Consider the following 230,686-nt stretch of genomic DNA (forward strand, 5'->3'; position numbering starts at 1 on the left):
TGACCTTGTTCAAATATACGGAATGACAGAAATGGGACCAGTTGTGGCATTTCTCGTAGAGGAGGATCAAATTACGAAAGCTGGTTCAGCAGGCACACCATGCTTTAGTCATGAAGTTCGTATTGTGAAACCGAACGAGGATGCACCGGCAGAACCAGATGATGTATTACCTCCTTATGAAGTAGGAGAAATTATTTTACGCGGCCCAACTATGATGGCTGGCTATCATAATCGCGAAGAGGCAAATAAAAAATCGATGTATAAAGGATGGTATCATTCTGGTGATTTAGGATACTTTGATAAGGATGGTTATTTATTCGTTGCAGATCGTGTTGATGATATGGTAATTAGCGGTGGCGTAAATATTTACCCTCGTGAAATTGAAGATTTCCTTCATAGTCATCCCGGTATATTAGATGTGGCGGTACTTGGTGAGCCAGATGAATTATGGGGAGAGCGTGTTGTGGCAGTTATTGTGAAGAAAGATGAAACAATAACAGAAGCTGATTTAGAAACGTATTGCAAAGAAAGTGACGAATTAGCAGATTATAAGCGTCCACGTCATTATTTATTTGTAGATGAACTTCCGCGTAATGCGAGCGGGAAGTTGCAGAAGTTTGTGCTGAGGGAGTCACTGAAAGGTGCGAAAAAATAGAAAATGAAGGATACCCCATATCTATGGGGTTTTCGTCTCTTTTTCTGTAAGAGATTAAACAGAAGAAACAATATCTTTGTTAATTCTTAAATGTCCTGTTCTTTTGTAGAGGTTGGGAATTAAGTGAATATCAGTCACTTTATATTTACTTAATTCTCATTTCTTCTTGGTGAAGGTTAATTAGCGCATTTGAAATAAGGTGGAAAAACAAAATGGATGTAATGTCCAAAAAGAAAAGACACCTTAAGGTGCCTCTCTCCGACTTGAACCATTTCATTTCATACGAATCGGAATCTATCCGTATTACCATTACCCCTTTGTTATGAGTGTAAACACACACTATAAAGCAGAATCGTCTATATACACTAGATTGTTAGTTCACAAAAGACAAGAGATTTGAGATCAATATCGAAGTGACGCCACATCCCCTATAATAATTGATATGTTACGCCTTTTAAAAGAATCTGCTTTATAGAACGTGCCCACAAGTTATATTTTACTACATGTAATATTCATTTAGTGTATTTTTTAATGAATATGTATAATTACATAAACTGTATGAAAAAAAGAGAGTATACTCTAACATTTTGTAATAAAGATAAAGCCCGCTTACGGAATAGTGGGCTTTTCTTACTTTTTATAGATATTTATTCCAATTATATTATCAGATGAATCTAAACGAATATAAACGTCAGCTGATAAAAGGTGTGCATTATATATTCGTTGTTTATATGTTGATATCTCGAAGCGTTTTCCATTTAATTCACATTCTAGAATAATCATATCGCCATGTTCTTTCCAATTTATTAATTTAGCAGTTGTATTCATATAAACCTCCTCTGAATCATTTTATGAAAATTAATAGAGTTAGTGTGAGAAAGGAGTTTATATAACAAAAAAAGACACCTTAAGTGTCTTTTTTGATTACTATAAAAGTCGTTCAATGAAATAGGTTTCTATTTTTATTTACGTGAAAACCCTTCTTCATCAAGGTATTCCGCAGCTTCTGGATAAGAGTTGAATGTACCGTCTAAGTTTACACCAGCGTACACGTTCCACATGTCATCCTCTGAAATAAGAGTAAGAATATGACCATCTTCGTTCTGCCATTCTTCTTCTTTCGCAGGTTCTACAGGTGCTACTACTTCTTCTTGTGATAGAAGGTCAATTGATTTCTCAATTACTGAACGTAACTCTTCTGCTGAAAACTCACGGATGTTAACCATACCTTTATCATCCGTTTTGTAACCTTTAATACCGCTTGCATACACAAATCCATTTCCATTTGGGTGTAAATGAAATACAACGTTCTTTTTATCTAAACGACTTTCTTCAAAGTGGAAGTTTACACGTTTTAATGATACGTTCTTTCTTTCTAGTTCTGGGAAAGATTCAATAATCGATAATTTTTCTTCAAAAGTTAGCATAGTGCCTCCAAGTATATAGTAAAAGATTTAATTTGTTCATTATAGCATAGTTGCAATTGTTTCCAAAGATAAGGGGGAAACTTTTCATTGAATACGTTTACGTCACGAGAATGTAAAAAGTGAGCTAACGAATGTATCTTTTTAGGTGTACAATGGAACATGGACTTTATACAAAGGTGGTTTTTTTATGTTTCAAAAAATAGCAAAGGAATGTTTAGCAGGATTTACTGTTGCGATTGTTGCGTTACCACTTGCGATTGCATTTGGTATTGCTGCGACAGGAACGTCTGAGGGAGCGCTTGTTGGATTGTATGGTGCGATTTTTGCAGGTTTATTCGCAGCGTTATTTGGCGGGACACCTGGGCAAGTAACGGGGCCAACTGGACCAATTACCGTTATCGCAACAGGAGTTATTGCGACGCACGGGTTAGAGGCAAGTTTTATTGCCTTTATGATGGCAGGGTTATTTCAAATTTTATTCGGTGTATGTAAGCTCGGTTCTTACGTTCGATATATTCCGTATCCTGTCGTTTCAGGATTTATGAATGGTATTGCATTAATCATTATTTTAGGCGAAATAAAGCACGTACAAAATAGTTTTCTACTTGTTGTGTTAACGATTATTGTAATGATTGTTTCTGGTAAATGGATTAAGGCGATTCCGTCTAGTTTAGTAGCACTAGTCGGTGTGACAGCTTTGCTACCTTTATTTTCTTCCCTACTCGAAGGACTTACAGTAAATTTACCGATTATCGGAAATCTTTCATTAAACAAAGTAATTGAAAAGATTGGAACCATTCCAGAAGCGATGCCTACGCTTCATATTCCATCTTTAAGTGGAACAGGAATAGCAGCACTTATTTTACCAGCGCTTAGTATTGCTTTATTAGGATCGATTGACTCGTTGTTAACATCGGTCGTAATGGATAATGTGACAGGTACACGTCATAAAAGTAATAAAGAGCTCGTTGGACAAGGTATCGGTAATATGATGAGCGGATTGTTTGGCGGATTAGCAGGTGCAGGTGCGACTGTAAGGTCTATCGTGAATATAAGAAGTGGCGGTAAAACGGCACTTTCGGCATGTATGCATAGTGTTATCTTATTCATTTTTATTATGGGTCTTGGTTCGGTCGTACAATATATTCCACTTGCTGTATTATCAGGTATTTTAATTTTAACTGGTATTGGAATGTTCGATTGGGGAAGCATGAAAAAGATGCATGTCGCTCCTAAAGGTGATGTCGTTGTTATGCTCGTAACGATGATTGTAACGGTGAAGTTCGATTTAATGATTGCTGTTGCATTCGGTATTATTCTTTCGTTCATCATATATATAGTGAAATGTAAAGAACGCAAAGCTTCTATCGTAAAAGAAAAAGAAGAAACGTACACAATTCAAGGACCGCTCTCTTTCCTATCAGTAGATCGTATTTTCTCTACTTTACAAGATGTGAAGTCACCGGTTGTTTTACGTATGAAAGATGTGCGTTATATGGATGTATCAGGAGCTATGGCATTATTAAATTTTGTTGAGCAATCAAATAAAGTAGGAGCAAGTGTAAAGCTTGAGCAAGTACATCCGAGTATTGAAAAAACAATCATAGTAATGGCAAGCGATGAACAGAAAGAACAATTGAAAATCTTAAGTGTTTAGATGGTAATTAGAATATCTCACAATTTTACATACATTATAATGTAGAGTTGTGGGATATTCTTATAATGTTTTTAGTAATATGTACTGCAGTGATAGAGAAGAGCTCTTTTTGAGTAAAGAAAACAGTTATAATGTGTACATATAATGGAAGGAATTAGAAGTTAGAGTGTGAAGAGATAGGCGTGAATTGGTTCTCTTTTCTATTTTGTAAAAAAAACCAAGTATTCAACCTATAATAAATTTGTTATGATAACCAATGGGATAAAGTGAATCCCTATCGTTTAAAACAATATGTTTGAGAGTATATGTATAAAAGAAAAGAGAAAAAATATGAATAAAACATTTGTAAAAGGAGCAGCGATTTTAACAATTACAACTTTTTTGTCAAAATTGCTTGGTAGTTTTTTTCAAATTCCATTACAAAATATTGCAGGAGATGAAGTGCTCGGTATTTTCCGTCTTGTTTTTCCTGTATATATGATTGCTCTTACATTATCGGTAGCCGGAGTTCCACTTGCAATTTCGAAACTAATTGCAGAGTTGAACGAAAAAAATAAGCAAAAGGAAATTGCGAAATTATTTACATCAGCGTCAATTATAGGAATAGCATTTGGCGTTTTCGGCTGTTTAGTCATTGTATTATTTTCTATTGAAATTGCAAATATGCTTGGTGGACAAGAAACTAGAATGCCGTTGCTTATTACTTCATTAGCATTACTCATTGCTCCATACATGGCAGTTTATAGAGGGTATTTTCAAGGTTTCGGTGATATGAAACCAACAGGGGTATCACAGGTCATTGAGCAATTTGTACGTGTGTTTTTTATGTTAATAATTGCTTACATACTAGTATCATGGGATAAGAGTAATACTGTTATTACTAGTGGTGCGATGGTTGGCTCTTTTCTTGGAGTCATTAGTTCGCTTATATATTTGCGTATAAAATATAATAGAAGTCCATACTACAATAAAAGCAATTCCTATTCACTCCGAGATTTAAGAGAAAACGGCAAAAAGATATTGAGGGTATCGATCCCAATCGCTATCGGAGCTTTATCAATGCCACTTTTAAATTTAGTAGACTCGCTTACAATACCGCATGTATTACAAGGATCATCAACAGAAATTCAAGAACAATTTGGAATATACAGTCGCGGTTTTGCATTCACGCAAATAATTGTTATTTTTGCAAGTGCAATTGTATTTCCGTTAATACCACTCTTAACTTCCGCATTGGCCAAAAGAGATATAAATTTGGCGAAAATAACAATTCAAAATACAAATCGACTAGCGCATGTTTTGACAGCGCCGTTAACAATATGGTTGATGGCATTAACAGTACCGTTAAATGTCGGATTGTTCACAGACGTAAAAGGCAGTAGTATGTTAACAGTTATGATTGGCAGTTCGTATTTTACTGCGGTTATGGTATTATCAATAGGTGTTTTACAGGGCATTAACCGTTCTGCACAAGCTGCATGGATAGTTATTGGTGCGAGTTGTGTGAAAGTCGTGTTAAACATAATGTTCGTGCAGAAGTTTGGCATAGATGGAGCGGCGTATAGTACATTCATTACTTACGTATTGATTTGTATTGTAAATCATTTGTATATTCGAAGCTATATTGCCTATTCTATTCATTTAAAAAGTTTTTTTGGTGTGCTAGCAATAGCATCTATTTTAGGACTAGGATTGTATGAACTATTTAATGTGATAGATGTTACATCTTCAAGAATTATGACGTTATTATTCAGTGGTATAGCATTAAGCATTACAACCATTTTGTATGGTGTATGTGCTTTGAAATTAAAATGGATATCAATAAAAAAAATACCATTTTTGAAAAGATAAATATAAAAATTTAATTTTTTATTAAAATTCATATGAGCTGATAAAGAGGAAACTATGTAGGGTATTAAGTGTTTAGGTAAGGAATGGGTACCAGTTTATGTTAGATGAAATAAACGGTTACCTAGTTTTGGAGGAGATTTAGGGTGCGTTTAGTCTTATCAGGATATTATGGTTTTTATAATGTTGGAGACGAGGCGATTCTACAATCAATTATTGAATCGTTAAGTAAAGAGAACCCGGATATAGAACTAGTAGTACTATCAAATGATTCTAAATATACAAAGGAAATGTATGGTGTAGAATCGGTAGATCGCTGGGATATAAAAGCTGTTTATCATGCGATCAAAAACAGTGATGGAGTTATTAGTGGTGGCGGGAGCCTTCTTCAAGATCAGACAAGTACGAAGAGTATTCTATATTATACGGGTATTATGGGACTCGCTCGATTATTAAAAAAGCCGTATTATATTTATTCACAAGGAATAGGTCCAATTACAAAAGGATATAATCGTCTATTAGTAAAATGGAACTTGTCAAAAGCTTCCTATGTATCAGTTCGAGATGAGGATTCGTTTTTATATTTAAAAGGACTTGGCATAAAAAACGATATTGAAATTGTTCCAGACCCTGTTTTAACATGGAAACGGACAAAACAATCGGATTGGTTGCAAAAACATTCGATACATGGAAAAGTAATCGCGGTTAGTGTGCGTTATTGGAATGCAAAAGAAGATTATATAAAAAAATTAGCTGCGGCATTAAAAAAATTAAAGCAAGAAGGATACCAAATTCTATTTGTTCCAATGCATGAGCCATTTGATCAAAAAGCTTCGCGTGAAGTAGTAGACTTAATGGGAGAAGAGACGTATATGCTTCCATATAAAATGGATATCGACGAGAAAATATTCATTTTATCACAATGTTCATTACTAATTGGCATGCGTCTTCATGCACTAGTTTTTTCTGCTGTAGCCAAAACTCCAATGGTCGGGATTTCATACGATCCGAAAATTGATTCGTTTTTAAGTCAAGTGAATCAGCCAGTTATAGGAAGTGTGGATGGCGAATGGAGTGCTGAATATTTATATGAAATTGCGAAAAAGCAATTAATGCAACAAGGAACTGTGCAGCAAGAGTTACAATTGACAATAGATGAGCTTCGGTTGCAAGGCAAACAGGCAACAAAGAAACTCATTGATCATATGGAAAAAGGCACTTTATTAAGAAAGTAAAGTGTCTTTTATTTTGTTTTGAATGTAATGAAAATTCTAATTAAAAAACGTTTTATTTTAAATCCTATTTATTATGCTAAAATGATTGTGAGTATTATATAATCAAATTTGTGATAATAAATTCGTAGATTACGAGGAGGATAACCTTGAAGACTTTTTCAAAAGGTATAACAGCAGTGGCATTAACGGGATCATTACTTTTAACTCCTATTTCAAGTTATGCGGCAAATGATGATATTACAGGACATATGTTTGAGACGCATATGCGCTCACTTATTACTAAAGGAGTTTTAATGGGGTATGGAGACAATGTATATGCGCCTGATAAATTAGTAACAAGAGCAGAGTTTGCTACATTCATAGCAAGGGCTTTAAATTTACCGAAAGCTGATTCGAATTTTGAGGATGTGCCGAAGACTTACGGTTTATATGATGGTGTAAGTAGAGCATATGGAGCGAAAATTATTAATGGTCGTACGAACGAGACATTCTCACCAAATGATGTGATTACACGTGAAGAAATGTCGATAATGGTAAAGCGAGCGTTAGACTATAAAAATATTAAAGTAGCTGTAAGTCCGCTTACCTTTACTGATAAAGATAGTATTAACTATAAAGAGCATGTGCAAGTTATGGTGGCTACTCAAATTATTAAAGGGTATCCAGAAGATAATACATTTAGACCACATTTATCAGCTACAAGAGGGATGGCTTCAGCTATGTTGGATCGTATGCTTCAGACGATTGAAAAAAACGGAAATAGCAATCCTGTAGAAACTAAGAAATATGTTGTGACAAATGTAAGAGAAAACGGAACAGAGCAAGAAGTAGAGCGCTATAATACGTATAAAGAAGCGGTTACGGCTGCTCAAAATAAAGGTATGAATGCGGTAAAATACGAGAACGAATTTTTATGGATTAAAGATGGTTTTGCAAGTGCGAAAAGAATAACTGGGCAAAACATCATTAATATTTATGATGAGAATTTGTCAACAGTATATACGTATATTCAGTATGGAACAGAATTGAAAGTGTTAGAAGTTGGCGAAGATCGTGTGAAAGTTCAACTTTCTGGTTTGACAGGTTATGTGAAGAAGAATGAAATCACTTTAATTCCTACAAATGAAATGAAACAGTCGTCTTATTATGTGAAATCAGATGGATATTTATACCATAAATATTATACATATAATACAAGTTCACCTGGATATACAGAATTTAGATATGGTGTGGCACCTTCTTTCATGAAGCAAGGACAGCAAATGTATAGTGTAGATGGAAAGACATTTGGAGACGAAACTTTCTATCAATATTTCAATTATTTATCATTACGTTCGAAAACAGATTATACAGCTGAACAACTAGATAGTTATGTGAAATCGATTAAGCCAGACTCTCCATTAATTGGTTTAGGAAAGAAATTTAAAGAAGTAGAAAGCAAGTATAATGTAAATGCATTATTCTTATATTCATTAGCAATTCATGAAAGTTATTATGGAACAAGCGCTCTTGCAAAAGACAAAAATAATTTATTTGGTTTAAAAGCAACAGACGATAGTCCATATGGTAACGGGGAAGCATTTAATTCAAAAGAAGATTGTATTGAACATGCAGCAAAATTATACATGAATGAAGGATATTTAAATCCAGGACATTGGCGTTATACAGCAACATATACAGGTGATAAAGCTGCTGGTTTAAATGCAAAATATGCATCTGATGCGAACTGGGGTAAAAAAGTAGCGGGGCACATGAACCGTTTTGATTCTTATTTGGGTAAAAAAGAATACAACAAGTATAAACTTGCACGTGTGATGAATAACGTGGAAGTGAAAAAGAATCCTAGTATATCAAATGAGCGACTGTATCGTTTAAATACAAATGCAGTTGTCACAGTTACTGGTGAAGAAATAATAAATGGAAAAGCGTGGGTTAAAGTTATTTCAGATAACCCTACTGTAACAGAAGCGTATATCGCAAAAGAAAGCTTAGAGTACGTAAAACATTAATTAAATAAAAAAGAAGGTGCTACTAATATTTCGTAGCACCTTCTTTTTTATTCAATTTCAAAATCAACAATGATATAAGCGAGAATAACAATGAAGAAAATACTAACGGCTGGCGCTGTTAATACGTGGCCAGACATAAAGCCAATGCCAAGTGATAGAATGAGTGTGCTCGCTAATAGCATATACTTTACGGTCATGATTTTCTTAAAGTTTGTGATCATGCGGATGAATAATTTAATACTAAAGTATAGAAGTGGTATTAAGTAAATAAGGAAACCGACAATTCCAAATGCGAAAAATAGGTCATGGAAGTCCATTTCAATTAATTTAATTTTATCTGTGTAGTTACCAGCGTAACCCATTCCGAATAGTTTTTGTGAAAGCGGTGCGTCTTTATAGTACTGTTTGTATGTTTTTAAGAATTTGTCGCGATCGCTGTAAATTAAACTTTTTACTTCAGAATCTGTAAGTTCACCTTTTGCATGTTTTTTTGCATCTTCTGGATCTTCTTTAATTACTTTTCCTTCTTTTCGATCTTTTTCTTCTTGTACTGATTTTTTGTATTCGTATATTTGCATGTGAATGCCCATATTTTTTGCGATAGGAGTATGCGGTGTAAGAGCAATTAAACCTCCTAGTATAACTGCGGCAACAACGGTATTTACAATATGTGTGAATCCTTTTCCTTCTTTTTTACGATTTATCATATATTCAATGAATGAGAAGAAAAGTGCTACGCCTAATGTAATAACAATTGCGCCATATCCGACTTTCGTTCCGACCATAATACTTGCATACATCGCAAGTATTGTTGGAATCCAGTAATATATTTTCGAGAAAGAAGTTGTTTTATGAATCGAATATAAGACAATGATTGGGAACATAATGGCGAAAAGAGAACTTAAATCATTTCCAGCGAAGAACCAACCTCTTGAACCGATTTTTGAATGAGGATAGCTTGGGAAATCCGTTCCAGTTTGCATTGCGACAATCATTGTGATGCTTAAAATTAAAGTTGCATATAAGAAATATGTAATGATTTTATGAAATACATACTCTTTATTTTTTAGCTCTTTAAAGGCGATAATATATCCAAACAGTAGCACAATTGGATATATGCTCTTTAAAATGAATTTAACTTCTTCTCCAAATGAAAATGGAGATTTAACCATCATATTATTTACAAGACCGATTGCGAGTGCGATTCCGAGTAAACATAAATAGAGGATGTACTTTTTCGCATCTTGTTGTTTGTGATGAAGAAGTAGGTATCCTAATGCAAGAAGCATAAAGGCGAAACGGACTACAACTCCAACTGTTGCGCTCATGTGTAGTATATAGATTGAAAAAGATGTTAATAAATCTAAAATTGGTTGAAACACAATGAATAGCAATAGGAAATGTGGGAAGTAGTTATCCGTTTGTTTCAACTTATTAACCATATGTTCCTCCAGTTCTTCATTCCTTTATTACAACACCCAAAAGATGGGTATAAAGCCTTTTTTACATAGTAAGGCGAATGAATTTCAATATTTGTTTTTTTATCAAACTTAAGAATACACCATTTCATTGTAATGGTAAATAGATGAAAAGCATGGATAAACCGACTTTAATTTCTATATTTTTCAACGGAATTGTATGTTTTATACGGTATATGTACAAATTGCGAGATTATTAGACAGAAAATTGAGAAAAAAGAAGGATTTTTCAATGGTTCTCTATAATTATATAAGTATAATCTTTATGGAGAAAAGAGGGGTATATATAATGGAAATAACAAGTAAAACAGAATCTGTCGTTGTGAAATATGAAGGCCACGTTGCAACGGTTATGGTCAATCGCCCAGAGGTGTTAAATGCGTTAGATGAGCCGACATTAAAAGAGTTATTACAAAAGTTGAAAGAAGTAGCGGAAAGTTCTGCGCATATCGTTGTGTTATGCGGGAACGGCCGTGGTTTTTCTGCGGGTGGGGATATTAAATCGATGCTTTCAAGTAATGATGAAAGTAAGTTTGATGGCATTATGAATACTATTTCTGAAGTTGTCGTGACGTTATATACGATGCCAAAGCTTGTTATTAGTGCAATTCATGGACCAACTGCAGGTCTTGGGTTAAGTATTGCGTTAACAGCTGATTATGTAATGGCGGATATATCATCTGTTATTGCGATGAACTTTATTGGAATCGCTTTAATTCCAGATGGAGGCGGTCATTTCTTCCTTCAAAAGCGCGTCGGTGAAAATATGACGAAGCAAATTATTTGGGAAGGCAAGAAATTATCGGCGAGCGAAGCGCTTGATATCGGCTTAATTGATGAAGTAATCGGCGAAGATTTCCAAACGGCTGTGAAGCAAAAAATTAATGAATGGTCACAAAAACCGATTAAAGCAATGATTCAAACGAAGCAAATTTTATGTGAAGTAAATCGCTCTAATTTAGAGCAAACATTGCAATTAGAAAAGCGTGGTCAATATGCAATGAGACAAACAGCGGATCATAAGGAAGGAATTGCTGCGTTTTTAGAGAAACGTTTACCAGCATTTAAAGGGGAATAAAGTTTGTCCATTCCTCACTGATTATTAGCTCGTTAATTCGGGATAAAGGGGAGAAAGTGCTAACACATTTTAGTATAATTGTGTTAGCACTTTTTTTAAGGAGTAATACATGAAGAAAATGATCGGTGTTATCACTATTATTTTGCTTACATATTCTGCTTTGCATAGTACACCATCTTTAGCAGTTCGGACTGCGTTGTTTTTTGAGGGACATCCAAGTGTTGCATTTTCTGACGGGGTGACGAAAGAAAAAGATGTGAAAAAAGAAGCGATTCCAGATGAGTATCAAACTCTATATGGTAAGGACGAAGACTTAGAGCACTATTTCTTTCCACATGTAAGAGCACATGGATCAGGAATTGATATGTTAAGTGCGTGCGTGAAGAAAAAATGGTTTTTCTATAAAGCAGAGCTCGGATGTTATTAAATATAGGAGGATGAATGATGTCAGCATATAACAAGTTAGTAAGAGATCGTGTTCCAGAGAAGATTTTAATGTCTGGAAAAACGTATACAGCACAAAAATTAACAGGTCAAGCATACATACAAGCTTTAGCGAAAATTGGAACAGAAGAAATTCGTGAATTTGCTTCTATGAAAGAACGCGAACATGCGCTAGATTCTCTTGCGGATGCGCTAGAAGTTATCATTTCATTAGCACGTGCAGAAGGTGCATCGATTGAAGATGTGGAACGCCTTCGTAAGAAAAAAGAAGTAGAGCGCGGTGGATTTGAAAGAGGTATTTATTTATTAGACGTTTCAGAAGAATAGTTTTATAGGAAAAGCATAGCGTTAATGAGTAACGCTATGCTTTTTTGTTGCAATGAAGCTAATAATGAAGAAGATAGCTGTTAATATCCAGCCGATTGTAATAGAAGTAGTAGTATGAATGGCATAAGAGATTTGTAAACAAAATAATGATGCTAAAAACCAAATGAGTGCAATGTGTATATATTTTTTTGATATATTCATATTTCAGGACTCCTTTTGTATACTAAAAAGAATTTTACTACAATTTAGAAAATTAAGCTATATAAGTAGAGGTTTTCTGGCGAATTTTGTATACTGAATAGTAGAGAAAATGAGGAGGAAACGACAATGGCACATCATACGAAAGAAACGATGGAACTGATTAAGGAGCTTGTCTCTATTCCGAGTCCATCTGGAAATACAGCAAAAATTATTAATTTCATTGAAAACTATGTCAGTGAGTGGAACGTAGAAACGAAGCGTAACAATAAAGGCGCTCTTATTTTAACGGTAAAAGGGAAGAATGATGCGCAGCACCGCTTATTAACGGCACACGTTGATACGTTAGGTGCGATGGTGAAAGAAATTAAGCCTGATGGTCGCCTGAGTCTTTCTATGATTGGTGGATTTCGCTGGAACTCTGTAGAAGGGGAATATTGCGAAATTGAAACATCAAGTGGCAAGACGTATACAGGAACGATTTTAATGCATCAAACATCTGTACATGTATATAAAGATGCAGGTGAAGCAAAACGCGATGAGAAAAATATTGAAGTTCGTATTGATGAGCGCGTATTTTCAGCTGATGAAGTACGCGAATTAGGAATTGAAGTAGGAGACTTCGTTTCATTTGATCCGCGCGTTCAAATTACAGAGAGTGGATACATAAAATCACGTCATTTAGATGACAAAGTAAGTGTTGCGATTTTATTAAAATTAATTAAAAGATTACAAGATGAAAACGTAACATTACCATATACGACGCATTTCTTAATTTCTAATAATGAAGAGATTGGATACGGTGGTAATTCTAACATTCCAGAAGAAACTGTTGAATACTTAGCAGTTGATATGGGAGCGTTAGGTGATGGACAAACATCTGATGAATATACAGTATCTATTTGTGCAAAAGACTCTAGCGGCCCGTATCATTACGCACTGCGTAAACATTTAGTAGAGCTTGCGAAAACGAATCATATTGAATATAAAGTAGATATCTATCCATACTACGGATCTGATGCATCAGCTGCGATTCGCGCGGGATTTGATGTGAAACATGCTTTAATTGGAGCGGGTATTGATTCTTCTCACGCATTTGAACGTACACATGAAAGTTCTATTGCGCATACAGAAGCATTAGTGTATGCATATGTAATGTCTAATTTAATTGAAGAATAATTTCATAGATAATAGAGAGCTGATAAAAAATAATATTTTTAATCAGCTTTTTATTTGGCGAAGCGATTAGGAGACATGTCCTAATCGTTTTTTTTATCCTGCTATTTGTGGGTTGATTAAAGTTTTATTTTATATACATTCATTATAAGTTATATATATGCGATTTTTGTTATAAGGCCGGAAACGTATTTACTATAGATATATAATGTTATACACTATGAAAGGAATTAATTAATAGTTAATATTTTTTAGTTAGCTTGAATAAAAAAATTGTATGAATATGAAGTTTTGAGAGGAGATTTATTTTTCATGAAGTACAAAGCAATAGCCGCAGGTTTATTAGCAGCAAATTTACTAGCACATCCAATTAGTAGTTTAGCAGAAACGAAGAAATTTCCTGATGTTTCAGATAGTGCGTGGTCGAAAGACGCAATTTATTATTTAGTAGAGAGAAATGTAATTAACGGTATGCCAGATGGTAACTTTATGCCATACGGAAATTTAACACGTGCCCAGGCAGCAAAGATTATCGCAACAGCAATTGGTGCTAAAGTAGATCCGAATGCAAAGCCGTCTTATAATGATGCAAAAAATAATTGGGCAGCTTCATTTATTGCAGCCATGGAAAAAGAGAATATTATTAAAGGGCGAGAACCAGGAGTATTTGATCCTGAAGGAAAAGTAACCCGTGCTGAAATGGCAGCTATGCTTGTAAGAGCATATAATCTGAAAAGCAAAGTAACAGGACCAGTTCCTACAAAATTCGCTGATTTAGAGAATCATTGGGGTAAAGAAGAAGTTAATATTTTAGTAGAATTAAAACTTTCTTTAGGTACAGAGAATGGCTGGAAACCGAATGATTCTATTACGCGTGAACAAGCAGCTCAGCTTACTGCGCAAACAGATAAATTTAGCAAGAATAGTGATCGTCCAGTAGAAACAAAGAAAATGTACATAGATAGAAAATTCATTACATATCACGCACCATCATTAAGTTCTGGGATTAGTGCGAATCAGCATAACCCACAAACGGTTGAAATTAAAGAAGAACGAGATGGATGGATCAAAATTGCAACAAGTAACGGTGATAAATGGACACCTTTAGTAGAGAAAACAGAAGTTATTAATGAAGGATTCACTACTTATGCAGAAGCTTCTTCTTCATCAAAAGTAATGGGAACACATAACGCACAGCAAGTAACTGTTATTGAAGAGAACGGCAGCTGGATTCGTATCCGCATGGGCGCTGGTTTCCAATGGGTTAATAAAAATCAATTAAATCCAGTGAAGCAAGGGAATTTCTTAGAAGGAAAAGCGATTATTATTGATCCAGGTCATGGTGGAGCAGATTCAGGTAATCCAGGTTATTATGAGAAAGAAAGTGAAACTGTATTAGATGTATCATTACGATTACAGAAAATATTTGAGAAAAAGACACCATTTACTGTGTTATTCACTCGTACAGATGATACACGTCCAGGAACAAGTGCTTCTGATTCTTTAAAGAAACGTGTAGAATTTGCTCAAAAAAATAATGGGGATATTTTTGTAAGTATTCATGGTAATGGCACGGAAGAGAAAAATGGACAAGGTACAGAAACATTCTACTATGAATCAGCGACAGCAAGAGGAACAAATCCTAACGTATCAGAAAGTCGTTTACTAGCAGAAAAAATTCAAGAGCGTCTTGTAGATGCACTGGGAACAAAAGATCGTGGTGTGAAAAAAGGCGATTTATACGTAATTAGAGAAAATACAATGCCAGCTGTATTAGCAGAATTAGCATTTGTAGATAATAAAAGTGATGCAGATAAAATAGCTACACCAGCGCAAAGACAAAATGCAGCGGAAGCTATTTATCAAGGTATTTTAGATTACTATGAAGAAATGGGTAACAACGTGTCTTCTTTCCGTTAATAAATAATAAGAGATTGCCATTGGCAGTCTCTTTTATTTATTAACGTTTCTCTTTATTTCCGGCATATGATATCATTTAATTTTATATACAAAAAAGTATTTGAGTAATTGTAATCATAACAATTTTAAACGATAGAGGATGATAATAGATTGAATAATCATAGTAAAACACCTGCCTGTATATATACGTATGCATTTCGTGAGGAGGAGCGTGCTTTATGTTACTTGGAAATGCGCTCGTTCTTTGGAATGGAGTCGCACGTTAATATTTTAAAAAGTGATGTAAAAATTGACCCGAGTAGAAGTGCGTTTATGAAAGAGCGCGTTGAGGTTATGTATGAAGGGGACGACTTAAAAAGCATTTTAAAACAAGTGGAACAAATTGATTTAGCGGGGGCGTCGTTTAAAGTTATCTTCGTTAAAATCAATGACCTCGTTGGAGAAAATAAAATTGAATATGGAGAAAGACGTCTTATTGAACGAGACCTTGGCATGCATATTGAAGGAGAAGCGGATGTTCGTAATCCAGAGCGTGTATTCGGGATTGTTCCTCTTGGAGGACGCTGGTACTTCGGGCACTATGTAGAAAGCGAACCAGTTTGGTATCATCACATAAAAAAACCGCATAGTTATTCGACATCACTTAGCACACGTGTTGCGAGATCGGTTGCAAATATCGCTGTACCAAATCCAGAGGGAGTACGAGCAATTGACCCGTGCTGCGGTATTGGAACAGTAGTAGTAGAAGCACTTTCTATGGGGATTAACATCGTTGGTAGAGATATAAATCCACTTGTAGTTCTTGGAACAAGAAAAAATATCGCACATTTCGGATTTGAAGGAACAGTCACAAAAGGAACAATCGAGGAAATTACTGAGAACTACGACGTTGCCATTATCGATATGCCGTACGACCTATTTACGCATGCCACACCAGAAGACCAGCTCTCCATTCTTTCAAGTGCACGCCGCATCGCTAAAAAGGTAGTCGTTGTAACGATGGAGACAATGGACGACATGATCCATGAAGCAGGATTTGAAATTACAGATCGCTGTATTACAAGAAAAGGATCATTTACTAGACAAATTCTTGTTTGTGAATAGAAAGAGAAAGGTCACCCGTTTGGGTGACCTTTTTAGTGTAGTTTGATGTGTGATTGATTGGCAGTTTGCAGGTGGCGATAAGTTGATATTGTGATAGGAGTCTATTACTGTTCTTTTAATTTTTCTTGTTGTGCGATGAGTAAATTGCGTAATATGTGTCCGCGGTAACTTTCTAGTTTTCGACCTTCATGATAGCGCACGCCTAATTTTTTAAGTTCAGCTACGTACCAGCCCTTTGTTCCGTAATACATGGGATCACTTCCTTTTTGCTTTTGAACAGTATATGTTGGGGGGCGAAGTAACTTTACATTGAAAATAATAAGACTGGTTGTATCAAGGGGGCCCCCATAACATAGCCTCTGGACAGTGTATAAAAAAATAGACAGTAGTGTATGTTTTTCTAAAAAATGCATACAAATTTATACCCTATGCGTTGGCATGATATTTGCAATGAAAAGAGTATCAACGTATAGGGGAGAGATCGAAATGAAGGTTAGTAAAATATATACAACGATTGATGCACACGTAGCTGGGGAGCCGCTTCGAATTATTACGGGCGGAGTGCCAGAAATAAAAGGAGGAACGCAGCTGGAAAGACGCGCCTACTGTATGGAACATTTGGATTACCTTCGTGAATTTCTTATGTATGAACCGAGAGGGCATCACGGAATGTACGGTTGTATCATTACACCGCCAGCAAGTGCCCACGCTGATTTTGGTGTTTTATTTATGCACAATGAAGGATGGAGTACGATGTGTGGTCACGGTATTATCGCTGTTATTACAGTTGGAATTGAAACAGGCATGTTTGAAGTGAAGGGGGAAAAACAAAAGTTCATTATTGATAGCCCGGCTGGGGAAGTCATTGCGTATGCAAAATATAACGGGAGTGAAGTAGAATCTGTATCATTTGAAAATGTCCCTTCCTTTGTATACAAAAAGGACGTTCCTATTAAAATAGATAACTATGAATTTCAAGTAGATATCGCGTTTGGAGGAGCATTTTACGCTGTTGTAGACTGTAAAGAATTTGGTTTGAAAGTTGATTTCAAAGATTTATCTGCTATTCAAATGTGGGGCGGTAAAATTAAACATTATATAGAGAGCAAAATGGAAGTGAAACATCCACTTGAAGAAGGATTGAAAGGAATATACGGCGTTATCTTTTCAGATGAACCGAAAGACAAAGGTGCTACGCTACGAAATGTAACGATTTTTGCTGATGGGCAAGTAGACCGTTCTCCTTGCGGTACAGGAACTTCCGCGAGAATCGCAACTCTTTTTGAAAAAGCTACCTTGCAAAAAGGAGAAGTATTCATCCATGAATGCATTACTGATGGGAAATTCCAGGGAGAAGTATTATCCGTAACCGCAGTAGATACATATGAAGCTGTCGTTCCAAAAGTAACGGGGAATGCCTTTATTACAGGATTTCATCAGTTCGTTGTAGATCCGAGAGATGATTTGAATCGAGGATTTTTGTTAGGATAAGGGGAGGGGGTGGAAAGATATGTTAGTCATAAGCGCGAACGAACAAAGAAACTTAGTAAATATGAATGAAGTTATTGAATACGCGGCGCTTGCTTTAAAAGAATTTTCCGCAGAAAGAACGATTACACCAATAAGGGGCTCATTACCATTTGCGAACGAGCAAAATACGGCATTAATTATGCCTTCAGTAGCGGAAGGGCTTGAGGCGCTTGGAGTAAAAATAGTAACGGTAGTCCCGCAAAATAAACAGATAGGAAAGAAAACAATCAATGGGATTGTGATGCTATCAGACTTTCAAACGGGAGAACCGCTCGCACTTCTAGAAGGATCGTACTTAACGATGATCCGAACGGGCGCCTTATCAGGAGTAGCGACAAAATATTTAGCTCGTCATAACGCAAAAACTTTATGCATTATCGGCACGGGCGAACAAGCGAAAGGAATTGCCGAAGCAATATTTGCGGTTAGAGATATCGAAAAAGTCATTTTATACAATCGAACAGAAGAAAAAGCGTATGCATTTGCGCAACATATACAAGAGAAATTTGGTAAACCTGCTTACGTTTACAGGGATCCAAATGAAGCAGTACGTGAAGCAGACATCATCGTCACAACTACGAACGCAACCACACCAGTCTTCTCAGAAACACTACAAAAAGGCGTCCACGTAAACGCCGTCGGCTCATTCAGACCGAGCATGCAAGAACTACCCTCACATGCCATAGCTAAAGCAAACAAAGTAGTAGTCGAATCAAAAGAAGCAGCACTAGACGAAACAGGAGACCTTCAAGTTCCGATAAAAGAAGGTCTATTCAAAGCAAACGCCATTCACGCTGAACTTGGTCAAATTATAAGCGGAGAAAAAGCTGGCCGCGAAAATGATGAAGAGATTACTATTTTCAAATCAGTTGGTTTAGCGGTAGTAGATATTATCGTTGCGAAGTATTTGTATGAGAAAGCGGTGGAGCAAGGAGTAGGGAATAAGATTCAGTTTTGAGACTGCCTTTTGGTGGTCTTTTTTGTTGGGATGGGTGTGCTAGTATTTATAATTGAAGCCTTTTAATATTATGTTGAAATATATGAATTCTGCGCGGACATCAAATCATTCATTCAATTGGTATATGAAAAAGTTGCACCTCTAATTATTAGAGATGCAACTTTTTACCATTCACGCCATTCTTCTGTTATATCTTCCTCGGATTCTAAGCCAGCTATTCGTGCTGCTGTATCGATAAATTCATAGAGATCTTCTCTTTCCATTGTTTCGATAAAATGGTCATGTTCGATATTTAATTCATTTAATTTAATAACTACCTCTTTAACAACTTGCATTACTTCGACTTCGGTTGGATTCTCTCCTAATCGCTGTAAATTGTTAATGTAAGTGTCAAGAACTGTATTTGTTGCACTTATATTTTCTTCAGTAAAAAATTCCCCATCTTCATCATACTCAACCCATGAGGTTGTTGGTTTATTTTTTTTTAATTCATCAAATGTCATGATAACCTCCTAAATGTGTTTTTTGTCTTTAATTTCATTCTACATTTTCGATCATATAAAACAATCATTTTAGAGGGATTTTCTGTAAGTTGATAGTTTTTTAACCCATTTTATGAGGCTACTTATTCGTGGTCTTTTTATTTTCTCCTCCGCATAAATATAGTTAATCGCAAGAATGCATTAATAGATTACAAACTTTCTACCTTTGCGAAAAAGTTTGACAATACATACCGGTAGTGGTAATTTAAAACCTATAAGAAAACTCGGTATTAATTCCGAGTTTTCTTATAGGTGTAAATAGTCGAGAGGGGTCGAAATATGAAGAAGAAGTTGTTTGTATTACCATTTGTCCTACTATTATTTATTGCATTAGCTGCTTGTTCAGGGGAAAAAGATTCGAAGCAAGCGAGCACTAGTAAATCAGGGACTCCGAAAGATGGAGGGGCGTTAACGATTGGTGTTAGCGATAATCCAGATACGATGAATCCGCTTTATGCGAATGATCGTGTGTCATTAACTGTGCAGCAAGCTTTATATGCGCCGCTATATCATATGGAAGACGGTAAGAAAAAGTTTGTTCTTGCTGAGAGCTTTACGCCTTCAGAAGATCAATTAACGTGGACATTGAAATTAAAAGATAATTTGAAATGGCATGATGGTAAGAAAATTACATCAGACGATATAGCATTTACATTCCAATCTATTTTAGATGAGAAGCAAAATAGCTCAAGTCGTGAAAACTTTATTTTTAAAGGAAAGCCGCTTGAGGTGAAAAAGGTAGATGAGTTAACCACTCAATTCGTTTTACCACAAGTAAGCGCATCTTTCGAAGGTGTGATGAATGATTTCTTCCCAATTCCGAAACATGTATTTGAAGGGGAAGCAGATTTAGCGAAGAGTAAGAAAAACTTACAGCCTGTAGGATCAGGGCCATTTAAGTTTAAAGAGTATAAATCAGATGAGTACGTTGCATTAGATCGATTTGATGATTATGTAGGTGGGAAAGCTAAATTAGACTCTATCGTATACCGCGTTGTAAAAGACCGTAATACAGCAAATGTTTCACTGCAAAATGGTCAAATCAACATGAAAATGATTGAGCCGCAAGACTTTAAGAAACTAGATAGCACTGGGAACTTCTCAATGGTGACATTCCCTGAAGGTAGATTATTCTACTTATCTTATAACATGAATACAGATTTGATGAAGAAAAAAGAAGTGCGCCAAGCAATTGCGCATGCGTTAGATAAAAAAGAAATGATTAACTCAGCATTCGTTTCGGGTGAATTTGCAGAACCAGCAAATTCAATCTTAACGCCAGACGCTATGTATTATGCGAAAGATATTAAAGACTATAAGTATGATAAAAAAGAAGCGAAAGATTTATTAGCAAAAGCTGGCGTGAAAGATAAGGAAAAAGTACGTGTGATGTATGTAACGAATAATAAAATTATGGAAAGCTTAGCGCTTTATACACAACAAAAATTAAAAGAAGTTGGCTTAGAAGTTGAACTAAATGCATTAGATGCTAGTGCGGCAAGTGAAAAAGGCTTAGATAAAGAGAATAAAGAATATGATATTACATTTGGTGGTTACATAATGGGACCTGAGCCAGATTCATATAAGAGCTTATTCTTAAGTAATGCTGAATACAATTATGCACGATATAAAAACGCTGATTTCGATAAGTTATGGGAAGAAGCTGCAGTTGAAACAGATAAAACAAAACGCGCAGAGCTATACCATAAAATTCAAGAGACAGCTAGAGAAGACGTACCTTATCTACCAATCGCGTATCCGAAAGCAGTTATTGCAGTAGATAAAAAGTTTGATGGATTAAAAGAAGCGAAAGCAATTCCTGTCACAATGTTTGAAGATCTATCTAAGATTTATGAAGTGAAATAAGAAACAATAAAGAAGCTGGTGGAAATCAGCTTCTTTAGCTTGAGGGGGGAAGTTTGTGTATAAAGTAATTGCGAAGAGGCTTTTAAATGCAATTCCGCTTTTATTTGTTATTTCTATTATTTCTTTTCTATTAATAAAACTAGCGCCGGGGGATCCGGTTCGAAACTTTGTTACGCCAAACATGAGTCCAATTGATGTTGAGCGTATTCGTAAAAGTTTAGGACTAGATCAACCAATTTACGTGCAGTATTTTTTATGGTTAAAAAATATTTTAACAGGAAACTTTGGTTACTCACTTCAAAATCATCGTCCTGTTTTGGAACTTATCACAGAAAGATTACCTGCAACAATTGGATTAATGGGATCATCTTTACTCGTCTCATTCGTAATCGCAATACCACTTGGACTATTTACAGGTGTGAAAAAGAATTCGTTCTTTGACCGCATTGTAAACTTTATTTCATACGTTGGTATTTCTATGCCGGTTTTCTGGTTTGCACTACTATTAGTCTACTTATTCTCTTTAAAATTGAACCTACTTCCGAGTATGGGTATGCGCACCGTAGGTAAAGATTCTGTCTGGGATATTGTGCAACACGGCATTTTACCTTGCATGGTGTTAGCGTTCCAAAACGTATCTGTTTATATGAGATATATTCGTTCAAGTACGATTCAGCAATTAGAAGAAGAATATGTACAAATTCAATATGCGTACGGCGCTTCAAAGAAAACGGTGTTATTTAATCACGTACTTCGAAATGTATTAATACCGATCATTACAATTTTCGGATTATCGATTCCAAGTTTAGTAGGCGGAGCGTTTATTACGGAAACAGTATTCTCATGGCCGGGTCTTGGTTCACTTGGGGTAAATGCTATTTTTAGATTTGATTATCCGATTATCATGGCAATTACATTACTATCATCATTCATGTTAATTCTCGGTAACTTAATTGCTGATATTTTATATGGCGTAGTAGATCCGCGCATTCGAATGAGGGGGTGATTTGGAATGAATAATAGGAGATTTCAAACGATAAAACATAGCTTTACGAAAAATAAGTTTGTTGCAATGGGAGTTATTATACTTGCGGTTTTAACGGTCGCATCAATTTTCGCATTCGTATCGCCGTACGATCCTAGTAAAATGTCAATTCCAGATCGCTTACAAGAACCAAGTATGAGTCATCCTTTCGGAACGGATGATTACGGAAGGGATTACTTAACGAGAGCGTTATATGGCGGACGAGTTTCACTTGCGGTCGGTTTCCTTGCGATGGTTGTTTCTATTACAATCGGGACCGCAGTCGGAACAATTAGCGGATATTTTGGAGGAAAGTTAGACAACTTTTTAATGCGAGTTGTTGAAGTACTTATGTCAATTCCATCATTCTTTTTAATGCTACTATTAAATGCGTATTTAAAACCAGGAATTACGACGTTAGTTCTTATTATCGGATTACTAACATGGATGGACACCGCGCGCATTGTAAGGGCAGAAACGTTATCTGTAAAAGAGCGTGAGTACGTTTTATACGCAAAAGTATCAGGACAAAAATCACTTATGATTATTGTAAGACATATCATTCCTAACATTTTATCAACCATTATTATCGCCGCGACATTAACGATTGCGACATCGATTTTAATGGAATCATCACTTAGTTTCTTAGGTTTAGGTATTAGAGAACCAGATTCTTCTTGGGGCAGCATGCTAAACAATGCGCAAGGATATATTGGTGAAGCTTGGTATTTAACGCTCTTCCCAGGATTCCTTATCCTTTTAACGGTACTTAGTTTTAACGTAATTGGTGAAGCGTTGAAGAAAGCTTTCGCACCAAAAGGAGCCGGACATGAAAACTAAAGTGTTAAGTGAAAGGAGTGAGAAGCGTGTCTGAAAAACTACTAGAAGTGAAAAATTTAAAAACTTCTTTTTTCATAGAAAGTGGCGAAGTTGAAGCGGTTCGCGGCGTTACATTTCGCTTAAATAAAGGAGAAGTAGTCGGTATCGTTGGGGAATCTGGAAGCGGAAAGAGTGTAATGGCGAAGTCTGTTATGTCTCTCGTTACGTCACCAGGAAAAGTGAAAGAAGGGGAAATCCTTTTTCATAATGAAAACATACTTTCTAAATCTGAAAAAGAATTACGTTCTATTAGAGGAAATCAAATTTCACTTATCTCTCAAGACCCAATGTCAGCGCTAAATCCAGTCGTGAAAATTGGGAAACAAATGACGGAAGTAATTATACGTCATCAAAAAGTGAAAAAGAAAGAAGCAGAGCAAATCGCGATTAACTTGTTAAAACAAGTCGGCCTTTCGTCGCCAGAAGAAAGGGTAAAACAATATCCGCATGAACTAAGCGGTGGTATGAAGCAGCGGGTTATGATCGCAATGGCGATGTCTTGCAACCCTGACCTTCTTATTGCGGACGAGCCGACGACTGCACTTGATGTAACGATACAAGCACAAATACTAGATTTAATGAAAAACTTAAAGAACGAAACGAATATGGCGTTACTTCTTATTACGCATGACTTAGGAATTGTCGCGCAAAACTGTACGCGCGTCATCGTTATGTATGGCGGGCTTATTATGGAAGAAGGACCTGTACTTGATATTTTCCAATCGCCGAATCATCCATATACGAAAGGGCTATTAAACTCTCTGCCAAAAATATCGAACGGTGTAAAAGAAAGACTCGCTCCTATTCAAGGTGTAACACCAAACTTATTAAACCCGCCACAAGGTTGCCCATTCGGAGAGCGTTGCCCGCATGCGATGGACATTTGTGAAAAAGAACGTCCGCCATATTTTGAAATCGGAAACGAAAGACGTTCCATGTGCTGGTTAAACGATAAGACAGTAGGTGATTCACATGCATGAAGAAAACTTAATTGAAGTTCGGAACTTAAAAAAGTATTTTCCTATTAAAAAAGGACTATTTGGCAGGAAAACAGAGCAATTAAAAGCAGTCGATGACCTTAGCTTCACCATTAAAAAAGGTGAAACATTCGGTTTAGTAGGAGAATCAGGTTGCGGAAAATCAACGACAGGAAGAAGCATCATTCGTTTACACGATGTCACTTCAGGTAACGTTTTATTCGACGGAAAAGATATCGCAAGTTTAAAAGAAAGTGAACTAAAAGAATATAGAAAACGAATGCAAATTATTTTCCAAGATCCATACGCATCATTAAACCCGGCAATGAACGTATTCCAAATTATTAGCGAACCGATGAACATTCACGGTTCCTACGAAAAAGAAGAACAAAAAGAAATCATTTTAGACCTTCTGAAAAAGGTAGGCTTAAAAGAAGAACATTTATATCGCTACCCGCACGAATTTAGTGGAGGCCAGCGCCAGCGCATTAGCATCGCGCGCGCACTATCTGTAAAACCTGACTTTATCCTATGTGACGAACCAATCTCAGCACTCGATGTCTCAGTCCAAGCACAAGTCGTAAACATGCTGCAAGACATTCAAGAAGAAACAGGAGTCACATACTTATTCATCGCACATGACCTATCGATGGTAAGGCACATCTCAGATAGAATCGGAGTCATGTATTTAGGAAACATAGTAGAAATTGCCGACAGCGAAGACCTATACACAAAACCGGCACATCCATACACACAAGCACTACTCTCATCTATGCCAGAACCAGATCCAACAAACACTGGGAAAGAAAGAATAATCCTAGAGGGAGAAGTACCAAGCCCACTAAACTCACCATCCGGCTGCAAATTCAGAACGCGCTGCAAATTCGCCACTGAAAAATGCGCACAGGAAGTACCGAAGATGGTTGAGATTGCGAAGGGGCATCAGGTGGCTTGTCATTTGTTTTAGAGGGAGAGCACTAGGGGGACCTGGTGCTTTTTGTTTTACATGGGCATTAAGCTAACAAAGGGAATTATTAGATACGAAATGCTTCTTGTTCAAAAATAAAAATTTTTGATTAGCAGTGCTCCAAAATTAGGTGGAGAAAACACTATGGAATTATGCGGTAATCAAAGGGGACAGGTTCTACAAAATTAAATGTTTTAGAATTTAAGTCATTTTTTATAGTAAATAAACTCAATATGTAGTACGTATTATTTTGTAAGATGAAACAAACATTAGTTATACATGCATAATTTATAATAACCTTCATATTGGTAAGGTTAAATTTAGACTTAAGTATGACAAATAAGCAAAGCGCGCAGAGCTAAGATTATATATATTTATCGAAGTCAGAAATGGATACATTAGGGTGTTTTTATACTAATATTTAGGCCCCATCATCATGAATTGATTCGCGAAGCTATCCATTGCTCTTCTATATCTATCTAAATCATCTCCTATCTTTCTAAATTCATCAATTCTATAGACAAGTTCTTTCTCTACTTCACTTAACCTTCTTTCAATTTCTTTAGCGGTATTTCCTTTCCAGCTATGTCCCAATAGTGTTTTTATGGCATTGACATTTTTTCTGTGATTTTCTAATTCTAAAATACACGATTCTAAATCATTTTTGGCACCTACTACATCGGCAGCATGTGCTATAACATCATAATTTTTCATGAAGATCACCCGTTTTTCAGTTTTGTTTATCAACAGTTTCAAATTCAACCGCTCTTTGTTCTATGAAATCAGCCTCAGAACGAATACGTTCCATATACCCTCTTTGAAATCCATAAATGCCGTATGTAAGTGTATTAATTAAATTACCATCAACACTAGCTGGTGATTGTTGTAATACATTAATAATTTTATTGCTTGCTTGTACGATCTTTTGGTTAATATCATCAATTTCTCTTCTTAAATCTGAAGTAATTTGTTTAACTTCTTCGACTGTTAAATGAATTGTAACCCCATCAGCGCGCGGGGACCCCTGAATTTTCTCTCCTGTCTCCCCATCGTACATATTCGGCATATTTAAATAACCGTATTTATCGTGACTAAGGTTATCCATGGAATGAAAGCTTGGTCCCATAAAACCCATGAAAAAACGAACAGTATTATAACCATTTGTTAAAAAAGGTAAAAATGGAATATAACTACTTGCATCATGAATCCTATTATCATTTTTTATATCTGGTTTATCTGTATAAAATAAATGACCTATACGACCTCTATTTTTATTATCATTTCCTCTAAAACCAGTAAATACAGTATCATTGGGGTTTCCGATAGTTGTAATTTGATCTTTATAATCCCCCCTTAAGGCTTTTTCCTTTTTATCTTTAGGTAATGAATCAATAACATTTGGAGCTTCGTAACTAACAACTGCTACATCATTCATAACCCCAGCGTATTCACCTAAACCACCACCTAGAGAATGGCCGGTTAATGTAAGCTGGTATCCGTCTAACCCATTTTTAGGGTCTTTCATATATTTCTTTACTTCTTTTGTTAAATCATCAGCATTAGTAAATTGACTTTCTGCAACTATTTTTTGCTTTCTTTCTTTCGCCATAGCGAAATTAAATTGTTCAGTTAAAGGAAGTGATGAAGTGTCAAAGCTATTCATTTTTTCCAAACTATCTTGATTTTTTCTAAAACGATTACCCATAACATCAAATACATCTGCATCATAAAAATCAGGTGCTTCCCAAGAGCCGCGAAAAGCAATCACAACTTGTTTTGTTTCTTCATTCTTGTAAACAGTGGCATCAAAGCTATTATTTGAGTTATGAAGAACAGCACCATTTATTTCTACAGGTTTCCAAATCTCTTTTTGTTTACCAAATTCTACAACTTCTGTAAGAGCATCACCATAACTACTAGTAGCCAAATGGGAAAGGCTTTTATCTGAAACTGAACTTCCCATATTTCCATCTCCTCAAAAAAGATTTATAGTTATATTATAAATCTTCTTAAGGAGGAAATATATTGAATAAGAGAAAAAAGGTGAATATTGCCATTTTTACAATTTTATTATTAATAATAGGCTACATATCTTATACAATGTACAACAAAAATATTACTCAAGATAAAGCTTCAAAAGTAGCAATAAACTATATGAAGGATAAAGAAAATATAGATCTTGTAGTTACTAAAGTTGAGATTTTACATGGAGTACGTGATGGTTTTATTGATGTAGAAGGTTATTCTAAAAATGATAAGAAAAAGGCAATTCGCGTTACGATAAACAAAACGCAAAACTATTTAGTCTCCGGTTGGGGATTTAAGGATCAAAGGTAAACGATTAGATTACTCAAATAGTAAATTCAAATGAGAAAAAGGCACCTTAAGTTGCCTTTTTTAACTAGATTTATTATTAACTAATGTATCCCCACCACCAAGCTCCGCCTCGATCTTCGAAGTCTTCGATGACTCATCCATACGCCAATACGTAATAAAGCTTATCGCGATACAGCCAGCTACGTAGAAGTAGAATAGTGATTCCATTCCGATACTCTTTAGCAATAATGCGATGAACTCAGCTGTTCCGCTTTTACAATTGCGTTAATGGATGTGTAGCCAATAAAAATGATGAGGACGAATATCATGAGTGAAAATGCTACCATGGGTTCTATATCCATCATTTTTGAAACTTGGTGGATATGGAGGGATCTGGTACTTTTTTGGTTTTGTAGGTGAACTTGATGTGGGATTGGTTGTTAGTTTAGGAGATAACGCGCTCGAAATTTGTCGGTAAATCGATATGTTGTGTCGAAACGTTGATATATTCGGAGTTACGATCGATATAATCGAATAATCGTTGATATATTTTTTTAAAGAGTGGGATTGGTTGTAGATTAATGTAGAAATTTAATGTTTTCGAAAAAAAGAATTGACTTCTATATTAGTTGTAACTAAAATAGTTACATAAAGATGTAATCAATTTAGTTACAACTAATATCTGCTAAAAATATGATTTATATATTTAATTAAGGATGGTGGTCCATACGTTGCCACCCGGTGTAGAAAGTTACTAACACATTCAAATCAATGCATATTCTAAGCTTTAGTATTTTCTGTTACGGGGCAATAAGGTGCAACGTTATCTTTTGTTAAAAACCTTGGTGGATCTTTCTTTGGAAATATTAGTTTTGGGGAAATATAGTAAGGTATCTAAAAAAAGAAAAAGGTATAAAAAGATGTACTTATATAAACCAAAAATTTAGTTGAGCTGGATAATAAAAAAAAGGTAGGAGATTTAAATGGAGACGAAACAAGATAACCTTATTTACGTATGGGATGCATATTGTGGATGGTGCTATGGTTTTTCAGAAAGTATTAAAGGATTTTACAAAAACCACACTGAAGTGCCATTAACGGTTTTATGTGGAGGGTTATTTTTAGATAATTTACCAATGAAAAACTTCTCATATATAGAAGAAGGAAATAAAAGAATTAATCAACTTACAGGTGCTGAATTTGGTCCTTCATATCAAAAATTGGTGGAGGAAGGGACTTTTAAAATGAATTCGAAAGATGCTGCAATTGGTTTTTCAGCTTTACGCTCATTAGCGCCAGACCGTTTATTAGAATTCACTTCGGCTATGCAAAAAGCGTTTTATTATGAGGGCCAAAGTCTGAGTGATCCTGAAACATATCGCAAGATTGCAATCGAGCATGGTTTGGACCCTGAACAAGTATTAGAACGTTTAAACGCTCAAGAAACGATAATAGATGTCCAAAATGATTTCAATAAAGTTCGACAGCTGGGTGTTAATAGTTATCCTTCATTACTTTTACAAAAGGATAATCAAATTATTCCTATTGGTGGTGGCGTAATGACGCCGGATAAAATTGAAGCACGTTTTAAAAATTTATATTAAGAAAATTTAGGATATAGTAGCAAACATGTTATCTTAGGCCACCTGACATTCATCTCCGTAATATTCGCCAGTACTATTACAATTTCAGATAAATGGGATTGGGAGATTTTATCGGAACAAGATAAAAATATGATAATTAGTTAATAACTTTAACAAAAGGAGAATAACATACTATGTTTAAAACAATCGATACAAATCAAAAAGATGTGAAATTAACGGTGTTTAGTTCGGACGAAAAAAGCTTTATGGTCACAGCAACATTAGTTGAGAAAGCAGGACATGCATTTTTAATAAACTCAAAATTTACTCAATCTGATTCGAAAGAAATTGTAGAGTATTTGAAAAAAACCAACTTATCTCTAGATAAAATCTTTATTATTCATGGGGATCCAGACTACTACTTTGGATTAGAGAGCATTAAAGCCGTTTACCCAGAAGCTATAGCGTATGCTACAGAGTCTACTGTTGAACATATCGTTCATTCTGTCTTAGGGAAATTAAAAGTTTGGAAAGACGCCCTTGGAGAAAATGCGCCAAGTAACGTGGTATTACCTCAAGTGTTTAAAGAAAAAGCGATTGATTTTCAGGGGTTAACATTTGAACTAGTAGGCTTAGATCATTACAGAACTAGCTTATTTAATAAAGAGCTGAAAGTATTAATTGGTGGTATTGATGTATTTAACGAAATACATGTATTCTTAGCGGATACTAGCTCAAAAGCCGCGATGGAGGCGTGGATTGAGAACTTGAAAGTGTTACAAGCATTACATGCTGACATAATTGTACCAAGCCATGGATCAATCGAAAAATCCCTAAATAATCAAGCACTTACTGCGACAATGGATTATCTAAGAACTGCGGTTCAAGCTTCTGAGGAAAGTGGAACTTCAAAAGATTTTGTGGCAAAACTTGAAGCAGCATATCCAGACTATGCAAATAAAGGTGTATTAGAATTAAGTGCAAAAGTTGTAACAAAAGAAATGCCTTGGGGTTAATGATATGAATAAATATCAAAAACTATTACATGAAACGTATGTGTTAACTGGCGAAGGGAAATTGGATGCGTTCAAAACGTATTTAAGTGAAAATGTATCTTGGACAGAAGCTGCTGGGTTTCCATATGCAGGTACTTATATAGGTCCAGATGAAGTAGTGAAAAACGTACATGAACGTCTTGGCACGGAATGGGATGACTATAGCGCTAAAGATGAAATTTATACTTTTAATAACAATACTGTTATTGTGTATGGAAAATATAGTGGAACATATAAAGCTACAGGGAAGTCATTTGTAGCAGATTTTTGTCATCTTTATAAGTTTGATGAGAACGATAAGGTTAAGAAGTTTATTCAAATTGTGGACAGTGCAACTGTTAATGAGGTATTAAGTTAGAGCTAATCGTTTCTAATATGTCTTGTATAGGGGGGGCTAGGATAAATGAAATTCCTAACATTACCCCTGACATTACATTTTGGGGAAGGTTTCTCCTTCTTCAAACTTTTTATAGAAGAAAACTTATTTAAGTAGAAGAGGTAGGTATATATGAAATTAGAGAAAAGTTTAATCATAACAATTATTTCTGTATTTATTTTAGGAGTAGTTTCGACTTTGGTATATCAAGCTTCCACCGGTAATAACAAAGGAAACTCAATAAAGAGCGAGAATGTTGCTTCTGTATCAAAAGAAGTGACAGAAAATGAAAAGAATAAAAAGATGGTAGTTGATTTCTATAATGAAGTTTTTAACAAACATAATATCGATATTATCCCTAAATATGTTAGCGAAGATTATAAGCAACATAATCCTTTTGTTGCTGATGGACGAAAAGCCTTCATGGATTTCTTTAAGGAGGATTTTGTTAAAAATCCTAATTCCTCTGCAGAGATTAAACGTGTAGTAGCTGAAGGGGATACAGTTGCTCTTCATGTACACTCTCGTACTAATTCTCAAGATAAGGGAGTTGCTATAGTGGATATATTTCGTATCAAGGATGGAAAGATTGTCGAACACTGGGATGTAATTCAAGAGATTCCAAGTGAAGCAGCTAATGATAATACGATGTTTTAGATAGAAGATATATTTAATAATTGTCTAATTGATAGTGCGGTATAGAATTTAGAAATTTAGATAATTAGTTATCAAATTTGGAAATCATTTAAAAATAGCATATTAAATGATGGCACAAATTAATACGAAATAGCTCTTTAATAAAAAATCCGACTCATTAAAAAATGAGTCGGATTTTTTATTAAAGAATAGTGCTAATTTTGTGGTTCGGCACCATCTAAATTTGGAAACCATGAAAGTATAGGTACTCTATATCCACGTAAAGTAAAATCGTAATTTTTTCCTTCTTTTATGTTTGCTTGCAGATTCACTGAATTAAACTTCATCATAAGAAGGCTATCCTCATTAGAAATAACTTTTTCAGCTCCATTTTTTTGCTCAACCTAGTACAATCTCACCAGTATAAAAAAGACCACCATTACTGGCAGGCCTTTTTTGGTAGTTTTAGAAATTTAATTATAACATATTAATATACAAATTATAAATATACTTTTCCCAAAGATACTATAAGTTTTTTATAATTCTTGATTTCTCAATTTTCATTGCATGATGAATTTTTCTATAAGTATTAACAACTAACATTAAAATTATCAATCCGCTAAATTATTAGAAAAAACTGGTTATCTATATAATTATTTGGTAAAATATAGATATAATTAAGAGGGTAAAGTTAATATAGATCAACTAAGTAATGCTAAGAAAATGTTTTATTGCATAAAAAAAGGCTCCATTGCTGGAGCACTCAAAATAAACAAACGAATTAAAACAAGAAACAGACAATTTAACTATATATATAAAACATAAATAAATCTATATATATGTAAAAATGAATATAAAAACTCTATTTATTGATGCTATAATAGGTTTACTCGATGATTGTTATATTTTTTTATGGTTTTTAAGCAATAAATACCTTCTTAACACCAAGTGTACAAGTAAAAGAAGACATCTTAGGCGATGTCTTCTTTTCTTATATAATAACAACACAATAAAATTAAGATGGTTTAAGTCGGAGGAAGGCACCTTTGGGTGTCTTTTCTTTGTCGAATTTGCCTAATAGGGGCAGCACCACATTGCTATCAAGTTCAAACATAATTTTCATCCAAAACAAAAAACGAGCTGAATTCACATAAATAACTGTAGAGAGCTAACAATTTTATTTTGGGAGTACTTTAAAATATTAGCTTGATGGTGATGGGATAGTACCCCTAAAATGTGAATTTACTATATTAATTTGTTTCTAGTCTTAAAAATGAATAAATTTAACATCAATAGGGATTTTGAGATAAGTCATACGAGATACTTGTAAGCCTTAGCTGAAGTGTAAAATTAATTAAATATCTATCAATAGAATAAATCATATTGATAGATATTTAATATTGTAAATCTGCAAGTTCTTGATGTTATTTCAGTTATTTATTAATTTCAATATATTTTAGGTTCATGAGTACTTACTGGGGATATTATTAGAAATATGTATTGAATTAAATACAAAGTGTATCTAGTATATTGTCTTTTTCTACCTTGTTGATACCAATATATTTCAGTGTAATTTGTAGGGTGCTCTAATTGAGTATTTCTTGCAACATCGCCATATCTTTTGTTTATAGAACCAATATCCAAAGGTTTTTAAATTATATATGAATAAATTATGCCTTCTTAGATAAAGTAAATCGAGTTCAGATAAACGAAGAACATAGAATACATAAACTTTAACTAGACTTATTATTAACTAAACTATCCCCACCACCAAGCTCTGCCTCAATCTGCGAAGTTTTCGATGACTCATCCATACGCCAATACGTAATAAAGCTGATCGCGATACATCCAGCTACGTAGAAGTAGAATAGTGATTCCATTCCGATACTCTTTAGCCATAATGCGATGAATTCTGCTGTTCCGCCAAATATCGCAACTGTTAGTGCATATGGTAAACCTACGCCAAGTGCGCGAATTTCAGTTGGGAAGAGTTCTGCTTTTACAATTGCGTTAATTGATGTGTAACCAGTAACGATAATGAGACCGACCATCATGAGTAAAAATGCTACGATTGGTTCTGTCGTTTTTTCCATGAAGAAGAAGATCGGCGCTGTTAGTAATGTTCCGAGAATACCGAATGCCATTAATAGTGGGCGGCGTCCAATTTTATCGGATAGTAGCCCTGCAATCGGTTGAAGTACGACGAAAATAAGTAGTGCGACAAAGTTAATCCAGCTTACAACTTCTTTCGGAAGGCCGACTGTGTTTACCATGAATTTTTGTAAATATGTTGTGTACGTATAAAATGCAACAGTGCCTCCTAGTGTTAGGCCGACTACTGTTAATACTGCTTTCGGGTGTTTCATAAGAGCGCTAATGGTTCCTGCGCTTTCGCGTTTTTGTGATTTTATGTTTGAAAACTGTTCCGATTCATCCATTGTGCGGCGAAGCCATAATACAGCTACTGCACCCATCGCTCCAATAATGAATGGAATACGCCATCCCCAAGCTTTCATATCTGGTTCGCTTAGTAATTGCTGAAGAACAATTTGAACTCCTAACGCAACCATCTGTCCGGCAACGAGCGTTACATATTGGAAGCTTGAATAAAAACCACGGCGTCCACTACTAGCCATTTCAGATAAATATGTTGCGGAAGTTCCATATTCTCCGCCGAGTGACAACCCTTGAAGTAACCGAGCAAGAACTAAAATAATTGGCGCCATAATACCGATACTTTCGTAACTCGGTGTACAGGCGATAATTAAAGAACCACCGGCCATAACCGTAATGGAAAGCGTTAAGGCTGCCCGGCGTCCGTGCCGATCCGCATAGCGTCCCATTAATAAACTTCCGATAGGGCGCATTAAAAATCCAACTGCGAAAATAGCTGCTGTGTTCAGTAACTGACTCGTTGGATCGCCTTTAGGAAAGAACTCTGCTGAAAAATAAACAGCGAAAGCAGAGTAAACGTACCAGTCGTACCATTCAATTAAATTACCGACGGAACCTTTGAAAATATTGCCGGCGACTCGGTTTGATTTTACTTGAGCCATACTAATTCCTCCTCTTGCTTAGTAATAAAATGATAGTTATGAAAGCGTGTTCATTATAGTTGAATTGTACTGTCTATAGAATTAATTCTCAATATTATGACAATTTTATTCTTTTTGTACTTTATGTACATGGAGAGTTTTAATAGTTGCTTCATTATCGGTTTTGTCATAATAATAGAAAAAGGAGATTGATAGTTTTGAATATTTTATCAAAGGATATGAAGCATGAAGAAATCACGCAAAGTGTCACTACAAACGAAAATAGTAAGTTTAATTATTACGTTAATTTTATTTGTCGTTCTCCTATTAGCGGGAATATTTGTTTACATTCAGTCCGTTGATACGAAGCGCCAAGTAGAACAGTTAGCACTGCAAACGGCTAAATCTCTTTCTTTTATGCCAGCGATAAAAGAGGCTTTTCAATATAACGAGCATAAAAGTACCATTCAATCCATTGCGGAACAAGTTCGTGAGCAAGCTGGTGCGGATTATGTCATTATAGAAGATCGCTATGGGGTTATGTATTCCCATTCAAATTCTGAGTTAATTGGTAAAAAGAGTAACAATCCATATAACTATGAAGCACTCACTTTTGGCGGATACTATACGCTTGAAGGAAATGGTACAAGTGGCCCGGCTTTAATGGCGAAGGCACCTATTATTGTTCATAACGGAGATTACGATCAAGTAGTAGGCGTTGTGACAGTAGAGTTTTTAATAAAAGGTATTCAATCTAACATATTGAGCAGAACGAAAGAAATTATACTCTTTTCTTTAGCTGTATTATTAATCGGTATTGTTGGTGGAATTCTTTTAGCACGTAGCATTCGTAAAGATACACTCGGTTTAGAGCCGAATGAAATCGCAGCGCTATACCGGGAACGAAGTGCGATACTACTATCTATAAAAGAAGGGATTATCGCCATTGATCAAAACGGTTTTATTACGATGATGAACACCTCAGCAGAAGAAATGCTTCATGTAAATGATGATTATATGCAGCAGCACATTTCAAAAGTTTTACCGAATTTTAATGTGGAAAGAGTGCTAGAAACCGATCAAGAAATCGCATTTCAAGATAAAGTATTTATTTTAAACATGACACCGATACTCGAAAATAATAATACAGTAGGCGTTGTATGTAGTTTTAGAGATAAAACAGAACTGCAAAACCTTGTGAACACAATATCTGAGGTAAGAAAGTATTCAGAGGACTTACGTGCTCAAACACATGAATTTACAAATAAGCTTTTCGTCTTATCAGGACTACTTCAGTTAGGGCACTACAGAGAAGCAATTGAATTTATCCAGCAAGAATCTAACATTCATCAAAGTCAAAACCATATTTTATTTCATCAAATTCACGATGTGAAAGTACAAGCTATTTTATTAGGAAAAATCGGAACAGCGTCTGAGAAGAAAATTGATTTTCATATTGAAGGAGATAGTGCGCTTCATCCGTTACCAGACCATATAAAAGTGTCGCATCTTATTACGATCCTTGGAAACATAATCGATAATGCATTTGATGCAGTGAATGAACGAGAGGAAAAGAATGTTTCCTTCTTTGTTACGGATATTGGGCACGATATTGTGTTTGAAGTGATAGACAGCGGGATAGGGATAACGGCAGAAAAAATAACGACCATTTTTCAAAAGGGATTTTCAACGAAAGGAACTGATCGTGGTTACGGACTAGCAAACGTGAAAGAAATGGTAGATCTACTAGAGGGAACAATTGAAATTCAAAACGAGAAAAATGGGGGAGCTATTTTTACAATTTACCTTCCGAAAACATTGAAAGAAAGTACATGACAAACAGGGGGATGGACATATGTTGAAGGTTGCAATTGCAGAAGACGATTTCCGCGTCGCGCAAATTCAAGAGGAGTTTTTATTGAAAATAAAGGATGTAAAAGTGATCGGAAAAGCATTGAACGCAAAAGAAACGATAGAACTACTACAAAAGGAAGAAATCGATTTGCTTCTATTAGATAATTACTTACCAGATGGAATCGGACCAGACTTATTACCACAAATTCATGCTGACTTTCCAAGCGTTGACGTCATTATGGTAACGGCGGCGAATGAAAACTATATGCTAGAAAAAGCAATTCGAAACGGCGTAAGCAACTACCTTATAAAACCAGTCACGTTAGAAAAATTTGTTCGCACAATTGAAGACTATAAAAGAAAGAAGCAATTATTACATAGTAACAATGAAGTAAATCAAACACTCATCGATAATTTCTTCGGCATTTCGCAAACACAAGACATAAAAAACTTACCGACAGGTGTGGATCCGTTAACACTGCAAAAAGTGAAAGGGATTATAAAAGGATTTGAAGAGGGCATTACAATAGAAGAAATGGGAGAACAAATGGGTGCCTCCAGAACAACCGCAAGAAGATATTTAGAATACTTAGTAGCGACCGGCGAATGCACAGTAGAGTACACATACGGCATTATCGGACGACCAGAACGAAAGTACCGAATAGGACGAGGACTATGAAAAAACGATTATTACTATGTATATGGGTTATGACAGGAGTAATAGCTGGTTGTTCCTCGGAAAAATCTCAAACGAATACAGTAAACATAGACACAGTAGAAATCGTTGCACCAAACGTTCCAGGAGCAGGATGGGACTTAACAGCGCGAGCAATGCAAAAAACACTAACAGAAGAAAAAATCTTCACAAAACCAATCACAGTCACAAACAAAGTAGGTGGCAGCGGTGATGTCGGATGGAAATATACGAAACAAAAAGGCGGTCACGTACTGGCGATTAACTCAAGCTTACTCATAACGAACAACCTACTAGGCCACAGTAAACTAACATATAAAGACTTCACCCCGCTCGCAACACTCGCATCGGACTGGGAAGTCGTTGTCGTATCAAAAGACAGCACCATAGATAACGCAAACGAACTAATGGAACAACTAAAACAAAACAAGGAAAACTTCAAAATCGGAGTTGCCCCCGGCCTAGGAAACGACGATCACCTATCCTTCGTACAAGTAAGCAAAGCATTCGGCATAAACCCTGCCGAACTACAATTCTTCGTCTACGAAAACAAAGAAAAAATCATAAACGCCCTAACGAACAAACAAATAAACGCCGCAACCATGACCCTATCCGAAGCCGAAAAACAATACAAAGCCGGCAAAATAAAAATACTAGCCGTATCAGCACCAAAACGACTAGACCGCCTACCAGAAATCCCAACGTGGAAAGAACAAGGAATCGACGTCATCTTCCAGCACTGGAAAGGAATTATGGGCCCAAAAGATATGACGGAGGAAGAGGTTGCTTATTGGGATGGTGTGATTAAGAGGATGGTTGAGAGTGATAGTTGGAAGGGGATTTTGAGGGAGCGGGGTTGGGAGAGTTTTTATAAGGATAGTGGGGAGACGAGGGGGTTTTTGGAGGAGAGTGGTGGTTGGTATGGGGGGATTGTTGGTGGAGATAGAGGAGATAAGCAATTTTAGTGTTTTGTATTTATAGAATATCGATATCACTCTTAGTGTATATATTTATATAAAAATTTCCTTTTATAAAAATAATACGTTATTATAATTTTATAAGTTAAGATAGAAAGGGAAATAAAATGGATGTTAATAATATAGAGTTACCAGAATCACTAAAAGAAGTACTTTGGGACGGGTGGATACTCCTTGGTGTCATATTTATTATATGTACTCTGCTTGTAATTATTAGATCTTATATACCAGATGATATTCTACCTATAATTAAAGGTGCTATAGCATTAGTTATTTTAGGTGGGATATTTTATCTAGGTTATTAAAATAATTATTATAGTTTATGAGTGAAAAGGAGTTAAGATGGCTAAGCGAAAGAAAAAGCAAGATGAATCAATACTGGGATCTTTACTAGTTATTACGTTTTTCGGGGTGTTGTGGAAACCGGAATTTTTAGTACCAATAGTAATGGTATCGGCAGCAATTATATTATTATATATGTATGTGAATGTAAAAAAGCTAAGAGAACTTCGGCAATCAGGAATTTATGATATTGATAAAATGAGCGGACACCAGTTTGAAAAATATTTAGGAAGTCTATTTCCAGCTTTGGGTTATAAAACAGAGATTACTAAAGCATCTAACGATTTTGGTGCAGATTTAATTTTGAGAAAAAATGATAAAAGAATTATTGTACAGGCAAAACGCTATAAGAATAACGTTGGAATTAAATCTGTTCAGGAGATTGTTAGTGCAAAAGAATTTTATAAAGCTGATGAAACATGGGTTGTTACAAATAGTGAATTTACAGCTGCAGCATACAAACTCGCTAAAGTGAATCGAGTTGTATTAATTAATCGAGAGAAACTTATTAAGTTAATTAGTCAGGGCAAACGAGAAAAGAGAAATTAGTGATACAAAAGGTCAGGTATAGACTTATGGAAAAGGCACTATGAAAAGTGTCTTTTTGTTTTGGATATAGAAAAATAATCCAGAAAACTTATATTTTAGTATATAATTTAAAATGAGAATGGCGTGTAATAATATTTTTAATAGTAAAAGAGAACTTTTGAACATTTTTTATTATTGCAATTTATTTGTTTATATATATATTTAATTTATATGAATGACAAACACGCATAATATGAAAAAAGAGGGGATTCTTGTGGGTTTACATATTATACCGAATGATTTGCCGAGCTTAACTCCAGGTGAGAGAAAAGTACTTGAAAAGGTTCGGTCTTTATATAAAGATGTGCAAAGAGAAGCGTATTTATATATTCAGCCAAGAATTAGACATTTAGAACCTGATTTTATTTTAATTGATTCACAAAGAGGGGTAACAATCTTTGAAGTGAAGGATTGGGAACTTTCTTACATTAGTAGAGCGGATAGAAGAAAAATAGATTTAGCAGATGGGAAACAGGTAGATAATCCGTTTTGTAAAGCTAACTTATACCATACTGCAGCACAGAGATTATTTAGTTTGCAAGATGTTTTAAAAAATGAACGGAACGAATTAAAGTTTAAATTACATACTAACGTTATATTTCCGTATCTTCATTCTAATAAAATTGAAGAGAGTGGATTAGATCAAGTATTTAATCAGCCACCAGCACAGTGTATTTCATCTGATATGTTAAGTACAGTAAATATAAATCAATTATTTAAAAATGAATTTAGTTTCGTAGAAGAAGATGAAATTATTGCAATACGAACGCTATTATTCCCAGAAATTAAGGTTAGTTGTAGCGATAATCAAATTAGTACAAAAGAATTAATTACAGCACTAGATGCAGAGCAAGAGCGTTTCGCGAAGCGTGTACCGTACGGTCACTATATGGTAACTGGAGTTCCGGGTAGTGGGAAAACGGTTTTATTGCTAGCTCGTGCAATTCATCTAGTACGTGAACACCCAGAGTGGAAAATAAAAATATTAACGTATAATAGATCGTTAAAAACAAAAATTGAGAACAAATTGAATTCTTTAGCAGCTGATCTTGCTTTTATGAATGTGCGCTTGGAGAATATAGATATTAGCACTTTTCATAAATTTGCGCTAGATACAGCAAGTATATGTGTACCCCAAAAAAATACAGTGAAGTGGTGGAATGAAGAATTGCCGGAAGTAGCTATACAGCGAGCTCAATCATCATATGATGCTGTTTTAGTGGACGAATACCAAGACTTTCTAGATGATTGGATTCGATTATGTGTGAAGTCTTGTAAAGAACATACGTATGTTAATAACCAAAAGGAAACTGTTACTGGGATAAATTTATTTTTAGCAGGAGATAGACTCCAGAGCATCTATAACAACTCAGATCATAGTTGGAAGAGCTTAGGTATTGATATGCGCGGGAGAAGTTCTTTATTAAAGAAATCTTATCGTGCCGGTAGTCAACATATAGATTTAGCCCTTAATTTCTTGAAACAAGAAAAGAGATTGGAAGAGGAAGTAAATAAATTTTATTGTCCAATGAGCGAACTATCTTTTGAGAATGAAATGAAAGATGGAGTTAGTTTTATTGAAGGATCATATGAAGATATTAGTAATAAAGTTTACGAGCTTATTAAGCGCAAGGGCTATAAGCCAGAAGATATATTAATTTTGTGTAGAGAAGGAAAAGATTGTGAGAATATACAAAAGAAATTAAATCGTGAGATACGTCAAAAAGTAAAAGTTACAAAAAATATTACTGAAGGACATTTAATTATAACAACATATCATTCATCAAAAGGTCTTGAGGCACCAATTGTCTTTTTAGTTGATGTGGACAAGTTTGAAAGAATGGAGCTTGAACAAAATGATATTAAACTACGTAAGCTATTATATGTAGGCATGACAAGATCATCTGAGCATTTATACATTCATGCTGGAAGTTATGATAAACCTTCCTTTGGACAAGTATTAAGGAACGAAATATCTTGAGGATATCCTTGAAAATCTAAAGAGGAGTATAATTGAACTGAATGTTAAAACATTAAAGGTGTAGGACGGGGGAATTATGATGATACATACTTTAGTAAGGGGACAAAAGATAGATGTTACAAAGAATCATCCAGAGATGAAAGGGTTACTGGTAGATTTAACTTGGAATGCCCCGATGACTATGGATGTAGATGCATCAGCTTTTTTAGTAGGTTTTAATGGGAAAATTACTAAAGAAGAGGATTTCGTTTTTTATGGACAACCTTATTCTAGTTGTCGATCTGTTCAATTAAATCAAAGTATCGCAAATGGAAGTAAACAAAGATTTTCGATAGATTTTACTCATATAAAAGATGAGGTACAAAAGGTTGTATTTTCGATTACAATTCATAATGCTGAAGAGAAGAAACAGGCGCTACGAGATGTTTCCCATATTCAATTGAAAATAAACAACGCACAATCAGGATTAGAAATTATTCATTTTCCTATCACGTATCCATTTACAGATGAAAGTGCCATTATTGTTGGAGAGCTGTATCGACATGGGGGAGGATGGAAATTCAATCCTATTGGAGCTGGCTATTTTGGTGGGTTAGCTGCATTATGTAAAAATTTTGGGATAGAAATCGCAGATGATGAAAAACAAACTGTTCCCCCTGTAGAGAAGAAAATAGTTCCTACTCCGCCTCCAGTACAAACAACTATTAATGTAGTGAAGGTTGAATTGAAGAAAAAACAATCTATAAATATACAAAAATCTAAAATGGTAACAGCTACTTTAGAATGGGAAACAAATAAAGATTTAGACTTATACTGTTTTTACGTAACAACGAATGGAGAAATAGGAAAGGTTTATTATAAAAATCTAGGTTCGTCTAAAGTCTCGCCATATATTGTGTTAGATGGTGATTCGCAAGAGCCAGGAAAAGAAACAATTCGTATTTATCGACCAGAAGCTTTGAAATATGTTTTATTTGCTGCGTATAGTGCTGTAGGCAATGGGGTAGGTAGTTTTTATTCTATGAGGGCAAAGGCTGTTGTCGATAATCATATGGGAAGCGTTGTAACAGCACCGTTATTAGAAATAAATGACCATGCTTATTGGGTGTGTATTGCTCATATTGATTTCACGAATTCAAATGAGATGAAAATTTCACATGTAGAAAGCTACTCAAAAGACCATTCAGAGGCTTCACCACTCTTGTACGAGAATGGAAAATTCCGAATGGATGTTGGGCCGATCGAATTTAAAAATGAAGAGGATTATCAGAAGTATTTTAAATAATAGAGTAGAAAATCATACATTATATTGTATGATTTTTCTTTTATACATAGTTTGGTAAAATAGTAGTAATTGTAATTTATTGTAACGGTGGGGATGAAAATGTTAGAGCAACTCATAATTGAATTGGCTAAATCAATGAAGCAGGCTGAAGATATAAATGGTGATAAAACTTATTGGATTATAAACAAGGATGATAAAGGATTAGATGTTCAAACTAAAACTTCAAGTGGACAATATGCAAAGGAAGAAGAAGCACCATCTTATTTTAACGTGAGTTTTGAGCTTCTTAAGAATGCTTGGGGAAAGCTTATCGCTATGCGTACGGTAAAGAGTGAGGATTTCGGACAAGTGAGTGAATGTAATGCTTTCTTAGTAGCTTTCTTTTCACAGCTTCCATTTGTGAATGTAACGGAATCAGGGGCTATTACATTTAAAGAGTTCCAAACTGATAATTTACCATGTGAGCAGTATCATAAAGTTGTTGAATTTTTGGAAGAGGTAATAAACGATACGTACGATCCGAAAAATTTAAGTGATCAAATTAGTGGTAATTTGTATAGAGTTAAATCTAAAGGAAGACAAGATTTAAGGTTACTGGGATTTTTAAATGATAATCATGATATTGATACGTCTTTATTAAATGAATACATTGGAGAAAAGAGTAAGAATGATGCTATTCGGAAGCTAGTTTTAAAGCAGGAGTATTTTCAAATTGCTCTGTTTGTACTTAATCTTTTAAGAGTGTATCCGAGGGCTGCCAAGAAAGCTACTTTAGTTGATTTAGCGATGACAATCGTCCGGAACTCTAGAGGGGATAATTTAATGCTAGAATCATTAGCGAAAGAGCGTACACATAATCTCTTAATGTGGTCTGAGAAATTGGAAATAATTAATGCTGAATGGATTCCAGCCGAACAATACATAAAAAAGAGTGAAGAAAAGGGCGGTAATATGAGTAGTAGTTTACGTGAAGGCTTTTTAAAGATACTGAAAGAATATTTGGATGCAAAAACAGAAAAATTTGCAGGACATAAATTAGGATTAACAGTCCGAAATGATATAGCAACAGAAATCATTCGTTTACCATTTATAAATGAGAAGCAGTACAGTGTGATAGGGTCAGTTGGGAAAGGGAATTGGGCAACAGTTCCGTGGATTGCGCTAATGCATAGAGATATTACAACATCGACACAGAGAGGATATTATATAGTCTATTTATTTAGCGAAGATATGCAACGATTGTATTTGACCATTGGACAAGGTGTAACAGAAACAACTAAAGAAGAGATGCGAAAAATTAAAGAAGAGATTCGTGAACAAATACATATGTCCCAAAAGGTGAAAAAAGATGATGAGATTTTCTTAGGAACAAGCTCAAAAGCAAAAGGATATGCAAATTCAACAGCGGCTTATATTGCGTATGATGCTAATAAAATGCCAAACGAAAAAGAGTTAGTAGAGGATCTAGAAGAAATGCTTCGCTATTATGAGGGATACATAGCTTATAAAGAGGAAGGAACGAAATATGAAATGATTTATGAGAGGAAAGAAGTCTATTTAGATCAGCAATCCATTATTGATCATGTGTCTTCTTATATTCAAAGTAAAGGTTTCTTTTATGAGAAAAAAGATCTTATTAATTTCTTCCTTTCGTTAAAGACGAAGCCGTTTGTGATTTTATCAGGTATTTCGGGTACGGGGAAAACGAAAATTGTGCAGTGGTTTGCGGAGAGTTTAGGAGCAACGGAAGAGAATGGACAATTTACACTTATTCCAGTTCGACCTGATTGGAGTGATAGTTCTGATTTGCTTGGTTATGTGAACCTTCAAGGGGAGTTTCAAGAAAGACCGTTAATTAAAGTTCTTGAAAATGCAGATGCAAACCCAAATAGGCCGTATTTTGTAGTGTTGGATGAGATGAATTTAGCGCGAGTGGAATACTATTTTAGTGATTTTTTAAGTGTAATTGAAAGTCGTAAATGGAAAGATGGAAAAATTGTTACGTCACCAGTGCTTCCAGAATCCATTACGAATAAGCACATTACGATCCCAGCAAATGTATATATTATCGGAACGGTAAACATGGACGAAACGACACATCCGTTAAGTAAGAAAGTATTAGATCGTGCGAATACAATTGAATTTAATACCGTTAACTTAGATTATTTTAATTTCTTAATGGATATAGAAGAGAAGGAAGCTGAAGTTGTTTCTAATAGCTCTTTAGCAACCAAGTATCTTCATTTAAAAGAATGTTTTAAAGAAAATGAAGACCTTGTGAGAAATATATCGACTATTTTAATAGAAATAAATAAATCACTGGAATCAGTTGGGGCTCAAGTTGGATATCGTATACGAGATGAAATTTGTTTCTATATGGCATACAACGAAAAAGGAAAGTTATTATCGTTTGATGAAGCATTTGATTATCAAATATATCAAAAGATTTTACCACGTCTTGCAGGTAGCGATGGAAGAACAGAAGAGGTATTAAAGCAGTTGTATGTATTATGTGCAAATGAGGAATATGATAGTGGCAACAATGACGCTTTATATGCTAAGTATCCTCGTTCAGCTAACAAGCTGTCTCATATGTTAAGGAGGTTCGAGTATGATGGTTTCACCTCTTTCTGGATCTAATAATGAGATAGAGCTAGTTAAGATTGAAACAGAGGAGCTATCGTTGACGATTAAGGGAAATCCTTATCATGAAAAATACGAGAGTTTAAAAGAATATCACGCTATGAACGCCGATGAGATGATGTATTTTCATGTAGATGGGAAGGCAGAATCTGTTTCTGTATTTGATGCGAGATTGCAGAGGTTAGAAGAATGGAACGAACACCCGCCAATCTTTTTTGAAAATAGAAGTTATCAGCTTGTTGTTGTTCCGAAAAATAACAGGCAGCTCTCTTTTTATCATGAACATCCGGGTTTTCGAAAGCAAGTTAGTTCGATTCAAATGGGGTCACTTCATGTGTTAATGGGGAATCTTTCGTTTCCAAATGAAGTAGGAAATACAACGTTTGAAATTAAAGATGATCAAGATACTTTATTAACTGTTACATTTGAAGTTTTCCCGGCAAAACTTGATTATAAGGATGATTACAGAGCCTTATTAGATGAAGTAAATGATGAAATTTATAATTTAGCATTTCATTTACTGAAGAGAACATACTTAGGAGCATCTGCAATTTATGCTACAAATCCATCGAAGAGTGAATTTTATCGTATTTTAAATGATTCCTTTGAGCGGTTTATGAAGTCGATCTCTCACATTAAAAGACAACCACATCATACGCTTATGACTAGACATCAACTTGTACGAGGAGAAAAAATTCGTAAATTGGATTCTGTCGGAATGAACTATTTGCGAAAGCGACCACACTTGCTGCAAGGAGAAAACAGTATACCGACTAAAGGCATTACAGCTTATAAGGAAGTATCTTATGATACGCTGGAAAATCGATTTGTTAAATGGATGATTCAAAGAGTTGTACATAAAATAGATGATTTACTTAAGGCGCTAGAGAAAAAGTCTAGATATACACGTGGTGAAACGGATGAAGATTTGCTGGAACGTGTAAAAAATATGAAGTATCGAATGAAAAATGAATTGAACGATCCATTTTGGAGAGCAATCGGAAAATTAGATCGATCAGTTTTTTCACTCGTTATCCAAATGGCGACAGGATATCGAGATGCATATCAAATCTTCTTAATGCTATCGCGCGGTTTAACATTACGAGGACAAATTTTCAAAATGTCGGTAAAAGATGTCGCAAGGTTATACGAATACTGGACGTATTTAAAACTTGGACAAATTCTATCTAAAAAATATATACCGCTCCATCAAGATGTTATTCAAGTTAAACAAGATGGTTTATACGTAACGCTAGACGAAAGTAAAACTGCGAAAAGAACGTTCAAGCATCCAGTCACTGATGAAATAATAGAACTGTATTTCCAGAAAAGAAACGGTAGACTGCCAACTGTTACACAAAAACCAGATACGATGCTCGCTATTGAGAAAAAAGGAAAGAACTATCAATATCAATACATTTTTGATGCGAAATACCGAATTAATTTTGCTGAAAAAGCTCATTACAAAAGGAAGTATGGTACGCCTGGTCCAATGGAAGAGGACATTAATACAATGCACCGTTACAGAGATGCATTAGTTGTGGAACAAGAGGGACCTTTTGAGCGGACAGCTTACGGAGCGTACGTATTATTCCCATGGAACCAAGAGGAAGCGTACGAGAACCATCCATTTTATAAAAGTATCGAAAAAGTAAATATCGGTGGCTTTCCATTCTTGCCAAACGCAACAAGACTAGTCGAACAATTTCTAGATCATCTCATTGAAAAAAGCCCAGAAGAAATTATAAAAGAAGGGATCCTTCCAAGAGGAACAAAAGAAGAATGGCACTCCTCGCTAGAAGAAAAAGTATTAGTAGGTAGCGTAAAAACTGAAGTCGACTATGAAATATATAGGAAAGAAGGCTTATATCAGCTGCCAGTCACACAACTAAAACCAGGATGGCAAGAAGCAAAGTACATAGCATTATATGCACCGAAAAAATGGCACGGAGAAAAAGGTGGAATTCAATACGTAGCTAAAATCAAACACATTCAAATGCAACAAAACAATGAATATGTACATTTCGAACTAGAGCCATGGAAAAAACTAGACCACCTCATTCGCCCAGTAGGATATGGCATTCAAACATATACAATAACAACTATGTCGCTATTAAAAGAAGTACAAGAACTCCCAGAACTATTTATGAAATCAAAAGAAGAACGAACTCTTTGGAAGACGCTGCGTCGTTTTACGAAGCAAGTTAAGGTTGAATTGGATCATCGCAATTTAGATGAAGCATCTTCTATTAAGAGTTATTATGTGCAGGATGTTCAGATTTGGGTTGATTATGAGAAGGGGGTTGTTATGGTGGGGAAAGGTGGGTTAGTTAAAGAGGTTGCTTTGGAGTTGGTTGTTGGGAGAGGTTCGGTGTTGTTTAGGGAAGTTTTAGAGGTGTTAAATGTTGGAGAATAGGGATTAGATACAAAAGGGGATTAAGCCATGGATAAGGGCTGAGTTTATTTTTACATGGAACAAATGAGTTTAGGTGAAGTGGAGAAATTTTTAAATATAATAGATAAATATTAGTTAGATAAAGTGTATTGTTAGCCATGGGAAGAAGAGCATAGAAGGCATATGTTCTTCTTTTTATTTGTAAATAAAGTAGGTATGATGACCTCCCCCCTGTCAAGGTGGCGCTCTCCCTGCTGAGCTACGGGAGAAACGTTGATTTAAAGGCATTCTCACGGGTTTGTATAAATGGAATTCTATTAAAAAAGCAATGGTTATTGTAATTTATGTGACCATTTGTGACCACAAAATTATGTCTTTAACTGTCTGTATAATGGTAAAGGGAATGGGGTGACTCATTCCTTTTTTTGATGTAGAGGGGGGATAATTTCGACATCTTGAGGAGGACTTGTGGAGAGAATAGGCATAGTTTGGTTCAGACACATGGTATGGAAATGTTGAGTGTCTGAGAAAGAAATATGAGAGTGTGGAAGCTAAGCGAAAGAAACTTGACAATAGAAGGACAGAGTTTTAAGAAATTTTAAACCTTGTTAATAGTAAGAATCAATTAAAATCAGAAGTTGATAAGCTAGGAATAGATGTTGAGGTTAAGAAAGTCGAGATTAATATGATTTACATTCCAATAAGAAACAATTAAACTGTATAAATAAATAAATTAATTAATAATAGACACAAAAAGGAGAATTATCGTGAAAACAAAAAAATGGACAATTTGGGGAATTATCTTTTACATTCATTCAGCAGTATTACTTTTCTTAGGATTTGATAGACTCGGAGGATATCAAAATTCTGAAACATATACCGATTCGAATAAATATGCCTACGTAGGCGGAGATGCGTATAATTATATTATCAATACAAACGTACTTACAGGTTTCTTTGTACTTAGTGCGTCATTCTTTGTAGCGGGTACAATGTTAATCGCAACTGGTTCAATTCTAAGAGCTATCAAGGAAAAGTAAGTGGAGAACAAATACTTGAACCACCAATAACACTATGTAATTAAAAATGGACTTCCTTTAGGAGGTCTTTTTTTATCTTTACCTTTGTTTCTACGAGAGATTATTGAAAATGTAAGTAGGGGTTGATAAGAGGAGGGGATGTGACCACAAAATTATGCTCTTAGCGGTCTGTATATAAATAAATACTGCTCCTTTTATAGAAGAAAAAGGAGCAGCTTATAAAGAGTGATTTTGAGGATTCAGGTATAAAACACTAAAAAATGAAAACTACTTTAAACCATTTTGTGTTTTAGATTCTAATTTATTGTTATAAAAGCTTAGTAGTGCGATACCTTTACCAGATAAAGATTCAAATTCATATATTTTATAATTATAACTTTCGGAGGTTAACTTCCCTTCACCACCAATAAGTTTTATGCATTCCTCATATGTCATGCCCAACTGCAATTGTTGAAATTCATCTAATGTAATATAAGCATCTTCGAGTTTGTGTAGTCTCTCATAACTTTGACGTAATTCTTCTTCTCTTTTTTCGTTTTCTGCTAGTGCCTTCTCTTGTTGTTGTCTTTTTTTCTCTTTTTCAGCCTCTTCTTTTTCTTTATTAACTTTAAAAGATAATTTATCTATACTTTCTTTGAAATCTTTAACATCTTGCTTAGAATTTAATATTCTTTTATCAATAATTTTTGCGTACATACTACCAGTACCTTCATTTTTATATGTAATACCGATTTTTTTATCGTCAGTGTATAATATATCCCCAAATATATACTCAAAGTAATGTTCAATTCCAAGTTGCTGAATTTTCCATTTATCAGGGTTATATATTTCACGGTACATATTATATTCTTTTGAAAATGCAGTGATGTACATTATACCATCTGCATTCTTCAGATTGTCTAAGACTACTTTGGTATTATATTCATTACAATACGATATATTGCCCTTTTTTCTTGTTTTTTTTCCCATTCAATTAGATATATAGTTGAGACGATTGTAATAAGAACTAAGATAATGGAAGTTACCATAGTTATAAATATTTTTTTACTAGCCTTTTTCTTTTTAATAAATTTTAGATAAAGAATAGAAATAAGAGATATTAAAAATACAATTATTAATAGTGGAAACAGTATTAAGATACTACTTTTTATTATCCATTCTAGACTCATTCAAATCATCACCTTTCATGGAACTATTCTCCTTAAATGGAAAATAATAGCATTAACAATTATATCAAAATAATTTATAGGAGTGGTTGTAAATCTTTATTTATTTGGGGAGAAATTCAATATATTTTTAGGTAAGTAGGAATGAGGTATTATTTGTATACGAGTGAAAGGATAGGTTTTTTGTTGTATAATTTTGGTATTGAGGTCATTTAAAATGAAGTTTTTAGGGATGGTGAGAATTACAAGATGAGTGATACAAATCATGGAGTAGCTATTGAAGTACCAGAAATTGAAACTGATGAATTACTAGAACAAGTGGATGATGAGATTCAAAGAGAAGAGGGAGTTATAGCAGAGGTAAATGCAGAAGAAAAGGCAAAAAAGATAGAACGAGAAAAACATAGATTGATGGTTAATTTAGCGGAAGGGAATATGAAACATCTTATAACTAAGATAGCTTATTTATTAAATAAGTATCCATCAACAAGAAATTCTGATATTACGCTACAATTAAAGTATTGGAGAGAATTTGAAAGATTTAATATAGAAGAAAAACCAAACGGAGGGAAACCCCATGCCATCCTACAACAAACTAATCCGAAACAAAATCCCACAAATAATAAAATCCAACGGCAAAACACCCACAACAAGACTCCTAAACGAAGATGAATATATAGAAGAACTCTGCAAGAAAACACAAGAAGAACTAACAGAATACATCGAAGCAAAAACAAAACCTGATAAACTCGAAGAACTATCCGACCTACTAGAACTAATAAACGCTCTAGCCGAACACGAAGGGACAACACTAGAAGAAATCAACAACATCCGTAAAAAGAAAGCAGAAGAACGAGGCGGCTTTTCGGATCGAGTCTTCCTAATCGAAGTAACTGATAACTAGCCCCTCCTAAGCCCCTTACAAGCCCCTACCAAGTAATAAATCACTAAGAAAAAACATAACAAAACAAAAACAACAACAAACACCGTAGTAGTAGTCAAAAAAAATTTAAAATAACACGCCAAAAACCCGACTAACCTCCCATATATATTATGAAGAGGTTTTTATTTTGAACGGAGACGGGAGGAATTAGGATGGCGGTGTATCGTAATGTGCAGGTGAATTTTTGGCAGGATGATTTTGTTTTGGATTTGACGCCGGAGGAGCGGTATTTTTATGTTTACTTATTAACTTGTTCGAAGACGACGCAGTGTGGGATTTTTCCTTTTCCGAAGCGATTAGCTGAGATGGAGACGGGTTATAATCGGGAGACTGTTGATAAGCTTGTGCAGCGCTTTGTTGATTATGGGAAGATTCTGTATGATGCGGATACGCGAGAGTTATTCGTTTTAAATTGGCTTCGTTATAATCCTGTGACGAATATGAATGTGGAGAAGTGTGTACTTCGTGAGCTGAAGGGTGTGAAGAATAAGGAGTTTGTACATATGTTTCTTCAGAAGTGCGCTGAGGAGGAGCTGAGTGTTCCGATGCTTTTAGCACATTTTGGTATGCCTGGTGAATTGGCTGTGGATGATGTTGATCCAGTTTGCGAGGAGACAGAAGATGGAGAAGAGGTTATAGAGGAAGAAACGGGAAGTGGCGTGTTTTCTTTTTATGAGCAACATTTTGGTAGTTTGTCTCCGCATACTGTGGAGGAATTGAGTGCGTGGATGGAAGATTTGTCGGAGGAGCTTGTGCTGAAGGCTCTTCAAATTGCGTTTGAGAATAATAAGCGGACGGTTGCTTATGTGAAGGGGATTTTGAGAGGGTGGCACGGGAAAGGATTTACGAAAGTATCTGAGGTTGAGGCGGATACGGTGAGCTTTAGGAAGAAGGAGTCGTCTGTTAGTACGGGGGAGACGGAGGAGTTTTTGGCGAGGTGTGAGGAGTGGGAGAAGAATGCACCGTCTGAGGGAGAGTTGCAGCGCTTTTTAGCGGAGCGCGGGTGGCGGCCATGAGTATTCAAAATGTGGAGGCGGAGAAGACGGTGTTAGGTTCTCTATTACTTGATGGAGAGCTTATTAAGGAGTGCCGTTTGACGGAGCAGTATTTTTCTATGCCGGTGCATAAGTCTATATTTCAGTTAATGCGAAAGATGGAAGATGAGGGGCAACCAATTGATCTTGTGACGTTCACTTCTAGAGTGGATCCGAAGTTTTTGAAGGGGATCGGGGGACTGGAGTACTTTATAGGGTTAATGGATGGTGTGCCTACAACTGCCAACTTCTCTTATTATGAAGGGCTTGTTCGAGGTGCATGGAAAATGTATCAGGCTGGCGTTCTTGGGCACAAGATGGGAGAGCGTCTTATTGCGGAGAAGAATGAGAAAATTATTGGTGAGACGATTACGGAACTTTGTGAGTTAGAGGAAAAGGACTGCGTATGTGAGTTTGATTTGAAGGATGCGTTAGTTGGTTTGTATGAAGAGCTTCATCAAGATACGAAAGAGAATACTGGTATTGAGACTGGTTATATATCGTTAAATAAAATGACGTGCGGATTGCAGGAGGGGGATTTTGTCGTTCTTGGTGCGCGTCCTTCTATGGGGAAAACTGCGTTTGTGTTAAATGTTGGACTGCATGCGGCGAAGTCTGGAGCGGCAGTTGGATTGTTTTCATTAGAGATGAGTAGTAAGCAATTGTTAAAAAGGATGGCTTCTTGTGTAGGGAGAGTGTCAGGAGGTAGGTTGAAAAATCCGAAGCACCGTTTTGCGATGGAAGATTGGGAAAAGGTGAGTAAGGCGTTTGCGGAGATCGGGGAGTTACCACTTGAGGTTTACGATAATGCAGGCGTTACAGTGCAAGATATTTGGATGCAAACTCGTAAGTTAAAGAGGAAGCACGGTGATAAAAAGCTTTTAGTCATTGTAGATTATTTGCAGCTTATTACGGGCGATCCGAAGCATAAGGGCAATCGGTTTCAAGAGATTAGTGAGATTTCTCGTAAGCTTAAGTTGTTAGCGCGTGATTTGAATGTTTGTGTAGTAGCGTTGTCGCAATTGTCTCGTTCAGTAGAGTCACGTCAAGATAAGCGCCCGCTTTTATCTGATTTAAGAGAGACAGGACAAATTGAGCAAGATGCGGATGTCATTATGCTTATGTATCGTGAAGATTATTACGATAAGGAAACGAAGCAGAAAGAGATGACGGAGATTCATGTGGCGAAGCATCGGAATGGGCCTGTAGGGAGTTTTAACCTAAGATTTTTGAAGGAGTTTGGGCGGTTTGTGGAGAGCGGAAATTAGCTGGAGGGGAAGTTTGTTTTAAAATAGTATTTGTAGGTGAACCAAAATTGTAACGCTAATTTCATAAGTTATATAATAAAGAAAATGATAACTAATAGTTAAGGGGGATTAGCTATTGGCAGGGAATGATATTTCTTATCATAATAAAGACATTATTATGAAGTTTTTAAGTGAATGTTATAAGGATAAAGGGCTTGAAGCGTATGGATTAAAAGGTTTTCCAAGAATAAAAGAGTTGTTGCCGAATGAATTCTCGAGAGTTCGGGCAGATCAAAGGCGCTCAGATACTTTATTTGAAATGGAAGATGGTTCAATCTTAATGTTAGAGTACGAAAGCAATACCCGTTTCCTTGAAAATCATTTGAAGTATATGGATTATGCGAATCAAATTATGTATCGTTACTATAATAAGAGGAAAGAGTTACCGGATATTCGAATCGTAGTTATTTATACAAGTGAGGTAATGAATCCTATAGAAGAAATAGATGTATGTAGTATACGTTTAAATTCTAAAGCGGTTTTACTAAATGAATACAATGGTGATGCCATTCTTCAAAAGATTATTAGAAAAATGGAAGAAGGAAAATCTTTGACGGATGAAGAAACCATGAAATTAATACTTGTACCACTTATGCATAGTAGAGAGAAAAGACAAATTTTAATTGAAAAAACGATAGAAGTAGCAAAGTGTATCTCCGATGAGCAAGAACAAATTCAAGTTATTGCTGGGATTCTTGTAGCTACAGATAAATTTATTGATGAAGACTACGCGAAAAAGGTAAAGGAGTGGTTACGGATGACAAAAGTAGGTCGTTTATATGAACAAGAGAAGCAAGAAGAAATTGATAAAGCACTTTCGGCAGCTGGAATGCTTTTTAAAGGAATGAGTGTAGAAGAAATAGCTAAAAAATTAGATGTAACAATTGAAAAGGTGAAAGAGTGGGAGAAGCGTTTATCTCATTAATCGCTGGGGTAATGGCAGCGTCTGTATAAATTTATACAAAAATAGCCGAATATTTACTATATAATAGTCGGCTATTTTTGTACGGAGAAGTTGTTAGGTTTAATACGCAAATCTTTTGGTTTGCTCTTGTAAATGTTTATTAACTGGCGGAACCCTTTCAATATGTTCCTCATTTCCCCATAAAGAAAGACTTTCTCTCTGCAGTAATCCATTGCTGCAAGTCATCTTGGCTACGTCGGACAAGTCGATTTACTAAAACATCATGCCATACATAATCCTCTAATAAGTATATATGAACGGGGTCATCTGTATAAAAAGCAATATTACGCTCTTCAAGTGATGGTCCATAAATCATCTCTTTAGAATCTATCGATACAATAAACCAATGTTCTGTAGACAAGGTTTCTGTATAAGGTGTTATGCGATGGGCTTCTAGATTTTTAATGGGATTTTCAACATGTAGGGTAATACCTTGTATTGTAACTTTATCAGCTACTTCAGATAGATCTTCTTTTAACGCTTCATACATCTCATCCCACATTGAAATGACAATACGTCGTTCTGCTTTTTTTATTAATGCCTGACAATAGCTAATGATTGTTTTATTGTCTTTTAAAGTAATCACTCGATTATCCGTTTTTTCTTCGGAAGTTTCTAGTTTTTTTAATGAATCACTTATTCCTTCGTAAGTAGACTGCCATTCTGATTGCGCCTTCTGTAAAAAGATTTCAACAGGTAGAGGTGAATAGCGAGTGGTGTCATTTATTTCTTCCTTCATGACAATTCCTTTTTCTACAAGGTTACCTAAAATCTCATAAATTCGCGCTCTTGGGACACCCGAATCCTTACTCACTTGGTAGGCTGTGACAGGCCCTTGTTTAACAAGAGATACATAAGATTTAGCTTCATATTCATTGAAACCAATTTTTTTAAGCTGTTGCACTATGTAGTCCACTTTTTTCGTCCTCCGATGTTTGCTTTTATATTTCAACGTTACAATAACTGTTTACATTTAGCAAATTATTAGTTACTATTCGAATAGTGACTAAAGGGGAGGTTAATAGTATGGATTTTTATTTAGACCCATCTGTATTAATGATTTTGATTGTTTTTGGATTTGTAGCTGCATTTATTGATTCAGTTGTAGGTGGTGGTGGACTCATTGCTTTACCAGCTTTATTATTTACAGGACTGAATCCAGCAAGTGCAGTAGCTACGAATAAACTAGCGTCGACAATGGGAAGTGCAACTAGTAATATTGTGTTTTATCGTTCTGGTAATCTTGATTTGAAATCGGCATTTAAATTAGTTCCGCTCACTTTCATAGGTTCCATAATAGGGGCATGGACCGTTCATTTAATGAATCCAGAAATACTGAAGCCATTGATGCTGATTATGCTTGGTGCGGTGGCTATTTATACGATATTCAAAAAGGATTGGGGTAGTATTTCCACTCATAAGAAATTGTCTGGTCGACACGTCATTATTTTTACCTTTTTTATTTTTGCTATTGGTTTTTATGATGGATTTCTAGGTCCTGGAACAGGCTCGTTTTTAATGTTTTCTCTTTTATTTATTGGATATGATTTTTTAAAAGCAGCAGGTAATGCGAAGCTTCTTAATTTAGGAAGTAATGTTGGTGCATTGTTGATGTTTATGTATGTAGGGCAAGTAAACTATGCATATGGTTTTATAATGGGGATTGCTCAAATTGCTGGAGGGATTGTTGGCTCCAAATTTGCTATAAAAAAAGGAAGCGGGTATGTTCGTGCCCTTTTCATTACAGTAACTTGTTTATTGTTAGCGAAAAATCTGTATGACTATATTCAGTAAGTAATTAAAGAACGTAGAAAAGGTCAAGTATGCAAACTACATCGAGTATAAGAAGATACTAAGGAGAGATTCCTTTTAACATTTTTTAGATGCTACCTTGTTTGAAGATAGCATCTAAAAAGAAAATCTAAGTGAAGAGAATGAAAATAATATAAACTCATATTTTTCTGGGGTATGTTTATTGATTATATTGAAATGTTTACTCTATATTCTTCTTATAATTAGGCCTCAACAAACTCTTAAAATCCAACTCAGCAATTAACACACTCAATAATATAAGCGTAGCCCCTAAGTATCCTTTTCCTGTCAGCGTTTCACCTGTGAAAACGAAAGCAAAGCCTGCGGAAAAGACAGGTTCTAATGAAAAAATAAGACCTGTATGGGTAGGTGTAGTGTATTGCTGGGCAATTACTTGCACGATGAATGCGACTGCGGTGCAAAATATGCTTAAAGCTAATATGATTAGCCATGAGTCGATCGTGCTAGGAAGTTTTGGTGTTTCTATAATGAATGAGAAAATAAGACTAAATAGGCCGACGAAACCGAGTTGCACTACTCCAAGTGCAATGGAATTCACATGTTTCGTTACGCTTCCAGTAATGATGACGTGGATCGCATAAAACAGGGCAGACAGTATGCAAAATATATCGCCGTTACCGATTTTGAATTCGCTAGTTAATGTTAATAAGCCGATTCCTATTATCGTTAAAATGATTCCTACTATAACTTTCTTTTCTGGAATGTGTTTTAAAAATATAGCTGATAATATCGGAATGAAAATGACTGTGAGACATAGTAAGAAACCAGCATTAGAAACACTTGTATACTTTGTACCGAAAGTCGCAAAAATGTAAACGATAAATAAGACAGAAGCGAGTATAAATGCATATTTTACAGTTTTAAAATCGATCTTAAATAAATGTTTGTAAAATATTAAACCTGATAAAAGAAAAGCGATAATAAATCGTAATGTGATTAAATTATATTCTTCTATGCCATCAAGTCCAAGCTTTGTAAGTAGGATGGATGCACCCCAAAAGAATGTAACTAGTAGTAGCCCTAAATCCGCTTTTAATTGCAGTTTCATTTTTATTCCCTCGTTATGTATAAAATTTATAATCCCATACCCCTATCCTCATTTTTTATTTTAATATTAATTCTGAATATTTGTAACTTAAATTTATCGACGTTTTATTTCATTGATTTAATGTTATCCGCCGCGAAAACATTAGCGGAGTTAAATCCAAACATGACGTTCATTTACGTATCTGGTAGCGGAACAGACAGTACAGAATCAAGACGTACGATGTGCGTGAAGTTTCAGCGTATTTTTTGCGGAAGCAACTTCTGGATAAGGACAACAAAAAACCCACTCCGCGCCGTAGGAAGCAAAAGGGTGGGTTTCGTAAAAAGAAATAGCTTATAATAACTACCACCCATACGGTAGCAGTTAGGGAAGAGATGTTAGCGCATCTCTTCTTTTTATTATATGCCATTTTATTTGATGTCATACTTATATAGTATTCTACGGAAAATATATCATATTCCTATTTTGTGGTCAATTTGATTGCATGATTGAAAAGGTGTAGTCTTATTCCTCTTCAAACTGAAAAATATCCCGATTAATGAGTTGGTGGAGATACCTATCCATTTCAGCAGCAGAAACGCTTTTTTTATTTTTAAACCACCATGTGCTTAATGAGGTGATTGCCCCTGAATAAAACTCAATGATTAAATCATTTGGTATCGTATGGTTTTTGCAAAGTTGATTTAATGCTTCTATTTCTTGTTTTCTCGTTTCGTGACTTAAATGCTGTGTTCGGTTAATAAATTGTTCATCAGACATTTGCGTTTCTAATATTTTACCGATTTCTTCATGGTGTAGAAATTGTTCCATTACTTGAAATGGTTTACTTAATCGATCTGAAACCGGTATTTCAGCAATTATCTTGCCGTATCGTTTAAATCCAAATGTTAATAAAGCATCTTTATCTTCAAAATGTTTATAAAAGGTTGTTCGGTGTACCATAGCGCGGTCACATATTTGGTTAATCGTGATCGTACTATATTTCTGTTTTGATTGCGTCATTAATTCAAATAAGGAATCCCACAGTAATTTATGTGTACGTCTAATACGTAAATCAAGTTGTTTTTCATTATCATTCATCTACAATTCTCCTTTTTTGTAGATTAAATATACAGTGGCTGAAAATTGATTCTCCCTTTTTAATCTACATATGTATATTATATTACATGTGTTCTGGTGTATTTAAAGTTTTTTAAGTAAGAAACAGGAGGAGAATCTGTAAATGAATATGACAACTAAGAGCCCTGCAAGTGGCAAAGTTGATACTTCTAATTTGAAACATACCCCCATTTTAATTGCGTTACTTTTAGGGGCAATGGTTGCATTATTAAACGAAACATTACTTGGCAATGCGTTAACGGTATTAATGAAAGAGTTTGACGTAACAGCTTCAACGATTCAATGGCTTTCTACAGCATACATGTTAGTAGTTGGGGTTTTAGTTCCAATTACAGCATTACTTCAGCAATGGCTCACAACGAGACAAATGTTTTTGATCGCTATGGTAACGTTTTTAGTTGGTACATTAATTGCGGGATTTGCACCGACATTTTCCGTTTTATTAATTGGCCGTATCGTCCAAGCTGTAGCGACGGGGTTAATTACACCGTTATTAATGAATACGATTTTAATCATTTGTCCACCTGAAAAACGTGGTGCGACAATGGGATTAATTGCACTCGTGATGATGGCAGCTCCGGCAATTGGCCCTACATTATCTGGAGTAATTGTGGATTCATTAAATTGGCGCTGGTTATTCTATATTGTTATTCCTATCGTGATCATTTCCATTATGATTGGGATGAAGTACATTCAAAATGTTTCAGAGTTAACAAGGCCAAAAGTAGATTACCCATCTATCCTTTTATCGACATTAGGATTTGGCGGGCTTGTGTATAGCTTTAGTGCATCGGGTGATTTAGGATGGTCCGATGCAAAAGTGTATGGCACTTTAATTGTTGGGATTATCTCATTATGTATTTTTGCCGTTCGACAATTGAAAATTGAGAATCCAATTTTAGAATTACGAGCATTTAAAGTTCCGATGTTTACATTATCAGTTGGATTAATTGTCATTGTGATGATGTCGTTATTTTCAACGATGACTTTATTACCGATGTTCCTGCAAACCGTTTTACTCGTTACAGCTTTTAAATCAGGAATTATCATGCTTCCGGGAAGTGTTATTAGCGCCATAATGGGACCAATCGCAGGTAAACTATTTGATAAATTTAGTCCGAAAGTTATTATCGTTCCCGGCATTGTCTTAGTAGGAATTGCAATGTTCTTATTTAAAGGCATTACTCCTGATACATCAATGGTACAAATTATTGTCATGCATAGCGTATTAATGGTTGGACTCATGTTTGTCATGACAGCACAAACATACGGTTTAAATCAATTAACACCAGATTTATATCCGCACGGAACAGCACTATTTAGTACGTTGCAACAAGTAGCTGGTGCAATTGGTACAGCTATCTTTATTTCGAAAATGTCTTCAGGAACAACTAAGTATATGGAAAGCTCCGCAAATCCACTGGATCCAGTAGAGAAGTTAAACGGTTTAACGTCAGGGTTCCAAGGTGCATTTGCACTTGGGTTAATCTTTATTATTGTTGCATTTATCGTATCGTTATTCTTAAAAGAAGAGAAAGAAGGAGTAAAGGCAGCGAGGGTTTTACAGAACGAACATTAAGGTTTATATAAAAAAGACATCTTTCCCTAGAAAAGATGTCTTTTTTATATTTTTTTCGTAACACTTGTTTTGGGTGTCTTCATACATAAGAATTGGTATGTACAATAATTATCCTTTTTGAGAATAAGGATGCAAAGCCGTACTAATAACTAATAGTTCACCAGATGATTTAGTGACATCGTATATAGATCCTGTTATGAGAATAGGTATAGCAATGATTATAAATTTATTATATTTGCATTAAACGATCTGCACGTTTTTTATAGTAAAAATTAGAGCCTCTTCAATAAAAAGGAATTAAATATGGTATTCTTTAGTTAATATATTTAAACGAAGACAGGGGAAATGAAGATGGACAAGAAGCTAACGTATTGGCTAGCATCTATTATAGGGGGAGTAGTACTTGCAACTGGTATGACTTATGGAATGTTACAGTTTGCTGAAGTCCCGCTTGAGAGTGAGGACCATGTTATCGAATGAAGCAGAAGTGAAAGGCTCAAATGCACAACTTCACATTACAGTAACTTCTACTGAAGAAGAAGTGATTTCAGCTATGCATAGCATGACTCATCAAAAAGTAAAAGCGTGTGAAGGAAAGGGAGCAACCCCTATGTCCAAAAAGAATGCAGAGAAAGTAAGAAACATTCTAAACGGAAACAATTTCAAGAATAAAGAAGAGCTATTAGAAATTACTGAAAGATGGGCAAATAGAGATTTTAGTAAAATTTTAGAAGAACATAACTATTTTATTAAACTTCAAGGTGGCAAGATAGGTGAAGCTACAGTAATGGATAAGATAGACGAGCAAGTATTCTGTCTCAATACTTTCGGTGATGATGTAACGGCCGCATTAGTTAAATCGAGAGATCTTCAGCCACGTTAAAGTGTCTTTCTCAATTATAAGAAAAGCCTCAAGTATTTATATACTTGAGGCTTTTCCAATGGAAAGATAGGAATGATCCGAATTCCTTACATTAAGAACAAAGTGGAATTACTCCTAAACCAATTAATAAAGCTGCAGCAACTGCTGGAATTGGTACAGGAATTTGAATACCTTCTACAAACAAGAAATACTGACCACTTACTATTTTAAAACAAACTAATTGCATGGCTATTCCTCCCTTCTTTTAGAATTAATACATTATATTAATTTATCTATTTATTGTTATAGTTAAATTATTCATTTTTAAAAATATAGTTAATATGTGAATAGTTTTCGAAAGGACCTGCTCAATCAATACGAAAAAACATAAGATGAAACGAATCCATTAAAATACATGAGTGAACCTTAGTTTTCCCCTCTTATCTAAAGGAGGAACTATTATGGGTTATGGTGGTAGTTGTGGCGGTTGTGGCTTCTCGGGAGGCTTTGCTTTATTAGTTGTGTTATTCATTTTATTAATCATCGTTGGAGCTTCTTGCTTCTGCTAAAAACTATTGGAAAAGACACTCATATGGAGTGTCTTTTCTTTCGTGCAAAATGATTCCTGATAATATCCAACTGTATATAGTATACGGTATATTTTTTCCTCATTAGACATATAAAAATGTTGGAGGGATGTTATGAAACTAGTAGGGAAGCACATTTATATTCGGCTTTATAAAACTGCTGATGCTAACGAGTTAGCTAACTTACATATTAGAAATCGCGAATTTTTTCAACGAGTTTGCCCGTTGCTCCCAGAAGTTTTTTATACAGAAGAACATCAAAAAATACGTCTTGAACAAGCTCTAAAAAAGACAGCTGAAGGGCAAGTATACCCTTTCGGAATCTTTTTAAGAGAAAATGATAAACTGATTGGAGACATTTCATTAACTCAAATTGTTAGGGGAGACCTCCAAAGCTGTTATACGGGATTTACTTTAGATAAGGAGCATAATGCAAAGGGCTATACAACAGAGGCTCTTCAACTTGTTGTAGATTTTGCTTTTAGGGAATTAAAGCTACATAGAATTGAAGCAGGAGCGATGCTTGATAATATAGCATCTATTCGTGTATTAGAAAAAGTAGGGTTTAAAAAAGAAGGTATAGCGAAAGAAAATATAAGGATTAATGGCAAATGGACAGATCATCAAATATTAGCTATTATCAATAGTTTGGATGTGTAAGCTTATTTTGATTCCAATAACGATAATTATGTAAAGGGCTGTCTATATCGACAGCTTATTATATTTTTTGCTTAGCGTGATTTTTTCGGAATGCTGGCGGCAGCCCATCGCTATCAAGTTAATAAATTGATTGTTCCCTAAAGCAAAAAAATGAACTTAATTCTCATAGATAAATATAGAGAGAAGAAATTCTGTTTTTGGAGTACCTCAAAATCTTGGCTTGATGGGCATGGGGTAGCGTCAGGCAAAGTCGGATTTAAGTTCACCCATACTAGATGTGAAAGAACCCAATAAAAAAGCAATGACCCTTTTTTATAGTTATGATGTAATCACTACAAAAACATAATAACCAACCAAAAGATCATTGCAATGGATAACATTATTTGCTTACAACTAAAGGTTTATAAACTTTCTTGTCAAACAAATACATAATATGGCTAAGTACCAAGAAAAATACTATAAGGCCACCGATGTAGACAAGGGATTTTGCTCCTATTCTGTCATAGTCAAAGAAAAAGTAAGCATAATGTACTGGCTTCCCATCAATTGGCGATATATTGTACACATATCCCATTAGACCTGCGATAGTAGCAAATGCCACATATGAGAGCGGGTATATCAAAACATAATATACATCTCGGTATTTTAAATGATTAGATTCTGTAAATAGAAAATAATCCACAAGGCAAAGAATAGGTGTAATCAAATGTACTGCAAGATTATCAAATTTCCAAAGATAAAAACTTCCACCCATTGTAAAGGTAGTAGGAGCAAGCAACACCCAATAAACGATAAGTGTTAAAAGTAAATCAATTACACATATCATTTCAAAGCGTGGAAAATAGCCAGCACTTCCCGTCTTCCCATCATTTATCAATCCCTTAACTGTACGTATAGTAAGTATACTAAACAAGATCAGTGCTAAAAAATTACTTTGGATAGTATAGTACATAAATATCTTAAAATTCATTTCGCCCGATTGGATGCCCATACGTGATAATAGACCATATAATGCAAAAATAAGGCTACCAATTCTAAATAATACTGCTATCACTCTATTATGTATCATACGATTCCTCCTAATTTATATTAATATCATTTCATTCAACCAAATATTCATCCATCATTTCATCTTAAATTTTTACATGAAACGTTATTTTAGCGTTTTAGCGAAGCTTTGTCAAAAATTTACCCTTACCTTCATTTGGATTTTTAGATTGACTGTTACTATTCAGCCTTAATGATTAAGTAAAAAATATAAATAGACCAGTCTATAGTTGGACTGGTCTACCTGTAAATGCCTTTTCTATTGATTCTAGAATAGAGAGTTGTTTCCTTTTACAAGTCTCAACAAAGCTCATAACCGTGCAATATAATTCATTTCCGCTTTGTTTTCTAAAGCAACCCGATACCTTCTGTTTCAGCTTGCATTTTCGTAAATCTCGCTCGGAAAGATTATTGTTATATGCTATCTTGAAATCCCTTAAGAATAGCAAATGATTCGATTTATACTTCGTTAATCTGTTCAGAAGAGTCTTTTCGGATTCCTTGGCATATTTCCCTTTAGTTTGGATATTTTCTTCATACCCTTTACTAAGCAGATTATCATATCTGGTTTCGTATGCTATAATTTCTTCTTCAGGGTAGCAGGTCGTTGCAAGAGTAAGTGAATGCTAGTGAAATATATAATGGTTGAATGCAGAAATAGGAGAATAAATGGTTCACATAACGACTATGTACTTAGTTCATCATTAAATTAGAGTTAAATTATTTTTTGAGGTATTTTTATTAAAAAGGTATTTTATTTGTTTGAAAGGAGTTAGAAAAGTGAAAAAAAAACATCAAGAACAACCAACCTCATGGCGGCCTAGAGGTTTTATTCAATGGTTACTGACAATCCTTGCAGTAATTGTATTTCCTATTATCAGCATTATGACATACTATATTTGGAATCCAGGCGGTTTTCCTAATATAATGAGTGCCCTCGGAGCGGGTGCATTGATAATACCTACGTTGCTATTAGGTATAACTGTTGTGATAATCATTTTATTAGTATTAGCTGTCTGGAGGAAAGCTTTACTAGCTCGTGCAATTTTGATCCCTTTAGTTTTATTATTAAGTTTTCTAACTGTCGAGCCAATCATTAAAATGTTAAACTATGCAAAAAACGAGAATGTTTCCGTTTCACTTAGTTCTCATTTTTTTGGTAAGACAGAAATCACATCAAAATTCACACAGGACGTCGTATACGAAACAACACCTGATGGCGTGGAATTAAAGCTTGATGTATGGCGAGCCCATGGAGACTCAAAACAATCACTACATCCCGCTATTGTAAAAGTGCATGGAGGTGGATGGGTTGAGGGTGATAAAGAAATGGCCCCTCACTGGAGTCAATGGTTAAGTGAATTAGGATATACTGTGTTTTCTATACAATATCGTATGCCACCTCATGCAGGATGGAAAGATGAAGTAGCTGATGTAAAATCAGCAATAGGATGGGTAGCAGAACATGCGGATGCTTACAATATTGATCCTGAAAAAATAAACGTAATGGGACAGTCAGCAGGTGGAAATCTAGCTATGCTAGCCGCCTATAGTATGGGAGATACAAAGTTACCTCCTTCAACAAATGTACCGTCAGTAACTATTAACTCTGTGATTAATATATACGGTCTGTCTGATATGGAGGGAATTTATAAGAATAGTCCAAGTCCTGATTATATGCAAGATGTAATGAAAAAATATATTGGGGGTACACCTTCACAATTCCCTGATCGTTATAAAATACTTTCTCCGATCAGTTACATTCAGGAAAAAACACCTCCAACTATTACACTTTTAGGAACAAGTGACCGAATTGTACCAGAAGAACAGGCTGAAATTTTGGATAAAAAACTAAAAGAAAATAACGTTTCTCATGAACTTTATCTTCTTCCAAGAGCTGACCATGTTTTTGATGGAGCACCAGATAGCTTGAGTACTCAGTTTGCTTATGAAAAAGTAAAAGCCTTTCTTCAAAAGTATAATAAATAAACATGGGGAAGAATAATCCGGGAAGCTTTATTTACATCATTGTAAAAATTTAAACAAGCATTTTGATGAGTTTTTTCAAAATGCTTGTTTTTTAGTATAAATCCAGTATTTATAGTTTTGGAATTTGATTTACACTTCCCAGTGTAGGTGCTCCTTCTAGACCTAATATGGTGTTAGTGGGGTAGCGCCACATGGCTATCAAGCTAACATTTTTAAGTACCCCCTAAATGAAAATTTTGTGTTTTTATAGAACCAAAGTTTATTTTTATCGTTTTGGAGAACAACAGATTTTTTAACTTGATAGCAAGGGGGTATTTCAATAGCATAGCTTAATGGATGTGTGGTGGGCCCCAATAAGGTTGTTTAAAATTCGGCTTTGGAGACATTTTCAAATACGTTCAACATCCAAACTAAGCTAAGGTAATTACAAATGAAAGTGTCCTATTAATATATTTCAAAAAACATATAATTCCATTCTCTTGCTATATTTTTAGTTAACCCACTTGACTATAACGTAACGTCATAGTGCATAATTTTAACTATATTAAATAAGGAGTGAAAGAAATGAATATAAAATCATTACGGTCCGATAAAATATATCGAAAAATTTTACAAGCTCCAAAAGAGGAAAAGGTTGAATTATACAGACAAGAAATGTTGGCTCCGTTTATGGGGAAATGGGAAATTCAATATGTTCCTTTTAAAGCTGAGGAGCAAAATGGCTTTGATGTTATTACATTGAATAATATAATGAGCATTTCTCCTAATCAGATTACAAATGAGATTACACCAGAATTAGAATTGATTTCGTCTGATTCTTTTTGGTCTGAGTGTAAAGAAGCTGTTAGGAAAAGCCTTCATTTATTTAGAGAGCATGATGTGAACCTTCGTGTATCTGATTACTTATTCACGATTCTATTAGGGGATCCAAATAGCCCTTCATTAATGTTAAATGAAGGATATAGTGGTGATGGAGGTATCCCTGGCTATATTTTGTGTACATTTGTGCCAAATGAATACACAATACCTCGAATGAAGGCTGCTTTAGCACATGAATGTAATCATAATGTTCGATATCAATTTATTCAGTGGGACCATACGGTTACTTTAGGTGAATTAATTGTTAGTGAGGGTTTAGCAGAAAACTTTGCTACTTCTATTTTTGGGGAAGATCTACTCGGTCCTTGGGTATCGAAAACAACTATGGAAATGCTTAATAGACGTATTAAACCCGTGCTCAAGGAACAATTACAATTAACAGGATTTGATAAAATTGCACCGTATCTTTATGGTGATGAATTAGCAAAACTTCAAAACTATATACCAGTCAATATGCCTTATGCTGCTGGTTATGCCTGTGGATACTATTTAATCAAATACTATTTAGAGAAAACAGGAAAAAACATCTTTGAAGCCACAATAATTCCTGCCAATTTAATACTAGATGAAATAAAAGGATTTTGGGATGAAGAAACAATTATTAACGGTTAAAGATATTGTCCAAATTACAGGCATAACCAAAAGAACCTTACAATATTATGATAAAATAAATCTATTAAAGCCAATTTACTTAACAGATAATGGTTATCGACTCTATGATAGGAACAGTTTAGCACAGCTTCAAACGATTCTATTTTTTAAGGAAATGGAATTTTCTCTAAAGGAAATTGCGGATGTATTGAAGCTTACGAGAGAAGAACAGCAACAATTGTTAAAGAAGCATAACCAAACTTTATTGTTAAAAAAACAACGTTTAGAAGCAGTTATTACTGCGGTGGATGAGTATGTATCAGGAAAGGATATTTACAACTTAAATATTTTTAATAATTCATCCATTTTATCATTACAAGAACAATATACTCATGAAGCGAAATTCATCTATGGGGAAACAGAAAAATACAAAGAATTTGAGGAGAAATTGAAAAATCTCTCTCCTAATGAAAAAGCGAACTTATTTCATGAATTCGAACAAAAAATGGAAAGAGTGTTTAGGAAAATTGCTTCCTATATTAATCAATCACCTACTTCCGATGAAGTACAGCAATTAATTGTAGAGTGGAAAAGTTATCTCGAACAATCTATTGTGTGTGATTCTGAAATGTTGACATGTATTGCAAATGCGTATAAATTTGATAATCGATTTAAAAATTACATAAATCAATTTAGTAATGAAGACTTAGCTGAATTTTTATATAATGCAATTATATATTATATAAATAAAAAGAAAAATTAATGTCATACTATTTATAATAGGGGGTCACCTTACATGGCCGTCAACTTAAGAAGAATAAACGCCACCAAAACAAAAAAAGCCCCAACTTATTTTTTTTGAAAATAAGTTGGGGCTTTTGAAACAGAAAAGTATATTTTTAACTATGAAAACTACGATAAATTTTTCCTTTTTTCCTACTTGCTAAATTCAGCAAGTAAAATTTTTTTAAAAGGATTAGGACTGTCAGTTCTACCCAAACTATTCCAATTGACGACCAGCGTATGCTTGCCTCCAAGTTTACCTCCAACAAGAGTAGTAAACCCTAGAATGCCACCTGTGTGTCCCCATATCGAGACACCGCTTGGAAGCTTAGTTTCATAGATTCCAAGACCATATCCATCGATTCCTTCTTTTCCTGTAGGAACTGTAGTAAGCATTTGTTTTAGTTGCTGTTCTTTCAGTAATTTGCCACCGAGCAAGTAAGAGAAGAATTTGTTTAAGTCGTCAGCAGTAGAAATCATATCTCCAGCAGAGCTACCTGCACTTGGGTTATAATAAGTAACGTCTTTTAGCTCACTTGCTCCGTCTGGTTGGACATATCCACGGGCATGGTTAGTGCCTGGAATAACACTTGAGTTGCCTGGTAGGAATGTATTCGACAATTCAAGTGGTTCAATAATTCGATTTTCAACCTCTTCCGCATAGCTGTTTCCAGTTACTTTTTCAATAAGAATGCCCAGTAATACGTATCCTGTGTTTGAATAAGACCAGCCCTTTCCTGGAGCAAAGTCTGGGGGAAGAGAAATCCCCATCTTCACTAACTCTGCAGCCGTATACGATTTTTTTGTATCCGTAAAATCAACGTCTTTTGACCTTGAGTATTCAGCGATACCACTTGTATGGTTCAATATCTCCCGGATAGTAATCTTGTTACCATCATATCCATTTCCTTGAATGACACCAGGCAACCAGTCTTCGATGTGGTCGTCTAGCTTCAGGCGATTCTCTCCAACTAATTGAAGTACAACTGTTGCGGTGAACGTCTTCGTTACACTCCCAATGCGAAAGCGAAAATCTGTTTTCATTGGTTTCTTAGTTCTCAGATCCGCTATTCCAGCGGCATACCCCCACGTTTTTCCACCCTCAGAAGTTTTAGCAAGTATCCCCGGGTATCCAAATTGCAATGTATCCCGCATTGCTTGCTTGACGGAAGTACGATCTCGTTGAGTATTTGTTTGTAACGAACTAGATACATTTTGAGTAGGCTCTGCTTTTACAATTGAGGTTGGTGTTGTATATAACAGGGAACTTCCAGCTATTAAAAGGGCCAGACTTGCACATGTAATTTGACTACGTATTTTCATATGGCATTCCTCTCCTCTATTCATATTGTATAAGTGTTTGCTTACTGTTCCTTACTTCCTGACAAGACTTAGGGAAAGGCCCTCACGCATATAGATTAAAGCCCCAGTACAAAGGTATCTATTAATACCAACAATTTGAGCCAGTTAAATCTCCATCCCTTCTACAACTAAATTATTCAAAGGTATGAAAGCATATTATGTACCCTTAGTTATTGTTAGGATTAACACAACATGAGACATAGCCCCAACCCATATTTTACTTTATTTATCCATGATATGTATTGAGAAAGAATGTAAATTCGAATCCTTTCCGTACCCCAACTATTGATCGTTTTTTTCACCTATTATAATTAGTTATTTAGAATTTCATAATAAAAAACTGTAAACAAATAACGAGTTCCTTAACGAACAAGAAGTGGTTGGAAAATGTATCTAACGTACAAGTTACTTTTTTTGATATGGTGACCCCATCGCCATCAAGCTAAGGTTTTGAAGTACCTACTAAATGAAATTTTTCTTTCTCTACAGTTAGTTATTTTGAGAAGTCAGCTCATTTTTTGTTTTTGGGGTGTTTATTTTTCTTAAGTTGATGGATGTATGGTGCTACCCCTATAAGCTCAATAGGTCATAGTTGGAAAAAAAGTAAGGCTATGGCCTATTTTTACACGTATCTCGGCTGTACCCCTTCTACAGCAAAACGGGTGAAAATCTCATCGATATGAGAAAAAACGGTTTTTGATATATTAGGTGTCGTTTACAATTGTACCCTTTCTGATAATCAAGCCGCTTAATTCAAAAAAGTGAAACCCGTTAGGGTTTATTTCGTATGCAAATCTTTCAATCACCTACACTTGCCCTTTAGAAAAAAGAAACAATCTCACCTAAAATTGATTTTACATAAACTTAGCTTGATAGCGATGTGGCGATACTCCTAACAGACATAAAAATGATTCGTTTGTTTTTTTATTGAATATATACAAACATTATTATAATATGTTTGTATATATTCAAACGAAATAAACTTATGTTTATTTATATTCGAAAGAGATAGGAAGTGTTAATAACAATAAAAAAATGGGTATACCACCAACAACAAAGAGCTACAAAAAGAATGAAACCAATACGGAAAAGATGCTTTCTTGAGAAAATCGAAAAATAAGCATTATTAGCTCTTGAAGAAAAATAGCTAGAAAAGTTACAACCATATGGAGAACGAAGATATAGCCAAAAAAAGTCTTAAAAAGGGGACAAAATTATGGAAAAAAGAAAGTATTCAGTAACACCTCAAGATCGAATGAATTATTTATTAGGTCTTTATTCTGCAGATCAACAAATTAATGCAGTTCTTTATTTTCCTGTAGGTATATCAAAGAAAATACTTGAACAATCAATAAGGATAACGTTACAATTGCAGCCGGTTTTGAACAGCCGTTTTGTAGAAAATGATATTCCTTACTGGGAGGAACATTCATCTGGTACTAACGCACCTATTTGTCTTTTTGCAGAAGGAAATGATCAAGAACTTGAATGGAAGACTTACATTTACGATTGGTTATCATGCGCCGGATACATCAAAAGAAAAGGTAGAAAAATTTTTAGAATGTGTGGTTAATCAACTATCATCATTGTAAGGTTCTGGTGCAAAGATAAAATAAAAGAGAATATAGCGCAAATATTTCTAGCGGAATTGTATTTTAGGGGCTCGCCCTCATGCCATCAACTTAAGAATTCGGAATTACCCCAGAACGAAATTTTAGCTTGATGGCGATGGGGTCACCATACCCATAAAAGAAAATTGTACGTTTAGACATAAAATTGACACATTTCGCTTAGTTCCTTGTATGTTAAGGAAGTAGTTTGTATATTTGAGGAGATGTGCGAGACAAGTGTAAATGTAGGAGAATTCAATATTTTCCATTCAAATATGATAGAATAGAAGTATATCCAAAACGGAGGAATAACAAATGAACTCAAACACAAAACAGTTTATTTATGATATCCAGCAAAGAAAGAACAATTATATAGAAAATGTATTAATAGCAATACAACACCCTAAAAAAGAGCAATCTGAACAAGTCATTCAAAATATAGTAGAGAAGATGGATATGATGATTAGTTTAGTTACTACTTACATGGCTATTGAATCAGAATCTACAAAAGAATTAAAAGAGCTTCAAGAAGAACTTATTCATGCTCAGGCATATATTCAAAAACGGAAATTTGAAGAAACACAGAGATAAAACCCTGTGTTTTTACTTGGTGGACTATGACATTAATTTTTTATAAATTTGATTATTGCTTTGGCATAATCCATACAATTTGTTGAATGAATACAATATATGGCGCCGTATCTTCAATGAGCAAATGATCTGGTTTCACATCCTTTAATTTACCTCTTATATTGCCTCTTACAGTTTCAATAACCACATGCTTACCAATTACTGATTGTAATGTCTGATATACATAGGGGTTAGGTGTACTTACCATATGTTGTTCACTCAAGTCATTTCCTTTCGAATAACTCATTCTATAAGACTCCTTTCTAACTTGCATTCTTTCTACTAATATATGATATAAATCTTATAAATATGCTAGAAGGATAATTCATTATAGGAACGAAAATAACATTTTAATAGAGTACGGTTTCTATTTCTACGTTGCTAAAAAATGATTTATATAAAGTTTCTTTTACCAGTTAATAGGAGGTGATAAAGGGATATTTTGAATATACATCTAGGTTGTTCCTTTCTGGATATGTATCATTTTAAATACGCCCTTTATTAGAATAGTGCTCATACTTTTTTTGAGATTCTTTCGTAATACGTGCGTTAAGTAAAATTGCTAATAATAAAAACACTCCATATTTTCCTCCTGTAGCTCCTATGATAATCACACTACTACAAACAAGTATAATTAGTAGGATAAACGAAACTGAATAAATACGGTCATAATTCTTTGACATCTTTTCGTATTTTATGCGTTCTTTCCTTGCATTCATCTAAATTCCTCCTTTAAATTATCCATTTCACTATCAAATAAATCTCACCCTTAAAAAGGAAATAATATATCGTTATATAAATTAGTTTGTTTTTTTATCAACTAATTTATATAACGTAAAAAGAAATCCTACCAATATTAAGCTTTCCAGCATGATAATCTCGACCCTCTCCTTCCTTTTAATCCCAACACATCAAATGAAAGTTGCAGCAAACAAAAAGGATCATCCCTTTTCGTAAAGGATCATCCTTTTCTTCATTCAACAATTTTTAGGTATTCTTGATTAATTAAAATAACAGCCGGTCCATCTACAACAATTCCACCAACTTCAATTTTTTCATAAGGCTCAATCTTAATAGAAGTAATCCCTTTCCGCTTCTTTAACTCGTTACTTAATTCTTGCGTTGGCATGCGTTTCATATCTTCACTCCTTCTTATTGTTTCATTTAATCTTATTATGTTAAATAAATTGTAAAAATGGGTTCTAGTTCTAGAAATCCCATCAATTTATATCGTTGACCATATATTTAGATGTTACCAACTCGCGTATCTCTCTTATGAAAAGAAGATAAACAATTACTATTCACTGTCTCAGTAAATGTAAAAATTCTTAAAGATAGAGATGAGATTGATTTTTTTTCTAGAAATAATGACTTAGATATATATACCTAAAACAATGAAAGCCCTACCTCTCTTTCATCCTTACGGCTCCTTGTCCGTGCCAGTGTGAATCAGGATTACAAAAATTCAAGTGACTATTTGATCGAGTTATTTAATGAAACTTCGAACGTTCGTAAAAGAAATTTAAAAATAAAAATGGATTAGATTGAAGTAATAACAAAAGAGGTTCCTACTCTAAAAGTGAGTTGAAGAAATTGAATGTCTTTGAAATGATTTGCTTTTAATACTCATCATATTCCCGAAAATTCAGGATGTTTTCGGAGGATATAATTCATTATTTTTAATGAACCTTAACAGAAACTTTTTATTTGATTTTCAGTGATTCCTTTAATTAATTCTAGTTCACTGACCAAAAATCTATATGCATCATCCAACAATTTTTTTTCGCTTGTATTGAGTGCTTTTTCTTTCTTCATACGCATTAAATCCCGTACAACTTCAGCACCTTCTTGTATTTCACCCGTTTTTATTTTGTCCGTGTTCACTTTATGCCTTTGTTTCCACGGCAGTAATTTACAGGATTCTTCATTGTGAAAAATGTGTATAATGTGCTTTAATGCAAGTATATCAATAACTGGGCGTATATTCGAATTCAATATTTTACCCGTAGGAATCATGACTTGCATATTACTGATCGACATTTTTATGACAAAATACTGTTGTTTTTTTCCTGAGAATTCTTTTTCTTCCATGGCTTCAATTATACCTGCTCCGTGCATTGGATAAACAATGTTATCGCCAATTTGAAACATATAATCCACCTCCATATATGGTAACCTTCTTAACCTTAACATATATGTGATTTTTTATCAAATATTTTATAATATCATAAAATTATTTTCGTTGTCAATTACTTTTTCTTCATAAATCAAATCGAATAAGAATAGCACAAAAAACATAGGGAGTGTGTCAGATTTCCCATAAAGGGAAGGGGAATTTCCCCACGTTCTGAAACCTCTACTCATTAACGTAGATCAGTTTTCCCCTTGAAAACGACCAAATCGATCCCTTATTTTTTTCAATCTTGTGTGGTACTCCAAAATCTCAATTCTTGCTTTTTCAGCTAGAGGGGCAATTGGTCGTAAGGCTTTTAACCCCCAATACTCAATCACTACATCAAGTACTTGATCAAAATATTGTAGTGGTCCATAGTTCGCTTCTTTTGCAATTACAGCCATTCTATTTTCAAAATCAGGCATGACGGCACCTGGCATTTTAAAATTCTTAATCACATTGGCAATATGATAGCAATAATTAGGTTCTAATTCCAAATGTGTTCGAATGACGTCTCGATAAAAAGCATAATGAAGAGTCTCATCTTTGGCAAGACGACGTAATAATGTAGCAAGATCTGAATCGTGCTTACTTGCAACCTTAGCTACATTATTGTAAAACACCATCGTTGCAAGTTCTTGTAGCGTCGTATACGTCATAGCTTCGATTGGTGTATGAAAATCAGGCTCAAATCCCCCCTCAACGACTGACTTTCTTAATTCATGTATTCGTTTAGGATTCACACTTCGAGTGAGTAGTAAATATGTCTCCAATAGATTCGAATGTTGATCCTCTTCTGATGTCCAAGTATGAATAAAGTCTGTAATAACAGAGAGGGACCCTTTAAAAGTCGCAGATAAATACGTTGTAAACCAAGGTAAATTCACTTCTGTTAATAAAGCTGTTTCAATGGCTGTAATTACACCAGTAGGAAGAGTAACTTGACTTTCATCCCAAGGAACTCTTTTAAAGTCCATTCCCTTATCCCATGGTAAAAATTCATGATAACCCCAGTCTATCTTCTGCGCTCTAATTTTATGTTGTTCATACAGTTCTTTTAAACGTGGTTCTAATCGGAAATCTAAATCATTTGTTAGCATAAAAGTCCCCCCATTTCTTATCACAGATAGTCATTCTGTTTTTACTCTTAAAATTTTCTACAAATAAATATTACGTTCCTTTTTTTAAGTCAAACATAATAAATTTGTAACAAAACCTTTTAAGAGCGCTATATTTTTATAGGATTTTTTTATTAAAAGGGGGACCGTTACATCTATTTTCTTTTTTTATAAAATAGATACTGAGGCATACAATATGTTAGTTAGCCTAAATAAAGAAACTAACCTCAGTAAATTCAGAATAACATTCATGGATGAAGATACTCGTCATGTTATAAATCTTCGTGAGTGTAAAAAGGTGCATGCTTATAAAGAATCATTTTATAATAAAGATAGATAGTGTTTTATACACATTAACAACTTATTTAGATGTAAATCCAATATATTAGATTAAGCACTTGAAAACCAAATACAGTGGATGAGATAGCCTTAAACGACAAATCCCAACTAGAACAATGTACATTGGCTATGTATGGTGAGTTAGACCAAATTTTGTTATACAACAAAAAAGGGAAGAGGCGATAAACATGCAGTCAACAGAAGCGCATATGAAGGAAAAACAACGTAGAGAAAAAATAGAAATTATATTTAGTCACAGGGTAAAAGGGGAGAGTTATTTTCACGGCTCTTCCTATCAATGGAAAAACATTGTATATCAAAATTATGATAGAATACAACAAAAAGAGATGGAAGTTGAACAACTCATTTCGAAAATGGAAAAAGCAGGGGTTCGTTTTACGCAGCACCGTTCACTCATATACTATCCCGTCATTGATTTTGTAAAATATATAGCTAAGATTTATAAGGAACCCCTCGAAATAAAATAATCATATTTAAAGGAAACCTTTATAAAAGGTTTATTTTCGATGATTTTTTAACTAAAACCTTAAAAAATCATTACAACATTCTTTTTATTTTCAATACTCATCGGTTTTGTTATAATATCAACCATAGCGTATTATATTCGTTTGTATATTTTCATATTTTGGGGATTTTATTACACAAAAAGACAACTCTTAATTGGAGTTGTCTTTTATTTTTTTCGATATACACAATACTCTTCTGATACAAAAACATCAAGATTCTTACAACCAAAGAAAAAGTAGGATTTCTAATAAGAGAGATCCTACTTTATTTCCTCATATTCCGTCATTATTTTATGAAACGTGTTTTTCTTTAGCTCTAACATTTGCATAAACATAGTAGCTGTCTTTTCTTCACCTTTACATTTATTACAAAAAATGTTATTATTAAAATGAATTATTTTTGTTCGGTGTAAAGGATTTGTAACTTTTCACCTTTATGATCACTGAGAGCAAGGATAGTATTACATTGTGTGTGTTTACACACTAGGAGGCAATACAAATGGAAAAAGGTAATGTAAAATGGTTTAATGGCGAAAAAGGCTTCGGATTCATCGAACGTGAAGGTGGAGACGATGTATTCGTTCATTTCTCAGCGATTCAAGGCGAAGGTTACAAAACTTTAGAAGAAGGCCAAGCAGTGACTTTTGATTTGGAGCAAGGTCAACGTGGACCTCAAGCTTCAAACGTACGTAAAGCTTCTTAATTTTACAAACCAGGGAAGGCAGGCTCTTTTATGAGAGTCTGCTTTTTTTCCGTGTAACAAAGAACCACCGACTCGTAAAGGACATGGAAACAGTAAATCAAATGGTAAACCAAGTCTAGCATATACTTACTGAGTATTCTAATTTAATTTTTGAGCTACCAACTTTATAAGCCTTTTTTCTAGCATAAAAGTACCCCCTAAATGAAAATTCTCTTTCTCTACAGTTAGTTATTTTGAGAAGTCAGCTCATTTGTTGTTTTGGGGGTGTTTACATTCCTTAAGTTGATGGGCATGGGGTACCACCCCATTGCCATCAAGCTAAGCTTATATAAGTTTAATTTCACGTGAAATTTTTTCGTTTTTCTAAAGACCAATGTAAGTTCTTTAAAGATTTGCATGCCAAATAAACCCTATCAGGTTTCAGTTTTTTGGATTACGCTACATGACTGTGAGACATAGAAAAGTTGTATACGACGCCTAAGATATCAAAGACTGTTTTCTTCTCATACCTATGGGATTTTCGTCCGTTTTTCTGTAAGAGATTAAACAGACGAAAGAGAATCTTTGTTAATTCTTGGGTGTCTTTTTGTAAAGATTGATAAATAAGTGGAAAATAATCTTTGATGATATAAATTGCTTTATATTCACTTAATTCTCGTTTCTTCTTGATGAGGAGTAATTGGCGCATTTGAAACATAGTGGAGGAACAAAGAAGGATACTTATTAATTGTCCGTATAAGTGACATTCTAGTCGTTCTAATTTTACAGAATTACAGTGATGAATACGAAAAAATGATTTCCATGTTTTAAAAATAAGTTCAATTTGCCAGCGTAAGGAGTAAAAATCGTATACTTGTTCCTTTGGTAGATATTCTAACGGAATATTTGTAATGTAAAAGTTAATTGTACTAAGCCTCTTACTACGTTCTTTATAGGTAATTTGCTTCTTATGTTCTTTAGATGCTAAATCCTTTTGCCTATGTTTCATTTGTGTTTCAGTTAATTTGTACAGAATGAGTCTTGCAGGAAGTTTTTGATACATTCCAATATAAATTTCAGGAATTTCATATGTTTCACCTGACTGTAATTGGTCAATGAATTGCTCCATATCTAATTGGATGTACTCAGAGTGCTTTTTTATTGTTCCATTTTGAAAGTATTCAGGCTCATTATTCTTTTGATATATACGTGTATTGAGCTTTAATCTTGAAATAAAATAAGCATTACACTCTTCTATAGTATGTAAGTCTTTTAGGTCGAAGTATCCTAAATCACGTATACATACATCGTTCGGTTGAAGGGACGCTAAACAAGTAGAACCATACGTTTTATCATTATGCTTTCCCGATCCTACATGAACATGAAGAAATTGACCACTTAGTAAATCATACTCTAGTTGAATTTTCACACCAGCATTTTGACCACTACCACCTGAACCTTGATATATAGAAGTGAATTTATCCGGAATCTGAAAATGTGTAGAATCCAATACACGAATACGTCGAAAATAGTTTGTATACAAAGTTGGAATCTTGTTAGAAGAACAAAATTGTTGGTGAAGTAAATGTGCTAAGAGTTGTTGTAAAAACTGAACAGCCTGAGAATTAAAACGTTGATTGAGTCCTTCTGGACTCATAGAAATGCCTGTGTTAGCTTCTAATCGACTACATAATTGTACCAATGAAGTATGGGCAATATTTTGACTTAACCAAATACATAGAGCCACTAAATCTTGTGCGCGGTATTTACTTTTTCGTTTAACAAATCCTACATTTTTAGCTAATTGCTCTAAAGCATCAGGTGACATATATCGTTGCAATTCTTTAGAAAACAATTCTAATTCATCAGAAATCGATAAATTCATACTAAAACGCCATCCTTTCCTATGATTCTATAGAAAGAATAGCGTATTTTTTCATTTTAGGGGGAATTTTGTTTTATTAGCTTGATAGCGATGTGATGGGACCCCTGATTCTATTGTTTCTGCCCGAAAAAGATAAAATGTTAGACTGACTTTAATGTAAAACCAGCGATAGTCTTTGACAAAAATAAAGTCCTAGACTGCTGCTGGTTTATTGGACTAGCGTAATTAATTGTCACTTATCATTATTAGCTACTTTCATTTTGTCTTCCATACCGTTATCCCGAGTATCGGCATAAGCGACACAACTGTATCCTATTTTTTTCATTCTTAGCTCCATTTTATGTTTAGTCTGCTCCTCTCTCTTTGACGAACAACCATAATCCAATTGCAAAGAAAAGCAAAATATAGGCGATATCTATCGCTAACGACATAGGTAAGCCAATTAATTCCGATTTATATTGTGACGTGCTCCAATAGACACTTAAATCATCATGATGAATGAATAGAATGTGTGTCCATGATGTAGATAAGAGACTACCTCCAAATATCATTTGTAAAAAGTATAACACTAAGCTACTGCCTACTGCGATAGCAGCTGATCTCGTCCACACGCCAATCAAGGATGCTAGACTTGCATATAGGCAACATTGCAATACAAGTGCTCCGATAGAATATATAACATCCGTCATGTCGCCCCATTGTATGTTTTGTGGAGCCATCAGGAGATTCAATAACAAAGAAACAATGAATATATTAACAACACCCGTAACGATGAGCAAAATCATCGCAGCAATTTTTGCAACATACAATCGTGAGCGCGAGGACGTATGCAGGAATAGTTGTTTCAGAGTACCATATTGATACTCATCCGTCCAAATAAGAGGTGACAAAACAATCGCCCAAGGTAGAATAACAAGCATTCCCGATAGGCCAAGCAAAGCATTTACCATTTGAGCCACCGTATCATCAGCCTTGAGATTACTGGTGTATGCCCAAGAGAACAGTACCGTCATCACAATAAAACCAATGTGTGAAAGAATAAAGATTCTTTTATTCACTATCTTCAAACATTCATTCCATAACAATTTAACTCACCTCACCGCGCGCAGTTGTCCATTTTAAAAACTTATCCTCTAAACTCGTATGTGCCGGCAACACCCGATGAACTTCCACCCCGGCATCACACAATGCTCGAATCAGCTTTGGAACTTGACCTTCATCAATAGCTACTGTCATAGTATGCAAACCGTTAGATAATTTCTCTGTCTGCATATAATTCAATGCATGATGATCATCCCCAAAAAAGTTAACCACAACTTCGCTTGTAAGCTCAACATTATCAATGCGAAGTGTGATACAGAATTCCCCATCATTTAACCCATCATCAATCCGCTGCTCTGTCACTAAGCAGCCATTCTGCATAATAACCACTCGGCGTGCCATCTGCTCAATCTCAGACAGTTGATGACTGGAAATCACAATTGCTACGCCCAACTCTGCCGCAATTCTATTTAAATAGTTCCGGGTTTCACGGACACCAGCAGGATCAAGTGCATTCATCGGCTCATCTAACACAAGCAACTTTGGCTTTTGCAGTAGTGCTTGTGCAATTCCCAAGCGTTGTTTCATTCCCATGGAGTACGTGCCTACTCGCTGCTCAAGCGCATGTTCTATACCGGTTAGACTGGCTACCTCCAGCAACCAATCCTTACTCACATTTTTGTGCAAACGCTGATATTGACGTAAATTTTCGTACCCACTCAAATAAGGATAGAATGCAGGTGCTTCAATCACTGCCCCTACATTGAAGAGTGCTTTAGAAAACTGACTTTTAATACTGTAACCTGCAATCTGCACGTCCCCGGCACTTATTGTGCTTAGACCAACTATCATCTTCATTGTGGTTGTCTTGCCCGCTCCGTTCGCACCAAGTAGTCCGATAATCTCTCCCTCTACCACATCGAACGATATGTCTTGCACAATCAACTTGCCCTTGATTTCTTTCGTTAGGTGTTGCACCGATAGTACCGTTTTCAATTTCCCCACTCCTTACAATATAAGTACAGCCTCATTTCATGAATTCATTAAGAACAGCCTGTAAAGAAAAATCAGCTATGAACTTATTTCTCTATAGTAATATTGATAATAACTTGAAGTATGTAACAACTGACTGTGATTTCCTACATCGCAAACCTTCCCATTCTCCAAAACAATGATCATGTCACTATTCATCACCGTCGATAACCGATGGGCCATCACTATTCGTTTACAATTAATACTTGGTAAATATTAATCTGCCCGCGCTTCACTTATATGATCCAAAGCGCTCGTTGCTTCACCCAATACTAGTACGGTTGGATTATTAAGTAGTGCCCTGGCCAAAGCTATTCGTTGTCTTTGCCCTCCTGAAATATTCCTGCCCATTTCAGCTAAAAATGTCTGATATTGCATCGCCATCAACTTAAGAAATTGATTGTTCCCCAAAACGGAAAAAATGAGCCGAATTCTCATAAATAATTGTGAAAAGGTAAAATTCTCGCTAGCGGAAGTAATATATTGATAGGTCAATACTTACAAATCTTTTATATGTTTTCTAATATCTGCGGCTACTTTAGTAGGATCATCAATCTCAAAAAAGACATACTTATATTTTTCATGACCTTTTAATTCAATCATTACGAGAGGGACTCTATTTTCACAAGAGAGAAAGTACCATTCATCAGCATATTTAAAACTTCCTTCAAAAATATTGAGAGGAGAAATTGATGTTCCAGGCATACGAAGCATCCATTGTGGAGGATCAAAATAGTCAACATACACACTCTTAATCGTGTTATAAGGCATTTTTAATTTTAGTTTTAATGCAAGTAATCCTGTTATCCCATTTAGTTTTAGAATCAGACCTTCATTATCAAATAATATTTCTTTCCCCATAATTCCCCCACTTTTCACGTTAACTTTTATACTTGTATACTCAAAATCCCTTTGATTTGTTTTTAGATGGTAAAACATGTTTCTCTACTCTTTCATATAGAGTAAGCAATTGCTTGATAAAAGAAAATTTCGGTACTAACCAATAAGAAAATAACGCTGAAACACATCCTATTAAAGCCCCTATTACAACATCAAAAGGATAATGAACCCCTACCCAAATACGAGAGATCGCTACACAAAATGCAAGTATAAGCCATAACCATCCAGTCTTTTTACGAACAAGCCAAAATGAAAAACAAATCGAATAAAAGAGAATCGTATGGTCACTAGGAAATGAATTATCTACAGCATGGTCGACAAGTTTATTCACATCAGGCAATACTGCAAACGGTTGATAATTTAAATGAAATTTCCCTGCTATTTTTCCAATCACCTCAGCAATCACGAAAGCAACCATCGCTTGAATAACCATCATCCTACTTTTTCTAGACTCGGTAAACCAATAAGCTATAATAATTAAACCAAGAATATATACCATATATTCTGCCGAAAATATCATGGCTGAATTTAGGAATGAATATTGTTTACCTAAATCATTAATTGCTCGAAAAATATCAATATTGAATTGAGAAAAAGACATTTTCAAATTCCTCCTTCTTTTTTTCACTATAATAAAAAAAGAAAAAGGAAAACATCGAACTTTCTTACAAACATTCGTGCATTCTTACAGTTTTGTCATTTTTCTCGTCATTTTGTAAATGTGTTCATAGCCTTACCTTTTGCTATTTTCTTTGGGAAACATGGTAAATTACGAGAAAGAGCGCTCCAGATAACTTAACAATAAGAAGTCGATTATCTCTTAGCGTACAGGAAATCGGTTTTTTCTTTATGAAATTTTGCTTAGCGTACGAAGTTTACGCTTTGTTGGTGCTAGCCCATTGCCATCAACCTAAGAAAACAGGTCACCCCCAAAACAATAAATAAGCTTTTTCATTACAAGAAAGCCTAAAAATTTCGTTCTGGGGGTGTAATAAAATTTTAGCTTGATGGGCATGGGGTACCACCCGCATTTTAACGAAAATATACGCTAAGTAAATTTCGACATAAAAGAAGCCGATTTTTCTACTCTAAGAAATTTCCGGCTCTAATTCGTTATAAATTAGTTTCTACTTTGTTTTCTTCATATTCTTTCACTATTTTATAAAAAGTATTTTTCTTCAGTTCTAATAGCTCCATAAACTTAACTCCTGTTATTTCTCTATTTTTCCACTTTGGGTAAGTTTCTTCTATTATAATTAGTTGCTTTGTGCTTAATGTTGAAAGGTTAAATTGAGGACGTCCTAAGTGCTTTCCTTGAGATTTAGCTACAGCAATCCATTCTGCTTGTCGCTGATGGATTTTTTTACGCTCTTGGTCTGCAACAACTAGTTTACAAGCAAGCAATTTCCACAATTCTTAAGTGATTATTTTCCTTTTTTTAAGGAAGAGGAAAAAACACCAAAAAAAAGAAGATTGAGATCAATCTTCTTTAAAAAAGGAATAGATGACAGATTACTACTCCAACTCCTAATCAATTATAATTAAGCGTGTAGTGACATTCAATTCATTCTAAATTTTCTCAATATTTTTGTCTTATTATTAAATTATAATATAAGTAATTCTTTTTATTATTATATGTTTGTTCTTTCCTGTTGCAGAATCCTTATGATAAGGATTCTTTTTTTGTATCAAAAATCTACAAAGAAAAAAGATAAGATCGGGAACACAATCTTATCTTTAGCACAAGGAGTAAACAAAAGGATAACTATCATATTGTTATTATAATTTATTTTTCATTAATTTTGAATATTAGAACCATAATTAACAAGTATATCTATATTGAGAAATTTATTACAAAATTAGTTATAAATGATTCAAAACTCCAAAGTAAACTTTTAGCCAAAAGCTTACATTGAAATCCTTTGTTTAATTTATCTCAATTTCCCTGATACCTCAAAATTCAAAGGAAAAGTATACATTCAAAATTTGATGAATAAAGAGATTAAAATACCGGTAATCAAGAAAAAAGACTGTTTACGAAAATAGCCAAAAAGAAAAAGCTAGATTCAAGCTAACTTTTTTTCATAATTTCCGTTATCAGTAGTATCCCAAAAAGCTAACTACTTGTCTTTTTTAGATAAGTAATTAGCTTTTTGGGATACTTTAAAATATTAGCTTGATGGCTATTTGGTGGTACGCCAAATAGTATAATTAACAATCTTTTATATGTTGTGTAACTCGAAATCAAATGTTTATAAAGTTAAGACTACCAAGGAATTTAGAATTCAAGGCGGTTACACAAGATATAAGATAGGGGTAAGTAAAGGAAAGAATTATATGTTTTTTCAAATCCCTAAAAGGGTTCTATAGATCAATAAAATATGTTTATTTCAAATTGTCACATTTATGTAACATAATTGATTTATTTTATAATAGGAAACTAACACGAAACGAGGGAGAAGTTATGAAAAAAATCATACCGATAGTCGCATTAATAGGCATGATGAGCTTAGGGATACAAGAAATGAATGTGAAAGCTGAGACATACAAAAGTGCAGGTTCCAAAATGGATTTTTGGAATTCTAAAAGAACAGGCACTAATTTTATGAATAGCACTTCATTACCTGAGAATTACAAGAGTGCAAAGGAGGCCAATATTGAATATGTTCGTTTAGCACCTGATAAATGGGCAAAAGATGAAGCTTTCTTCTCTGGAGACAAACCAGATACACCAGGAAAAGATTTTCTTATAGGTAATGCAGATAACTATCAAGGATTAGTGAAAGAGGATGTAGCAAAATTAAAAAAAGATTTAGATGCTGCACAATCACAAGGAGTTAAAGTTGTACTTACAATGCTTTCATTACCTGGTGATCGTTGGCGTCAATTTAACAATAATAAGAATGATGATAGAATCTGGGAAGAAGAAAAATATCAAGAACAAGCAAGCCAATTTTGGAAGGACCTTGCGCTTGAATTAAAAGATCATCCTGCTGTGGTTGGTTACAATATTATAAATGAGCCACACCCAGAAACATCTAAGAAAAATAAATATAATGATTTTTGGACGGAAGATTATGAGAAATGGTATTCAAAAGTGAAGGGGACCCCAGCAGATTTAAATAAATTTTATCAAAAAGTTGTTAATTCAATTCGAGAAGTAGATAAAGAAACACCCATTATTTTAAATTCAGGTCTATATGCCACACCTTGGGCTTTTAAATATCTTGAACCAGTTAAAGATAATAAGACATTGTATGCATTTCATATGTATGAGCCATATCAATTAACAAGCCAACGTGAAAATCAAAATAAAGAGTATCAATATCCTGGAATTGTAAAAGTAGGAGAATTAAAAACACCTATGATGTGGGATAAAGATGGATTAAATACATTCTTACAGCCTGTTCAAAATTGGTCTGAGAAAAATCATATACCATCTAATCGAATCATAGCTGAGGAATTTGGGATTAATCGTACCGTTCCAGGAGCACCTCAATATATGCAAGACTTAATGTCTATATTCAATCAAAAGGAATGGCACAAATCATTCTATGCATTCCGTGAAGATACTTGGACAGGAATGAATTATGAATTAGGAACAGGAAAAATAAAATGGGATGAAGAGGGGAAACCAATACGTCAAGATAATCCAATTTGGGATGTAATAAAAAATGATTTACAATCTCATAAACTTCTCAAGTTAGGCGGCCGAGTATGGGAGGATAATAATCAAAACGGCATTCAAGATCAAAGTGAAAAGGGAATGGACGGCGTTCGTGTTCAACTGTTAAATAAAGATCGTAATGTAATAAAAGAAGGAAAAACAGATGAAGAAGGGCGCTACTTGTTTGATGGGTTAACAGCAAACACATATCGTGTACAAGTAGAGAAATCATCTGGTTATATCTTCATGCCAAAACAAAGTGGACAAAATGTAACGGTTGACTCCGATGTAAATGAAGCTGGAGTAACAGACACTATTATTCTTTCAAATGACGATGTAACAATCGATGCCGGAGTAAATAGAAATAGATTCAAGGATGTCCCACAAGGACACTGGGCATTTCATGCGATTCATAATTTAGCGGATGAAGGAATTATTGCGGGTTATGGAAATGGAATATTTGGTATGGGAGACGATGTAACACGTGAACAAGTAGCTGCGTTAATTTACCGTACTTTGCATATAGAAAAACAAGATGAATATGAAAATCCATACAGAGATATCAATAAAAATTCAACAATGTTTCCTGAGGAAATATTAGCTTTAACTAAGCTAGGGATTTTCCAAGGGGATGATCAAGGAAACTTTAGACCGAAAGCTACATTAACACGTGCAGAAATGGCACAAGTTATTACGAAATCTTTTAAACTAGATGTGAAGGCTCCACATAATTTCAACGATGTTCCAGCAAATTCATGGGCAAAAGATGCGATTAGTGCCGTGCAATCGAACCATATTGCAGTAGGAGTTGGAGAAGGGAAATTTGCTCCGGATATGAAAGTAACACGTGAACAGTATGCACAATTTTTATATAATGCAATTTCGAATGAGCGATCCCATCAATAAAAAGAAAATAAAGTTGAGCGGCCTATTATATCATCAATATAGGGGAGTATTACTGCACGTAAAAGTTTAATTGGTGATAGCCTAAACCCATCAACCTAAGAGTGAAAAAAAATGAAATTTCGTTCATATGAACTAAAAAAACCTTCCAATATTTTGTGTCCTTAAAAATAATCATACCAAATAAACCTAGATAGGTATCATTTTTAATATACAAATTTGGATATATTACATTTGCGATAAGAATAAATAAATCGTAATTCTTATAAAAGTCCTATTTTATTAAGGGAATAGCAAATATATTATAAATAGTTTGATATAATGAAATGCAAATTAATTTATAGAGCGAGGTATATAATATTGAATAAACGACGTATTTTTATTGGTGCTGCAATGAGCAGTGTTTTACTATTATCTGCATGTGGTAATTCAGATAATCTTGCAACATCAAAATCAGGAAATTTGACCCAAGAAGAATTTAATAAAGAGTTGAAAGAGACAGCGGGAAAAGTCGTTCTACAACAAGCAATGTTAAACAAGATTTTACTAGATAAATATAAAGTTTCAGATGATGAAGCAAAGAAAAAAGTTGAAGAATTAAAAAAACAAATGGGTGATAATTTCAAAGCCTATTTAACACAGGCTGGAGCTAAAGATGAAGATGATCTTAAAAAGAAAATTAAATCACAAATAGCTTTTGAAAAAGCTGTTAAAGCTTCGGTTACAGAAAAAGAAATAAAAAGCCTTTATAAGCCAAAATTAAAAGCAAGTCATATTTTAGTAAAAGATGAAAAAACGGCGAAAGAAATAAAAGAAAAATTAAATAATGGAGAAGATTTTGCAGCATTAGCAAAACAATATTCAGAGGATCCTGGTTCAAAAGAAAAAGGTGGAGAATTACCTGAGTTTGGTCCAGGTGAAATGAAGCCTGAATTTGAAGAAGCCGCTTATAAATTAGAAGTTGGACAAGTAAGTGATCCAATAAAAGCTTCTTATGGTTACCATATTATTAAATTAACAGAGAAAAAAGAGTTAAAACCTTTTGATCAGGAAAAAGATAATATTCGTAAGGAATTGGAACAGAAACGTTTACAAGATCAACAATGGCAACAACAATTCTTCAAAGATTTATTCAAGAAAGCAGATATAAAAATATCAGATAAAGATTTAAAAGATACTTTTAAAGAATTTGAAAAATAAGGATATGTACAAAAAAAGAACCTAATAGGTTCTTTTTTTGTACATATCCCTAAACTAATGAAATATAATCTACTTACTTGCCTTAAAAATAAGTAGGATTGCTTATTTCTTTTTGAGTATAACATGTTATATCTGGATTATGTATTTGTATAAAAACTAGCTATGTCATTGTCATATTTATGTTGAATAAGGGGTCTCGCCACATTGCCATCAACCTAAGATTTTGAAGTTCCCCCCAAAACGAAATTTTTATCTCTCTACAGCTGATTATGAGAACTAAGCTTATTTTTAACTTATGATTTCACAGTTTCAAAAAGAAAAACCACAGCAATTGCTGTGGTTTTTCTTTTAATGACCTAAACTATGTTGTGAATGCTCATAGCATTATACGTTGGATTTCGAAAAAAATGTTAAAATGTAAACTTTTAAATAAATTTACTAGGTTCTAAATAACGCATGATAACATTATATAACCAATAAACTATTTCCAACGATCTAATTTAGGAATATTTCTTACAAGAAACTTAGCAAGAAATTTAGGGGTTTTTATATTTTTTATTAAATGTTCTTGTACAAATTGTTGCATTTGTATTGCTGTAATATCTTGAACAAACTTACCATCCATATAACAATGACTACAATATTTAACACTTTTACTCCCATTACTTTCTGTACCTCCACCTAATTCATCTTTCGAAAGAGGCATTCCACAACTTTGACATACTTTATATTTTTTCATCAAAATTCTCCTTTGAAAATTAACCACATCAAATAATAAACAAGTGTACAACAACATAACAAATTTATAAAGAGGTAACTCCACATTGCTATTCAGCTAATAAAAAGAAATACCCCATGCCCATCAAGCTAAGATTTTGAAGTGCCCCCATCGCTATCAACCTAAAAAATCAAAATCCCCCCATAACGAAAATTCTATTCATTGTTGACTACTTATAATGATAGGTTATGTAAACTTTACATGAATAAGGTATATAATATATAAATAACGATTAACTGAGGTGAGAGTATGGAAGATACATATAAAATCCCAAAATTAGAAACAAAGCGTCTTTTATTAAAAAAACTAGATTTTCATGATTTAGATGATTTATTTGAAGTCTATTCGGATCCTCAAACAACTACATATGTACCTCGAGAGGTACATAAAAATAAAGATGAAACTCGTATTTTTTTAGAAAATACGATGGATACAACTAAGAAAGGTAAGTCTTTCATATGGTCTATTATGTTTAAGGGGGATCAGAAAGCTATTGGAACCTGTGGCATCTGGAAATTATCACACAGTAGCGCTTCTTTAGGAGCCGTTATTAACCCACTGTATTGGGGAAAAGGAGTTATCGTTGAAGCTTTAGAAGAACTAATAAAGTTTGGCTTTCAAGAATTAGATTTAAATCGTATTGAAGGAAGATGCGACATAAGGAATACAGCGTCTGAACGAGTTATGCAAAAGCTAAAAATGACATATGAAGGAACATTGAGACAAAGTGTAATGATCAATGGTATGTATTGCGATTCTAAGGTATATTCTCTTTTAAAACATGAATACGGTAACTTTCGATAACGAAAATTATGTAATGTTATCAAACGACTAAATGAGGTACCGTCACATTTCCATAAAGCTAAGGTTTCACACTATTCATTAAGCAAAAAAGACGTTATTCTTACTGTAGAATTATAGGAAAGGATGGCGTTTTTTGTATGTCTAATTCTGTATCTGACGACTTACAATTATTTGCACAGGAGATTAAGAGTCTTTTATCCTCAAATACCTTACAGAATCTAGCTAGAGATGTTGGATTTGTACAGCGAACAAGTAAGTATCAAGCACAAGATTTAGTAGCTTTATGCGTATGGCTTAACCAAAGTGTAGCAAAAACTTCCTTAACCCAGTTATGTAGTTGTTTAGAAGCATCAACAGAAGTACTCATAAGTCCTGAGCTACCCCTTGTAGCGATAAATTTTTAGAGGAAGCATCCATAGCGGCTTCTTTTTTCTTTGTTATATAAATTTTATATAACAAAGAAAAACCCAGTGACTTCATGCACACATAATGATATCACTGGGTTTTATAAGTTTAACATTTTGTATGTTTTGTAGAACTTATTTATTAAATAAAAAAATCCCTTCACGATTTCTGAAGGGGTCAGTATACATTGAAAGGGTACTTTCATTTTAATATATAAAAGAAAAAACTCGTATTGATAAAATTAACCTTTTTGTCTTTGCTCCTTTTAATTCACTGTAAAGAAACCGTAAGGATTAAATTCATCCTATGTAGAATTTTGTGTTCCTCATTAGACATGTATATTAGATAAATCATAATCTTTTATGCAATATTGCATAAAAAAATACCCTTTAATCTTGCTATAATTTTGATTGTAAATTGTTGCATCCAACATTTTATAATCTTCTATATTCATTAATATAGAAACCCTAATTACAGGAAAAAGGGAAGAATATTGGTGGTTCTTCTCTTTTTCCTTATTTTTTACTGTTGAATGATATAAAAAGTATGTTTATTAATGAAACCTGTTAAAATACAAACTTTTAATTAACAAGCGAGAAATAAACACTTCATTATTTCTTCTATATTTAAAGAGCTCTTTTCTAATACAATAAGAACAGCTAGTAATCACTACAAGTTCTTTTTCAGATAATGTATAAAAGGTGAATCAAACTATCTCATTAATCGTAACGGGGAAACCATCTTACATATGGCTTGTTTTCATTATATAACAAATACAATTTATCACTTTACTCATATTGTAGGAAGTAATTTGTCTAACTCCTCTTTTATATAATTATACAAAAAGTTCTGAAAATTTGAATTGAGGTAAAAATCATGAGAAGTTTTAGTTCATTATTGATCTCTACTATCTGTTCAACAATCCTTTTAGTTTGGAATTCCTTTTCTTTCTATACTGGATTCACAACAGGACATACATACTACTGGGTTAACGGTATCATAGCCTTGGTTTTCTTTCTATTCTTTGTCTTAAATATGCGAGATATTATCAAGAAAAACTACAGAACATCAGGACAATAGAAGTTGATACATATGTGGGAAAGATTTAAAAACTATAAGTATTCCTCAAAGGAATTAAAGTTCATGCTTTGGCTATTTGGTATTACTTGTTTTGTACACTCGGTCGCTTTCTTTGGTGGACTATTTTCTTCTGAATTCCTTTGGTTTAAAGGTCTTTGCGCTATTGCAGCATTACTAGCTTTTATGGATGTAAAGAGGAAAATCAATAAGTATAAAGTAGCATTGTGAAAAGGATTCATTACAGGTTCCTTTTTCCTATGCGAAATAAAAAAAGCAGTGGATTGGCTACCTATCCATGTTCATCCACCCCAAGGCAATTTTTAATTTAGGTATTGAAATTCTCTAAATCTCGATGTATTATATTTTTGTATTTTCTCAGTTCCTAAGCCGAGAAAACATCATCACTTTTGAAAGGACCCGAACTCCAGCGGGTTCTTTTTATTTACTTGAACTCATTTTTGAATTATTGTATTATATTTTCAGGTCTTACTTATATAAATCATTATCAAGAGAATCTGCGGGTTTGCAGGTTCTTTTTTTTGTTAAATAAAAAAGCAGTGGACACGGCATTTTAATTAATCACCATTCTTCTTTATTTACCTATGTATACATTTTTATTAATTGATTATAATAGCTATCTCTAAATCACTAGTTTTAAAAAGCCTTCACGCAATAATGATTGCATGAAGGCTTTTGATGTTTTCTTATTTTTTTGTCTCGTTAACCCATGTAATAATGTCCTGGATGACGTACTCGGGAACATTAGCAGGGATTTCGTATTCACTAGGAAGACTTAATTCCCCGTCACCCTCCGTGAAGAAATGATTCAATTTCGGGTATTTTTTGAACTGAACATTCCCGCGGCTTGAAAGTCCTTTCTGCCATTTTGTATATTCATCTTTTACTGTTACTTGATAATCGCGTGCTCCTTGCAAAATGAGTAAAGGCTCTTTTCGTGATTTTGTTTCTTCAACTGGACGCCACCTAGAAACATCATACATAAAATGAGGTGACCCATAATTGTAGCCAGCTGGAGGATGGTCAGGATTGAAAGCAGGATCCTGAATAAAAGCAGCCTGTCTTTTTAGTTCATCGATTTCTTCCTTTGACGCCCCAAGGTATTCATACTGATCAATGGCAATGTCAGTCAAAGGGCGTGCAGGTGGTGCGAGTAAGATACTTCCTTGGACAAGTGAGGAAGGCGCTTTGCTCAGTATACGTGGCATTGTACCGGCTCCTAGACTATGTCCAAGAATGAAAATATTACTTGGATCAATGCCTTCCTGCTGCGCTGCTGATTTTGCTGCATAGATAGCATCATCTGTAGTATCACGGTCTAACGTAACGGGTTCTGCACTCATCTTTAATGCATGTTCTAAGGTGCGTTTTTCATAGCGCAACACTGCAATTCCGTTGGATGAAAGGCCCACCGCAATGTCTCGTAAGATTTTTGTTCCCAAATAGGTAGCATCGCGATCATGGATGCCAGCACCATGCACAAGAACAACGACGGGTACCTTTTCACCACGCTTATGCTTCGGAACTGTTAATGTCGCTGGTAACGGATAGGTAGAATTTCCAATGACGATTTCACGTTCTTGATAGGAGTTAGGTTGATCATAGCTAGGATGGGGGATGGTAAAAGATTCCTCGGGTGGCCTTTCTCCAATTTCATCTACTTTCCCGCCAGGTGTGAATTTAAGGAGTAGTGGTATGGTAGTTCCTTCGGTAGCTGCTGGAATTTCTACCGTCTGATGGACCAAGTTTCGTTCTTTTATCACAGGGATTCCCATGCTTTTTATCCCGCTCCAGCCACTTTGTGTCCACCAGTTTTGTAATGTGGTTGCTGTAAACTTGGATTGAAAAGCAGTAGACGTCAACTGTAGTGCCTCTGCATACTTACCTTGCTGGAGATATTCAAAAAATAATGATGTACGCTCCGTTAAAGAGATTAATTTCTTTTCAGCAGATTGTTTCTCACGTGTATCTGCCTGCGTGAATAGTTGTTGTAAGCGGGAAAGATGAAACGCCTAAAGAAAAGAGTAGGGTAAAGGTAAGTGCTGATCTTTGTATTTTCTTTTTTTTATTCATGTTTTAACCTCCAATATGTGATGGTAAAAAACAGGTAGGGTAATTAGGGTTCTGGTGCGAAAACTTAAAAATATTTGCAAGCAATCTCCAAAACTTGGACATACTCATATTATTATTCTAAAAAAACGTAGATTTCTTCTCTTGTCACATGCATATTAATCCCAGAAATAATCTTTCTTCCTTCACTTTATATTTTGATTATACGAAACAAAGTTCTCGTTTTTCTTACTTGATACTTACAAATTCCTTAAGTAGGGGATATTTTAAAATCTTAGCTTGATCAATATGTAGAAGTACTCCTATGTTAAGAGATAGCTTAAGGACCAAGGATTATATTGTTTTTATGAAGAGTTGATGTTATGTTTGTTTTGTAACATATGGTGTTTTATGTATGTAGGAGGATTTATTGAAGAAATTATTAATATTTTTTTTATTAGCTACATTTTGTCTACAGATTACAGGATGTTCTAATAATATGGGTACACTAAGGGAGAAGTCTAAAACTTCAGCACCTGTGAAGTCTAAACGCATCAATAAAGGGTGGTACAAACATATGTAATAGTTTGTATCACCCTTTGTTGATGTTAGAAGTCATAAAGAAAAGGTTGTAGATATTTTTCATAAAGAAAAGACACCCTAAGGTGCCTTCCTTCGACTTGAACCATCTTAATTTTAATAATATATTGGACTCCCATCCAAATATTATTTTACCATGTTAAGTTGTTTTATTCATTGAGAAATATAGTTTTAACCTATATTTAAAAGAATTATATCGATTTGAACCAACTAATAATTAGGGGGAAGCTGACATGCTGAGCTAATATTATACTATCCCCAAAACGGAAATTATGAGCAATATGTATATGAGTCACATATCAAAAAAAAAGACACTCTCAAGAGTGCCTCTCCTTAGCAGCCGAATCCGCCGCCCCAACAGCTAGCGCCAACGATGATTAATAAGATGAAGAGCACAACAAGTAAGGCAAATCCGCCGCCGAAACCACAGCCTCCACCACAACTACCTCCATAGCCCATATTAACTCCTCCTTCCATAAAGACCATTTATTAATGGATTTAATTTAATTTATGTTTTTAAGGGTGAATGGAGCAGGTCCTTAAAAAAATAAAAGAACTTTGGAAGTTAAAAAGAGTTGACGACCTTATTTTTGTCACCGGTATTTCGTCTGCTACATATTGTATTTTATTCTGTGTATTGGGGGGAGGAGGATCTTATGGCTAATTCTGAGATGATTTTACGTTTACTTACGGATTTAAAGATTGAACAGCAAGCCTTAAAAGAGCAGTTGGAAAAAATACAAACAGCTGTGAATACTCTTGAAGAAAAATCAGCAATTGTGAAAGAAAAACCAAAGACTATTGAAGAAAAACCAGCTGTTGCTGCTGCAAAGCAAAGAGCTCATTCTGGACACCCAACATCTTTTCGTGCTTGGAGAGCATCTGCTCAAAGAAATTCATAAAAATATAAGAAAAGAAGACATCTAGTAAGATGTCTTCTTTTGCTTGTACAATCCAAATGAGTTAAGAAGGTATATCCATATTGCTTTAAAAATAAGAAGAAAATAACGATTGTCGACTCCTATTTTAGTATAGCGTATAATAATCTATATATTTATGTAATTTTACATAAATATATAGATTATATAATATTAAGCGTATATATTTTAGTTGTCTGTTATTTGTTTTAATTCATTTATTCTTATTATTTTTTAAGAGCCCCAGTAATGGGGCCTTTTTATAATTGTGTTAAAGTGGAAACCCCTCAAGCATAAAGAGGGGTTACATAACTAGGAAAATAGTTATTTGTGTTTAATGAGATGAAGTTCAGGGTGTTGTTTTTGAATTTCTTCTAAATGATTTTCGCTTTTGCCTTTTAAATTTTGATCGAAGAAGCTAGTTACTAGTTTATTAATCAGTTTGTAGTTTGTGGCTACATCTTCGTCTGGTTCATTAATAATAGGTGAAAATGCTGCTAAATCTGTAAAACTAGTATGGTTTGTTTTTGGAATTACCACTGTGTACACGCCCGGTTTTTCAATCGTTTTATTTCTTAAATAGGATATTTCCAATAGTTCATTTTGGATTCCGGTTGTCTTTTGATTCTTAGCTTCTTTCATATAATGAATCGTAGCCTCAGCATTCATCAACATGAATGGTTTCTGAGGACCGTCTTTAGGCATTGGATCGCCAAACAATCCGCCATCCATATCAATTGCAGCTTTAATACGCGTATCCTTTACTAACATTTGTGCGGAAGTTGCTCCGCCAAAAGAGTGACCGAACATTCCAATTTTGTCATAGTTAATTAAGTCTGCAATAGTTTTAAAACCTTTATCGAAATTACCTTCTATTACTTCGTTTAAAACAAAAGTAGTATCCTGTTCCCATTTTTGAACTATGGTATTTAAGGCCGTAGGTGTATTTTCAATTGGTATAGAGTCTACACGGTTTCCGTTAGGGAAAATCGTTGTTGCTGCATATCCTGTGAAGTTAAGAGCAATGATTACATAACCTTGACTAGCTAGCTCTTCTAACTGGAATGTATTTTGTTGACCATATAATCCCATCCCATGGCCGAATAAAAGGAGGGGGAATTTTTCTTTATCTTGAAGGGGCTTAGCATCTTGATAAGAGTGTGTTTTTGTTAGCCCTAAATGTGTCGTTACGATATACGGTGCACCGTTTGTTACTGCCAATTGTTCAGCCAGCTCGTTTATGTTCTCAAAATAGGCAGAAGGATTCCCTGATCCCTTTTCGGCAGGATAGTATACTTGTATCATTAACTCACGATTTCCATGATTATTTGGTACAGTTGTTTCTTTTCGATTTGTATCAATTAAATGAAAAGCTTTCGTTCCTACTGTATATTTTCCAGTAGGCTCTGGGAGTGTTATAATCGGAAAAAGTAAAGGTAATGTAAACATTGCGATAGCAGTTACGATAATTCCTAAACATTTTAAAACTTTCATCACTAACTTTTTAGAAACGGCTGTAGTTTTTGGTTTCAAAAAAACTTGTAATGTTAAAACGAACAATAAGAAATAGGCGGGAATCATACGCCAATTTGCACCAATTACAATGATGGTGGCAAGTAATAATGCATAATTTATTAGTAAAATGACTCCGTTTTTTTTCGTCAAACCCCGTTTGATAAAGATGGGAATGATACTAGATAAAAGTAATACAGCAACAAAAATGATTTCTAACATTTTTAGCTCCTTTCCTAATCAATATAGATATAGATTGATAATTTACAACCTTCCCAATTATATAACTATAATTGATGATTGTATGCATGTAAGTAAGTTTAGAATGTTTTTATATGACATTTAAAAAAGTACTCATACGAGTACTTTTTCTTAAATGAATTATTATTTATTTTTAAACCGTTCCCCATAAATGATAAACCATTCCACTTACAAAAAATGCTAATCCTAAAAATAAAACAATTAAAGCAAGAATTCCATTTTTATTATGTTCCATAAAAGTAGCTCCTTTTTCATTTACTTACATACAAAAAGCCTTTAGTCGTAATTATGGCTAAAGGCTTTAATCTTCATACTTTGTAGTTTATAAAAAAGTTGCACTTCTGTATTAATCTGGAATATGATTGTTTAAAGAGAAGGTGATGAGTACATGCAGGAAATAAAACAATTCCCGCTTATATCTGGAAATCCCTCATTAGATTTAGTAAATACAGAGCTAGTTAGGCGTGGACAACGTTATGATTTATTAATAACAGATGAAGATGTATTAGAATGGCTACATGTAATAAAGGTTAATCTTCCTTTTTGGAATGAAAAAACACTTATAGGAATTCAGAAGCGAATGGATCAAGTTACATCTAGCATATTAGAGGTAAGAGAAGTATTGAGAAAACAGTTTGAGGCAATTGCTGATCAGCAAGAAATTTCTAATGATTTTATTACGTATTTAGAAAAACAAATTGAGAAGGCACCATTTACATATAAAATCATTGAACAGCAGCTAGTATCTATCCCAGTTGGAGAAATCGAGGATGTACTCGCATCGTTAATTGCATTTGACGCTTTAACGTTAATAGCAGAAAATAAGCTTATTTCCCTTAAAAGGTGTTCAAATCCTGACTGTGTTTTATTATTTATAGATAAGAGTGGAAAACGAAAATGGTGTTCTATGAAAATATGTGGGAACCGGAAAAAGGTAGCAAAATTTCAGGATCGAAAATTTGAAGAAGTTTAGAGAATCAACTTATAACAGTTGATTCTTTTTTTGTATTTTAAAACTAACCCCTTAAATTAATATTTACAGGTTAGTTATGTCGAGTTATAATTGTTGGTAAATAAAGGAGGAGAACGATGGATAATATAACAGCAACTAAGCAGAAAGATCCTCAACCAATAAGTGTACGATATTTTACAAAAATGAAAGGGAAAGGAAGAAGCCCATTACAAGTAAATGTAAAGGACTCTTTAACGGGACTACTAGGGGGATTTTTAACAATTCTTACCTTAACATATTTAACGAGCATAACCTCTACAGAATTATTAATGGCTCCATTTGGTGCGAGTTGTGTATTAGCGTTTGGAGTTTGGAATGCGCCATTATCTCAGCCGCGTAATATTATTGGAGGACATTTGATTTCAACTTTCATTGGTCTATCAATATATCATTTGTTTGGGAATGAATATTGGACAATTGCTTTAGCGGTGGGGATGGCAATAGCCGTTATGATGTTAACGAGAACGACACACCCTCCGGCAGGTGCCGATCCGATTATCGTTGTTTTAGGGGCAAATAGTTGGAGTTATTTAGTAACACCAGTTTTAATTGGCTCCGTTGTTATTGTAGTTATTGCTTTATTCATTAATAATATGAGTAGTAAAAGAAGCTATCCAACTTTTTGGGTGTAGTTTGTGAAGTGAAAAATAATTTAAGTGAGTATTCTATTCTTACTATGTTTTATTTTTTATATAGTAAAAGCCTTGGTCGTAATTGCAGCTAATGGCTTGGGTCCTCATACTTTGTAGTTCATAAAGAAAAGACACTTTAAAGTGCCTTCTACAGATTTGAATTATTTAATTCATGTAATTAATATTCGTTAGCATAAAACTCTTTTATTAATTTTATTTCATTTGTATCTGGATTAAACTTAAATATTTTAATTTGATTCGATTCATCTTTGTATGCAAATGTATTCTAACCCACTTGGGTCATATTGCTGGTGTTTAAAATAGGATCGCTACCGTGATCAGTAATTTCCACAGTTTTCTCCCGGTCCCAGAATGCAATGACAATAATCAAAATGATAAGACATACCCGTATAAAACGTAATTCTCTTGCAACAGGATGTTCCATCTATTTGTCTCCTTTACTGTTTGATAGAGTGTGTTTATAAAAGAGATAATTTCTAGGAATATAAATAAAAAAGACACCGTAAAGTGTCTTTTTTATTTTAGTTATGCGCATTACTTAATAAGACGCTAGTTCCTCAGTCTGGCTATGAGTAACTATGTAGGGTAATTCCATTATAACATTTTAACCAGTAATGGGTCTATATGGAATTTAATTGTTTTTATTTTTGATTATTCAGAACGATTAATTGGGTATTTGGATGAAGGAAGCAGTGACTTAACTTGTTTTAGAAGAGTGTTTAGATGAGCTTGATATAGATGAAGATTTAGATGCTATGTCTTACATTGGTCTTGCAGCAATATAACTGGAGAAAGGGGAGGGGGCTAATCTTGAGATTTGGAAAGAAGCTGATGTAGAAGATTATGAAGAGAGAGAGAAAGTTTTACATACATTAAAAGCACAACTGATAAAGTGTAGAGTTATATTTCCCTTTACACGAACATAACGGTATACTATAGTTAAGTTAAGTAAACTTAACTATTGAACAAAACGAAATAAAAGCATGGAGGAATAACGCTATGACTAGAACGTATAAAGAAGTAATTAATGAAATGAACCGAGCTTATAATGAATTTTACATTTTACTATTCCAGGAGTTAAAAGATGAGTTCGGTCTTACAGGACAGCAGGAGAGCATGCTATTTCATATTAATTTAAATGAAAACACGACGGCAAATCACATTGCGACTACTTTTAATGTATCAAAAAGTGCCGTTAGCCAAGTTTTATCGAAATTGGAGAAACAGAAGATGATTTCAAAACAAGTAAACCCTATTAATAAACGGGAGTATTTCCTTACACTTGGTCCAAACGGTAGTAAGTATATAGAGCGGCTGTCTGAGTTAGATGATGTATTAATTGAGAAATATTTTTCTAAAATCGATATAAACGCCCTAGAGCAAATGACGGATACGTTAACGAAAATAAATAAAGTGATATTGGAAGAAAAGCAGAAGGATCTTAATTGTAATGAGTAAGAACGTAGATGAAGCAATTAGTAGAAAGGAGGAGAAGTGCATTATGAGTTTCATACCAAATATGATTACGATAGCAAATTTTATATGTGGGCTTTTAGCTATTTACGCTGTTTTCGTTCACGATATTTATTTGGGAGCAGTTTTTATTATTACAGGTATGTTGTTTGATTTTTTTGATGGCATGGTTGCTCGGAAACTTGATTCTGTTTCGGAAATTGGTGGAGAGTTGGACTCATTTGCGGATTTAGTTACTTTTGGTGTGGCACCGTCTATTCTTGCATATAGTGTCGCTTTAAAAGATTTGCAGTCTATCGGGATGATATGTACACTTGCTTACAGTATTTGCGGAATGCTTCGGCTTGCAAGATTTAACACACAGCAAAGCAAACTCCCGACATTTATCGGGATGCCGATTCCATTCGCGGCAATGTGTCTCCTCATTTTATGTTTTTTAAAGAATTCAGTTTCCGTGGCATTTGGTACATGCGTACTCGCTTATTTAATGGTGAGCAAAATCAAATTCCCTCATTTTAAAAAAGATATAGCTGAAAGCTTGAAGCCTGGAAGATTGGATTGATGATACGGAATTACAATGAGAAAGATAAAGGAGAATAACATGATTCGTATGGCACTAAAATCGTTTAACATACAAATGTATTGTTTGCTAGGCGTAATGTTATTGGGATGGTTGCTGACACCTTTTTCAGCCCAGTTTGTAGGGATAAGCATTGGCCTTTTGGTGAGTATGTACTGCGCCTGGATTTTAGGAAGGCGTATTGAAAAGTTCGGAGATAGCATTGTAAAAAAAGAAAAAGCACCGATGCTCGGAATGATAAATCGATTCGCAGCAGCAATACTCGGTGCGATTATTATGTATGAAATTGAACACGATGAATTCATGTGGACATTCGCTGCTGGAATTATGGGTGGGTATTTCTTGGTTATTATTAATTTGGGGTATTACAGTATGAGGGATGCGGAGGAATAAAGTTTCACTTTATTATAAAGAAAAGACACCCATATAAGAGTGTCTTTTCTGATAGTTTTTTAGCAGAAGCAAGAAGCTCCAACGATGATTAATAAAATAAACAGTACAACTAATAAAGCAAATCCTCCAGCAAAACCGCAGCCTTCGCCGCAACTACCACCAAAACCCATAATAGTTCCTCCTTTTAATAAGAGGGGAAAACAAGGGTACACTCATGTATTTTAACGGATTCAAATTACTTTATGTTTTTTACGCAATAATTGAGCAGGTCCTTTGGAAAATAAAAAAAGACACCCTAAGGTGCATTCTTCCGATTGGAATCATCTTAATTGTATTGCGTCGTTATCATATAAGAAAAAAGACATCAATTAAGATGTCTTTTTTTCTTTGTAAAATTGGTGTTAAGAAGGTATAACCTATGAATAATATAACAATCATCGAGTAAGTTTATTATAGCAGTGATAAATAGGGTTTTTATATGTAATATTACATATATATAGATTTATTTATGTTTTATTTGTATATTTTAATTGTCTGTTCCTTGTTTTAATTCGTTTAGTTATATTATTTTTTGAGTGCTCCAGCAATGGAGCCTTTTTTTAGCATTCTATTTTGATGATGTTCCATAAAATTAGCACCTTTTAAAGCTGTTTTTATATAAAAAGCCTTTAACTTGTATTTATAGCTAAAGGCTCTGAGTGTCATACTTTATAGTTTATAAAATCTTATAAGAAGAATAACCAGTATTTTATATAGAATTTATCCCGCTATTTGCCGGGCTGCCCATAAACGCCCGATTGGTGAGAGCTGATTAAAGTTTCACTGTATAATGTTTTTTATCCAGTTTGGAACTGAAAATGTACTAGCTTGATAATGAAGCTAGGTTATTAGAAGTGAAAAATTTTAGTTTTATTATAATTAATAGAAATGAAAGTAGTGTAAATATAAATCCACTCCAAATAAGTTGATGAATACCTAAGTTTGAAATGAACCAGCCTCCAATAGTTGTTCCTAGAGTAATTCCAAGATTTGAGAATGAAACGAATAGGCTATTACCAAATTCGGGTGATTCTCTTGCTTCACTTATTAACCATGTTTGACCAACAATTAATCCACCAGCATGCACGATTCCCCAAATGAATACCATAAAAATCATTGGAACAAGATAAGAACCTAAATAATAAACCAATATGTAAACAATAGAATATAAAATAGGGAACGATATTACTGTATTTACTATGCTTCTTTGCAAGAGACTACCAAATAAATGATTGCCTAAAATCATAACTATACCAAATATGAATAGCATGATACTGATGAGCGATCCATTCATGGAAGTTACTTTTGCAAGGTATTCGGCGAAGTAGCTGTATACGGAAAACATGGCTGCAAAAAGGAATGTGACAGTTAAAATATTTAACCATAATCTTGGTTTGCCGAGTATACGAATTTGTTTGCCGAAAGACATTTTTTCTTTAACGGGCATAGAAGGAAGTGAGATTAGTATTCCAATGAATGCAAGGGCGTTAATAAACGCTCCGAATAAGAAAGCAACTTCTAATGAAAATTGATCTGCAAGGTAAGAGGTTAATGGTACACCTAGTGCAAAGCCAACCGTAATTCCCATGAAAACTTTTGTAACCGCTTGACCACTCTTTTCAGGAGGGACAAGTTTAGCAGCAGTTACAAGAGCGATTGAAAAGAAGAGTGGGTGAAGTGCTGCAGGTAAAATACGAAAAATAAGCATGATTTCAAATTGTGTTGTATAAGCGTAAATTATATTTGAAATAACAAAAACAAAGATTGCTATTAATAAAATTATTTTACGATTAATACTAGAGACGAGCAGAATTAAAAACGGACCAGAAATAGCAACGACTAGTGCGAATATACTTACTAAAAATCCTGCTTGTGCAGTTGAAATGTCAAATTTCTGAGTGATTTGTGGTAATACACCGACAATACCCATCTCGGTAGTAATAATTCCAAACACCCCTATTGCTAGTGTAAGAATAAGTAAAGGACTTACTTTTTTCATTTGTAAAACTCTCCATTCTTCTTATTATTTTGAAAGTGAAATCGATTTATTAACAAAGAAATGAGCATGATTGGATGTCAATAGTATTAGAATTATGTAATGTTAACCACAAAAACAGATATCTAAATAACTAGATATGATGTGTTGAAAAAAATGCTCCTTTCTATGTTTCTTGCTTTTATAGGTAGCGAAGTTTTAAAAAGAATGTATTAGGCGGCTATATAAAAGCAGAATGTGTGAAAGCAAATAATCAATTGGTAGGTTGATTATTTGCTTTCACTTTATAATTCATTTTGAACGTATTCAGAAAACGCTTGTATTGTTTTTTCATTTCGACGATAATATGTCCATTTTCCAATTCGGTCAGAGTCTAGTAGTCCTGCCTTTTTCATAGTTAATAAATAACTAGAAATAACCGATTGGGCTAAGCCAGTTTTAAGCTGAATATCTCCTACACACACTCCAATCTGAAAATTAATCCCTTGTTCTAAATAAGGTTTTTCGTCGAAATGGTTTTCTGGATTTTTTAACCATGATAAAATTTGACATCTTGTGTCATTTGACAATGCTTTATAAATTAATGAAGGTTCCATAAGGATATTATATCTACTTTTATAGATTTGTAAATGGGTTTGTGTGATTTTAAGGGAAGAAGGTATAGTTGATCTCCTCGAATAGGAATAAGGTGCTCTTGATCTGTATCCTTTGTAAAGGACATTCTAAAAAAAGTTAGGCAACCTAAAAAAGATGATTTCTGTATGCAAACAGGAGTCATCTTCTTTAAATTCTATTAATAGCAAGAGTGATTATAGTACGTCATATATTTCTTAATTTCATGTTTTAACTGAACAAACGAGTCACATGATTTTATATATGCTTTATCGGTTAAAGTACTACGAGGATTACGTGCAAAAATGATAGTATTGTTAGGTTTAAGCATGTTGTTGCCTAGCTATCAATGGCGGATGCCTAAGAAGAGTAATAATAAAACCCAACTGAAGATTTAAGAAAAATTTTATGTTTACCCCACTCTTTATTTTAAAAGTTTTTCCTATCCTATAAATGAGTTACATCATGAAGGAGACTAAAAAAGACAAAGTCATAGATGAAAATGTAAAGTTAGGGGATTCTACATGCATACAGAAGTTTTAATTAGTTATTTGTATACTTATTTTTTTACAATTATGTTTTGTATTTTATTTCAAATTGGGTTTTATTTTAAAGCGAAAAGAAATATATCTATCTGGCATTTTCTATGGGTATATGTTTTTCTATTCTACCTTTCGCTAGTGTATAAGGTGACGCAAATCGCGACTGTATGGGATATAAGTAGATATGAAACGTGGATTCGTGTAAGTCAAATCAATTTGACTCTATTTGATACGGCAGGTAGTACTACATATCTTTTGAACATTGTACTGTTTATGCCGTTAGGTTTTTTATTACCGGTGATTTGGCCGCACTTTAGAAAAATGAAAAACACCGTATGTGCAGGATTCTTTTTTTCATTGGCAATTGAGTTAAATCAATTACTAAATAATAGAATTACAGATATTGATGATTTATTTACGAATACCCTCGGGGCGATTATTGGGTATTTATTATATAGAGCTTTTAAAATGATATTAAGAAGAGAGGGGAAAAAGCTTGATACCAACTCTTCTCTAGTTATAAAATACGAGGCTGTTTTTTGTTTAGTGTGTTCATTTGTAGGGGCGATGTTAATTTATCATCCAGCTTTATTTGGAAGACCTGTCATCATTCAGTGAGGTGATTACGAATTTCTTTTGGACGCTCGTGCGATAGTTCAATTTGTAAAAAGCCTTTAACTTGTTATAGTTAAAGGCTTTTATCATCATGATTTTTATTTACCAATTACCCACTCTAACATCCGCTTTCAACCACTTCACCCAATCCAAATCCTCTACCTTAAGCAAACTGAGCGAAACACCCTTCATATCTAAAGAAGTTAACAGCGTACCAACCTTTACGAATGTAACTTGTAAGCTTTCCAATTCACATAAACGGCGAATGTCATTTGCAAAAATGTATTGTTCCATTAATGGAGTTGCGCCGAGTCCATTAATGAGGATAGCGAAGTTATCTCCTTTTCTCCAGCGATAAATGCTTTTTAGTTTGTTCATCAGTTCAATCGCTAATATTTCAGAAGAGGATAGTGCTTCTTTACGGTAACCTTTTTCTCCGTGAATGCCGACGCCATAAAACACTTCATCATCGTTTAATGTGAATGAAGCTTTTCCTTTTACTGGATCGTTGGCAGGGGAAAGGGCAACTCCTAATGTGTGTAAGTTTTTGATGACAGCTTGCCCGATTGTTGTTAGTTCTTCTAAAGAATGTCCACTCTCAGCGGCCGCACCTAATATTTTTTGGACGAAAACAGTGCCAGCTACGCCGCGTCTTCTTTTATTAAAAGAAGCATCATCTTCAATTGAAACATCGTCATTTACGATGATATGGTCAACTTTTCTTCCTTCTTCTTGAGCAATTTGCTTTGCTGCTAGAAAGTTTTCTACGTCATCTTTAAAGTTTTTGATGATGAATAGTATACTTTTATCTTTTGGTATGAGGCGAGTTGCCGCCGCAATTTGTTCCACTGTAGGCGGAGTGAAAATATTACCGTTTACTGCCGCTGTAAGCATACCTTTTCCTACATAACCAATATCAGCAGGTTCATGTCCGCTACCACCGCCGCTTACAATAGCGACGTCTTGCTTCATTTTTTCGATATCTTTTACATAAATGATGTTATTTGTTTCATCGTAATTTACTTTGTCGTTATGTTCAAAATAAAAGCCATGCAGCATATCTTGAACGATATTTTGTACATCATTCATAATCTTTTTCATTGCTTTTGCCACCCTTTAATTACTTTGCTGATTGCTCAAGTAATAGTAGTAATTGATTGTTTATCATATTTTTCATAAGAGAAGACATAACGGATGGATCTACTTCGCACTTGCTTTCAATCCAATCTTTTATCGTTCCAACGAAGCCGTGACTATAAAAGGAGGCAATCGTATTTTTGGTCTCATCAGAAAGGCTGAATCCACAGCTCACAGATAATTCATCAATAATCTTCATATATAAGTTTTTCGTATGCTCAAATAAATAGTGATTAAACGAGTTTTGCTCAATGACTTTAAAAGCATTTCGGTAAAATTTTTGATTTTCATAAAAGTAATCAAATAATAAATCGAAAATGTTTTCCCATTTTTCATAATCGAGAAAGTCTATAATATTTTCTTTCGTTTCTTCTCTATAAATCCAGCTTAATAGTTCAAATTTATCTTTAAAATGATAATAAAAAGTTTGCCTACGCATTTGACAGTGTAACATAATATCGCTCACTGATATTTTATGAAACGACTCTGTTTCCATTAAATACTTCAATGAGTTCGCGATTATCTTTTTAGAAATTATAGAAGAGGTCATCTGAATCATCCCTAGAATGTTATTAATATAAAAATCCTATCTATAAATGAGAGCGGTGTCTTTAGACAGATTGTCCATTTTGTCCGTTTACTATAAAACGCTTTCATTTTAACATGAGTAGTAAGAAGAAGATTTCAAATATATCACAATATATTAAAGGAATTGAGGGAGAACTACAATGAAAAAGATTATAAACAAACCAGAAACATTAGTAATGGAAATGTGCAACGGAATGGTTATGGCTCACCCAGAGCTTGAGCTTTTGAAAAAATATAAAGTCATTAAGAAGAAAGAAATGAACGAAAATAAAGTAACATTAATTAGCGGCGGCGGTAGTGGCCATGAGCCGGCACATGCAGGATTAGTCGGAAAAGGAATGTTAGATGCGGCAGTGTGCGGAGATGTGTTTGCGTCACCTTCACAAATTCAGGTATATCAAGCAATTAAAGAAACAGCTAGTAAAAAAGGTACGTTATTAATTATTAAAAATTATAGCGGCGATATTATGAATTTCAAAAACGGTGCGCATTTAGCGACGGAAGATGGAATTGAAGTCGACTACGTAAAAGTGGACGATGATATTGCGGTAGAAGATAGCCTATATACAGTAGGACGCCGCGGCGTTGCGGGAGTTATTTTAGTTCATAAAATTGCCGGCGCAGCAGCGGAAGCAGGTATGGATTTAGGAGCGGTGAAAGCTGTAGCAGAAAAAGCAGCGGCTAACGTGCGCACAATCGGTTTAGCGTTAACGTCTTGTACAGTTCCAGCGAGCGGATCACCTACTTTCACACTTGCGGAAGATGAAATGGAATACGGCGTAGGTATTCACGGCGAACCAGGAATTAAGCGTGAAAAAATGCTGTCGGCTGATGAATTAGCTAACCGTATGACAAATGATTTAATGAAAGATTTAGGAGTAAAAGATGGCGAGGAAATCGCACTTCTAGTTAACGGTTTTGGCGGAACACCACTGCAAGAACTTTACTTATTTAACAACGCCGTTACGAGAGAACTAGCAGCTAGAAACATTAAAATTAATAGAGTATTCGTCGGTAACTATATGACAAGTATTGATATGGCTGGTATGTCTTTAACGGTAATGAAGTTAGATGACGAGCTAAAAACATTACTATCAAAAGAATGTAATACACCTGCGTTTAAAGTAGACGGTCCAGTTGAAAGTGTTGAGTACGTGAATGTGCTTGAAGAGACAGAAGAGAAGGAAGTTTCTTTTGAAATAGAAACAGCGGAAGAGCACGCTGTTATAAAAAATAATGTTATCACATTAAACAACATGATTTATCTCGTTGATAAAATGAGCGACATTATTATTAAAAATGAAGTACCGTTCTGTGAGTTAGATACACATGCAGGTGACGGTGACTTCGGAATGAGTGTTGCAAAAGGATTTAAGCAATTAAAACGTGAGTGGCATTCTATTGTAGAACAAGAAAACGTAACGATCGGATCATTCCTTGACGGTTGTTCGATGATTATTATGGAACATTGCGGCGGCGCATCTGGTCCAATTTGGGGCGGTGCATTCCGCGCAGCTAGTAAAGCAGCAGGCGAGAAGCGTGAGTTAACAGTGAAAGAATTCGCTGAAATGTTGCAAGCAGCACTGCAAGGCATACAATCTATCGGTGAAAGATCATTCGGTAGAGGAGCGGTAGTTGGTGACAAAACATTAGTTGACGCACTTGCTCCATGTGTAGATTCTTGGTTAGATAGCGCTTCAAACAAAGAAGACATGAAAACTGCCTTTGAAAAAGGTGCAGAAGCAGCCGTTAAAGGCGCAGAGTACACGAAAGAAATCGTAGCTCGCATGGGCCGCGCTGGTACAGTTGGCGAAAGAAGTTTAGGATATCCTGATGCAGGTGCACATGCGCTTGGAGTTATCTTTACGGAGATTGCGGGTAGTTTGAAATAATAATTAGAAAGTCCCTCTGCCTTAAGGTGGAGGGATTTTTATATAGTTGATATGTAGAAGACTTCTTTCGGTTCTTTCTCAGTAAAATATGAGTTTGTTACTGTTTTTGATAAAATCTTATTTCAAAAATACAACTAATATTTCTCAACATTAATATATTGAAAATAGTTAGAATATTTAAGAAAATCATTTGTGAAGAAGTAAATTATAAAAAAAGGGGGAATTTATTTTGTTACGTCGTTTATCTATTTGTACAGTACTAACAGCTTTTATATTTACTTTATTTACATTTAACGGCTCTGCTTTCGCGGCTACGAATGCTACTGAAAATGAAAATGTAGTAGCAGCTTGTGCAAAGGGAGGTACGGTAGGTGTATATGGTGCAAAGATGCGCAGTGGTTATACTGTCGATTCACCTGTCTTACATACATTTAATGATGGTACGAAAATTACTGGAACATGGGTAACTGGTGAATATGTTCAAGGTCATTACAGTAATTCTAAACAGTGGTTAAAAGTTACATATAAAGGGATGACAGGTTATGTATCCCATACAACACTATATAACGTTTGCTCATAAAACTATGTACCATAATAGCTTTGGATATATTGAGCTAATCTCTTCTAGAGATTAGTTCTTTTTTATCTCTTAGTTTTTAATGGGGCATTTTTTGAAAAAGACCAACGATTCATTAAATCGATGGTCTTACGTTTATATAGTATTCATTTGTATCTATATCAAATTTTTCATTGCTTTTTTCTTATTTCAGATTTAGTTTGTTTGTGATTGCAGCTTATCAATTTTCCAGTATGTTTGTAGAGGGTCTAAAGAGCTTTCAATATAAAACATATATTCATCTGCGGTACGTGGTACTTCAAAAGCTATTTTCAATTCTACCGTTTCATTTGGTTTAACTTGTATATCAGAAGGGTTTTGATCAAGCACCTTTCCTTTATAGATCTTTCCGTCTTTTTCATCTTTTAAGTTATATTTTAATTCTGATAATCCAATCGTTTGACCTCGTACATTTTTTACAGAGACATTAACAATGACGGAATCGTTGCTAGCATTTAAATATGCACTTTGAACAGCGATCAAGTAATAGCCTCCCTTAACACTCTCACCAACTAATAAAATACCTTGTTCCAAGCGGCTCATCTCTTCTTTTTCTTCAAAATTTATTAATTCTTCATTTTCATTTTTTGCGGTTGGTTCTTCTATTGGACCATTTTCAACGGCACTATCTGTTTTATCTTGTGTGCAAGCAGCCGTAACACTGACTAATACTAGAATGAAAGTAAGTAATATAGATAATTTTCTCATAAAATTTATCTGTCTCCTTAAGTTTCTCAATTTTGTGCAGCTATACATATAAGATTAACATAATGTCTCATTATTGGCTCAAAATAGGGGGTCTTTTAGACAACGTATTCTTTTTACTTTTAATATACATTCGATTGGTTCTCGCGATATTTGTTAATCTTTTAAAACATTGGCTTAGTAATACCGAGGGTTATTATAGATATATTAATCATGTAATTTGTCCATATCAAAATGAACGTTTTTTGCATCTAATATATTGTAAATATATTTTATTTTGAAAGGATGTGATTATATGGCCCATAAATCTACTGGAGTGTTTCGAGTTCCAGTCTCTGAAAATGGGATTATTCCAACTGCTCTCAACATTATGCTAAACAATGATTCGCGTTGCCATACTAGTAATGTGACGGTAACTGTTAAGAGAAGTCGAAACACTTTTTTCCCAACTCAAAATGAATTAGTTGAAATCTCTCGTACTTTTGTTTCTTTAGAACCAAACAGAACAACTAAGATTGTGTTATTTACTCCAGAATTCCAAATAGAAGATTTTCTTGATGTCATCATTAGTGGAAATAAAGAGGATGTTAAGGATGTTCTTGTATATTCTTTCTTAGCAGATTCAGTAGGTCATAATCTGCCATCTACTGTTTTCAGAAATGCAGAATACACTTTTGCTTGCTGACACCGTGATGATGTATTCTTTACTGTCGTATATCTGAATTGAAATGTTGCAAGTAGCACTTCAAGGCATATAATCTATCGTTGAAAGATCATTCGGCAGAGGAGCGGTAGTTGGTGAAAGAAGTTTAGGATATCCAGATGCAGGTGCACATACGCTTGGGGTTATCTTGACGGAAATTTTAGGTAGTTTGAAATAGAAATTAAAAGATCCCTTCTACCTTAAGGTGGAGGGGGTTTCTTAATATTGTTTTTTGATATATATTGCTAAATATGTTCCAATAATTCATTCTATTGTATTGAGAATAATGTCATCTACATCAAAAAAACGGCTTATAAAAGGAACTAGTATTTGAAGGAGTTCCACCTCAAACATACTCCTATGCATATAGGTATGTTTGAGGTGGATTTATTAACGAATTTTATATATAGCATGAATGAAAATGGGATAAATAAAACAATGTTTCCTATTATGTTTTTAAGAATTAATTGAGCAGGTCCTTGTAAAAATAAAGAAAAGACACCAAAAGGTGCCTTCTGCCAACTTAAATTATTTTAATATTAGCGTTTTAAGTTTAAAAGCTATAGGGATTTTTTCTGTGGGATTTGTAAGTAGTTTTTACGAAATTATGAGTGTTTTTTATTTTGTAATTCAATAAGTTCATCTGGTAGCATTTTTGTATAATATTCTTTTTCTGTTAGTTCAAATATAAATAATGCTTTTTTCCAGTTATAAATAACATCTTCTACATTATGTTGTTTAATTTTTAATAACAACTGACCTTTTAAATAGAATAGTTCACCTAATAGGTATAACGTATTTAGATTAATTGCTAATTTGATGCCCTTATCAATGTATTTTATTGCCTCTTCATGTTGATATGTGAAGTCCAAAGATTTTGCTAAATTTAACATGATTTTCAACTTAATTTCTTTATCTCTAGGAAAATCTAACTTATTAAAATTACTTAAACATCTTTTTAATATATTAATACTTTTTTCATATTCTTTATTTTCCGCATAAAATATAGCCATTGTTTGCATAATATCTATTTCTCTTTCTGATAAAAAATCAGAATTAGTTAAAGTCAGTTTTAATGCATTATTTAAAAAATCTAAAGCAGTTTTTAATGATTTATCCACCATAAATATAGCAATTGCTTCATGCCATATTAGAAATTGTTTCTCTTCTTTTGTTTGAAAATTATTTAAGTTTTTCTCTTTTTTCACTATTTCATAAAGTTCTTTATATTGTTTTTGCTTTAAGCAATCTTTTATTACGTATTTTACATTTTCTACATATTTTAATCTTTTATTTTGAGTTAGTGCAAATATGTTATTCGGATCAATACCAAGTCTTTCTGATAATTGATATAACAATATACTAGATGGATAAATCATACCTTTTTCAATCTTGCTAATTTGACTTTGTGAACATATTCCATGACATAATTCGGATTGTGATATATTTTTTTTAATTCTAAGTTCTTTAATGGTAATACCCAAATCGTTAAATTCCATTTTTCCACCTACTATTTAGCACTTTATTAATATAAGAACATTCTCTAACCTTAATGTAAAATTAATATAGTTGCAATTATTGTTTTAAAGGGCTTATCGTTTCTATAAGATGGTGAGATTTTTTTATGTACAAAAAAGACACCAAAAGGTGCCTTTCGCCGACTTGGACCACGTTCATTTAATATAAACCTATCTGTATTTTCACATGCTTCTCTAATCCCTCTATTTTACATTTGATAAAATAAAATCCTAATATTACCAATAATTAAATAAATATTTCTACATATTCAAGATATTTACATAAATTACAAAAGTGATACATTTAAGTTGTAAGCTATAAAAACTATTAAAGGGGGATTTATTATGTTCAGGAAATTAGTAGTAGGAGCAGTAGCAACAGGTATTGCATTAACAGGGGGAATTGGTGCAGCTTCAGCTGATACGCAAAAAGCTGTGAGCTCTCCGAAGCAAGCAACATGCTCAATTCCTTATGAGTATTCTAATGGTAAATTCAAAAGAACTCTTTATTACTCAAATGGAGTATATGCTAATAGTTTTAATGAAAATGTTTGTGGCGGGACGATTACGTGGTACTTAAAACATGTTCAAAATGGAGTTGCTTTTTACGAAGGTAATTTAAAATAGTAGATTTTTTGAACCTCATTTATTGAGGTTCTTTTATTTTTAGTTTTTAAACTGATTCTCTATAAAAAAGACACCCTAAGGTGCTTTTTGCGATTTGATCCATTGTAATATGGTGTTAAATTCCAGTCTGATTATTATTTTACCACGTTAAGTAGTTTCGGTTATTGAGAAAAAATACAACTCATTGTTTGAATGCGAAAAAGCCCTAGGGGGACTAGGACTTTTTGCTAGAATGAATAAGATTTAAAAAAGGACTTATATAACGTAACATATGAATGTTTCGTAAATGTATCAAAAAAGTGAACAAAAGCGTTAATTTTAATAAAAAAAGCTCCGCGATAAAAGCTACGGAGCTTCATAAGGTCGAGTTATGTCGTACTCACAAGGGATTTTAACATGAATGTTGTGGTAAAAATACTGGTAAATTTATCCCATAAAACGCCCGCTGATTAGAGTTTCACTTCATTCGAAGGAATTTATGTTTTATAAATTAGATTATAATAGTTGATATTCTCCATATTGACCAGAAAAGAACTAAAAATTCTAGTGAAATTCCAAGTGTTCGTTTCCTAGTTTTTTGAAATTCTTTTATTAAATAGCCAACAGCACTAATTGCTATAAGAATGAAAAGAATAAGTTCGAGTGTAACTGGCATTTTATCTACTCCTAATACATTAATTTGTTATATAGAGATTATAAGATATTTTTGCGGCTAGTGGTGAAAAATTTAATAAAACTATCTCTAATGGAGTTTTGTTTGAACTTCTAAAAGTATTTGTGAAAACCATTGTACGTAAAATTTCTGCGTATGTTTTTAGGAAACAAATTTTAGAAAAAGATAACAAAAACCCCACTCCTCGTCGCCGGCGGAAGCAAAAGGGTGGGTTTCGTAAAAAATAAATGAGTCCTAATGGATATAATGTACAAAAGAAAAGAGGCTTTCTTATGAAAGGATAGACTTTCATGTGTCATCACTATTAATAATGATGTGTTATTTTTATATAGAAACGAATAAGGAACAGAACAAGTTATAGTTTAAAGGGATAAAATGGTGGGATTGTATTGAGAAATTTTTTTGAAACAACAATATTCAGAAAATTAAAAGTTTTACTGGAAGATTTTTGTTATTATGTTAGTAATCTATAGACAAAGGAGAAGGGGCTATATGAGTGTACATGTAATAAAAAAGGAAGAAATCAATTTACTTTTACATGAGTGGTATAGAGAAATTCGTTCACAGATTTTCTCTAAGGCAAAGGAATTAAAACAAAGTATTGATACAAAAGTTAATAGTATGGAAGAAGATCGAAAGAATACAGAGTTTTATTCACTTGTAGATTTTAGATTTAAAATGTTAAGTGCAGAGTTTTATCCCCATCAATCTGACATATCTAAGAATGATCTAAGAAAAATGAAGTTAGATGAAGCTCCATCAGATGAATCTTTATTATATTATTACCATTTCTTTAAGGCTTCTCATGCTACAGTAAACGGTGATTTTAAAGTGGCTGAAAAGCATTATGGAATAGCAGAATCTTTGTTGGGAAATATTCAAGATCCAATCGAAAAAGCAGAATTTAACTTTAAGCTATCAAGCTATTATTATCACGTTTGCCAGCCTATTTTAGTAATTCAATATGCAACTAGAGCAAGGAATACATTTGAAGGGCTGTACGGGTATAGCAGGAAGGTGGCAGCATGTGACAATGTTCTGGGTTTAGCATGTGTAAAGCTAAATGAATTTGAACAAGCAGAAGTTTATTTCATGTCGTCTCTGGATATTTTGAAAAAGCAGAATGAAGAGGAGCTAATGTTACGAGTTCGACATAGTTTAGGGGTTATGTATGCAGAGCAAAACCTATCTGATTTAGCACTTCGTTACTTATCAGAAGTATCACAAAAAATTCCGAATCACTTTAGAGCGATTTTTTTGGAAGCTAGAGAGAATTTAAAGTTAGGAAAGACAAAGCTTGCAGCGTCCTTAATTGAAAAAGGATTAATAATTTGTAATGAACTGGAACAAAAAGAATATGAACATCATTTTACAATTCTAAAAGAAATGAATGAGAATGTTTCTGCTGAAGAATTAGAGTTAGCCATTTCTAAAGGAATTTCTTTCTTTAATGAAGTAGGTTTATGGCAATATGTCCAGGAATATGCTGAAAAATTAGCGGTTAAATATCATGAAGAAGGAAATTCAATAAAATCTAGTGAATACTTCTATTTAGGATATAAAGAAAAAGAAAAAGGTTTTCAGAAAGGGGCTTTAAAATGAAAAGGATCATCAGCAGTTCAATTGGATTAATAATTACGGTCATACTATTAAATGGAGTAAATGTTTCAACGGACCAATCAAAGGTCAATACAACAAGTGTTATACAATATACGCATGGAGAGCCGTGGGGCTGAAGAAATATTGAAGTATAAAGAGTTGTTAGATCGAAGGATGATTACCGAAGAAGAGTTCTAAGTGAAGAAAAAGTAATTAATAAGTATATAAATAAAAAAACGCTCAGATGAGCGTTTTTTATTTATATATTCGCAAGTAAAATAACATAATATCACTATGAATCCTTATAACAATATGAATTTTTGCATATTTTAAAATTCAATATATCCCTTAAAAACTTTTAATTGTATAATATATTTTGTCATATTTTTAGATTTTTCGACATAAACCAACAAAAATAGAGAACGTATTGGGAGAAGACATTATGTATACAAAACTATTAAAATCAATTACATCATTATCACTTATTGGTGGTGCGTTGTTATATACAAATGGTAGCGATGTAAAAGCTGCTGAAGTGGGTGTTTTTTCTGATGTGTCGACATCACATTGGTCATATCCTGCGATTAAAGATTTAGCGAGTAAGAATATTATTTCCGGTTATGGAAATGGGATATTTGGTTTTGGAGATGTTGCGACAAGGGAGCAAGTTGCGGCTTTAATTTATCGAGTGTTAGTACCGAATAAACAAGGCGGTTCGTTTAGTAATGATGGAACTCGTTACGTATTAAAGGATGGGTCTACGTTTAAAAATCCTTACGGTGATATTAATCAAAGTTCTACAATGTTTCCAGAAGAGGTATTAACTTTAACGAATTTAGGAGTTTTTAAAGGTGATGAAAATGGCCAATTTAGACCGAAAGCTTCTGTGAGTCGTGCGGAAATGGCACAAATTCTTACAAATGCTTTCCATCTTGCGGCAAAACAAAAACATACCTTTAAGGATGTTCCAAATCCATTTTGGGCAGAAAACGCAATTAGTGCAGTGCAGTCAAATGGAATCGCAGATGGCACAGGGAACGGGAATTTTGAACCGTATGGCACAGTAACACGTGAACAGTATGCGCAGTTTTTATATAAAACTTTGAAGTATAAAAATGCTGATGTGAAAGACACAGGAGATGCGGCATTATTAACAGCTTTTAAAGAGGAAGTACAAAAGCGTATTAATACATACGAGACAAATATTACACTTCCATATAAAACGAAAAACAATAATACAAACGAAGTGATGAATACACTTTTTAACGCATATAAAGAAGTTGCAAGTAAAAATGAGTATACAAATAATAATAGATCGAATGTTTCATATGGACTTTCTGGATCACCTGGAAATTATACATTTACACTTAAGATTACATATCGTGAAACGAAAGAACAGACGGAATATGTCATGAAACAAGCGAAAGCAATCGTTTCTTCTATTACTCAAGTTGGAATGGATGATCACGAAAAAGTGAAGGCGATTCATGATTACGTAGTAAAACATGTTTCTTATGATACGTCTTATAAAGCTTACACAGCATATGAAGCACTAGTAAATCGTTCTGCGGTTTGCCAAGGTTACGCACTATTAACTTATCAATTATTAAAAGAAGCAGGAATTGAAAATCATTTCGTGACAGGAACTGGGGACGGACAACCTCATGCTTGGAATTTAGTGAAAATCGAAAACAAATGGTATCACCTTGATACAACATTCGATGATCCGGTGCCAGATGAACAGGGCCGCGTAACGTATTCGTATTTCAATTTATCAGATGAACAAATCGCAAGAAATCATGAGTGGAACCGCGGAGACTATCCGCAAGCTACAACAAATTATTATAGTACACTGACAAACAAAATTGCGGCAGGTAGTACGAAAACGCCTGCATATCAGCAAATATTAAAAGATACAAAGTTAAACTATTTAGGAAATGAATATATCGTAAACAACTATACTGAATTAAAAAATAAAATGCAGCAGCGCTATAGTGCGAAACCAGAGAAAATTGAAGTGCTGTACAAGCAATCAATGAATGGTGCACTGCAAGATGTGAAAAAGGCAATTGGCGAAATCGATTATCCGCAAGGGGCAAATCGAGTTTCTTATAAAGCGGAGCCTTACAATGCGAAAGAAGGGTATTCTTTAGTGACAATTACGTTTACGTATTAAGAATGAGAAAAAAGCATCTGTTTCAGATGCTTTTTTTTATTATATTGATTCGACAAAATATGACAGGTGAAAACGAATTGGTCTGTTATGATAATTTTTGAAATTTTACATTTTGGAGGATTAATCATGAATAAAAAGAAGATTTTCGCTGCGTTAATAGGAATTGTAGCCTTATTTATAATTATTAATGTAGTTGTTACGAAAGAGAAAACGACATCAACCAGTGAAAAAATGTACTCTGAGAAAGAATATAATAAATTAGTAGATGAACATTTTGAAGAGACGCAAAAGTTGAAAAGTGATATGAGTGTGTTAGAAACTGAAAAAAAATCTCTTGATGAGCAAGTGAAGAAGTTAAAAGATGAGTTAGCGAAAAAAGAGCAACAAGTAGCACAGCAGCCGGTTCAACAAGAACAACCAAAGCAAGAACCACAACAACCAGCACCAGCGCAACAGCTGGAAAAGAAAGAAGAGCCAAAACCGGAACAACCTACTGGAGCATTCGAAAACCCTATGAAAAGCATAAACAAAACAGAGGCAATGAATAAAGTAAAAGAAAAAGCGAAGCAAGATTTCCAAGATGATTATATGACACAAAACTTTGTTGCGGAGGAACAATCAAAAGCATTTGATTTCTTAAACAGTATTGAAATTAAATCACAAGAAGAATTAAATGTAATGAAGAATGCATTGAAAGATTTTTCTAACGACTTTATGACCGCGAAGTTTGTTTATGAAGAGCAAATGAAGGCGAAGAATAAGCAAGGGTAAAACAAAAACGCTATCTTTTAAAAAGGTAGCGTTTTTGTTTTGGGTTATAAAGTTATTCCTACATTTGACATATACAGTCTAACTGTATAAAATGGAACTATTCAGTTGAACTATATAGTTTAGCTATATACTTATCGTTACATTGGAGGTCTTTATGAATAGAGATAAAAATTTACCATTAACGGAAACAACGTATTACGTTCTTTTAGCTTTATTAGAACCAGCCCATGGTTATTTAATTATGCAAAAGGTAGAGGAACTGAGTAATCATCAAGTGAAAATCGCAGCGGGTACACTGTATGGCGCGGTTGAAAATTTATTAAAACAAGGATTAATAGAATCAGTAAAAAGTGAAGATAAACGAAGAAAAGTGTATGTCATTACGGAACGAGGGAAAGAAGTATTACACTTAGACTTTATGAGAATGCAGCACATTATTGCGGTTACAAAAAGTTTATTACACGTATAGTTAGGGGGAAACGATGATGTGGAGATTGAAATTCTTTTTAGATTTTGAGAAAGAGGAAAAATGGTTAGAAGAGATGGCTTGGAAAGGCTATCAACTAGAAAGCAATACATTTGGTTATACATTTAGATATACAGAACCAGAAGATGCGACGATTAAAATAGACCATAGAGTATTTAGTAGAAAAAGTGATTTTATTAATTACTGCACATTATTTGAAGATAGTGGCTGGGAGCATATAGCTGGTAATCGGTGGTCAGGTACGCAATATTTTAAAAAGGTAGATGAAGAAAGTGAAGATGATATTTTTTCAGATCCAATGTCACGAGCAGGGAAGTATAAGCGTCTATCTAAAACATTTTTAGAATTAGCTATATGCTCTATTCCAATATTAATCCTATTTATGTTTAATGAAACGCTTAATGTAGGAGCACTTGCAAATCCGAAAGAACTATATTTTACGCCAGGACTATGGGATAAGCAAGGGGTATCATTTCTATGGGCATTCTTATTTGAAACACCACTTGCATTGATGAGAGGCTTTGCATGCTTGTTTATCCCTGCTGCAATTGTTATGTATTTCGTTTGCTCGTATAAAGCAAATCGATTGTATGAAGAGAGAAGATGATAGGATGGGGTCTCTTAAAGCTGATGCTTTGAGGGGCTTTTTTGAATTTAAAAATGCAACATCTGGGTTGTATTGTGAAATATTTACTTTATAAACATTTGAATGTGATATAATTTTAATAATAATATTACTTAGGAGGATGATCATCATTCATACACTTTTAGGTATTATTAGAGTAATTGTTTTACTAGCTTTTGTTATCCATCCCCGGCGTCCCAGACAAGCGTGTCCCTCTAAAAAATAAACTCGCAGTAATCCTTCCATTGATTGTTATAGCCGGTTTCATTTCCTTTTATATATGATTAAAATAAGAACTTATCAAGTAGAAGTATATATATTTTTCTACCAATGTGTAGTTCCACTAGGAGGTTGCTTATAATGAGATTTCATAAATACACAGTAATGCTTATGTTTCTAGCCGTCGCCTCAAGCAATGACTTTTAGGTGTCATCACTGCTATTGTCCTCTTGTTAATCGCTGCATGGACCATACAGACGACCAACATAAATAAATTATTGTATTTCTCAATAAACAAAAATAACTTAACATAGTAAAATAATAGTTGGATGGGAGTCTAATACATATTATTAAAATTAAAGTGGTTCAAGTCGGAGGAAGGCACCTTAGGGTGTCTTTTCTTTATTTTGCTAATGAATAGCGTGTCCTCTTCTATATAACTCTTTAAAATATAAAATGTGCCATCTTTGCCCTTCCCTTATGAAGGGAGGGACAGGAATGAAAAAACGTAAAAAAAAGGCGACCAAAAAGACAGAATCCCAGTCTTTCGTAAGTAATCTAGCATCGTGGACGACAGTACTGAGAAATATTCATTACTTCTTCACGCAAAGCCAGTTTGTAAAACATATAATTCAATTCATCAAAGAACAAATTGGAATGTAAAAAAGTGCTGCTATGATTAGCAACACTCAACTCAAAAACTAAAGTAGATCGAACACTGAGCTGAAAGTACTGACCATACTTTCTTCGCACAAGACCAAAGTGATTTAGAAGCGGCAAAGATGTCAGTGTTCTATCTTCTACTAAGATTATATTTTATTTTGTCCATAATAGACCTATATATACGTTAATAAAAAAGAAATACCCCAGCGACCAACCGGGGTATTTCATGACCGATAGGAATGAAAAAACTTGGCGACCAAACCTAGCTTTTGTGTTATTCCCATAAAATTTAAAAACTAAGCAACATCTTGTTGCACTTTTATTTTATCATTATCTTTCTCTTATTGGAATACATTAGATTATTTTTTAGATAAGAGTCCAATACATATTATTAAAATTAAAGAGGTTCAAGTCGGAGGAATGAACTTTAGGGTGTCTTTTTTTTTTCTAAAAGAGAGTTTTGCTTTCAAGAAGATACATTTTCAATGGATTACTGCCATGAGTATATAGATAAAGTCCATTAAGACATGTATTTTCATGAATATGTATAATTACATAAAATTTCAGTGAAAAAGAGAGTATACTTTCGTATTGTGTAATAAAGATAAAGCCCGCCTACGGAAATAGGCGGGCTTTTTTTACTTATAAAGAAAAGACAACCTTTAAGGTGTCTTTCTTCGATTTGAAACATTTTACTAGGTTAAGTTTTTGTGATAATGAACTCTTTTAATTGGAATGAACCTACGCAGTACATCACTTTATTCTTAAGCATCATTCTCAACAAAAGTGAAGATTTTCATTATCTTTTTCACTACAAAGGGTAATAATTTAGAAGCTAAAAATGCAAGTACGAAAGCAATTCCCCATGTTTTCATCCATGATTTGAGAAATAAAGCTGTATATCCAACATTCATTGAAACCATGACGAAAGAGATAATACTAGATATACCTAAAATCATTAAGATATTAAAAATTAATGGTTCAAATTTTTTATTGATTTTCAAAATTAACACCTATTTTCTATATATGCTTTGCTGCCCGATTTCACCAACATCTAATCTTACAGTTTGAAATCTAGGTTGTCCAGTTTGTTTTATTTTTCTGCAATAGCAATATTATATGGAATAGAGTTTCACCATATTGCTATTAAACTAAAATTTTAAGATTGAACCTAAACGAAATTTAAAGTATCGAAGTTCATTTTGGAGGGGGATGTAATACTACATCTTACACTTAAACTGCACATTGCGTATTTTTTATGAAGAAAAGACACTCATATAAAAGTGTCTTTTCCGATAGTTTTTTAGCAGAAGCAAGCAGCTCCAACGATGATTAATAAAATAAACAATACAACTAATAAAGCAAATCCTCCAGCGAAGCCACAGCCACCACAACTACCACCAAAGCCCATAACAGTTCCTCCTTTTAATAGGAAGGGAAAACCAAGGGGTCACTCATGTGTTTTAACGGATTCCATTTACTGTATGCTTTTACGAATGAATGGAGCAGGTCCTTTTCAAAATAGATTTATCCCGCTATTTGTCGGGGAGTAAGACCTCGATTGATGAGGGCAGAATATATTCTTAGAAGGAATTCAAAGGCAAAATAGGAGAGTCTATATCATTCTTTAAAAGCGAATAAATGAAAAATAAAATATCCAAAAATATAGATAGAAATCCGCTTTTATACCTTTCAATAAAAGAATACTAGCATTATATATTATAAGGAATACTTGTCCTTAATTGTAAATGAAAGGGGGGAATTGGTATGAGTTATGGCTATGGTCACCCTCCAAAAAAATGCTGTGAACATCATAATGAAACTTTATCAACGGGTATATTACGTAGACATTCCGCTACGTTATTTCTTACTGTGGATGCTATGAATGTTGATCCCGACGATACTCGTAGAGTAACTGTTGAAATGTTTGATTGGTCATCTGGTTCTCCGGTATTGTTACCATTAATAGACCCTTCAACGCAAACATTGCCACCTAATCGATATGTTACTTTTCGTTCAGCAGCTCTTCCTCCAGCACTTTTTGCTTATGAAGTAAGAATCATTCGTCCGAAAGATAGAGATGTTGTTACGAATGTTTTTGGTCTTAGTGCAATCGTATTTAACCCACAAGAAGGAAATAATGTTTTACAACATGATTTAGCAAAATTAGACCTTAAATAGCTTTTATAAAAGTCTATTTATTGAGCATGATTAAAAAAAGAGTAGGATGTAATCCTACTCTTTTTTTAACGTTAACTAGAATTTTAAAAGAAATCCTTCATCATTTTAGCATCTTTAATATTCACTATCACACTGTCTACCTTATCTTTCTTCTCATTTTTAGCGATTGTAATTTGTTCTTTATTATCAACCCATACAAGAAATTCTTCTTTTGAGTCATCTTTATATGTAACGGTAATAGTAGAATGTGCAGATTCTCTCTTTTTTTGATCTAAAGTGATTGTTTTAGGTGTTCCATTTTGAACTGCTGAAACGATAGATTTTATCATTTCTTCGTTATCTGTTTGAGATTTGGAAGTAGTATGATTTGTTGTTTTTAGTATTTCAATGTCTGAAATATTTGCGGAGTTTAATTGAAAGGTATGTTGTGTGCGTTCTTGCTTAACTTGTGAAGCTTTATCTGTAGCCGAGGTGCTTGTACAACCTATTAAAGTGAAAGATAGAGCGGTTAGAGCGCATATAGATATGATTTTTTTCATAGTATCCCTCCTTAAATTTAATTATAACAATTTTCTGTTAATTTAGGTAGTTATTGTAAGGAGAAGATGTTTTAAAGTGGTAAATGATGTTGTTCATTTTCTATTAAAATTAAAATTCACATAATTTTTTTCATATTTTATGTTTAACATTTCGAAAATAGGTGTACTACATATAATATAACAAATAATTCATTTTAAAGGAGGAAGTTAAAGATGGAAACGAAGTATAGTAAACCTTTTGTATATGAATTTATTACGGAGAAAGAGGTCATGAATGCGGCGAATGATCTAGTGAAGAAAGGAATAGAACAAAAAGATATTTACGTGTTAACACATGAGAAAGAGAGGACAGATAGAATCGCAGATAATGCAGACGTGAACACGATTGGAATAAAAGAGGAAGGACTTGGGACAAGCATTATTAATGTCTTTCAAAAAACGGGAGATCAGTTAAGAAATAAGATGCAGGAGTTAGGGCTTAATGAGGAAGAAGCAAACTTCTACGAAGAAAAGCTGGATGAAGGAAAAATCTTGTTATTCGTTAAAGATTTAGAAAGAGTCGGTGAATGGTTACAAGAAAGAAGATGCACGTATTCTCTTTAAATTTGTATCCTTTAAATCTATAAATCTATTACGAAAAGGAGATGGGAAATATGAGTGAGAGCGGTCTAAAAGAACAAATTACGGGTAAAGTTGAAAAGAAAAAAGGACAAGTAAAAGAAGGGATTGGTGAAGTTACAGAAGATAGAGAGTTGAAAAATGAAGGGAAGTGGGAGAAGACGAAGGGAACTATAAAAGAAAAAGTCGGAAAAGTGAAACAAAAGATAAGTGATGGATTGGATAATAAAGAATAATACATGTTTATCAAGCTTTGGTTACATACCAAAGCTTGATAAATCAAATATAAAAACAATATAGGAGGTTTAATTGTGGGACTTATTATTACGTGTATTGTAGGTGGACTTATTGGTGCGTTAGCTGGAATGATTACGGGAAAAGACTTTCCTTTAGGTATAGTTGGTAATGTGATTGCCGGATTAATTGGATCTTGGGTAGGTAGTGCGTTATTTGGTCATTGGGGTCCTGAATGGGGAGGCATTTTCGTTCTTCCAGCGTTATTAGGTGCAATCGTCTTTATTTTAATCGTTACATTCTTCTCTAGAATGTTGCGGAAAGCGTAAGTATGATAATGAATAGTAATCTTAAGTTTATTATATATAGCTATAAAATTAATGAACTGATAAATATACATAAAAAAGCATCCAATTAAACTAATTTGGATGCTTTTTTAATGTAATCTACATAGGAATGAGTGGGGGATGAAGGCCCCCACTCATTGAAATTACACTTTTTATTATGTATTAAACCGTCGTTACTTTTTCACAATTATTTATTCTTACGACCTGCCTCGGTTCTATATGAGATAAGTTCTCGTTATTACCTATATCAACTACAATTGTATTCGTTAGTATGTTAATAATGGAACCAACTAATTTTGTAGCATGATCGTGTCGATAAGAAAATTGAACGAAATCTCCCTTTTTAAAGCTGTGCTCTTCCATAGATAGATCCCCCTAAAAATAATGTTTATACATTATACATACACAAATTTATAAGTTTTAAACATTTGATAGTATTTTTTACGTGTTAAGCCGAGAAAGGTGTAGAAAATTTATCCCGCTTTAACGGGCAGTAAGACCCCCACCTCAAAATTTAGCAGAGCAAAGAAATTAGGTGGGGGATCAACTGCCCATAAAAGTCCGATTGGTTCAACTAATAATCAGTGGGGGATGAAGAAAACCCCCACTGATTAAAGTTTCACTTTATTTATAATAAAAATAAAAAAATATGTTTAAAACTAATTTTTATGGGTAATTAAATAGTAAAAGTTCGAGATAAGGGGGCGGAAATGATGAATTTGGAAATAAATATTTTGCAAAATGATGTAGGTTATACGGTACAACTTAATGGTGAGATTGATGCGTATACGGCATCAGATTTAAAAAATAAGGTAATGCCTATTACAAGCGAAAAAGAGGTTCATATCGTAGTAGATTTTCATAACGTAGATTATATGGATAGTACTGGTTTAGGTGTTTTTATAGCGCTATTAAAAGCAGTTAAGAAAAATGATGGAAAACTAGAGTTTATCGGTGTATCTAAAAGATTAAAAAGATTATTCGATATTACAGGGTTAACAGAAATATTAAATTTGAATTCCGATTTTGAAAAAGTAGAAAGAAGGTGACTAGGGATGATGGAGAGATTTGAAAAGATAGAAATGAAAATTCCTGCAAAGGCAGAATATGTGGCTATTATTCGTTTAACAATGGCTGGTGTTGCGAATCGAATGGGCTTTGCTTATGACGATATAGAAGATATGAAAATTGCTATTAGTGAGGCGTGTACAAACATTGTACAACATGCATACAAAGAAGACGTTGGAGAAATTACAATTGTCTTTGGGCTATATGAAGATCGATTAGAAATTATGGTTGCGGATAATGGGGTTAGCTTTGATTTTAATAACTTAAAAAGAAAAGTTGGTCCGTATGATATTAGTAAACCAGTAGAACATTTGCCGGAAAATGGTTTAGGTTTATATTTAATCAATACATTAATGGATGATATACAAATTATGCATGATGAGGGCATGACAGTTTTAATGACAAAATATATACAAAGAGAGCAGGTGGAGAATGATGGAAATCCAATCTCAACCTACAACTCTTACTAAAGAAGACGTTATTAAGCTAATTGCAGAATTCCAACAAAACCAATGTAATGAAGCGCAGGAAAGGTTAGTTGATCATTATAAAAATCTCGTATATTCCATTGCATATCGCTATTCAAAAGGCGGGCCGATGCATGAGGATATTATACAAGTAGGGATGTTAGGGCTCTTAGGTGCAATAAGAAGGTATGATTATTCGATAGGGAATGCTTTTGAGCCTTTTGCAATACCTACGATAGTAGGGGAAATAAAGAAGTATTTACGTGATAAAACTTGGGGCATTCACGTTCCAAGACGAATTAAAGATTTGGGCGGGAAAATTAAACTTGCGATAGAGGAGTTAACAGATCACCTGCAACGTTCACCGAAGATAATAGAAATTGCAAATCATTTAGGACTATCGGAAGAGGAAGTTCTAGAGATTATGGATGCGAAAAATAATTATCGAGTATCTTCCTTAGATGATGTAGTTGAAAATTCATCTGATGGAAGTTCGGTAGCGAGAATTGAATCTGTAGGTGAAGTAGAGCAAGGATATGAAGAGACAGAAAGGCGTCTCGTTTTAAAGGATATTTTTAACGTATTAAATGATACGGAAAAGAGTGTTATTCATTATATATTTGGAGAAAATTTAAATCAAAAAGATACAGGGGAACGGTTAGGTATTTCACAAATGCACGTTTCTCGTATTAAAAGACAAGCGATAAGTAAATTGAAGCAAGCCGCGTTTTTAGATACATAAAAATTTAAAATAATTATGTTTAAAACATGAGAAAAGGGGTACTTATTAAGTATAGGAGGAGATATGAAAATGTCACACGATGTGAAAGAACTAATCGAAGGATTGAATGAAGATTTAGCAGGAGAATACTCAGCAATTATTATGTATAACCATAATGCAGCTACAGTTTCTGGTATATATAGACAAGTGTTAAAACCTTTCTTTGAATCTGAAATTAGTGATGAACAAGGACATGCCCTATATTTAGCGGAGAAAATTAAGACGCTAGGTGGTACACCTACTACGATCCCTTTACCAGTGAAACAAGTAGAAGATGTTAGAGAAATGTTAGAATCCGCTAGACAATCAGAATATGAAACAATTAAGCGTTATGAAACGAGAAAAGAACAGGCAGCGAAATTAAATATGACAGAGTTAGTTGTAAAACTAGAAGATATGATTGCAGATGAAACTAATCATATGGAAGAATTAGATCGTCTTTTAAATGATAAAGCAATGGTTTTAAATTAAAAGTAGAAATTTATAGAGTGAAAGAACAAATTCCTATTTCTAGGGGTTTGTTCTTTTGTTGTATAAATATGTTTGAGTAAGAAATTTTCATTTTGTAACTGAGTATGTAATACTAGAAAAATAGAAAATGATAATAGATTTACATTTTAAATAAGAAAAGGGGAAATAACTTGTGTCCATTTTAATTGTCGATGATAATCCGGTTAACATCTTTGTAATTGAGAAGATTTTAAAACAAGCCGGATATCATGATCTTGTATCGCTCAATTCTGCACAAGAGCTCTTCGAATACATACAGTTTGGAAAAGATTCTTCCAGGCATAATGAAATTGATTTAATACTATTAGATATTATGATGCCTGAAATTGATGGACTTGAAGTTTGTAGGCGATTACAAAAAGAGGAGAAGTTTAAAGATATTCCTATTATTTTTGTTACAGCTTTAGAGGATGCAAATAAATTGGCCGAAGCTCTTGATATGGGGGCAATGGATTATATTACGAAACCTATAAATAAAGTTGAACTATTAGCACGTATGCGTGTAGCGTTACGCTTGAAATCAGAATTAAATTGGCATAAAGAACAAGAAGAAAATCTTCGGAATGAACTAGATTTAGCTACGCAAGTACAAAGAAACTTATTAAGTAGCCCATTAAGAGAAGATTATATAAAAATTGAAGCAAGTTACTTACCTTCATTTAAATTAGCTGGAGATATGTATTATTGGTATAAAATCGATGAAAACCGCTACGGTATTATATTATTAGACGTGATGGGACATGGTATATCTGCTTCATTAGTTTGTATGTTTATTTCGTCTGTATTACGTGAAACAATTAAATGTTTAATTGATCCAGAACTCGTTATTAAAGAGTTAAATAAATATATGACCCTTTTACATAATGAAAATGATAATATTCCTTATTATTTTACGGCCATATACTTAGTTGTTAATACAGAAGATAGAACAGTTGAATATGTAAATGCAGGGCATCCTGCTGGATATGTTTTAGTTGATGAAACAAATGTAGTTGAACTAGATCGCGGGAGTTGTGCGGTAGGATTTTTTGATGAAATAAAAGTTAAAAAAACAGTTATACCTTTTGAGAAGAACGCTCAAATATTATTGTTTACAGATGGTGTTCTTGAAGCCATTGCAAATGATGAATTTGAGTCTGAAGAGAAATTACGTACTTTTACAGAAAGAAAATGGGGAGATTTAGAAGGCGAGATAGAAGGGTTTTACAAGGAAGAACAAAAGAAAGCGCAATCAGATGATATGTGTCTCATTATGATACAAACGAATGCGAAATAAAAAGCGTATGAAATCCAAACAGAGGATTTCATACGTTTTTTATTGTATTTTTTGATAAATTTGTTCACTAGGATTAAATTGGGTATAATGTGGCATTATCTTTGAAAAACGAAGAGTTTCTTTATTTCCTAAACATAGAAATCCATTGTGACTTAAGCTTTCATAAAATAGTTGCTGCACTTGATTTTGAAGTTTACTTGTAAAGTAAATTAAAACGTTACGACAAAGTATAATATGAAACTCGTTAAAAGATTGATCGGTTACTAAATTATGCTGTGCAAAAATAATGTTTTGTAACAGTGAAGGATTAAAATAAGCAAAACGATTATCTGTTGAATAATAGTTAGAAAATGCTTGTGTACCGCCAGCTTGTAAATAGTTTTTCGTATAAGTTTGCATTTTATTTAACGGGAGGATGCCTTGTTTTGCTTTTTCTAACACATTTGTATTCATATCTGTTGCGTAAATAACCGACTTTTCACTTAATCCTTCTTCGTGAAGTAAGATGGACATCGATAATACTTCTTCACCAGTTGCGCATCCAGCATGCCAAATTCTAATTTCAGGTTGCTTTTTCAATTCAGGAATAACATGCTCTCTTAGTGCTTTAAAAAAGGCAGGGTTACGGAACATCTCAGTTACATTAATCGAGAAATCATTTAATAACTGTTCTAAAACCCCTTCCTCGTGAATTACTTTTTCAATTAATTTTGAAATGGTTGGGATATTAGAGAGCTGCATTCGATTACAAATCCTTCTATAAATAGATGTACGAGCATATTGGCGAAAATCAAATCCTGATAGTTTAAATACCGCTTCCAATAATAATTCAATTTCTAAGTTCGTGCGCTCATCCGTATCTACTGATGGATCAAAATTATAATACTTATTTTCCACTCCAACTAAACCTCACTTATTTTATTAACCATACACTCATTACCGAATAGAGTTGATGTAGGTTTAATGGTTTACTTATATAATCTGAAGCGCCAGCAGATAAACATTTTTCCTTATCATTTGGCATTGCTTTAGCAGTTAATGCGATAATAGGTATTTCATGTAACCCTAAGTTCATTCGGATATTTTCCATCGTTTCATAACCGTCCATATTAGGCATCATAATATCCATTAAAATAAGGTCAATATTTGTATTACTTTTTAGTATTTCTAAACACTCTAAGCCGTTTTGGGCAGTAATAATGTTGGCATTTTGTTTTTTTAATGCATTTTGTAACGTAAATATATTTCGATGATCATCATCGACAATTAAAATGGTTTTCTCTTGGAAGACGTTATTTGTTTCGGTAGTAACGATAGTTTCTTCAACAACTTCAGCAGGAATAACATCTTCTATCGTTGCTGCGACTTCTAAATTGGATAACTGTATATCATGTAATCCATTTGGAAGGCTAGGAATAAATACCGTGAAAGTACTACCTTCTCCTACATTACTCTCTAACGTAATCCAACCACCTAACAATCTAGCAAACTCTTTACAAATAGATAAACCTAGTCCTGTACCACCATACTTTCGAATCGTTGCTCCATCTGCCTGTTGAAAGGCTTCGAAAATAAGTTGATGCTGTTCTTTAGCGATACCAATACCAGTATCTTTTACTGAAATTGTAATCCAATCTTTACTTATAGACTGCATATCATGACTTAAATTGGTTGTTTCTATTGAATCGAAATGTAAAGAAACGGATCCTTTTTCTGTGAATTTAAATGCATTGGATAATAAGTTTTTAATAATTTGCTCGATCCGTTTTGCATCTGTATAAAACAGATTAGGAATCGTATCACTGTCTTCAATCGTAAATTCGACATTTTTTTGTGCAGCTATATGTAAAAAGTTTTGATGCATATTGGCTGCCATGTCACTTATGTTCGTTGCTTCAAAAATGATGTCTAGTTTGCCTGCTTCTACTTTAGATAAATCTAGTATGTCATTAATTAAAGTAAGTAAGTCTTTCCCTGATGAATGAATGACAGTTGCTAGTTCAATTTCATCATCCGATAAATGATTATCATGATTTTCTCTTAACATTTCAGATAATAGTAAAATACTATTTAACGGTGTGCGTAATTCATGTGACATATTTGCTAGGAACTCAGATTTGTATTTTGAGCTGCGTAACAACTCGCTTGCTTTTTCTTCTAATTCTGATTTGGTAATTTGTAAGTCAGCTGTCTTTTGTTCAGCTTCTTCAGTTCTAGACTCTAATTGTTCATTCGTTGTTCGTAATTCTTCAGCTTGCATTTGTAGTTCTTCAGCTTGCGTTTGTAATTCTTCTGATTGAACTTGTAACTCTTCTGTCATTGCTTGTGATTCATGTAAAAGAGTTTGAATTCGCATACGTCCTATAATGCTATGGATTGTTAAACCTAGATTATTAATAGTTTGTTGAATTAAATCTTGATGTAAGTCTGAAATCTCAGTTACACTTACTAACTCCATTACTGCAATCACCTCATCCTCAAATAAGATAGGGATGACTAGTAGATTTTTAGGACGTATTTCTAATACTCCGCTAGTGACATACCGAAACTCTTCTGGTATATCCCTGAGAATAAAACTTTTCTTTTCTAAGGCAGACTGTCCAATGAAACCTTCACCCATTTTAATGGATGGTTTTCCAATATCAGCACCTTGATCGGCGAAAGAAGCTTTTTTCACATAGTAGACAGTTTCTTCATATTCTTCACGTACATAAAATGCACCGCAAGAAGTTTGCGTTTTTTGTATAATTCCACTAAGAATTTTTTTACCTAACATCTCAATAGAAGATACACCTTGATACATTAAAATTAATTCTGCGAGCTCAGTTTGTAACCACTCTCTTTTCGATATTTCGTCTAGTAGGTGGTTCGTTGTATGAGCAAGATCTTTTATTTCATCATGTGTATTTACATGAATTCTTTCCGTAATTTTTTCTTTAGAAGAAATTGATTTAATAGCTTGAATTACATTTTTAATCGTTTTTGTAATGGAATTCGAAATATAGAGTGAAACGATAATGGAAATACAAGAAAGTAAGAACAATAAACTGTATAACCAAATCTCTAATTTATTATTTTCAATATCTAATTGTGCTGCTCTTTTTTTCGTTAATTGCTCCTCAGTGCTCCGGAAGTTAGTTACCTGTGACTGTAAGGACTGAATTTGAGTCGTGTCGATTGTTTGTACATTATTACTATTATTATTTGTAATGAGTGGGTGAATCTCTTTATTAATCCAACTAGTAATGTTTTCGTTAATCTGTTTTAATTTTTCTTGCTGAGAGGGGTTATCCTCTAATAAAGCAAAAAGATCATGATAATGTTTTTCGTAATCCTTTTCCGCAGAGTTAAGGGATTGCACGTAATTAGGGTTATTAGAAATGATAAACCCTTTCGCTTTATTTTCAATTGTTAGTAACTCTTTCTCCACTTGATTCGTTAAATTGAGAACTTTAAAATCGTGATCAATAATAAAATTACGAGATTTTTGTAAGCTGGAAATCTCATTGTTTAACATAATGAAAGAAACAAGTAAGAACAAAATGATAACTAAATAACCAGCCATAATTTTGTAGCGAATACTAAATTTTGCTTTCGAGTTCATTAAAAATTCCTACCTTCAAGGTTATTAAAACTTTTCTATTTTAAAGAATGAAAAACGTAATATATATTATATCAGTTTTCATAAGGCCAAACTAGAAATCCCCCTATTGTATTAGGGGGTTCTTTTTTTATAGAGGAAATCATTTTGAAATATAAAAACATATATGAAAGGTAGTAAACGAGGGAATAGAGGATAACAAACATTCTAAGAAGGGAAGAGTGTTCTTAAAGCTCTTTTTGCATCTATTCCTTCAAAAATAAATAATATAAGATCTTTCTTTTTTACAGTAAGGAAAAAGGATACTAGAGTGCTTAAATTTTTGATTGATGTCATTGTTCCATGTTTACTTATAAACAAATTAGCTTGAAATGTTGTCATTAAAGCATAAAAATGATGAATCTGAGTTATTGTAGGTGTTTCATTATAAGAAATAGTAGTAGAGTGAATGGCGTTCATCGTAATATTCCTTTCCATATAGTAAGCATAACAATATAAACATACCCGTTTTAAAAAATGTTAAACATATAAATAAGAAAAAATATAAGTATAGTTTTTTACGTTTAGAAAAGGTTAGGAAGGGTATACATATACTACAAAGAGATTGACTGAAGATGAATTGTAAGATGTCTATGTTTAGTAGATTAGTCTATCAAAATATACTTTTACTTTAAATAAAAAGGAGCCTGGTATACATGAATGAAATGATGATTGATATTACATTTGATTTAATTTACTTGTTAAGTAGTTCACTTGTAGTACTTTTACTATTCGCTTTTTTCGTAAATGGTTATGTTAATAAGAAGATTAGTGTATACAGAAATGAAGAAAAATAAAGATACATTATATAAAACTTTAGGAGGTTAATAGTTATGAATGTAGATAGAAAAATAGTAGGTGTTTTTAGAACAATTGATGATGCGGCACTCGTTATTAATGAATTAAATGATAAAGGATACTCAGCAGATAACATTTCAGCTATTGCGAAAGATCAAAAGGAAATTGAACACCTTGAAGAAAAATCGGGTGAAAAAGTAAATCATGAAACTGCACATAAAGCGGATATCTTTTCAGCGACAGGGCTTGTAGCAGGAGGTGTAGCAGGCGGACTCGGTGGTTTATTAACAGGTCTTGGTATACTTGCCGTTTCTGGAATGGGTCCAATCGTAGCAGCAGGACCGATCGCAGCAGCTATTGGAGGAGCCGGTATTGGCGGAGGAGCTGGAAGTTTAATAGGAGCATTTATAGGGTTAGGAATTCCAGAAGAACATGCTAAAAAGTATGAAGAATATATTTACGATGGCAATATATTAATTTTAGTAGATGCAAAATTAGATGATAAGTTAGAAATCTATAAAATATTTGATAAGCATAATGCCTATAACTCTGATTTCTTTAAATAAAATGTAAACAAAGTGAATATCGTTTTTTGATCTTACAACTTTGGCGCGGCCGAGGAGTCGTATGACTATAAGAGAGGAAGGGCCTATAGTAAAAGATCAAGTTCTATTATGTTATTTAAAAGGGAAGAGGTGCCTTTTCGTGATTGTAAAAATATTAAAGGATAGCAGTAATAGTTTCCTTTGTACAGTTCAAAATAAAAATGGAGACCAGTATGTAAAAAAATGGTTTCGTAAACATGAAAACAATGAAAAATTAGGACGACCAACTTTCAAAGAAGTAGAAAAGGACTGGAAAGAAAATAAAGAGTCGTTTATGTATCCTAATGTTAAAGCGCTTTATTAATATGAAACATAATGCGCGTTTCATTCTTACAAAACTGTCACATTCCTGTAAGGTAATTCAATAGATTAGTTGTTTGTTCCATGTCATAATAAAGACATAAGAAAGCTAATTAAAACTACAACTTATTAGGAGAGTGTCAGTCATGATTGTAACAACAACGTCTGGAATTCAAGGTAAAGAAATTATTGAGTATATCGATATTGTAAATGGTGAAGCTATTATGGGTGCAAATATTGTCCGCGATTTATTCGCTTCTGTTCGTGATGTTGTCGGTGGTCGTGCTGGTTCTTATGAAAGTAAGCTAAAAGAAGCTCGTGATATCGCAATGGACGAAATGAAAGAACTTGCAAAACAAAAAGGTGCGAACGCTATCGTTGGTATTGACGTAGATTACGAAGTTGTTCGTGATGGAATGTTAATGGTTGCTGTAAGTGGTACAGCTGTACGTATATAAGTAAATAAAAAACAGGCTCACCCCTTGAAGTTTATGCTTTGAGGGGGTTTTTTGTTTTTCTTTTGTTCATGACTAAAGTTAAAATAGAGAAGGGCCGACGTACTAGCTCGCTTATTTCAAATGTAGTATATTATTTCTTAAGAAAAAGCAAGGAAATGGAAGTTTTTGTATTTAAAGAAGGTGTTAACTTTATGACAAATAATAAAATTGCTATTTGAGGTACGAAGAGAATTAGTGGTATGAATAATTTTAGAAATTGTATAGTTAATAGAAATAAACGATGGAGTATGTAAAGAGTTATATTACATAAAAATTTATTATGAATGGAGGCGGTTAAACTATGTTTTGGTTAGGAGGCTTTTTAGGATACATTGTAGGTTCTATTACTACATGTGCGCTACTTTACTTTGGTTATAGAGCCGAGAAGAACAAAAAAGCGGATATGCGAAAGAAAGAGGAGGGAAACATCAATAAAAAAGGTGTATAGGATGTGGAAGAAAAATTGATAACATTGATGCAAAAATAAAGGACAGTTACATATTTTATATGATTACTATGTACTGTCCCGCTTATTCCTTTTGAATTAGGAAAAATTGTTTCCTGTCTTGCTATAAATTTCATAAGCAAAAAATCCAAATAAATAGCCTATTCCAGATCCTAAACTAACTGAAAGTAGTAATGAATCAGGAGAAAATATGCCAACAATAATACCGATCAAACACCCTAAAAGCATTCCTATTGGTATTAAACTATCTAATAAAACTTGAGCGTTTTTTGATTTTTTCTTACCTAAGTTACCGTTGTTATATTTATGTTTAAGACTTCTAATCACATATACTACAATTCCTCCGGCTATTACAACAGGCGTAATTGCTGTGAGTAACCACATATTAGAATCTCCTTTCGCTTTTTTAATTAAATTACATAAGCTACTTAAAATTCTATGCTACTAAATGGATTGATAGTTGAATGTACTCAATTTAATAACTCGTCAAAAACACTTTCCCTTTCGTTTTCTCCGCAGATTGCACAACATCAACTGCCGCTTTCACATCCGCTAAGTCATATGTAGAATGTACTGTCATAAAACGTAATTGCTTATTTTCTACTAAACGAATTAAGTGACGAAACGTCTCTTGCCATTTATATGCGGACACATCTTTATTCCAATGACGTAAATGAAATATGTTCGCGTGCACTTTTGCTTTCGTGACAATCTCTGCCCAGTTTACTTGTATTCCTGACAGAAGTCCTATAGTTAAAAAGTGCCCATTGGGACGTAAGGAGAAAGCTAATTCATTTCCATCCGGTCCCCCAATAGAATCAATCGCAGCGTCTGCACCTCTGCCGTTTGTTAATGTCATAACTGTTTCATAAAGCGGGGCAGTGGAAGTATCGATTACATATTCAGCACCTAGGCGTAGTAACTCCTCTGTATGCTTATTACTTCTTGTCACGGCAATGAGTCGGAAGTTTAAAATTTGTGATAACTGCGCAAAAAGATGGCCAATAGCGGATCCGCAAGCATTTACTAATAAAACGTCATTCCGTTTTAAGTTTAGCGTTTCCGTACATATAACCCACGCAGTAAGGGGATTAATATACATTTGTGCCGCTGTAAAATCATCAATGGAATCAGGAATAGGGACTACAAAGTCAGCTGATGTCTTCACATATTCTTGCCAAGTACCTTCCCCGCGTAACGGTAACACACGTTTATCGATAAGGTCTCTAGAAACAAAAGCTCCTACATCTTCTACAATACCAACACCTTCATAACCAGGTATGTTAGGTAAAGGGATTCTATGTGCGTACGCTCCGGTTATTGGAATTAAGTCAGATGGATTAATCGGTCTAACTAGCATACGAACGAAAACTTCATTATCTTTCAGTGGTTCTATATTTTTATATTCAACTTGTAATACGTCTTTTGGATTGCCAAACTTATGAAATTGAATGCATGTTCCAAGCAAAGTAATTTGCCCCCTTAGTTTCATTGGATTTATTATAGCATTTTTAGTTTGGGTGGTTATTTTGTTAGTGATAAATAGGGTTTTTAATTTACGTATTTATCAGAATTTTATAAAATGTGTATATAACTATAAAATGGGGGGATTTCTTCATGTGTACTAGTTTGACGTTACAAACTAAAAATTTCCAACATCTTTTTGCAAGAACAATGGATTTCACATTAGATATGAATCAGGAAGTAATAATCATCCCTCGGCGTTATCAGTGGAATAATATAACTGGTGAAACGATCCGAGCGAAAAAGGCTGTTGTCGGAATGGGAATTAATCATGAAGGAAGGGTCATTATGGCGGACGGAGTAAATGAAGCTGGTATGACGTGTGCCACTCTCTATTTTCCGGGATTCGCTACTTATAGTAACAGTATAGATAACAATAAAACGAATTTAGCGCCATTTGATTTTGTAGCTTGGAGCCTCACGCAGTTTAATTCTGTTGAAGAGTTAAAAAAATCTGTTGATAACATTTCTCTTATAGATATACCATTACCAGTTTTAGGGATTTCTCCGCCGCTACATTGGATTTTAGCAGATAAATGGGGAGATTGTATTGTACTTGAGCCGACAACTGATGGACTAAAAATGTATGACAATCCACTAGGAGTGATGACTAATAGTCCGGAGTTTAATTGGCATTTACAAAATTTAAGACAATATATTGGTCTTAAATCGCAGCCATTTGCGCCAACGGAGTGGGGAGATGTACCATTAAGTGCTTTTGGTCAAGGTTCAGGAACGATGGGACTTCCTGGAGATTTTACCCCGCCATCAAGATTTGTACGGGCAGCATATGGCAAACAAAACATTCAAAGTATAGAGAACGAAGAAGAGGGGATATCGGCTATTTTTCATATCTTATCAAATTGTGAGGTTCCTAAGGGGGCAGTAATAACAGAAGACGGTATATTAGATAATACGATCTATACAAGTGCAATGTGTATGGAGTCTGGAACATATTATTACCATACTTACGATTGTAGACAAATTATAGCCATTCATTTATTCAATGAAGATTTAGATACAGCTGAGATTAAAACGTATCCGTTCCAGCGGAAGCAAAAAATCTTTTATGAAAACTGATAAAAACACCTCCATTGAATTTGCATACTTAGTATGCGAATTCGGGAGGTGTTTTTCTATTAAGCCGAAGCCTTCTTCATCCTCTCAAGTAAACTAGATAACACATGCGTACGATAAGATTCTAGTTTTTTACCTTCATAAGTACGGATACCTAATTTTTTAAGTTCTTTTACATACCAACCTTTGCTTCCGAAATACATGTGATCGCTCCCCTTCAACTTTGTTTTTATTTGTCCTGATTATACTTGGAGGTACAGGAATTATAATGAAGGAAATGAATTTCGCGCGAAAATGGTTAACTTTGTTGCAAAAGACATATATACTAAAGGTAGTATACAACGAGGTGGGCAAGACGTGATTATAGAGAAGCACGAAATTCAAATTGACCAAATTACTAGCGGTAAAGTGAATATCTTTACTTTCTATAGAAATAGAAAGCAAATTGATGATCATTTTTTACGATTGCAAGAACCATCGCTTACAGCAAACTACTTCTTCCATTTTCATTTTGATGCAGAGAGCTTGCATCTACTGCAGAAAGAGTTTCCGAGCGTATATCCGTACGACGGTAGTGAAACGATTCACGACTGGACGGAAAAGATGAAAGCTGAATTGCAACATCAGATCCAAACAGGTAAATGGAATAAACGCGTACGTATTGGTAATCGCATTCTAGATGTGGTGTTTACGTGGTGTGACGAAGATATAGTAGAGTGAAAAAGAAGCGGATGACGCTTCTTTTTTTTAGCGCTGGAATAAAACGAGCTTACCTGCAGTAGATGTACAGCGATGTGTTTTTTCATACAATCCTTTTTCTTGTAAAATAGATTCACCTTTTGCTTTTGCTTCTTTTTCAGTTGCCGCCTCGAATGATTCGTCTAATGCTTTTGAACCATCTTTTTCAAAGACTGTTAGAACGTATACTCCCATGAAAATTCCCTCCAATAATTAAAATCAGAATCTTATAATTATTTTGACATAAAACGCTACAATATGCAAAGAAATATATGACATTGCGTGGTAAAATAGAATGAAACTTTAATCATCGAGAATATTTTCATTCTCGATGATGATTAGTTTTCAGCGATGTTAATTTTAATAAAATGAAACTTTTGAAAGATAGAAAGGATCGTTATTTGTGAAACAAGTAAAGTTTATACATGCGGCTGATTTGCATTTGGATAGTCCGTTTAAAGGAATGGAGATGAATGTTGCGCAGTCTGTTTGGGAGAGAATGAAGCAAAGTACGTTTGAATCATTTGAGCGTATTGTTGATAAAGCGATTCAAGAGCGCGTTGATTTCGTATTACTAGCTGGGGATTTGTATGATGCGGAGACGAGAAGTTTGAGGGCGCAAGTGTTTGTGCGTGAGCAAATGAAGAGACTTTCGCAGTACGATATCCCTGTTTTTATTATTCACGGTAACCATGATCATTTAGGAGGAAGCTGGGCAGCGATTGAGTTTCCGGAAAATGTTCATGTGTTTACGGAGCCTTACGTAGAAGAGAAATCATTTTATAAAAATGGTGAGCTATTAGCTTCTATTTATGGGTTTAGTTATTTGCAGCAAGCGGTAACGGATAATATGACAGCGCAGTATACGAAAATGAGTGATGCGCCTTTTCATATTGGCATGCTTCACGGAAGTGTGGAAGGAGATGCAGAGCATAATCGCTATGCACCGTTTCAAATTCGTGAGCTGAAAGAAAAACAGTTTGATTATTGGGCTCTTGGCCATATACATAAACGTGAAATTTTATCAGAAGAGCCATACATTATTTATCCAGGGAACATACAAGGTCGTCATCGTAAGGAAACAGGCGAGAAGGGTGCGTACCTTATTGAACTTACGAAACAAGGAACGCAGTGTTCATTTTTCCATACGGCAGATGTTGTATGGGATGAGATCGAGGTTTGTATTGATGGACTTGAAACTGTTGATGAACTTATGACGAGCATGTCAACTGCGATGAATGATTGCCGAAGAGAAGAGGAAGGGACGCTTTTAACTGTCGTATTCACAGGGCAGGGCCCACTTTCTCCTTATTTGCGTGACGAAAAGCGTGTGGAAGAGATTTTTCACATTTTAGCATCTGGCGAAGAGCGAAAAGATTTCGTATATGCAATGAAGTGGAAAAATGAGACGGTTTCTTTTGCAGAAATCGAACGTTTGAAAGCGGAAAATCATTTCGTCGGTAGTGTGCTAAAAGAGTTAGAAGCTTTCACAAATATGGACGGCGTGTTGCGCACCATTTGGACATCCCCTGTAGCGCGTAATAGTATTGAATCTTTTACAGAAGAAGAGAAGAAAGAGATTCAGAAGGAAGCAGAAAATATTATTTTAGAACAATTATTCCAGCAAGAGAGGGATAAAAAATGAAAATTGAAAAACTCCATATTTATGGGTATGGAAAATTAGAAAATGTGGAAATGGATCTTTCCTTGCTGACGGTGCTATACGGTGAAAATGAAGCGGGGAAATCGACAATTCGCTCGTTTATGAAAAGTATTCTGTTCGGTTTTCCGACGAGAGGACAGCGCCGTTATGAGCCGAAAGAAGGCGGGAAGTATGGCGGTGCGCTGACTGTGCAAACAGAGCAATACGGTCGTTTGAAAATTGAACGATTGCCAAAGACGGCAGCTGGCGAGGTGACCGTTTATTTTGAAGACGGGAAAACGGGCGGAGAAGAAATTTTAAACGATATATTAAGCGGGATGAATGAAAGTTTATTTGAATCTGTCTTTTCATTTGATATGCATGGTCTTCAAAATATTCATCAGCTCGGCGAAGCGGATATTGGCAATTATTTATTTTCGGCAAGTGCAGTCGGAAGCGATGCGCTATTACAGTTAGATAAAAAGCTAGAAAAAGAAATGGATCAACGCTTTAAACCGAGTGGGCGTAAACCGGAAATTAACGTGTCACTGCAAGAGATGAAGAAGCTTGAAGAGAAGATGAAAGAGTGGCAAGGGAAAATTGGCACGTATGAAAAACAAGTCGAGCAATTAAAAGAAAGTGAAGAGAAACTTGCTTCTGTTCGTGCGGAAAAAGAGAGTGCAGAAAAGCGAAAGCAAGATTATGAAATATTAGCAGCGCTAGAGCCACTTGTTATTGAAAAGCGTGCGCATGAGAAAGTGTTAGAAAATGAGAGCGGGCAGTTTCCTGTAAACGGAATGGCGCGCTATGAAGCGATTAAGGCGAAGATGGAGCCGCTTCAGTTACAAGTTGATTCGCTCCACAAAAAAATAGAGACAGTGCAATCGGAAATTGTCTCGATTCAAATAGATGAAGAGTTTTTACGAAAAGAAAGTTATGTAGAAGAACTTCGTATGCAGCATTTATCTTACGAAAATGCACGCCAAGAAATGCGTGATATGACAGGAAGTATTGCGAATATAAAAGAAGAAATTGCAGAACTAGAACAACAAATTGGTGCTACTTTTGAAAAGGAAGCGGTTCTTGCGTTTGACATGAGTTTGGCAACGAAAGAATTAATTACGCAAACCGTGCAAAAGGCACGTGAATTAGAAACGCAAAAAGCACAGCTTGATGATCGTTTTAAAGTAGCGCAAGAGCAATTAGAAGAACAAGAAGAAAATATAAGACAGATTCAGAAACAAATGTTAGTTGATGAAGAGCGAAATACGTTAGTTGAGAAAGAGAAATCGTTCCAAGATGCGGCGTTTATCGGTATGGGCGCAGAGAGAATGAAGCGCAAGTATGAGGAAAAAGCAGGAGCAGCTATGCAAAAGAAAAAGCAGTGGCAAAGAGTTTGTCTTCTGTTACTTCTTATTAACACGCTTGTTTTATTCACGAGTTTATTTATTGATAACCGCCCGCTCTTATTTATTAGTGTTATTGTTTTTGTAGGGATTGTTCTTGCCCTTGTTTTATATAAAGATCCGTCAAGTGGATTACAAGAAGAGCTTCTTACTCTTCAGCAAAGTGCTGGCGGGAGACAAAGTGAAGAAGCGCTGTCTGTGCGCTATCAGTTAGAAAAAGATGAAGAGATTCGGAAGCTATTTGAGCGTGAGTCTTATAAATTGCAGCAAATGGAGCGAGCTTATGATAAAGTCGTTTCATCGTATGAGGAATGGGAGAGAGAAACGTTCCAGGCGGGAGAACAAGTAGATGCATATAAAACGCGCTATATGTTCCCAGAATTTTATACGTATGCACACATATTGCCAGCGTTTGAGCGTATTGAAAAAATGCAGCAATTATATCGGGAGTTAGAAAAACAAGGCACGCGAAAATCTTCATTATATGAAATGATTTCGCATTTTGAACAGAAACTAGAAGCTGTTATCGGTAGTGCGGAGTATAGTAAGCTACACGGGGCACAAAGTCGTATGCAAAATGAGAAAGAGAAGCGCCAAACTTGTAAGCAGTTAAAAGAAAAACTGGCGGAATGGCAAGAAGAATATGAGTTTATGCAAGAACAATTAAAGCAATTACTAGTAGAACGAGACAGTTTATGGCATATTGCAGAGGCTACAGATGAAGAGATGTTTTTAGAAGCAGGTAAACTAGCGGAAAAACGTGAAGATGCAGAGAAACAAGTGGGGCGTTTATTACCGCAAATTGATCTGTTAGAACAGCGTTTAAAGAGTTTATCATTAGCTGAACATTACGAAGCTGACGGTTATGAAGAGAAATTAAAGAGAGAAATTACAGTCGTGCAAAACTGTCTGGCGCAAGAGAAAGAACTGACAGAGCGCATTGCGAAACATCGTATGGAAATTGTGAATTTAGAAGAAGGTAGTACGTACGGCGATTTAATGCATGAGTGGGAAATGAAAAAAGCGCAAGTACGTGAACAAGTAAAGAAGTGGGCTGCTTATGCGGCCGCAAAAACGGTGTTAACGAAAACGAAGCAATATTATCATGAAGTGCATCTGCCTCGTATTTTACAAAAATCAGAAGAGTATTTCGTCTATTTAACGGGCGGACGCTATAGTAAAATCTTTTCACCGTCAGAGGCGGAGCCGTTCGTTGTTGAACGTAACGACGGTATACGTTTTTACAGTCATGAACTAAGCCAAGCGACAGCGGAGCAGTTATATTTATCGCTGAGATTTGCACTTGCGAAAACATTTGAACATGATTACCCATTTATTATTGATGATAGTTTCGTGCACTTTGATGCGGTAAGGACGGATCGAACGATTGAACTAATAAAGGAAATCGCAAAAGATAGACAAGTCATCTTCTTTACATGTCATGCGCATTTACTCGCGTATTTTACAGAAAAACAGATTGTAAAATTAACACATAAGCGTAAAGAAAATGAGTTGTGATATGCTATACTAAAAGTAACTGATTTGGTGGAGGAATTCGAATGAAAAAGAAAATTGCAGAATATGAAGTTGGTGAACAAGTCGATGTTTTCTTGTTAATTAAAACAGCGACAAAAGGTCTAGCAAGTAATGGAAAGCCATTTTTAACAGTAATCTTACAAGATCCAAGTGGAGATATTGAAGCGAAGCTATGGGACGTATCACCAGAAGTTGAGAAACAATATGTAGCAGAAACAATCGTTAAAGTAGCTGGTGATATTTTAAACTACAAAGGACGTATTCAATTACGTGTGAAACAAATCCGTGTTGCGAATGAAAATGAAGTAACAGACATCTCGGATTTCGTAGAAAAAGCACCAGTGAAAAAAGAAGATATGGTTGAGAAAATTACACAATACATATTTGAAATGAGAAATCCGAACATTCAACGTCTAACAAGACATTTGTTAAATAAGCATCAAAACGAATTTTTAGAATATCCAGCAGCGACAAAGAACCATCATGAGTTCGTATCTGGACTAGCTTATCACGTCGTATCGATGCTAGATTTAGCGAAAGCTATTTCAAATCTATACCCATCATTAGATAAAGACTTACTATATGCAGGCGTTATTTTACATGACCTTGGTAAAGTAATTGAACTATCTGGCCCAATTTCTACAACGTATACGTTAGAAGGAAATTTACTTGGCCACATTTCGATCATGGTGAACGAAATTGGTAAAGCAGCAGACGAGCTGAACATCGATGCAGAAGAAGTATTAATTCTTCAACACATCGTCCTTTCTCATCACGGAAAAGCGGAATGGGGTAGCCCAAAATCACCATTAGTAAAAGAAGCAGAAATTCTGCATTACATCGATAACTTAGATGCAAAAATGAACATGATGGACCGCGCATTAGGACGCACAAAACCAGGTGAATACACTGAGCGTGTCTTTGCTCTTGATAATCGTTCGTTCTATAAACCGACGTTCCATAATTAAAAGTGTGAATAAAGTGGCCTCATTAAGTTCTAAAAGCTTAGTGAGGCTGTTTTCTTTATTAAAAATTAAATGAAATAGTTAAGAAGTACGCATGGGGTCAACGAAGAACGATTAAAACATATCTCACCACTAGAATGGGAGCATATCAACTTTAATATGGCAGATACTTAGAATCGCTTCAGCCTGTATAACAGGCCTAAAAATAAGAGTTGAAACTTGTTTAGCATCTATTTTTGTTAAAAGGTGGGAGAATTGTGCTATGATGTGAGCAAATATAAAACTATCTAAAGGAGGGATTCACATGCCGCATGTTGTGTTTCGTGGAATTACTACTGAACAATTAAAACACATAAGCAAGCCATTAGTAGAAGAGCTCGCAGAGATTTGTGAGTGTGGTACGGATAATTTTACGTTGGAACTACCAAGTTCTACGTTTGTATTCAATGGAGAAGAAATAGAAGCGTTTCCTCTTATTGAAGTGAAATGGTTCGAGCGTGGACAGGAAATTCGTGATCGATTTGCCAAGGCCATTACTACATATGTAATGGATTTTGGACTTCCAGAAGTGGAGGTTGTATTTACGGTTTTCACAGAATCAGCGTATTATATTAACGGGAAGCATTGTGCAAGTTAGAGCTATTATAAATGTTTTTGTAACATTTATCCCGCATTAACGGGCAGTAAGACCCCGACCTCAAAATTCAGCGGAAGCAAAGAAGTTAGGTGGGGGATCAACTGTCCGTAAAAGCCCGATTGGTTCAACTAATAATCAGTGGGGGATGAACAAAACCCCCACTGATTAAAGTTTCACTTTATAAGGGATAGAACCACATCGCTATCAAGCTAACTAGACAAAATACCCTCTAAAAAGAGCAAGGCGTTATTCTTTCTGAGAAATCATAGGAAAGGATAACGCCTTTATATCAATTAATCGATTCACTTCTTTATAAAAAGTTTGGTTATTTTATTGAAGCTTATTCCACAAACACACCCGTTTGTTCACTTTTTTACTGTTTGAAAGCCATACTTTTTATATTGATTCATTTATTGGAAAAACCGAAAGCTTTAAACTCTCTCTATTACATATTTATTTTTGGAAAAATAGCCTAACTCCAAATACTAATAATACTGTACCAGTAATACCCTCTATTGTACGGTTCACCTTTTCTTTTCTTAAAAAAGTTCTTAATTGACGTATTAGAGAGATATAAAGTAAATACCATATTGCTGTCAAAGTCGTAAATGTGAATCCCAACAAAAGAAATTGGAAGAAATGACTTTGATTACTCACAATAAATTGGGGTAGAAAACTAAGGAAAAATACAGCCGTTTTTGGGTTTAAGATTGCCGTGGTAAATCCTTGTCTAAAACTTTTAACCGTTCCAATATCCTTAGAGTTTATCTCCACTGAACCTGACACCTTTTCTTGTTTAGAAAAGGCACTTTTAATTGACTTTACAGCTAAATAAATTAAATAAAATGCCCCAGCATATTTTATTAATGTAAATAGCATAGCAAATTTCATTAAGATAGCAGAGAGTCCTAGTGTAGCCATTATTGTATGAATCATCATTCCAGATACCGTTCCTAAGACGGTCTTTATCCCACCATTTCTACCATGAGAGATAGTGTTTTTTGTAACTAAAGCAAAACCGGGACCAGGCATCATTATAATAAGGAGTGCTGTAAGGATAAATAGCATATAATTTTCCATGTTATGGTATTTCCTTTCTGATTTTTAGTTTCGCTTATAGTATAGCTTTTTTCCTTAAAACATTAAATATAAAAAGTGTGATCAGGATAGTATCATAAACTTTCAAGGAGTTGTAATTGAATTATAGAGGGCTTCACTTGAATAATGTTCTTCTGTAAATGAGCGTTTTTTAATTACTTTTTCTCGGAACACTCTTAATTTTCTTTCGTTTATCGAGGGTATTAGTATCAACTTGACCAAACATTATCCAAAAACTACATTTAACATTTACGAAAGCATATTCGAATAATCATTCATTAAATTTCTTATCAATCAACAAAAATTAATTATCATAAGGAAGAGGTACGTGAACTTCTATTTAAGAAATTACTTATTCTTGAAAAAAACGAATTAACTCCCCATAAATAATTGTAAAGATATAAAATTCTATAATTTCCTCGGAACAAAAAAGTTGTCTTTTATAGCAACGAAGTTGATTTTTATCGTTTTGGGGTAGTGTATTCTTGGTAGCTTGATGGGCATGGAGAGCTTTGAGTCTTTAGCTTGATAGTGATGTGACGCTATCCAGAAATTAATGATTTTACACTCTAAATGTTATTTAACAAAAAAATCTCGAATTCGAGATTTTTCACTTGCTTTTCAATCACTTGAGGTGTAAAGTGATAGTAACGAAAGCGATTGAGTCATATGAAAAACATACACTCAGTTGTTTTCGATTAAAAAACAAAGTAACTTATACAGTAAAAACTAAGATGAATTTACAAAAACATAATTAAGAATAAATTGAAAAGCTAAAAACCATATTAGTTGTGGGAAATGTTATTTTTTTAGTTATCACTTGACTAGTAAAACGAAACGGAGGAATAACCAATGTATGAAATTAAAGGGCATCATCACATTTCAATGGTTACGAAAAATGCAAATGAAAATAATCACTTTTATAAAAACGTGCTTGGCTTACGTCGTGTGAAAATGACAGTAAACCAAGATGATCCGTCAATGTACCACTTATTTTATGGAGATAAAACAGGAAGTCCAGGTACGGAATTATCATTTTTTGAAATTCCATTAGTAGGAAGAACATATCGCGGTACGAATGCGATTACTCGAATTGGATTACTCGTTCCTTCAGAGGAAAGCTTACATTACTGGAAAGCGCGATTTGAGGAATTTGATGTGAAACATAGTGAAATGACAACATATGCAAATCGTCCTGCTTTACAATTTGAGGATGCTGAAGGTCTTCGCTTAGTACTACTCGTTTCAAACGGAGAAAAAGTAGAGCACTGGGAAACTTGGGAGAAATCAGAAGTTCCTGCAAAGCATCAAATTCAAGGAATGGGTTCTGTGGAAATGACAGTTCGTAGACTTGATAAAATGGCGAGTACACTTACAGAAATGTTTGGTTATACAGAGGTTAGCCGTAGCGAAGAGGAAGCAATTTTTCAATCCATTAAAGGAGAGGCTTTTGGAGAAATCGTTGTGAAATATTTAGATGGACCTACTGAAAAGCCGGGCCGAGGGAGCATTCACCATTTAGCAATTCGCGTGAAAAACGATGCAGAGCTTGCCTATTGGGAAGAACAGGTGAAACAAAGAGGCTTCCAGTCTTCAGGAATCATCGACCGTTTCTACTTTAAAAGCTTATATTTCCGTGAATCAAACGGAATCCTTTTTGAAATTGCGACAGATGGACCAGGATTTACAGTTGATGGAGATGTGGAACATTTAGGAGAAAAACTTGATTTACCACCGTTCTTAGAAGATCAGCGTGCAGAGATTGAAGCGAATTTAGCACCTATTGAAGAGAAGTAATAGGAGAGAAAATATAAATTAAAAAACATTGGAGGAATATAAAATGAACCAATTAAAAGGAATTCACCACGTTACAGCGATTACAAGTAGTGCAGAAAAGAACTATGAGTTTTTCACTCACGTTTTAGGAATGCGTTTAGTTAAGAAAACAGTAAACCAAGATGATATTCAAACGTATCATTTATTCTTTGCAGATGATAAAGGTAGTGCAGGAACAGATATGACATTCTTTGATTTCCCAGGTGTTCCGAAAGGAGTACACGGTACAAATGAAATTTCAAAAACTTCATTCCGTGTTCCGACTGATGCAGCATTAGAGTATTGGGTGAAACGCTTTGACCGTCTTGAAGTAGAACATACAGGAATTAAAGAGCAATTTGGTAAGAAAACTCTTTCTTTCGTTGACTTTGATGACCAACAATATCAATTAATCTCAGATGAACTTGATAAAGGAATCGAATCAGGTACACCGTGGCAAAACGGGCCAGTACCATTAGAATATGCAATCACTGGTTTAGGGCCTGTATTTATCCGTATTGCAAACTTTAGCTTCTTCAAAGAAGTGTTAGAAAAAGTTCTATTATTTAAAGAGGTTGCGCAAGAAGGGGAATTCTATTTATTTGAAGTGAACAAAGGCGGAAACGGTGCATCTGTTATTGTAGAACATAATACAGTTCTTCCTGAAGCACAACAAGGTTTTGGTACAGTGCACCATGCGGCATTCCGCGTAGAAGATCGCGCTGTATTAGAAGAATGGATTGAGAGAATCAGTAGCGTAGGACTTCCTTCATCTGGATATGTAAACCGTCACTTCTTCGAATCATTATATGCAAGAGTTGCACCACAAATCTTATTTGAATTCGCAACAGATGGACCAGGATTTATGGGAGATGAGCCATACGAAACGCTTGGCGAAAAATTATCTTTACCTCCATTCCTAGAGCCAAAACGTGAAGAAATTGAAAAATTAGTTCGTCCAATTGATACAGTGAGAAGTACGAAGGAATTTATTAAAGAGTAAAAATAGAGATAATAAGTAGGAGAGCAAGTAGTTTTAGCGGAGTGCTGGAACTGCTTGCTTTTTTATTTATCCTAGTAAGTTTTCTGACAATTGTTTCTCAAGTTATTAAAAAGGAAAACTTTGGTATAATTAATCAAAATATTAAATTTTCTGATAATTATTTTTCAATGCATAGAAAAGGAGTGGTAATATACAATTTTGATAATTGTATAAAAATACTAATTTTGTAAGTTTGAGAAAAGGAGATGCGAGTGTATGGGAGCAGATGTAGTAACGCGGGAGCAAATGAAACATTCTTTAGATGATTGGTATCGTGTAATGTTACAGCAAAATATAGAGAAAGCTACGGAAATGAAAGAGGAGATTGAAAGTAAGATTAGTGGGTTGGACGTAGATCAGGATGTATTGCTTTATCATGCGTTGTTGAATTTTAGATATGATGCATTAGTTGATTGGATTGGGGTTAGAGAAGATAGTTTTGATAAAGTGGAATCTTTTGAAATCCCAGCAGAAGGTGTTCTAGCTTATTACTATCACTTTTTTAAAGGGTTTCATTGCACATTAATTTCAAATTATAATGAAGCGAAAGAACAGTATGAGCAAGCTGAGAAGTTATTGAAATATATTGCCGATCCGATAGAACATGCGGAGTTTAATTATCGGATGGGGAATTTCTATTATCAAAAATATGACCAAGTTCATGCAATAGATTACTTGAATAGGGCAAAAGCAGCATTTTTACAATATCCAGGCTATGAAATAAAAGTAGGATTATGTGAAAATGCTTTTGGACTATGTTGTGTAGACATAGATCACTATGAATTAGCGGAAGAAAACTTTAATTCTGCTATGGAAGTATTGCAAAAAGCAGATCAAAAAAAATATATGCTAATGGTTCGGCATAATTTAGCTTGGCTTTATGCTAGTCAAAATCTTTCAGAATTAGCGATTCGTCATATATCTGAGGTGACCAAAAATTACCCAGAACACTTTAAAGCCTTGTTTGTAGAAGCACATGAACATTACAAATTAGGACAATATAATTTAGCGAATCCAATTGTTGAAAAAGGTTTAAATATTTGTGTTGATTTAGGAGAAAAAGAATTTCAACATCGGTTTAAAATTTTGAAAGAACTCAATGGAAAATCTTCAGTATCAATTATTGAAGATGTAATTTTAGAAGGACTTTCTTATTTTGAGAGAGAAAGATTATGGGATTGTATTCAAGAATACACTGAAATTTTAGCACTGAAATTTTATGAATTTGATGATCATGTTAAGGCAAGTAAATATTTTTATATGAATAATAAGGCTCAAAAAAATATATTGGAAAAGGGAGCGTTAAAATAATGAAGAAATTTCGTTTGGCTATTGTTGGGACTGCATTAGTAGGGGTATTATCAATTGGGTTCAATAGTTCTTTTACAAATCAAGCTGTAAATATAGGAGACACAGGAGGAGCACCAGCAAGACCAGACTACGTTAATATAGGAGACACAGGAGGAGCACCAGCAAGACCAGACTACGTTAACATTGGTGACACAGGCGGAGCACCAGCAGATAATAAAGGCGACGGCGGAGTAAGCCAACTATAATAACAAAGAAAGGGACTTCAACATGAAGTCCCTTTTTCTATTTTCAGGCCATGTAGAGAAAAGAATTGACTTACTTTAAATATGTAACTATAATAGTTACAGAATAACCATTAGTAATAGAAATGAGTTATATTTTTTTAGTATAATTGTAACCATTTCAGTTACAATTAAAAAGAGAACATAAAATAACCAAAAAATGTAAAAACTTTTAAATAGCAACAAGAGAAAGGAGACGGGAACTTTGAAACGGTTTAAGTTTTATATGATTAGTGGTATTGTGCTCGTTTTGTTAATTGTTTGTAATTTCGTCGATAAGCCGATTGCGAAGGTTGGAGAAGTGAAAGATACTGTTATGATGAAGCTGAATACGAAAGAGAGTATGGCGCAAATTGATGGGCAGACGATTTATTTTAAACAAATTGGTGAGGGGAAACCTCCTTTACTTATGCTGCATGGGTTTGGTGGTTCTTCTGATGGGTTTAGTGATATTTATCCGGAACTAGCGCGAGACCATACGATTATTGCGGTTGATATTTTAGGGTTTGGGCGTTCTTCTAAGCCGGTTGATTTTCAGTATTCGTTTCCTGCGCAAGTGAATTTATATTATAAGTTAATGAAGAAGCTCGGATACGATCAGTTTGCGGTGCTCGGCCATTCAATGGGCGGAGAGATGTCCCTTAATTTAGCGTATTTATATCCGGATGCAGTGACGCATCTCATCTTGGCGGATGCTACAGGGATAGAGTCTTTCCAGCGAAAAGAAAGTTATGAAGTACCACCGCTATCGACGGACTTACAAACTGTAACTGAGATTACGAAGTATAATAAAAATGAAGTAAAAAATAGTCGTGATGATAAAGAGCATTATGATCAGCTTACGAAAATGAGAGAGCGCCGCATTGCGATGGAAGCTGATAAAATTAAGGTACCGACTTTAATTATATGGGGACGACATGATAAGAGTGTTTCGTGGAAAAATGGTGAACTGTATCATGGGCTATTTGCGAATAGTACGTTTCATATTATTGAAAAAGGATACCACGCACCGTTTCGTCAGGAACCAATTGAGTTTATGGAATATGTACAAACATTTTTCGCGAAGCATCCACAATAAAAATTTTAAGCATAAATCCACTTCTTTCCTCATAAAGTGAAACTAATAAGGCTTGTCTAAGGAAAGGAATGAAGTGATTTGGAAACTTTACCATGGTGGGTTTATCTTGTAATTGTCGGGATTGTACTAAGTGGCTACATGGTTTTATATACTTCGAAAAAAGAGCAAGATATGGATAATGAGTTTATTGAAAAAGAAGGCGAAGTATATATGAAGCGCTTAGAAGAAGAGCGTGAGAAACGTAATCAGGATAGTGATAAAGATTCGGTATTGCTTTAATAAAAATTTTGAAAGGCTACCACCTAGTAGAATTTTACAACTAGGTGGTAGCTTTTTTTCTTCTGGGGGAGCAGTATATGTTCATCAAGCTAAGGTTATATTAGTTTAATTTTACATGTATAAGAGAGTCATCATAAACTTTTATTGATGGTATTTATATATATTTTTACTCATAAGAATGGAACTAGCGGGGATTTTACTGGGGGGGATTAACAATGCATAGGGATGAAACTTCATTACATCCTGATACAGGTGTTACATCTGTAATGTTTGTTGAGCGTTCATTAAATGAAATTCGTTTTTGGTCTAGAATTATGAAAGAGCATTCTTTTTTTCTTCGCTTGGGATTTAGATGCGAGGATACTCAACTAATCGAAGAGGCGAATCAATTTTATCGATTGTTTGAACATATTGAACAAATAGCGCATTCCTATACAAATGAAACAGATCCTGAGCAAATAAAAAGATTTAATGCAGAAGTACAACAAGCCGCAACTAATATTTGGGGATTTAAACGGAAAATTTTAGGGTTAATTCTCACATGTAAATTGCCAGGACAAAATAACTTTCCACTTTTAGTTGACCATACAAGTAGAGAAGCTGATTATTTTAGAAAACGTTTAATACAATTAAATGAAGGTAAATTAGATGCTCTTCCTGATGCTATTATTAAAGAAAATGTTTTCTTTTTACGGATTATGGCAGACCATGCTAAATTTATTGGTCATCTTCTTGATCCATCGGAAAGAAAGCTTGTAGATACAGCACGGAATTTTAGCAATGATTTTGATGAATTGATGTATCAAGCAATTGACTTAGAATCTATGAAACCACAATCCCAAACAGCCCCTCTTTTAGATCAATTTTTAGATCAAAATCGTGTGTCGGTTGCATCTCTTCGGGATTTTAAGAAAACAGCACGTGATTTAATTGAGCAATGTAAAATAAAGAGCATCATTCATCCATTATTGGCAGACCATGTTTTCCGTGAAGCTGATAGATTTCTTGAAATCATTGATATGTATGATGTTCATCTTACAAATATTCAATCACAACCTAGATATTAGAAGATAAGGAAAGATAGTATTCTACTTTCGGTTGAGAAGTTAACAATTTATTGTTAGCTTCTTTTCTTTGTGATTAAAATTTTCTTTTCGTTTAGTAAATTTCCTTTTAAGAGCTAAATAAATCCCTTTGAGTAAATATGTAATTATTTGTAAAACAGTACATGCGGAAATATTATAAATATGTAAGAAGTATACGGATGTTAGATTCTAATAAATTATTCGAGGGAAATTTACTAATTAAGTATATTAACTTGTTTGCACTAAATTTTACAGGTTTTTTTAATAGTTTTAATTTCTTCATTATCTTTCCAGACGCTGTTCATACTATTATAAGTTGAGAAATGAACAAAACGATTATGATAGGCAGATGATGTAACTGTAACCATCTAAAGCCCAATTCATACACTATGGTGGAGGATTTTCACCTAATAACCGGATGAAAAAGGAGTGTAATCATGAAGAAACGTACTGTTAATGAAGCAGGAAGGAATGTGCCACAACCAATCCGCAGCGACGGAGCAGGTGCAATTGATTCTGGACCTCGTAATGTTATGCGAGATATTCAAAATCCGAATATGCTTGTTCCGCCTATAACGGATGCAGGATTAGTTCCTAACTTGAAATTTTCATTCTCGGACACTTCTATGATTTTGAAACACGGCGGGTGGTCTCGGGAGATTACTGCTCGGGAACTACCAGTTTCGACGACGATTGCTGGGGTAAATATGAGCTTAACGGCCGGTGGAATACGAGAACTTCATTGGCATAAAGAAGCGGAATGGGCGTATATGCTTTTAGGACGGGCACGCATAACGGCTGTTGATCAAAATGGACGGAATTTTATTGCTGATGTTGGACCAGGTGATCTTTGGTATTTTCCTCCTGGTATTCCGCATTCCATTCAAGGATTGGAACATTGTGAATTTCTACTCGTTTTCGATGATGGGCATTTTTCTGATTTATCTACTTTAGCTATTTCTGATTGGTTTGCGCATACGCCAAAAGAAGTGTTGTCGGCTAATTTTGGAGTACCTGAGAGTGTTTTTCGTTCTCTCCCTTCAGATCAAGTTTATATTTATCAAGGAGAGGTGCCAGGTTCGCTTGAAAGTCAGGAAGTTCAATCACCGAAAGGAGAAGTTCCTTTAACATTTAAACATGAATTGTTAAAACAAAAGCCGATTAAGACGCCTGGTGGTAGCGTTCGAATTGTAGATTCCACAAATTTCCCTATTTCCAAAACAATCGCAGCAGCGCTCGTTGAGGTTGAGCCTGGTGGAATGAGAGAACTTCATTGGCACCCGAATAATGATGAATGGCAATATTATTTAACAGGGGAAGCGAGAATGACTGTGTTTCTTGGAAATGGTACCGCTCGTACATTTGATTATAGAGCTGGCGATGTCGGATATGTACCGTTTGCGACGGGGCATTATATTCAAAATACAGGTACCGAAACATTATGGTTTTTAGAGATGTTCAGAAGCAATCGTTTTGAAGATGTATCGTTAAATCAATGGATGGCACTGACTCCTAAAGAAATAGTGGAGAGTAATATACATGTTGGCCCGCAAGTAATGGATTCTCTGCGTAAGAAGAAGTGGCCTGTTGTGAAATACCCGGGGTTTTCATATAGTCCGAAAAATGATGAGTAAAAATGAAAATTTGCGTTATTCTTTCTGGAGACTAATAAGAAGGGATGGCGTATTTTTTATGCCTAATCTAGTCTTTATTAGTATCCGTTCTTTGTATTATTGTTCGGGAAATTATTATTGGAGCATAGTATAGGGAAGATACATATAAAATAGCGCCATTATAAGCTGTAACGCATAAGTTGCGCAGGAAATGAAACGATAACTAGCTTTACTCTTCATCATTTATTTGAACATAGTGGGCATAGAGAGGTGATAAACACAGTATGATTTTTAGTGAGTGTTTAAAAGAAGAAAGGGAAAAAAGAAATTGGTCGCAAAATGATTTGGCTGAAAAACTTCATGTGAGTAGGCAATCTATTTCGAAATGGGAGACGGGAAAGAACTATCCGAGCATTGAAATTATTATTCATTTAAGCGATTTATTCAGTATTACGATTGATGAATTGTTAAGGAGTGACGAAGAGTTGACGCAAAAAGTAATTGAAGATAGTAAACAATTAGCATATCCAAAATGGAAGGTGTTTTTCGATAGTCTATTCACGCTTGGAGTATTTTTGTTTCTTATCAAAATCGTTGTATGGATGCTAAATAAGTTTGCAGGAGCAAGTATTACAATTGTAACAGATGCGCCATATGTAATGAATCTTTTGCCCCTTGCATTCATGATTATAGGTGGTATGGGATCGGATAAGTTGAAGAAAATATATAGATAGAGGAAATAATTTCTCTGCACTAGCTGTTCTTTCTACTCAAATTGTGTACTATAAAGGATAGATAGGAAGGGTAACTAACTGTTACGATTTATTTAACCATTTATAACCAAAGTTAATTAAATATATCAGTAAGCCCTGCTAGTCAAGTGATTGGCTAGTAGTGAGGGTTAACTGCGGGCAATCCCTAAAGCTGATTGAACTACAACGTGGCTAGAAATGGCGAGCGTGAATGTCGCGAAAGCAGAAAAAATCAATCAGATGGTGCAAGGTTAAATCCTAAACACTAGAACAATGGGTCTTCCGCCTCGAATCATCTAAGTCAAAAGCGATAAGATGAACGTTCAACGACTATCTCGTATAACTGACGAGAGTACATCACAAGCCTATGGTGGTGGAAAAATCCTCTATCTCTAAAGAGATAAACATATAGTCTGCGCTCATGTGAAAATATGAGAAGTTCATAAGAGAACTGGCTAAGGAATTGCGCCCTTAGTTGAACGAGATAAATTTAATCAAATCTATCAAACCTCATCGAATCTGTCGAACGCATGTGCTATCGTGGGTTCAATGAGGTAAGAATAATAATGAAATTTTCACGAGTTAGTCAAGTATCAGAATTAACAGGTTTGCATCCCAGTAGTCTTACGAGAATGCTGGTGGAACACGCTACGATTCAGAAGAACAAATCTTTCATTAAAGGAGTTACATTCTGATGATATTGGCGAAGAAAGTCAGACTAATTCCAACGCCTGAACAAGAAAAAGTGCTTAGAAACCATGCTGGAGCTACAAGATTCGCTTATAACTATTGTAAAAGAATGAGTGATAGATACTATAAGCTATTTGGAAAATCTGTTTCACAGTTAGCTTTACAGAAACGATTTACAAAGATCAAGAAGCGAAAGAGATATGAGTGGTTAAAAGACATTAATGCACAAGTTCCTAAACAGGCTTCAAAAGATTTTGATACGGCGAGAAAACATTCGTTCAAAAAGTACAAAAATGGTTCTCACACTTCTTATAAATCCAAAAAAGATTTAATCCAAGGATTTTATGCCAATTATGAAAGACTGGTTATAGGAAAGAAAGTCGTTCATATTCAGTCTATTGGAGAAATGAAAACAAGCCAACAACTACCAAGAAATAAAAAAACATCCAATCCAAGAGTTACATTTGATGGTCGTCACTGGTGGATTAGTGTGGGGTTCCAAGAAGACTTTGAATCACAAGAACTAACTAATGAGTCGATTGGTGTGGATGTTGGTTTAAAAGAGCTGTTTGTAGCTTCTAATGGTACGAAAGAACGAAATATAAACAAAGATGCCAAGGTTAAAAAACTTTTGAAAAGGAAAAAGTCAGCGCAAAGAGATATGTCTAGGAGATTTAAAAAAGGTGTGAAAATTCAATCTGCTGGATATGAAAAAGCGAAAGCTGAGCATCTGCGGTTATCTAGGAAAATTATGAATATCCGAAATAACCATATCCATCAAGCAACAGCTAGATTGGTGAAAACCAAACCAATGAGGATTGTTGTGGAAGACTTATCTATCTCAAACCTGTTAAAAAACAAAAAACTATCGAAAGCATTTTCATTTCAAAAATTAAACTTCTTCTTTCAATGTTTGTCATACAAGTGCGAGAAGTACGGCATTGCGTATGTAAAAGCTGATAAATGGTTCGCTTCAAGCAAGATTTGTTCATGTTGCGGCGTTAAATACGACCATTCAGTTCAACCAGAAGGACAGTGGAGTTTAAAGATTCGTGAGTGGCGTTGTGCTTCATGCAATAGCTATCACGATAGGGATGTAAATGCGTCGATAAATTTATCAAGATGGGTAAAATAAATGCTTGATAATAGGAGGTAACGATACTGCCTCGTGTGGAGTGTTATACCCCTCGTCCCTTTGGGGCTGCGAGAACACGATGAAGCACTAACTCGTGTAAATTTGATTGAATTGTATAGATTTAGTTAAGTTTATCGTATCGGGACATATAGAATGGAATTTCATGAACAGAAGATTTTGCCGGCAGTGAGGCAAATTAAAGATTTGGAAAAGCTATTACATAGTTCGTATGAATATATCGTTATTTTAGATATTCATGTCGGCCAATTGAAGAGTGTTATATCACTTGCGAAGCAATATTGTAAAAAGGTGTTTTTACATGTGGATTTAATTCATGGCTTGCAGAGTGATGGGCATGCGACGGAATATTTATGTCAGGAGTTTAGACCGTACGGGTTACTTTCGACAAAGGCGAGCGTTATTATGAAGGCGAAGCAAAAAGGTGTTGTGGCAATACAACGCATCTTTTTAATCGATTCGAGTGCGATGGAGAAGAGCTGCAATCTTTTAGATAAGACGAAACCGGATTATATTGAGGTGCTTCCAGGAGCAATGACGGATATTATCGCTGAAGTGAAAGAGCGTACTGGTGTACCGATTTTAGCAGGTGGTTTTATTCGTACTGTAGAAGATGTGGAAAGAGCTTTAAACGCTGGTGCGACAGCGATTACGACGTCAAAACGCGAACTATGGAAACATTACCAAAAAAAGTGACGAAAATGTGAAAAAATTCTGTTGACACCGCTTTCATAAGAGGTTAACATTATAGACAAGTTAATAAACGTGACGGAGAAAAGAAGAGATCCACATTTCATTGTTTCTATATAAATTTATATAGAAGCGTGCAAAGCTGTGGGTCTTTTTCTTTTGACAAAAACGAATGGCCATTCATTTTACCTCTATCACATTTGGAAGCGTTTAAATTGATTGTGGAGGGATACTATGTCAGCATTTTTAGGAGAGTTAATAGGGACTGCGTTGTTAATCGTACTTGGTGGCGGCGTTTGTGCTGGTGTAAGTTTAAAGAAATCGTTTGCGAAAGATTCAGGTTGGATTGTTATTACAATGGGCTGGGGCTTAGCAGTAGCGGTTGCAGCGTATGCGGTTGGATCAATTAGTGGGGCACATTTGAATCCAGCTTTAACGATAGGACTAGCATTTAAGGGAGCGTTCCCATGGAGTGACGTACCAGGTTATATCGTAGCACAAATGATTGGGGCAATTATCGGGGCAGTTATCGTATATTTACATTACTTACCACACTGGAAAGAAACAGAAGATCCAGGAACAAAGTTAGGCGTATTTGCAACAGGTCCAGCAATTCCGAACACATTTGCAAACCTTTTAAGTGAAATGATTGGAACATTCGTTTTAGTATTTGGTATATTAGCAATTGGTGCAAATAAATTTGCAGATGGATTAAATCCATTTATCGTAGGTTTCTTAATTGTAAGTATTGGTTTATCATTAGGTGGGACAACAGGATACGCAATTAACCCAGCACGTGATTTAGGTCCGCGTATCGCACACTTCTTCCTTCCGATTGCAGGAAAAGGCGGTTCAAACTGGAAGTATGCATGGATTCCAGTAGTAGGTCCAATTTTAGGTGGATCACTTGCAGGTTTATTCCATCAAGTTGTATTTGAAGGAAAACAAAATTCAGCACTTATTTATGTGATTATCGCAACTGTGATTGTACTAGCAATCTCTTATATGACAAGTAAAAAAAGCGGAAGCAATACAAATAGTAGAAAAGTAGCATAAGGGGGAAACCGATATGAAAAAATATATTCTTTCATTAGACCAAGGAACAACAAGCTCACGTGCAATTTTATTCAATAAAAAAGGTGAAATTGTTCATTCAGCTCAAAAAGAGTTTACACAACATTTTCCAAAGCCGGGCTGGGTAGAGCATAATGCACAAGAAATTTGGGGATCTATTTTAGCAGTTATCGCAACTTGCTTAAGCGAAGCAGATGTAAAACCAGAACAAATCGCTGGTATCGGTATTACGAACCAACGTGAAACAACGGTTGTATGGGATAAAACAACTAGTAAACCAATTTACAACGCAATCGTATGGCAATCTCGCCAAACAGCTGAAATTTGTGATGAGTTAAAAGAAAAAGGTTATAGCGAAATGGTTCGCGAAAAAACAGGTCTTTTAATTGATGCATACTTCTCTGGTACGAAAGTAAAGTGGATTTTAGATAACGTTGAAGGTGCAAGAGAGAAAGCAGAAAACGGCGATCTATTATTCGGAACAATTGATTCATGGCTTGTATGGAAACTATCTGGTGGTAAAGCACACGTAACAGATTACTCAAACGCATCACGTACGTTAATGTTTAATATTCACGACTTACAGTGGGATGATGAGCTTCTAGACATGTTAACAGTACCAAAGAGTATGCTTCCAGAAGTACGTCCATCATCTGAAATATATGGAGAAACAATTGATTACCACTTCTTCGGTCAAAATGTACCGATTGCAGGTGTAGCTGGTGACCAACAAGCAGCTTTATTTGGACAAGCTTGTTTCGGTGAAGGTATGGCGAAGAACACTTACGGAACTGGTTGCTTTATGTTAATGAACACAGGTGAAAAAGCAGTAGCTTCTGAGCACGGTCTATTAACAACAATTGCATGGGGAATAGATGGTAAAGTGAACTATGCATTAGAAGGAAGTATTTTCGTAGCAGGTTCTGCGATTCAGTGGTTACGTGACGGAATGCGCATGTTTAAAGATGCAAGTGAGAGTGAAGTATATGCCTCTCGCGTTGAATCAACTGACGGTGTATACGTTGTACCAGCATTCGTTGGACTAGGAACACCTTATTGGGATAGTGAAGTACGCGGCGCTATGTTTGGTGTAACACGCGGTACGACGAAAGAGCATTTCATTCGTGCAACGCTAGAATCTTTAGCTTACCAAACGAAAGATGTATTATGCGCAATGGAAGCAGATTCAGGTATTAAACTGAAAACATTACGCGTTGATGGCGGAGCAGTTAAAAATAACTTCTTAATGAAGTTCCAAAGTGATATTTTAGATGTTCCTGTAGAGCGTCCAGTGATCAACGAAACGACAGCTTTAGGTGCAGCATACTTAGCTGGTCTTGCGGTTGGATATTGGAAAAACCAAGATGAAATTAAATCACAGTGGCATATGGACAAACGCTTTGAACCAACTATGGAAGCGGAAACAAGCGAAGAGCTATATGCTGGATGGAAAAAAGCAATTGAAGCAACAAAAGCTTTCAAATAATCATAAACAGTGTTATAATGGTGACAAGTTAATAATTCGGTAGGAGATTTGGAGAGACCACAACGCGCTATAGAGGCGAAATCTATAGCGGAGTTTGTGGTCTCTTTTTTCGTTATCAAAGGGAGGAATTACCATGAAATTTTCAAGTAAACAACGTAAAGACGTATTAAACGGAGTAAATAAACAAGAGTTAGATGTGATCGTAATTGGTGGAGGTATTACTGGTTCTGGTATTGCATTAGATGGAGCAACACGCGGGTTATCAACAATTGTGTTTGAAATGCAGGACTTTGCAGCAGGTACATCAAGTCGTTCAACGAAGCTTGTACACGGTGGTCTACGTTATTTAAAACAACTTGAAGTGAAAATGGTAGCAGAGGTGGGTAAAGAGCGTGCGATCGTATATGAGAACGGTCCCCATGTAACAACACCAGAGTGGATGTTACTTCCGTTCCATACAGGCGGTACGTTCGGATCATTTAGTACATCAATTGGTCTTCGTGTATACGACTTCTTAGCAGGTGTAAAACGAAGCGAGCGCAGAAAGATGTTTAACCGTGAAGAAACGCTAAACAAAGAGCCTCTTGTAAAAAAAGAAGGATTAAAAGGCGGCGGTTACTACGTAGAATATCGTACAGACGATGCGCGTCTTACAATTGAAGTAATGAAAGAAGCAATTGAGCATGGTGCGAAAGCTGTTAACTACGCAAAAGTAGACAGTTTCTTATATAAAGATGGAAAAGTATGCGGTGTACGTGTAATCGATTTACTAGACGGTGAAGTATATGAAGTTTACGGTAAGAAAATTGTAAACGCAGCTGGTCCTTGGGTAGATACACTTCGTGAAAAAGATAACTCGAAAAAAGGAAAAGTACTTCAGTTATCAAAAGGTGTTCACTTAGTAATTGATCAAAAACGTTTCCCACTCGGGCAAGCAATTTACTTCGATACACCAGATAAACGTATGGTGTTCGCGATTCCTCGCGGAGGAAAAACATACGTAGGTACAACAGATACGTTCTATGATAAAGACGCAGCTGTACCACAAATGACAACAGAAGATCGCACATACATCATTAATGCGATTAACTACATGTTCCCAAGCGTGAAAATTACAGAGAAAGACATTGAATCAAGCTGGGCTGGTGTACGTCCGTTAATTTATGAAGAAGGTAAGAATGCATCTGAAATTTCTCGTAAAGATGAAATTTGGACTTCTGAATCTGGTTTAATTACAATCGCAGGTGGTAAATTAACAGGATACCGTAAAATGGCTGAAATGGTAGTAGATTACGTAACGAACTTATTACAAAAAGAAGGTCATAGCGCATATCCGAAGAGCGATACGAAACATATGCCAATCTCTGGTGGACATGTAGATGGTTCACACGGATTCCCAGCATTTGTTGCGAAAAAAGCAGACGAAGGTACAAAATCTGGTTTAACGAAAGTACAAGCAGAAGAGTTCGCGAAATTCTACGGCTCTAACGTTGATGTACTGTTCGACTTAGCGAAAAAACATAAAGAAGAAGCGAAAGAATACAACATGCCACTAGACGTTCTAATCCCGCTTGTATACGCAATGGATTACGAAATGACAGCAAAACCAGTTGACTTCTTCGTACGCCGCAGAGGCGCTGTATTCTTCAACATCCACTGGGTATACGAGTGGAAAGAAGCAGTAATCAACTACATGGCTGCGAAACTAGGCTGGAGCAAAGAAGAACAAATGAAATATACAGCTGAACTAGAAAAAGCATTAACAGACGCTGTAATTCCTGTAGATCAACAAGAACAGGCAGCTGCGTTAGCGTAAAATAGAGAAACACCTGAAGGGAACCCCTTCAGGTGTTTTTTATCTTGACTAAAAATAAATAGAATGTGTTACAATGATGATAGAGTATTTAGTATGAATTTTGCATAAAATAAAGAAGACAGAAGCCTGAGAAACTTCTGCCTTGTGTAACCTAACTTGCTATTGTGGTGGTAGTAGGTGCGGTTATAAGACAATTACATTAACGTTTTAGCCGAGAACCGCCCTTACCTTTTCCACGAAGCAGGGTGGTTCTCGCTTTTTTGTATACAGAAATTAGCCATGGACCGACGTATCTTCTACCGATGACAACGCCAGCTCCGGTTAGGATACCATACACTAATTTAATTACAAACATCGCGATCATATTATCACCTCCTCCTTTTTTTCAAAATGGAAGAGATGATTGCCACACCTACTAGTTATAGCTTATTAAGTTACATTTCAATTGTATTATGTTTTAAAATAGGGAACAAGATATATGGATGAAAATTCCTGTTTTTAAGCAGAACATTAGTGTCAGGGGACAAGAAGTAAATAAATATACATAAAAAAACGGTATGGACATTACCATCCGTATTTTTTTATGTATTTATAAAACTTTTCCATACAGTGCGTCGTCTAATATATGGGAAGGAGGAAATGATGTGGATGAATTAACGATAGAAGCGTTTGAAATAGAGGATAAGGAGGACCTTATCGACGAAATAATGAACAAGTATGGACAAGAAGTCCTACAGCTTGTGTATTCATATGTGAATAATAAAGAGGTTGCGGAGGATTTAACGCAAGATATATTTGTGAAATGTTATAAATCTCTTCATACATACAAAGGGAAATCGAATGTGAAAACGTGGTTATGGAGAATTGCGATTAATCAATGTAAGGACTATATAAAAAGTTGGTATAACAAAAAGGTAATCGTTACAGAGGATGAATTTGCGTATATTGGGATTCAAAATGATAGTGTCGAACAAACTGTCATTCAAAATGCGGAGGATCGTGAACTGGCTTCTGCAGTAATGAATTTACCGATAAAATATCGAGAAGTGATTTATCTATTTTATTATGAGGAATTATCAATTAAAGAGGTTGCTATGGTAATAGACGTAAAGGAAAATACGATAAAAACGAGACTGAAAAAAGCGAAGGAACTTTTGAAGGAAGGATTGGAGGAATAATCAAATGGAAGATCGATTAAAAGGCTTGCGAAAATCAATGGAGAACACAACGTTTAAACATTTGAGTTTTTCTGATCAACACCAGAAGCAGGTGCGCGAAAAAATTAAGCAATCGTCCGAAAGGGAAGAAGATATCCTTTTAGCAGTGTTACAACTTCTTATGAATGAAAAATCAGGTTATGAATTGATGCAGTTGCTAAGAGGGAGAGGGATTCAAAAATTCGAAGGTGATGAAGGGTCTCTATACACTTTATTACATCGTTTAGAACAGAATCGCTTTATCCAATCTAGCTGGGATCACGCAGGAGCTAAATATTATCAATTAAATGATAAAGGAAACAAGATGCTGCGAAAGGCAGAGAAGAATGCTACGAAGGCACGATTTATATTAAAAGGATTAGTACAGGAGTGAGGCAAAGTTGAATGAAAAAGGGGAGCGTTTTTTAAAAGAAGTTACGAACCATATTAAATCGAAAGAAGCGAAGGACTTAGTAGCAACGGAACTAGATTTTCACTTGAAACAGACGAAGAATATGTGGATAGAGAAAGGCTTAAGTGAGGAAGTTGCTGAAGATAAGGCTGTTGAACAAATGGGAAGTCCAATTAAGCTTGGCCAGGAACTTAATAAACTACATAAGCCAAAGGTTGATTGGTTCTTAATTGGTTTATTAGTGGCTGCGATGGGGCTAGGGTTTTTACCAGTTTTAGCTTTTGGATATACGAATGGTGTAATAATGAATAAGGTGATATTTGTTATTCTCGGTGTTGTAACAGCTTTTGGGATGATGCTGATTGATTATCGGAAATTAGAGAGAAGGGGAGGGTTGTTTTACACAATCGGAGTACTTATTCTGTTAATGCTATACTGTTTTCCGAACGCTTCGTTGACTGGAGAACCGTTAATAAAAATTGGTCCCATTGAAATTGATTGTTTAATAGCAGTACCGTTCTTTTTTCTAGCGTGGGCTTCTTTTTTCAATAATAGTAGGTTAAAGGTTATACATCTTGTGGTTTTATATTTATTTTCTTTGTATTTATTTTTGATTGTATCAACCCTTTCGTCAATTTTTGTTTATATGACAATGGTATTCGTTATGCTTTGGTGGAGTAAGTTAGGAAAGAAAACGGCGTTGATTATTACGATTGTACCCATTTGTTTATTTATTATCAGGGCATCGGTATCCTGGTCTTCAGGATACCACTTAGATAGAATTTTAGGGTATTTAAATCCGGAGAGTGATGCAGGTGGTGCAGGATTTATGTATATACGTTTAAAAGAGGTAATGTCATCGGCTGGTTGGTTTGGTACATCTGGAGATACAAAATTCATCCCTGCTGCGGATACTGATTTTGTATTTGCAAGTTTGACTTACTATTATGGGTATGTGCTTGCGCTAATTCTGGTTTCTGTTCTTTCTCTTTTTGTAGCAAGATTAGTAATCATATCTTATAAAATAAATGACCGATATGGTAAATTGCTTCTCATTGGAGGAATGACTCTTTTTGTAGTCCAGTTTATTTATAACGTGGGCATGATTTTAGGCTTATTGCCGATTGCTGCTATATCATTACCTTTTATTAGTTATGGATTAACACCGACTGTATTTCATGCGCTTTTAATGGGGATTGTGTTAAGTGTATATCGACGTAAAGATATGCCATTTAGAATGAAGAGAACACCTTGATAATGATCAAGGTGTTCTCGTTATAAGTTCAAAACTATCCGAATCAGCCCCAAGCACAAAAGGACTAACCTCGCCAACACTATAAAGTTGCAACTCATGCATTGCGCGCGTACAAGCGGTGTAGAACAATCTACGAACGCTCTCATCACTGTACACATCTTTAGAAGCATCGTAAATAATAACAGCGTCAAATTCAATACCCTTCGCTAAATAAGCAGGGATCACGACGATGCCTTGCTCATACTCGGCAGAGTTACTCTTCACGAGTTTAATATTCTCGATATGATTAAGTGCTTCGTAAGCCGCGGCGCTTTCAGCTGCAGATTTACATATAATTGCGATCGTATTGTGCTGCTCTTTTTGTAGTTCAGCAACTTTGGCAGTAATATGTTCGTGCAGTTCGCTTTCATTTGATACTTTCGTCACTGTAGGTTTCGCGCCGTCACGTTCAAAGGCGTGAATGTTCTTTCCTTCCGGTACGAGAGCACGTGTAAATTCAATAATTGGTTTTGTTGAGCGGTAGCTACGAGTTAAGTTGATACCGTTCGTTTCATCAGGTCCGTATAAGCTAGTAAGTGTATTGAAATTCACTGCTTCACTCGCATGGGCAAATATCGCTTGGTTAAAGTCTCCGAGTACAGTCATTCTTGCAGCAGGGAAGAGACGTTTTAAGAACTCGAACTGAAACGGAGAATAATCTTGCGCTTCATCTACGAGTACGTGTTTAATCGATCTGTTCGTTTGGAAGCCTTCAATTAATTCTTTTAAAAGTAAAAATGGAGTCGCATCCTCGTAATATAGCTTTCCTTCATCAAGCATGTTCACTGTTAATGAGCAAATGTCATCCCACTCTTTCGGTTTTTCCCCAGTAACCCATGATGCATCTGTGAAGAGCTGTTTATATATGCTTGTGAAATTGATGAAACGCAATGTTTGAACGCCTTTACGAAGTGGCTTCATTTTTTTACGGACAATCATACGCCCAAGTACTCTTGTTTCTTTCTCAAAGTCTTGAAAGGAGTTGTCGTCAAACTCGCCTTTTTTCTGTAAATATTTATAAGCCTTTTGGTATTCATCTTTACTAAGTAATTCAATTTCTTCTTCTACCCAAGGCTTTTTCAGTTCTGATTTTTCGAGTGTATCTATTTGTTTATTTAGCCAATCCGTTAACTTTTCAATTCGACTATGGAAGCGGAGGGAGGAGTCAGTATTATAAAATTGCTCTGTAATTTCTTTTGCAGAGACAATCAGTTTTCCTCTAAATTTCATTCCTCTAAATAGCATGCCTGAAGATTCAAGAGATTGTCTGTACGCTCTAATCATCTCGAAAAATTGAGTGGATGCTTTAAATCGGATGCCCGCATTTCTCGTTTTATAGGTAGGGCTATTCGTTTCAGTTAACATATATTCCAATTGCTCATAAGGGTCTTCAACATCAAATGACTTACTTAGTCTATGATTTAAATACTCTTGGAATGTAACTTGCTGCATATTTTCTTCACCAAGTTCAGGTAGTACGTTAGAAACGTAGCTATTGAACATAGAGTTAGGGGAGAAGAGAATAATTTGATCCGCTTTTAGCCATTCGCGATATTTATATAGTAAGTAGGCGATTCGCTGAAGGGCAGCAGATGTTTTACCACTACCAGCAGCTCCTTGAACGATAAGGAGGCGGCCTTCATCGTGACGGATAATTTCATTTTGCTCACGCTGAATCGTAGCGACGATACTTTGCATATGTTTGTTCGTACCTTTTCCGAGTGCTTGTTGCAAGATTTCATCGCCAATTGTAAGGCTCGTATCGAACATAGAATCAATCTCGCCATTTTGAATAATGTATTGTAATTTTTTCTCCACATTACCGCGAATTACGCCTCCTGGTGTACTGTATTCAGCTGGTCCTGGTGGATAATCGTAGTATACACTCGAAATAGGTGCGCGCCAGTCATATATAAGAAAGTTTTCTCCGCTAGCATCCGTAAGTGTAGCAACACCGATATAAATTTGATCCGCAGCAGATTCTCCTTCTTCTTTGAAATCAATTCGTCCAAAATAAGGTGCTTTATGCATGCGTCTTAATGCGGCAAGTCGATTAAAGGTGTGCTTATGGGTAATTTGTGTGACAGCTAGTGACTGAGCTTGTTGTCTTAAGTTGATAACTGTTTCAAGATAATCATCAAAAGTATCCGTGTTCACTTTCACATCATCCCAAAAGTGTTTACGAATATTGATTACTTCTGCCCGGCGTCTGCCAGTTTCGTTTTCCAGTTTATCAATTTGCTGAGTAATCGTTTCGATTACGGTATCCAATCGTTGTTGCTCTTGATCAAGTTTTTTGTTCATACGGTAGCACTCCTTTAAAAGTGAAAAATAGAGGTTGACTGAAGATGTGTTTTGGTGTACAATTAAGATACGGATAAATACGTTCCTTTTGTTTTATAAAACGTGTTTCTGTTCTAATTTAACATAGTTTTTTCATTTAATCAATGATAATAAGATAAACCTTGGTTCCGTGTAGCGTGGATCAAGGTTTTTTTGTGTTTTTAAGAGGGAGTCACACTTGTTGGCGTTTTTTGTCGGTAAGTCGATATATTTTGAAAATCGCCGATATAATTTCATTTACCGAATCTGGATATAACTATCGGGAGAAGAGGGTATAAAAAAAGCTCGGGCTTAGCCCGAGCTTTTCATTATTTCTTTTCGTCTTTTTTCTCGTCAGCTTTTTTCTCGTCAGCTTTTTGCTCTTTGAAAAGATCTTTTAAATCTTTATCGTCAACTTTTACGTCAGCTTTTTTGATTTCTTTCATCATAAGATCGTTCATGAATTGAGCATCTTGCGTTTTTTCTTGAGCTAGTGATTTTTTAATATCAGCTTTTGCTTTATCGAAAGTAGCATCTGCGTGATTATCAGTTACTTTAATAATATGGTAACCAAATTGTGTTTTTACAGGTTCGCTTACTTCACCTTTTTTCAACTTTTGAGCTGCTTCTTCAAATTCTTTTACCATTTTCCCTGGTCCGAAGAATCCTAAGTCGCCACCTTTTTCTTTTGAACCTGTATCTTCAGAGTATTGTTTTGCTAATTCTTCGAAAGATTTACCTTGAGCAAGTTCATCTTTCACTTTTTTAGCAGTTTCTTCATCTTTTACAAGGATATGACTTGCTTTAATTTCCTTTTTATAATCCTCGAATTTTGCTTTTACATCTTTATCAGTAATCGATTGTTCAACCGCTTTTTCTTGAGCTAATTGAGCACGTACACTATTTTTTATAGTTTCTTCTTTAATACCTTGTTGTTTCATTAGGGTATCGAATTGATCACCGTATTGTTTTTTCATTTCATCGAACTTTTTGTCTACATCTTTGTCTTCAACTTTGTAGTTTTTAATAAGTACTTTTTCCATAACCATGTTGTTTAGTACTTGTTTACCAGCTTGTGTCTTCATTTGATCGTAGAATTCTTCTTTTGTAATGTCACCAGCTTTAGATGTAACGATTTTGTCTGATGATGATGTTCCACATGCTGATAATGCGATTACACTTGTTGCGGCTAAGGCAAGCATAGCTTTCTTCATTCGATAAACACTCCTACTATTATGTATTTTTAATTTATCCTACACCGATGAATTTTAAATTCATAAGAGCCCGATTAAGTCTCACTGATACTTTTGCTTTTTTGTATTGGTAAAGCGCGCTTAACAGGGCTTACCGTGGCTGAGGATAAAGTTTTGATGAATGTTTTGTTCTATAGTATAAGCAATATGTACAAAATTTAATATATCATATTTCGACGCGTTTTCATATTGATAAAGAAAAATTAACCAGTACGTGTCAGATTTTGAAAGTGTGCCATATTGGGCGTATGCCGCATATACAGAATAGAGGAGGGGATGGGGATGAATTCTCAACTTATTTTATTACTTGTACTGTTTATTTTATTGGTTATTGTAGGTATAATTTGCTTATAGAGGAAAAAAGTGAGGAAGGGGCTTTCCTTCCTCACTTTCCATGAAATATAATTTCTATATAACTAGAAATTAATAAAATTGTTATACATACATTAATAACCCGAAAGACACCGGGCTGGCGGCTCGCAGCTATTTGTTTTCGTTCACACAGTGTATGTGTCATGAAATTCGTGTAAAATATAACAAGAAGTGCGAATGCGACAAAAACAACTGTTATAAGTGTCATGAGGCGAGACCTCCTTTTGGCTAAAATACATATACATATATTGTATCACACGATATTTTGTTCGTGTTACAAAATTCAGAAATAGAAGACTTTGTGTTAGAAAGTGAGGGAGAAAATGGACGTTGTTAGAAGATTAGAACAAGCTGAATACTATGTAGACCTACTATTTAAAATGATTGATGAAGAGAAGTGTCCATTTTATTCTTTGATCATAAAGAAAAAAGCTCGTAAAAAAGATATTGAACGTATACTAAATCTTTGTGAAAAACTGAACGAGCAATATGTAGTGGAGAAAGCAGAAGGGCTTCTTTTGTTCGATGCGCTGTTAGATCAATTTGAAAAAGCGCTTCCACATCAGCTCGAAGTACACGAAACTGCGGAAGCGCTAGCAAAACAAGGTTTATTTAAGCCGCTTATGAATGAATTCTTAAGCATGATTGCGAAAAAATAAATAGATTATTTCTTAACTAACTTTTGATCGGATTCTGTAAAGTTCTCTTCAATATCTTCTAATGATTTCTCAAAAATATCGATAAAGTCTTGTCCGTAAATATTACGCAGGATTGCAATCAGTTCGATATTTTCTGGGAACTTCCCATAAAAATTACGAAGTGCAAGAGCCCCATTAAACACTGAATTATTTTCAGGATCATACTCCTCCATTAAGCGAAGTAGTAATTCTTCCCCTTTGTCTGTAATTTCAATGTACGTATTTCGTTTATCATCTTCCTTTTTTGAGAATACAAGATAGCCGCGTTCTTCCAGCTTTTTCGAGAAGTTAAACGCCGTTGATACGTGCATAACTCCAAACTTAGCAATCTCAGAAATAGAAGCCCCTTTTAAATGATAAGCGATTGTTAAAATATGATGTTCATTAATATTTAAATCGTAAGGTTTAATCCACTGCTGCCAATCTTTCTCTACACATTTCCATAACGCTTTCGATAATTGAGCAATGCGTTGGCTGAAAATCATCGCTTCTTTTACCGAGTAATCTTTTTCTCCACTTTTCATTTACTCACCCACTTTAACATTCTTTTTCATTACTATCTATTATGCCAGTAAAATAAAAATTAATAAAGTCTTTTTGTAAGAATTGTGAAAATTTTTTAACAAAATGACATTCTATACAAATCATGCATAACTATGGAAGCGTTTTATGAGTCATGAATACATGCGTTGTCCTTACATGTTAATTGATAACATATATTGTAAATGCATAAAAACACGGCATATCTATACGATATGCCGTGTCAAGGTCAATTTATATAAAAAATATTTGTTATATGCAAAAAACTAAGCAGGAATTTGTTTACGCTTTTTCTGGAACAGCTTCTTGCAGTTTCTCAATTGACTTTTGGATGTCCAAAATTTCTTTCTCAATATGGCGCTTGTTTTGAGAAATATCTTGTTTCCAGTTAGAAAGCGTGTCTTGCATGTCATCTTTTAGTTCTTGAAACACTTCTTTACCTTCTGAAGCAGTTTCAACAATTTGACGCTTTAATAATTTTGTATCAGCTGTAATATCAGCTAAAGTCTTTTTAATATCATTTCCTTTTTCTTTTAACTTGCCGCGCATGTCTTTACCAGAAGAAGGAGTTGAGAAAAGAACGGCTAGTCCAGCAACTGCTCCCCCGCAAATAACACCTGTAATAAAGGATTTAGCTTTTGACATAAAAGGAGACCTCCTTATTTTTTGTTCGTATTCATGATGTAAAACAATATGCATATCTTTCTTATATGTGCTATGCACAAAAAAATCATCCCTGAGCATTTTAAGTGAAGAAACAAGCCATGCGGAATTTGATGACTTCAGGGAAGTGGCTTGTTATGTATTACGCCTTCTTATAGTGTCATTATTTCACACTATTTGCAATTGTACTTGCGATGTTTTGTAAATTTTCCATAGTGTATTCATTTTGGTGTGATTTCCAAACAGCACCGAAACCATCTTTTTCACCGTAGCGTGGAATTAAATGAAGGTGGAAGTGGAACACAGTTTGTCCAGCTTTTTCACCATTATTGTTAAGTAGGTTAAAGCCAACTGGATTAAACTCTGCTTTAATCGCATTTGCGATTTTTGGAACGACAGAAAAAATGTGTGATGCGATTTCTGGCGTTAACGCAAAAATGTCTTGTTTGTGAACTTTCGGAATAACAAGAGTATGTCCTTTTGTTACTTGACTAATATCTAAAAATGCAAGAACATGTTCATCTTCGTATACTTTTGAGCAAGGGATTTGCCCGTCAATGATTTTACAAAAAATACAATTGTCTGCTGTATGATTCATTGATCTCATCCTTTCAAATATCCTTAGCCGTATTTTACCATAATTACATAAGAGAACAAACACGAAAAACAGGAAGCTGACTCAGCTTCCTGTTTTCTGAAGAGGGATTGAAAAAGCATTATCGTAATTTACGTTTCGCAGACACCTCATTTATTTAAGAAATGCACGGTAAATCGGCTAAAGTTTCTGCCGTAGACACCCCATTTTCAAGTGAAATGAATTGCAATCTTTTTTAAAATGAAATTGTTTATTTTTTAAAACAGTATATGCTCTTTCAGAGACACCCCGTTTCGAAAATGAAACAAATAATCTGGTTATGTGTAAATTTCATTGTCCAACATGGACACCCCATTTCATGATGACTTCACTATGTTGTTGTACTCATCAATTGGTGGTTGCTTTTTCAATGTGTTCCTTCTTCACTAATTATGATGTCCGCTTTCGGGAAAATATATGCTAATAAATTTAAAATTTTTTTTTGAGTACATGGATACTATGTAGTACAGCATAATTTTTGGTAAGATGAATATAGAATGAATACTAATGAAGAAAGTGGTGTCGTATGAGCGAGTTATTGCGTGTAGAAAATGTTACAGGAGGATATACGAAACGACCTGTATTAAAAGATGTTTCGTTCTCTGTTAATAAAGGCGAACTTGTCGGCTTAATCGGTTTAAATGGAGCTGGTAAAAGTACGACGATTAAACATATTATCGGTTTAATGGAACCGAAAAAAGGAACTGTCACAATTAATGGGAAAACAATTCGTGATGATATGACAGCGTACCGTTCTAGTTTTTCGTTCATCCCAGAAACACCTGTATTATATGATGAGCTAACGCTAGAAGAACATTTGAAGCTAACAGCGATGGCGTACGGTGTCGATGAAAAACAATATGAAGAACGTGTAGGACAACTATTACAAGAATTTCGTATGAAAAATCGTTTAAAATGGTTTCCGTCTCATTTCTCAAAAGGGATGAAACAAAAAGTAATGATTATGAGTGCATTTTTAGTGGAACCATCTCTTTACATTGTGGACGAACCTTTCGTAGGGCTTGATCCGTTAGCGATTCAATCACTTCTTCAAATGATGGATCAAATGAAAAAGAGTGGAGCCGGTATTTTAATGAGCACACATATTTTAGCGACGGCAGAGCGTTATTGTGATTCGTTCATTATTCTGCATCAAGGTGAAGTAAGAGCGAAGGGAACATTAGCTGAACTACAATCACAGTTTAATATGACGGGTGCAACGTTAGATGATATTTATATTGCATTAACGAAGGAAGAAGACTATGAATAGCACAGCATTATGGAAAGAACGATTTCGTCACTTTCTAAAAGAAGTTCGTACATATAGTAAATACGTATTTAATGATCATTTGAAATTTATTTTTGTATTTATCATCGGCGCAGGAGCGTATTATTACCAGCAATGGTTACAAACGTTAACACCTTCGTTTCCGGCGGCGCTCGTTATGGCAGTGTTGCTTGGACTCGTATTAACGGCCGGATCGATACAAACGTTATTAAAAGAAGCAGATCTTGTTTACTTACTGCCAGTAGAAGAAAAGTTAAAACCTTATTTCACAAAGGCATTTCTCTTTACATTTATGATTCAGTTATACATAATCGCAATCGTAGCAGCTGCGCTTGCTCCGTTATACTTCCAACAAATGAAGCAAACAGGAGCGGCTTACATATGGATTGTGCTCGCGTTTGTCATTGTAAAGGCGTGGAACTTATTCGTCGCGTGGGAAAAGTCATTTTTAACCGATCAAAATATACAAAGAGCAGATTGGTTCATTCGTTTTATTTTAAACGGCTTATTTGTATACTTCCTTGTAGAACGTACTTCCGTTATGTTTATTGGCGGAATCATACTTCTCATGGTGTTATACCTTGGGCTGCTGCATCAAATGGTGAATGGAAAGCCGCTAAACTGGGAGTATTTAATTTCTGAAGAAGGTAAGAAGATGATGCTGCTGTACCGCATCGCGAATATGTTCGTTGATGTACCAGCATTAAAAGAAAGAGTAGCACGTAGAAAATGGCTTGATTTCATTCTTTCGATGATTGGTGAAAAGCGTACCTATTTATATTTATATACGAGAACGTTTTTACGATCTGGTACCTATTTCGGTTTATATGTGCGTCTGCTTGCACTTGGCGGAGTTATTCTTTACTTCATTCCGTTTTTATATGGCCGATTTATCGTAAGCCTTATTTTCCTATACTTGATCGGTTATCAGCTATTAACTTTATGGAAGCATCATCGCATGAAGATTTGGCTTGATTTGTATCCGGTCGGGGGAGAAGAGAAGAAGAAAGATTTTCTTACTTTATTAAATGCAATTCTTCTTACTGGCAGCGTTGTATTTACAGTTATATTTGCCCTTGCGACGAAAGATTTCATGATGACGGGAATTTTATTAGTCGTAAGCATAATATTTAGTATCGGTTTCGTTTATCAATACGGGGCGAAACGTATTGAGCGTTTAAATTGAAGGGAATGAACCTATGATTACATACGAAGAGAAGGTTATAAAAGAATTGGAGCAGTGGAAAGCTACATTCATGAAAGATTCTTCTATGATGACACGGTTCTCAAAGAAAGTGCAGACGAAAGTACAGCAGCTTATTCCGGCGAAAGTGCAAAAAGTATTAACAGAAACGATTCGGATGATGGTGCAAACGATTAGTGCCGGATCAAACTTCATAAAGCCGAAATTAAAAGAGACGAACTGGTCATTGCAAAGAAGAGACGACGAAGTACGTAAAAAAATGGATGAGTACAAAAAAATAGCAGCGGCAGAAGGAGCAGGGACGGGAGCAGGCGGTATTCTCCTTGGCCTTGCTGACTTTCCGCTTTTACTCGGCATTAAAATTAAATTTTTATTCGATGCAGCAACATTGTACGGATTTGATACGAGTAACAAAGAAGAGCGCCTTTTTATCCTTCACGTCTTTCAGCTTGCCTTTTCAAGTGACGACCACCGAAAAGAAATATGGAAAGCAATCGAAACGTGGGACACAGAAGAAGAAAACCATATGGATTGGGAAAAGTTCCAAACAGAGTACCGAGACTATATCGATTTAGCAAAAATGCTTCAGCTCGTTCCAATAATCGGTGCCCCGGTCGGCGCATATGCAAACTATCAATTACTGCAACGACTTGGAGAAGTAACGATGAATTGTTATCGTATGCGATTGCTGAATAAGGATTAACAAGAAAGCATCCTAAAATTGTGATTTAGGATGCTTTTTTGTTTTAATGATTAATACTTCAAAAGAAGGTATAATTCAGATTGTCTTTTCAGTGTTTTAGGCTGAAATTAGTAGTAGAGATAGAACCGATATTATAATCATCCTTATAATCAATTGAAGTAGTAAATTTCTTATTTATATCATCTTTGATATGACCAGTTATAAAAATAGTTTCGATATCATTAGAAGGAAATCGATGATTCGTAATAGTCACTTCTAAATTCTCTTTTTCTTTGAAATACTGAATGGTTTCTTCTGTTGCTTTATTAACAATTTGTTGTTCCTCATTCTTTTGATCTATAGTACAACCTCCTAAAAGGATAAGTGTAAAAATAAAGAATAATCTTATAGCATATTTTTTCACGAATAATCACTCCGTTAATAGTGCGTTATATTCCTCTTCAATAAATTTTATATTCACTGGACATTGTGTGGTGAAGCATAAAGGAAAGGCAATCTAAAGTGCCCGGATTATTAGTTTTTAAGCTCTAAATTTTTTGAATGAGACATACAGCTTATATGCTAATCTCCTACATCATATTCTTCGTCCATAGAAAAAACCTTATTTTTGTTATCTTTAACATGTCCGTTTATAAAAACTATTTGAACATCATTGGGAGCATATAGGAATGCCTTAGATAAAAATTATGGGAAGTGTTAGTATTTTAATTTTAAACTTTTACTTTTAGAAATTGAACCTATCGTGTATTTCTCTCCGCTATATTTAATAGTTATATTAAATGTTTTGTCTTTATCATCTTTGACATGTCCAGAAATATAAATGGATTGTAAGTCTTTAGGACCAAACTCATGCCCAGTAATTACTACATCCAAATTTTGCTTTTCCTTAAAGTATGTAATGGTTGTCGCTTTTGCTTCTCTTACTACTTGTTCTTCATTGTTTTTTTGATCCATGGTACATCCCTCTAAAGTACTTAAAATAAGTATAAATAATAAACAAAAACTAAATTTTTTAATAATAATATCCATATGTATCCTCCGAAAATGTTATCTTAATTATAAGAATATATCAAATGTTGTAGGAGAAAAATGTTTTGAGTAATAAAAATGAAGTTTTAGATTCTACTTTTTATCAATTAGCAGAAACTACGTAGGAATCTGATAAATATATTGAAGAAGTTGTTATTACCAATAAAGATGGTCGAAGTTTACAAGTATAGGAAAAGGGAGGAACATTCCACGATAAATCGGAATGGACCCAGTGGTCTTTGAATGAGATATAAATGGGAAAAAGCAAGTTATGGTATCTTTCCGAGGGACAGAAGGGAATAAAATTATAGAGAAAAACTCTTTAGGCATTCCGATGAAACCAGGGGAAGGTATGAAGGATTTAAAAACAGATACTAATCATTTTGTTAAGAAAAAATTTCATATGCTAAAGTATTTTACGCAAAAAAGACACCTTAAGGTGTCTTCAATAGACTTGGTAACCAAACTCTATATATTATATTAATCTTAAGTATTATTAAAGTTTTTTAGATTTATTATTAATAATTTAATTTAAAGTTTTCAGAACGAGATATAGAACCGACCCTATAGTCCCCATTACCAAATTCTACATCTACTGAGAATTCTTTACTTTTATCATCTTTAACATAACCATCTATAAATACAGTTTGAAAATCATTTGGAGGAAAGCTATGCCCTGTAATTACTACATCTAAATTATGTTTTTCTTTAAAATATTGAATGGTTGTTTCTTTTGCTTTATTAACAATTTGTTGTTCCTCATTCTTTTGATCTATAGTACATCCTCCTAAAAGGATAAGTGTAAAAATAATGAATAACCTTATACTATATTTTTTCACGAATAATCACTCCGTTAATAGTGCGTTATATTCCTCTGCAATAAATTTTATATTCACTGAACATTGTGTGGTGAAGCATAAAGAAAAGGCACTCTAAAGTGCCCCGATTATTAGTTTTTAAGCTCTAAATTTTGGGTGGTTGAAATAGCGCCGATATGATAATTATTTGCGTATTCAACTGAAGCGGTAAATTCTTTCGTTTTATCATTAGTCACATAGCCTGATATAGAGATAGTTTGAAAGTCTTTTGGTCCAAATTCATGATCAGTAATTGTTACATCTAAGCCCTCTGTTTTTTTGAAATATTGAATGGTTTCTTCTTTTGCTTTATTAATGATTTCTTCCTCGGTATTATTTTCATTATTACAGCCTCCTAAGGTAGTAATAATGAAAACTAAATAAAAAAACAATCTTTTATGCAACATAATTCTCCTCCAATCATTGGTTCCTAAATTAGGGATATATCAAATGTTGCAGAAGAGAAACTTTAAAATGTTTTAATAGGTTCAAATCAATCTAGGTTTTTAAGAATTATTTGAGGGGCTCCTTTTGAAAATAAAAATAGACACCTTATTGTTAGGTGCCCAAAAGTTTGATACATTGCTTCTAAATTTTTAACGTTAGAAGTTGAGCTTATTGAATATTGATATCATCCTTTATATACATATGAAATAATTGGAATTAATATAAAGGGCCAACAAAAATATACTTTATTTTCATATTAATTTCAGTCATCATAACTAATACTTTCAACCTTATTTTTATAATTTATATCTGCAGTTATTTTACGGTTTGGATTATTTGTTACATGACCTGATACAAAAATCACCCAAAAATCTGAGGGGACGAATTCCACTCTTGTCACTGTGACACCTAGCTTTTTATCTTCTTTAAAATGTTGGATTGCGATTTTTTTTGCTTTTTCTTTTAATGCTATTTCCTCATTTTTTTATCCATATTGTATTATTTTTTTAGAGAAAAATTCGTTGAAACAGAACCAACATTATAATTATTATTGTAATCTATTGTAGCAGTGAATTCCTTGCTTTCATCATCTTTGATATGCCCAGTTATGAAGACTGATTCTAGATCATTAGAAGGGAACCTGTAATCAGTAATAGTTACATCTAAATTTTGTTTCTCTTTAAAGTAATTAATTGTTTTTTCTGTTGCTTTATCTACTATTTGTTTTTCTTTATTATTTTCCTGCATATTACATCCCCCAATTATTGTACTTACAAAGATAAAAAAGACAAAAAAGGTAAATTTTCGGATTTTAATTCTCATGTTTACCCTCCGTTAATGTTGTTCTATAATTTAGAATATACTAAATATCCCGAGGAGGGAATACTTTGGATAGCAAAAATACACAAGAAGTGTTAGATTTAAGCTTTTATCGAATGGCTAAAGATGCGTATAAATCAGATAAAGAGTTAAGAAATGAAATTACAGTGAATAATGCGAATGATGATACTTTACAAACATGGAAGGTCCGTGAAACATTCCACGACAAACAAACCGGAATGGATGCAGTAGCCTTTGAACGAGATGTCGATGGGAAAAAGCAAGTTATGGTAGCTTTCCGAGGAACAGAAGGGGATAAAATTATAGAGAAAAACTCTTTAGGCATTCCGATGAAGCCAGGGGAAGGTATGAAGGATTTAAAAACAGATACTAATCATTTTGTATTACGAGAAGGTGTTCATGAACCAGCAGCACCTCCTGTAGCAGGGACTGAGAATGAAGGTTCAAAGAAATATTGGAATGAAGAGAATCAGCGCTGGGAAACACATAATCAATTCGAACAAGCTGAAAGGGTCATGAAACAAGTAACGGATACATACAAGGACAGGGATGATGTAGAGATATATACGACGGGTCATTCGTTAGGGGGAGCTTTAGCGGAGTATGCAGCGGCATCTAATGATAATGTAAGATGTATGTCATGGAATGCGCCGAGTGCAAAACATTTGTTACCGCCTGATTTACAAGAAAGAGCAAATAATGGTGAGTTTAATAATAGAATTGTAAGTGTTGTTCACGGAAATGATTCAATTGGCTATGGACCATTTGGTGCATATGAAAGTCATATAGGCTCTACTTATGCGGTAACCCCACCAATTTCGAAAGAAGAAATGTCAAAGCTATCATTACAGCAAAAGCTTGGGATGGATGTTACTCGATTTTTAAATTCGATAAGTGGCCCTGGTTATCATTATCAAACAGATCAAAACTTCCAATTTGGAGAGAATGGGTCTTTATCAAATAAATACTTGTTAAATGTAGACACGAATGAAAGAGTTTATGATTCACCAGGCGCGTTATTAGGCGGGGGAGAGATTCGTGTAGTGGTAGAGAATTTAGAACAAGCTGTAAGAGATATGAAGCGAAACGCGCAAGAATTTCAAGATAGAGTACCGAGGTTAATTTCTAATATGATGACATTATTAGAAACGGCTGAAAGTAGACGGGTAGAAGCTAAAGTAAATAATATACGTGCACATGTAGAGCATTTAAGTTTTTGGTACATACGAACAGCAACGGAAATTTCAGATTTTATTGAGAAGAAAGCCGATGATTATAAGAAGACGGATCAACAATATTAAGGGAGAAGATTAAGATGCCGAGAATTTACTTAAATGAAGAAGTATTGAGCCAAGCTTTACAACAATTTGACCATATGATTCAAGATTTAAACCATAATAAAAGAGTGGTAAGTACTGTACATGATTTACTCTTATCAAGCTGGTCTCAACTTGGAGTAGGGAAAAAAGCCATTAGCGATTTAGAATCTTTTAAAAAAGATATTGAAAGAAGAATGGAAGAATTAGAGTCTGATAAAAGAGAGTTAAAGGGTGCGATTGATTTATTAAAAGCGCTAGATCAAAGTTATGATTACATGGGGCCTAAATATTAGATTACAAGAAGCACTCACAACGGTGCTTTTTGTGATTTAACTGGATTAAAGATTATTGTAGTAATTATTAAGGAATATGATCCAGATTCATAATATAGATTGAAAAAGTAATATATAGTTTTGAATCAAACTTGCAAACGATAATTTTTTATTTTACAATTTACTTACCGACCGGTAAGTAAAAATAAGTGAGGTACAGTATGACGAAGAATTTACAAACATCGCAGAACATTGTAGAGGCATCATTTAAACTTATGGCAGAACACGGCATTGAGAAGATGAGTCTTTCCATGATTGCGAAAGAGGTAGGTATTTCAAAACCGGCTATTTACTATCATTTTTCTTCTAAAGAAGCGTTAGTTGATTTTTTATTTGAAGAGATTTTTTCTGATTATCATTTTGCAAATTACTTCGATAAAGAGCAGTATACGAAAGAAAACTTTGCCGAAAAGCTAATCGCAGATGGTTTACATATGCTCTCTGAGTATGAAGGGCAAGAAGGAATACTACGCGTTATCAATGAATTTATCGTAACTGCATCGCGAAATGAAAAGTACCAGAAACGTTTATTTGAAATACAAGAGGATTTCTTACATGGTTTCCACGATTTATTGAAGAAAGGCGCGAGACTGGGCGTCGTGTCACAGCATGAAACGGAAGAAAATGCTCATACGCTAGCGCTTGTGATCGATAATATGAGCAACTATATGCTCATGGGATTCCATTTAAAGTATAAAGAAATTTGGATTCGAAATGTGAAAAACGTCATGAAGGAGGAATAAAAGTGAAAATGAAAAAAAACTGGTGGCTCGGTTTTCTTGGATTCATTGGAGTGTATAAAATTCCAGGTATGATTGAAGTTTTTCAAGCGGATGGAAGTTGGATGAAGTTAATCGGTTTCATTTGGTTACTTTGGTTCGGATATTTTATTCCTGAGAAGAAAGAAGATTAAATTTCAATTTTCTGTAAAGTTATGTAAAATGTAGATTAAGAGTATTCATATATTAGATTACTAGATTTGGAGTGGTTACATGGATCCATTGAAAAATGAAATTCACCCTGACATGGTCAAGGTGTGGAAAGTTCGTGCTGTAATGGAAGAAGGGATCGGTATACTCGTCATTTTAGCTTACCTTTTCCTCATGATAAAGTTTGATTGGTGGGCGTGGATTTTGTATGTAATGATTGGGCTGACAGTTGTGTTCGCACCATTTTCGTACTTCTTATTCCCGAAACTACGTCAACGTTATTACAGCTACCAACTAAATGAAGAAGAGCTTGAAATTCAGCATGGTCTTTTTGTCGTAAAGCGCGTATTAGTACCGATGATTCGTGTGCAGCACGTAACGATTGAACAAGGACCAATTATGAGAAAATATGGCTTAGCAGAATTACACATTTCAACAGCAGCAACTTCTCATAGCATCCCAGGCTTAACAATGTATGAAGCAGAAATGTTGAAAACGAAAATCGCAGAATTAGCGAAAGTGAGTGATGAGGATGTATAAGAGGCAGCATCCAATCACGATGTTATTAGAATTAAAAATAACAGATTTTATACCACTCATTATTTTCATGTTTAGCTTAAACGGAAAATTCCCGTTTTGGTATTTAATTCCCGCAGCATTTGGTTTACTCACCGTTTTTTCAGCATTTGAAAAATGGTATTACACAACATATTGGGTTGAAAATAACGTATTACATGTGAAAAAAGGTCTCTTCGTGAAAAAGGAGAGCTACTTAAATAAAGAACGTGTTCAAACGATTAATACAAGTTCTAACGTACTATATCAAATGCTCGGTTTAAAAAAAATTCAGATTGAAACAGCTGGTGGGGGCGATGAAGCAGAAGTTAGCTTAGCTGGTATTACGGCAGAAGAAGCGGCGGAGCTTATTACTTTGCTAAATGAGCCAATTCCAGAAGTGAAAGCAGAAGGAACGTTAGACGAAGCAACAGAAAATGTAGTAGAAAAAGAAATTGTTACAGAAGAAAAACAAGCGACAGAGTATAAATTAACTTGGAAAGAGATTTTATTAGCATCTGTTACATCTGGTCAATTTGGACTATTATTCTCTTTAATCTTTTTCGTTTATCACCAAGTAGATGAGTACATTCCGAAATGGATAGAGAATGGCGTAAAGTCGTATGTAATGGAACATGATATATATGGCTGGATTTTCATGGTAGCCATGTTACTCGTTCTTTCTTGGATTATATCTACAATCGGTTACGCGTTAAAACATGGCGATTTCACAGTGAATCGAAGAAATGACGAAGTCCGCATTTCGCAAGGATTGCTTGAGAAAAAAGAGCTCGTACTAAAATTGCATCGTATTCAAGGTATTACGATAAAAGAAAGTATTTTACGCCAACCATTCGGTTATTGTGCTGTGCAAGTAGAAGTCATTCAAAGTAAAGGAATGGGTGACGAAAAAGAAAAGGTTACACTGCACCCAATCATTCGAAAAGATCGAGTACAACAGTTACTCGCCCATTTACAATTACCATACGAACTGAATGCAAACATTATTGCATTACCAAAAGCAGCATTACGCCGCTATCTCATTGATAGTTTCATTTTCTTCGCAATGCTAGCAATCCCGCTTCTTGGAATAAGTATATACTCTGAAAAGCACTTCATCATGTGGGCATTAATTCCGCTCGCAATCCTTATCTTTACACTTGGATACGCAACATTTAAAACAAATGGTTACAGTGTTAACGGAGAACAAATTACACTTGTCTATCGTAGCGTCGGAAAATATACAGGACTTATTAGAAGAAGACATGTCCAATCAATGGAGAAGACACAATCATATTTCCAGCGCCGTGCGGATTTATGTACGTATAAGTTTTCGAGTGCATCATCTAGTTATAAAATAGAGCATACGAGAGTAGAAGATGCGGAGAGAATGCAGAATTGGTATAAGAAGAAGTTAAGTGAGAAATAACTTGAGAAAGCTTGCCTATTATGAAGGGCAAGCTTTTTTGTTATAGGGAAAAGAGTCGTTTAATCCATATATTAGTACAACTACAGCACACATGTATCAATACGTATGCAAAAAGGAGTATGCTTCTGTTTTAGGAAAATATGTGGAATTTTTGATATAAATGGTATACTAAAATACAAATAGTATTAGGAGGTTATATATGATAAGTCAGTTGAAAAGAGAAGCACTTGATGCATTAAAAGGAAGATGGGGATTAGCGGTAGGGGCAACTTTATTAATTGGAATCCTTATTGGAGCTGTTGAAATGCTAACAACAGGTATTTTCTCGATATTTTGGGGTTGGGAAGAGGCAAGTGATTCACTTACAGTAAGTATTATAGTAATGCTTGTTATTGGTCCATTAACAATAGGTGCCTATTATCTTGTTTTAAATGCAATTCGTGGGACTGATGCTCGCATTGGTCATATATTTAGATGGTTTAGCGATGGAAGTAAGTTGATGAAGTCGTTTTTAACATATTTACTAATGTATGTATACTTGACTCTATGGACATTACTTCTTATTATTCCAGGTATTATTAAATCATTTTCTTATTCTATGACATATTTTATTTTGAATGATCATCCAGAATATACAGCGAATCAAGCGATTACTGAGAGTCGTCATATGATGAATGGACATAAAATGGATTACTTTTTACTATGCTTAAGTTTCTTAGGCTGGTTCATATTAAGTATTCTTACTATAGGAATCGGTTTCTTATGGTTAGCACCGTATTTCTACGCGACATCAGCCGCATTTTATGAAGAGATTTCAAAAGAATATTATAAAAAAGAAGGCACTACTTTCTAATAACCACCTATCCCCTAAAGAATATAGGGCACAGATAGTTTAGATGTTCTGTTTAGGGGGGATTTCAGGATAAGGTATAGGTTTTTATATAAAAATTATGCCCTCTATGTTTTAGCATAGAGGGCTATTTTTTTTGTGAAAGTAATGAATAATATATGTGAAACAAAAAAAGTGAGGTGAATGAGAGTGAGCAAATTTTTAATACCGTATTCATTTTCTATATTAAGTTTCTTTATTTCAGCAACAGCACTTGATTTATATGATAGGTTGGGAAACAATAGTGAGCTGGTTTCGCCGAACATAATTGGAAAGATAATTCAATCTACTGCGCAAATGGGAGTCCTTACATTGTATTTCGGAGTACCTATTATTTTAGGTGGCTGTCTACTTGGTGAGCTATTGTTTAGAGGTATCATTTTACGATTTAAACTCAGCTATATTATATCTTTATTATTATATCTACTTTTAGCTTTTAGTATTGTTTTCGTAACGGTAGGCATTCCAACTACATATGAAGATTCTAATACATTTTTCATGGGGATAACTATGATTTGTGCTGTGACATTCTTTGTGAGTCGGAATATATGGGAGAAAAAAGAAATGAATAATGGAGTAACAGAATGAAATATACATGTCCGTGCTGCGGGTATAGAACAATGGAAGAAGAACCACCAGATACATATGAAATTTGTAATATATGTTACTGGGAAGATGATGGGGTTCAGTTTAACGATCCTGACTATGAAGGCGGGGCGAATGAAGTCTCGTTAAGACAAGCACAGAAAAATTTTATTGCATTTGGTGCTTGCGAGGAATGTTTTGTTGGATTAGTTAGAAAACCGACTAGTGAAGATGTGAAGGATGCTAGTTGGAAGCAAATTAGTTAAATAGATTTAAATAAAAATGTTATTACTCGATGTAACAAGAGTAATAACATTTTTTTATGTAATGATGAAAGAATTAACGGCGTCTTATAAGGTAAAATAATAAAGATGATAACGTAATAGGTAGGCCTGTTTCCAAAAAGGCTTCTAAATTAAAGGATAGAAAATATCGGTCGTTAAACAACATAAAGAAGAAATGATTGTAGGAAATACCTAACACTATAAATAAAGGAATACCGATTTTTAATTCGTGACTTCCTCTTATTTTTCTATAACAAAATTCGCCTATTAAACAACCGATAAAAACAGGAATACTTCCAAGAATTGAAAGCATAATAATAGATACCCAAATCGGCCCCCATGAATCCGCATAATTTGGAACGCTTGTATACTGTAAAACATTCACAATGATAGAAAAAAACAATAAGCATATTAAATAACTAATAGAAAATTTTTTCAATGGAATCATCCTTATAAAATTTCACTTTATTTTTATGAAAATATAAACCTCTTTAAATTATAGATTAGATGTATAAGGATAATCAATTTTTATACATTTCGTGTTTATGGATATATTTTCAATAAATACAAAAGTATAGATGTATAGTCAGCTTTGTGTGTTTAATGTTATCATATTGAATGATATGGAAATTTTTAATAGAATAAGTAACTAAAAATTCAAAGGTAATGAAGCTTTTGTTGTATAAAGAAAATACTTAGTAGTAATCAACAATATTAAAAATAAGATTCGTATTTATATAAATTTAGTAGAAATGGGGTTTTAAAAAGGAATGAGTATAAGCATAACGCGGCAAAAGATTTTGGCGGCCGCTTCTCAAATTGTGCAATGTAAAGGGGTTGCTAAATTAACCTTAGAAGCAGTGGCAAAAGAGGCGGGTGTAAGTAAAGGTGGATTATTGTATCACTTTTCAAATAAAGAAGCTTTAATAGAAGGTATGATAGTCAGAGGGGTAGAGGATTATGAGGGAGCCATTTACAATAAAGTAGCGGAAGACGTAGAGAAGAAAGGGAGATGGGTTCGCTCTTTTGTAGAGGAAAGATTAAATAATGAGAGAAGAACAGAAGAGTTATCTAGTAGTATGATGGCAGCATTCATGTTAAAACCTGAATTACTTGAGCCATTACAACAATCATTTCAGCAACTGCAAAAGAATATAGAAAATGATGAGATAGATTCAGTTTGTGCAACAATTATTAGATTAGCAGCAGATGGATTATGGTATTCGGAATATTTAGGGGTTGGAAGACTAAGCCCCGAGTTAAGAGAAAAAGTGATTCAAGCTCTTATTGGTAATTCATATAAATAGAATATACGAACTATATAATGCAAAAATAATTCACCATTGCTTCTTTAATGCAGTCGTGAATTATTTTTTTTATTAGAAAAATAGAACAATTTTATAGAGTATTGAATTATAACCGTCCAGACGGTATAGTAATATTTGGTTTAAGAGGAAAATGAAACAAAAAAGAATAAAAGATATTTTTAGCACACTATTCGAAAGGATAGGCCGCAAAGCTTAGAGTCTACGGTAATACATATTGGTTACTAAGATCGTCTGGTTGCACATTTTTGATGCAACCGGACGGTCTTTTTTTGTTATATAAATATAAAAAATAGGAGGGAACTATGCAAATGAAAAGTACTAAAAGACATATTTCAATGGTTTCATTAGTTTTTCTAGTATTATTTTCAGTGCTGAATGTGTGGGCTCCAGTTATTCAAGCTGCTGTGATGAAAAGTCCAGTGGACGAAATTAATATTTCCCGTACTGATGGCACGACATCTGAACCGTATCAAGCCTCAGATGGTATGAAAGTAGAAGTGAAGTGGTCAGCTAAAGAAAAAATAAAAAGTGGAGATCAATTCACAATTGATATGCCAAAAGAGTTTCGAAAAGACCTTATGAATATGAGTTTTCCTTTAAAAGATGCTGAAGGAAAAACAGTTGGTACATGTGAGATGAAAAAGGGTCTATTAACGTGTACTATGGGTGATTACGTAGAAGGAAAGAATAACATTAAAGGTTCTTTATTCGTAGAATTCTACTTTGGTTTAGAAGCATATGATGGTGTTAAAGAAATTCCATTAGAATTTAACGTTGATGGTCAAATCGTTAATAAAGAAGTAAATGTAAGTAATACGACAGAGAGACCGAAGCCACAGCCCAATACAGATAATCTATTGAAATGGGGTTCTTATAATCAAGAAGATCCTTCGATTGCTGATTGGCTTGTATATGTAAATGCAACTGGAACAGAAATGCAAGATCTTAAATTAACAGATACATTAGGACCTGGACATGAGTTAATTACAGACAGCGTAGTATTAGAAGAGGCTGTATTTGAAGATGGTTATGCACCAACAAATATTAAGCCAGCAGATTTATCTAACATTAAAATAAATGCAACGAAGACTGGATTTATAATTGAGTTTCCAGACAGTTCAAAAGGCTATATTTTAAGATATAAAACAAAGGTTACAAATCCTGCTGCGAAGCCTCATAAAAATACTGTGAAATTAGAAGGTAAAAATATTAAAACTGAAGAAAAAGTAGGACAAGTATTCGTAAGTGGTGGGGGAGGATCCGGTTCAGGTGACAATAATCCACCTAGCATTGAAAAAAATATAGTTGATGAGAATGGCAAGCTTGTAGAGAATGAGCAGTTAACAAAAATGGATCAAGTTATTCAATACCAAGTTGGTACACATATACCGAACGATCCTCCTAAATACACTTCTATGGTAATTAGTGATGATTTAGAAGATGTTTTAGAAGTATTAGAGGCAAAAGTGTATGATCAAAATGGCCAAGATATTACTTCTAAAGGAACGTTAAATATAGATAAACAAAGAAGTGAAGTAACATTTACGTTTGGTGAGAGTTTTGACTATAAGTCATATGAAGACCAGATAATTAATCTCAGTATCAAGGCGAAAATCAAAAATAATGCAGACTTATCTTCTTACGTAGATAAGAAGATTCCTAATAAAGCGGAATTACATTTTGATGATAAAACTTTAACATCAAAAGAAGTAACTATTACGCCGCCTGAAGCTCCAAAAGATGGTACAGTATCGCTTCATAAAATAGATTCTGAGAATCCGAACAAAGGGTTAAAAGCTGCCGAATTTGAAGTCCGAAATAGTGCAAATGAAGTTGTTGCAAAACTGAAAACGGACGAAAAAGGTTTTTCAGTACCTCAAACTTTAGCTCCTGGGACGTATAAAGTATATGAAACAGTAGCACCAGAAGGATATCAAAAATTAACAAGTCCAGTAGAGGTTACACTTCAAGCTGGAGAAACAAAAACAATTGAAATTAAAAATACTATGCAAAAGGGTCAAATTGAAGTAAAGAAAATTGATTCGGAAAATGGTGAGAAACCATTAGCAAATGCAGAGTTTGATATAGTAAAAGACGGTGTAGTAGTCGAACATATTGTTACAGATAAAGATGGTAAGGCAATCTCTAAACCGTTAGCACCAGGAAAATATATTTTAAAAGAAACAAAAGCACCTGAAGGCTACCAATTAAAAGAAACAGAGTTCGAAGTAAATGTAACAGGGGACGGCATATTCCCAATACAAGTGGAAAATGCAATGGTAGACAAAGGTAATATAGAAATTACAAAAGTGGACAAAGAAAACGGGGCAGTATTAGCCGGTGTCGAATTTGAAGTTCAAGATGAGAAAGATGGCGTAGTAAGAAAAGTAGTAACAGATAAAGAAGGAAAAGCAAACGTTTCAGATCTATCAGTAGGAAAGTACAAATTAGTAGAGACGAAAAGCTTACCAGGTTACAAAAATCTAGCAGAACCAGTACTATTTGAAATTACAAAAGGTATGACAAAAGCTTTAGTAATAAAAGTAGAAAATGAGCAGTTAGACAAAGGCTCAGTAGAAATTACAAAAATAGATAAAGATAGTCAAAAAGTATTAGAAGGCGTAGTCTTCGAAGTGCAAGATGAGCAAGGAAAAGTAGTAACAGAAGTAAAAACAGATAAAGATGGTAAAGCAAAAATCTCAGATTTATCAGTAGGAAAGTACAAATTAGTAGAGACGAAAAGTTTACCTGGCTACAAAAAGCTAACAGAACCAGTATCATTCGAAATTACAAAAGGTATGACAACAGTCCTATCATTGAAAGTAGAAAATGAACAGTTAGATAAAGGTTCAGTAGAAATTACAAAAGTAGATAAAGACAACAAAAAAGCATTAAAAGGCGTAGTCTTTGAAGTGCAAGATGAAGCTGGAACAGTAGTAAAGGAAGTAAAAACAGATAAAGATGGTAAAGCAAAAATCTCAGATCTATTAGTAGGAAAGTACAAATTAGTAGAGAAAGAAAGTTTACCAGGCTATAAGAAACTAACAGATCCAGTATTATTTGAAATCAAAAAAGGCATGACTGAAGTTCTATCATTAAAAATAGAAAATGAAATGGTAGATACGGGAAATGTAGAGATAACAAAGATAGATAAAGATAATAAAGCACCGTTAGCGGGAGTAACATTCATCGTCCAAGATGAAAAGGGTAATGAAGTTACAAAAGTAACGACAGATAAAGATGGAAAAGCAAATGTTTCAGATTTACCTGTAGGAAAGTATGAATTAGTAGAGGTAGAAAGTTTGCCTGGTTATAAAAAACTAGAAAAACCAGTATCATTTGAAATCAAAAAAGGCATGACCGAGGTTCTATCATTAAAAGTAGAAAATGAAATGGTGGATACAGGGAATGTAGAGATAACAAAAATAGATAAAGATAGTAAAGCTCCATTAGAAAATGTTGTATTTGAAGTACGTGATTTAAAAGGAAAAGTAGTTGCGAAAGTAACGACGGATAAAGAAGGAAAAGCAAAAGTTTCAGATTTACCTATTGGGAAGTATGAGTTGGTGGAAGTAGAAACACCGGCAGGATACAAACCGCTAGAAAAGCCAATTTCATTCGAAATTGAAAAGGGTAGAGTAACAGCGCTAAAGCTAACAGTAGAAAATGAATTAGTGGATACAGGAAATGTAGAAATTACAAAAGTAGATAAAGAAAATAAAGATGCTTTAGCTGATGCAGTATTTGAGATTCAAGATGAAGCAGGACAAGTAGTCGCTAAAATAACGACAGATAAAAAAGGACAAGCACAAGTTACTAATTTATCCGTCGGCACATACAAGTTAGTAGAAGTAAAGGCACCAAAAGGGTATAAACAATTAGTAGATCCGATTACTTTCCAAATTGAAAAAGGCATGACAAAATCTCTTGCTTTAACAGTAGAAAACGAAATGTTAGACAAGGGAAATGTGGAAGTAACAAAAGTAGATAAAGATAGTCAAAAAGTATTAGAAGGCGTAGTCTTCGAAGTACAAGATGAGCAAGACAAAGTAGTAACGGAAGTAAAAACAGATAAAAATGGTAAAGCAAAAATCTCAGACTTATCTGTAGGAAAATACAAATTAGTAGAGACGAAGAGCTTACCAGGTTACAAAAAATTAATAGAACCAGTATCATTCGAAATCAAAAAAGGTATGACGAAAGTCTTATCATTGAAAGTAGAGAACGAACTGTTAGATAAAGGTTCAGTAGAGATTACAAAAGTAGACAAAGAAAGTGGCGCAGTATTAGCGGGCGTAACATTCGAAGTGCAAGATGAAAAAGATAAAGTAGTAACAAAAGTAACGACAGATAAAGAAGGACAAGCAACAATTTCAGATTTACCAGTAGGAAAATATAAGCTAGTAGAGGTAGAAAGCTTACCAGGATATAAAAAACTAGCGAAGCCAGTATCATTCGAAATCAAAAAGGGTATGACAGAAGTTTTATCACTAAAAGTAGAGAACGAATTAGTAGATAAAGGCTCAGTAGAAATTACAAAAGTGGACAAAGAAAGTGGCGTGTTATTAAAAGGCGTAACATTCGAAGTGCAAGATGAAAAAGGCAAAGTAGTAACGAAAGTAACAACAGATAAAGAAGGAAAAGCGAAAATTTCAGATCTATCTGTAGGAAATTACAAACTAGTAGAAGTAGAAAGCTTACCAGGCTACAAAAAGCTAACAGAGCCAGTATCATTCGAAATTAAAAAGGGTATGACAGAAGTCTTATCATTAAAAGTAGAGAATGAACAGTTAGACAAAGGTTCAGTAGAAATCACAAAAGTAGATAAAGATAGTCAAAAAGTATTAGAAGGCGTAGTCTTCGAAGTACAAGATGAGCAAGGCAAAGTAGTAACGGAAGTAAAAACAGATAAAAATGGTAAAGCAAAAATCTCAGACTTATCTGTAGGAAAGTACAAATTAGTAGAGAAAGAAAGCTTACCGGGTTACAAAAAATTAATAGAACCAGTATCATTCGAAATTACAAAAGGTATGACGAAAGTCTTATCATTGAAAGTAGAGAACGAACTGTTAGATAAAGGTTCAGTAGAGATTACAAAAGTAGACAAAGAAAGTGGCGCAGTATTAGCGGGCGTAACATTCGAAGTGCGAGATGAAAAAGATAAAGTAGTAACAAAAGTAACGACAGATAAAGAAGGAAAAGCAAACGTTTCCGATTTATCAGTAGGGAAATATAAGCTAGTAGAGGTAGAAAGCTTACCAGGATATAAAAAATTAGCAAAACCAGTATCGTTTGAAATTAAAAAAGGCATGACAGAAGTCTTATCACTAAAAGTAGAGAATGAACAGTTAGATAAAGGTTCAGTAGAAATTACAAAAGTGGACAAAGACAGCCAGAAGGCATTAGAAGGCGTAACATTCGAAGTGCAAGATGAAAAAGGCAAAGTAGTAACGAAAGTAACAACAGATAAAGAAGGAAAAGCGAAAATTTCAGATCTATCTGTAGGAAGTTACAAACTAGTAGAAGTAGAGAATTTACCAGGCTACAAAAAATTAACAGAGCCAGTATCATTCGAAATTAAAAAGGGTATGACAGAAGTCTTATCATTAAAAGTAGAGAATGAACAGTTAGACAAAGGTTCAGTAGAAATCACAAAAGTAGATAAAGATAGTCAAAAAGTATTAGAAGGCGTAGTCTTCGAAGTACAAGATGAGCAAGGCAAAGTAGTAACGGAAGTAAAAACAGATAAAAATGGTAAAGCAAAAATCTCAGACTTATCTGTAGGAAAGTACAAATTAGTAGAGAAAGAAAACTTACCAGGTTACAAACAATTAACAGAACCAGTATCGTTTGAAATCAAAAAAGGAATGACAGAAGTTCTATCATTAAAAATAGAAAATGAAATGGTAGATACGGGAAATGTAGAAATTACAAAAATAGATAAAGATAATAAGGCACCGTTAGCAGGTGTAGTCTTTGAAGTTCAAGACGACAAAGGCAAGGTGGTAACGAAAGTAACGACAGATAAAGCTGGAAAAGCAACAGTTTCAGATTTATCAGTAGGAAAGTACAAGTTAGTAGAAGTAGAGAGTTTACCAGGCTACAAAAAATTAGAAAAGCCTGTACCATTTGAAATTAAAAAAGGTATGACAAAATCTTTAACGTTCACTGTAGAAAATGAAATGGTAGATACGGGGAATGTAGAAATCACAAAAATAGATAAAGACAGTAAAGCACCATTAGAAAATGTTGTATTTGAAGTACGTGACTCAAAAGGAAGAGTAGTTGCAAAAGTAACAACGGATAAAGAAGGAAAAGCAAACGTTTCAGATTTATCTATTGGAAAGTATGAGTTAGTAGAAGTAGAAACACCGGCAGGATACAAGCCACTAGAAAAGCCAGTTTCATTCGAAATTGAAAAAGGTAGAGTTACAGCATTACAATTGACTGTAGAAAATGAATTAGTGGATACAGGAAATATAGAAATTACAAAAGTAGATAAAGAAAATAAAGATGCTTTAGCTGATGCAGTCTTTGAAATTCAAGATGCAGCAGGACAAGTAGTCGCTAAAATAACGACAGATAAAAAAGGACAAGCACAAGTTACTAATTTATCAGTTGGCACATACAAGTTAGTAGAAGTAAAAGCACCAAAAGGATATAAGCAATTGGTAGATCCGATTACTTTCCAAATTGAAAAAGGCATGACAAAATCTCTTGCTTTAACAGTAGAAAATGAAATGTTAGACAAGGGAAATGTAGAAGTAACAAAAGTAGATAAAGATAGCCAAAAAGTATTAGAAGGCGTAGTCTTCGAAGTGCAAGATGAGCAAGGCAAAGTAGTAACAGAAGTAACGACAGATAAAGAAGGAAAAGCAAACGTTTCAGATCTATCAGTAGGAAAATACAAATTAGTAGAGACGAAGAGCTTACCAGGTTACAAGAAGTTAACGGAACCAGTATCATTCGAAATTAAAAAAGGTATGACAAAAGTCTTATCATTGAAAGTAGAGAATGAAAAGTTAGACAAAGGTTCAGTGGAGATTACAAAAATGGCCGCTGAAAGCAAGGAAGTCTTATCAGGAGCTGTGTTTGAAGTTCATGATGACAAGGGAAAAGTAGTAGTGAAAGTAACAACAGATAAAGATGGAAAGGCAAAAATCGCAGATCTATCTGTAGGTAACTACACACTAGTAGAAGTAGAAGCACCAAAAGGATATGAAAAATTAACTAATCCAATTCCATTTGAAATTACAAATGGAATGATAAATGCAGTTCAATTAGAAGTATTAAACAAATTGAATCATTTAGCACCACCAGGTCCAGAAACACCAGATCCAGAAAAGCCTGGAACACCAGATCCGGAGAAACCTGGAACACCAGATCCAGAAAAACCTGGAACACCAGATCCAGAAAAGCCTGGAACACCAGATCCAGAAAAGCCTGGAACACCGAATCCAGAAAAGCCTGGAACACCAGATCCAGAGATACCTGGAACACCGAATCCAGAAAAGCCTGGAACACCAGATCCAGAGATACCTGGAACACCGAATCCAGAAAAGCCTGAAAAAGAATTACCGAAGACAGGGCAGAAAATGCCTGTGGAACCATATATGGGAGCACTTCTTGTAATGATGAGTTTTGGGTTACTCGTATTAGGTAGAAAACAGCAGAGATAATAAAGGTGAAAAGGTATCCTCAAAGTATTTGAGGATACCTTTTTTAGCATAAAAAAAGCATCTAGCAAAAGAACTAGATGCAAATAAAAACACATGGGAAGACAAAATTCTTCCCGTTTCCCGTATGTAATTATATCAAAAAAATTATAAAAAACTAGCTATATTTAAAATATAATTTTAAAAAAAGTTATATACATAAATAATTGCAATACTCGCAGTTTTATCTTCCTGAAAAAGTTATTTCTTTAGTTCCGAATATTAAGACTAATGTTGATAAATCTTCAGATAATTAGAAATAATGTCCAAAAGGATATATAATATTGCTTAAGAAATAGTTTTAATGGATTACATATATTTCATTTGGTGTATTAATTGAATATCATAATTTTTAATTTTATTAAGCAAGAATCTCGGTTACTTATTGCATTTCTAACATAGGGTGAGAAAGAAAAATACAATAGTGTGGAGGTTTTTATAATGACGTTTGTTCTTAGTAAAATGAGTGGCTTTAGCATAGAAGAAAAGGTACATGAATTTGAATCTAAAGGGTTTCTTGAAATCTCAAATGAAATCTTTTTACAAGAGGAAGAGAATCATCGCTTATTAACACAAGCACAGTTAGATTATTATAATTTGGAAGATGATGCGTACGGTGAATGCCGTGCTAGATCTTATTCAAGGTATATAAAGTATGTTGATTCACCAGATTATATTTTAGATAATAGTAATGATTACTTCCAATCTAAAGAATATAACTATGATGATGGCGGGAAAGTTAGACAGTTTAATAGCATAAATGATAGCTTTTTATATAATCCTTTAATTCAAAATATCGTGCGTTTCGATACTGAATTTGCATTTAAAACAAATATAATAGATACAAGTAAAGATTTAATTATAGGGTTACATCAAGTAAGATATAAAGCTACTAAAGAAAGACCATCTTTTAGTTCGCCTATTTGGTTACATAAAGATGATGAACCAGTAGTGTTTTTACACCTTATGAATTTAAGTAATACAGCTATTGGCGGAGATAATTTAATAGCTAATTCTCCACGGGAAATTAATCAGTTTATAAGTTTGAAGGAGCCTTTAGAAACTTTAGTATTTGGACAAAAGGTCTTCCATGCCGTAACGCCACTTGGAACAGAATGTAGTACTGAAGCTTTTCGTGATATTTTATTAGTAACATTTTCTTATAAGGAGACAAAATGAGAGAAAATAAAATAATTATGATTTCTGGAGCCAATAGTGGTATAGGTCATGCTTGTATAAAATACTTTTTAGAAAAATCATTTCATGTAATAGCGCTTGATATTAATAATAATAACTTAATAGATTATATGAAAACAGATATGCCTTTGAAAGTAGTGCAAATTGATTTAAGTAATAGCGAAGCGATTCATAATCTTTTTACTCAATTAGATTTAGAAAAGCTTTCTCCTGATATATTAATAAATGCAGCTGGTATTCGAGAGATAACACCTGTTTTACATTTATCCGATGATATGTTTAAAAAAGTAATTGATGTAAATTTAGTAGCCCCATTTATTCTTTCTAGGGAAGTAGCTAAGCGATGGTGTGAATCGAAAATAAAAGGTTGTATTGTGAATATAGCATCGGTTTCTGGATTAATGGCTGAACCAGAGCGAGCTGCTTATGTGGCATCAAAGCATGCCTTAATCGGATTGACTAAACAGATGGCTATGGAATTTGGGAAGCAAAATATAAGAGTAAATAGCATTTCTCCCGGTGTTATTAGAACTGAACTTACAGAAGAATACTTTAGTAATAAAGCCTTGATGTCTATGATAAAAAGTAATCAATCTTTAGATACTTGGGGGTTGCCGCAGGATATTGTTTCATGTATTGAGTACTTGATTTCTGATCAGGCCCGCTTTATTACTGGTTCTAATTTTGTAATTGATGGTGGTTGGACTGCAGGGAAAAATTTGTAATTGAGTGTTTTTGAGGAAAAGCACCTGTCCTTTTTTAGGCTGGTGTTTTTCTCACTATAAACCGAGTTTTTATTGGAGGGGAATTAATTTGCTTCAAAAAAGTTTTAAGCAAGAGAAAACGGTACCGGCCTTAAAGATGATAGCATCAATGGTTATCTTTGGATCAGTTGGATTTTTTTCTGTTCAAACAAACTTACCTTCGTTTGAATTAGTGTTTGTAAGGTGTATTTTTGCGACAATATTTTTAAGTGTATGCTGGTTGCTTACAGGGCAATATAAACAAGATAAATGGGAACGAAAAGAAGTTATTCAAGTTTTAATATGTGGGTTTTTCTTAGTATTTAATTGGGTTTTCTTATTTAAAGCCTTTGAAAATATGTCAGTTACAATTGCTATCTCAGTTTATCATCTTGCACCAGTAATTGTACTGTTAATTGGAAGTATCGTCTTTAAAGAAAAATTAACATTAATATCTATTATTTCAATAGTTGTGTGTTTTGTGGGAGCTTTATTAATTGCTGGTATTGATGGAAGCTTCTCTTTCGGTTCATTAATGTCTTCAGGTATGATATGGGGATTTCTTGCAGCTCTCTTTTATGCATTTACAACTTTATTTGGTAAAGGGATTAACAAAATGAGTGCGTATGCAATGACATTTTTACAAACATTCTTGGGGATATTTCTTTTAATACCATTTATAGATTTAGATGCTTTTAGTGGCCTCACTCAAAGTAATTGGACATATATTATAGCTACTGGTTTTATTCACACTGGGATAGTGTATTATCTGTTTTTTGATAGTTTACGCCATTTATCTACAAAAACAATCTCAATATTAGTTTTTTTAGATCCGGCAGTGGCAATATTATTAGATACTGTACTTACTGGATTCCGTCCAACTTTAATGCAAATAACAGGAATTCTTTTTATTTTTATTGGCATGACTTTAACATTAAAAAAATCTAAAGATAAAAAACTGAGCCAAAAAGAAAAGCGAATTGAAAGCGATGCTAGTATATCTCAACAATAATGAAATATATTGTGTATAAAACGATAAACCTTGCATGAATCATGCAGGGTTTATTTGGTTCAATATAATTCATATTTATAATATGTAATTTTAAAAACTGAGGTATGTTTTTTAACATGCTTTTGATTCAACTATTTTTATTTGACTATAAATTTACAAAATTGTATATAAAACCTTATTTTTTGATAATATATAAGTAATAAATTCATAGAATTGGAGTGATGAGATGCAGCCGTTAGAAAGGGAGATTCATTCTAATATGCTGAAAGTGTGGAGGATTCACGCTTTAATTGGGGCGGCAGTTATACTAACAGTCGTAATTGCGTATTTCTTTTTTATGATTAACTTTAACTGGTGGGGCTGGTTGTTTGGACTATTAGTAACAGGAGCCATTATATTTATTCCACTTGATTATTTTGTGTTTCCAAATTTACGTCAGCGCTATTATAGTTACAGATTAAATGAAGAAGAGATTGAGATTCAAAAGGGAATGTTCGTTGTAAAACGCGTACTTATTCCGATGATCCGTGTGCAGCACGTAACGATTGAGCAAGGTCCGATTATGAGAAAGTATAATTTAGCAGAATTACACATTTCAACAGCCGCAACGTCTCATAGTATTCCAGGTTTAACGAAAGAAGAAGCAGAACAGCTGAAAAGACAAATTGGAGAACTTGCGAAAGTGAGTGATGAGGATGTATAGGAGGCAACATCCGATCACGATATTGTTAGGTATTAGGGTTGCGAGTTTGTTGCCACTTATTATTCTTGTTTTATTTAAACCTGATGAACAAGTGGAACCTTGGTATTTATTTTATCTTTTCCTTCTGGTTGTTTTATTCATCATGGCTATTTTTTCAGCAATTAAATGGTATTTTAAAGTGTACTGGATTGAGAATAATATTTTACATATAAAGCACGGTGTTTTTGTAAAGAAGGAAAGCTATTTAAATAAAGAGCGTGTACAAAATATTAGTACATCTTCTAACGCCATTTATCAAATGCTCGGACTTATGAAGCTAAATATAGAAGTAGCAGGCGGCAGTAGTGAGCCAGAAGTGATGTTGGCTGGTATTAAAGAAGACGAGGCAAAACATTTAATCTCTTTATTACATAAGAAAGAAACTACTGTAAAAGAAGAAATAGAAGAGGAAGAAAGCAAGACGGTTTATCAGTTAACAACGAAAGAGGTTTTAGCCGCAGCGATTACATCTGGTCGGTTCGGACTAGTGTTCTCTGGACTAGTACTTCTTTACACAAAGTTTGATTTTGTTCTTCCTGAAGGATTCACAAGTAAAGTAGAAGCGTATGTGATGGGAAACGGTGTTTATAAACTAATTGTAATTGCATTAATTTTAATGGTAATTTCATGGATTATTTCCACGGCTGGATATGTGTTGAAATATGCAAACTTTAAAATTGAGCGAAAAGGGGAAGAGATTCGTATCGTTCAAGGATTATTTGAAAAGAAAGAGTTTGTCTTAAAATTGCACCGCATTCAAGCGATTACTGTAAAAGAAGGTATGCTTCGCCAGCCGTTTGGTTATTGTGCTGTTGAAGTGGAAGCAATTCAAAGTATTGGAGCAGCAAGTAACGAAGTAATGTTGCATCCATTTATGAAGAAAAAAGATGTACAGCACCTGCTCACATATTTAGAGTTACCTTATGAAATCGAAGCGGAGATCGTTCACTTACCAAAAACAGCGTTGCATCGTTATTTCATTATGGGCTGGTCAATAAGTATCATACTCACAGTTCTAATTGCCAGCGTGAGTATATATTTTAAACAATATATTGCGTTGTTTGTTATTTTACCGTTATTTATCGTGTTTTCGTTACTTGCGTATGCTAGATATAAAAGTGGCGGTTATGAATTAAGAGAAAATCAACTAACGGTTGTATATCGTAATTTTTCGAAATATACAGGAATAATGCGAAGAAGACATGTTCAAGTAGTAGGTTATGATCAATCGTATTTTCAAAGAAAAGATGAATTATGTACAACTCTTGTAGCGGTAGCCGGGCGCGGTTATGAAGTAAAGCATATGAGAAAAAAAGATTCACTTAGTATATATAATTGGTACAAAGAAAAAGGAAACACCGGTGTGTAATGGTGTTTCCTTTTTGTTATTAAATGGATATCTTTAGTCGAATCGTTGATATATTTCAAGATGTGATAGATATATTCGAAAAATCGTTGATATATTCAAAGATGTGATAGATATATTCGAAAAATCGTTAATATAATTTCACGTTCTGCTAGTGTTGTATTACTTTTTAATTAAACTAACACATCAAAAGTAGTCACAAAAGAAGGACGAGAGAAAATACTCTTTTGCTGTTCCGCATGTGGATGCGCTGGAGCTTGTCCTTCTGCTTGTGTGGGACGTTTTTTATGAGCATTTTCGAATGAACGTGATTCTGTCCAGTCTTTAAAGTTTTGCTCTGTTTCCCACATCGTTAAGATGACATATGTATCGTTACTTAATGGGCGTAAAACACGGATCGCTTGGAATCCTGGTTCGTTTTCAATAAGGCCTGCGCGGTTTTTAAAGCGGTTTTCAAATACTGGGCGACCTTCGTCTGTGACAGAAATGTTGTTACAAACGATATAGCCAGATTGTCCTTTAAATTCACCGACAGCATCTAGTACGTCATACTGAAGTGAGCCTTCTACAGATTCTTCTGTATTTTCTTTATAAAACATATTTTTTTCATCATTTTTTGCAGTGAAATGTGATTGTTCTAGAGGTGTTTCGTATGAAATAATCGCCTTCATTTTAATGCCCCCTTAATAGTTTGTTTCTATTATATCAACTCTCTTAAAAAACTTCGAAGATTATATACATAAAGATACTTCTTTTTCAAATAATAAATGTACCATCATTTGGAAAGAAGGACGATGTATGAAGAAAGTAAAGTGGACTTTATTAGGCGGCGTCGCAACGTTTGTAGTAGCAATTGTACTCTATAAACTTATCGTGTTAGCTGGTGGCTATATGATGGATGAAAAGCAGCTCGTTTTCCACTCTTCATCACGTATTGTTGACCAGAAAGGAAAAGAAATTACGAAATTATACGTAGAAAATAGGGAACTCGTACCAGTCGAGCAAATTCCGAAGTATGTGCAGCAAGCGTTTGTTGCGGTGGAAGATTCTCGTTTTTATGAGCATCAAGGAATTGATTATCCGTCTATATTCCGTGCTCTGTATAAAGATACGTTAGCTAGAGAAAAGGTAGAGGGCGGTAGTACTATTACGCAGCAACTCGCTAAAAATGTCTTTTTAACTCGTGAAAAAACATTTACGCGCAAATTGAAGGAAGTCGCAATTTCTCTTCAATTAGAGCAAAAATATACGAAGCAACAAATTCTTGAAATGTATATGAATCATATTTATTTTGGTCATGGGGCTTACGGTATTCAAGCGGCAGCAAAGTTGTATTTTAATAAAAATGTTGAGGATTTAACAGTAGAGGAAGGGGCAATGCTTGCAGGCCTTCCAAAGTCACCAAACGGATATTCACCGTACTACTCTGCAGAGAAGAGTAAGGAACGCCGCGATCTAGTGTTGTCACTTATGCATAAACAAGGCTATTTGACTGCAGAAGAAAGCGTTCGTTATCAAGGGAAGACAATTGCTCTATATAAAAATTTAGATGAGAATGAGCTTGCATATATGCCGTATATTGATATGGTCATAGATGAAGCCGCTCGTTTATACGGATTGTCTCATCAAGAAGTACTTCGCGGAGGATATACGTTTGTCGTACCTATGGATGAAAAGATTCAAAAGGTAGCATATAACCAGTTTCAAGATGCAAGGAATTTTCCTGGGAAAGAAGAAGGGGCGCAAGGTGCGTTCTTATTAATGGATAATCGTACGGGAGGGATTAAAGCGGCGATTGGGGGAAGAAAGTACGTCCCGAGAGGATTTAATCGTGTTTTTGCCAAAAGGCAGCCCGGATCTGTTTTAAAACCACTTATCGTTTATGCACCAGCACTAGAAACGAAAAAGTATAATCCGTATTCTTTATTAACAAATGAAAGAAATTCTTTTGAAGGGTATGAACCTCGAAATTATAATCATGAGTATTCAAAAGAAATGACGATGTATGATGCGATTTTAGAGTCGGCAAATGTACCGGCAGTTTCTTTATTAAATGAGTTAGGGGTAGAAGAAGGAAAGCAATATTTAGAAAAAGGGAATGTTCATATTGCAGATGCTGGTTTAAGTACAGCGCTTGGCGGATTGAAAAATGGCGTTTCAACATTTGATCTTGTAAAAATGTATCGTTCATTTTTAGCAAATGGAAATATTATCGAGCCGCACGTTATTGATAAAGTATTAAACAGACACGGTGCAGTCATTGGGGAATCTCCAAAAGTAGAGACGAAAATCTTTTCGAAGCAGACAGCATGGTATATGACGAAAATGTTAGAAGGAGTTGTGAAGGAAGGAACAGCGAGAGTTGGTGTATATAACGGTGCGTTAGCTGGAAAAACGGGTACAACTTCATTGCCAAATGACGATAAGGGAGCAAGAGATATGTGGTTCGTCGGCTATACACCGAACTTAGTAGGCGCTGTTTGGATTGGTTATGACCGCACGGATAAGGAGCATCAGTTGCAAGGAGAAAGTGCATCTGCGACAAAATTATTTAAGAAAATTTTAACGAAGGCTAATGTAGAACATAAAGAGAAGTTTATGAAGCCTGAAGGTGTGGAAACAATCGGTGCTCCGATTCGGCTGCGAAGAATTGAAGATGTAAAAATGAAACTATCATTTAGTCCTTTCGGTTTATTTAAAGCAAAATTAAGCTGGACGCCACTTCCAGATAACAGAATTATGTACCGAATCTATAGAGTGGAGAATGGAATTCATACGCATGTTAGCACTGTAAACGGTGCTGGAGAATATGAGGAAAAGTTCGTTAACATATTTTCAAAACCGAGCTTTTACGTTGTACCATATAATACACAAACGAATCGCGAAGGAGAAAAGTCAAAAGTAGCTAAACCATAGTTTTTCTCTGTGTTATAATAAGAATGTTGTGAAAATAGTAAGCGTTTTTAAGAATGTTTGTGTCAATTTAATGAACAACGTACATAATATTATGCATTTTGTTTTTACAAGCTGTATAGTAAAAAAAGATAAATATCGAGCGTATTCGAAGCATTGGTAAGGAAGGGAGCAACGGTCTTGGTAAGAACTATAAATGAGACATTTTTAAAAGCATGTAGGGGGGAACGTACCGATTATGTACCAGCATGGTATATGCGTCAAGCAGGTCGTTCACAACCGGAATATAGAAAGATTAAAGAAAAGTATTCTTTATTTGAAATTACACACAATCCAGAGTTATGTGCTTACGTTACAAAATTGCCGGTTGATCAATATAACGTAGACGCAGCAATTCTTTATAAAGATATTATGTCACCACTACCTGCAATTGGTGTGGACGTAGAAATTAAATCAGGTATTGGCCCAGTTATCGATAATCCAATCCGTTCTTTACAAGACGTAGAAAAACTAGGGGAAATCAATCCAGAAGATGACGTACCGTACATACTAGATACAATTCGTTTATTAACGACAGAAATGTTAGACGTACCGTTAATCGGTTTTTCAGGAGCTCCATTTACATTAGCGAGCTATATGATTGAAGGCGGTCCATCTCGTAACTACCATAATACGAAAGCGTTCATGTATGCAGAGCCAAAAGCTTGGTTCGCTTTAATGGATAAACTAGCAGATATGGTTATTACATATTTAAAAGCGCAAATTAACGCAGGAGCAAAAGCAGTTCAAATTTTCGATTCTTGGGTTGGAACAGTAAATGTAGCAGATTATCGCGTATTTATTAAACCAGCAATGGAGCGTATTTTTGCAGAAGTTCGTAAGATGGGTGTACCGATGATTATGCACGGCGTAGGAGCTGCACACTTAGTGAATGAGTGGCACGACTTACCGCTTGATGTAGTCGGCTTAGACTGGCGCTTACCGATTGAAGAAGCACGTGCACGTGGCGTTCATAAGGCGGTACAAGGTAATATGGACCCTTCATTCTTACTTGCACCATGGTCTGTTATTGAAGAACATGTAAAAGGTATTTTAGATCAAGGGATGAAACAGCCGGGTTATATCTTTAACTTAGGTCACGGTGTATTCCCAGAAGTAAATCCGGATACATTAAAACGTTTAACTACATTTATTCATGAATACTCTAAAGGGCAGTTAGCGAAGTAAAGGAGAATTGCTGTATGAAAAAGAAAATTGGTTTGCTTGTGATGGCATACGGAACGCCATATAAAGAAGAAGATATTGAACGTTACTATACACATATTCGCAGAGGAAGAAAGCCAAGTCCTGAAATGCTGGAAGATTTAACAGAGCGTTACCGTGCAATTGGTGGTATTTCTCCTTTAGCTACTATTACATTAGAGCAAGCTAAGAAGTTAGAGAAGCGTTTAAATGAAGTACAAGATGAAGTAGAGTACCATATGTATCTTGGCTTAAAACATATTGAACCGTTTATTGAAGATGCGGTGAAAGATATGCATAACGACGGAATACAAGATGCAATCGCACTTGTTCTTGCACCTCACTATTCTACTTTTAGCGTGAAATCATACGTTGGACGAGCACAAGAAGAAGCTGAGAAACTTGGAAACTTAACAATTCACGGTATTGATAGCTGGTATAAAGAGCCGAAATTCATCCAGTACTGGGTCGATGCAGTGAAAGTTATATATAACGGTATGTCAGATGCAGAGCGTGAAAAAGCAGTATTAATCGTATCTGCACATAGCTTACCAGAGAAAATTATTGGAATGGGCGATCCATATCCAGATCAATTAAATGAAACAGCGGACTATATCGCGCGCGGAGCTGAAGTAGCAAACTATGCAGTAGGCTGGCAAAGTGCAGGAAACACACCAGATCCTTGGATTGGTCCAGATGTACAAGATTTAACGAGAGAACTAAATGAAAAGCACGGTTATACTTCATTCGTATATGCACCAGTTGGATTTGTTGCGGAACATTTAGAAGTTTTATATGACAACGACTTTGAGTGTAAAGTTGTAACGGATGAAATTGGTGCGAAATATTATCGTCCAGAAATGCCAAATGCATCGGACGCATTTATTGATTGTTTAACAGATGTTGTATTAAAGAAAAAAGAATCTGTACTGTAAGAAGAAAGGGGGAGCCTGCTTGAGGAAAAAAGTTGTGATCGTCGGCGGAGGCATCACTGGATTAACAGCAATGTATAACTTACAAAAAAATATTCATGAAAAAAACTTGCCGATTGATACATTACTTATAGAAGCATCGGGTAAACTAGGCGGAAAAATTCAAACCGTTCGAAAAGATGGATTTACAATTGAGCGCGGACCGGATTCTTTCTTAGCACGAAAAGAAAGTGCAGCTAGATTAGTGAAAGAATTAGGTCTCGGCGATGAACTTGTAAATAATCAAGCCGGTCAATCATTTATCCTTGTAAACAATCGGTTACATAAAATGCCGAATGGATCAGTGATGGGAATTCCAACGCAAATTACGCCGTTTCTATTTTCCGGGCTGTTCTCCCCAATTGGTAAACTAAGAGCTGGCTTTGATCTATTAATGCCGAGGTCAAAGCCAGTATCTGACCAATCACTCGGACAATTTTTCAGACATCGTCTTGGAAACGAAGTGGTTGAAAACTTAATAGAACCGTTACTATCGGGTATTTATGCAGGGGATATTGATGAAATGAGCTTAATGTCAACATTCCCGCAAATGTATCAAATTGAGCAGAAACATCGCAGTATTTCACTCGGTATGCGTACGCTCGCTCCGAAAGAAGAGAAAGCTGAACCGAAAAAGGGAATGTTCCAAACAGTGAAAACAGGTTTAGAATCTATCGTAAAATCTCTCGAAGCAAAGATGCATGAAGGTACGATAATAAAGGGAACTCGCATTGAAAAAATTGCAAAACAGGGTGATGGTTATACGATTACTCTTAGTAACGGAAAAGAAATAGAAGCGGACGCCATCGTAGTGGCAACTTCGCATAAAGTATTGCCGTCCATGTTTGCTCAGTACAAGCAGTTTCGTTTCTTCCGTAATATTCCATCCACATCCGTTGCCAATGTCGCACTTGCTTTCCAAAAGTCCGCAATCCAGCGCGATATTAATGGTACAGGATTTGTCGTATCACGAAATAGCGATTACACGATTACAGCATGTACGTGGACGCATAAAAAATGGCCACATACAACGCCAGAAGGAAAAACACTCCTTCGCTGTTACGTTGGACGTGCTGGTGATGAAGCGGTTGTAGAACAAACTGAAGAAGAGCTCGTTCAGCTCGTACTAGAAGATTTAAGAAAGACGATGGATATTACAGAGGATCCAGAGTTTACAATCGTAAGCCGCTGGAAAGAAGCGATGCCTCAATATACAGTAGGCCATAACGAGCGAATGAAAAAGCTCACAACATTTATGGAGAAAGAGTTGCCTGGTATATACTTGGCAGGTAGCTCCTATGCTGGTGCTGGACTTCCAGATTGTATTAATCAAGGTGAGGAAGCTTCAAAGCGTGTATTATCTCATTTGGAGAAAGTAATAGATGCTGAATTAATCGCACAATAAATTATAAGAAACGCCTTCAATCATATTGAAGGCGTTTCGTTTATTATATAAAATACTTATTCGCCAATAAACATATATAAGGTATTTGGCTTTATAACAGCATCTCCTGCATAAATAACCCATTCTGTTAAGTTATCAAAATCTAAATGATAACTGTTTCCTTCACTCATATCTTCTATAAAATATGGTTCATTAATGAGTATTCCTTGAATGAAATCTTCCGTAATGTTTTGCATTTCAAACCACATATGTTCACTTTTTCCTTCTTCGTAGGAGACACCAAACTTAGCAAGGAAACGAAAATCTTCATTTGATTGTTCAATGTGAAAAATGTTGCTGAAATACCCGAAAGTATTTTTCGCATTGTAAGCCATACGATCGGTTTCACTATTTGTTTTATAGAACATGAGCCCTGTAGCTTCCTCGTGTTCTTTGAAAAAACTTTCAATATATTCTTCTGAAGTATTAAATTTGAATAAGAGAACGGATGGAGATTGATGGTATTCATCTCGGGCATCCATTCCGCCTAAGAATGTATTTTGTGCATCTATTGGTTGTAGTTTCACTTCTTCATCCTCGATTGAAGATAATTGGTCCATACTCGTTTTATGCCCTATATAAGATAATCCTTTTTCCCACGGAACAGCGACTGTATGTATAGAACCTTGCTGACTATGCGCGATAACGATAGGCTCATTCATAGGGACTTGTCCATTCTCAACGGCATTATTAGCAAATGTTTGAAAGAGATCGCCAATGCCGTAGTAGGAAGAAATGCGATTTGGAATAATTAACTCTATTTCAGTTACGCCTGCTCTTAAAAGACCATGTGTATGAAACCAATATTGCGTAGGCTCATCATCTTTATCGTCTTCATAAACAGAATGAATAACGTACAAGTCAGGAATGTCAGGTAATAATTCATTTTCAACGTGATATTCAATATAGCTTCTAGATATCACTTTCATTGCTGCACTTGAATCGATTACAAATAACAAATCTGGGGCGAGATTCCATAAAAACTGTAACTGCTGGAAAAAGCAGTCCAGTACATCGCCTACAAATAGCGTACGAGTGAAAATTTCAGTGCCGAAAGCCGCATCTTCAAAATTACGATCTACAATTGTAGAATCTTGTCTATTGTACATTTTATATTCTTCTGGGGCGTTCGCCTCATCAATATGCAGTTCATACGGTAGGACTGTTTCACCCATATGTAATTCAACAATAAGGCTTGTCTTATCACCATAAACAATTTTTAACTCATCAACTTTAGTAGCAATAGTTTCTAGTCGGTGTTTTAACTGCTCAATTGTAATTCTAGTTGGTATAACAGCAATCATATCTGAAAAATGACGTTCTAATGTTCCATTCATAGCTGCGCGGTATGTTTCTGTTTGCACTTCCATCCAATCACTCCTATTCAAATGAATCCATTTTACATGCCAATCAAATGTCGATATTTTCTGTTTTCTCTCCCTAACATTATAGAGTGCATTTGTAGAAGGTGTAAAATTATTATTTTGTATTATAGTTTGAAAGCTTGTAAATTAAATAAATCTTTTGTAAAATTTGTCGAAATATAGTTCTATATAACGAATCATTTGTTATGATAGAAATGCTGAGAAAATATGAAATAGGGAGAGGAAAATGGCTGTGAAGAAATTGTTAAGCGTCTTTTTATCATTCTTGCTATTGCTTTCATTTACTGGAACTTTAGCGCAAGCAGAAGAAACTGCTTCTATGTCAGTAGAAAAAGCAATTCAAGTATTTAAGCAGCAAGGGAAAACGAAGGGGATTGTGGAAGGCTATATTGTCGGATATACGCAAAGTTCTTCTAAATATACGAAGGATCCAGCTAAGTTTGATGATACAAACGTAGCAATTGCAGATTCGCCAAACGAAACGAATCCAGACAAAATCATGCCCGTTCAGTTGCCAAAAGGTGATGTGAGAACGGCAGTGAATGTAAAAGATCACCCTGAAAATATCGGGAAGAAAGTTAGTTTGACTGGGACTCTTGAATTATATTTTAGTAACCCAGGTCTAAAATCAGTAACAGCTTATAAGTTTCAAGGTGAAGGACAAAACCGTGTTAGCGATGTAGTAGCTTCACCGAACGGCGGAGAAGTTGCTAAAGGAACAGCGGTAACATTAACGACGAATACAGAAGGCGCAACAATCTACTATACGTTAGATGGCTCTAATCCTACTAATAAAAGTGTTCGTTATAATGGACAAATTGTAATGACTGAAAATAGTGTAGTGAAAGCAATCGCGGAAAAAGAAGGGCTTACTTCTTCAGCAATTTCGACATTTTCATTTATTATCGTAAATAATGAACCAGTTCGTATTCATGACATTCAAGGAAAATCACATATGTCTCCTTACAACGGTAAGAAAGTAAACAATGTGGAAGGCGTTGTCACAGCGCTTGATAAAAACGGCTTTTATATAGAAGATAATCAGCCAGATAATGATCCAGCTACTTCAGAAGGTATGTACGTATATAAAAAAGATGCGAATGTAGCAGTAGGAGATCTTATTCAAGTTGATGGAGTAGTAGAAGAATATGTAGGACCAGGATATGCAGAGCGATTTGAAACAGACTTAACGACGACAGAAATTAAGGCGAGTCGCGTTGCTGTAATCGCAAAAGATCAATCTTTGCCGGCACCGATTGTACTTGGGGAAAACGGTGTGAAAATCCCGGACCAGATTATTGATAATGATGCATTTGGTTTATTTGATCCAAATGAAGATGCAATCGACTTCTATGAAAGTATAGAAGGTATGCGTGTTACGATGCCAACACCAAAAATTATTACACCTCAGAAAAACGGGAATTTATATGTAACAGTAAAAAATGGTGGAGATAAAATAGTAACACAATATGGCACACCTCTATTAGATGAAAATCAATTAAACCCAGAGCGTCTTTCTGTAAAAGTACCTCGCGATTATGTAGCAAAAGTAGGAGATACTTTTACTGGAGATATAACAGGGGTAGTAGGATATGATTACGGTTCTTTCCGTATTTCGCCAATAACAGAACTGCCAGCTGTAGTGGATGGTGGATTTAAGCAAGTAGGGGCAAATATTCAGCCACGTCTTGATAAGTTAACGGTTGCTACATATAACATTGAAAACTTCTCAGCGAATAAAAAAGAAACAACAGATGAAAAGGTAAAAGCGTTAGCGTATTCTATTAAATACAACTTAAAAATGCCAGATATTATCGGTGTAGAGGAAATGCAAGATAATAACGGATCAATTAATGACGGTACAACAGATGCGTCATTAAGCGCAAAACGTATCATTGATGCAGTTCTAGAAATTCGTGGACCGAAGTATGAGTATGTAGAAATCGCTCCAAACAATAATCAAGACGGAGGAGCACCAGGAGCGAATATTCGCGTCGGCTTCTTCTATAATCCATCACGCGTGAAATTAGCGACGGTACCAAAGTTACTTGATAAAAATGTTGTTCGTATTGGAGACGAAAATCCATTATTTGAAAGTACACGTAAACCGTTAGCGGCAGAATTTACGTTCCAAGGACAAAACATTGTTGTCGTTGCAAATCACTTAAACTCAAAACTAGGAGATGCAACGCCATTTGGAAAAGTGCAGCCGCTCGTATTAAAAAGTGAAGACAAACGAATTCAGTTAGCACAAGAAGTAAATCATTTCGTGCAAGGAATTCAGAAAAAGAATACGAATGCACCAGTTGTCGTGTTAGGTGATATGAACGATTTCGAATTCTCTAAACCACTAAAAACACTAGAGGGAACAATCTTAAAAGATATGTTAAACACAGTGCCAAAAGAGAATCGTTACACGTACATTCACGAAGGAAATGCACAAGTGTTAGATCATATTTTAGTAACAAATAATATCGCACCGCACACAATTGTAGATCCAGTGCACTTAAACTCAAACATAATGAAAGAGCACGGACGTGTAAGCGACCATGACCCAGTACTTGCTCAAATTGATTTGAAGAAAGCTTCTTAAAGAAAGGAACGCTTAGGTGACTAAGCGTTCTTTTTTTTCATTGTTATAGAATAGTATAAAGAGATGATTCCTTTTTTTGTAATCTAATGATAAAATTGGTTGAATATTTAGTTTTTTTGAAGGGGGACATCAATGCAGTTACAAATAAATGGAAAGTTAATGAATCAGCTTGCAATTTTTTTTAGTACGATCGTCATGCTTCAGTTCGTAGCTGATGTAACAGGACTTACAAGCAATCTAGATATTACGTATAACTTAATTAATATAACAGCTTCTTATATAACATTTAGTTTGGCGGTTATTTTTACTTTAATAGGTGCAAGAAGAGAATTAAGTAAATATGCAATTGTTTCATTATGTTTAGTAGTAGCGATTAAAGCGATTTATTTTGTAGCGGTTGTTATTTTATGGGGATTGGCTGGTACACCGTAAGTGAATAGTAAATAAAACCCTAATTTCCAATATAGTAAGGAAATTAGGGTTTTATTATACTTGAAACGCTTTTCTACACCGCTCTCTTCTTTGCAACCTTCTTCTATATTTTTTTCTATCACGTTTTACTCCTTGTATATACATAATTAAGCTAACGAGAAGGAAGAAAGTGCATTGCATCGTTAAAATATACGGCGACATGCCATGCAACGGTTGTTTTGGGTCATATAAATGAAAAGGCGCTCCGCCTATTGTAGGGAATATCGTATTTAGCAGGACGTATGGAATGGAGGCAACTGCAAATGGGAAAAGAATCGCCATATAGTCCTTTTGTGACCACGCAGATGCTGCAAGTCCTAAAAGGGCCATTAAACCTGCAAATAAAAAATTAATTCCGATATATACAGCAATGTAAGTGAGGGGAGATTCGTAATATAAGTTTGCAAACATCCCATTATCATTTATAATGCCTGAACCAGCAGTCGGTTCTCCGTCTGGAATGGTTAATTTGCAAAATAATAACGATAAGATGAATGGAAATGTATAAAGAAATCCGCCACAAAAGAATGTAACGATATATTTCGTTACTGAATAAGGGAACAAAGAAATCCCTTTACTTACAAACGGTTTAAAACCATCTGATTTATCCGAATTGTAACTTGTACTAAAGGGGAAACTAGCAATAACGGGCATTAATAATAAATAAACATCCATTTCATTGTCGCGAAATCCAATCCATTTAACAGCTGTTGTTACAAAGGCATCCGTTCCATCCCCAATGTAACGAATTACATAATAATAATGGTAAATAAAAATAAGAGCTAGTCCACTAAACATAATAATTAAAGAAACACGATTACAAAAAGCTTGCTTTATATTTAAACGAAGCGCACGCATCATGACTGAAAAAGCCTCCACTATTTTGATAAACTTGTCTATTTTCTATATTACTATTAATTGTAAAGATTTTCTTGTTTTTTTATTTGATTATTTGAAAAAGAGGAATTTTGTTGTTGTGAAGTAAGGTTTAGCTGAAAGGGATTTTTCTAAAATATGGTTGACAATTAAGTATTACATTTGTAATCTTAATTATAGATTACAAATGTAATACTTAGGAGTGAAACATACGATGACAAATCAATTACCTAAAATATCTGAAGCGGAATTAGAAATTATGAAAGTACTTTGGTCGAGTTCTCCGCAAACAGCGAATGAAATTATAGAAGAACTGGAAGATGCAATGGACTGGAAACCGAAAACAATCCGCACATTAATTAATCGATTAGTACAAAAAGAAGCCGTTTCTTATCATCAAGATAAAGGGCGAATGTATGCTTATTATCCGTTAGTATCACAAGATAATTATTTGCAAGTGGAAACGAAATCTTTACTAAAGCGTTTTTGCGGTGCAGCGTTTAAACCGTTACTTGTTAATTTTTTAAAAGAGGAAAAATTGTCTTCAGAAGATATTAATGAACTGAAACGCATTTTAGATGAGAAGACAGAGGAGAATAAGAGGAAGGATCGATAAAAATGATAAACACGCTTATAAATGTATACCTTCCTCATTTTTTTGATTGGCTTATAGAAACGTCACTTATGGCCAGCATATTAGTTGGATTTATTTTATGTATAAAAGTTCTATTTAGAAATAAATTAACACCCCGGTGGCAATATATGTTGTGGATCGTATTAATGATAAGACTCCTTTTACCATGGTCGCCAGATAGCTCTTATAGCATTTACTCATTACTTTCCTATAGTTCTAGTGTATCGGAAGTTATTCCAAAAAATATGCCGGCTACTGAGAATATAGTGAACATAGAAAGCGACCGTAAAGTGGAATTGGAATCAAATCCTAAAATGGTAACAAAAACTAGCGAACCGGAAGTAGAAGTCAGTTCGGAAAAACAGACTACATTTTCTTTATACAAACTTGCTTTGTATGTGTGGCTAGCTGGGGTAATTGTATTAGCAGCCATCACGTTTCTTACAAATAGACGGTTATATTCGTACATAAAGAAACAACCGGATATTACGGATGAACAGGTCATTACAGTGTTTGATCGCTGTAAGCAGTCTATGAAAATGAAGAAGGCAGTTTCATTACGTCTAGCAGGAAAGATTGCGAGCCCAACTGTGTTTAGTTTCTTTCGTCCGAAAGTATTACTATCAAAAAAACATATGAAAGTATTAAATGAGCAACAATTACAATATGTCTTTTACCATGAGTTAGCTCATATTAAGAGAAAAGATGTAGCTGTAAATTGGATTATGTACAGTTTAATCCTATTAAATTGGTTCAATCCGATTCTTTGGTACGCCTATTTTTGTATGCGAGAAGATCAAGAATTGGCATGTGATGCATATGCGCTTACTTTCATAGATAAAGAGGAGCAAATTGCATACGGACATACAATTATTACCCTTCTAGAACATTATTCCTATCAAGTACCAAGCCTAGTAAATTTAAGTAGAAATAAACGAACACTAAAAAGGAGAATCATTATGATTAAAAAATTCCAAAAGAAATCGTATCGTCTTTCTTTACTCGGAGTGATTGCTATAGCAGCTATAGCGGGCGGATTTTTATTAAATGCAAGGATAACTGAGGGAGATGAAAGACAGAAAGAAAAAGTTGTAGAAAAAAAGCAATCTAAAGCGGCATTTGAAAAAGCGATAGAAACAGTATTAGGTACACCGGAGAATGCAAGTAGAGAATGGGGTATGTCAATAACGTCATATAAAAAGAATACAGATTTTTTGTATTTGGCAGAAAAGAATTTTACAAAAGAAGAATTTGAGCAGTATGTTCGATTATTTAAGGAAGCGCAAGAAATTCATAAAAAAGCAATGGTTAAGAAAAATGTGCCTGAGAATTATGATGGAGATACAAAGGAATATAAACCTGAACGCTTGAAGAAAGCTGATCAAGAAAGACTAGCTACTATTGAGAAGACATTAAAACCGCTTGGAGATAAGCTGGAGAAGTCTTTAACATATACTATAGAAGAAGCGAAAGAACATGTACCGTATCAAATTAAGCAGCCGACTTATATACCTGAAGGTTATGAATTAAAGAGAGAATGGGCTGACTCATATTTTGGAAGAGATGTAGAATTAGTTATTAAATCAGAATATACAAAAGGAAAATATGGTTTTACAATTTACCAGTCAAGGATGTATATGGATGGTAATGTTAATGGTGGTAAGGATCCGCTACACTATATGATGCCTGGAGTAGAGAATCTAGAAAGTTATAGTTTAGATGGGAAAGGAATGGTATATAATAAATCTTCTCATGGAGAGGGGAAGTTAAGAGGCCTTAAAATGTTTGTACCAGCACAAGGTAAGAATAGTGAGTATCAAATTGTCATAGTGAATGATATTTTTACAAGAGATACAAAGATATACGAAGAGATAATCGATGATGAGCTAACTAAGAAAGAAATGGAGAAAATATTACTTTCTATGTCAAAATAAAAGGCAGTGTTCTTAAACTTTTAGTTTTAAGAACACTGTCTATTTTATTAAATTTCTAGTGGGATCTAGCCAGCAATTATTATGAATATATTCTAGCTTTCCATACAAGTATACTTTTTGATACACTATGGACAGTATGATATAACTTGACTGAAATCTTTTATACTGGAAATAATAAAAAGAGAACTTGTATAGAATGTAAGCGTGTGGTAATATCAAAGATGTACTGATTGACTATATTATCCAATTGGTCATTTTTGGAGGTGACAATGTGGCGATAGATCGAAAACGTTCTATTATTGAAGCTGCAACAAAGTCTTTTTCAGCGTTCGGTTATAAAGCAACAACGATGGATCAAGTAGCGAAGTTAGCGAATGTAGGAAAAGGAACGATTTATACTTTTTTCAAAAATAAAGAAGAGCTATTTGGTGAAATTATTTCTAATTTAATTACAGAAATGAAGCAAGTTGCAGAAAGTGCAATTCGTTCAGATGTTTCATTTTTTGAAAATGTACATAGAGCATTATATAGCATCTTGGAATTTAGAAAAGAACATCAGCTCATGATTAAATTAATTCAAGAAGAGCGCGATATGGGAACGAAAGAAGTACAAGAAGTTATGCAACAAGTTGATGTGGAAATCGTTTCTGTTATTCAATCGTATTTAAAGATTGCGATTGAAAAAGGTGAAATTAGCAAATGTGATCCAGAAATTACAGCATTTATTATGCTTCGCCTATACGTATCGCTTATCTTTGATTGGGAAAAAAATCATGAACCGCTAGAAAAAGAAAAAATTGCAGAGTTATTTGAACTTTATTTACTAAAAGGATTGTCAAACTAAGATAATCCTTTTAATTTTATAAAAAATGACCAATTGAACAATGCGGTCATATATTTGAGTTAAGGGGGGATATAGAAAAACTATAATCAAAATGAGAAAAAGTTGCATAGTAATAAATTCGGGGATAAGGCATATGTATGAACAAGTATAGCCTTTTTGTTTGGGTGAAAATGACCATATGAACGTTTTGGTCATTTTATAAAAGGGGGAGAAATTATGAAAGGGAATCAGTTACTTCGTAAAGAGTTCACGGAAATTATAAAAAGTAAAAAAATATTAATTCCAATTATCGCGGTTTTATTCGTACCGATTTTATATGCGGGGATGTTTTTGTGGGCCTTTTGGGATCCGTATAAACAGTTAGATGACTTACCAGTTGCAGTAGTCAATTTAGATAAAGGCGCAGTATTTGATGGGAAACCAATTGAGGTCGGAAAAGGGCTCGTTGATAATTTAAAAGATAATAAAAGTTTTAAATGGGAGTTCGTAAGTGAAAAAGAAGCAAAGAAAGGAATGGAAGGTAGAAAGTATTACATGTTAGTGCGCATTCCAGATGACTTCTCAAGTAACGCTACAACGTTACTAAAAGACAATCCAAAGCCATTAAACTTAGAGTACATTCCAAACGAAAGCTTAAACTTCTTATCTTCACAAATTGGAGGAACAGCTATTGAAAAGATTAAAACTGAAGTATCAAGCACGTTAACGAAAACATATGCAGAGAAAATGTTTGATTCTATTAAAGACGTCTCAAAAGGATTAGTAGATGGAGCGGAAGGGGCAAATGAACTACATGACGGATCAAGTGAATTGCATGATGGTTCAAGTAAAGTGACGGATGGCCTTCATACACTTCAAGGGAAATCTGGGGAGATGAAGGATGGAGTTCAGAAATTAGCAGATGGATCTAATAAATTAGTAGATGGATCAGGCAAAGTAACAAATGGTTTAAATACGTTAAATAGCAAAACAGGTGAGATGCAGACGGGTATAGGGAAATTGCAAGATGGCTCCGGAAAAGTAACAGGCGGTTTAAATACGTTAAATAGCAAAACGGGTGAATTGCGTGATGGATCTGAGAAAGTGACTGGTGGCTTGAACAAACTAGTAAGTAAATCCGGCGAATTACAAACAGGAACAACTAATCTATCAAATGGTATGGGAAAACTTGTTGAAGGGCAAAGTCAATTAGAGAAAGGTTCTCAAGCGATTCAAAAGGGATTGCAGGATTTAAATAGTAACGTACAAAATTCTGCTGCAGGATTAGAGGAAATGCAGTCGAAAGTTCCTTCTATATTGAATGCAGTAAATGAGAAAATAGATGGAGCTGGAGAGAATGTAAATCAGTTAAATGAACTTACGCAATCAACAGCAGGAGATGCCAAAAATGCAGCGCAAGAGGTAGCGAATTTACAAAAGAAAATTGAGAGTTTACCGAAAGAATATCAAGAACAGTTACAACCATTCATAACAAGTGCCGTAAAAAGCACAGCGACAGTTCAGCAAAAAGCTACTGGAGTAGCAGGTGGAACAAATAAATTAAATGAAGAAGTAAAACAATTAAAAGGCGAAATAGATCAAAAAACAAGTGGATTGCAAAATAAATTACCAAATTCAGAAGGAGTAAAAACTCTAGCAGATGGTATTGAGAAACTAACAAATGCTCAAAATGAATTTGTTAGTAAGTTTTATGGATTTGGTGAGGGATTAGATAATGCAAAAATAGGTGCCGATAAATTAAAAGATGGATCAGTTCAATTAATTGATGGGATAACGCAATTACAAAGCGGATCAGGAAAGGTGACAGCAGGATTAGGTCAATTATCTGCAGGAGTAAATCAATTAGTAGATGGCTCAAGCCAAGTAACCGGCGGTTTGGGTACATTATCTGTAGGAACAAGCCAAATGACAGGTGGCATAACGCAGTTGGCAGACGGTTCAAGCCAAGTAACAACTGGCTTAGGTACTTTAAATGGTGGCTTAAATAAAATGTCAACGGGCTCGACCCAGCTAATCGACGGCGTAAATAAACTAGCAGACGGCTCAGGAAAAGTAACTGATGGACTAGTGAAAGTAAACGATGGTTCAGGTGAACTTGCTGAGAAACTTGGGGAAGGGGCAGAGAAAACTGGGGAAGTAAAAGGGACAGATAAAACGTATGATATGTTTGCAAGTCCTGTAAAAGTGAAGACAGAGAAAATGGCGGAAGTTCCTAACTACGGAACTGGATTTACGCCGTATTTCTTATCACTCGGTTTATTTGTTGGGGCATTATTATTATCTATCGTATACCCATTACGCGATACAGTTGGCGTTCCGAAATCAGGATTTAGTTGGTTTATTAGTAAGTTCGGCGTGTTACTATCAGTCGGTATTATTCAAGCGATAGTAGCAGATGTTATATTACTGTTCGGATTGGGTGTAGAAGTACAAAGCATTCCATACTTCATACTCTTTAGTATCATTACAAGTTTAGCGTTTATCGCATTAATTCAATGTTTAGTAACAGCTTTTGGTGATGCAGGTCGTTTTATCGCCATCATTACATTAATTATGCAGCTTACAACAAGTGCTGGAACATTCCCACTAGAGTTGATTCCGAAGTTTTTACAACCATTTCATGCTTGGTTACCGATGACATACTCTGTATCAGGATTAAAAGCAGTCGTATCAAGTGGAGACTTTGACTTCATGTGGCAAAACATAGGAATGCTCATGATCTTTATCGTTGTATTATCACTTGGAACAATCGCCTCCTTAACTTTGATGCACAAACGACAATTTAAAAATGTTGCTGAAAATCAATCGGTTGAAGCGTAAAAAAAGCACCTTTTTGGTGCTTTTTTATTTTAATAGAGGGCATTTTTTCCTTAGTTCATCTATAAATCTTTCTAAAAGCTATAGAAACGAAAGAAAAGGAATTACAACAATTTACAGAGAAACATAGGGTAGAGGAGTTGATATGATGAGAGGCAATCTTACTTATTATTTTATCGTAAATCCGCTAATCATCTTTCTTGTTTATGCCCTTTCACCTATATTGTTTGATAAAGAAGTATATACAAGTATGAAAGATGCATTTGGAATACTTACGTTCTACTATGTGTTAATGGGTGGATATTACTTTATTGATATTTTAAGTGAAAAGATAAAGAAAAAAAGTGATGGAGGATAAAAAATGACTGAAAGTGAAATGAAATTCCGCGATACGACCATTCGTAACTTTTTCGATAAAGAGGATCGTTTAAAATCGATTCCAGGTCAAAAGAAGAAAAAACTAGTATTGTTGGAGCATTTAATAAGCAAGTTAAATGCTGAAAATCAATATACAGAAAAAGAAATTAATACATTTATAAAACAATATCATGATGATTTTTGTACAATTAGACGTGAATTTATTGTACAGGGGTTTATGGATAGAGAGGATAATATGTACCGTATAAACGGGAGAGAAGTTTGGACGAAGTGGGAGGAGTTAAAATAATGAATCAGCGAGGGGATCCCCGCTGATTATAAGCCTGTGCTAGTCTTGCTGTTTCTTTGTAGTAAGTCTATGAAAGCTTCAACATTCGAACTTGTAATGTATCCAAGCGTTATATATTCATCTTCATAATAAAATATTATTTTTTTGTCAAAGATTCTTCTCTTCGTTTCTATGGATAGAATTTTTTCATAATCAAATTCGGCAATGAATGTGTTTTTATATTGGCTAAAAAAGAGCAGTCTTCTATTAGTAGCAAGTAACATGCCAGGATACGGGACTTTATGCGTAATCATATAGCCAGTAAGTGAACATTTTAAAGTAGATAAAATTTTTTCTTCTTTATGTAATAGTTGTTTTGCAGCTGTTAAGATTGGGTTCATTCCATACATTCCTTTTATTTTGATGTATGAATATTGTATCAAGAGTAAAAAGATTCTCAATATGTAATATTGCATATTGGACGTTTTATAGTTTTAATATTATTTTTAAAAAGAAAAAGTACGAGGTGATTCAATGATACGGTTAGTAAAAGAGACTGATGCAGAAGCAATTATGAATATTAGAAAAGAAATTATATTATCGGAAACTACTACAAAATTTTTCATAGTATCCCCAAAGAAGTTACCGAATGATAGTAATGCAGAAAGAGAAAAGATACGGAAAAGCAATGAGAAAGGTAATCTTTATATCGTGTATGAAGTAGATGGGAAGGTAGTTGGCTTTTTACTTTTCAACCGATATGAACTAGAACGGTTACAACACGCAGGCACAATGGGAATGGGGATTAAAGAGGCGTATTGTAATCAAGGCATCGGCACGAAATTAATTGAATTTCTTATTAGTTGGGCGAAAGGGCAGAAAGGTTTAGAGAAAATTTGCTTAGGTGTAGTTTCTGTTAATGATCGGGCAATTAAAGTGTACAAACGTATGGGTTTTGTAGAAGAAGGGAGACAACGAAAGCAAATAAAGTATGAAGATGGATCATATGGAGATGACGTATTGATGGGGTTTTATATTGAATAAAGGATATATGGTATTAAGAAAAGGAATGTACAAAACGTAAATTTCTAAAAGTAGTATATTGCCCCTGCATTAACAGACTTTTTCCTATGTATAATATTAATATAGTAAAATCATAACAACCGATATTGCAGTTTCCAATAATATACTATATAATCAATTTAAGAAAACGTTTTCATGCAAAGGGGGAGAATTTCGTGTCGACTATAGAGGACGTGGCGAAATTAGCGGGGTTATCAAGGACAACGGTTTCTAGGGTGATTAATAATCATCCATATGTTTCAGATGAGAAGAAAAAAAGGGTTCAATTAGCAATGAAGCATTTAGGCTTCGTTCCTAATTCTGCGGCGAGAAGGCTTCGTAAACAAAAAACGGAAACAATTGCGGTGCTAGTTCCAAGGATTACAAATCCTTTCTTCAGTAGATTTATTGAGGCAATCGAGATTGCTGCTTCTGAACATAAATATAAACTGATTATTTGTCAAACAAGATATTTACCGGAAAAAGAGATGGAGTATTTACAATTATTATCTACGAAACAAGTAGATGGGATTATTCTATGTTCACTAGAAAATCCGTGGGAAGATGTAGAGCCATACTTACAGCACGGTCCAATCGTGTTGTGTAATGAATATATTGAGGAAGCAAATATTCCAACAGTGAAGTTTGATCATGCGCAAGGAGCATACATAGCTGCGAAGCATGTGTTAGATCAAGGATATCGTAATCTTATTTTTTGCCGTGGTAACGAAACCAAAGTCGTTAGCCAGCAGCGAAAAATGGGCTTTTTACGTGCAATAACTGAGAAGAGCCGCCAAGTAGAAGCGATTGACTTTCTTGAAAACGCTTTCTCCTGGGAAGATGGAAAACGAATATTCCATGAAGTATTGAAGGACAAAAAAAATCCTACCGCGATTTTGGCAGGAGGCGATGAGGTAGCAGCTGGAATTATCTCAGAGGCGAAACGCCATAACTGGAGCATTCCAGATGATCTCGCTGTTATCGGTTTTGATAATCAAATATTATCGCAGATTACAGAACCAGGTATTACGACAATTGAACAGCCAATTGATGAAATGGCCCGAAAAGTTGTCGACCTGATGATGGATAAAATCCATACGAAAAATTATCGAAAAAAAGAATTGTATGAGTTTGAACTGGAGCTCTTGGTGAAAGGTTCAACGATGAAGGATAAGATGTTATTAGCCTAGTAGACTATGTCTGCTAGGTTTTTTTATGTTCACAAACTACTATTCTTCGTGAACGCAATCGTCACATTTGTTATGGTATGCTTCGTGTTGCTCATCAATTTCTTTCCCACAGTGCGCACAAGTTTTCGTCGGTAAATTTCTGAAAAACTCCATTGGTTGATCGATCATGTCAATCCCTCCATTTCCATTTCTTACTATTATTGTATTAGTACAAAAAATAAAAGTCAACAACTGTTTTATAACAAAATTGAAAATTAATGAAAAAGTTTAGGAAATGGATTATAGTTAACAATGTAGGATGTAAGTAAAAAACTTTCTCAAGTACGGAGAAAAACTGCATTCCTACTCGGTTTTAGAAAGGATGGATACATATGAAAATGACTGTTGTCGGCTTTTGGGGCGGCTTTCCAGAAGCGGGAGAAGCAACGTCGGGGTATTTGTTTGAACACGATGGTTTTCGTTTACTTGTAGACTGTGGTAGTGGTGTACTAGCACAGCTTCAAAAATATATAACACCATCTGATATAGATGCAGTTGTACTGTCACACTATCATCACGATCATGTTGCGGACATTGGGGTATTGCAATATGCGAGATTAATTACGAGTGCGACAACAAGGCAACTACCGGAATTACCAATATACGGTCATACGTTTGACGAGAATGGATTCCATTCTTTAACACATGAACGACATACGAAAGGAATCGCGTACAATCCAGAAGAAACACTTCAAGTTGGACCGTTCTCGATTTCGTTCTTAAAAACTGTTCATCCTGTTACATGCTTTGCGATGCGTATTACAGCTGGAGATGATGCTGTAGTATACAGCGCTGATTCAAGTTATATTCCTGAATTCATTCCATTCACAAAAGATGCTAATCTTTTCATTTGTGAGTGTAATATGTATGCACATCAAGAGGCTGCAAAAGCAGGGCATATGAATAGTACAGAAGTAGCAAGTATTGCGAAAGATGCAAATGTAAAAGAACTTTTATTAACGCACTTACCGCATACAGGCAACCCATCTGATTTAGTAACAGAAGCAAAACAAATTTTCAGTGGCCATATTACGTTAGCGCATAGTGGTTACGTATGGAACTCATGAGGTGATACGATGTTATTTATTGATAATAAAGGAATTACAGATCCTAGAATAAACTTAGCAATTGAAGAATATTGTGTGAAGAATTTAGATATTAACGAAACATATTTACTGTTTTACATTAATGAGCCTTCGATAATCATTGGTAAAAACCAAAACACAGTAGAAGAAATTAATGCAGATTACGTAAAAGAAAAAGGTATTCATGTCGTTCGTCGTCTATCAGGTGGAGGCGCAGTATATCATGATTTAGGAAACTTAAACTTCAGTTTTATTACAAAAGATGATGGAGACAGTTTCAGCAACTTCAAAAAATTTACTGAGCCTGTAACGAAAGCGCTTGGTAAATTAGGTGTAAATGCAGAACTAAGTGGTCGTAACGACATTTTAGCTGAAGGCAGAAAAATTTCAGGTAACGCGCAGTTCTCAACGAAAGGTCGTATGTTCAGCCACGGTACGTTACTATTTGACTCTGAAATCGATCACGTCGTATCAGCATTAAAAGTAAAAATGGATAAGATTCAATCAAAAGGAATTAAATCAATCCGTAGCCGCGTTGCGAACATTACAGAGTTTCTAAACGAAGAAATGACGACAGAAGAGTTCAGACAACTTCTTCTAGAAACAATTTTCGAAGGAGAAACAGAAATCCCAACGTACGAATTAACAGAAAATGATTGGAAAGAAATCCATAAACTTTCTGAAGAACGTTACCAAAATTGGGATTGGAACTATGGAAAATCACCGAAGTTCAACTTACAACATTCACACCGCTTCCCAGTTGGACAAGTTGATGTTCGTCTTGAAGTGAAAAAAGGAACAGTAACAGAATGTAAAATTTACGGCGACTTCTTCGGTTCACTAGATGTTCATGATATTGAAGAGCGTCTAACAGGCGTTCAGTTCGATAAAGATGCATTCACTGCAGCTTTAGAAGGCGTAGATATCGCACGCTACTTCGGTAACATTACAACAGAAGATTTCTTACATTTATTCTTCTAAAAATGAGGGAGGCTGCCATAAAGGCAGCCTCTTTCTTTTTATAGTTTTGTCGATATAATTCCATTTACCACAAAATGTATACTTACAGGACATCTGCCTCTTATAAAGGAATATATATATGAAAAGGAGGCGGATCGATATGAAAAGGGTCATACACATTGTAATATTGCTCGGATTCGTCATTGGGATTGCAGCGTGTAACAGTGAAACTTCCTCAAGTCGTACCCTTTTATCTATCGGAAAGCCAGCGGAGGATAATGTTATATATTTTACGCATACAGATAACAAACGAAAGATACATAATATACAAGACATGTTTCAAAATAAGAAGTGGAAAAGAAATGAAACATTCAGCACTGTTAATAAAACACCAGATGTCGTCTTTTCAATAGATGAAGACAATACAGGGTTACCGACATTATATGTTACGGTGTATTTTCATGCAGATGGAGCGGACGCGATCAACTTGTTTGGAGAGCATACGACGTTAAATAAAGAGGAACTTAATAAACTTAGAGAAAAGATGAATGCATATTATCCTAAAATGATTTCTGGTCTAGTTTCATAAATTACTTGCGAATAAAATTCCCTTATCTTTCCAAAGCAAACTAAGAGAAGGTGATCTGTCTATATGCAGTTAATAGAATATCACTTGCTACTTTAATTTTCTTTTAATATAATTAATTTAGAATTTTTAAATATTCTAAATTTTATAAAGGTGGGGTTTTTGTGAATCTCGTTCAATCTTTGGCTGAAACGGCAAAAAAGAAGGGGGATAAACCGGCTTATATATTTATGGATCAGTCGGTCTCTTATGACCAATTAAACAAAATGGTCACAAGGTTTTCTAGCAATTTAGCAGAAATGGGCATTGGAAAAGGGGACAATGTCGCATTAGTTGTTGGGAACTCACCACATTTTTTGGTCGGTTTATACGGAACAATGAAAGCCGGAGCAACTGTTATTCCAGTTAATCCAATTTATACAGCAGACGAAATGCATTACATTTTACAAAATGGAGATGTAAAAACAATCATCGTACTCGACGTCCTTCTACCTGTTATACAATCTCTTACAACAAGACTTCCTTCATTAGAAAACATCATCATATGCGAAACCTCATCAGATTTTAACCATACAGAAACCGAAAAAATGAAAACGTTTACTAGTTTTGTGGGGGCTGGAGACTTACAATACGAAGGCCCTGAACTAGATGAAGAAGATGTAGCGGTTATCCTATACACTTCAGGTACAACTGGAAAACCGAAAGGCGCTATGTTAACACATAAAAATTTATATAGTAATGCGAATGATGTTGCGTCTTATTTACAATTTACTGCTGACGATCGCGTCGTTGCGGCACTGCCAATGTTCCATGTGTTCTGTTTAACAGTTGCGGTAAATGCACCGATTGTGAACGGGGCAACAATTTTAATGTTACCGAAATTTAGTCCGAAAGAAGTATTCCGTATTTGTCGCACGTACGAACCAACGATTTTTGCTGGCGTACCGACGATGTACAATTATTTATATTTATTTGAAGAAGCAAGCGCAGAAGATGTGAAGACGCTTCGTCTTTGTATTTCCGGTGGTGCATCGATGCCTGTTGCTCTTCTGCAAAACTTTGAAAAACGTTTTAACGTTATTGTTTCAGAAGGATACGGTTTATCAGAGGCATCACCAGTTACTTGTTTCAACCCGCTAGATCGTCCTCGTAAACCAGGATCAATTGGCACAAATATTTGGCATGTAGAAAATAAAATTGTAAATGAACTTGGGGAAGAAGTACCTGTCGGCGCAGTCGGCGAATTAATCGTTCGCGGACCTAACGTTATGAAAGGATACTATAATGCACCAGAAGATACAGCTGCGACATTGAAAGACGGCTGGCTATATACAGGTGACTTAGCGAAAATGGATGAAGAAGGTTACTTCTATATCGTTGATCGTAAAAAAGATATCGTCTTAGTTGGCGGTTATAACGTATACCCTCGTGAAGTAGAAGAAGTATTATATACGCACGAATCAGTAGCGGAAGTTGTTGTAATCGGTGTTCCTGATGAAAACTTAGGAGAAGCAGTGCGAGCTTACGTCGTTCTGAAACAAACGAACGTAACAGAAGAAGAACTAATGCATTACTGTACGTTACATTTAGCGAAATATAAAGTGCCGAAAAGCATTGAGTTTTTAATAGAATTACCGAAGAATACGACTGGTAAGTTGTTAAGAAGAGCATTGAGAGAGAAAGCGATGCAAGTGTAAAAATGAGGCAACCATCTTTGAAGGTGGTTGCCTCATTTTTTTGTGCATTGATTAAGCTGTGGTGCCATATATTTAAAGCTTCATATGACCAACAAGGAGGAGATATACATAGAACAGAAGGGATTAACGCTTACGGCGAGTGCAATATCTTATTTGTGAAATTATGGATGAACTCTGAAAATGATAAGAACGGTAATTTTAATCAAAATGGAGTAATGAACCGTGAATCAATGGCTACGGTGTTAGTAAATGCATATAAATTAGAATGGAATGAAAATAGTAAGTTACCAAAAGAATTTGCTGATTTGAAAAATCATTGGGCTCGAAGTATGCCAATATTTTAGTTTAGTAAGAAAATTCAAATTCCAAGTTGACACATATGAATTACAGAATTAAAATGAAAAGAAATCGAATACAATACATTAGAAGCTAATCAGATAAACTGAAGGCGCACAATGTTCACATTTGTGAATATATTGTGTGCCTTTTTCTATTGTATAAACTAAGGGGGCTTAACGATGAAAAAGTGGGGTAAGACAGCGTTTATGAAAAGTACAGGTGTTTTATTATCAGCAGTTGTACTTTTATCAGGGTGTGGTTCGGCAACATCCACTAGTAATTCTGAAGGAAGTGGAGATAAAAAAACAGTTGAGCTTTTAAATGTTTCTTATGATCCAACGAGGGAGTTATATCAAGATTTCAATAAAGATTTTGCGAAGTATTGGAAAGAGAAGCATGGGCAAACAGTAAATGTAAAACAATCACACGGGGGATCTGGAAGTCAAGCACGCTCTGTTATTGATGGCTTAGAAGCAGACGTTGTTACACTAGCACTTGCTTATGATATTGATGCCATTAGCAAGAAAAAACAATTAGCAGAAGATTGGCAGAAGCGACTTGCGAATAATTCCACTCCGTACACGTCAACAATTGTATTTCTTGTTCGAAAAGGAAACCCGAAAGGAATTAAAGACTGGGATGATTTAACGAAAAAAGGTGTGTCTGTCATTACACCAAACCCAAAAACATCAGGCGGGGCACGTTGGAACTATTTAGCGGCGTGGGGATACGCACTGAAAAAATATAATAATAGTGAAGATAAGGCGAAAGAGTTTGTTAGCCAAATTTATAAAAACGTAGAAGTATTAGATTCAGGAGCGCGCGGAGCAACGACAACATTTGTTGAAAAAGGAATTGGTGACGTATTAATCGCATGGGAAAATGAAGCGTTATTATCTCAAAAAGAGCTTGGAAAAGATAAATTTGAAATTGTAACCCCTTCTATTAGTGTACTTGCAGAACCACCAGTAGCGGTTGTAGATAAAGTCGTTGATAAAAAAGGAACGAAAAAAGTAGCAGAAGGGTATCTTGAATATTTGTACTCAGAAAAAGGACAGGAAATTGCGGCGAAAAACTTTTATCGTCCGCGCAATGAAAAAGTAGCAGAAAAATATGCATCCCAATTTCCGAAAGTTCAATTATTTACTGTAGATGAACTATTTGGTGGTTGGAAAAAAGCACAGGAGAAACACTTTAATGACGGCGGCGTATTCGATAAAATTTATCAAAAATAATGCGTACTGCTAAAGGGGGATGAGGTGAAAGAGGATGAGGAAGAAACGTGTTTTACCAGGGTTTGGATTATCGCTTGGATTTACAATGTTGTACATGAGTTTATTCGTACTTATACCACTTTCTATCGTATTTATTCAAACTTCACAGTTAGGTTGGAAGAAGTTCGCTGGGGTTATAACGAACGAGCGTGTGTTGCATTCCTATCAAGTTAGTTTTACAACTTCATTTGCAGCTGCTATTGTAAATGCCATTTTCGGTTTATTAATAGCTTGGGTGCTCGTACGCTACAAATTTCCAGGGAAACGTCTATTAGATGGACTTATTGATTTACCGTTTGCACTTCCGACAGCTGTAGCTGGTATTACACTTACAACGCTTTATGCGGAAAATGGATGGATTGGGAAAATATTTAGTCTGTTTCATATAAAAGTAGCTTTTACACCACTCGGAATTATCGTTGCGCTTACTTTTATCGGTTTACCATTTGTCGTTCGAATGGTGCAACCAGTGCTGCAAAATATTGATAAAGAAGTAGAAGAGGCAGCTTCGAGTTTAGGTGCATCCCGCTTACAAATATTTGTGAAAATCATTTTACCAGAGATCTTTCCCGCTCTTCTTGCAGGTTTTTCACTCGCATTTGCAAGAGCATTAGGAGAATACGGATCTGTCGTTTTCATCGCAGGTAATATGCCGATGAAAACAGAAATTGCGCCACTGATGATTATGACGAAACTAGAACAATATGATTATGCGGGGGCAACAGCTGTAGCGACCGTGATGCTTATTATTTCTCTCCTTTTCCTTCTTCTTATTAATATGATTCAAAGCTGGAGTAGAAGGCATGAACTAAAAAATGAATAGGAGGAGAGAAAATGGAACCAACATTATTAGAAAAGAAAATAGTAAAAAGCGTATCAGCTAAAAAAGAATCTAAGCTTGTACCAGGCATATTAATTACGATTACAGTTTTATTTTTATCTCTCTTTCTATTACTGCCACTCATAACTATTTTTCTAAAAGCCTTTGAAAGAGGGATGGATGTATACATTGCCGCTATTACAGATCAAGAAGCATTTTCAGCAATTAGATTAACGCTTCTCGTTGCGTTAATCGTTGTGCCGCTTAATACGATATTTGGGGTAGCGGCCGCATGGCTTATTACAAAGTTTCAGTTTAAAGGAAAACAAGTATTACTCTCTCTTATTGAACTGCCGTTTGCTGTGTCACCAGTTATCGCAGGATTAGTATTCGTTTTACTTTTCACACCGAGGGGTGCTCTTGGCGAATGGCTACTTGAACATGGAGTGAAACTCATTTTCTCTGTACCAGGCATTATTATCGCAACAATCTTTGTAACCTTCCCGTTCGTTGCACGTGAATTAATTCCGATTATGCAGGCGCAAGGGAAAAGTGAAGAAGAGGCAGCTTTATCACTTGGCGCAAGTGGCTGGAAAATGTTTTGGCGCGTTACGCTTCCAAATATAAAATGGGGTCTTTTATACGGCATGATTCTATGTAATGCCCGTGCTATCGGTGAGTTTGGAGCCGTTTCTGTCGTATCAGGTCACGTGCGCGGTATTACGAATACGATGCCGCTTCATATTGAAATTTTGTACAATGAATATCAATTTTCAGCAGCATTTGCAGTAGCGACGTTAATGTCATTAATTGCAGTGTTTACACTCGTTATAAAAAACTGGATTGAATGGCGAATGGAAAAACGACAATAAGAGGGGGATTACGGTGAGTATTCAAATTCAAGGTGTATCGAAGCAATATGGTACATTTCAAGCACTAACAGACATTCATTTGGATATTCCAAAAGGTGAACTTGTTGCCTTATTAGGCCCGTCAGGTTCTGGGAAAACGACGTTATTACGCATTATTGCAGGATTAGAAGAAGCGGATGGAGGCTCTGTTTCATTTGATGGGGAAGATCTAACAGACATTCACGTGAAAAACAGGCAAGTCGGTTTCGTCTTTCAGCACTATGCGCTCTTTAAACATATGAATGTATTTGAGAATGTCGCTTTCGGTTTAAAAGTAAGAAAGAAAAGCTTAAGACCGTCAGCAGAAGCGATAGAAGAAAAGGTAACAGAATTATTAAAGCTCGTAAAAATGGATGGCTTTGCTAAACGTTATCCAGCGCAATTATCTGGTGGACAACGTCAACGTATTGCACTAGCCCGGGCACTTGCAGTCGAACCGAAAATTTTATTACTTGATGAACCGTTCGGTGCACTTGATGCAAAAGTGAGAAAAGAATTACGAAGATGGCTCCGGAAATTACATGACGAATTTCAAATTACGAGCGTATTCGTAACGCATGATCAGGAGGAAGCATTAGACGTTGCAGACCGCATCGTTGTAATGAATGAAGGCTGCATTGAACAAATGGGAACACCGGAAGAAGTATATGAAAACCCAGCAAGTCCGTTTGTATATGACTTTTTAGGAAATGTAAATTTATTTCACGGCCGCGTTCATAAAGGAAAGCTAAATGTAGGGTCGGTCGAACTAGAAGCACCAGAGCATAAGCACGTTTCCAACGTAGACGGAATAGCCTACGTAAGGCCGCATGACTTATCAATCTCTCGTACGAAACAAAGCGTAGATGCAATCCCGGCAAAAGTATCTTATTTTCACGCAGTCGGACCTGTCGTATATGTAGAATTAAAACGAGATGGAACAGATGAGTACTTAGAAGCAGAAATAAGTAAAGAACAGTTCAAGCATCTCAGCATTCAAGCGGGTGATGTTGTATACGTACAGCCGAAAGAAGTGAAGGTGTTTATTCCGGAGGATTTTGTAATTTAAATAAAAACCGAACCGTCATCTAAGTGGCGGTTCGGTTTTCTTTATTTTTTCTCTACTAATTTCTTATTCTTCCAATCTAGTGTGAACAATTTATTAAATGTTTTTTGATCAACGTCTTTTACGTTGGTTCCAACCCAGTTTGCAGTTCCGAATGTGAAGCCTGGACGAAGTTGGTAATCATCGGCGTGTTTTGTATAAGCGACTTGTAAGTTAGATTGATCTGTATTTTTTTCAGAGATAACAACAGCAATCATACCAGGAGAGAAACCGCTATTTGTTAATGCTGGAAGTTGATCCATCGGTATTAAATTACCTTTTGCATCAGATTCATATAGGTATGTGCGAGAGTACATGAACAGTTGGTTTCCATATAAAGAATGATAAGAATCACGTGTGTAAATACCCCAGTTTTGATTGTTATATCCGTTAAAGAATACGTTCCACTTTACGTTTTTGTTTGTTTGGTCAATTAAATTTGTTTTATAACTAGTTTGTTTATAGCTTACAGAGTCCGACCAAGTGACTTGACCAGTTGCACCAGCTTCACCGCTAGGTCCATTAGGCGTTACAGAAGCCTTAACAGAGCCACCAAGTTGATAAGATACGCTAGATGTTACAGTCGTTTCTTCTACAGCATTTGTAGGTGCTACGTTAAAGAAACGAGCGCTGTTATCTTGAAGGTTAAATGCAACATCATATTGTGAAGGATAACGCAATGTTGCACTAGCGCCAGGGATTGGGTAGTTATCAATAGGTGCATCACTTATAGTAGGATTTGCTTTTAAAAAACTACCAGTCGTATTAATAACGGCAATCTGTTTATCAGCGCTTGGGTCATCGATAAAAGTTACCTTTAAAGACATTGTCATATTATCAGCTTGATCATTATTAAATGTATTATAGCTCGTATGTGTTTTCGCATTTTGCCCGATATCTGTTACAACTTGTGACGTCGTTTGAGCGTAAGCAGCAGGTGTTGAAAGAGTTACAGCGCTACTAGCAAAAACAGCGGATAATGCTAAACATTTTAAATATGTTTTAGAACGTTTCATACAATCACTTCCTTTTATCTTTGTCGATATATGTCGTATTTCATTCATATCGTAACATAAAAATAAAACGGAATAGATGTATATGCATAATTGCATAGGTGAGTTTTGAAGGATAAAGATAATAGAATTTCATCCAACACTTAAGACTCTAAAATGCCCATTACAGCCGTTCCTAAAAATTTTAAGACGATATGTTTACCAATGTTTTTATTGGGAAGATTGAAGTGCTTAATATTTACGTTATAAGTGCATAACAAGTTATAATAGAAGAAATCAATAAGGAGGCTGGCTGTGAAGAATCTTCGTTATCTCAATATATTTACCATATTAATTATATACACACTACTTATGTTTTACATCGGCTGGAACGGATGGGTTTGGCTTCATGCGGTATTTGGCTGGGAATCTTGGGGATATTATGCTTTCATAGTCGCATTTATTTCATATGCGTACATTCTCGTGCAAGTGTTTAAGTTTCTGCCATTTCTGCGAACGATAGGTTCGATTTGGTTTGCGGTTATACAATATGCACTTATGTTGTTGCCATTAGCTGATATTATGGTCTTTCTTTTACAGTTTTCAGTGGAGAAAGAAGCAGCAATTATTTGGACAGGGGCGGCTGTGATAGCTGCATTTATCTTTATCTTTGCGTACGGAGTATTTAATGCGTATAGTCCGGTAGTAAGAAAGTACGAAGTGCACATACCGAAAAAGGTAGAGGGGCGTAAAAGTTTACGCATTGCGATGGCTTCTGATATGCATTTCGGTAAACTGTCTGGCGTTTCGCATTTAAAAAGACTTGTTCGTCATGTAAATGAGATGGAACCTGATATTATTTTGCTGCCAGGTGATATTATCGATGATCATCCAGGTGTGTTCATTCAAAAGAATATGGGACCAATCATGAAACAAATGAAAGCACCATTAGGCGTATATGGCGTATTAGGAAACCATGAATACTACGGCAGAGCAGTTCCAGAGTTTTTACAAGAGATGGATAAGATTGATATTCGTATTCTTTTAGATGAAGTGATTACAATTAAAGATGACTTTTATCTCGTTGGAAGAAGAGATAAAACAGAGCGAGATCGCCAAAGCTTTGAACAATTAATGAGTACGGTAGATAAATCGATGCCTGTTATCGCAATGGATCACCAGCCATTTGAGTTGAAACAAGCAGCAGCGGCAGGTGTAGATTTATTATTATCCGGTCATACGCACCGCGGACAAATGGCGCCCAATCATATTGTAACGAGAAGAATGTACGAGCTAGACTGGGGATACGCACAAAAAGGCGCGTTCCACGCAATTGTTTCTTCTGGATTTGGATTTTGGGGACCCCCGCTTAGACTTGGTAGTAGGTCGGAGATTGTGCAGGTAGAAGTTACGTTTGAATAGGGGTTATGAAATAGAGAGCTGATGGCTCTCTATTTTTTTCAATAAAAACAAATAACAATAAATATTTATGTTGGTGCTAATTTCATAAAAGAGATACGATTATAAGACTCGATTAAAATAAAGGGGGATTGTAAGTGATCATATCAGATGTACTATACGGAGAATTTGAAGTGGATGTAGTGCTAGAAGAATTAATTTTAAGTAAGCCTACGCAAAGACTAAAGGGAATTCATCAAGCAGGCGCAAGTTACTTAATGAACGAGAAATGGAATGTAACGCGCTTTGATCATTCAGTTGGTGTTATGTTATTAGTTAAAAAACTAGGTGGTTCAGTAGAAGAACAGATCGCTGGTTTACTGCATGACGTATCGCATACTGCTTTTTCCCACGTGATTGATTACGTTTTTGATAATGAAGATGAAAGTTACCATGAAGAGATATTTAGTTCTGTTGTGAAAAACTCAGAAATTCCAGCGATCCTTGCGAAGCATGGTTATAACTATGAAGATATTTTATTAGATGATTCGAAGTGGACATTACTAGAAAGGTCAGCGCCCGAATTATGCGCAGATCGAGTAGATTATACGTTACGAGATATGTATACATATGGGTATATTTCTTTAGAAGAAGTCCATAGTTTTTTAGAGGATGTCATCGCAGTAGAGGGGAAAATGGTCCTTCAAAGTATCGAAATGGCAGAGTGGTTTACAGAAACGTATTACAAAGAAGTAATCGATTTCTTTATGAAACCAATGAATATTTACGGAAATGATATGTTAGCGAAAATGTTAAAGGTAGCTCTTCATAAAAGGATTATTCATGCAGATGATTTTCTTCTTGAAGATGAGGAGCTTATTTCGAAATTGCAGCAATGTAATGACCTCGAAGTAGAAGTTTTATTAAGCAAAGTTCATTCAAATATAAAAGTAAAAGAAGATAGAAACGATTATGATCTACATCAGAAAAATAAAGTACGTCTTATTGATCCGCCGTTACTTCGTGAAGGGAAAATTGTTCAGTCGTCTGTTGTATCAGAAAAAATAAGACAGATAAGTGATATTGCTTATGAAAAAGCGGTGAGAGGGATGTATGTGAAAGTGATTTCGAATTAAAAAAGAAGTAGCGCATCGTTTTTAGAGCGCTACTTCTTTTTTATTAATTATCAAACCAATTCCAAATCTCAATATCTCCAAGAGTCGCATAACGTACGTGCGGGGAGTTTTGTAATTTTAATAACTCTTTCGACGGGCCAGTAATAACAATTCCGTATACTTTTACACCGTTATCCTTTACATATTGATAACGTTTATCTAAGTTTAATTCTTTCTCAGAAAGCGCTGCTATTTTGCTTACCGTTTTTTTATGGATAGAAAGGACGCGCATCATTTCGGTTACTTTGTCTTCTTGCGTTTTCTGCCCGTCAGTTTCATTATCGAGGAATCTTACATGTTCTGGAAACCCTATAGCTTCTCCGCCATGTAGGATATAGTCATCTACATTTTTTCTTTCTTGTCCTGTATCTAAAGCGTACCATAAAGGAGTTGGAGGGAGTTCTTGTGCCTCGAATATGCTATATAAAAGCGGTTCTAATTCTTTTAAAGTATAAGATTTATCAAAAGAAATTGCTACTTCTGCAACGGTTCCATCATGTACTTTTGCAAGTGTATCCCATACTTTTTTTGATGAATCCTTTAAATAATCACCCTGCTCTGTTTTTGGATGAACAAAGAAGAGTTTTGGTTGATAGAACGGATTCATCCAAGTTCGCTTCGTAACATCTACAGATGATAAGAAGCTTTTTGTTTCTATTGTACCGAGGGGCATTTCTTTTTTACCGACGGTTCGTACTAAATCAAATTGGCTATTCGTACGGAAAAAAGCTTCTACACTTGTTCCGCCCCCCATAACACGGCTATTTGGGATCGTTGCTTCAAGTGCAAGGGAAGGAACCTCTCTAATTTCTTCTAGCCTTTTATCATTATTAGCTTGAAAATAAAAGGCTGATAATACCCCGCCGATTATATAGATAACGATGCAAATTGATAATATAAAACCAAACGTTTGTAAACGATGTTTCCACTTAATCCTCCAAAAAGGAACTTTAAGATCTTTTGGAGGTAACTTTTTCTTAATTGGTTCTGTTTTTATTAACAGCTCATCTAAGTAAGCTTCACACTCTTCACATGACTCAATATGACTTTCTAACAGTTCTTGTTCATCATGCGTGAGCGTTCCGTTTTCGTACTTCTCCCATAGTTTTTTAAATGCTGCACAACCCATCTGTATCACTCCTCTATGTTTCTCGCTTCTTTTCGTCCGCGGTGTAATTCAATTTTTACTTTCGCTAATGAGAGACCAGTCATTTCTGCTATTTCCTTATAGGAGAATCCATAGTAATCTCGTAGTAGCAGGACATTTCGTCTTTCGAGCGGAAGAGAAGATAAACTTTCTAACCAACTAGCAATCTCAAATTTTACGAAATATTCATGTTCTGTACTTGGAACGTTTGGTAAATGGAATTCTGCAACTTCTGTTGTTTTATATTTCTTTTCTTTACGATACCAATCGATAAAGGCATTGTAGGCAATTGTAAATAACCACGGCCTAATTTCTTCTCCTTTATAATAGTCAATATGGACGAGCATGCGGTAAAAGGTTTCCTGCATGAGATCTTCAGCAAAATGAGAATCTCCGGTTAGGGAGAGAAGATAGCGAAATAAATCATGCATATGATCTGAATAAATGTCTTCTAATGATTGTTTGCGTTTCACTAATTTCCCTCCCTTCATACATAACAACGAAATACATATAAAAAAGTTACAATTTTTTATGGAATTATAGTAAAAAACGTCAAGAATTGGATTGCGTTCTCTTTTATCATAATACATATAAGGCGGGTGAACAGAGATGGAAAGCTATGAAACACAAATTCAAAGGTCAATTGATTATATTGAGGAAGATGTAATGGAAAAACAAACGCTGCGTAATTTAGCTCGCATTGCAGGTTTTTCTGAGTCGCATTTTCACCGTGTATTTCAGGCATTAGTAGGTGATACAGTAATGGAGTATGTTCGAAAGAGGAGGTTAGCCCGGGCAGCTTATCAACTTTCTCATACGGATGAAAAAGTTATTGATATCGCGTTTGAACATGGCTTTCAATCTCACGAAACGTTCACGAGAGCCTTTAAAAAATTATTTCAAATGACACCGAGTGAATATCGAAAACAAGAAATCGAAACACCGATGTATTACAGAGTGAATGTAAAGCAAAGAAAATTAAATCCGTATTTAGGGGGCATACAAATGGAATATCGTATTGTAAATAAACCAGAATTTTTAGTGGCGGGTTATGAATTGAAGACGACAAGTAAAGAAGGGAAAAACCATCAAGACATTCCAGTATTTTGGCAAGAATATTTACAAAAAGATCTTGGGACAACAATTCCCAATCGTAAAGATACGAGCCAATGGGTAGAGCTTGGATTATGTACTGATTTTAATTTAGAAACAGGGGACTTCACTTACATTATCGGAATGGAAGTTACAGACTTTGAAAATGTACCAAATGAAATTGCGAAGCGTACTTTCCCGGCAGCAACATATGCAGTATTTACAACGCCGAAAGTTCCTCATGAAGAAATGGTATCGTCTATTCACCAAACTTGGAATGCAGTATTCTCAGAATGGTTCCCGCATTCAGGCTATGAACATTGCGGCGTTACAGAGTTTGAATTATACGATGAGCGTTGCCACGAAGATAAGAGTGAGTTTGCACAAGTAGAGCTTTGGATACCGGTGAAGAAAAAATAATAGGGTAAGAGCGAATCATTGGGAGATGGTTCGCTTTTTCATAAAGGGGAAATAGGAAAATGTTCAAAAAACTAGAATGTGTATCTATACATACGAAGGATATAGAAAGATCAGTTTCTTTTTATAAAGAAATGGGAATGAAGCAAAACTGGATGATAGAAAGAGAATTAGAAGAAGGGGTTATTTGGACGTTAATAGGATTGAAGTTTCCAGATGAGAAAAGTTCGGAGTTAGTAATAAGCAATCATCCGGATATTAATTTTACGGAAGTCGAAGTATTAGTAGAAGATGTGCAACAAACTTATGAAAGTTTAAAAGATAATAAAGATGTAAAATGGATTCGCGAACCATTTCCAACAGAATCAGGACATGTTGCAGTAATGGAAGCACCTGATGAGAATGTGTTTGTGTTAGTAGGGAAATAGCTGAAATACGGAGTGACCTTTCATAGTGAGTT

At 34.7% G+C, this 230,686-nt stretch carries 227 protein-coding genes, 13 pseudogenes and 1 riboswitch (1 of these 241 running past the window's edge); of the genes and pseudogenes, 160 read left to right on the forward strand and 80 right to left on the reverse strand.

The genetic code is table 11. From position 1 onward, the window contains the following. Positions 1-655, forward strand: the end of a protein-coding gene (locus tag ACS2FK_RS05440) for a fatty acid--CoA ligase (RefSeq protein ID WP_063546575.1). Its footprint begins 902 nt before the window's first position; only the last 655 of its 1,557 coding nucleotides appear in the window; its start codon lies off the left edge, out of view; its stop codon occupies positions 653-655. 630 nt (positions 656-1,285) lie between these two features. Here ACS2FK_RS05440 and ACS2FK_RS05445 read toward each other — a convergent pair. Together ACS2FK_RS05445 and ACS2FK_RS05450 are read right to left on the reverse strand one after the other, a co-directional pair. Beyond that, positions 1,286-1,483 carry a hypothetical protein gene (locus tag ACS2FK_RS05445; protein ID WP_001098258.1) on the reverse strand — a complete coding sequence of 66 codons (198 nt, stop codon included), beginning with the start codon at positions 1,481-1,483 and terminating at the stop codon, positions 1,286-1,288. Positions 1,484-1,617: 134 nt separating this feature from the next. Then, positions 1,618-2,082 carry a hypothetical protein gene (locus ACS2FK_RS05450; RefSeq protein WP_000954998.1) on the reverse strand — a complete coding sequence of 155 codons (465 nt, stop codon included), beginning with the start codon at positions 2,080-2,082 and terminating at the stop codon, positions 1,618-1,620. A 187-nt stretch (positions 2,083-2,269) separates the two neighbouring features. Here ACS2FK_RS05450 and ACS2FK_RS05455 point away from each other — a divergent pair, with 187 nt between their 5' ends. The 4 genes from ACS2FK_RS05455 to ACS2FK_RS05470 all read left to right on the forward strand — a co-directional run bounded on the left by ACS2FK_RS05455 (position 2,270) and on the right by ACS2FK_RS05470 (position 8,831). Then, the gene (locus ACS2FK_RS05455; protein WP_000486667.1) at positions 2,270-3,739 is read left to right on the forward strand and encodes a SulP family inorganic anion transporter; all 1,470 of its coding nucleotides are present in this window, start codon (positions 2,270-2,272) and stop codon (positions 3,737-3,739) included. Positions 3,740-4,069: 330 nt separating this feature from the next. Continuing rightward, on the forward strand, positions 4,070-5,590 hold the full coding sequence (locus tag ACS2FK_RS05460; protein WP_001044014.1) for a putative polysaccharide biosynthesis protein: 1,521 nt from the start codon (positions 4,070-4,072) through the stop codon (positions 5,588-5,590). 143 nt (positions 5,591-5,733) lie between these two features. Continuing rightward, positions 5,734-6,822, forward strand: a complete 1,089-nt coding sequence (gene csaB / locus ACS2FK_RS05465) for a polysaccharide pyruvyl transferase CsaB (protein WP_001241597.1) — start codon at positions 5,734-5,736, stop codon at positions 6,820-6,822. 146 nt (positions 6,823-6,968) lie between these two features. After that, a complete protein-coding gene (locus ACS2FK_RS05470; protein ID WP_000847495.1) occupies positions 6,969-8,831 on the forward strand; it encodes an S-layer homology domain-containing protein in 1,863 nt (620 codons plus the stop codon). 47 nt (positions 8,832-8,878) lie between these two features. On the opposite strand, the gene ACS2FK_RS05475 is transcribed toward ACS2FK_RS05470, so the two are convergent. Next, the gene (locus ACS2FK_RS05475) at positions 8,879-10,273 is read right to left on the reverse strand and encodes an O-antigen ligase family protein (protein WP_063546577.1); all 1,395 of its coding nucleotides are present in this window, start codon (positions 10,271-10,273) and stop codon (positions 8,879-8,881) included. A 301-nt stretch (positions 10,274-10,574) separates the two neighbouring features. On the opposite strand from ACS2FK_RS05475, the gene ACS2FK_RS05480 reads away from it, so the two are divergent. The 3 genes from ACS2FK_RS05480 to ACS2FK_RS05490 all read left to right on the forward strand — a co-directional run bounded on the left by ACS2FK_RS05480 (position 10,575) and on the right by ACS2FK_RS05490 (position 12,158). Then, entirely contained in the window at positions 10,575-11,387 is an 813-nt protein-coding gene (locus ACS2FK_RS05480) for an enoyl-CoA hydratase (protein ID WP_003269647.1), read from the forward strand. Positions 11,388-11,496: 109 nt separating this feature from the next. After that, a complete protein-coding gene (locus tag ACS2FK_RS05485) occupies positions 11,497-11,814 on the forward strand; it encodes a hypothetical protein (RefSeq protein ID WP_000738198.1) in 318 nt (105 codons plus the stop codon). Between the two features lie 17 nt (positions 11,815-11,831). Continuing rightward, a complete protein-coding gene (locus ACS2FK_RS05490) occupies positions 11,832-12,158 on the forward strand; it encodes a nucleoside triphosphate pyrophosphohydrolase (RefSeq protein ID WP_001277348.1) in 327 nt (108 codons plus the stop codon). A gap of 21 nt (positions 12,159-12,179) precedes the next feature. Here the strand turns inward: ACS2FK_RS05490 and ACS2FK_RS05495 are convergent, their stop codons facing one another. Continuing rightward, positions 12,180-12,359, reverse strand: coding sequence for a hypothetical protein (locus ACS2FK_RS05495; protein ID WP_001027083.1), 180 nt, complete (start codon positions 12,357-12,359; stop codon positions 12,180-12,182). 126 nt (positions 12,360-12,485) lie between these two features. Here ACS2FK_RS05495 and ACS2FK_RS05500 point away from each other — a divergent pair, with 126 nt between their 5' ends. The 3 genes from ACS2FK_RS05500 (at position 12,486) to ACS2FK_RS05510 (ending at position 16,556) form a co-directional block, all read left to right on the forward strand. Then, positions 12,486-13,535, forward strand: a complete 1,050-nt coding sequence (locus tag ACS2FK_RS05500; protein ID WP_000930086.1) for a M42 family metallopeptidase — start codon at positions 12,486-12,488, stop codon at positions 13,533-13,535. Positions 13,536-13,844: 309 nt separating this feature from the next. Beyond that, positions 13,845-15,452: an N-acetylmuramoyl-L-alanine amidase gene (locus ACS2FK_RS05505; protein ID WP_000875328.1), complete on the forward strand. Its 1,608-nt coding sequence runs from the start codon at positions 13,845-13,847 to the stop codon at positions 15,450-15,452. Positions 15,453-15,602: 150 nt separating this feature from the next. After that, a complete protein-coding gene (locus ACS2FK_RS05510) occupies positions 15,603-16,556 on the forward strand; it encodes a TRM11 family SAM-dependent methyltransferase (protein WP_063546579.1) in 954 nt (317 codons plus the stop codon). A gap of 104 nt (positions 16,557-16,660) precedes the next feature. On the opposite strand, the gene ACS2FK_RS05515 is transcribed toward ACS2FK_RS05510, so the two are convergent. Next, positions 16,661-16,936 (reverse strand): YflJ family protein, encoded by a 276-nt coding sequence (locus ACS2FK_RS05515; protein ID WP_115609907.1) that lies wholly within the window; start codon positions 16,934-16,936, stop codon positions 16,661-16,663. A gap of 106 nt (positions 16,937-17,042) precedes the next feature. Between ACS2FK_RS05515 and ACS2FK_RS05520 the strand changes: the two genes are divergently transcribed. After that, a complete protein-coding gene (locus ACS2FK_RS05520; RefSeq protein WP_063546585.1) occupies positions 17,043-18,047 on the forward strand; it encodes a proline racemase family protein in 1,005 nt (334 codons plus the stop codon). Between the two features lie 19 nt (positions 18,048-18,066). Next, positions 18,067-19,044, forward strand: a complete 978-nt coding sequence (locus ACS2FK_RS05525) for an ornithine cyclodeaminase family protein (RefSeq protein WP_063546587.1) — start codon at positions 18,067-18,069, stop codon at positions 19,042-19,044. A gap of 164 nt (positions 19,045-19,208) precedes the next feature. On the opposite strand, the gene ACS2FK_RS05530 is transcribed toward ACS2FK_RS05525, so the two are convergent. Then, positions 19,209-19,547 (reverse strand): hypothetical protein, encoded by a 339-nt coding sequence (locus ACS2FK_RS05530; protein WP_000141782.1) that lies wholly within the window; start codon positions 19,545-19,547, stop codon positions 19,209-19,211. A 318-nt stretch (positions 19,548-19,865) separates the two neighbouring features. On the opposite strand from ACS2FK_RS05530, the gene ACS2FK_RS05535 reads away from it, so the two are divergent. The 5 genes from ACS2FK_RS05535 to ACS2FK_RS05555 are packed head-to-tail and all read left to right on the forward strand — an operon-like array spanning position 19,866 to position 25,299. After that, positions 19,866-21,452: an ABC transporter substrate-binding protein gene (locus ACS2FK_RS05535; protein ID WP_000727717.1), complete on the forward strand. Its 1,587-nt coding sequence runs from the start codon at positions 19,866-19,868 to the stop codon at positions 21,450-21,452. Between the two features lie 55 nt (positions 21,453-21,507). Further along, a complete protein-coding gene (locus ACS2FK_RS05540) occupies positions 21,508-22,458 on the forward strand; it encodes an ABC transporter permease (RefSeq protein WP_000278778.1) in 951 nt (316 codons plus the stop codon). Between the two features lie 6 nt (positions 22,459-22,464). Next, the gene (locus ACS2FK_RS05545; RefSeq protein WP_001065285.1) at positions 22,465-23,316 is read left to right on the forward strand and encodes an ABC transporter permease; all 852 of its coding nucleotides are present in this window, start codon (positions 22,465-22,467) and stop codon (positions 23,314-23,316) included. 26 nt (positions 23,317-23,342) lie between these two features. After that, positions 23,343-24,335 (forward strand): ABC transporter ATP-binding protein, encoded by a 993-nt coding sequence (locus tag ACS2FK_RS05550; RefSeq protein ID WP_063546589.1) that lies wholly within the window; start codon positions 23,343-23,345, stop codon positions 24,333-24,335. Continuing rightward, positions 24,328-25,299 (forward strand): ABC transporter ATP-binding protein, encoded by a 972-nt coding sequence (locus ACS2FK_RS05555; protein ID WP_000544136.1) that lies wholly within the window; start codon positions 24,328-24,330, stop codon positions 25,297-25,299. The genes ACS2FK_RS05550 and ACS2FK_RS05555 overlap by 8 nt, the downstream gene beginning before the upstream one ends. Positions 25,300-25,713: 414 nt before the next feature. Here ACS2FK_RS05555 and ACS2FK_RS05560 read toward each other — a convergent pair whose 3' ends face one another. After that, entirely contained in the window at positions 25,714-26,013 is a 300-nt protein-coding gene (locus ACS2FK_RS05560) for a hypothetical protein (RefSeq protein WP_002093893.1), read from the reverse strand. Between the two features lie 16 nt (positions 26,014-26,029). Continuing rightward, positions 26,030-27,067, reverse strand: coding sequence for a lipase family protein (locus ACS2FK_RS05565; protein WP_000560057.1), 1,038 nt, complete (start codon positions 27,065-27,067; stop codon positions 26,030-26,032). Between the two features lie 257 nt (positions 27,068-27,324). Here ACS2FK_RS05565 and ACS2FK_RS05570 point away from each other — a divergent pair, with 257 nt between their 5' ends. Next, a complete protein-coding gene (locus tag ACS2FK_RS05570) occupies positions 27,325-27,636 on the forward strand; it encodes a hypothetical protein (RefSeq protein WP_001042355.1) in 312 nt (103 codons plus the stop codon). A 60-nt stretch (positions 27,637-27,696) separates the two neighbouring features. On the opposite strand, the pseudogene ACS2FK_RS05575 reads toward ACS2FK_RS05570, so the two are convergent. Next, positions 27,697-27,968 (reverse strand): annotated as a pseudogene (locus ACS2FK_RS05575) (alpha-ketoglutarate transporter); the annotation flags it as partial. Positions 27,969-28,598: 630 nt separating this feature from the next. On the opposite strand from ACS2FK_RS05575, the gene ACS2FK_RS05580 reads away from it, so the two are divergent. The 4 genes from ACS2FK_RS05580 (at position 28,599) to ACS2FK_RS05595 (ending at position 31,286) form a co-directional block, all read left to right on the forward strand. Continuing rightward, on the forward strand, positions 28,599-29,219 hold the full coding sequence (locus tag ACS2FK_RS05580; protein ID WP_000448622.1) for a DsbA family protein: 621 nt from the start codon (positions 28,599-28,601) through the stop codon (positions 29,217-29,219). Between the two features lie 173 nt (positions 29,220-29,392). Then, positions 29,393-30,214 carry a hypothetical protein gene (locus tag ACS2FK_RS05585; RefSeq protein WP_063546591.1) on the forward strand — a complete coding sequence of 274 codons (822 nt, stop codon included), beginning with the start codon at positions 29,393-29,395 and terminating at the stop codon, positions 30,212-30,214. Between the two features lie 4 nt (positions 30,215-30,218). Continuing rightward, entirely contained in the window at positions 30,219-30,611 is a 393-nt protein-coding gene (locus ACS2FK_RS05590) for a nuclear transport factor 2 family protein (protein ID WP_001046367.1), read from the forward strand. Positions 30,612-30,761: 150 nt separating this feature from the next. Then, positions 30,762-31,286: a nuclear transport factor 2 family protein gene (locus ACS2FK_RS05595; protein ID WP_063546593.1), complete on the forward strand. Its 525-nt coding sequence runs from the start codon at positions 30,762-30,764 to the stop codon at positions 31,284-31,286. Positions 31,287-32,770: 1,484 nt separating this feature from the next. Here ACS2FK_RS05595 and ACS2FK_RS05600 read toward each other — a convergent pair. Continuing rightward, positions 32,771-32,913: pseudogene (locus tag ACS2FK_RS05600) on the reverse strand (tyrosine-type recombinase/integrase); the annotation flags it as partial. 85 nt (positions 32,914-32,998) lie between these two features. Continuing rightward, the gene (locus tag ACS2FK_RS05605) at positions 32,999-34,321 is read right to left on the reverse strand and encodes an MFS transporter (RefSeq protein WP_063546595.1); all 1,323 of its coding nucleotides are present in this window, start codon (positions 34,319-34,321) and stop codon (positions 32,999-33,001) included. A 225-nt stretch (positions 34,322-34,546) separates the two neighbouring features. Between ACS2FK_RS05605 and ACS2FK_RS05610 the strand changes: the two genes are divergently transcribed. The 9 genes from ACS2FK_RS05610 (at position 34,547) to ACS2FK_RS05650 (ending at position 48,099) form a co-directional block, all read left to right on the forward strand. After that, positions 34,547-36,136 carry an ATP-binding protein gene (locus ACS2FK_RS05610; protein ID WP_063546597.1) on the forward strand — a complete coding sequence of 530 codons (1,590 nt, stop codon included), beginning with the start codon at positions 34,547-34,549 and terminating at the stop codon, positions 36,134-36,136. A gap of 19 nt (positions 36,137-36,155) precedes the next feature. Next, positions 36,156-36,833 (forward strand): response regulator, encoded by a 678-nt coding sequence (locus ACS2FK_RS05615; protein ID WP_063546599.1) that lies wholly within the window; start codon positions 36,156-36,158, stop codon positions 36,831-36,833. Further along, a complete protein-coding gene (locus tag ACS2FK_RS05620; RefSeq protein WP_063546601.1) occupies positions 36,830-37,813 on the forward strand; it encodes a tripartite tricarboxylate transporter substrate binding protein in 984 nt (327 codons plus the stop codon). The genes ACS2FK_RS05615 and ACS2FK_RS05620 overlap by 4 nt, the downstream gene beginning before the upstream one ends. A gap of 354 nt (positions 37,814-38,167) precedes the next feature. Then, positions 38,168-38,716 (forward strand): restriction endonuclease, encoded by a 549-nt coding sequence (locus ACS2FK_RS05625; RefSeq protein WP_016125572.1) that lies wholly within the window; start codon positions 38,168-38,170, stop codon positions 38,714-38,716. 253 nt (positions 38,717-38,969) lie between these two features. Then, on the forward strand, positions 38,970-40,736 hold the full coding sequence (locus ACS2FK_RS05630) for a UvrD-helicase domain-containing protein (RefSeq protein ID WP_080469737.1): 1,767 nt from the start codon (positions 38,970-38,972) through the stop codon (positions 40,734-40,736). 79 nt (positions 40,737-40,815) lie between these two features. Further along, entirely contained in the window at positions 40,816-42,021 is a 1,206-nt protein-coding gene (locus ACS2FK_RS05635) for a TerD family protein (protein WP_063546605.1), read from the forward strand. 99 nt (positions 42,022-42,120) lie between these two features. Next, positions 42,121-44,661 carry an MrcB family domain-containing protein gene (locus tag ACS2FK_RS05640; protein WP_063546607.1) on the forward strand — a complete coding sequence of 847 codons (2,541 nt, stop codon included), beginning with the start codon at positions 42,121-42,123 and terminating at the stop codon, positions 44,659-44,661. Then, positions 44,636-47,080: a restriction endonuclease-like protein gene (locus tag ACS2FK_RS05645; RefSeq protein WP_063549260.1), complete on the forward strand. Its 2,445-nt coding sequence runs from the start codon at positions 44,636-44,638 to the stop codon at positions 47,078-47,080. Before ACS2FK_RS05640 ends, ACS2FK_RS05645 begins: the two co-directional genes overlap by 26 nt. A gap of 746 nt (positions 47,081-47,826) precedes the next feature. Continuing rightward, complete coding sequence (locus tag ACS2FK_RS05650) at positions 47,827-48,099, forward strand: hypothetical protein (RefSeq protein ID WP_000850455.1); 273 nt, start codon at positions 47,827-47,829, stop codon at positions 48,097-48,099. A gap of 267 nt (positions 48,100-48,366) precedes the next feature. On the opposite strand, the gene ACS2FK_RS05655 is transcribed toward ACS2FK_RS05650, so the two are convergent. Further along, positions 48,367-48,939 carry a hypothetical protein gene (locus ACS2FK_RS05655; protein ID WP_161508600.1) on the reverse strand — a complete coding sequence of 191 codons (573 nt, stop codon included), beginning with the start codon at positions 48,937-48,939 and terminating at the stop codon, positions 48,367-48,369. 575 nt (positions 48,940-49,514) lie between these two features. On the opposite strand from ACS2FK_RS05655, the gene ACS2FK_RS05660 reads away from it, so the two are divergent. The 5 genes from ACS2FK_RS05660 (at position 49,515) to ACS2FK_RS05680 (ending at position 53,474) form a co-directional block, all read left to right on the forward strand. Then, the gene (locus tag ACS2FK_RS05660; protein ID WP_063546611.1) at positions 49,515-49,937 is read left to right on the forward strand and encodes a hypothetical protein; all 423 of its coding nucleotides are present in this window, start codon (positions 49,515-49,517) and stop codon (positions 49,935-49,937) included. Beyond that, positions 49,843-50,169: a nucleoside triphosphate pyrophosphohydrolase gene (locus ACS2FK_RS05665; protein ID WP_080469740.1), complete on the forward strand. Its 327-nt coding sequence runs from the start codon at positions 49,843-49,845 to the stop codon at positions 50,167-50,169. Before ACS2FK_RS05660 ends, ACS2FK_RS05665 begins: the two co-directional genes overlap by 95 nt. 191 nt (positions 50,170-50,360) lie before the next feature. Further along, positions 50,361-51,224 (forward strand): DnaD domain-containing protein, encoded by an 864-nt coding sequence (locus ACS2FK_RS05670; RefSeq protein WP_063546613.1) that lies wholly within the window; start codon positions 50,361-50,363, stop codon positions 51,222-51,224. Further along, entirely contained in the window at positions 51,221-52,510 is a 1,290-nt protein-coding gene (gene dnaB / locus ACS2FK_RS05675; protein ID WP_063546615.1) for a replicative DNA helicase, read from the forward strand. Before ACS2FK_RS05670 ends, dnaB begins: the two co-directional genes overlap by 4 nt. 115 nt (positions 52,511-52,625) lie before the next feature. After that, positions 52,626-53,474, forward strand: a complete 849-nt coding sequence (locus tag ACS2FK_RS05680; RefSeq protein WP_063546617.1) for a hypothetical protein — start codon at positions 52,626-52,628, stop codon at positions 53,472-53,474. Between the two features lie 169 nt (positions 53,475-53,643). Here the strand turns inward: ACS2FK_RS05680 and ACS2FK_RS05685 are convergent, their stop codons facing one another. Continuing rightward, positions 53,644-54,429 (reverse strand): TrmB family transcriptional regulator, encoded by a 786-nt coding sequence (locus ACS2FK_RS05685; protein ID WP_000384585.1) that lies wholly within the window; start codon positions 54,427-54,429, stop codon positions 53,644-53,646. A gap of 110 nt (positions 54,430-54,539) precedes the next feature. Between ACS2FK_RS05685 and ACS2FK_RS05690 the strand changes: the two genes are divergently transcribed. Beyond that, positions 54,540-55,307 carry a TSUP family transporter gene (locus ACS2FK_RS05690; protein WP_063546619.1) on the forward strand — a complete coding sequence of 256 codons (768 nt, stop codon included), beginning with the start codon at positions 54,540-54,542 and terminating at the stop codon, positions 55,305-55,307. 199 nt (positions 55,308-55,506) lie between these two features. On the opposite strand, the gene ACS2FK_RS05695 is transcribed toward ACS2FK_RS05690, so the two are convergent. Together ACS2FK_RS05695 and ACS2FK_RS05700 are read right to left on the reverse strand one after the other, a co-directional pair. Then, the gene (locus tag ACS2FK_RS05695; protein WP_063546621.1) at positions 55,507-56,394 is read right to left on the reverse strand and encodes a DMT family transporter; all 888 of its coding nucleotides are present in this window, start codon (positions 56,392-56,394) and stop codon (positions 55,507-55,509) included. 504 nt (positions 56,395-56,898) lie between these two features. After that, the gene (locus ACS2FK_RS05700; protein ID WP_063546623.1) at positions 56,899-57,474 is read right to left on the reverse strand and encodes a TetR/AcrR family transcriptional regulator; all 576 of its coding nucleotides are present in this window, start codon (positions 57,472-57,474) and stop codon (positions 56,899-56,901) included. Positions 57,475-57,616: 142 nt separating this feature from the next. On the opposite strand from ACS2FK_RS05700, the gene ACS2FK_RS05705 reads away from it, so the two are divergent. Beyond that, a complete protein-coding gene (locus tag ACS2FK_RS05705) occupies positions 57,617-59,092 on the forward strand; it encodes an MDR family MFS transporter (RefSeq protein ID WP_063546625.1) in 1,476 nt (491 codons plus the stop codon). Between the two features lie 351 nt (positions 59,093-59,443). Further along, positions 59,444-59,975 (forward strand): annotated as a pseudogene (locus ACS2FK_RS05710) (PRK06770 family protein). 91 nt (positions 59,976-60,066) lie between these two features. On the opposite strand, the gene ACS2FK_RS05715 reads toward ACS2FK_RS05710, so the two are convergent. After that, complete coding sequence (locus ACS2FK_RS05715) at positions 60,067-60,201, reverse strand: hypothetical protein (protein WP_001177693.1); 135 nt, start codon at positions 60,199-60,201, stop codon at positions 60,067-60,069. 214 nt (positions 60,202-60,415) lie between these two features. On the opposite strand from ACS2FK_RS05715, the gene ACS2FK_RS05720 reads away from it, so the two are divergent. After that, positions 60,416-60,523, forward strand: a complete 108-nt coding sequence (locus ACS2FK_RS05720) for a YjcZ family sporulation protein (protein WP_000540375.1) — start codon at positions 60,416-60,418, stop codon at positions 60,521-60,523. A gap of 132 nt (positions 60,524-60,655) precedes the next feature. Continuing rightward, entirely contained in the window at positions 60,656-61,201 is a 546-nt protein-coding gene (locus ACS2FK_RS05725) for a GNAT family N-acetyltransferase (protein ID WP_000779763.1), read from the forward strand. A gap of 379 nt (positions 61,202-61,580) precedes the next feature. Here the strand turns inward: ACS2FK_RS05725 and ACS2FK_RS05730 are convergent, their stop codons facing one another. Together ACS2FK_RS05730 and ACS2FK_RS05735 are read right to left on the reverse strand one after the other, a co-directional pair. Then, positions 61,581-62,270 carry a Pr6Pr family membrane protein gene (locus ACS2FK_RS05730; RefSeq protein WP_063546627.1) on the reverse strand — a complete coding sequence of 230 codons (690 nt, stop codon included), beginning with the start codon at positions 62,268-62,270 and terminating at the stop codon, positions 61,581-61,583. Between the two features lie 202 nt (positions 62,271-62,472). After that, on the reverse strand, positions 62,473-62,832 hold the full coding sequence (locus ACS2FK_RS05735) for an IS66 family transposase (RefSeq protein WP_080469743.1): 360 nt from the start codon (positions 62,830-62,832) through the stop codon (positions 62,473-62,475). A gap of 196 nt (positions 62,833-63,028) precedes the next feature. Here ACS2FK_RS05735 and ACS2FK_RS05740 point away from each other — a divergent pair, with 196 nt between their 5' ends. From ACS2FK_RS05740 to ACS2FK_RS05750, 3 genes are all read left to right on the forward strand, one after another. Beyond that, the gene (locus ACS2FK_RS05740) at positions 63,029-64,237 is read left to right on the forward strand and encodes an alpha/beta hydrolase (protein ID WP_063546629.1); all 1,209 of its coding nucleotides are present in this window, start codon (positions 63,029-63,031) and stop codon (positions 64,235-64,237) included. A gap of 564 nt (positions 64,238-64,801) precedes the next feature. Further along, positions 64,802-65,728 carry a DUF2268 domain-containing protein gene (locus tag ACS2FK_RS05745; RefSeq protein WP_061667712.1) on the forward strand — a complete coding sequence of 309 codons (927 nt, stop codon included), beginning with the start codon at positions 64,802-64,804 and terminating at the stop codon, positions 65,726-65,728. Beyond that, the gene (locus tag ACS2FK_RS05750; RefSeq protein ID WP_063546632.1) at positions 65,703-66,470 is read left to right on the forward strand and encodes a MerR family transcriptional regulator; all 768 of its coding nucleotides are present in this window, start codon (positions 65,703-65,705) and stop codon (positions 66,468-66,470) included. Before ACS2FK_RS05745 ends, ACS2FK_RS05750 begins: the two co-directional genes overlap by 26 nt. Before the next feature lie 173 nt (positions 66,471-66,643). Here ACS2FK_RS05750 and ACS2FK_RS05755 read toward each other — a convergent pair whose 3' ends face one another. Then, positions 66,644-67,813: a serine hydrolase domain-containing protein gene (locus ACS2FK_RS05755; protein WP_063546634.1), complete on the reverse strand. Its 1,170-nt coding sequence runs from the start codon at positions 67,811-67,813 to the stop codon at positions 66,644-66,646. Between the two features lie 1,255 nt (positions 67,814-69,068). On the opposite strand from ACS2FK_RS05755, the pseudogene ACS2FK_RS05760 reads away from it, so the two are divergent. Both ACS2FK_RS05760 and ACS2FK_RS05765 read left to right on the forward strand, forming a co-directional pair. Then, positions 69,069-69,407 (forward strand): annotated as a pseudogene (locus ACS2FK_RS05760) (condensation domain-containing protein); the annotation flags it as partial. Between the two features lie 370 nt (positions 69,408-69,777). Next, positions 69,778-70,053 carry a hypothetical protein gene (locus tag ACS2FK_RS05765; protein ID WP_059304073.1) on the forward strand — a complete coding sequence of 92 codons (276 nt, stop codon included), beginning with the start codon at positions 69,778-69,780 and terminating at the stop codon, positions 70,051-70,053. 52 nt (positions 70,054-70,105) lie between these two features. Here ACS2FK_RS05765 and ACS2FK_RS05770 read toward each other — a convergent pair whose 3' ends face one another. From ACS2FK_RS05770 to ACS2FK_RS05790, 5 genes are all read right to left on the reverse strand, one after another. Then, a complete protein-coding gene (locus tag ACS2FK_RS05770) occupies positions 70,106-70,339 on the reverse strand; it encodes a YuzF family protein (protein ID WP_059304072.1) in 234 nt (77 codons plus the stop codon). Between the two features lie 238 nt (positions 70,340-70,577). After that, positions 70,578-70,811: a hypothetical protein gene (locus ACS2FK_RS05775; RefSeq protein ID WP_000993974.1), complete on the reverse strand. Its 234-nt coding sequence runs from the start codon at positions 70,809-70,811 to the stop codon at positions 70,578-70,580. 254 nt (positions 70,812-71,065) lie between these two features. Then, the gene (locus tag ACS2FK_RS05780; RefSeq protein ID WP_000827566.1) at positions 71,066-71,230 is read right to left on the reverse strand and encodes a BC1881 family protein; all 165 of its coding nucleotides are present in this window, start codon (positions 71,228-71,230) and stop codon (positions 71,066-71,068) included. 551 nt (positions 71,231-71,781) lie between these two features. Next, entirely contained in the window at positions 71,782-72,243 is a 462-nt protein-coding gene (locus ACS2FK_RS05785; protein WP_140157178.1) for a CarD family transcriptional regulator, read from the reverse strand. Between the two features lie 222 nt (positions 72,244-72,465). Next, positions 72,466-73,365 carry an acyl-ACP desaturase gene (locus ACS2FK_RS05790; RefSeq protein WP_140157177.1) on the reverse strand — a complete coding sequence of 300 codons (900 nt, stop codon included), beginning with the start codon at positions 73,363-73,365 and terminating at the stop codon, positions 72,466-72,468. Between the two features lie 545 nt (positions 73,366-73,910). Between ACS2FK_RS05790 and ACS2FK_RS05795 the strand changes: the two genes are divergently transcribed. Beyond that, complete coding sequence (locus ACS2FK_RS05795; RefSeq protein ID WP_059304069.1) at positions 73,911-74,210, forward strand: hypothetical protein; 300 nt, start codon at positions 73,911-73,913, stop codon at positions 74,208-74,210. 299 nt (positions 74,211-74,509) lie between these two features. Here the strand turns inward: ACS2FK_RS05795 and ACS2FK_RS05800 are convergent. Next, positions 74,510-74,617, reverse strand: a pseudogene (locus ACS2FK_RS05800) (integrase); the annotation flags it as partial. Between the two features lie 131 nt (positions 74,618-74,748). Between ACS2FK_RS05800 and ACS2FK_RS05805 the strand changes: the two are divergent. Further along, positions 74,749-74,952, forward strand: coding sequence for a cold-shock protein (locus tag ACS2FK_RS05805; RefSeq protein ID WP_000410775.1), 204 nt, complete (start codon positions 74,749-74,751; stop codon positions 74,950-74,952). Positions 74,953-75,385: 433 nt separating this feature from the next. Here ACS2FK_RS05805 and ACS2FK_RS05810 read toward each other — a convergent pair whose 3' ends face one another. From ACS2FK_RS05810 to ACS2FK_RS05840, 7 genes and pseudogenes are all read right to left on the reverse strand, one after another. Beyond that, positions 75,386-76,816, reverse strand: coding sequence for an IS4 family transposase (locus ACS2FK_RS05810; RefSeq protein WP_063546638.1), 1,431 nt, complete (start codon positions 76,814-76,816; stop codon positions 75,386-75,388). Positions 76,817-77,160: 344 nt separating this feature from the next. Continuing rightward, a complete protein-coding gene (locus tag ACS2FK_RS05815) occupies positions 77,161-77,901 on the reverse strand; it encodes an ABC transporter permease (RefSeq protein ID WP_063546640.1) in 741 nt (246 codons plus the stop codon). Position 77,902: 1 nt separating this feature from the next. Further along, positions 77,903-78,853, reverse strand: coding sequence for an ABC transporter ATP-binding protein (locus ACS2FK_RS05820; protein ID WP_063546642.1), 951 nt, complete (start codon positions 78,851-78,853; stop codon positions 77,903-77,905). 252 nt (positions 78,854-79,105) lie between these two features. Next, positions 79,106-79,327, reverse strand: coding sequence for an ATP-binding cassette domain-containing protein (locus ACS2FK_RS05825; protein ID WP_320561278.1), 222 nt, complete (start codon positions 79,325-79,327; stop codon positions 79,106-79,108). A 60-nt stretch (positions 79,328-79,387) separates the two neighbouring features. Continuing rightward, positions 79,388-79,750, reverse strand: a complete 363-nt coding sequence (locus ACS2FK_RS05830) for a hypothetical protein (protein WP_063549262.1) — start codon at positions 79,748-79,750, stop codon at positions 79,388-79,390. A 40-nt stretch (positions 79,751-79,790) separates the two neighbouring features. Further along, positions 79,791-80,390 carry an undecaprenyl-diphosphatase gene (locus ACS2FK_RS05835; RefSeq protein ID WP_063546644.1) on the reverse strand — a complete coding sequence of 200 codons (600 nt, stop codon included), beginning with the start codon at positions 80,388-80,390 and terminating at the stop codon, positions 79,791-79,793. A 512-nt stretch (positions 80,391-80,902) separates the two neighbouring features. Next, a pseudogene (locus ACS2FK_RS05840) lies at positions 80,903-81,172 on the reverse strand (recombinase family protein); the annotation flags it as partial. Between the two features lie 1,081 nt (positions 81,173-82,253). Between ACS2FK_RS05840 and ACS2FK_RS05845 the strand changes: the two are divergent. Continuing rightward, the gene (locus ACS2FK_RS05845) at positions 82,254-84,362 is read left to right on the forward strand and encodes an S-layer homology domain-containing protein (RefSeq protein WP_080469745.1); all 2,109 of its coding nucleotides are present in this window, start codon (positions 82,254-82,256) and stop codon (positions 84,360-84,362) included. Positions 84,363-84,719: 357 nt separating this feature from the next. Continuing rightward, a complete protein-coding gene (locus ACS2FK_RS05850) occupies positions 84,720-85,559 on the forward strand; it encodes a peptidylprolyl isomerase (protein WP_059304068.1) in 840 nt (279 codons plus the stop codon). A gap of 481 nt (positions 85,560-86,040) precedes the next feature. Here the strand turns inward: ACS2FK_RS05850 and ACS2FK_RS05855 are convergent, their stop codons facing one another. Continuing rightward, entirely contained in the window at positions 86,041-86,298 is a 258-nt protein-coding gene (locus tag ACS2FK_RS05855; protein WP_000760218.1) for a zinc ribbon domain-containing protein, read from the reverse strand. Between the two features lie 288 nt (positions 86,299-86,586). Between ACS2FK_RS05855 and ACS2FK_RS05860 the strand changes: the two genes are divergently transcribed. The 4 genes and pseudogenes from ACS2FK_RS05860 (at position 86,587) to ACS2FK_RS05875 (ending at position 88,854) form a co-directional block, all read left to right on the forward strand. Further along, a complete protein-coding gene (locus ACS2FK_RS05860; protein WP_063546646.1) occupies positions 86,587-87,141 on the forward strand; it encodes a GNAT family N-acetyltransferase in 555 nt (184 codons plus the stop codon). Between the two features lie 137 nt (positions 87,142-87,278). Continuing rightward, positions 87,279-87,518 (forward strand): annotated as a pseudogene (locus tag ACS2FK_RS05865) (IS4 family transposase); the annotation flags it as partial. Positions 87,519-88,422: 904 nt separating this feature from the next. Then, positions 88,423-88,626, forward strand: coding sequence for a hypothetical protein (locus ACS2FK_RS05870; protein ID WP_075313732.1), 204 nt, complete (start codon positions 88,423-88,425; stop codon positions 88,624-88,626). 12 nt (positions 88,627-88,638) lie between these two features. Continuing rightward, the gene (locus ACS2FK_RS05875) at positions 88,639-88,854 is read left to right on the forward strand and encodes a hypothetical protein (protein WP_059304065.1); all 216 of its coding nucleotides are present in this window, start codon (positions 88,639-88,641) and stop codon (positions 88,852-88,854) included. A 476-nt stretch (positions 88,855-89,330) separates the two neighbouring features. Here the strand turns inward: ACS2FK_RS05875 and ACS2FK_RS05880 are convergent. Both ACS2FK_RS05880 and ACS2FK_RS05885 read right to left on the reverse strand, forming a co-directional pair. Further along, positions 89,331-90,717: pseudogene (locus ACS2FK_RS05880) on the reverse strand (alpha/beta fold hydrolase). 909 nt (positions 90,718-91,626) lie between these two features. After that, on the reverse strand, positions 91,627-91,752 hold the full coding sequence (locus ACS2FK_RS05885; RefSeq protein ID WP_000540377.1) for a YjcZ family sporulation protein: 126 nt from the start codon (positions 91,750-91,752) through the stop codon (positions 91,627-91,629). A gap of 197 nt (positions 91,753-91,949) precedes the next feature. Here ACS2FK_RS05885 and ACS2FK_RS05890 point away from each other — a divergent pair, with 197 nt between their 5' ends. After that, a complete protein-coding gene (locus ACS2FK_RS05890; protein ID WP_000013671.1) occupies positions 91,950-92,195 on the forward strand; it encodes a hypothetical protein in 246 nt (81 codons plus the stop codon). 339 nt (positions 92,196-92,534) lie between these two features. On the opposite strand, the gene ACS2FK_RS05895 is transcribed toward ACS2FK_RS05890, so the two are convergent. Beyond that, positions 92,535-93,944, reverse strand: coding sequence for an alpha/beta hydrolase family protein (locus tag ACS2FK_RS05895; protein ID WP_063546650.1), 1,410 nt, complete (start codon positions 93,942-93,944; stop codon positions 92,535-92,537). A gap of 427 nt (positions 93,945-94,371) precedes the next feature. Here ACS2FK_RS05895 and ACS2FK_RS05900 point away from each other — a divergent pair, with 427 nt between their 5' ends. Both ACS2FK_RS05900 and ACS2FK_RS05905 read left to right on the forward strand, forming a co-directional pair. Then, positions 94,372-94,956 (forward strand): CGNR zinc finger domain-containing protein, encoded by a 585-nt coding sequence (locus ACS2FK_RS05900; RefSeq protein ID WP_063546652.1) that lies wholly within the window; start codon positions 94,372-94,374, stop codon positions 94,954-94,956. Positions 94,957-95,072: 116 nt separating this feature from the next. Further along, positions 95,073-95,627, forward strand: coding sequence for an HPP family protein (locus tag ACS2FK_RS05905; protein WP_063546654.1), 555 nt, complete (start codon positions 95,073-95,075; stop codon positions 95,625-95,627). Between the two features lie 178 nt (positions 95,628-95,805). On the opposite strand, the pseudogene ACS2FK_RS05910 reads toward ACS2FK_RS05905, so the two are convergent. Next, positions 95,806-96,072, reverse strand: a pseudogene (locus tag ACS2FK_RS05910) (YmzC family protein). A 219-nt stretch (positions 96,073-96,291) separates the two neighbouring features. Here ACS2FK_RS05910 and ACS2FK_RS05915 point away from each other — a divergent pair. From ACS2FK_RS05915 to ACS2FK_RS05930, 4 genes and pseudogenes are all read left to right on the forward strand, one after another. After that, positions 96,292-96,574: pseudogene (locus ACS2FK_RS05915) on the forward strand (MarR family transcriptional regulator). Positions 96,575-96,647: 73 nt separating this feature from the next. Next, entirely contained in the window at positions 96,648-97,106 is a 459-nt protein-coding gene (locus ACS2FK_RS05920) for a MarR family winged helix-turn-helix transcriptional regulator (RefSeq protein WP_063546656.1), read from the forward strand. After that, positions 97,099-97,683 (forward strand): CDP-diacylglycerol--serine O-phosphatidyltransferase, encoded by a 585-nt coding sequence (pssA, locus tag ACS2FK_RS05925; protein WP_120460750.1) that lies wholly within the window; start codon positions 97,099-97,101, stop codon positions 97,681-97,683. Before ACS2FK_RS05920 ends, pssA begins: the two co-directional genes overlap by 8 nt. 39 nt (positions 97,684-97,722) lie before the next feature. Then, the gene (locus ACS2FK_RS05930) at positions 97,723-98,094 is read left to right on the forward strand and encodes an ATP synthase subunit I (RefSeq protein WP_000620576.1); all 372 of its coding nucleotides are present in this window, start codon (positions 97,723-97,725) and stop codon (positions 98,092-98,094) included. 59 nt (positions 98,095-98,153) lie between these two features. Here ACS2FK_RS05930 and ACS2FK_RS05935 read toward each other — a convergent pair whose 3' ends face one another. The 4 genes and pseudogenes from ACS2FK_RS05935 to ACS2FK_RS05950 form a co-directional block, all read right to left on the reverse strand. Next, positions 98,154-98,264: a YjcZ family sporulation protein gene (locus ACS2FK_RS05935; RefSeq protein ID WP_000505669.1), complete on the reverse strand. Its 111-nt coding sequence runs from the start codon at positions 98,262-98,264 to the stop codon at positions 98,154-98,156. 692 nt (positions 98,265-98,956) lie between these two features. Next, on the reverse strand, positions 98,957-100,132 hold the full coding sequence (locus ACS2FK_RS05940; protein WP_063546660.1) for an MFS transporter: 1,176 nt from the start codon (positions 100,130-100,132) through the stop codon (positions 98,957-98,959). Positions 100,133-100,413: 281 nt separating this feature from the next. Then, positions 100,414-100,725 (reverse strand): ArsR/SmtB family transcription factor, encoded by a 312-nt coding sequence (locus ACS2FK_RS05945; RefSeq protein WP_000433731.1) that lies wholly within the window; start codon positions 100,723-100,725, stop codon positions 100,414-100,416. Positions 100,726-100,922: 197 nt separating this feature from the next. Continuing rightward, positions 100,923-101,021: pseudogene (locus ACS2FK_RS05950) on the reverse strand (TetR family transcriptional regulator); the annotation flags it as partial. A gap of 244 nt (positions 101,022-101,265) precedes the next feature. Between ACS2FK_RS05950 and ACS2FK_RS05955 the strand changes: the two are divergent. Continuing rightward, a complete protein-coding gene (locus ACS2FK_RS05955; RefSeq protein WP_063546662.1) occupies positions 101,266-101,901 on the forward strand; it encodes a VanZ family protein in 636 nt (211 codons plus the stop codon). Between the two features lie 99 nt (positions 101,902-102,000). Here ACS2FK_RS05955 and dhaQ read toward each other — a convergent pair whose 3' ends face one another. Further along, entirely contained in the window at positions 102,001-102,999 is a 999-nt protein-coding gene (gene dhaQ / locus ACS2FK_RS05960; RefSeq protein ID WP_063546664.1) for a DhaKLM operon coactivator DhaQ, read from the reverse strand. Between the two features lie 19 nt (positions 103,000-103,018). Beyond that, positions 103,019-103,585: a dihydroxyacetone kinase transcriptional activator DhaS gene (gene dhaS / locus ACS2FK_RS05965; RefSeq protein ID WP_000204213.1), complete on the reverse strand. Its 567-nt coding sequence runs from the start codon at positions 103,583-103,585 to the stop codon at positions 103,019-103,021. A gap of 178 nt (positions 103,586-103,763) precedes the next feature. Here dhaS and dhaK point away from each other — a divergent pair, with 178 nt between their 5' ends. Then, the gene (gene dhaK, locus ACS2FK_RS05970; RefSeq protein WP_063546666.1) at positions 103,764-105,515 is read left to right on the forward strand and encodes a dihydroxyacetone kinase subunit DhaK; all 1,752 of its coding nucleotides are present in this window, start codon (positions 103,764-103,766) and stop codon (positions 105,513-105,515) included. Positions 105,516-105,744: 229 nt separating this feature from the next. Continuing rightward, on the forward strand, positions 105,745-106,095 hold the full coding sequence (locus ACS2FK_RS05975) for an SH3 domain-containing protein (RefSeq protein ID WP_000946191.1): 351 nt from the start codon (positions 105,745-105,747) through the stop codon (positions 106,093-106,095). A 192-nt stretch (positions 106,096-106,287) separates the two neighbouring features. On the opposite strand, the gene ACS2FK_RS05980 is transcribed toward ACS2FK_RS05975, so the two are convergent. Next, on the reverse strand, positions 106,288-106,839 hold the full coding sequence (locus ACS2FK_RS05980) for a DUF4352 domain-containing protein (RefSeq protein WP_023521319.1): 552 nt from the start codon (positions 106,837-106,839) through the stop codon (positions 106,288-106,290). Between the two features lie 292 nt (positions 106,840-107,131). On the opposite strand from ACS2FK_RS05980, the gene ACS2FK_RS05985 reads away from it, so the two are divergent. Together ACS2FK_RS05985 and ACS2FK_RS05990 are read left to right on the forward strand one after the other, a co-directional pair. Then, entirely contained in the window at positions 107,132-107,521 is a 390-nt protein-coding gene (locus ACS2FK_RS05985; RefSeq protein WP_000940659.1) for a hypothetical protein, read from the forward strand. 76 nt (positions 107,522-107,597) lie between these two features. Next, positions 107,598-107,717, forward strand: coding sequence for a DAK2 domain-containing protein (locus tag ACS2FK_RS05990; protein WP_080469908.1), 120 nt, complete (start codon positions 107,598-107,600; stop codon positions 107,715-107,717). Between the two features lie 427 nt (positions 107,718-108,144). Here ACS2FK_RS05990 and ACS2FK_RS05995 read toward each other — a convergent pair whose 3' ends face one another. Continuing rightward, entirely contained in the window at positions 108,145-109,038 is an 894-nt protein-coding gene (locus ACS2FK_RS05995; RefSeq protein WP_016082633.1) for a helix-turn-helix domain-containing protein, read from the reverse strand. A gap of 363 nt (positions 109,039-109,401) precedes the next feature. Between ACS2FK_RS05995 and ACS2FK_RS06000 the strand changes: the two genes are divergently transcribed. Next, the gene (locus tag ACS2FK_RS06000) at positions 109,402-109,683 is read left to right on the forward strand and encodes an LCI fold-containing protein (protein ID WP_000488870.1); all 282 of its coding nucleotides are present in this window, start codon (positions 109,402-109,404) and stop codon (positions 109,681-109,683) included. Between the two features lie 490 nt (positions 109,684-110,173). On the opposite strand, the gene ACS2FK_RS06005 is transcribed toward ACS2FK_RS06000, so the two are convergent. Continuing rightward, complete coding sequence (locus ACS2FK_RS06005; protein WP_001145511.1) at positions 110,174-110,338, reverse strand: hypothetical protein; 165 nt, start codon at positions 110,336-110,338, stop codon at positions 110,174-110,176. 510 nt (positions 110,339-110,848) lie between these two features. Between ACS2FK_RS06005 and ACS2FK_RS06010 the strand changes: the two genes are divergently transcribed. The 7 genes from ACS2FK_RS06010 (at position 110,849) to ACS2FK_RS06040 (ending at position 116,896) form a co-directional block, all read left to right on the forward strand. Further along, on the forward strand, positions 110,849-111,958 hold the full coding sequence (locus ACS2FK_RS06010) for a RapH N-terminal domain-containing protein (protein WP_063546668.1): 1,110 nt from the start codon (positions 110,849-110,851) through the stop codon (positions 111,956-111,958). Next, on the forward strand, positions 111,955-112,092 hold the full coding sequence (locus ACS2FK_RS06015) for a Phr family secreted Rap phosphatase inhibitor (protein WP_071731857.1): 138 nt from the start codon (positions 111,955-111,957) through the stop codon (positions 112,090-112,092). Before ACS2FK_RS06010 ends, ACS2FK_RS06015 begins: the two co-directional genes overlap by 4 nt. 305 nt (positions 112,093-112,397) lie before the next feature. After that, complete coding sequence (locus tag ACS2FK_RS06020) at positions 112,398-114,131, forward strand: S-layer homology domain-containing protein (RefSeq protein WP_063546670.1); 1,734 nt, start codon at positions 112,398-112,400, stop codon at positions 114,129-114,131. A 126-nt stretch (positions 114,132-114,257) separates the two neighbouring features. Further along, positions 114,258-114,902 carry a hypothetical protein gene (locus ACS2FK_RS06025; RefSeq protein ID WP_063546672.1) on the forward strand — a complete coding sequence of 215 codons (645 nt, stop codon included), beginning with the start codon at positions 114,258-114,260 and terminating at the stop codon, positions 114,900-114,902. Between the two features lie 154 nt (positions 114,903-115,056). Beyond that, positions 115,057-115,371 (forward strand): PadR family transcriptional regulator, encoded by a 315-nt coding sequence (locus ACS2FK_RS06030; protein WP_001078063.1) that lies wholly within the window; start codon positions 115,057-115,059, stop codon positions 115,369-115,371. A 13-nt stretch (positions 115,372-115,384) separates the two neighbouring features. Further along, entirely contained in the window at positions 115,385-115,996 is a 612-nt protein-coding gene (locus tag ACS2FK_RS06035) for a DUF2812 domain-containing protein (RefSeq protein WP_063546674.1), read from the forward strand. 735 nt (positions 115,997-116,731) lie between these two features. Next, positions 116,732-116,896: a hypothetical protein gene (locus ACS2FK_RS06040; RefSeq protein ID WP_000746319.1), complete on the forward strand. Its 165-nt coding sequence runs from the start codon at positions 116,732-116,734 to the stop codon at positions 116,894-116,896. Between the two features lie 764 nt (positions 116,897-117,660). On the opposite strand, the gene ACS2FK_RS06045 is transcribed toward ACS2FK_RS06040, so the two are convergent. Both ACS2FK_RS06045 and ACS2FK_RS06050 read right to left on the reverse strand, forming a co-directional pair. Beyond that, on the reverse strand, positions 117,661-117,900 hold the full coding sequence (locus ACS2FK_RS06045) for a DUF2798 domain-containing protein (protein ID WP_000700226.1): 240 nt from the start codon (positions 117,898-117,900) through the stop codon (positions 117,661-117,663). Between the two features lie 299 nt (positions 117,901-118,199). Continuing rightward, on the reverse strand, positions 118,200-118,307 hold the full coding sequence (locus tag ACS2FK_RS06050) for a YjcZ family sporulation protein (protein ID WP_000505670.1): 108 nt from the start codon (positions 118,305-118,307) through the stop codon (positions 118,200-118,202). A 356-nt stretch (positions 118,308-118,663) separates the two neighbouring features. Between ACS2FK_RS06050 and ACS2FK_RS06055 the strand changes: the two genes are divergently transcribed. After that, positions 118,664-119,077, forward strand: a complete 414-nt coding sequence (locus tag ACS2FK_RS06055) for a hypothetical protein (protein WP_000120208.1) — start codon at positions 118,664-118,666, stop codon at positions 119,075-119,077. Positions 119,078-119,160: 83 nt separating this feature from the next. On the opposite strand, the gene ACS2FK_RS06060 is transcribed toward ACS2FK_RS06055, so the two are convergent. Continuing rightward, complete coding sequence (locus tag ACS2FK_RS06060) at positions 119,161-119,616, reverse strand: hypothetical protein (RefSeq protein WP_000720864.1); 456 nt, start codon at positions 119,614-119,616, stop codon at positions 119,161-119,163. 213 nt (positions 119,617-119,829) lie between these two features. On the opposite strand from ACS2FK_RS06060, the gene ACS2FK_RS06065 reads away from it, so the two are divergent. The 3 genes from ACS2FK_RS06065 (at position 119,830) to ACS2FK_RS06075 (ending at position 120,797) form a co-directional block, all read left to right on the forward strand. Next, entirely contained in the window at positions 119,830-120,219 is a 390-nt protein-coding gene (locus ACS2FK_RS06065) for a general stress protein (protein WP_000448820.1), read from the forward strand. A gap of 50 nt (positions 120,220-120,269) precedes the next feature. Continuing rightward, complete coding sequence (locus ACS2FK_RS06070) at positions 120,270-120,470, forward strand: CsbD family protein (protein WP_000004263.1); 201 nt, start codon at positions 120,270-120,272, stop codon at positions 120,468-120,470. 75 nt (positions 120,471-120,545) lie between these two features. Next, on the forward strand, positions 120,546-120,797 hold the full coding sequence (locus tag ACS2FK_RS06075; protein ID WP_000522903.1) for a GlsB/YeaQ/YmgE family stress response membrane protein: 252 nt from the start codon (positions 120,546-120,548) through the stop codon (positions 120,795-120,797). 180 nt (positions 120,798-120,977) lie between these two features. On the opposite strand, the gene ACS2FK_RS06080 is transcribed toward ACS2FK_RS06075, so the two are convergent. Further along, positions 120,978-121,178 carry a hypothetical protein gene (locus ACS2FK_RS06080; protein WP_000391019.1) on the reverse strand — a complete coding sequence of 67 codons (201 nt, stop codon included), beginning with the start codon at positions 121,176-121,178 and terminating at the stop codon, positions 120,978-120,980. Positions 121,179-121,525: 347 nt separating this feature from the next. Here ACS2FK_RS06080 and rsbV point away from each other — a divergent pair, with 347 nt between their 5' ends. The 5 genes from rsbV (at position 121,526) to ACS2FK_RS06105 (ending at position 124,917) form a co-directional block, all read left to right on the forward strand. After that, positions 121,526-121,864, forward strand: a complete 339-nt coding sequence (gene rsbV, locus ACS2FK_RS06085; protein ID WP_002106052.1) for an anti sigma b factor antagonist RsbV — start codon at positions 121,526-121,528, stop codon at positions 121,862-121,864. A gap of 6 nt (positions 121,865-121,870) precedes the next feature. Continuing rightward, positions 121,871-122,353, forward strand: a complete 483-nt coding sequence (gene rsbW, locus ACS2FK_RS06090; protein ID WP_003269702.1) for an anti-sigma B factor RsbW — start codon at positions 121,871-121,873, stop codon at positions 122,351-122,353. Continuing rightward, complete coding sequence (gene sigB / locus ACS2FK_RS06095; protein WP_015055091.1) at positions 122,316-123,092, forward strand: RNA polymerase sigma factor SigB; 777 nt, start codon at positions 122,316-122,318, stop codon at positions 123,090-123,092. Before rsbW ends, sigB begins: the two co-directional genes overlap by 38 nt. A 69-nt stretch (positions 123,093-123,161) precedes the next feature. Further along, a complete protein-coding gene (locus ACS2FK_RS06100) occupies positions 123,162-123,602 on the forward strand; it encodes a ferritin-like domain-containing protein (protein WP_000017755.1) in 441 nt (146 codons plus the stop codon). A gap of 172 nt (positions 123,603-123,774) precedes the next feature. Continuing rightward, the gene (locus tag ACS2FK_RS06105) at positions 123,775-124,917 is read left to right on the forward strand and encodes a fused response regulator/phosphatase (RefSeq protein WP_063546676.1); all 1,143 of its coding nucleotides are present in this window, start codon (positions 123,775-123,777) and stop codon (positions 124,915-124,917) included. Between the two features lie 39 nt (positions 124,918-124,956). Here ACS2FK_RS06105 and ACS2FK_RS06110 read toward each other — a convergent pair whose 3' ends face one another. The 3 genes from ACS2FK_RS06110 to ACS2FK_RS06120 all read right to left on the reverse strand — a co-directional run bounded on the left by ACS2FK_RS06110 (position 124,957) and on the right by ACS2FK_RS06120 (position 128,977). Further along, positions 124,957-125,814 (reverse strand): CheR family methyltransferase, encoded by an 858-nt coding sequence (locus tag ACS2FK_RS06110; protein WP_000429045.1) that lies wholly within the window; start codon positions 125,812-125,814, stop codon positions 124,957-124,959. A 16-nt stretch (positions 125,815-125,830) separates the two neighbouring features. Continuing rightward, complete coding sequence (locus ACS2FK_RS06115) at positions 125,831-128,521, reverse strand: ATP-binding protein (RefSeq protein ID WP_001084964.1); 2,691 nt, start codon at positions 128,519-128,521, stop codon at positions 125,831-125,833. Between the two features lie 204 nt (positions 128,522-128,725). Beyond that, positions 128,726-128,977, reverse strand: a complete 252-nt coding sequence (locus tag ACS2FK_RS06120; protein WP_000991350.1) for a hypothetical protein — start codon at positions 128,975-128,977, stop codon at positions 128,726-128,728. Positions 128,978-129,213: 236 nt separating this feature from the next. Here ACS2FK_RS06120 and ACS2FK_RS06125 point away from each other — a divergent pair, with 236 nt between their 5' ends. From ACS2FK_RS06125 to ACS2FK_RS06145, 5 genes are all read left to right on the forward strand, one after another. After that, positions 129,214-129,354, forward strand: coding sequence for a hypothetical protein (locus tag ACS2FK_RS06125; RefSeq protein WP_001004567.1), 141 nt, complete (start codon positions 129,214-129,216; stop codon positions 129,352-129,354). 36 nt (positions 129,355-129,390) lie between these two features. Continuing rightward, entirely contained in the window at positions 129,391-129,921 is a 531-nt protein-coding gene (locus ACS2FK_RS06130) for a general stress protein (protein WP_001100088.1), read from the forward strand. Between the two features lie 139 nt (positions 129,922-130,060). Continuing rightward, positions 130,061-130,264, forward strand: a complete 204-nt coding sequence (locus tag ACS2FK_RS06135; protein ID WP_002023439.1) for a DUF4028 family protein — start codon at positions 130,061-130,063, stop codon at positions 130,262-130,264. 142 nt (positions 130,265-130,406) lie between these two features. After that, the gene (locus ACS2FK_RS06140; protein ID WP_000637510.1) at positions 130,407-130,718 is read left to right on the forward strand and encodes a YbjQ family protein; all 312 of its coding nucleotides are present in this window, start codon (positions 130,407-130,409) and stop codon (positions 130,716-130,718) included. Between the two features lie 340 nt (positions 130,719-131,058). Next, entirely contained in the window at positions 131,059-131,205 is a 147-nt protein-coding gene (locus ACS2FK_RS06145) for a hypothetical protein (RefSeq protein ID WP_176510614.1), read from the forward strand. A 96-nt stretch (positions 131,206-131,301) separates the two neighbouring features. Here the strand turns inward: ACS2FK_RS06145 and ACS2FK_RS06150 are convergent, their stop codons facing one another. Next, positions 131,302-131,607, reverse strand: a complete 306-nt coding sequence (locus tag ACS2FK_RS06150) for a hypothetical protein (RefSeq protein ID WP_063546678.1) — start codon at positions 131,605-131,607, stop codon at positions 131,302-131,304. Between the two features lie 91 nt (positions 131,608-131,698). Beyond that, complete coding sequence (locus ACS2FK_RS06155) at positions 131,699-132,691, reverse strand: zinc-dependent alcohol dehydrogenase family protein (protein WP_063546680.1); 993 nt, start codon at positions 132,689-132,691, stop codon at positions 131,699-131,701. Positions 132,692-132,840: 149 nt separating this feature from the next. Between ACS2FK_RS06155 and bsh the strand changes: the two genes are divergently transcribed. Beyond that, entirely contained in the window at positions 132,841-133,827 is a 987-nt protein-coding gene (gene bsh, locus ACS2FK_RS06160; RefSeq protein ID WP_063546682.1) for a choloylglycine hydrolase, read from the forward strand. 59 nt (positions 133,828-133,886) lie between these two features. On the opposite strand, the gene ACS2FK_RS06165 is transcribed toward bsh, so the two are convergent. Beyond that, positions 133,887-134,027, reverse strand: a complete 141-nt coding sequence (locus ACS2FK_RS06165) for a YflJ family protein (RefSeq protein ID WP_000273536.1) — start codon at positions 134,025-134,027, stop codon at positions 133,887-133,889. A gap of 154 nt (positions 134,028-134,181) precedes the next feature. Between ACS2FK_RS06165 and ACS2FK_RS06170 the strand changes: the two genes are divergently transcribed. Further along, positions 134,182-134,544, forward strand: a complete 363-nt coding sequence (locus ACS2FK_RS06170) for a hypothetical protein (RefSeq protein ID WP_000582785.1) — start codon at positions 134,182-134,184, stop codon at positions 134,542-134,544. 27 nt (positions 134,545-134,571) lie between these two features. Here ACS2FK_RS06170 and ACS2FK_RS06175 read toward each other — a convergent pair whose 3' ends face one another. Continuing rightward, positions 134,572-134,757 carry a YhzD family protein gene (locus tag ACS2FK_RS06175; RefSeq protein ID WP_000539552.1) on the reverse strand — a complete coding sequence of 62 codons (186 nt, stop codon included), beginning with the start codon at positions 134,755-134,757 and terminating at the stop codon, positions 134,572-134,574. 208 nt (positions 134,758-134,965) lie between these two features. Between ACS2FK_RS06175 and ACS2FK_RS06180 the strand changes: the two genes are divergently transcribed. The 4 genes from ACS2FK_RS06180 to ACS2FK_RS06195 all read left to right on the forward strand — a co-directional run bounded on the left by ACS2FK_RS06180 (position 134,966) and on the right by ACS2FK_RS06195 (position 140,748). Further along, entirely contained in the window at positions 134,966-136,207 is a 1,242-nt protein-coding gene (locus ACS2FK_RS06180; protein WP_063546684.1) for a metallophosphoesterase family protein, read from the forward strand. After that, a complete protein-coding gene (locus ACS2FK_RS06185; RefSeq protein WP_063546686.1) occupies positions 136,204-139,128 on the forward strand; it encodes an ATP-binding protein in 2,925 nt (974 codons plus the stop codon). The genes ACS2FK_RS06180 and ACS2FK_RS06185 overlap by 4 nt, the downstream gene beginning before the upstream one ends. Before the next feature lie 41 nt (positions 139,129-139,169). Further along, positions 139,170-140,114, forward strand: coding sequence for a 3'-5' exoribonuclease YhaM (gene yhaM / locus ACS2FK_RS06190; RefSeq protein WP_063546688.1), 945 nt, complete (start codon positions 139,170-139,172; stop codon positions 140,112-140,114). Between the two features lie 301 nt (positions 140,115-140,415). Continuing rightward, entirely contained in the window at positions 140,416-140,748 is a 333-nt protein-coding gene (locus ACS2FK_RS06195) for a DUF1904 family protein (RefSeq protein WP_001120954.1), read from the forward strand. Between the two features lie 453 nt (positions 140,749-141,201). Here the strand turns inward: ACS2FK_RS06195 and ACS2FK_RS06200 are convergent, their stop codons facing one another. Then, complete coding sequence (locus tag ACS2FK_RS06200; RefSeq protein WP_000433011.1) at positions 141,202-141,828, reverse strand: LysE family translocator; 627 nt, start codon at positions 141,826-141,828, stop codon at positions 141,202-141,204. Between the two features lie 870 nt (positions 141,829-142,698). Here ACS2FK_RS06200 and ACS2FK_RS06205 point away from each other — a divergent pair. From ACS2FK_RS06205 to glpD, 14 genes are all read left to right on the forward strand, one after another. After that, positions 142,699-143,643 (forward strand): ring-cleaving dioxygenase, encoded by a 945-nt coding sequence (locus tag ACS2FK_RS06205; RefSeq protein WP_063546690.1) that lies wholly within the window; start codon positions 142,699-142,701, stop codon positions 143,641-143,643. A 43-nt stretch (positions 143,644-143,686) separates the two neighbouring features. Then, positions 143,687-144,664, forward strand: coding sequence for a ring-cleaving dioxygenase (locus ACS2FK_RS06210; protein WP_001072581.1), 978 nt, complete (start codon positions 143,687-143,689; stop codon positions 144,662-144,664). A gap of 255 nt (positions 144,665-144,919) precedes the next feature. Further along, positions 144,920-146,014, forward strand: coding sequence for a RapH N-terminal domain-containing protein (locus ACS2FK_RS06215; protein ID WP_000500588.1), 1,095 nt, complete (start codon positions 144,920-144,922; stop codon positions 146,012-146,014). After that, on the forward strand, positions 146,014-146,259 hold the full coding sequence (locus ACS2FK_RS06220) for a Phr family secreted Rap phosphatase inhibitor (RefSeq protein ID WP_000714516.1): 246 nt from the start codon (positions 146,014-146,016) through the stop codon (positions 146,257-146,259). Before ACS2FK_RS06215 ends, ACS2FK_RS06220 begins: the two co-directional genes overlap by 1 nt. A gap of 241 nt (positions 146,260-146,500) precedes the next feature. Next, complete coding sequence (locus tag ACS2FK_RS06225) at positions 146,501-147,373, forward strand: alpha/beta fold hydrolase (protein ID WP_063546692.1); 873 nt, start codon at positions 146,501-146,503, stop codon at positions 147,371-147,373. A 78-nt stretch (positions 147,374-147,451) separates the two neighbouring features. Beyond that, complete coding sequence (locus ACS2FK_RS06230; RefSeq protein ID WP_000449223.1) at positions 147,452-147,652, forward strand: sporulation YhaL family protein; 201 nt, start codon at positions 147,452-147,454, stop codon at positions 147,650-147,652. 215 nt (positions 147,653-147,867) lie between these two features. Beyond that, complete coding sequence (locus ACS2FK_RS06235) at positions 147,868-148,719, forward strand: DUF2935 domain-containing protein (RefSeq protein WP_000554479.1); 852 nt, start codon at positions 147,868-147,870, stop codon at positions 148,717-148,719. Positions 148,720-149,174: 455 nt separating this feature from the next. Next, complete coding sequence (locus ACS2FK_RS06240) at positions 149,175-150,371, forward strand: oxalate decarboxylase family bicupin (protein ID WP_063546694.1); 1,197 nt, start codon at positions 149,175-149,177, stop codon at positions 150,369-150,371. Positions 150,372-150,634: 263 nt separating this feature from the next. Beyond that, positions 150,635-151,084: a helix-turn-helix domain-containing protein gene (locus ACS2FK_RS06245; protein WP_063546696.1), complete on the forward strand. Its 450-nt coding sequence runs from the start codon at positions 150,635-150,637 to the stop codon at positions 151,082-151,084. 712 nt (positions 151,085-151,796) lie between these two features. Then, the gene (locus ACS2FK_RS06250; protein WP_063546698.1) at positions 151,797-152,927 is read left to right on the forward strand and encodes an RNA-guided endonuclease InsQ/TnpB family protein; all 1,131 of its coding nucleotides are present in this window, start codon (positions 151,797-151,799) and stop codon (positions 152,925-152,927) included. A 153-nt stretch (positions 152,928-153,080) separates the two neighbouring features. Then, positions 153,081-153,641, forward strand: a complete 561-nt coding sequence (gene glpP, locus ACS2FK_RS06255; protein WP_000394286.1) for a glycerol uptake operon antiterminator GlpP — start codon at positions 153,081-153,083, stop codon at positions 153,639-153,641. A gap of 228 nt (positions 153,642-153,869) precedes the next feature. Then, positions 153,870-154,691: a glycerol uptake facilitator protein GlpF gene (glpF, locus tag ACS2FK_RS06260; protein WP_001272200.1), complete on the forward strand. Its 822-nt coding sequence runs from the start codon at positions 153,870-153,872 to the stop codon at positions 154,689-154,691. Between the two features lie 13 nt (positions 154,692-154,704). Next, positions 154,705-156,195 carry a glycerol kinase GlpK gene (gene glpK, locus ACS2FK_RS06265; protein WP_063546700.1) on the forward strand — a complete coding sequence of 497 codons (1,491 nt, stop codon included), beginning with the start codon at positions 154,705-154,707 and terminating at the stop codon, positions 156,193-156,195. Positions 156,196-156,328: 133 nt separating this feature from the next. Beyond that, a complete protein-coding gene (glpD, locus tag ACS2FK_RS06270) occupies positions 156,329-158,011 on the forward strand; it encodes an aerobic glycerol-3-phosphate dehydrogenase (protein WP_029442064.1) in 1,683 nt (560 codons plus the stop codon). A gap of 199 nt (positions 158,012-158,210) precedes the next feature. On the opposite strand, the gene ACS2FK_RS06275 is transcribed toward glpD, so the two are convergent. Next, positions 158,211-158,375, reverse strand: coding sequence for a hypothetical protein (locus ACS2FK_RS06275; protein ID WP_000561154.1), 165 nt, complete (start codon positions 158,373-158,375; stop codon positions 158,211-158,213). 280 nt (positions 158,376-158,655) lie between these two features. Between ACS2FK_RS06275 and ACS2FK_RS06280 the strand changes: the two genes are divergently transcribed. From ACS2FK_RS06280 to ACS2FK_RS06290, 3 genes are read left to right on the forward strand one after another with little or no spacing between them, the layout of a single operon-like run. Beyond that, complete coding sequence (locus ACS2FK_RS06280) at positions 158,656-159,189, forward strand: sigma-70 family RNA polymerase sigma factor (protein ID WP_063546702.1); 534 nt, start codon at positions 158,656-158,658, stop codon at positions 159,187-159,189. Positions 159,190-159,193: 4 nt separating this feature from the next. Further along, positions 159,194-159,601 carry a PadR family transcriptional regulator gene (locus ACS2FK_RS06285; protein WP_063546704.1) on the forward strand — a complete coding sequence of 136 codons (408 nt, stop codon included), beginning with the start codon at positions 159,194-159,196 and terminating at the stop codon, positions 159,599-159,601. Between the two features lie 7 nt (positions 159,602-159,608). Continuing rightward, on the forward strand, positions 159,609-160,874 hold the full coding sequence (locus ACS2FK_RS06290) for an FtsW/RodA/SpoVE family cell cycle protein (protein WP_063546706.1): 1,266 nt from the start codon (positions 159,609-159,611) through the stop codon (positions 160,872-160,874). Between the two features lie 6 nt (positions 160,875-160,880). On the opposite strand, the gene helD is transcribed toward ACS2FK_RS06290, so the two are convergent. The 3 genes from helD to ACS2FK_RS06305 all read right to left on the reverse strand — a co-directional run bounded on the left by helD (position 160,881) and on the right by ACS2FK_RS06305 (position 165,068). Beyond that, the gene (helD, locus tag ACS2FK_RS06295; protein ID WP_063546708.1) at positions 160,881-163,217 is read right to left on the reverse strand and encodes an RNA polymerase recycling motor HelD; all 2,337 of its coding nucleotides are present in this window, start codon (positions 163,215-163,217) and stop codon (positions 160,881-160,883) included. A 347-nt stretch (positions 163,218-163,564) separates the two neighbouring features. Then, positions 163,565-164,449: a peptidylprolyl isomerase PrsA gene (gene prsA / locus ACS2FK_RS06300; protein ID WP_063546710.1), complete on the reverse strand. Its 885-nt coding sequence runs from the start codon at positions 164,447-164,449 to the stop codon at positions 163,565-163,567. 424 nt (positions 164,450-164,873) lie between these two features. Continuing rightward, positions 164,874-165,068 carry a hypothetical protein gene (locus ACS2FK_RS06305; RefSeq protein ID WP_000172690.1) on the reverse strand — a complete coding sequence of 65 codons (195 nt, stop codon included), beginning with the start codon at positions 165,066-165,068 and terminating at the stop codon, positions 164,874-164,876. Between the two features lie 115 nt (positions 165,069-165,183). On the opposite strand from ACS2FK_RS06305, the gene ACS2FK_RS06310 reads away from it, so the two are divergent. Next, on the forward strand, positions 165,184-165,519 hold the full coding sequence (locus ACS2FK_RS06310) for a DUF1878 family protein (protein ID WP_000383655.1): 336 nt from the start codon (positions 165,184-165,186) through the stop codon (positions 165,517-165,519). Between the two features lie 5 nt (positions 165,520-165,524). Here ACS2FK_RS06310 and ACS2FK_RS06315 read toward each other — a convergent pair whose 3' ends face one another. From ACS2FK_RS06315 to ACS2FK_RS06325, 3 genes are all read right to left on the reverse strand, one after another. Then, the gene (locus ACS2FK_RS06315) at positions 165,525-166,082 is read right to left on the reverse strand and encodes an HTH-type transcriptional regulator Hpr (RefSeq protein ID WP_000834924.1); all 558 of its coding nucleotides are present in this window, start codon (positions 166,080-166,082) and stop codon (positions 165,525-165,527) included. A gap of 298 nt (positions 166,083-166,380) precedes the next feature. After that, a complete protein-coding gene (locus tag ACS2FK_RS06320) occupies positions 166,381-166,743 on the reverse strand; it encodes a YtxH domain-containing protein (RefSeq protein WP_000030302.1) in 363 nt (120 codons plus the stop codon). A gap of 181 nt (positions 166,744-166,924) precedes the next feature. Beyond that, a complete protein-coding gene (locus tag ACS2FK_RS06325; RefSeq protein ID WP_001016835.1) occupies positions 166,925-167,359 on the reverse strand; it encodes an HIT family protein in 435 nt (144 codons plus the stop codon). 562 nt (positions 167,360-167,921) lie between these two features. Between ACS2FK_RS06325 and ecsA the strand changes: the two genes are divergently transcribed. From ecsA to ecsC, 3 genes are read left to right on the forward strand one after another with little or no spacing between them, the layout of a single operon-like run. Continuing rightward, on the forward strand, positions 167,922-168,665 hold the full coding sequence (ecsA, locus tag ACS2FK_RS06330; RefSeq protein ID WP_063546712.1) for an ABC transporter ATP-binding protein EcsA: 744 nt from the start codon (positions 167,922-167,924) through the stop codon (positions 168,663-168,665). Further along, positions 168,658-169,869, forward strand: a complete 1,212-nt coding sequence (gene ecsB, locus ACS2FK_RS06335; RefSeq protein WP_063546714.1) for an ABC transporter permease EcsB — start codon at positions 168,658-168,660, stop codon at positions 169,867-169,869. The genes ecsA and ecsB overlap by 8 nt, the downstream gene beginning before the upstream one ends. Positions 169,870-169,882: 13 nt before the next feature. After that, a complete protein-coding gene (gene ecsC / locus ACS2FK_RS06340) occupies positions 169,883-170,590 on the forward strand; it encodes an ecs operon protein EcsC (protein WP_044792652.1) in 708 nt (235 codons plus the stop codon). An 88-nt stretch (positions 170,591-170,678) separates the two neighbouring features. Here the strand turns inward: ecsC and ACS2FK_RS06345 are convergent, their stop codons facing one another. Together ACS2FK_RS06345 and ACS2FK_RS06350 are read right to left on the reverse strand one after the other, a co-directional pair. Beyond that, the gene (locus ACS2FK_RS06345) at positions 170,679-170,993 is read right to left on the reverse strand and encodes a hypothetical protein (RefSeq protein ID WP_063546716.1); all 315 of its coding nucleotides are present in this window, start codon (positions 170,991-170,993) and stop codon (positions 170,679-170,681) included. A 293-nt stretch (positions 170,994-171,286) separates the two neighbouring features. After that, entirely contained in the window at positions 171,287-171,619 is a 333-nt protein-coding gene (locus ACS2FK_RS06350) for a hypothetical protein (protein WP_043924631.1), read from the reverse strand. A 200-nt stretch (positions 171,620-171,819) separates the two neighbouring features. Between ACS2FK_RS06350 and ACS2FK_RS06355 the strand changes: the two are divergent. Then, positions 171,820-172,016: pseudogene (locus tag ACS2FK_RS06355) on the forward strand (lipase family protein); the annotation flags it as partial. Positions 172,017-172,137: 121 nt separating this feature from the next. On the opposite strand, the gene ACS2FK_RS06360 reads toward ACS2FK_RS06355, so the two are convergent. From ACS2FK_RS06360 to ACS2FK_RS06370, 3 genes are all read right to left on the reverse strand, one after another. Then, positions 172,138-172,458 carry a hypothetical protein gene (locus ACS2FK_RS06360; protein WP_063546720.1) on the reverse strand — a complete coding sequence of 107 codons (321 nt, stop codon included), beginning with the start codon at positions 172,456-172,458 and terminating at the stop codon, positions 172,138-172,140. A gap of 110 nt (positions 172,459-172,568) precedes the next feature. Then, a complete protein-coding gene (locus ACS2FK_RS06365; protein WP_000902681.1) occupies positions 172,569-172,883 on the reverse strand; it encodes a DUF1433 domain-containing protein in 315 nt (104 codons plus the stop codon). A 538-nt stretch (positions 172,884-173,421) separates the two neighbouring features. Further along, positions 173,422-173,745 carry a hypothetical protein gene (locus ACS2FK_RS06370; protein WP_001220548.1) on the reverse strand — a complete coding sequence of 108 codons (324 nt, stop codon included), beginning with the start codon at positions 173,743-173,745 and terminating at the stop codon, positions 173,422-173,424. 113 nt (positions 173,746-173,858) lie between these two features. Here ACS2FK_RS06370 and ACS2FK_RS06375 point away from each other — a divergent pair, with 113 nt between their 5' ends. The 9 genes from ACS2FK_RS06375 to ACS2FK_RS06415 all read left to right on the forward strand — a co-directional run bounded on the left by ACS2FK_RS06375 (position 173,859) and on the right by ACS2FK_RS06415 (position 180,067). Continuing rightward, positions 173,859-175,064 (forward strand): lipase family protein, encoded by a 1,206-nt coding sequence (locus tag ACS2FK_RS06375; RefSeq protein ID WP_404221751.1) that lies wholly within the window; start codon positions 173,859-173,861, stop codon positions 175,062-175,064. A 14-nt stretch (positions 175,065-175,078) separates the two neighbouring features. Further along, positions 175,079-175,375 (forward strand): hypothetical protein, encoded by a 297-nt coding sequence (locus ACS2FK_RS06380; RefSeq protein WP_063546724.1) that lies wholly within the window; start codon positions 175,079-175,081, stop codon positions 175,373-175,375. Between the two features lie 200 nt (positions 175,376-175,575). Further along, complete coding sequence (locus ACS2FK_RS06385; protein WP_016082590.1) at positions 175,576-176,157, forward strand: TetR/AcrR family transcriptional regulator; 582 nt, start codon at positions 175,576-175,578, stop codon at positions 176,155-176,157. A gap of 2 nt (positions 176,158-176,159) precedes the next feature. After that, a complete protein-coding gene (locus ACS2FK_RS06390) occupies positions 176,160-176,327 on the forward strand; it encodes a hypothetical protein (RefSeq protein ID WP_063546726.1) in 168 nt (55 codons plus the stop codon). Between the two features lie 79 nt (positions 176,328-176,406). Then, a complete protein-coding gene (locus tag ACS2FK_RS06395; protein WP_063546728.1) occupies positions 176,407-176,883 on the forward strand; it encodes a PH domain-containing protein in 477 nt (158 codons plus the stop codon). Beyond that, the gene (locus ACS2FK_RS06400; protein ID WP_063546730.1) at positions 176,876-178,327 is read left to right on the forward strand and encodes a PH domain-containing protein; all 1,452 of its coding nucleotides are present in this window, start codon (positions 176,876-176,878) and stop codon (positions 178,325-178,327) included. The genes ACS2FK_RS06395 and ACS2FK_RS06400 overlap by 8 nt, the downstream gene beginning before the upstream one ends. A 199-nt stretch (positions 178,328-178,526) precedes the next feature. After that, entirely contained in the window at positions 178,527-179,180 is a 654-nt protein-coding gene (locus ACS2FK_RS06405) for a DUF975 family protein (RefSeq protein ID WP_000625399.1), read from the forward strand. 180 nt (positions 179,181-179,360) lie between these two features. Continuing rightward, positions 179,361-179,804 carry a hypothetical protein gene (locus ACS2FK_RS06410; protein ID WP_080469748.1) on the forward strand — a complete coding sequence of 148 codons (444 nt, stop codon included), beginning with the start codon at positions 179,361-179,363 and terminating at the stop codon, positions 179,802-179,804. Continuing rightward, entirely contained in the window at positions 179,801-180,067 is a 267-nt protein-coding gene (locus tag ACS2FK_RS06415) for a CPCC family cysteine-rich protein (RefSeq protein ID WP_023521374.1), read from the forward strand. Before ACS2FK_RS06410 ends, ACS2FK_RS06415 begins: the two co-directional genes overlap by 4 nt. 73 nt (positions 180,068-180,140) lie before the next feature. On the opposite strand, the gene ACS2FK_RS06420 is transcribed toward ACS2FK_RS06415, so the two are convergent. Further along, positions 180,141-180,524: a hypothetical protein gene (locus tag ACS2FK_RS06420; protein WP_063546734.1), complete on the reverse strand. Its 384-nt coding sequence runs from the start codon at positions 180,522-180,524 to the stop codon at positions 180,141-180,143. A gap of 331 nt (positions 180,525-180,855) precedes the next feature. Here ACS2FK_RS06420 and ACS2FK_RS06425 point away from each other — a divergent pair, with 331 nt between their 5' ends. The 7 genes from ACS2FK_RS06425 (at position 180,856) to ACS2FK_RS06455 (ending at position 194,191) form a co-directional block, all read left to right on the forward strand. Then, entirely contained in the window at positions 180,856-181,392 is a 537-nt protein-coding gene (locus tag ACS2FK_RS06425) for a TetR/AcrR family transcriptional regulator (RefSeq protein ID WP_063546736.1), read from the forward strand. Between the two features lie 171 nt (positions 181,393-181,563). Next, positions 181,564-181,656, forward strand: a riboswitch (cyclic di-GMP riboswitch). Between the two features lie 59 nt (positions 181,657-181,715). After that, complete coding sequence (locus tag ACS2FK_RS06430; protein WP_063546738.1) at positions 181,716-189,092, forward strand: SpaA isopeptide-forming pilin-related protein; 7,377 nt, start codon at positions 181,716-181,718, stop codon at positions 189,090-189,092. Positions 189,093-189,569: 477 nt separating this feature from the next. Then, the gene (locus tag ACS2FK_RS06435) at positions 189,570-190,307 is read left to right on the forward strand and encodes a 2OG-Fe dioxygenase family protein (protein ID WP_000144820.1); all 738 of its coding nucleotides are present in this window, start codon (positions 189,570-189,572) and stop codon (positions 190,305-190,307) included. Continuing rightward, a complete protein-coding gene (locus ACS2FK_RS06440; protein WP_001208940.1) occupies positions 190,304-191,050 on the forward strand; it encodes an SDR family NAD(P)-dependent oxidoreductase in 747 nt (248 codons plus the stop codon). The genes ACS2FK_RS06435 and ACS2FK_RS06440 overlap by 4 nt, the downstream gene beginning before the upstream one ends. Positions 191,051-191,138: 88 nt before the next feature. Further along, on the forward strand, positions 191,139-192,080 hold the full coding sequence (locus ACS2FK_RS06445; protein ID WP_000939632.1) for a DMT family transporter: 942 nt from the start codon (positions 191,139-191,141) through the stop codon (positions 192,078-192,080). Between the two features lie 226 nt (positions 192,081-192,306). Continuing rightward, the gene (locus tag ACS2FK_RS06450) at positions 192,307-192,783 is read left to right on the forward strand and encodes a PH domain-containing protein (RefSeq protein WP_001182719.1); all 477 of its coding nucleotides are present in this window, start codon (positions 192,307-192,309) and stop codon (positions 192,781-192,783) included. Continuing rightward, entirely contained in the window at positions 192,776-194,191 is a 1,416-nt protein-coding gene (locus ACS2FK_RS06455) for a PH domain-containing protein (RefSeq protein ID WP_015055095.1), read from the forward strand. The genes ACS2FK_RS06450 and ACS2FK_RS06455 overlap by 8 nt, the downstream gene beginning before the upstream one ends. A 170-nt stretch (positions 194,192-194,361) precedes the next feature. Here ACS2FK_RS06455 and hmoB read toward each other — a convergent pair whose 3' ends face one another. Beyond that, complete coding sequence (hmoB, locus tag ACS2FK_RS06460) at positions 194,362-194,859, reverse strand: heme-degrading monooxygenase HmoB (protein WP_000644097.1); 498 nt, start codon at positions 194,857-194,859, stop codon at positions 194,362-194,364. A gap of 127 nt (positions 194,860-194,986) precedes the next feature. Here hmoB and ACS2FK_RS06465 point away from each other — a divergent pair, with 127 nt between their 5' ends. The 4 genes from ACS2FK_RS06465 to hemY all read left to right on the forward strand — a co-directional run bounded on the left by ACS2FK_RS06465 (position 194,987) and on the right by hemY (position 200,719). After that, on the forward strand, positions 194,987-197,104 hold the full coding sequence (locus tag ACS2FK_RS06465) for a transglycosylase domain-containing protein (protein WP_000756303.1): 2,118 nt from the start codon (positions 194,987-194,989) through the stop codon (positions 197,102-197,104). Between the two features lie 177 nt (positions 197,105-197,281). Further along, entirely contained in the window at positions 197,282-198,328 is a 1,047-nt protein-coding gene (gene hemE, locus ACS2FK_RS06470) for a uroporphyrinogen decarboxylase (RefSeq protein WP_000252605.1), read from the forward strand. A 14-nt stretch (positions 198,329-198,342) separates the two neighbouring features. After that, a complete protein-coding gene (gene hemH / locus ACS2FK_RS06475) occupies positions 198,343-199,278 on the forward strand; it encodes a ferrochelatase (RefSeq protein WP_000726787.1) in 936 nt (311 codons plus the stop codon). 19 nt (positions 199,279-199,297) lie between these two features. After that, positions 199,298-200,719 carry a protoporphyrinogen oxidase gene (gene hemY / locus ACS2FK_RS06480; protein ID WP_023521384.1) on the forward strand — a complete coding sequence of 474 codons (1,422 nt, stop codon included), beginning with the start codon at positions 199,298-199,300 and terminating at the stop codon, positions 200,717-200,719. A 56-nt stretch (positions 200,720-200,775) separates the two neighbouring features. On the opposite strand, the gene ACS2FK_RS06485 is transcribed toward hemY, so the two are convergent. Beyond that, complete coding sequence (locus tag ACS2FK_RS06485; protein ID WP_063546740.1) at positions 200,776-202,128, reverse strand: DUF4026 domain-containing protein; 1,353 nt, start codon at positions 202,126-202,128, stop codon at positions 200,776-200,778. A 241-nt stretch (positions 202,129-202,369) separates the two neighbouring features. Between ACS2FK_RS06485 and ACS2FK_RS06490 the strand changes: the two genes are divergently transcribed. Beyond that, positions 202,370-204,736, forward strand: a complete 2,367-nt coding sequence (locus tag ACS2FK_RS06490; RefSeq protein ID WP_063546742.1) for a DUF6359 domain-containing protein — start codon at positions 202,370-202,372, stop codon at positions 204,734-204,736. 132 nt (positions 204,737-204,868) lie between these two features. Next, on the forward strand, positions 204,869-205,168 hold the full coding sequence (locus tag ACS2FK_RS06495; RefSeq protein ID WP_023521387.1) for a hypothetical protein: 300 nt from the start codon (positions 204,869-204,871) through the stop codon (positions 205,166-205,168). Positions 205,169-205,222: 54 nt separating this feature from the next. Here the strand turns inward: ACS2FK_RS06495 and ACS2FK_RS06500 are convergent, their stop codons facing one another. Next, a complete protein-coding gene (locus ACS2FK_RS06500; RefSeq protein WP_063546744.1) occupies positions 205,223-206,068 on the reverse strand; it encodes a hypothetical protein in 846 nt (281 codons plus the stop codon). A 229-nt stretch (positions 206,069-206,297) separates the two neighbouring features. On the opposite strand from ACS2FK_RS06500, the gene ACS2FK_RS06505 reads away from it, so the two are divergent. From ACS2FK_RS06505 to ACS2FK_RS06530, 6 genes are all read left to right on the forward strand, one after another. Beyond that, a complete protein-coding gene (locus tag ACS2FK_RS06505; protein WP_000184509.1) occupies positions 206,298-206,699 on the forward strand; it encodes a BlaI/MecI/CopY family transcriptional regulator in 402 nt (133 codons plus the stop codon). 2 nt (positions 206,700-206,701) lie between these two features. Continuing rightward, the gene (locus ACS2FK_RS06510; protein WP_063546746.1) at positions 206,702-208,651 is read left to right on the forward strand and encodes a M56 family metallopeptidase; all 1,950 of its coding nucleotides are present in this window, start codon (positions 206,702-206,704) and stop codon (positions 208,649-208,651) included. A gap of 271 nt (positions 208,652-208,922) precedes the next feature. After that, positions 208,923-209,495 (forward strand): TetR/AcrR family transcriptional regulator, encoded by a 573-nt coding sequence (locus ACS2FK_RS06515; RefSeq protein ID WP_000963381.1) that lies wholly within the window; start codon positions 208,923-208,925, stop codon positions 209,493-209,495. Between the two features lie 216 nt (positions 209,496-209,711). Further along, positions 209,712-212,315: a YhgE/Pip domain-containing protein gene (locus tag ACS2FK_RS06520; protein WP_063546748.1), complete on the forward strand. Its 2,604-nt coding sequence runs from the start codon at positions 209,712-209,714 to the stop codon at positions 212,313-212,315. A 142-nt stretch (positions 212,316-212,457) separates the two neighbouring features. Then, the gene (locus ACS2FK_RS06525) at positions 212,458-212,670 is read left to right on the forward strand and encodes a hypothetical protein (RefSeq protein ID WP_014481972.1); all 213 of its coding nucleotides are present in this window, start codon (positions 212,458-212,460) and stop codon (positions 212,668-212,670) included. A gap of 3 nt (positions 212,671-212,673) precedes the next feature. Then, positions 212,674-212,979, forward strand: coding sequence for a DUF2087 domain-containing protein (locus ACS2FK_RS06530; protein ID WP_000140289.1), 306 nt, complete (start codon positions 212,674-212,676; stop codon positions 212,977-212,979). A 26-nt stretch (positions 212,980-213,005) separates the two neighbouring features. On the opposite strand, the gene ACS2FK_RS06535 is transcribed toward ACS2FK_RS06530, so the two are convergent. After that, positions 213,006-213,359, reverse strand: coding sequence for a PH domain-containing protein (locus ACS2FK_RS06535; RefSeq protein WP_001068221.1), 354 nt, complete (start codon positions 213,357-213,359; stop codon positions 213,006-213,008). Between the two features lie 133 nt (positions 213,360-213,492). On the opposite strand from ACS2FK_RS06535, the gene ACS2FK_RS06540 reads away from it, so the two are divergent. Both ACS2FK_RS06540 and ACS2FK_RS06545 read left to right on the forward strand, forming a co-directional pair. Further along, complete coding sequence (locus ACS2FK_RS06540) at positions 213,493-214,002, forward strand: GNAT family N-acetyltransferase (protein WP_000620470.1); 510 nt, start codon at positions 213,493-213,495, stop codon at positions 214,000-214,002. A 194-nt stretch (positions 214,003-214,196) separates the two neighbouring features. Beyond that, complete coding sequence (locus ACS2FK_RS06545; RefSeq protein ID WP_000103715.1) at positions 214,197-215,210, forward strand: LacI family DNA-binding transcriptional regulator; 1,014 nt, start codon at positions 214,197-214,199, stop codon at positions 215,208-215,210. A gap of 39 nt (positions 215,211-215,249) precedes the next feature. Here the strand turns inward: ACS2FK_RS06545 and yhfH are convergent, their stop codons facing one another. Then, positions 215,250-215,378 carry a protein YhfH gene (yhfH, locus tag ACS2FK_RS06550; protein WP_000567010.1) on the reverse strand — a complete coding sequence of 43 codons (129 nt, stop codon included), beginning with the start codon at positions 215,376-215,378 and terminating at the stop codon, positions 215,250-215,252. 203 nt (positions 215,379-215,581) lie between these two features. Here yhfH and ACS2FK_RS06555 point away from each other — a divergent pair, with 203 nt between their 5' ends. The 9 genes from ACS2FK_RS06555 to ACS2FK_RS06595 all read left to right on the forward strand — a co-directional run bounded on the left by ACS2FK_RS06555 (position 215,582) and on the right by ACS2FK_RS06595 (position 223,969). Further along, on the forward strand, positions 215,582-216,316 hold the full coding sequence (locus ACS2FK_RS06555) for an MBL fold metallo-hydrolase (protein WP_063546750.1): 735 nt from the start codon (positions 215,582-215,584) through the stop codon (positions 216,314-216,316). Positions 216,317-216,325: 9 nt separating this feature from the next. Next, positions 216,326-217,315 carry a lipoate--protein ligase gene (locus ACS2FK_RS06560; RefSeq protein WP_059304035.1) on the forward strand — a complete coding sequence of 330 codons (990 nt, stop codon included), beginning with the start codon at positions 216,326-216,328 and terminating at the stop codon, positions 217,313-217,315. Between the two features lie 139 nt (positions 217,316-217,454). Further along, positions 217,455-217,883, forward strand: coding sequence for a hypothetical protein (locus tag ACS2FK_RS06565; protein WP_063546752.1), 429 nt, complete (start codon positions 217,455-217,457; stop codon positions 217,881-217,883). Positions 217,884-218,044: 161 nt separating this feature from the next. Next, positions 218,045-219,577 carry a fatty acid--CoA ligase family protein gene (locus ACS2FK_RS06570; RefSeq protein ID WP_053565058.1) on the forward strand — a complete coding sequence of 511 codons (1,533 nt, stop codon included), beginning with the start codon at positions 218,045-218,047 and terminating at the stop codon, positions 219,575-219,577. A 167-nt stretch (positions 219,578-219,744) separates the two neighbouring features. Further along, the gene (locus tag ACS2FK_RS06575) at positions 219,745-219,921 is read left to right on the forward strand and encodes a hypothetical protein (protein WP_001986183.1); all 177 of its coding nucleotides are present in this window, start codon (positions 219,745-219,747) and stop codon (positions 219,919-219,921) included. Positions 219,922-220,095: 174 nt separating this feature from the next. Continuing rightward, on the forward strand, positions 220,096-221,151 hold the full coding sequence (locus ACS2FK_RS06580; RefSeq protein ID WP_000758702.1) for a sulfate ABC transporter substrate-binding protein: 1,056 nt from the start codon (positions 220,096-220,098) through the stop codon (positions 221,149-221,151). A gap of 34 nt (positions 221,152-221,185) precedes the next feature. Next, positions 221,186-222,013, forward strand: coding sequence for a sulfate ABC transporter permease subunit CysT (gene cysT / locus ACS2FK_RS06585; protein WP_063546754.1), 828 nt, complete (start codon positions 221,186-221,188; stop codon positions 222,011-222,013). 11 nt (positions 222,014-222,024) lie between these two features. Beyond that, positions 222,025-222,882: a sulfate ABC transporter permease subunit CysW gene (cysW, locus tag ACS2FK_RS06590; RefSeq protein WP_000433826.1), complete on the forward strand. Its 858-nt coding sequence runs from the start codon at positions 222,025-222,027 to the stop codon at positions 222,880-222,882. 13 nt (positions 222,883-222,895) lie between these two features. Next, the gene (locus ACS2FK_RS06595) at positions 222,896-223,969 is read left to right on the forward strand and encodes a sulfate/molybdate ABC transporter ATP-binding protein (protein WP_063546756.1); all 1,074 of its coding nucleotides are present in this window, start codon (positions 222,896-222,898) and stop codon (positions 223,967-223,969) included. A 41-nt stretch (positions 223,970-224,010) separates the two neighbouring features. On the opposite strand, the gene cytK2 is transcribed toward ACS2FK_RS06595, so the two are convergent. Continuing rightward, entirely contained in the window at positions 224,011-225,021 is a 1,011-nt protein-coding gene (gene cytK2, locus ACS2FK_RS06600) for a beta-channel forming cytolysin CytK2 (RefSeq protein WP_063546758.1), read from the reverse strand. 143 nt (positions 225,022-225,164) lie between these two features. Beyond that, positions 225,165-225,278: pseudogene (locus tag ACS2FK_RS06605) on the reverse strand (TetR family transcriptional regulator); the annotation flags it as partial. 34 nt (positions 225,279-225,312) lie between these two features. Between ACS2FK_RS06605 and ACS2FK_RS06610 the strand changes: the two are divergent. Next, entirely contained in the window at positions 225,313-226,419 is a 1,107-nt protein-coding gene (locus ACS2FK_RS06610) for a metallophosphoesterase (RefSeq protein ID WP_063546760.1), read from the forward strand. Between the two features lie 134 nt (positions 226,420-226,553). Beyond that, positions 226,554-227,531 carry an HD domain-containing protein gene (locus ACS2FK_RS06615; RefSeq protein WP_063546762.1) on the forward strand — a complete coding sequence of 326 codons (978 nt, stop codon included), beginning with the start codon at positions 226,554-226,556 and terminating at the stop codon, positions 227,529-227,531. Between the two features lie 43 nt (positions 227,532-227,574). Here the strand turns inward: ACS2FK_RS06615 and ACS2FK_RS06620 are convergent, their stop codons facing one another. After that, a complete protein-coding gene (locus ACS2FK_RS06620) occupies positions 227,575-228,699 on the reverse strand; it encodes an anti-sigma factor (protein ID WP_063546764.1) in 1,125 nt (374 codons plus the stop codon). 5 nt (positions 228,700-228,704) lie between these two features. Further along, a complete protein-coding gene (locus ACS2FK_RS06625; RefSeq protein ID WP_063546766.1) occupies positions 228,705-229,190 on the reverse strand; it encodes an RNA polymerase sigma factor in 486 nt (161 codons plus the stop codon). A 136-nt stretch (positions 229,191-229,326) separates the two neighbouring features. Between ACS2FK_RS06625 and ACS2FK_RS06630 the strand changes: the two genes are divergently transcribed. After that, positions 229,327-230,229 (forward strand): AraC family transcriptional regulator, encoded by a 903-nt coding sequence (locus tag ACS2FK_RS06630; RefSeq protein WP_000446842.1) that lies wholly within the window; start codon positions 229,327-229,329, stop codon positions 230,227-230,229. Positions 230,230-230,288: 59 nt separating this feature from the next. Further along, positions 230,289-230,654 (forward strand): VOC family protein, encoded by a 366-nt coding sequence (locus ACS2FK_RS06635; protein WP_000473644.1) that lies wholly within the window; start codon positions 230,289-230,291, stop codon positions 230,652-230,654. Positions 230,655-230,686: the final 32 nt, after the last annotated feature.

This window comes from Bacillus cereus group sp. BceL220, assembly GCF_051776965.1.
GTDB classification, from domain to species: domain Bacteria; phylum Bacillota; class Bacilli; order Bacillales; family Bacillaceae_G; genus Bacillus_A; species Bacillus_A cereus.

What these genes read in the sequence shown, in the direction of transcription:
- ACS2FK_RS05810 (WP_063546638.1), bottom strand. Translation starts at nt 76,816, where the DNA reads ATGAATTTATCGATTTCTGATGAATTAGAATTGTTTTCTAAAGAATTG.
- ACS2FK_RS06365 (WP_000902681.1), bottom strand. Translation starts at nt 172,883, where the DNA reads ATGTTGCATAAAAGATTGTTTTTTTATTTAGTTTTCATTATTACTACC.
- ACS2FK_RS05620 (WP_063546601.1), top strand. Translation starts at nt 36,830, where the DNA reads ATGAAAAAACGATTATTACTATGTATATGGGTTATGACAGGAGTAATA.
- ACS2FK_RS05475 (WP_063546577.1), bottom strand. Translation starts at nt 10,273, where the DNA reads ATGGTTAATAAGTTGAAACAAACGGATAACTACTTCCCACATTTCCTA.
- ACS2FK_RS05885 (WP_000540377.1), bottom strand. Translation starts at nt 91,752, where the DNA reads ATGGGCTATGGAGGTAGTTGTGGTGGAGGCTGTGGTTTCGGCGGCGGA.
- ACS2FK_RS06465 (WP_000756303.1), top strand. Translation starts at nt 194,987, where the DNA reads ATGAAGAAAGTAAAGTGGACTTTATTAGGCGGCGTCGCAACGTTTGTA.
- ACS2FK_RS06220 (WP_000714516.1), top strand. Translation starts at nt 146,014, where the DNA reads ATGAAGAAATTTCGTTTGGCTATTGTTGGGACTGCATTAGTAGGGGTA.
- ACS2FK_RS06120 (WP_000991350.1), bottom strand. Translation starts at nt 128,977, where the DNA reads ATGAACGCCATTCACTCTACTACTATTTCTTATAATGAAACACCTACA.
- ACS2FK_RS05870 (WP_075313732.1), top strand. Translation starts at nt 88,423, where the DNA reads ATGAGAAGTTTTAGTTCATTATTGATCTCTACTATCTGTTCAACAATC.
- ecsA (WP_063546712.1), top strand. Translation starts at nt 167,922, where the DNA reads ATGAGCGAGTTATTGCGTGTAGAAAATGTTACAGGAGGATATACGAAA.
- ACS2FK_RS06410 (WP_080469748.1), top strand. Translation starts at nt 179,361, where the DNA reads ATGAGAGTGAGCAAATTTTTAATACCGTATTCATTTTCTATATTAAGT.
- ACS2FK_RS06490 (WP_063546742.1), top strand. Translation starts at nt 202,370, where the DNA reads ATGGCTGTGAAGAAATTGTTAAGCGTCTTTTTATCATTCTTGCTATTG.
- ACS2FK_RS05530 (WP_000141782.1), bottom strand. Translation starts at nt 19,547, where the DNA reads ATGACATTTGATGAATTAAAAAAAAATAAACCAACAACCTCATGGGTT.
- ACS2FK_RS06115 (WP_001084964.1), bottom strand. Translation starts at nt 128,521, where the DNA reads ATGAACTCGAAAGCAAAATTTAGTATTCGCTACAAAATTATGGCTGGT.
- dnaB (WP_063546615.1), top strand. Translation starts at nt 51,221, where the DNA reads ATGAGTATTCAAAATGTGGAGGCGGAGAAGACGGTGTTAGGTTCTCTA.
- ACS2FK_RS06125 (WP_001004567.1), top strand. Translation starts at nt 129,214, where the DNA reads ATGAATGAAATGATGATTGATATTACATTTGATTTAATTTACTTGTTA.
- hmoB (WP_000644097.1), bottom strand. Translation starts at nt 194,859, where the DNA reads ATGAAGGCGATTATTTCATACGAAACACCTCTAGAACAATCACATTTC.
- ACS2FK_RS06080 (WP_000391019.1), bottom strand. Translation starts at nt 121,178, where the DNA reads ATGGAAGAGCACAGCTTTAAAAAGGGAGATTTCGTTCAATTTTCTTAT.
- ACS2FK_RS05745 (WP_061667712.1), top strand. Translation starts at nt 64,802, where the DNA reads ATGAATATAAAATCATTACGGTCCGATAAAATATATCGAAAAATTTTA.
- ACS2FK_RS05690 (WP_063546619.1), top strand. Translation starts at nt 54,540, where the DNA reads ATGGATTTTTATTTAGACCCATCTGTATTAATGATTTTGATTGTTTTT.
- ACS2FK_RS05980 (WP_023521319.1), bottom strand. Translation starts at nt 106,839, where the DNA reads ATGAGAAAATTATCTATATTACTTACTTTCATTCTAGTATTAGTCAGT.
- ACS2FK_RS05750 (WP_063546632.1), top strand. Translation starts at nt 65,703, where the DNA reads ATGAAGAAACAATTATTAACGGTTAAAGATATTGTCCAAATTACAGGC.
- ACS2FK_RS05450 (WP_000954998.1), bottom strand. Translation starts at nt 2,082, where the DNA reads ATGCTAACTTTTGAAGAAAAATTATCGATTATTGAATCTTTCCCAGAA.
- ACS2FK_RS05665 (WP_080469740.1), top strand. Translation starts at nt 49,843, where the DNA reads ATGCCATCCTACAACAAACTAATCCGAAACAAAATCCCACAAATAATA.
- ACS2FK_RS05835 (WP_063546644.1), bottom strand. Translation starts at nt 80,390, where the DNA reads ATGTCTTTTTCTCAATTCAATATTGATATTTTTCGAGCAATTAATGAT.
- pssA (WP_120460750.1), top strand. Translation starts at nt 97,099, where the DNA reads ATGAGTAAGAACGTAGATGAAGCAATTAGTAGAAAGGAGGAGAAGTGC.
- cytK2 (WP_063546758.1), bottom strand. Translation starts at nt 225,021, where the DNA reads ATGAAACGTTCTAAAACATATTTAAAATGTTTAGCATTATCCGCTGTT.
- ACS2FK_RS05790 (WP_140157177.1), bottom strand. Translation starts at nt 73,365, where the DNA reads ATGCTAACAAATGATTTAGATTTCCGATTAGAACCACGTTTAAAAGAA.
- ACS2FK_RS06240 (WP_063546694.1), top strand. Translation starts at nt 149,175, where the DNA reads ATGAAGAAACGTACTGTTAATGAAGCAGGAAGGAATGTGCCACAACCA.
- ACS2FK_RS06100 (WP_000017755.1), top strand. Translation starts at nt 123,162, where the DNA reads ATGTCACACGATGTGAAAGAACTAATCGAAGGATTGAATGAAGATTTA.
- dhaQ (WP_063546664.1), bottom strand. Translation starts at nt 102,999, where the DNA reads ATGAAAAAGATTATGAATGATGTACAAAATATCGTTCAAGATATGCTG.
- ACS2FK_RS06130 (WP_001100088.1), top strand. Translation starts at nt 129,391, where the DNA reads ATGAATGTAGATAGAAAAATAGTAGGTGTTTTTAGAACAATTGATGAT.
- ACS2FK_RS06145 (WP_176510614.1), top strand. Translation starts at nt 131,059, where the DNA reads ATGTTTTGGTTAGGAGGCTTTTTAGGATACATTGTAGGTTCTATTACT.
- ACS2FK_RS05895 (WP_063546650.1), bottom strand. Translation starts at nt 93,944, where the DNA reads ATGTTAGAAATCATTTTTGTTGCTGTATTACTTTTATCTAGTATCATT.
- ACS2FK_RS06055 (WP_000120208.1), top strand. Translation starts at nt 118,664, where the DNA reads ATGAGTTATGGCTATGGTCACCCTCCAAAAAAATGCTGTGAACATCAT.
- ACS2FK_RS05590 (WP_001046367.1), top strand. Translation starts at nt 30,219, where the DNA reads ATGAATAAATATCAAAAACTATTACATGAAACGTATGTGTTAACTGGC.
- ACS2FK_RS06310 (WP_000383655.1), top strand. Translation starts at nt 165,184, where the DNA reads ATGGACGTTGTTAGAAGATTAGAACAAGCTGAATACTATGTAGACCTA.
- ACS2FK_RS05955 (WP_063546662.1), top strand. Translation starts at nt 101,266, where the DNA reads ATGCATACAGAAGTTTTAATTAGTTATTTGTATACTTATTTTTTTACA.
- ecsC (WP_044792652.1), top strand. Translation starts at nt 169,883, where the DNA reads ATGATTACATACGAAGAGAAGGTTATAAAAGAATTGGAGCAGTGGAAA.
- ACS2FK_RS05615 (WP_063546599.1), top strand. Translation starts at nt 36,156, where the DNA reads ATGTTGAAGGTTGCAATTGCAGAAGACGATTTCCGCGTCGCGCAAATT.
- ecsB (WP_063546714.1), top strand. Translation starts at nt 168,658, where the DNA reads ATGAATAGCACAGCATTATGGAAAGAACGATTTCGTCACTTTCTAAAA.
- ACS2FK_RS06185 (WP_063546686.1), top strand. Translation starts at nt 136,204, where the DNA reads ATGAAAATTGAAAAACTCCATATTTATGGGTATGGAAAATTAGAAAAT.
- ACS2FK_RS05845 (WP_080469745.1), top strand. Translation starts at nt 82,254, where the DNA reads ATGAAAAAAATCATACCGATAGTCGCATTAATAGGCATGATGAGCTTA.
- ACS2FK_RS05860 (WP_063546646.1), top strand. Translation starts at nt 86,587, where the DNA reads ATGGAAGATACATATAAAATCCCAAAATTAGAAACAAAGCGTCTTTTA.
- ACS2FK_RS05500 (WP_000930086.1), top strand. Translation starts at nt 12,486, where the DNA reads ATGGCACATCATACGAAAGAAACGATGGAACTGATTAAGGAGCTTGTC.
- ACS2FK_RS06305 (WP_000172690.1), bottom strand. Translation starts at nt 165,068, where the DNA reads ATGACACTTATAACAGTTGTTTTTGTCGCATTCGCACTTCTTGTTATA.
- ACS2FK_RS06450 (WP_001182719.1), top strand. Translation starts at nt 192,307, where the DNA reads ATGCAGCCGTTAGAAAGGGAGATTCATTCTAATATGCTGAAAGTGTGG.
- ACS2FK_RS05825 (WP_320561278.1), bottom strand. Translation starts at nt 79,327, where the DNA reads ATGAGAATTCGGCTCATTTTTTCCGTTTTGGGGAACAATCAATTTCTT.
- ACS2FK_RS05525 (WP_063546587.1), top strand. Translation starts at nt 18,067, where the DNA reads ATGTTAGTCATAAGCGCGAACGAACAAAGAAACTTAGTAAATATGAAT.
- ACS2FK_RS06050 (WP_000505670.1), bottom strand. Translation starts at nt 118,307, where the DNA reads ATGGGCTTTGGTGGTAGTTGTGGTGGCTGTGGCTTCGCTGGAGGATTT.
- ACS2FK_RS05455 (WP_000486667.1), top strand. Translation starts at nt 2,270, where the DNA reads ATGTTTCAAAAAATAGCAAAGGAATGTTTAGCAGGATTTACTGTTGCG.
- ACS2FK_RS06060 (WP_000720864.1), bottom strand. Translation starts at nt 119,616, where the DNA reads ATGAAAAAAATCATATCTATATGCGCTCTAACCGCTCTATCTTTCACT.
- ACS2FK_RS06565 (WP_063546752.1), top strand. Translation starts at nt 217,455, where the DNA reads ATGAAAAGGGTCATACACATTGTAATATTGCTCGGATTCGTCATTGGG.
- ACS2FK_RS05785 (WP_140157178.1), bottom strand. Translation starts at nt 72,243, where the DNA reads ATGTTTCAAATTGGCGATAACATTGTTTATCCAATGCACGGAGCAGGT.
- ACS2FK_RS05555 (WP_000544136.1), top strand. Translation starts at nt 24,328, where the DNA reads ATGCATGAAGAAAACTTAATTGAAGTTCGGAACTTAAAAAAGTATTTT.
- ACS2FK_RS06430 (WP_063546738.1), top strand. Translation starts at nt 181,716, where the DNA reads ATGCAAATGAAAAGTACTAAAAGACATATTTCAATGGTTTCATTAGTT.
- helD (WP_063546708.1), bottom strand. Translation starts at nt 163,217, where the DNA reads ATGAACAAAAAACTTGATCAAGAGCAACAACGATTGGATACCGTAATC.
- yhfH (WP_000567010.1), bottom strand. Translation starts at nt 215,378, where the DNA reads ATGATCGATCAACCAATGGAGTTTTTCAGAAATTTACCGACGAAAACT.
- ACS2FK_RS06350 (WP_043924631.1), bottom strand. Translation starts at nt 171,619, where the DNA reads ATGGATATTATTATTAAAAAATTTAGTTTTTGTTTATTATTTATACTT.
- ACS2FK_RS06150 (WP_063546678.1), bottom strand. Translation starts at nt 131,607, where the DNA reads ATGTGGTTACTCACAGCAATTACGCCTGTTGTAATAGCCGGAGGAATT.
- ACS2FK_RS06525 (WP_014481972.1), top strand. Translation starts at nt 212,458, where the DNA reads ATGATGAGAGGCAATCTTACTTATTATTTTATCGTAAATCCGCTAATC.
- ACS2FK_RS06395 (WP_063546728.1), top strand. Translation starts at nt 176,407, where the DNA reads ATGGATCCATTGAAAAATGAAATTCACCCTGACATGGTCAAGGTGTGG.
- ACS2FK_RS06235 (WP_000554479.1), top strand. Translation starts at nt 147,868, where the DNA reads ATGCATAGGGATGAAACTTCATTACATCCTGATACAGGTGTTACATCT.
- ACS2FK_RS06175 (WP_000539552.1), bottom strand. Translation starts at nt 134,757, where the DNA reads ATGGGAGTATACGTTCTAACAGTCTTTGAAAAAGATGGTTCAAAAGCA.
- ACS2FK_RS05905 (WP_063546654.1), top strand. Translation starts at nt 95,073, where the DNA reads ATGGATAATATAACAGCAACTAAGCAGAAAGATCCTCAACCAATAAGT.
- ACS2FK_RS05545 (WP_001065285.1), top strand. Translation starts at nt 22,465, where the DNA reads ATGAATAATAGGAGATTTCAAACGATAAAACATAGCTTTACGAAAAAT.
- ACS2FK_RS05935 (WP_000505669.1), bottom strand. Translation starts at nt 98,264, where the DNA reads ATGGGTTTTGGTGGTAGTTGCGGCGAAGGCTGCGGTTTTGCTGGAGGA.
- ACS2FK_RS05635 (WP_063546605.1), top strand. Translation starts at nt 40,816, where the DNA reads ATGATACATACTTTAGTAAGGGGACAAAAGATAGATGTTACAAAGAAT.
- ACS2FK_RS06385 (WP_016082590.1), top strand. Translation starts at nt 175,576, where the DNA reads ATGACGAAGAATTTACAAACATCGCAGAACATTGTAGAGGCATCATTT.
- ACS2FK_RS06500 (WP_063546744.1), bottom strand. Translation starts at nt 206,068, where the DNA reads ATGATGCGTGCGCTTCGTTTAAATATAAAGCAAGCTTTTTGTAATCGT.
- ACS2FK_RS05920 (WP_063546656.1), top strand. Translation starts at nt 96,648, where the DNA reads ATGACTAGAACGTATAAAGAAGTAATTAATGAAATGAACCGAGCTTAT.
- cysW (WP_000433826.1), top strand. Translation starts at nt 222,025, where the DNA reads ATGGAACCAACATTATTAGAAAAGAAAATAGTAAAAAGCGTATCAGCT.
- ACS2FK_RS06505 (WP_000184509.1), top strand. Translation starts at nt 206,298, where the DNA reads ATGACAAATCAATTACCTAAAATATCTGAAGCGGAATTAGAAATTATG.
- ACS2FK_RS06065 (WP_000448820.1), top strand. Translation starts at nt 119,830, where the DNA reads ATGGAAACGAAGTATAGTAAACCTTTTGTATATGAATTTATTACGGAG.
- ACS2FK_RS05795 (WP_059304069.1), top strand. Translation starts at nt 73,911, where the DNA reads ATGCAGTCAACAGAAGCGCATATGAAGGAAAAACAACGTAGAGAAAAA.
- rsbW (WP_003269702.1), top strand. Translation starts at nt 121,871, where the DNA reads ATGATGGAGAGATTTGAAAAGATAGAAATGAAAATTCCTGCAAAGGCA.
- ACS2FK_RS05900 (WP_063546652.1), top strand. Translation starts at nt 94,372, where the DNA reads ATGCAGGAAATAAAACAATTCCCGCTTATATCTGGAAATCCCTCATTA.
- ACS2FK_RS06415 (WP_023521374.1), top strand. Translation starts at nt 179,801, where the DNA reads ATGAAATATACATGTCCGTGCTGCGGGTATAGAACAATGGAAGAAGAA.
- ACS2FK_RS05890 (WP_000013671.1), top strand. Translation starts at nt 91,950, where the DNA reads ATGGCTAATTCTGAGATGATTTTACGTTTACTTACGGATTTAAAGATT.
- ACS2FK_RS05775 (WP_000993974.1), bottom strand. Translation starts at nt 70,811, where the DNA reads ATGAATGCAAGGAAAGAACGCATAAAATACGAAAAGATGTCAAAGAAT.
- ACS2FK_RS06540 (WP_000620470.1), top strand. Translation starts at nt 213,493, where the DNA reads ATGATACGGTTAGTAAAAGAGACTGATGCAGAAGCAATTATGAATATT.
- ACS2FK_RS05595 (WP_063546593.1), top strand. Translation starts at nt 30,762, where the DNA reads ATGAAATTAGAGAAAAGTTTAATCATAACAATTATTTCTGTATTTATT.
- ACS2FK_RS05640 (WP_063546607.1), top strand. Translation starts at nt 42,121, where the DNA reads ATGTTAGAGCAACTCATAATTGAATTGGCTAAATCAATGAAGCAGGCT.
- ACS2FK_RS06320 (WP_000030302.1), bottom strand. Translation starts at nt 166,743, where the DNA reads ATGTCAAAAGCTAAATCCTTTATTACAGGTGTTATTTGCGGGGGAGCA.
- ACS2FK_RS06630 (WP_000446842.1), top strand. Translation starts at nt 229,327, where the DNA reads ATGGAAAGCTATGAAACACAAATTCAAAGGTCAATTGATTATATTGAG.
- ACS2FK_RS05605 (WP_063546595.1), bottom strand. Translation starts at nt 34,321, where the DNA reads ATGGCTCAAGTAAAATCAAACCGAGTCGCCGGCAATATTTTCAAAGGT.
- ACS2FK_RS05460 (WP_001044014.1), top strand. Translation starts at nt 4,070, where the DNA reads ATGAATAAAACATTTGTAAAAGGAGCAGCGATTTTAACAATTACAACT.
- ACS2FK_RS06200 (WP_000433011.1), bottom strand. Translation starts at nt 141,828, where the DNA reads ATGGAAAATTATATGCTATTTATCCTTACAGCACTCCTTATTATAATG.
- ACS2FK_RS05585 (WP_063546591.1), top strand. Translation starts at nt 29,393, where the DNA reads ATGTTTAAAACAATCGATACAAATCAAAAAGATGTGAAATTAACGGTG.
- ACS2FK_RS06440 (WP_001208940.1), top strand. Translation starts at nt 190,304, where the DNA reads ATGAGAGAAAATAAAATAATTATGATTTCTGGAGCCAATAGTGGTATA.
- ACS2FK_RS06405 (WP_000625399.1), top strand. Translation starts at nt 178,527, where the DNA reads ATGATAAGTCAGTTGAAAAGAGAAGCACTTGATGCATTAAAAGGAAGA.
- bsh (WP_063546682.1), top strand. Translation starts at nt 132,841, where the DNA reads ATGTGTACTAGTTTGACGTTACAAACTAAAAATTTCCAACATCTTTTT.
- ACS2FK_RS05995 (WP_016082633.1), bottom strand. Translation starts at nt 109,038, where the DNA reads ATGGAATTTAACGATTTGGGTATTACCATTAAAGAACTTAGAATTAAA.
- ACS2FK_RS06325 (WP_001016835.1), bottom strand. Translation starts at nt 167,359, where the DNA reads ATGAATCATACAGCAGACAATTGTATTTTTTGTAAAATCATTGACGGG.
- ACS2FK_RS05715 (WP_001177693.1), bottom strand. Translation starts at nt 60,201, where the DNA reads ATGCAATTAGTTTGTTTTAAAATAGTAAGTGGTCAGTATTTCTTGTTT.
- ACS2FK_RS05940 (WP_063546660.1), bottom strand. Translation starts at nt 100,132, where the DNA reads ATGAAAAAAGTAAGTCCTTTACTTATTCTTACACTAGCAATAGGGGTG.
- ACS2FK_RS05580 (WP_000448622.1), top strand. Translation starts at nt 28,599, where the DNA reads ATGGAGACGAAACAAGATAACCTTATTTACGTATGGGATGCATATTGT.
- yhaM (WP_063546688.1), top strand. Translation starts at nt 139,170, where the DNA reads ATGAAAAAGAAAATTGCAGAATATGAAGTTGGTGAACAAGTCGATGTT.
- ACS2FK_RS05670 (WP_063546613.1), top strand. Translation starts at nt 50,361, where the DNA reads ATGGCGGTGTATCGTAATGTGCAGGTGAATTTTTGGCAGGATGATTTT.
- ACS2FK_RS06005 (WP_001145511.1), bottom strand. Translation starts at nt 110,338, where the DNA reads ATGCCAGTTACACTCGAACTTATTCTTTTCATTCTTATAGCAATTAGT.
- cysT (WP_063546754.1), top strand. Translation starts at nt 221,186, where the DNA reads ATGAGGAAGAAACGTGTTTTACCAGGGTTTGGATTATCGCTTGGATTT.
- ACS2FK_RS06620 (WP_063546764.1), bottom strand. Translation starts at nt 228,699, where the DNA reads ATGGGTTGTGCAGCATTTAAAAAACTATGGGAGAAGTACGAAAACGGA.
- ACS2FK_RS05610 (WP_063546597.1), top strand. Translation starts at nt 34,547, where the DNA reads ATGAAGAAATCACGCAAAGTGTCACTACAAACGAAAATAGTAAGTTTA.
- ACS2FK_RS05560 (WP_002093893.1), bottom strand. Translation starts at nt 26,013, where the DNA reads ATGAAAAATTATGATGTTATAGCACATGCTGCCGATGTAGTAGGTGCC.
- ACS2FK_RS05660 (WP_063546611.1), top strand. Translation starts at nt 49,515, where the DNA reads ATGAGTGATACAAATCATGGAGTAGCTATTGAAGTACCAGAAATTGAA.
- ACS2FK_RS05855 (WP_000760218.1), bottom strand. Translation starts at nt 86,298, where the DNA reads ATGAAAAAATATAAAGTATGTCAAAGTTGTGGAATGCCTCTTTCGAAA.
- ACS2FK_RS06520 (WP_063546748.1), top strand. Translation starts at nt 209,712, where the DNA reads ATGAAAGGGAATCAGTTACTTCGTAAAGAGTTCACGGAAATTATAAAA.
- prsA (WP_063546710.1), bottom strand. Translation starts at nt 164,449, where the DNA reads ATGAAGAAAGCTATGCTTGCCTTAGCCGCAACAAGTGTAATCGCATTA.
- ACS2FK_RS05875 (WP_059304065.1), top strand. Translation starts at nt 88,639, where the DNA reads ATGTGGGAAAGATTTAAAAACTATAAGTATTCCTCAAAGGAATTAAAG.
- ACS2FK_RS06210 (WP_001072581.1), top strand. Translation starts at nt 143,687, where the DNA reads ATGAACCAATTAAAAGGAATTCACCACGTTACAGCGATTACAAGTAGT.
- ACS2FK_RS06485 (WP_063546740.1), bottom strand. Translation starts at nt 202,128, where the DNA reads ATGGAAGTGCAAACAGAAACATACCGCGCAGCTATGAATGGAACATTA.
- ACS2FK_RS06275 (WP_000561154.1), bottom strand. Translation starts at nt 158,375, where the DNA reads ATGATCGCGATGTTTGTAATTAAATTAGTGTATGGTATCCTAACCGGA.
- ACS2FK_RS05770 (WP_059304072.1), bottom strand. Translation starts at nt 70,339, where the DNA reads ATGAGTTATTCGAAAGGAAATGACTTGAGTGAACAACATATGGTAAGT.
- ACS2FK_RS06140 (WP_000637510.1), top strand. Translation starts at nt 130,407, where the DNA reads ATGATTGTAACAACAACGTCTGGAATTCAAGGTAAAGAAATTATTGAG.
- ACS2FK_RS06510 (WP_063546746.1), top strand. Translation starts at nt 206,702, where the DNA reads ATGATAAACACGCTTATAAATGTATACCTTCCTCATTTTTTTGATTGG.
- ACS2FK_RS06425 (WP_063546736.1), top strand. Translation starts at nt 180,856, where the DNA reads ATGAGTATAAGCATAACGCGGCAAAAGATTTTGGCGGCCGCTTCTCAA.
- ACS2FK_RS06370 (WP_001220548.1), bottom strand. Translation starts at nt 173,745, where the DNA reads ATGAGAATTAAAATCCGAAAATTTACCTTTTTTGTCTTTTTTATCTTT.
- ACS2FK_RS06250 (WP_063546698.1), top strand. Translation starts at nt 151,797, where the DNA reads ATGATATTGGCGAAGAAAGTCAGACTAATTCCAACGCCTGAACAAGAA.
- ACS2FK_RS06030 (WP_001078063.1), top strand. Translation starts at nt 115,057, where the DNA reads ATGAATAGAGATAAAAATTTACCATTAACGGAAACAACGTATTACGTT.
- ACS2FK_RS05755 (WP_063546634.1), bottom strand. Translation starts at nt 67,813, where the DNA reads ATGAAAATACGTAGTCAAATTACATGTGCAAGTCTGGCCCTTTTAATA.
- ACS2FK_RS05985 (WP_000940659.1), top strand. Translation starts at nt 107,132, where the DNA reads ATGGCCCATAAATCTACTGGAGTGTTTCGAGTTCCAGTCTCTGAAAAT.
- ACS2FK_RS06560 (WP_059304035.1), top strand. Translation starts at nt 216,326, where the DNA reads ATGTTATTTATTGATAATAAAGGAATTACAGATCCTAGAATAAACTTA.
- ACS2FK_RS06195 (WP_001120954.1), top strand. Translation starts at nt 140,416, where the DNA reads ATGCCGCATGTTGTGTTTCGTGGAATTACTACTGAACAATTAAAACAC.
- ACS2FK_RS06530 (WP_000140289.1), top strand. Translation starts at nt 212,674, where the DNA reads ATGACTGAAAGTGAAATGAAATTCCGCGATACGACCATTCGTAACTTT.
- ACS2FK_RS05480 (WP_003269647.1), top strand. Translation starts at nt 10,575, where the DNA reads ATGGAGAAAAGAGGGGTATATATAATGGAAATAACAAGTAAAACAGAA.
- ACS2FK_RS06165 (WP_000273536.1), bottom strand. Translation starts at nt 134,027, where the DNA reads ATGTATTTCGGAAGCAAAGGTTGGTATGTAAAAGAACTTAAAAAATTA.
- ACS2FK_RS05830 (WP_063549262.1), bottom strand. Translation starts at nt 79,750, where the DNA reads ATGGGGAAAGAAATATTATTTGATAATGAAGGTCTGATTCTAAAACTA.
- ACS2FK_RS06375 (WP_404221751.1), top strand. Translation starts at nt 173,859, where the DNA reads ATGGCTAAAGATGCGTATAAATCAGATAAAGAGTTAAGAAATGAAATT.
- ACS2FK_RS05705 (WP_063546625.1), top strand. Translation starts at nt 57,617, where the DNA reads ATGAATATGACAACTAAGAGCCCTGCAAGTGGCAAAGTTGATACTTCT.
- ACS2FK_RS05645 (WP_063549260.1), top strand. Translation starts at nt 44,636, where the DNA reads ATGGTTTCACCTCTTTCTGGATCTAATAATGAGATAGAGCTAGTTAAG.
- dhaS (WP_000204213.1), bottom strand. Translation starts at nt 103,585, where the DNA reads ATGACCTCTTCTATAATTTCTAAAAAGATAATCGCGAACTCATTGAAG.
- ACS2FK_RS06315 (WP_000834924.1), bottom strand. Translation starts at nt 166,082, where the DNA reads ATGAAAAGTGGAGAAAAAGATTACTCGGTAAAAGAAGCGATGATTTTC.
- ACS2FK_RS06555 (WP_063546750.1), top strand. Translation starts at nt 215,582, where the DNA reads ATGAAAATGACTGTTGTCGGCTTTTGGGGCGGCTTTCCAGAAGCGGGA.
- ACS2FK_RS06285 (WP_063546704.1), top strand. Translation starts at nt 159,194, where the DNA reads ATGGAAGATCGATTAAAAGGCTTGCGAAAATCAATGGAGAACACAACG.
- ACS2FK_RS06205 (WP_063546690.1), top strand. Translation starts at nt 142,699, where the DNA reads ATGTATGAAATTAAAGGGCATCATCACATTTCAATGGTTACGAAAAAT.
- ACS2FK_RS06020 (WP_063546670.1), top strand. Translation starts at nt 112,398, where the DNA reads ATGTATACAAAACTATTAAAATCAATTACATCATTATCACTTATTGGT.
- ACS2FK_RS06040 (WP_000746319.1), top strand. Translation starts at nt 116,732, where the DNA reads ATGAAAAAACGTAAAAAAAAGGCGACCAAAAAGACAGAATCCCAGTCT.
- ACS2FK_RS05490 (WP_001277348.1), top strand. Translation starts at nt 11,832, where the DNA reads ATGTCAGCATATAACAAGTTAGTAAGAGATCGTGTTCCAGAGAAGATT.
- ACS2FK_RS05445 (WP_001098258.1), bottom strand. Translation starts at nt 1,483, where the DNA reads ATGAATACAACTGCTAAATTAATAAATTGGAAAGAACATGGCGATATG.
- ACS2FK_RS06380 (WP_063546724.1), top strand. Translation starts at nt 175,079, where the DNA reads ATGCCGAGAATTTACTTAAATGAAGAAGTATTGAGCCAAGCTTTACAA.
- hemH (WP_000726787.1), top strand. Translation starts at nt 198,343, where the DNA reads ATGAAAAAGAAAATTGGTTTGCTTGTGATGGCATACGGAACGCCATAT.
- glpF (WP_001272200.1), top strand. Translation starts at nt 153,870, where the DNA reads ATGTCAGCATTTTTAGGAGAGTTAATAGGGACTGCGTTGTTAATCGTA.
- ACS2FK_RS06435 (WP_000144820.1), top strand. Translation starts at nt 189,570, where the DNA reads ATGACGTTTGTTCTTAGTAAAATGAGTGGCTTTAGCATAGAAGAAAAG.
- ACS2FK_RS06015 (WP_071731857.1), top strand. Translation starts at nt 111,955, where the DNA reads ATGAAAAGGATCATCAGCAGTTCAATTGGATTAATAATTACGGTCATA.
- ACS2FK_RS05695 (WP_063546621.1), bottom strand. Translation starts at nt 56,394, where the DNA reads ATGAAACTGCAATTAAAAGCGGATTTAGGGCTACTACTAGTTACATTC.
- ACS2FK_RS05505 (WP_000875328.1), top strand. Translation starts at nt 13,845, where the DNA reads ATGAAGTACAAAGCAATAGCCGCAGGTTTATTAGCAGCAAATTTACTA.
- ACS2FK_RS05780 (WP_000827566.1), bottom strand. Translation starts at nt 71,230, where the DNA reads ATGAAACGCATGCCAACGCAAGAATTAAGTAACGAGTTAAAGAAGCGG.
- ACS2FK_RS05765 (WP_059304073.1), top strand. Translation starts at nt 69,778, where the DNA reads ATGAACTCAAACACAAAACAGTTTATTTATGATATCCAGCAAAGAAAG.
- glpP (WP_000394286.1), top strand. Translation starts at nt 153,081, where the DNA reads ATGGAATTTCATGAACAGAAGATTTTGCCGGCAGTGAGGCAAATTAAA.
- ACS2FK_RS05535 (WP_000727717.1), top strand. Translation starts at nt 19,866, where the DNA reads ATGAAGAAGAAGTTGTTTGTATTACCATTTGTCCTACTATTATTTATT.
- ACS2FK_RS05700 (WP_063546623.1), bottom strand. Translation starts at nt 57,474, where the DNA reads ATGAATGATAATGAAAAACAACTTGATTTACGTATTAGACGTACACAT.
- glpK (WP_063546700.1), top strand. Translation starts at nt 154,705, where the DNA reads ATGAAAAAATATATTCTTTCATTAGACCAAGGAACAACAAGCTCACGT.
- ACS2FK_RS05945 (WP_000433731.1), bottom strand. Translation starts at nt 100,725, where the DNA reads ATGGAACCTTCATTAATTTATAAAGCATTGTCAAATGACACAAGATGT.
- sigB (WP_015055091.1), top strand. Translation starts at nt 122,316, where the DNA reads ATGATGGAAATCCAATCTCAACCTACAACTCTTACTAAAGAAGACGTT.
- ACS2FK_RS05730 (WP_063546627.1), bottom strand. Translation starts at nt 62,270, where the DNA reads ATGATACATAATAGAGTGATAGCAGTATTATTTAGAATTGGTAGCCTT.
- ACS2FK_RS06400 (WP_063546730.1), top strand. Translation starts at nt 176,876, where the DNA reads ATGTATAAGAGGCAGCATCCAATCACGATGTTATTAGAATTAAAAATA.
- ACS2FK_RS05720 (WP_000540375.1), top strand. Translation starts at nt 60,416, where the DNA reads ATGGGTTATGGTGGTAGTTGTGGCGGTTGTGGCTTCTCGGGAGGCTTT.
- dhaK (WP_063546666.1), top strand. Translation starts at nt 103,764, where the DNA reads ATGAAAAAGATTATAAACAAACCAGAAACATTAGTAATGGAAATGTGC.
- ACS2FK_RS06495 (WP_023521387.1), top strand. Translation starts at nt 204,869, where the DNA reads ATGCAGTTACAAATAAATGGAAAGTTAATGAATCAGCTTGCAATTTTT.
- ACS2FK_RS05520 (WP_063546585.1), top strand. Translation starts at nt 17,043, where the DNA reads ATGAAGGTTAGTAAAATATATACAACGATTGATGCACACGTAGCTGGG.
- ACS2FK_RS06000 (WP_000488870.1), top strand. Translation starts at nt 109,402, where the DNA reads ATGTTCAGGAAATTAGTAGTAGGAGCAGTAGCAACAGGTATTGCATTA.
- ACS2FK_RS05655 (WP_161508600.1), bottom strand. Translation starts at nt 48,939, where the DNA reads ATGTACCGTGAAATATATAACCCTGATAAATGGAAAATTCAGCAACTT.
- ACS2FK_RS06580 (WP_000758702.1), top strand. Translation starts at nt 220,096, where the DNA reads ATGAAAAAGTGGGGTAAGACAGCGTTTATGAAAAGTACAGGTGTTTTA.
- ACS2FK_RS06215 (WP_000500588.1), top strand. Translation starts at nt 144,920, where the DNA reads ATGGGAGCAGATGTAGTAACGCGGGAGCAAATGAAACATTCTTTAGAT.
- ACS2FK_RS05725 (WP_000779763.1), top strand. Translation starts at nt 60,656, where the DNA reads ATGAAACTAGTAGGGAAGCACATTTATATTCGGCTTTATAAAACTGCT.
- ACS2FK_RS05495 (WP_001027083.1), bottom strand. Translation starts at nt 12,359, where the DNA reads ATGAATATATCAAAAAAATATATACACATTGCACTCATTTGGTTTTTA.
- ACS2FK_RS06035 (WP_063546674.1), top strand. Translation starts at nt 115,385, where the DNA reads ATGATGTGGAGATTGAAATTCTTTTTAGATTTTGAGAAAGAGGAAAAA.
- ACS2FK_RS06635 (WP_000473644.1), top strand. Translation starts at nt 230,289, where the DNA reads ATGTTCAAAAAACTAGAATGTGTATCTATACATACGAAGGATATAGAA.
- glpD (WP_029442064.1), top strand. Translation starts at nt 156,329, where the DNA reads ATGAAATTTTCAAGTAAACAACGTAAAGACGTATTAAACGGAGTAAAT.
- ACS2FK_RS06575 (WP_001986183.1), top strand. Translation starts at nt 219,745, where the DNA reads ATGAACTCTGAAAATGATAAGAACGGTAATTTTAATCAAAATGGAGTA.
- ACS2FK_RS05625 (WP_016125572.1), top strand. Translation starts at nt 38,168, where the DNA reads ATGGCTAAGCGAAAGAAAAAGCAAGATGAATCAATACTGGGATCTTTA.
- rsbV (WP_002106052.1), top strand. Translation starts at nt 121,526, where the DNA reads ATGATGAATTTGGAAATAAATATTTTGCAAAATGATGTAGGTTATACG.
- ACS2FK_RS05930 (WP_000620576.1), top strand. Translation starts at nt 97,723, where the DNA reads ATGATTCGTATGGCACTAAAATCGTTTAACATACAAATGTATTGTTTG.
- ACS2FK_RS06025 (WP_063546672.1), top strand. Translation starts at nt 114,258, where the DNA reads ATGAATAAAAAGAAGATTTTCGCTGCGTTAATAGGAATTGTAGCCTTA.
- ACS2FK_RS06245 (WP_063546696.1), top strand. Translation starts at nt 150,635, where the DNA reads ATGATTTTTAGTGAGTGTTTAAAAGAAGAAAGGGAAAAAAGAAATTGG.
- ACS2FK_RS06535 (WP_001068221.1), bottom strand. Translation starts at nt 213,359, where the DNA reads ATGAACCCAATCTTAACAGCTGCAAAACAACTATTACATAAAGAAGAA.
- ACS2FK_RS05485 (WP_000738198.1), top strand. Translation starts at nt 11,497, where the DNA reads ATGAAGAAAATGATCGGTGTTATCACTATTATTTTGCTTACATATTCT.
- ACS2FK_RS06010 (WP_063546668.1), top strand. Translation starts at nt 110,849, where the DNA reads ATGAGTGTACATGTAATAAAAAAGGAAGAAATCAATTTACTTTTACAT.
- ACS2FK_RS06070 (WP_000004263.1), top strand. Translation starts at nt 120,270, where the DNA reads ATGAGTGAGAGCGGTCTAAAAGAACAAATTACGGGTAAAGTTGAAAAG.
- ACS2FK_RS05805 (WP_000410775.1), top strand. Translation starts at nt 74,749, where the DNA reads ATGGAAAAAGGTAATGTAAAATGGTTTAATGGCGAAAAAGGCTTCGGA.
- ACS2FK_RS06455 (WP_015055095.1), top strand. Translation starts at nt 192,776, where the DNA reads ATGTATAGGAGGCAACATCCGATCACGATATTGTTAGGTATTAGGGTT.